At 43.3% G+C, this 230,686-nt stretch carries 209 protein-coding genes, 1 tRNA gene and 1 pseudogene (2 of these 211 running past the window's edge); 104 read left to right on the top strand and 107 right to left on the bottom strand.

What is annotated here, in order from left to right; all coding sequences use genetic code 11:
* The 4 genes from NAF19_RS01815 to NAF19_RS01800 all read right to left on the bottom strand — a co-directional run.
* A protein-coding gene (locus tag NAF19_RS01815) for an ATP-dependent Clp protease proteolytic subunit (protein ID WP_252788035.1) crosses the window boundary here: on the bottom strand, positions 1-595 show its 5' portion. Its footprint begins 92 nt before the window's first position; only the first 595 of its 687 coding nucleotides appear in the window; its start codon is at positions 593-595; the stop codon falls past the left edge of the window.
* A gap of 12 nt (positions 596-607) precedes the next feature.
* Positions 608-880 (bottom strand): hypothetical protein, encoded by a 273-nt coding sequence (locus NAF19_RS01810; protein WP_252788034.1) that lies wholly within the window; start codon positions 878-880, stop codon positions 608-610.
* Positions 861-1,406: an RNA polymerase sigma factor gene (locus tag NAF19_RS01805; RefSeq protein ID WP_252788033.1), complete on the bottom strand. Its 546-nt coding sequence runs from the start codon at positions 1,404-1,406 to the stop codon at positions 861-863. Before NAF19_RS01805 ends, NAF19_RS01810 begins: the two co-directional genes overlap by 20 nt.
* Positions 1,407-1,617: 211 nt before the next feature.
* Positions 1,618-2,013 (bottom strand): hypothetical protein, encoded by a 396-nt coding sequence (locus NAF19_RS01800; RefSeq protein ID WP_252788032.1) that lies wholly within the window; start codon positions 2,011-2,013, stop codon positions 1,618-1,620.
* 83 nt (positions 2,014-2,096) lie between these two features.
* Here NAF19_RS01800 and NAF19_RS01795 point away from each other — a divergent pair, with 83 nt between their 5' ends.
* Positions 2,097-3,635 carry an alpha-N-arabinofuranosidase gene (locus tag NAF19_RS01795; protein ID WP_252788031.1) on the top strand — a complete coding sequence of 513 codons (1,539 nt, stop codon included), beginning with the start codon at positions 2,097-2,099 and terminating at the stop codon, positions 3,633-3,635.
* A 75-nt stretch (positions 3,636-3,710) separates the two neighbouring features.
* Here NAF19_RS01795 and NAF19_RS01790 read toward each other — a convergent pair whose 3' ends face one another.
* Positions 3,711-4,157: a WapI family immunity protein gene (locus NAF19_RS01790; protein WP_252788030.1), complete on the bottom strand. Its 447-nt coding sequence runs from the start codon at positions 4,155-4,157 to the stop codon at positions 3,711-3,713.
* Between the two features lie 128 nt (positions 4,158-4,285).
* Between NAF19_RS01790 and NAF19_RS01785 the strand changes: the two genes are divergently transcribed.
* The gene (locus NAF19_RS01785) at positions 4,286-4,918 is read left to right on the top strand and encodes a chloramphenicol acetyltransferase (protein WP_252788029.1); all 633 of its coding nucleotides are present in this window, start codon (positions 4,286-4,288) and stop codon (positions 4,916-4,918) included.
* Between the two features lie 536 nt (positions 4,919-5,454).
* Positions 5,455-7,359: an SPFH domain-containing protein gene (locus NAF19_RS01780; protein ID WP_252788028.1), complete on the top strand. Its 1,905-nt coding sequence runs from the start codon at positions 5,455-5,457 to the stop codon at positions 7,357-7,359.
* A gap of 61 nt (positions 7,360-7,420) precedes the next feature.
* Here NAF19_RS01780 and NAF19_RS01775 read toward each other — a convergent pair.
* Together NAF19_RS01775 and NAF19_RS01770 are read right to left on the bottom strand one after the other, a co-directional pair.
* Positions 7,421-7,729 (bottom strand): annotated as a pseudogene (locus NAF19_RS01775) (PD-(D/E)XK nuclease family transposase); the annotation flags it as partial.
* A gap of 70 nt (positions 7,730-7,799) precedes the next feature.
* Complete coding sequence (locus NAF19_RS01770; protein ID WP_252788026.1) at positions 7,800-8,549, bottom strand: hypothetical protein; 750 nt, start codon at positions 8,547-8,549, stop codon at positions 7,800-7,802.
* Positions 8,550-8,631: 82 nt separating this feature from the next.
* Here NAF19_RS01770 and NAF19_RS01765 point away from each other — a divergent pair, with 82 nt between their 5' ends.
* Both NAF19_RS01765 and NAF19_RS01760 read left to right on the top strand, forming a co-directional pair.
* Entirely contained in the window at positions 8,632-9,390 is a 759-nt protein-coding gene (locus tag NAF19_RS01765; RefSeq protein WP_252788025.1) for a hypothetical protein, read from the top strand.
* Between the two features lie 144 nt (positions 9,391-9,534).
* Positions 9,535-10,266, top strand: coding sequence for a hypothetical protein (locus NAF19_RS01760; RefSeq protein WP_252788024.1), 732 nt, complete (start codon positions 9,535-9,537; stop codon positions 10,264-10,266).
* A gap of 75 nt (positions 10,267-10,341) precedes the next feature.
* Here NAF19_RS01760 and NAF19_RS01755 read toward each other — a convergent pair whose 3' ends face one another.
* From NAF19_RS01755 to NAF19_RS01735, 5 genes are all read right to left on the bottom strand, one after another.
* Positions 10,342-11,328, bottom strand: coding sequence for an MlaD family protein (locus NAF19_RS01755; RefSeq protein ID WP_252788023.1), 987 nt, complete (start codon positions 11,326-11,328; stop codon positions 10,342-10,344).
* 18 nt (positions 11,329-11,346) lie between these two features.
* Positions 11,347-12,120, bottom strand: a complete 774-nt coding sequence (locus NAF19_RS01750) for an ABC transporter ATP-binding protein (protein WP_252788022.1) — start codon at positions 12,118-12,120, stop codon at positions 11,347-11,349.
* Positions 12,121-12,125: 5 nt separating this feature from the next.
* Positions 12,126-12,935: an MlaE family ABC transporter permease gene (locus NAF19_RS01745; RefSeq protein WP_252788021.1), complete on the bottom strand. Its 810-nt coding sequence runs from the start codon at positions 12,933-12,935 to the stop codon at positions 12,126-12,128.
* Between the two features lie 698 nt (positions 12,936-13,633).
* Positions 13,634-14,614: a type I phosphomannose isomerase catalytic subunit gene (locus NAF19_RS01740; protein ID WP_252788020.1), complete on the bottom strand. Its 981-nt coding sequence runs from the start codon at positions 14,612-14,614 to the stop codon at positions 13,634-13,636.
* 214 nt (positions 14,615-14,828) lie between these two features.
* Positions 14,829-16,058, bottom strand: coding sequence for an NADP-dependent isocitrate dehydrogenase (locus NAF19_RS01735; protein WP_252788019.1), 1,230 nt, complete (start codon positions 16,056-16,058; stop codon positions 14,829-14,831).
* A gap of 261 nt (positions 16,059-16,319) precedes the next feature.
* Here NAF19_RS01735 and NAF19_RS01730 point away from each other — a divergent pair, with 261 nt between their 5' ends.
* Positions 16,320-17,030 carry a hypothetical protein gene (locus NAF19_RS01730; protein WP_252788018.1) on the top strand — a complete coding sequence of 237 codons (711 nt, stop codon included), beginning with the start codon at positions 16,320-16,322 and terminating at the stop codon, positions 17,028-17,030.
* 113 nt (positions 17,031-17,143) lie between these two features.
* The gene (locus NAF19_RS01725) at positions 17,144-17,578 is read left to right on the top strand and encodes a hypothetical protein (protein ID WP_252788017.1); all 435 of its coding nucleotides are present in this window, start codon (positions 17,144-17,146) and stop codon (positions 17,576-17,578) included.
* 60 nt (positions 17,579-17,638) lie between these two features.
* On the opposite strand, the gene NAF19_RS01720 is transcribed toward NAF19_RS01725, so the two are convergent.
* Positions 17,639-18,481 carry a DUF2911 domain-containing protein gene (locus NAF19_RS01720; protein ID WP_252788016.1) on the bottom strand — a complete coding sequence of 281 codons (843 nt, stop codon included), beginning with the start codon at positions 18,479-18,481 and terminating at the stop codon, positions 17,639-17,641.
* A gap of 160 nt (positions 18,482-18,641) precedes the next feature.
* Between NAF19_RS01720 and pruA the strand changes: the two genes are divergently transcribed.
* Positions 18,642-20,279, top strand: a complete 1,638-nt coding sequence (pruA, locus tag NAF19_RS01715; protein WP_252788015.1) for an L-glutamate gamma-semialdehyde dehydrogenase — start codon at positions 18,642-18,644, stop codon at positions 20,277-20,279.
* A 129-nt stretch (positions 20,280-20,408) separates the two neighbouring features.
* Here pruA and NAF19_RS01710 read toward each other — a convergent pair whose 3' ends face one another.
* The 12 genes from NAF19_RS01710 to NAF19_RS01655 form a co-directional block, all read right to left on the bottom strand.
* Positions 20,409-21,071, bottom strand: a complete 663-nt coding sequence (locus NAF19_RS01710; protein WP_252788014.1) for a carbonic anhydrase — start codon at positions 21,069-21,071, stop codon at positions 20,409-20,411.
* 122 nt (positions 21,072-21,193) lie between these two features.
* Positions 21,194-21,928 carry a YoaK family protein gene (locus NAF19_RS01705; RefSeq protein WP_252788013.1) on the bottom strand — a complete coding sequence of 245 codons (735 nt, stop codon included), beginning with the start codon at positions 21,926-21,928 and terminating at the stop codon, positions 21,194-21,196.
* A gap of 54 nt (positions 21,929-21,982) precedes the next feature.
* Positions 21,983-23,200, bottom strand: a complete 1,218-nt coding sequence (locus NAF19_RS01700) for a glycoside hydrolase family 27 protein (protein WP_252788012.1) — start codon at positions 23,198-23,200, stop codon at positions 21,983-21,985.
* Between the two features lie 55 nt (positions 23,201-23,255).
* A complete protein-coding gene (locus NAF19_RS01695) occupies positions 23,256-25,007 on the bottom strand; it encodes an alpha-L-arabinofuranosidase (protein ID WP_252788011.1) in 1,752 nt (583 codons plus the stop codon).
* Positions 25,008-25,060: 53 nt separating this feature from the next.
* On the bottom strand, positions 25,061-26,257 hold the full coding sequence (locus NAF19_RS01690; RefSeq protein WP_252788010.1) for an AGE family epimerase/isomerase: 1,197 nt from the start codon (positions 26,255-26,257) through the stop codon (positions 25,061-25,063).
* Between the two features lie 185 nt (positions 26,258-26,442).
* The gene (locus NAF19_RS01685; protein ID WP_252788009.1) at positions 26,443-27,633 is read right to left on the bottom strand and encodes a glycoside hydrolase family 130 protein; all 1,191 of its coding nucleotides are present in this window, start codon (positions 27,631-27,633) and stop codon (positions 26,443-26,445) included.
* Positions 27,634-27,851: 218 nt separating this feature from the next.
* Complete coding sequence (locus NAF19_RS01680) at positions 27,852-29,684, bottom strand: sodium:solute symporter family protein (RefSeq protein WP_252788008.1); 1,833 nt, start codon at positions 29,682-29,684, stop codon at positions 27,852-27,854.
* Between the two features lie 209 nt (positions 29,685-29,893).
* The gene (locus tag NAF19_RS01675; protein WP_252788007.1) at positions 29,894-30,772 is read right to left on the bottom strand and encodes an AraC family transcriptional regulator; all 879 of its coding nucleotides are present in this window, start codon (positions 30,770-30,772) and stop codon (positions 29,894-29,896) included.
* Positions 30,773-30,940: 168 nt separating this feature from the next.
* Complete coding sequence (locus tag NAF19_RS01670) at positions 30,941-32,422, bottom strand: PAS domain-containing sensor histidine kinase (protein WP_252788006.1); 1,482 nt, start codon at positions 32,420-32,422, stop codon at positions 30,941-30,943.
* A gap of 185 nt (positions 32,423-32,607) precedes the next feature.
* Positions 32,608-33,279 carry a DNA alkylation repair protein gene (locus tag NAF19_RS01665; RefSeq protein ID WP_252788005.1) on the bottom strand — a complete coding sequence of 224 codons (672 nt, stop codon included), beginning with the start codon at positions 33,277-33,279 and terminating at the stop codon, positions 32,608-32,610.
* 136 nt (positions 33,280-33,415) lie between these two features.
* Positions 33,416-34,540, bottom strand: a complete 1,125-nt coding sequence (hppD, locus tag NAF19_RS01660) for a 4-hydroxyphenylpyruvate dioxygenase (protein ID WP_252788004.1) — start codon at positions 34,538-34,540, stop codon at positions 33,416-33,418.
* A gap of 85 nt (positions 34,541-34,625) precedes the next feature.
* Positions 34,626-35,783, bottom strand: a complete 1,158-nt coding sequence (locus NAF19_RS01655) for a homogentisate 1,2-dioxygenase (protein ID WP_252788003.1) — start codon at positions 35,781-35,783, stop codon at positions 34,626-34,628.
* A 644-nt stretch (positions 35,784-36,427) separates the two neighbouring features.
* Between NAF19_RS01655 and NAF19_RS01650 the strand changes: the two genes are divergently transcribed.
* Both NAF19_RS01650 and NAF19_RS01645 read left to right on the top strand, forming a co-directional pair.
* Positions 36,428-37,426 (top strand): fumarylacetoacetate hydrolase family protein, encoded by a 999-nt coding sequence (locus NAF19_RS01650; protein ID WP_252788002.1) that lies wholly within the window; start codon positions 36,428-36,430, stop codon positions 37,424-37,426.
* Positions 37,427-37,465: 39 nt separating this feature from the next.
* Positions 37,466-38,359, top strand: coding sequence for a flavin reductase family protein (locus NAF19_RS01645; protein WP_252788001.1), 894 nt, complete (start codon positions 37,466-37,468; stop codon positions 38,357-38,359).
* 128 nt (positions 38,360-38,487) lie between these two features.
* On the opposite strand, the gene NAF19_RS01640 is transcribed toward NAF19_RS01645, so the two are convergent.
* From NAF19_RS01640 to NAF19_RS01605, 8 genes are all read right to left on the bottom strand, one after another.
* Positions 38,488-39,093, bottom strand: a complete 606-nt coding sequence (locus NAF19_RS01640; RefSeq protein WP_252788000.1) for an HAD family hydrolase — start codon at positions 39,091-39,093, stop codon at positions 38,488-38,490.
* A gap of 18 nt (positions 39,094-39,111) precedes the next feature.
* Positions 39,112-39,591 (bottom strand): GNAT family N-acetyltransferase, encoded by a 480-nt coding sequence (locus NAF19_RS01635; RefSeq protein WP_252787999.1) that lies wholly within the window; start codon positions 39,589-39,591, stop codon positions 39,112-39,114.
* 6 nt (positions 39,592-39,597) lie between these two features.
* A complete protein-coding gene (thrC, locus tag NAF19_RS01630) occupies positions 39,598-40,908 on the bottom strand; it encodes a threonine synthase (protein WP_252787998.1) in 1,311 nt (436 codons plus the stop codon).
* 202 nt (positions 40,909-41,110) lie between these two features.
* Positions 41,111-42,106, bottom strand: a complete 996-nt coding sequence (locus tag NAF19_RS01625; protein WP_252787997.1) for a homoserine kinase — start codon at positions 42,104-42,106, stop codon at positions 41,111-41,113.
* A gap of 49 nt (positions 42,107-42,155) precedes the next feature.
* Entirely contained in the window at positions 42,156-44,603 is a 2,448-nt protein-coding gene (thrA, locus tag NAF19_RS01620; RefSeq protein WP_252787996.1) for a bifunctional aspartate kinase/homoserine dehydrogenase I, read from the bottom strand.
* Between the two features lie 386 nt (positions 44,604-44,989).
* On the bottom strand, positions 44,990-45,292 hold the full coding sequence (locus tag NAF19_RS01615) for a type II toxin-antitoxin system RelE/ParE family toxin (RefSeq protein ID WP_252787995.1): 303 nt from the start codon (positions 45,290-45,292) through the stop codon (positions 44,990-44,992).
* 3 nt (positions 45,293-45,295) lie between these two features.
* A complete protein-coding gene (locus tag NAF19_RS01610; RefSeq protein WP_252787994.1) occupies positions 45,296-45,529 on the bottom strand; it encodes a hypothetical protein in 234 nt (77 codons plus the stop codon).
* Between the two features lie 70 nt (positions 45,530-45,599).
* A complete protein-coding gene (locus NAF19_RS01605; RefSeq protein WP_252787993.1) occupies positions 45,600-46,388 on the bottom strand; it encodes a carbon-nitrogen hydrolase family protein in 789 nt (262 codons plus the stop codon).
* A 46-nt stretch (positions 46,389-46,434) separates the two neighbouring features.
* Between NAF19_RS01605 and rsgA the strand changes: the two genes are divergently transcribed.
* Positions 46,435-47,355 carry a ribosome small subunit-dependent GTPase A gene (rsgA, locus tag NAF19_RS01600; protein ID WP_252787992.1) on the top strand — a complete coding sequence of 307 codons (921 nt, stop codon included), beginning with the start codon at positions 46,435-46,437 and terminating at the stop codon, positions 47,353-47,355.
* A gap of 110 nt (positions 47,356-47,465) precedes the next feature.
* Here the strand turns inward: rsgA and NAF19_RS01595 are convergent, their stop codons facing one another.
* From NAF19_RS01595 to NAF19_RS01585, 3 genes are read right to left on the bottom strand one after another with little or no spacing between them, the layout of a single operon-like run.
* Positions 47,466-50,069 carry a hypothetical protein gene (locus NAF19_RS01595; protein WP_252787991.1) on the bottom strand — a complete coding sequence of 868 codons (2,604 nt, stop codon included), beginning with the start codon at positions 50,067-50,069 and terminating at the stop codon, positions 47,466-47,468.
* Positions 50,005-51,045, bottom strand: a complete 1,041-nt coding sequence (locus tag NAF19_RS01590; RefSeq protein ID WP_252787990.1) for a hypothetical protein — start codon at positions 51,043-51,045, stop codon at positions 50,005-50,007. Before NAF19_RS01590 ends, NAF19_RS01595 begins: the two co-directional genes overlap by 65 nt.
* 31 nt (positions 51,046-51,076) lie before the next feature.
* A complete protein-coding gene (locus NAF19_RS01585; protein ID WP_252787989.1) occupies positions 51,077-52,312 on the bottom strand; it encodes a cystathionine gamma-synthase family protein in 1,236 nt (411 codons plus the stop codon).
* A 171-nt stretch (positions 52,313-52,483) separates the two neighbouring features.
* On the opposite strand from NAF19_RS01585, the gene dtd reads away from it, so the two are divergent.
* The 3 genes from dtd (at position 52,484) to NAF19_RS01570 (ending at position 54,340) form a co-directional block, all read left to right on the top strand.
* Positions 52,484-52,942 carry a D-aminoacyl-tRNA deacylase gene (gene dtd / locus NAF19_RS01580; protein ID WP_252787988.1) on the top strand — a complete coding sequence of 153 codons (459 nt, stop codon included), beginning with the start codon at positions 52,484-52,486 and terminating at the stop codon, positions 52,940-52,942.
* Between the two features lie 76 nt (positions 52,943-53,018).
* Positions 53,019-53,345: a nucleotide pyrophosphohydrolase gene (locus NAF19_RS01575; RefSeq protein WP_252787987.1), complete on the top strand. Its 327-nt coding sequence runs from the start codon at positions 53,019-53,021 to the stop codon at positions 53,343-53,345.
* A gap of 92 nt (positions 53,346-53,437) precedes the next feature.
* Complete coding sequence (locus NAF19_RS01570; RefSeq protein ID WP_252787986.1) at positions 53,438-54,340, top strand: DUF4349 domain-containing protein; 903 nt, start codon at positions 53,438-53,440, stop codon at positions 54,338-54,340.
* 93 nt (positions 54,341-54,433) lie between these two features.
* On the opposite strand, the gene NAF19_RS01565 is transcribed toward NAF19_RS01570, so the two are convergent.
* From NAF19_RS01565 to NAF19_RS01520, 10 genes are all read right to left on the bottom strand, one after another.
* Positions 54,434-55,189: a 2-phosphosulfolactate phosphatase gene (locus NAF19_RS01565; protein ID WP_252787985.1), complete on the bottom strand. Its 756-nt coding sequence runs from the start codon at positions 55,187-55,189 to the stop codon at positions 54,434-54,436.
* Between the two features lie 31 nt (positions 55,190-55,220).
* Positions 55,221-56,300, bottom strand: a complete 1,080-nt coding sequence (gene gcvT / locus NAF19_RS01560; protein WP_252787984.1) for a glycine cleavage system aminomethyltransferase GcvT — start codon at positions 56,298-56,300, stop codon at positions 55,221-55,223.
* A 95-nt stretch (positions 56,301-56,395) separates the two neighbouring features.
* On the bottom strand, positions 56,396-57,643 hold the full coding sequence (locus NAF19_RS01555) for a glycosyltransferase family 4 protein (protein WP_252787983.1): 1,248 nt from the start codon (positions 57,641-57,643) through the stop codon (positions 56,396-56,398).
* A gap of 198 nt (positions 57,644-57,841) precedes the next feature.
* Positions 57,842-58,438 carry a ribonuclease HII gene (gene rnhB / locus NAF19_RS01550; RefSeq protein WP_252787982.1) on the bottom strand — a complete coding sequence of 199 codons (597 nt, stop codon included), beginning with the start codon at positions 58,436-58,438 and terminating at the stop codon, positions 57,842-57,844.
* Complete coding sequence (locus NAF19_RS01545) at positions 58,405-58,902, bottom strand: four helix bundle protein (RefSeq protein ID WP_252787981.1); 498 nt, start codon at positions 58,900-58,902, stop codon at positions 58,405-58,407. The genes rnhB and NAF19_RS01545 overlap by 34 nt, the downstream gene beginning before the upstream one ends.
* Positions 58,903-58,995: 93 nt before the next feature.
* Positions 58,996-60,231 (bottom strand): PP2C family protein-serine/threonine phosphatase, encoded by a 1,236-nt coding sequence (locus tag NAF19_RS01540; protein ID WP_252787980.1) that lies wholly within the window; start codon positions 60,229-60,231, stop codon positions 58,996-58,998.
* Positions 60,232-60,271: 40 nt separating this feature from the next.
* Positions 60,272-61,423 (bottom strand): ABC transporter permease, encoded by a 1,152-nt coding sequence (locus NAF19_RS01535; RefSeq protein ID WP_252787979.1) that lies wholly within the window; start codon positions 61,421-61,423, stop codon positions 60,272-60,274.
* A gap of 213 nt (positions 61,424-61,636) precedes the next feature.
* Positions 61,637-62,767, bottom strand: a complete 1,131-nt coding sequence (locus NAF19_RS01530; RefSeq protein ID WP_252787978.1) for a glycosyltransferase family 2 protein — start codon at positions 62,765-62,767, stop codon at positions 61,637-61,639.
* Entirely contained in the window at positions 62,751-63,725 is a 975-nt protein-coding gene (locus NAF19_RS01525) for a hypothetical protein (protein WP_252787977.1), read from the bottom strand. The genes NAF19_RS01530 and NAF19_RS01525 overlap by 17 nt, the downstream gene beginning before the upstream one ends.
* Before the next feature lie 174 nt (positions 63,726-63,899).
* Entirely contained in the window at positions 63,900-64,751 is an 852-nt protein-coding gene (locus tag NAF19_RS01520) for a dienelactone hydrolase family protein (RefSeq protein ID WP_252787976.1), read from the bottom strand.
* Positions 64,752-64,897: 146 nt separating this feature from the next.
* On the opposite strand from NAF19_RS01520, the gene NAF19_RS01515 reads away from it, so the two are divergent.
* From NAF19_RS01515 to NAF19_RS01505, 3 genes are all read left to right on the top strand, one after another.
* A complete protein-coding gene (locus NAF19_RS01515) occupies positions 64,898-65,767 on the top strand; it encodes a hypothetical protein (RefSeq protein ID WP_252787975.1) in 870 nt (289 codons plus the stop codon).
* A 140-nt stretch (positions 65,768-65,907) separates the two neighbouring features.
* Complete coding sequence (locus tag NAF19_RS01510; RefSeq protein WP_252787974.1) at positions 65,908-66,438, top strand: DUF6036 family nucleotidyltransferase; 531 nt, start codon at positions 65,908-65,910, stop codon at positions 66,436-66,438.
* Positions 66,435-66,608, top strand: coding sequence for a hypothetical protein (locus NAF19_RS01505; protein ID WP_252787973.1), 174 nt, complete (start codon positions 66,435-66,437; stop codon positions 66,606-66,608). The genes NAF19_RS01510 and NAF19_RS01505 overlap by 4 nt, the downstream gene beginning before the upstream one ends.
* Before the next feature lie 38 nt (positions 66,609-66,646).
* Here the strand turns inward: NAF19_RS01505 and NAF19_RS01500 are convergent, their stop codons facing one another.
* On the bottom strand, positions 66,647-69,547 hold the full coding sequence (locus NAF19_RS01500) for a DEAD/DEAH box helicase (protein WP_252787972.1): 2,901 nt from the start codon (positions 69,545-69,547) through the stop codon (positions 66,647-66,649).
* 230 nt (positions 69,548-69,777) lie between these two features.
* On the opposite strand from NAF19_RS01500, the gene NAF19_RS01495 reads away from it, so the two are divergent.
* Both NAF19_RS01495 and NAF19_RS01490 read left to right on the top strand, forming a co-directional pair.
* Entirely contained in the window at positions 69,778-70,119 is a 342-nt protein-coding gene (locus NAF19_RS01495; RefSeq protein WP_252787971.1) for a DUF1016 N-terminal domain-containing protein, read from the top strand.
* Positions 70,095-70,907: a PDDEXK nuclease domain-containing protein gene (locus NAF19_RS01490; protein ID WP_440347861.1), complete on the top strand. Its 813-nt coding sequence runs from the start codon at positions 70,095-70,097 to the stop codon at positions 70,905-70,907. Before NAF19_RS01495 ends, NAF19_RS01490 begins: the two co-directional genes overlap by 25 nt.
* 4 nt (positions 70,908-70,911) lie before the next feature.
* On the opposite strand, the gene dapF is transcribed toward NAF19_RS01490, so the two are convergent.
* Positions 70,912-71,700: a diaminopimelate epimerase gene (gene dapF / locus NAF19_RS01485; protein WP_252787969.1), complete on the bottom strand. Its 789-nt coding sequence runs from the start codon at positions 71,698-71,700 to the stop codon at positions 70,912-70,914.
* Between the two features lie 310 nt (positions 71,701-72,010).
* Here dapF and NAF19_RS01480 point away from each other — a divergent pair, with 310 nt between their 5' ends.
* The gene (locus NAF19_RS01480) at positions 72,011-73,555 is read left to right on the top strand and encodes a Do family serine endopeptidase (protein ID WP_252787968.1); all 1,545 of its coding nucleotides are present in this window, start codon (positions 72,011-72,013) and stop codon (positions 73,553-73,555) included.
* A gap of 107 nt (positions 73,556-73,662) precedes the next feature.
* Here NAF19_RS01480 and NAF19_RS01475 read toward each other — a convergent pair whose 3' ends face one another.
* Positions 73,663-75,306: a PAS domain-containing protein gene (locus NAF19_RS01475; protein ID WP_252787967.1), complete on the bottom strand. Its 1,644-nt coding sequence runs from the start codon at positions 75,304-75,306 to the stop codon at positions 73,663-73,665.
* A 20-nt stretch (positions 75,307-75,326) separates the two neighbouring features.
* Entirely contained in the window at positions 75,327-75,455 is a 129-nt protein-coding gene (locus NAF19_RS30505; RefSeq protein WP_256484191.1) for a hypothetical protein, read from the bottom strand.
* A 31-nt stretch (positions 75,456-75,486) separates the two neighbouring features.
* Between NAF19_RS30505 and NAF19_RS01470 the strand changes: the two genes are divergently transcribed.
* The gene (locus NAF19_RS01470) at positions 75,487-76,305 is read left to right on the top strand and encodes an SDR family NAD(P)-dependent oxidoreductase (protein ID WP_252787966.1); all 819 of its coding nucleotides are present in this window, start codon (positions 75,487-75,489) and stop codon (positions 76,303-76,305) included.
* Between the two features lie 473 nt (positions 76,306-76,778).
* Positions 76,779-77,669: a helix-turn-helix domain-containing protein gene (locus NAF19_RS01465; RefSeq protein WP_252787965.1), complete on the top strand. Its 891-nt coding sequence runs from the start codon at positions 76,779-76,781 to the stop codon at positions 77,667-77,669.
* Here the strand turns inward: NAF19_RS01465 and NAF19_RS01460 are convergent, their stop codons facing one another.
* The gene (locus tag NAF19_RS01460) at positions 77,670-78,836 is read right to left on the bottom strand and encodes a DUF418 domain-containing protein (RefSeq protein ID WP_252787964.1); all 1,167 of its coding nucleotides are present in this window, start codon (positions 78,834-78,836) and stop codon (positions 77,670-77,672) included.
* 90 nt (positions 78,837-78,926) lie between these two features.
* Here NAF19_RS01460 and pdeM point away from each other — a divergent pair, with 90 nt between their 5' ends.
* The gene (pdeM, locus tag NAF19_RS01455; protein WP_252787963.1) at positions 78,927-79,592 is read left to right on the top strand and encodes a ligase-associated DNA damage response endonuclease PdeM; all 666 of its coding nucleotides are present in this window, start codon (positions 78,927-78,929) and stop codon (positions 79,590-79,592) included.
* Between the two features lie 31 nt (positions 79,593-79,623).
* On the opposite strand, the gene NAF19_RS01450 is transcribed toward pdeM, so the two are convergent.
* Together NAF19_RS01450 and NAF19_RS01445 are read right to left on the bottom strand one after the other, a co-directional pair.
* Positions 79,624-80,421, bottom strand: a complete 798-nt coding sequence (locus NAF19_RS01450) for a phosphatase PAP2 family protein (protein WP_252787962.1) — start codon at positions 80,419-80,421, stop codon at positions 79,624-79,626.
* A 268-nt stretch (positions 80,422-80,689) separates the two neighbouring features.
* On the bottom strand, positions 80,690-82,642 hold the full coding sequence (locus NAF19_RS01445) for a KUP/HAK/KT family potassium transporter (protein WP_252787961.1): 1,953 nt from the start codon (positions 82,640-82,642) through the stop codon (positions 80,690-80,692).
* Positions 82,643-82,896: 254 nt separating this feature from the next.
* Between NAF19_RS01445 and NAF19_RS01440 the strand changes: the two genes are divergently transcribed.
* Positions 82,897-83,343, top strand: a complete 447-nt coding sequence (locus NAF19_RS01440; RefSeq protein WP_252787960.1) for a T9SS type A sorting domain-containing protein — start codon at positions 82,897-82,899, stop codon at positions 83,341-83,343.
* A gap of 49 nt (positions 83,344-83,392) precedes the next feature.
* On the opposite strand, the gene NAF19_RS01435 is transcribed toward NAF19_RS01440, so the two are convergent.
* Positions 83,393-83,791, bottom strand: a complete 399-nt coding sequence (locus tag NAF19_RS01435; protein ID WP_252787959.1) for a GxxExxY protein — start codon at positions 83,789-83,791, stop codon at positions 83,393-83,395.
* Positions 83,792-83,925: 134 nt separating this feature from the next.
* On the opposite strand from NAF19_RS01435, the gene NAF19_RS01430 reads away from it, so the two are divergent.
* The 7 genes from NAF19_RS01430 to NAF19_RS01400 all read left to right on the top strand — a co-directional run bounded on the left by NAF19_RS01430 (position 83,926) and on the right by NAF19_RS01400 (position 90,047).
* Positions 83,926-84,537 (top strand): fumarylacetoacetate hydrolase family protein, encoded by a 612-nt coding sequence (locus NAF19_RS01430; protein ID WP_252787958.1) that lies wholly within the window; start codon positions 83,926-83,928, stop codon positions 84,535-84,537.
* 56 nt (positions 84,538-84,593) lie between these two features.
* Entirely contained in the window at positions 84,594-86,312 is a 1,719-nt protein-coding gene (locus tag NAF19_RS01425; protein ID WP_252787957.1) for a M23 family metallopeptidase, read from the top strand.
* Positions 86,313-86,314: 2 nt separating this feature from the next.
* Positions 86,315-86,776 carry a thioredoxin-dependent thiol peroxidase gene (gene bcp / locus NAF19_RS01420; RefSeq protein WP_252787956.1) on the top strand — a complete coding sequence of 154 codons (462 nt, stop codon included), beginning with the start codon at positions 86,315-86,317 and terminating at the stop codon, positions 86,774-86,776.
* 82 nt (positions 86,777-86,858) lie between these two features.
* The gene (locus NAF19_RS01415) at positions 86,859-87,413 is read left to right on the top strand and encodes an RNA polymerase sigma factor (RefSeq protein ID WP_252787955.1); all 555 of its coding nucleotides are present in this window, start codon (positions 86,859-86,861) and stop codon (positions 87,411-87,413) included.
* A gap of 51 nt (positions 87,414-87,464) precedes the next feature.
* On the top strand, positions 87,465-88,202 hold the full coding sequence (locus tag NAF19_RS01410; RefSeq protein ID WP_252787954.1) for a polysaccharide deacetylase family protein: 738 nt from the start codon (positions 87,465-87,467) through the stop codon (positions 88,200-88,202).
* 9 nt (positions 88,203-88,211) lie between these two features.
* Complete coding sequence (locus NAF19_RS01405) at positions 88,212-88,733, top strand: hypothetical protein (RefSeq protein WP_252787953.1); 522 nt, start codon at positions 88,212-88,214, stop codon at positions 88,731-88,733.
* A gap of 126 nt (positions 88,734-88,859) precedes the next feature.
* Positions 88,860-90,047, top strand: coding sequence for an aspartate aminotransferase family protein (locus NAF19_RS01400; RefSeq protein ID WP_252787952.1), 1,188 nt, complete (start codon positions 88,860-88,862; stop codon positions 90,045-90,047).
* A gap of 5 nt (positions 90,048-90,052) precedes the next feature.
* On the opposite strand, the gene NAF19_RS01395 is transcribed toward NAF19_RS01400, so the two are convergent.
* The gene (locus NAF19_RS01395; protein ID WP_252787951.1) at positions 90,053-90,412 is read right to left on the bottom strand and encodes a type II toxin-antitoxin system RelE/ParE family toxin; all 360 of its coding nucleotides are present in this window, start codon (positions 90,410-90,412) and stop codon (positions 90,053-90,055) included.
* A complete protein-coding gene (locus NAF19_RS01390; protein ID WP_252787950.1) occupies positions 90,405-90,620 on the bottom strand; it encodes a hypothetical protein in 216 nt (71 codons plus the stop codon). Before NAF19_RS01390 ends, NAF19_RS01395 begins: the two co-directional genes overlap by 8 nt.
* Before the next feature lie 286 nt (positions 90,621-90,906).
* Here NAF19_RS01390 and NAF19_RS01385 point away from each other — a divergent pair, with 286 nt between their 5' ends.
* Both NAF19_RS01385 and NAF19_RS01380 read left to right on the top strand, forming a co-directional pair.
* The gene (locus NAF19_RS01385; protein ID WP_252787949.1) at positions 90,907-93,186 is read left to right on the top strand and encodes a glycosyltransferase family 4 protein; all 2,280 of its coding nucleotides are present in this window, start codon (positions 90,907-90,909) and stop codon (positions 93,184-93,186) included.
* The gene (locus NAF19_RS01380) at positions 93,187-94,191 is read left to right on the top strand and encodes a glycosyltransferase family 4 protein (RefSeq protein ID WP_252787948.1); all 1,005 of its coding nucleotides are present in this window, start codon (positions 93,187-93,189) and stop codon (positions 94,189-94,191) included.
* A 64-nt stretch (positions 94,192-94,255) separates the two neighbouring features.
* Here NAF19_RS01380 and NAF19_RS01375 read toward each other — a convergent pair whose 3' ends face one another.
* Together NAF19_RS01375 and NAF19_RS01370 are read right to left on the bottom strand one after the other, a co-directional pair.
* A complete protein-coding gene (locus NAF19_RS01375) occupies positions 94,256-94,687 on the bottom strand; it encodes a hypothetical protein (protein ID WP_252787947.1) in 432 nt (143 codons plus the stop codon).
* Positions 94,688-94,912: 225 nt separating this feature from the next.
* Positions 94,913-96,400 (bottom strand): glycoside hydrolase family 130 protein, encoded by a 1,488-nt coding sequence (locus tag NAF19_RS01370; RefSeq protein ID WP_252787946.1) that lies wholly within the window; start codon positions 96,398-96,400, stop codon positions 94,913-94,915.
* A gap of 172 nt (positions 96,401-96,572) precedes the next feature.
* On the opposite strand from NAF19_RS01370, the gene NAF19_RS01365 reads away from it, so the two are divergent.
* Positions 96,573-97,250: a response regulator transcription factor gene (locus NAF19_RS01365; protein ID WP_252787945.1), complete on the top strand. Its 678-nt coding sequence runs from the start codon at positions 96,573-96,575 to the stop codon at positions 97,248-97,250.
* Between the two features lie 103 nt (positions 97,251-97,353).
* Positions 97,354-98,679, top strand: a complete 1,326-nt coding sequence (locus NAF19_RS01360) for a sensor histidine kinase (protein WP_252787944.1) — start codon at positions 97,354-97,356, stop codon at positions 98,677-98,679.
* Positions 98,680-98,774: 95 nt separating this feature from the next.
* On the opposite strand, the gene NAF19_RS01355 is transcribed toward NAF19_RS01360, so the two are convergent.
* Complete coding sequence (locus tag NAF19_RS01355) at positions 98,775-99,689, bottom strand: DUF58 domain-containing protein (protein WP_252787943.1); 915 nt, start codon at positions 99,687-99,689, stop codon at positions 98,775-98,777.
* 139 nt (positions 99,690-99,828) lie between these two features.
* Positions 99,829-100,149: a thioredoxin gene (gene trxA / locus NAF19_RS01350; RefSeq protein ID WP_252787942.1), complete on the bottom strand. Its 321-nt coding sequence runs from the start codon at positions 100,147-100,149 to the stop codon at positions 99,829-99,831.
* Positions 100,150-100,428: 279 nt separating this feature from the next.
* Here trxA and NAF19_RS01345 point away from each other — a divergent pair, with 279 nt between their 5' ends.
* Positions 100,429-101,136, top strand: coding sequence for an ATP-binding cassette domain-containing protein (locus tag NAF19_RS01345; protein WP_252787941.1), 708 nt, complete (start codon positions 100,429-100,431; stop codon positions 101,134-101,136).
* A gap of 10 nt (positions 101,137-101,146) precedes the next feature.
* Here the strand turns inward: NAF19_RS01345 and NAF19_RS01340 are convergent, their stop codons facing one another.
* Both NAF19_RS01340 and rpsT read right to left on the bottom strand, forming a co-directional pair.
* Positions 101,147-103,348 carry a tetratricopeptide repeat protein gene (locus tag NAF19_RS01340; protein WP_252787940.1) on the bottom strand — a complete coding sequence of 734 codons (2,202 nt, stop codon included), beginning with the start codon at positions 103,346-103,348 and terminating at the stop codon, positions 101,147-101,149.
* 190 nt (positions 103,349-103,538) lie between these two features.
* On the bottom strand, positions 103,539-103,793 hold the full coding sequence (gene rpsT / locus NAF19_RS01335; protein WP_252787939.1) for a 30S ribosomal protein S20: 255 nt from the start codon (positions 103,791-103,793) through the stop codon (positions 103,539-103,541).
* Positions 103,794-103,997: 204 nt separating this feature from the next.
* Between rpsT and NAF19_RS01330 the strand changes: the two genes are divergently transcribed.
* Together NAF19_RS01330 and NAF19_RS01325 are read left to right on the top strand one after the other, a co-directional pair.
* The gene (locus tag NAF19_RS01330) at positions 103,998-104,957 is read left to right on the top strand and encodes a zinc dependent phospholipase C family protein (protein ID WP_252787938.1); all 960 of its coding nucleotides are present in this window, start codon (positions 103,998-104,000) and stop codon (positions 104,955-104,957) included.
* Positions 104,958-104,963: 6 nt separating this feature from the next.
* Positions 104,964-105,584 (top strand): TMEM175 family protein, encoded by a 621-nt coding sequence (locus NAF19_RS01325; protein WP_252787937.1) that lies wholly within the window; start codon positions 104,964-104,966, stop codon positions 105,582-105,584.
* A 95-nt stretch (positions 105,585-105,679) separates the two neighbouring features.
* Here NAF19_RS01325 and NAF19_RS01320 read toward each other — a convergent pair whose 3' ends face one another.
* The 6 genes from NAF19_RS01320 to NAF19_RS01290 all read right to left on the bottom strand — a co-directional run bounded on the left by NAF19_RS01320 (position 105,680) and on the right by NAF19_RS01290 (position 112,224).
* Positions 105,680-106,333: a VTT domain-containing protein gene (locus tag NAF19_RS01320; RefSeq protein WP_252787936.1), complete on the bottom strand. Its 654-nt coding sequence runs from the start codon at positions 106,331-106,333 to the stop codon at positions 105,680-105,682.
* A gap of 167 nt (positions 106,334-106,500) precedes the next feature.
* Positions 106,501-107,220: a DUF4397 domain-containing protein gene (locus NAF19_RS01315; protein ID WP_252787935.1), complete on the bottom strand. Its 720-nt coding sequence runs from the start codon at positions 107,218-107,220 to the stop codon at positions 106,501-106,503.
* 6 nt (positions 107,221-107,226) lie between these two features.
* Positions 107,227-107,889, bottom strand: a complete 663-nt coding sequence (locus NAF19_RS01310; protein WP_252787934.1) for a DUF4397 domain-containing protein — start codon at positions 107,887-107,889, stop codon at positions 107,227-107,229.
* Between the two features lie 168 nt (positions 107,890-108,057).
* The gene (gene dnaN / locus NAF19_RS01305) at positions 108,058-109,182 is read right to left on the bottom strand and encodes a DNA polymerase III subunit beta (RefSeq protein ID WP_252787933.1); all 1,125 of its coding nucleotides are present in this window, start codon (positions 109,180-109,182) and stop codon (positions 108,058-108,060) included.
* A gap of 33 nt (positions 109,183-109,215) precedes the next feature.
* Positions 109,216-111,630 (bottom strand): gliding motility-associated ABC transporter substrate-binding protein GldG, encoded by a 2,415-nt coding sequence (gldG, locus tag NAF19_RS01300; protein ID WP_370362838.1) that lies wholly within the window; start codon positions 111,628-111,630, stop codon positions 109,216-109,218.
* Between the two features lie 102 nt (positions 111,631-111,732).
* Positions 111,733-112,224 (bottom strand): hypothetical protein, encoded by a 492-nt coding sequence (locus tag NAF19_RS01290; RefSeq protein ID WP_252787932.1) that lies wholly within the window; start codon positions 112,222-112,224, stop codon positions 111,733-111,735.
* A 228-nt stretch (positions 112,225-112,452) separates the two neighbouring features.
* Here NAF19_RS01290 and NAF19_RS01285 point away from each other — a divergent pair, with 228 nt between their 5' ends.
* Positions 112,453-113,094, top strand: a complete 642-nt coding sequence (locus NAF19_RS01285) for an START domain-containing protein (RefSeq protein WP_252787931.1) — start codon at positions 112,453-112,455, stop codon at positions 113,092-113,094.
* Positions 113,095-113,171: 77 nt separating this feature from the next.
* On the opposite strand, the gene NAF19_RS01280 is transcribed toward NAF19_RS01285, so the two are convergent.
* The 4 genes from NAF19_RS01280 to yihA all read right to left on the bottom strand — a co-directional run bounded on the left by NAF19_RS01280 (position 113,172) and on the right by yihA (position 115,762).
* A complete protein-coding gene (locus NAF19_RS01280) occupies positions 113,172-113,681 on the bottom strand; it encodes a hypothetical protein (protein ID WP_252787930.1) in 510 nt (169 codons plus the stop codon).
* A 279-nt stretch (positions 113,682-113,960) separates the two neighbouring features.
* Positions 113,961-114,473, bottom strand: coding sequence for a hypothetical protein (locus NAF19_RS01275; protein WP_252787929.1), 513 nt, complete (start codon positions 114,471-114,473; stop codon positions 113,961-113,963).
* Between the two features lie 235 nt (positions 114,474-114,708).
* Positions 114,709-115,128, bottom strand: coding sequence for an OsmC family protein (locus tag NAF19_RS01270; RefSeq protein ID WP_252787928.1), 420 nt, complete (start codon positions 115,126-115,128; stop codon positions 114,709-114,711).
* A 16-nt stretch (positions 115,129-115,144) separates the two neighbouring features.
* Positions 115,145-115,762 (bottom strand): ribosome biogenesis GTP-binding protein YihA/YsxC, encoded by a 618-nt coding sequence (yihA, locus tag NAF19_RS01265; protein WP_252787927.1) that lies wholly within the window; start codon positions 115,760-115,762, stop codon positions 115,145-115,147.
* A 146-nt stretch (positions 115,763-115,908) separates the two neighbouring features.
* Here yihA and NAF19_RS01260 point away from each other — a divergent pair, with 146 nt between their 5' ends.
* Complete coding sequence (locus tag NAF19_RS01260; RefSeq protein WP_252787926.1) at positions 115,909-116,394, top strand: VOC family protein; 486 nt, start codon at positions 115,909-115,911, stop codon at positions 116,392-116,394.
* 309 nt (positions 116,395-116,703) lie between these two features.
* On the opposite strand, the gene NAF19_RS01255 is transcribed toward NAF19_RS01260, so the two are convergent.
* Together NAF19_RS01255 and NAF19_RS01250 are read right to left on the bottom strand one after the other, a co-directional pair.
* Positions 116,704-117,411 carry a 3-keto-disaccharide hydrolase gene (locus NAF19_RS01255; protein ID WP_252787925.1) on the bottom strand — a complete coding sequence of 236 codons (708 nt, stop codon included), beginning with the start codon at positions 117,409-117,411 and terminating at the stop codon, positions 116,704-116,706.
* A gap of 114 nt (positions 117,412-117,525) precedes the next feature.
* Positions 117,526-118,893, bottom strand: coding sequence for a Gfo/Idh/MocA family protein (locus tag NAF19_RS01250; protein ID WP_252787924.1), 1,368 nt, complete (start codon positions 118,891-118,893; stop codon positions 117,526-117,528).
* A 171-nt stretch (positions 118,894-119,064) separates the two neighbouring features.
* Between NAF19_RS01250 and ubiE the strand changes: the two genes are divergently transcribed.
* The 25 genes from ubiE to NAF19_RS01125 all read left to right on the top strand — a co-directional run bounded on the left by ubiE (position 119,065) and on the right by NAF19_RS01125 (position 146,459).
* A complete protein-coding gene (ubiE, locus tag NAF19_RS01245; RefSeq protein WP_252787923.1) occupies positions 119,065-119,796 on the top strand; it encodes a bifunctional demethylmenaquinone methyltransferase/2-methoxy-6-polyprenyl-1,4-benzoquinol methylase UbiE in 732 nt (243 codons plus the stop codon).
* Positions 119,793-120,527 carry a type IX secretion/gliding motility protein PorT/SprT gene (porT, locus tag NAF19_RS01240; RefSeq protein WP_252787922.1) on the top strand — a complete coding sequence of 245 codons (735 nt, stop codon included), beginning with the start codon at positions 119,793-119,795 and terminating at the stop codon, positions 120,525-120,527. Before ubiE ends, porT begins: the two co-directional genes overlap by 4 nt.
* Positions 120,528-120,694: 167 nt before the next feature.
* Positions 120,695-121,453 carry an SDR family oxidoreductase gene (locus tag NAF19_RS01235; RefSeq protein WP_252787921.1) on the top strand — a complete coding sequence of 253 codons (759 nt, stop codon included), beginning with the start codon at positions 120,695-120,697 and terminating at the stop codon, positions 121,451-121,453.
* A 104-nt stretch (positions 121,454-121,557) separates the two neighbouring features.
* Positions 121,558-122,007: a GatB/YqeY domain-containing protein gene (locus NAF19_RS01230; RefSeq protein WP_252787920.1), complete on the top strand. Its 450-nt coding sequence runs from the start codon at positions 121,558-121,560 to the stop codon at positions 122,005-122,007.
* A 213-nt stretch (positions 122,008-122,220) separates the two neighbouring features.
* Positions 122,221-122,985, top strand: coding sequence for an alpha/beta fold hydrolase (locus NAF19_RS01225; protein ID WP_252787919.1), 765 nt, complete (start codon positions 122,221-122,223; stop codon positions 122,983-122,985).
* Between the two features lie 7 nt (positions 122,986-122,992).
* The gene (locus tag NAF19_RS01220; RefSeq protein ID WP_252787918.1) at positions 122,993-123,655 is read left to right on the top strand and encodes a CBS domain-containing protein; all 663 of its coding nucleotides are present in this window, start codon (positions 122,993-122,995) and stop codon (positions 123,653-123,655) included.
* Between the two features lie 147 nt (positions 123,656-123,802).
* Positions 123,803-124,684 (top strand): NAD kinase, encoded by an 882-nt coding sequence (locus NAF19_RS01215; protein ID WP_252787917.1) that lies wholly within the window; start codon positions 123,803-123,805, stop codon positions 124,682-124,684.
* A 9-nt stretch (positions 124,685-124,693) separates the two neighbouring features.
* Entirely contained in the window at positions 124,694-125,479 is a 786-nt protein-coding gene (porG, locus tag NAF19_RS01210) for a type IX secretion system protein PorG (protein ID WP_252787916.1), read from the top strand.
* A 481-nt stretch (positions 125,480-125,960) separates the two neighbouring features.
* Positions 125,961-126,476 carry an ExbD/TolR family protein gene (locus NAF19_RS01205; protein ID WP_252787915.1) on the top strand — a complete coding sequence of 172 codons (516 nt, stop codon included), beginning with the start codon at positions 125,961-125,963 and terminating at the stop codon, positions 126,474-126,476.
* A 375-nt stretch (positions 126,477-126,851) separates the two neighbouring features.
* Positions 126,852-127,592 (top strand): undecaprenyl pyrophosphate synthase, encoded by a 741-nt coding sequence (uppS, locus tag NAF19_RS01200; protein WP_252787914.1) that lies wholly within the window; start codon positions 126,852-126,854, stop codon positions 127,590-127,592.
* A 63-nt stretch (positions 127,593-127,655) separates the two neighbouring features.
* Positions 127,656-130,214: an outer membrane protein assembly factor BamA gene (bamA, locus tag NAF19_RS01195; protein WP_252787913.1), complete on the top strand. Its 2,559-nt coding sequence runs from the start codon at positions 127,656-127,658 to the stop codon at positions 130,212-130,214.
* A gap of 5 nt (positions 130,215-130,219) precedes the next feature.
* Complete coding sequence (locus tag NAF19_RS01190) at positions 130,220-130,750, top strand: OmpH/Skp family outer membrane protein (RefSeq protein WP_252787912.1); 531 nt, start codon at positions 130,220-130,222, stop codon at positions 130,748-130,750.
* 45 nt (positions 130,751-130,795) lie between these two features.
* The gene (locus tag NAF19_RS01185) at positions 130,796-131,308 is read left to right on the top strand and encodes an OmpH/Skp family outer membrane protein (protein WP_252787911.1); all 513 of its coding nucleotides are present in this window, start codon (positions 130,796-130,798) and stop codon (positions 131,306-131,308) included.
* A gap of 66 nt (positions 131,309-131,374) precedes the next feature.
* The gene (gene murI, locus NAF19_RS01180) at positions 131,375-132,208 is read left to right on the top strand and encodes a glutamate racemase (protein ID WP_252787910.1); all 834 of its coding nucleotides are present in this window, start codon (positions 131,375-131,377) and stop codon (positions 132,206-132,208) included.
* A 222-nt stretch (positions 132,209-132,430) separates the two neighbouring features.
* A complete protein-coding gene (gene nuoH / locus NAF19_RS01175) occupies positions 132,431-133,501 on the top strand; it encodes an NADH-quinone oxidoreductase subunit NuoH (RefSeq protein ID WP_252787909.1) in 1,071 nt (356 codons plus the stop codon).
* 101 nt (positions 133,502-133,602) lie between these two features.
* Positions 133,603-134,190 carry a NuoI/complex I 23 kDa subunit family protein gene (locus tag NAF19_RS01170; RefSeq protein ID WP_252787908.1) on the top strand — a complete coding sequence of 196 codons (588 nt, stop codon included), beginning with the start codon at positions 133,603-133,605 and terminating at the stop codon, positions 134,188-134,190.
* Complete coding sequence (locus NAF19_RS01165; protein ID WP_252787907.1) at positions 134,187-134,735, top strand: NADH-quinone oxidoreductase subunit J family protein; 549 nt, start codon at positions 134,187-134,189, stop codon at positions 134,733-134,735. Before NAF19_RS01170 ends, NAF19_RS01165 begins: the two co-directional genes overlap by 4 nt.
* Positions 134,732-135,037: an NADH-quinone oxidoreductase subunit NuoK gene (gene nuoK / locus NAF19_RS01160; protein WP_252787906.1), complete on the top strand. Its 306-nt coding sequence runs from the start codon at positions 134,732-134,734 to the stop codon at positions 135,035-135,037. The genes NAF19_RS01165 and nuoK overlap by 4 nt, the downstream gene beginning before the upstream one ends.
* A 119-nt stretch (positions 135,038-135,156) precedes the next feature.
* Positions 135,157-137,256 (top strand): NADH-quinone oxidoreductase subunit L, encoded by a 2,100-nt coding sequence (nuoL, locus tag NAF19_RS01155; protein ID WP_252787905.1) that lies wholly within the window; start codon positions 135,157-135,159, stop codon positions 137,254-137,256.
* Positions 137,257-137,389: 133 nt separating this feature from the next.
* Positions 137,390-138,994 (top strand): complex I subunit 4 family protein, encoded by a 1,605-nt coding sequence (locus tag NAF19_RS01150; protein ID WP_252787904.1) that lies wholly within the window; start codon positions 137,390-137,392, stop codon positions 138,992-138,994.
* A 110-nt stretch (positions 138,995-139,104) separates the two neighbouring features.
* Positions 139,105-140,967, top strand: coding sequence for a DUF4139 domain-containing protein (locus NAF19_RS01145; protein WP_252787903.1), 1,863 nt, complete (start codon positions 139,105-139,107; stop codon positions 140,965-140,967).
* Positions 140,968-140,973: 6 nt separating this feature from the next.
* Positions 140,974-142,485 (top strand): NADH-quinone oxidoreductase subunit N, encoded by a 1,512-nt coding sequence (locus NAF19_RS01140; RefSeq protein WP_252787902.1) that lies wholly within the window; start codon positions 140,974-140,976, stop codon positions 142,483-142,485.
* 478 nt (positions 142,486-142,963) lie between these two features.
* On the top strand, positions 142,964-144,271 hold the full coding sequence (locus NAF19_RS01135) for an ammonium transporter (protein ID WP_252787901.1): 1,308 nt from the start codon (positions 142,964-142,966) through the stop codon (positions 144,269-144,271).
* 203 nt (positions 144,272-144,474) lie between these two features.
* On the top strand, positions 144,475-145,806 hold the full coding sequence (lat, locus tag NAF19_RS01130) for an L-lysine 6-transaminase (RefSeq protein ID WP_252787900.1): 1,332 nt from the start codon (positions 144,475-144,477) through the stop codon (positions 145,804-145,806).
* A 212-nt stretch (positions 145,807-146,018) separates the two neighbouring features.
* On the top strand, positions 146,019-146,459 hold the full coding sequence (locus NAF19_RS01125) for a hypothetical protein (RefSeq protein ID WP_252787899.1): 441 nt from the start codon (positions 146,019-146,021) through the stop codon (positions 146,457-146,459).
* A 74-nt stretch (positions 146,460-146,533) separates the two neighbouring features.
* Here the strand turns inward: NAF19_RS01125 and bshB1 are convergent, their stop codons facing one another.
* From bshB1 to NAF19_RS01110, 3 genes are all read right to left on the bottom strand, one after another.
* On the bottom strand, positions 146,534-147,259 hold the full coding sequence (bshB1, locus tag NAF19_RS01120) for a bacillithiol biosynthesis deacetylase BshB1 (protein WP_252787898.1): 726 nt from the start codon (positions 147,257-147,259) through the stop codon (positions 146,534-146,536).
* Between the two features lie 155 nt (positions 147,260-147,414).
* The gene (locus NAF19_RS01115) at positions 147,415-147,915 is read right to left on the bottom strand and encodes a glutathione peroxidase (protein ID WP_252787897.1); all 501 of its coding nucleotides are present in this window, start codon (positions 147,913-147,915) and stop codon (positions 147,415-147,417) included.
* A gap of 2 nt (positions 147,916-147,917) precedes the next feature.
* Positions 147,918-148,532 (bottom strand): DUF4294 domain-containing protein, encoded by a 615-nt coding sequence (locus NAF19_RS01110; protein ID WP_252787896.1) that lies wholly within the window; start codon positions 148,530-148,532, stop codon positions 147,918-147,920.
* Between the two features lie 114 nt (positions 148,533-148,646).
* Between NAF19_RS01110 and NAF19_RS01105 the strand changes: the two genes are divergently transcribed.
* The 4 genes from NAF19_RS01105 (at position 148,647) to NAF19_RS01090 (ending at position 154,276) form a co-directional block, all read left to right on the top strand.
* On the top strand, positions 148,647-150,869 hold the full coding sequence (locus tag NAF19_RS01105) for a RelA/SpoT family protein (protein WP_252787895.1): 2,223 nt from the start codon (positions 148,647-148,649) through the stop codon (positions 150,867-150,869).
* Between the two features lie 182 nt (positions 150,870-151,051).
* Entirely contained in the window at positions 151,052-151,522 is a 471-nt protein-coding gene (locus NAF19_RS01100) for a Fur family transcriptional regulator (RefSeq protein WP_094569780.1), read from the top strand.
* A 112-nt stretch (positions 151,523-151,634) separates the two neighbouring features.
* Positions 151,635-152,915 (top strand): adenylosuccinate synthase, encoded by a 1,281-nt coding sequence (locus NAF19_RS01095; RefSeq protein WP_252787894.1) that lies wholly within the window; start codon positions 151,635-151,637, stop codon positions 152,913-152,915.
* Positions 152,916-152,986: 71 nt separating this feature from the next.
* Entirely contained in the window at positions 152,987-154,276 is a 1,290-nt protein-coding gene (locus tag NAF19_RS01090; protein WP_252787893.1) for an anthranilate synthase component I family protein, read from the top strand.
* Here the strand turns inward: NAF19_RS01090 and NAF19_RS01085 are convergent.
* The 5 genes from NAF19_RS01085 to NAF19_RS01065 form a co-directional block, all read right to left on the bottom strand.
* Positions 154,212-154,967, bottom strand: a complete 756-nt coding sequence (locus NAF19_RS01085) for a YqjF family protein (RefSeq protein ID WP_252787892.1) — start codon at positions 154,965-154,967, stop codon at positions 154,212-154,214. The genes NAF19_RS01090 and NAF19_RS01085 overlap by 65 nt on opposite strands.
* A gap of 34 nt (positions 154,968-155,001) precedes the next feature.
* Complete coding sequence (locus NAF19_RS01080; protein WP_252787891.1) at positions 155,002-155,796, bottom strand: M48 family metallopeptidase; 795 nt, start codon at positions 155,794-155,796, stop codon at positions 155,002-155,004.
* Positions 155,793-156,443, bottom strand: coding sequence for a glycerol-3-phosphate 1-O-acyltransferase PlsY (plsY, locus tag NAF19_RS01075; protein ID WP_252787890.1), 651 nt, complete (start codon positions 156,441-156,443; stop codon positions 155,793-155,795). The genes NAF19_RS01080 and plsY overlap by 4 nt, the downstream gene beginning before the upstream one ends.
* A gap of 156 nt (positions 156,444-156,599) precedes the next feature.
* A complete protein-coding gene (gene nadC, locus NAF19_RS01070) occupies positions 156,600-157,445 on the bottom strand; it encodes a carboxylating nicotinate-nucleotide diphosphorylase (protein WP_252787889.1) in 846 nt (281 codons plus the stop codon).
* A gap of 243 nt (positions 157,446-157,688) precedes the next feature.
* Positions 157,689-158,078 (bottom strand): DUF4783 domain-containing protein, encoded by a 390-nt coding sequence (locus NAF19_RS01065; RefSeq protein WP_252787888.1) that lies wholly within the window; start codon positions 158,076-158,078, stop codon positions 157,689-157,691.
* A gap of 126 nt (positions 158,079-158,204) precedes the next feature.
* Between NAF19_RS01065 and gpmI the strand changes: the two genes are divergently transcribed.
* Both gpmI and NAF19_RS01055 read left to right on the top strand, forming a co-directional pair.
* Positions 158,205-159,728 (top strand): 2,3-bisphosphoglycerate-independent phosphoglycerate mutase, encoded by a 1,524-nt coding sequence (gene gpmI / locus NAF19_RS01060; protein WP_252787887.1) that lies wholly within the window; start codon positions 158,205-158,207, stop codon positions 159,726-159,728.
* On the top strand, positions 159,715-160,263 hold the full coding sequence (locus NAF19_RS01055) for a hypothetical protein (RefSeq protein WP_252787886.1): 549 nt from the start codon (positions 159,715-159,717) through the stop codon (positions 160,261-160,263). The genes gpmI and NAF19_RS01055 overlap by 14 nt, the downstream gene beginning before the upstream one ends.
* 288 nt (positions 160,264-160,551) lie before the next feature.
* Here NAF19_RS01055 and NAF19_RS01050 read toward each other — a convergent pair whose 3' ends face one another.
* Complete coding sequence (locus NAF19_RS01050; RefSeq protein ID WP_252787885.1) at positions 160,552-161,181, bottom strand: tetratricopeptide repeat protein; 630 nt, start codon at positions 161,179-161,181, stop codon at positions 160,552-160,554.
* A 369-nt stretch (positions 161,182-161,550) separates the two neighbouring features.
* Here NAF19_RS01050 and lon point away from each other — a divergent pair, with 369 nt between their 5' ends.
* The 3 genes from lon to NAF19_RS01035 all read left to right on the top strand — a co-directional run bounded on the left by lon (position 161,551) and on the right by NAF19_RS01035 (position 165,817).
* The gene (lon, locus tag NAF19_RS01045) at positions 161,551-164,025 is read left to right on the top strand and encodes an endopeptidase La (protein ID WP_252787884.1); all 2,475 of its coding nucleotides are present in this window, start codon (positions 161,551-161,553) and stop codon (positions 164,023-164,025) included.
* Between the two features lie 187 nt (positions 164,026-164,212).
* Positions 164,213-164,764 (top strand): hypothetical protein, encoded by a 552-nt coding sequence (locus NAF19_RS01040; RefSeq protein ID WP_252787883.1) that lies wholly within the window; start codon positions 164,213-164,215, stop codon positions 164,762-164,764.
* 81 nt (positions 164,765-164,845) lie between these two features.
* A complete protein-coding gene (locus NAF19_RS01035; protein WP_252787882.1) occupies positions 164,846-165,817 on the top strand; it encodes a lipid A deacylase LpxR family protein in 972 nt (323 codons plus the stop codon).
* A gap of 89 nt (positions 165,818-165,906) precedes the next feature.
* Here NAF19_RS01035 and NAF19_RS01030 read toward each other — a convergent pair whose 3' ends face one another.
* Both NAF19_RS01030 and NAF19_RS01025 read right to left on the bottom strand, forming a co-directional pair.
* Positions 165,907-166,116, bottom strand: a complete 210-nt coding sequence (locus tag NAF19_RS01030; RefSeq protein WP_252787881.1) for a hypothetical protein — start codon at positions 166,114-166,116, stop codon at positions 165,907-165,909.
* Between the two features lie 15 nt (positions 166,117-166,131).
* Positions 166,132-166,317 (bottom strand): hypothetical protein, encoded by a 186-nt coding sequence (locus tag NAF19_RS01025; protein WP_252787880.1) that lies wholly within the window; start codon positions 166,315-166,317, stop codon positions 166,132-166,134.
* Between the two features lie 201 nt (positions 166,318-166,518).
* Here NAF19_RS01025 and cmk point away from each other — a divergent pair, with 201 nt between their 5' ends.
* Positions 166,519-167,199, top strand: a complete 681-nt coding sequence (cmk, locus tag NAF19_RS01020) for a (d)CMP kinase (RefSeq protein WP_252787879.1) — start codon at positions 166,519-166,521, stop codon at positions 167,197-167,199.
* Between the two features lie 102 nt (positions 167,200-167,301).
* On the opposite strand, the gene NAF19_RS01015 is transcribed toward cmk, so the two are convergent.
* Together NAF19_RS01015 and NAF19_RS01010 are read right to left on the bottom strand one after the other, a co-directional pair.
* Positions 167,302-167,769 (bottom strand): deoxycytidylate deaminase, encoded by a 468-nt coding sequence (locus NAF19_RS01015; protein WP_252787878.1) that lies wholly within the window; start codon positions 167,767-167,769, stop codon positions 167,302-167,304.
* A gap of 113 nt (positions 167,770-167,882) precedes the next feature.
* On the bottom strand, positions 167,883-169,364 hold the full coding sequence (locus NAF19_RS01010; RefSeq protein WP_252787877.1) for an MFS transporter: 1,482 nt from the start codon (positions 169,362-169,364) through the stop codon (positions 167,883-167,885).
* A 176-nt stretch (positions 169,365-169,540) separates the two neighbouring features.
* Between NAF19_RS01010 and NAF19_RS01005 the strand changes: the two genes are divergently transcribed.
* The 13 genes from NAF19_RS01005 (at position 169,541) to NAF19_RS00950 (ending at position 191,203) form a co-directional block, all read left to right on the top strand.
* On the top strand, positions 169,541-170,209 hold the full coding sequence (locus NAF19_RS01005) for a LysE family translocator (RefSeq protein WP_252787876.1): 669 nt from the start codon (positions 169,541-169,543) through the stop codon (positions 170,207-170,209).
* 249 nt (positions 170,210-170,458) lie between these two features.
* Positions 170,459-170,590 (top strand): hypothetical protein, encoded by a 132-nt coding sequence (locus NAF19_RS30500; protein ID WP_256484188.1) that lies wholly within the window; start codon positions 170,459-170,461, stop codon positions 170,588-170,590.
* Between the two features lie 2 nt (positions 170,591-170,592).
* Positions 170,593-170,916: a hypothetical protein gene (locus tag NAF19_RS01000; RefSeq protein WP_252787875.1), complete on the top strand. Its 324-nt coding sequence runs from the start codon at positions 170,593-170,595 to the stop codon at positions 170,914-170,916.
* 225 nt (positions 170,917-171,141) lie between these two features.
* A complete protein-coding gene (locus NAF19_RS00995; protein WP_252787874.1) occupies positions 171,142-172,029 on the top strand; it encodes an AraC family transcriptional regulator in 888 nt (295 codons plus the stop codon).
* 410 nt (positions 172,030-172,439) lie between these two features.
* Positions 172,440-176,600: a hybrid sensor histidine kinase/response regulator transcription factor gene (locus tag NAF19_RS00990; protein WP_252787873.1), complete on the top strand. Its 4,161-nt coding sequence runs from the start codon at positions 172,440-172,442 to the stop codon at positions 176,598-176,600.
* Between the two features lie 25 nt (positions 176,601-176,625).
* On the top strand, positions 176,626-177,987 hold the full coding sequence (locus NAF19_RS00985; RefSeq protein ID WP_252787872.1) for a glycoside hydrolase family 27 protein: 1,362 nt from the start codon (positions 176,626-176,628) through the stop codon (positions 177,985-177,987).
* Positions 177,988-178,239: 252 nt separating this feature from the next.
* Positions 178,240-180,702 carry a glycoside hydrolase family 95 protein gene (locus NAF19_RS00980; protein WP_252787871.1) on the top strand — a complete coding sequence of 821 codons (2,463 nt, stop codon included), beginning with the start codon at positions 178,240-178,242 and terminating at the stop codon, positions 180,700-180,702.
* Entirely contained in the window at positions 180,702-181,475 is a 774-nt protein-coding gene (locus NAF19_RS00975; RefSeq protein WP_252787870.1) for an SGNH/GDSL hydrolase family protein, read from the top strand. The genes NAF19_RS00980 and NAF19_RS00975 overlap by 1 nt, the downstream gene beginning before the upstream one ends.
* Positions 181,476-181,650: 175 nt before the next feature.
* Positions 181,651-184,062: a glycoside hydrolase family 31 protein gene (locus tag NAF19_RS00970; RefSeq protein WP_252787869.1), complete on the top strand. Its 2,412-nt coding sequence runs from the start codon at positions 181,651-181,653 to the stop codon at positions 184,060-184,062.
* Between the two features lie 93 nt (positions 184,063-184,155).
* On the top strand, positions 184,156-184,587 hold the full coding sequence (locus NAF19_RS00965) for a putative quinol monooxygenase (protein WP_252787868.1): 432 nt from the start codon (positions 184,156-184,158) through the stop codon (positions 184,585-184,587).
* A gap of 27 nt (positions 184,588-184,614) precedes the next feature.
* A complete protein-coding gene (locus NAF19_RS00960; protein ID WP_252787867.1) occupies positions 184,615-185,604 on the top strand; it encodes a family 43 glycosylhydrolase in 990 nt (329 codons plus the stop codon).
* A 586-nt stretch (positions 185,605-186,190) separates the two neighbouring features.
* Positions 186,191-189,409, top strand: a complete 3,219-nt coding sequence (locus tag NAF19_RS00955) for a SusC/RagA family TonB-linked outer membrane protein (protein WP_252787866.1) — start codon at positions 186,191-186,193, stop codon at positions 189,407-189,409.
* 30 nt (positions 189,410-189,439) lie between these two features.
* Positions 189,440-191,203 (top strand): RagB/SusD family nutrient uptake outer membrane protein, encoded by a 1,764-nt coding sequence (locus NAF19_RS00950; protein WP_252787865.1) that lies wholly within the window; start codon positions 189,440-189,442, stop codon positions 191,201-191,203.
* Positions 191,204-191,483: 280 nt separating this feature from the next.
* On the opposite strand, the gene NAF19_RS00945 is transcribed toward NAF19_RS00950, so the two are convergent.
* On the bottom strand, positions 191,484-192,704 hold the full coding sequence (locus NAF19_RS00945; RefSeq protein WP_252787864.1) for a multiheme c-type cytochrome: 1,221 nt from the start codon (positions 192,702-192,704) through the stop codon (positions 191,484-191,486).
* A gap of 6 nt (positions 192,705-192,710) precedes the next feature.
* Entirely contained in the window at positions 192,711-193,436 is a 726-nt protein-coding gene (locus tag NAF19_RS00940; RefSeq protein WP_252787863.1) for a hypothetical protein, read from the bottom strand.
* 535 nt (positions 193,437-193,971) lie between these two features.
* Here NAF19_RS00940 and NAF19_RS00935 point away from each other — a divergent pair.
* From NAF19_RS00935 to NAF19_RS00925, 3 genes are all read left to right on the top strand, one after another.
* Positions 193,972-197,541: a VCBS repeat-containing protein gene (locus NAF19_RS00935; protein WP_252787862.1), complete on the top strand. Its 3,570-nt coding sequence runs from the start codon at positions 193,972-193,974 to the stop codon at positions 197,539-197,541.
* A 165-nt stretch (positions 197,542-197,706) separates the two neighbouring features.
* Positions 197,707-198,477 carry a 3-keto-disaccharide hydrolase gene (locus tag NAF19_RS00930; RefSeq protein ID WP_252787861.1) on the top strand — a complete coding sequence of 257 codons (771 nt, stop codon included), beginning with the start codon at positions 197,707-197,709 and terminating at the stop codon, positions 198,475-198,477.
* 11 nt (positions 198,478-198,488) lie between these two features.
* Positions 198,489-200,096: a DUF5597 domain-containing protein gene (locus tag NAF19_RS00925; protein WP_252787860.1), complete on the top strand. Its 1,608-nt coding sequence runs from the start codon at positions 198,489-198,491 to the stop codon at positions 200,094-200,096.
* Positions 200,097-200,098: 2 nt separating this feature from the next.
* Here the strand turns inward: NAF19_RS00925 and NAF19_RS00920 are convergent, their stop codons facing one another.
* From NAF19_RS00920 to NAF19_RS00875, 10 genes are all read right to left on the bottom strand, one after another.
* A complete protein-coding gene (locus tag NAF19_RS00920) occupies positions 200,099-203,353 on the bottom strand; it encodes a glycosyl hydrolase (RefSeq protein WP_252787859.1) in 3,255 nt (1,084 codons plus the stop codon).
* A 175-nt stretch (positions 203,354-203,528) separates the two neighbouring features.
* Positions 203,529-204,872, bottom strand: coding sequence for an alpha/beta hydrolase family protein (locus NAF19_RS00915; RefSeq protein ID WP_252787858.1), 1,344 nt, complete (start codon positions 204,870-204,872; stop codon positions 203,529-203,531).
* Between the two features lie 111 nt (positions 204,873-204,983).
* A complete protein-coding gene (locus tag NAF19_RS00910) occupies positions 204,984-205,946 on the bottom strand; it encodes a ketopantoate reductase family protein (RefSeq protein WP_252787857.1) in 963 nt (320 codons plus the stop codon).
* On the bottom strand, positions 205,927-206,454 hold the full coding sequence (locus NAF19_RS00905) for a DinB family protein (protein WP_252787856.1): 528 nt from the start codon (positions 206,452-206,454) through the stop codon (positions 205,927-205,929). Before NAF19_RS00905 ends, NAF19_RS00910 begins: the two co-directional genes overlap by 20 nt.
* 17 nt (positions 206,455-206,471) lie before the next feature.
* Positions 206,472-207,002: a GNAT family N-acetyltransferase gene (locus NAF19_RS00900; protein ID WP_252787855.1), complete on the bottom strand. Its 531-nt coding sequence runs from the start codon at positions 207,000-207,002 to the stop codon at positions 206,472-206,474.
* Between the two features lie 43 nt (positions 207,003-207,045).
* Positions 207,046-207,315 (bottom strand): antibiotic biosynthesis monooxygenase, encoded by a 270-nt coding sequence (locus NAF19_RS00895; RefSeq protein WP_252787854.1) that lies wholly within the window; start codon positions 207,313-207,315, stop codon positions 207,046-207,048.
* A 144-nt stretch (positions 207,316-207,459) separates the two neighbouring features.
* Entirely contained in the window at positions 207,460-208,617 is a 1,158-nt protein-coding gene (locus NAF19_RS00890; protein WP_252787853.1) for an acetyltransferase domain-containing protein, read from the bottom strand.
* A 27-nt stretch (positions 208,618-208,644) separates the two neighbouring features.
* Positions 208,645-209,187, bottom strand: coding sequence for a YbhB/YbcL family Raf kinase inhibitor-like protein (locus NAF19_RS00885; RefSeq protein ID WP_252787852.1), 543 nt, complete (start codon positions 209,185-209,187; stop codon positions 208,645-208,647).
* Positions 209,188-209,261: 74 nt separating this feature from the next.
* Positions 209,262-210,098 (bottom strand): helix-turn-helix domain-containing protein, encoded by an 837-nt coding sequence (locus NAF19_RS00880; protein WP_252787851.1) that lies wholly within the window; start codon positions 210,096-210,098, stop codon positions 209,262-209,264.
* Between the two features lie 75 nt (positions 210,099-210,173).
* Positions 210,174-210,246 (bottom strand) — tRNA-Phe (locus NAF19_RS00875).
* 253 nt (positions 210,247-210,499) lie between these two features.
* On the opposite strand from NAF19_RS00875, the gene NAF19_RS00870 reads away from it, so the two are divergent.
* From NAF19_RS00870 to NAF19_RS00855, 4 genes are read left to right on the top strand one after another with little or no spacing between them, the layout of a single operon-like run.
* Positions 210,500-211,810: a 4Fe-4S dicluster domain-containing protein gene (locus tag NAF19_RS00870; RefSeq protein WP_252787850.1), complete on the top strand. Its 1,311-nt coding sequence runs from the start codon at positions 210,500-210,502 to the stop codon at positions 211,808-211,810.
* Between the two features lie 11 nt (positions 211,811-211,821).
* Entirely contained in the window at positions 211,822-212,262 is a 441-nt protein-coding gene (locus tag NAF19_RS00865) for a DUF2750 domain-containing protein (RefSeq protein ID WP_252787849.1), read from the top strand.
* Between the two features lie 22 nt (positions 212,263-212,284).
* Positions 212,285-213,073: a (Fe-S)-binding protein gene (locus tag NAF19_RS00860; RefSeq protein WP_252787848.1), complete on the top strand. Its 789-nt coding sequence runs from the start codon at positions 212,285-212,287 to the stop codon at positions 213,071-213,073.
* A gap of 21 nt (positions 213,074-213,094) precedes the next feature.
* Positions 213,095-213,511 (top strand): hypothetical protein, encoded by a 417-nt coding sequence (locus NAF19_RS00855; protein WP_252787847.1) that lies wholly within the window; start codon positions 213,095-213,097, stop codon positions 213,509-213,511.
* A 60-nt stretch (positions 213,512-213,571) separates the two neighbouring features.
* On the opposite strand, the gene NAF19_RS00850 is transcribed toward NAF19_RS00855, so the two are convergent.
* Positions 213,572-214,708 carry a TlpA family protein disulfide reductase gene (locus NAF19_RS00850; protein WP_252787846.1) on the bottom strand — a complete coding sequence of 379 codons (1,137 nt, stop codon included), beginning with the start codon at positions 214,706-214,708 and terminating at the stop codon, positions 213,572-213,574.
* A 196-nt stretch (positions 214,709-214,904) separates the two neighbouring features.
* Between NAF19_RS00850 and NAF19_RS00845 the strand changes: the two genes are divergently transcribed.
* From NAF19_RS00845 to NAF19_RS00835, 3 genes are all read left to right on the top strand, one after another.
* A complete protein-coding gene (locus NAF19_RS00845) occupies positions 214,905-215,690 on the top strand; it encodes a succinate dehydrogenase cytochrome b subunit (RefSeq protein ID WP_252787845.1) in 786 nt (261 codons plus the stop codon).
* 142 nt (positions 215,691-215,832) lie between these two features.
* Positions 215,833-217,767 carry a fumarate reductase/succinate dehydrogenase flavoprotein subunit gene (locus NAF19_RS00840; RefSeq protein ID WP_252787844.1) on the top strand — a complete coding sequence of 645 codons (1,935 nt, stop codon included), beginning with the start codon at positions 215,833-215,835 and terminating at the stop codon, positions 217,765-217,767.
* A 69-nt stretch (positions 217,768-217,836) separates the two neighbouring features.
* On the top strand, positions 217,837-218,628 hold the full coding sequence (locus NAF19_RS00835; protein WP_252787843.1) for a succinate dehydrogenase/fumarate reductase iron-sulfur subunit: 792 nt from the start codon (positions 217,837-217,839) through the stop codon (positions 218,626-218,628).
* Positions 218,629-218,789: 161 nt separating this feature from the next.
* Here NAF19_RS00835 and NAF19_RS00830 read toward each other — a convergent pair whose 3' ends face one another.
* Positions 218,790-220,130 (bottom strand): FAD-binding protein, encoded by a 1,341-nt coding sequence (locus NAF19_RS00830; RefSeq protein WP_252787842.1) that lies wholly within the window; start codon positions 220,128-220,130, stop codon positions 218,790-218,792.
* A 140-nt stretch (positions 220,131-220,270) separates the two neighbouring features.
* On the opposite strand from NAF19_RS00830, the gene NAF19_RS00825 reads away from it, so the two are divergent.
* On the top strand, positions 220,271-220,744 hold the full coding sequence (locus NAF19_RS00825; protein WP_252787841.1) for a hypothetical protein: 474 nt from the start codon (positions 220,271-220,273) through the stop codon (positions 220,742-220,744).
* A 420-nt stretch (positions 220,745-221,164) separates the two neighbouring features.
* Complete coding sequence (locus NAF19_RS30670) at positions 221,165-222,595, top strand: sensor histidine kinase (RefSeq protein ID WP_252787840.1); 1,431 nt, start codon at positions 221,165-221,167, stop codon at positions 222,593-222,595.
* A gap of 459 nt (positions 222,596-223,054) precedes the next feature.
* Here NAF19_RS30670 and NAF19_RS00815 read toward each other — a convergent pair whose 3' ends face one another.
* On the bottom strand, positions 223,055-223,435 hold the full coding sequence (locus NAF19_RS00815; protein WP_252787839.1) for an iron chaperone: 381 nt from the start codon (positions 223,433-223,435) through the stop codon (positions 223,055-223,057).
* An 8-nt stretch (positions 223,436-223,443) separates the two neighbouring features.
* Positions 223,444-224,319, bottom strand: a complete 876-nt coding sequence (locus tag NAF19_RS00810; protein ID WP_252787838.1) for a PfkB family carbohydrate kinase — start codon at positions 224,317-224,319, stop codon at positions 223,444-223,446.
* A gap of 277 nt (positions 224,320-224,596) precedes the next feature.
* On the opposite strand from NAF19_RS00810, the gene NAF19_RS00805 reads away from it, so the two are divergent.
* The 3 genes from NAF19_RS00805 to NAF19_RS00795 all read left to right on the top strand — a co-directional run bounded on the left by NAF19_RS00805 (position 224,597) and on the right by NAF19_RS00795 (position 226,551).
* Complete coding sequence (locus NAF19_RS00805; RefSeq protein WP_252787837.1) at positions 224,597-225,499, top strand: metallophosphoesterase family protein; 903 nt, start codon at positions 224,597-224,599, stop codon at positions 225,497-225,499.
* Between the two features lie 83 nt (positions 225,500-225,582).
* Positions 225,583-225,984: a TIGR03067 domain-containing protein gene (locus NAF19_RS00800; protein WP_252787836.1), complete on the top strand. Its 402-nt coding sequence runs from the start codon at positions 225,583-225,585 to the stop codon at positions 225,982-225,984.
* 132 nt (positions 225,985-226,116) lie between these two features.
* Positions 226,117-226,551 carry a nuclear transport factor 2 family protein gene (locus NAF19_RS00795; RefSeq protein WP_252787835.1) on the top strand — a complete coding sequence of 145 codons (435 nt, stop codon included), beginning with the start codon at positions 226,117-226,119 and terminating at the stop codon, positions 226,549-226,551.
* Between the two features lie 24 nt (positions 226,552-226,575).
* Here the strand turns inward: NAF19_RS00795 and NAF19_RS00790 are convergent, their stop codons facing one another.
* Positions 226,576-226,977 (bottom strand): type ISP restriction/modification enzyme, encoded by a 402-nt coding sequence (locus tag NAF19_RS00790; RefSeq protein WP_252787834.1) that lies wholly within the window; start codon positions 226,975-226,977, stop codon positions 226,576-226,578.
* A 380-nt stretch (positions 226,978-227,357) separates the two neighbouring features.
* On the opposite strand from NAF19_RS00790, the gene NAF19_RS00785 reads away from it, so the two are divergent.
* The gene (locus NAF19_RS00785; protein ID WP_252787833.1) at positions 227,358-228,065 is read left to right on the top strand and encodes a hypothetical protein; all 708 of its coding nucleotides are present in this window, start codon (positions 227,358-227,360) and stop codon (positions 228,063-228,065) included.
* 158 nt (positions 228,066-228,223) lie between these two features.
* Here the strand turns inward: NAF19_RS00785 and NAF19_RS00780 are convergent, their stop codons facing one another.
* The 3 genes from NAF19_RS00780 to NAF19_RS00770 all read right to left on the bottom strand — a co-directional run.
* Entirely contained in the window at positions 228,224-228,454 is a 231-nt protein-coding gene (locus tag NAF19_RS00780; protein WP_252787832.1) for a hypothetical protein, read from the bottom strand.
* A gap of 174 nt (positions 228,455-228,628) precedes the next feature.
* Positions 228,629-230,341: a tetratricopeptide repeat protein gene (locus tag NAF19_RS00775; RefSeq protein WP_252787831.1), complete on the bottom strand. Its 1,713-nt coding sequence runs from the start codon at positions 230,339-230,341 to the stop codon at positions 228,629-228,631.
* A 215-nt stretch (positions 230,342-230,556) separates the two neighbouring features.
* Positions 230,557-230,686, bottom strand: the 3' end of a protein-coding gene (locus NAF19_RS00770) for a cadherin-like beta sandwich domain-containing protein (RefSeq protein ID WP_252787830.1). The gene runs 2,891 nt beyond the window's last position; only the last 130 of its 3,021 coding nucleotides appear in the window; the start codon falls outside the window, past its right edge; its stop codon occupies positions 230,557-230,559.

The following is a 230,686-nucleotide window of genomic DNA, read 5'->3' as shown; positions in this document are numbered from 1 at the left end:
CGTAGCTCTGGCCACTGTGTTTACTCAGGATGGTGTAAAGTTCTTTCTTAACTTTCAACACTTCGCGGGCAGTAATTTCGATATCTGATGCCTGGCCCTGTACGCCGCCCAAAGGCTGATGCAGCATTACGCGCGAATGTGTTAGTGCAGCCCGCTTTCCCGTTTTACCGGCAGATAACAGCACCGATGCCATCGAAGCTGCCATGCCGGTGCAAATGGTTGCCACATCGGGCGTAATGAGTTGCATGGTATCATAAATGCCATAACCGGCGTACACCGAACCGCCCGGCGAATTGATGTACATCTGGATATCCCGCTTCGGGTCGGCTGATTGCAGGAACAGCAGCTGCGCTTGTATAATATTAGCAATGTTGTCATCCACAGCAGCACCCAGGAAAATTATCCTGTCCATCATCAGGCGCGAAAACACGTCCATCTGGGACACACGCAGTTCACGTTCCTCGGTGATGTAAGGCGTCATTGCCTGCGGTAACCGGCTCGTTTCTATCGCGTTGATGTAATTATCCAGCGGTTGTTTTTTGACATAGCAATGCCCCTCCGCAAATTTGCGGAACTCGTTTTTATCGATATTCATAAAATTATTGGTTTATCGTTTACTAAAGATTTGCCTTATTTTTTCGCTAAGGCTTTTATGCCGCGCCTGGCTGAACAGGCTTTGGTGCACGGCTTCAATCTCCTGTTTCAGCTGGTTACGGCCGTACAGTTTTATTTTATTATAGGCAGATTTTTGCCATTGTAGCTTTTCGTTCAATTCATCATCAAGCAGCAGCTTTGCTTCAAACACCAGTGTGTCGCCTGGCGCCGAAAGCTGCAGCAGGTGCGCTTCTATTTGTTCGGTTTCAATTAAGGAAGTCCTCATACGTTAGCGATTTTTGTTTAATGGTTTCCCTAACTTTCTCCAAACATTTATATTTCTGCACGGTAGCCGAGCGCACGCCCGAAAAGCCAAACAGTGTTGCGGCATCGGCAAGTGGCACGTTGTCGTAATAAAAGGAGCGGAGCAAATCCATGCATTTTTTGCCGGCCGTTGCCAGGTAATGCATCAGTTTGTTTTCCGAATAATCTTCTTCAGCGTTACCTTCCTCCAAATCAATACCGTCGATAGGGGAGTGCAGCACGTTATCTTTAAACCTGCGTAGCCATAAGTGTTTACTTGTCCCCAGTAAATAAGCCTTCTCATTGGTTTTTATCGAAACCGTACCCGCGGCCGCTTTTTCATAGTAAATAACTAAAGCATCCTGGAAAACATCCTTAGCCTCGTCAAACGAGCCACCCATTTTACTGATATACCTTGCCACCGACGGGAACGCGCTTTTATATAAGGCTATAAAAAGCCGCTCCCTGTCTGCTGCTGTAGCCCGAATTAAGTTGTTTATCTCCGGCATAGTTTTGTTGTTTTTAATAGTAAGTGCAAGTAGTCGTTAAACTATCACCATAAATTTAAAAATACGTCCAATCTCATCGTCATGCCGAATTTATTTCGGCACCCCACAGGACAGGTTGACAGCATGCAGGCCACTTAGCAAGTGAGGTGCTGAAACAAGTTCAGCATGACGGGAGGGATGGAAAACTGCAACTAATACTCTATACTGCTACTTACTCCTTCACCGCCGTCACCCTCGAATTCTCACTCCCCTTCGTTTCAAATGTAATCTCCGTAGCGCTTGCCTTTGTAACATAAAAAGCAAAACTACGTGTGCTTCCATCCGGCAAATTCTCATTTAGCTGTATTTTATCGCCATCAGCTGTGAATTTTCCTTTTGATAACGCACTGCCGCTCCACATAATTACAAAAGTACTGTCTTTTGAAAATTCAATAGACGCGCCTTGCTGTTTTAATTCGGTCGCAGCTATATCCGGCCGGTCGTGGGTGGGGTGTTCAATTTTTATATAATCCCATTTGCCGTAAAGCCCGGCCGAATTAACGGATGGTTTGCAGCTTAAAATGAAGCATAGGCAAACAAAAAACAAAGACAATTTTAGCTCCTTCATTATCAGCATCTAATTTAAACTTATAAATAAAATTTCGTTTATTTGTTTTAAGTGTTATTTTTACAATTATAAACCAATTCATCGTGAAGAAAATTCTTACCCTCTGTTTTGTATGTTTGGCGTGCTTCGCCTACAGCCAGGAAACGGCAACGTTAGCCCTCAGCAATGATTCAAAGCTAACCATCAGCAAGTATATTTACGGCCAGTTTGCCGAACATTTGGGCCATGGCATTTATGGCGGTTTTTGGGTTGATAAAGACCTGCCCGTTGAAAAGCAGGACCGCATACGTCTCGACATTGTAAACGCACTGAAGAAAATAAAAATCCCCAGCCTGCGGTGGCCCGGCGGCTGTTTTGCCGACGAATATCACTGGCGCGATGGTATTGGTCCGCGCGACCAGCGCCCGCGCATGGTGAACACCAACTGGGGTGGCACAACAGAAGATAACAGCTTCGGCACGCATGAGTTCCTGGAGCTTTGCAGCCTGCTGGGCACCGAGCCTTATTTTGCTGCAAATGTAGGCAGCGGTACCGTTGAAGAAATGAGCAAGTGGATTGAGTACACCAACAGCAACAGCGGCAGTACCATTGCCCAGCTGCGTAAGCAAAACGGCCACCCCGAACCATATAAAGTTACTTTTTGGGGTATCGGCAACGAAAGCTGGGGTTGCGGCGGTAATATGACACCCGAGTTTTATGCCAATGAGTACAAAAGATATGCTGCTTTCGCTAAAAATTACCCTGGTGCACCGTTAAAGAAAATTGCCAGCGGCCCCAACTCCGACGACTATAACTGGACAGAAGTTATCATGAAAGACATACCGACTTGGGATATGTGGGGTATTTCGCTGCACTATTATACCGTGCCAACCGGCGATTGGGGGCACAAGGGTTCGGCAACTAAATTTGACGAAAAGGAGTACTTTGAAACTATGGAGCGCTGCCTGAAAATGGAAGAGCTAGTTACCAAACACGCTGCCATTATGGATAAATACGACCCTAAAAAGAATGTCGCTTTGGTAGTTGATGAATGGGGCGTTTGGACTGATGTTGAGCAAGGCACCAACCCCGGGTTTTTATACCAGCAAAACAGCCTGCGTGATGCGCTTATAGCTGCTACCAACCTAAACATATTTAACAACCATTGCGACCGGGTTAAGGGAGCTGCACTTGCCCAAACCATCAATGTTTTGCAATCGCTTATTTTAACCGATAAGGAGAAAATGCTGCTGACGCCTACATATCACATATTTGACATGTACAAAGTGCACCAGGACGCAAAATACCTTCCTATGCAGCTAACCTCCCCAGACTATGTTTCAGGTGATAAGAAGCTGCCGGCTGTAAATGTTTCTGCTTCGCAGGATGCAGCTGGGAAGGTGCATATTTCATTCGCAAATCTCGATTTGCACAACGACATCAAAATAAGCACCAGCTTAAAAGATATTAAATGGAAATCGGTAACCGGCCAGATATTGACATCTGCAAACATTACTGATGTAAATACTTTTGATAAGCCAAACACAATTAGCCTGAAGGATTTTAAAGGTGCGAAAAAGGATGGCGATAACCTGGTGGTTACGTTGCCCGCAAAATCGGTGGTGACGCTGGAGTTATTTTAATTCGGATTTCGGAATTTGTTGTCTAAGACGTGGTACTTCGCGTCTTAGACTTTTTCATTTCTGAAACCACTTTTGTTATGCAAAGCGTTCCAAAATCTTTTCCAAATCCCTGATTATTGCTGGAAGATAGCTTTGGTCTATTCTTTCCTCAAATTCTAAATTAGTATTGTGCGACCAGGAATTGTATCTAATTACAAGCAGAATTTGGCCGAAATTATTCTTTAAACTTAAACTAAATTCACTGTCAACTGGTTCAAATTCAATTGCTTGTTGTATTTCGATGTTGTTATAAACGTTTACCAGGTCGTTCAATAATTTTCTGATAGAAAATAAAGGTGCCTGTGAAGTTGGCGAAAAGATAACCATATTTTCACTGTCCAATAATGTAGGGGCTTTTAAATATGCCATATCACCCTGTCCAATTTGGTTATCAGCTGTATATCCTTCTACCCATAAATAAAGCGAACCGATTTTTAAATCCGGGTCGATATCTTGAATCTGATTTTGTATTTTATTAAGCATATCTGATGCTAATGTATAAAATAAGTATTAACCGATTGAAGTACTATCGCGTTAATTGGGGTACCGAATCTTTTCAAATCTTGTCACATGGCAAGCCGGCGTCGAAAAACTTGTTTTACTTTTGTCCTATGCGACAAAAATTCGACACCTCAACCTGGGCACGAAAAGCACATTTTGAATTCTTCCGAAAATTTGAAGACCCTGTTTATGGCGTTTGTGTAACTATTGATTGCACCGAAGCCTACAAATTTGTGAAGGAAAAAAGTGTTTCATTTTACTTATATACCTTATACAATGCCTTAGCCGCAGCCAATAGCTTTGAGCCATTTAAGCTAAGGATAGAGGGCGGTGACGCTTTTATTTACGACAGGATAGACGCTGCATCAACCATCGGTCGCGCCGACGGTACTTTTGGTTTTAGTTATATCGATTATAACCCATCGTTTGAAAAATATATCGAAGCTGCAAAAATTGAAGTCGAGCGGGTACAGGCAAGGAATGATCTGGAGCTAGCCGACAGGGATAACATTATTCGCTTTTCATCATTACCATGGATAGATTTTACATCGCTCTCACACGCGCGGATGTTTTCGGTTGGTAAAGAAGACAGCTGCCCAAGTATTTCGTTTGGTAAGATGACAGAGAAAGATGGTAAAAGAACAATGCCAATGTCGGTACATGTGCACCATGCTTTAGTTGATGGGATCCATATTGGCCAATATGTTGATTGTTTCCAGGAGTTGATGAATAAGGGTTTTTAATATCCTGGCGGAGACGAAGGCATTCAGTCTCTACGATGACTTTTTTCGCTGCCTTTCGCATTTTTTCCTCCGCCTGTTTTACTTCGTCTTTTTCACTTAACGGGCCTTCAGTTTTAATTTCTTCAGCTTTTTGGGGCGCAACGCCTTTTGAGCCTTCTTTTAATTTTTCGGGAGTTTCTGTTTTTTTCATAGCGTCAAGCTTTTTTTATCAGGATTGATATGCGTGGAGTAATTAGCTAACCATTGCAGTAAAGCAATTGTTTACAATTGTTGAATATTATTTTAGTTGGCCTGATATTACGGTTCGCTCTTTTTTTTATCTTGGCTCTTGATTCTTGACTCTTGGTTCTTTTATCTTGAATCTTTTTCAAAAAATTTATCACAATTTTTGTAACATCCGCCTACACATTGATATCTAAATATCACTTAACAGCTAAGGAACGTAAAGTTAATGCTGAAAGTTCTCGTAAAAGCCCGCACCTCAAGGGCCATGTTTTATTAAAAAATCTTAAAATTCAATCTAAAAAATGAACCCAATGATTATTTCATTATGGTGGGTATTGCCTGTCATAATTGTTCTTGTGATGTACAAATTTGTTTTGCGCGTTTTCTTTGGTATGGTTATCGTACCGGACGACCGCATTGGTTTGGTGGTAAAAAAGTACGCCCTCTCGGGTAGCAAACGTTTGCCCGACGGCCGTATCATTGCCATTAACGGCGAGGCCGGTATGCAGGCCAAAGCGCTGGCTCCTGGTTTATACTGGGCCATGTGGCCGTGGCAGTTTACCATTACCATGGAGGCCTTTACCATTATTGAGCAGGGTAAGCTGGGCCTGGTTAAGGCAAAGGACGGCGCGCCTATGGACACAGGTCGTGTGCTGGGCAGGCCGGTAGACTGCGACAAATACCAGGATGCTGTAGCATTTTTGGATAATAAGGGCCAAAGAGGTCCGCAGGCAGCGTTTTTAACGCCGGGTAGTTATCGTATCAACACCTTTTTGTTCGAAATTGTGATGGTGCCTATTACCCAGATACACGAAAACAAGGTGGGCATTGTTACCACGCTGGACGGTGAGCCGCTCGACAAGGGCGAAATTGCCGGTGTTTCAGTAGTGGGCCATAAAAACTACCAGGACCCCATGGCCTTTATTAACGCCGGCGGTATGAAAGGTTTGCAGGAGGACGTGATACTTGCAGGTACCTATTATTTAAACCCCTGGTTTGTAGTGGTTGAACAGGTAGATATGATATACATCCCGATTGGTTATGTGGGTGTAGTGAACTCGTTTGTTGGGCCTGAAGGTACCGACACCAGCGGCGAAGGCTTTAAACACGGTAACATTGTTAAACGCAACGAAAAAGGTGTGTGGGACCAACCGCTCGATCCTGGTAAACACCCGGTAAACATCTATACCCATGCGGTTGAAGTGGTACCAACCACCAACATAGTGCTTAACTGGGCCGATAGCCGCACCGAAGCGCATGAACTGGATAAAAACTTGTGTACCATTACTGTTCGTTCATCCGACGGTTTTACATTCAACCTCGACGTGTCGCAGATTATACACATACCGCGTAATGAAGCGCCAAAGGTTATCGCAAGGTTTGGTAACATGAAAAACCTGGTATCGCAGGTCCTGGAGCCAACCATTGCCAACTATTTCCGTAACTCGGCACAAAAAAGCGACGTGATTGAGTTTTTGGCCAACCGTATCCAACGTCAGGACGATGCCAAACTACACATCAGCAAAGTTTTAAACGACTATAACGTGGTTGGTGTTGATACGCTGATTGGTGATATTGTGCCGCCACCAGCCCTGATGAAAACCTTAACCGACCGTAAACTGGCCGAGCAGGAAAAAGTTACTTATGAAATACAGCGCCATGCGCAAATTGAACGTAAGGAGTTTGAAAGCGCCAAAGCAGGTGCCGATATGCAGCCCGAGGTTGTAAAATCAACCCGCCAGGTGGAAATAAACACCCAGATGGCTGCTTCGAAAGTTGCTGCATCACGTGGCGAGGCCGAAGCCAAAACCATTAATGCCAAGGCTGATGCCGAAGTCAGGATCACTATTGCCAAGGCTGATGCCGAAGCCAAAACTGTTAACGCCAAGGCTGACGCAAACGCAACCGAAGTAAATGGTTCGGCCGAAGCTGCCAAAATCAGGGCGATAGGTTTATCAGAAGCCGAAGTAACCAAACAAAAAACCCAGGCCATGGGTACCGAACAATACGCCATAGTGCGTGTAGCCGAGGCCCTGGCAAGCCATGGTATCAAACTAGTGCCTGATATCCTGGTAAACGGTAAAGACGGCGGTGGTAGCGGTATGATTGATGCCCTCATCGGCACCGAAATGCTGAAAAAGCTGCAAAAGGCTAACGAAGAGACGGTTGAGAAAGTGGGCAAGGAAAAGCCTGCTAAACCGGAAGAGGGTAAATAAACTCTTTATTGACAAATATCAGACTTACGGAGTTTTTAAAACTTCGTAAGTCTTTTTCGTTTTACAATTTTTCTACTTCTTCAATTGAAAGTTTAGTGGTCTTAGCTATAAATTCTATAGCCAGGCCTTCTTTTTTTAATTCACGGGCGATTTCTTTAGCTTCTTCTAATTTAGCTTCATTTACGGCCGTATCCAGCACATTTTTATTATCCCATTTATATTTTAAGCTGCTATCGTACATGTTTCTTTCCTCCTTTGTCAAATTAGTATACTCGGCAATGTTAAACAGTTTTTCAAATATTGGCTTTCGCAAGTAAACTGGGAACTTGTCCATTCTGCTCATGTTTTTTAAAACAAAAAGCCATTTGTCCTGCTAGTCCCCCGCCGGCCTTAACAAATTTGCGTTAATCTATAATAATCGAAATCAGATAAAGTTGATTTTATACTAATCTGAAAATCTGCGCTACTAAAACCGTAACAGCAACTGCCATTGTAAATAACATAATTTTAATATCTATTTTGAATATATCTCTAATGTCTTTCCTGCACATGATAATAGCAACAACTGCAAAAAGTAGAAGCACCAGGCTTTCAACTATCAGTTCATTATAAGATATCATGTCGCCAAAATCGCGGTCCGCTTTAATTAACAGATTTTTCTTCTCAAAGTATAATAGTTGTGCAGCTATATAAGTTGAAGCTGCGCTTAGCATTATCCAGCCGGATTTTTTTCTGAGCCCGAAAAGTAACGTACCCAATGGAAGCAATACATAAGGTAAAGCGATAAGGATAAAATTTATATTATATGATGCTGCACTAAACATCATTTTATAAATACTGGTGTCACCAAACATTATAGCCATTATGAAGAAAAAGCCAACAGCGCCGGTGATGATATTTATATACCTTGTGGCCTTAGATAGCGGCTGATTATCAATATTTAGTTTTTTGAATATTGATTTTTTAAAACGTATCAAATTTTGTTGTTGCGATGGTTGTAATTGGCTATTTGTGCTGGCGCGAGTTCTTATTTCATCGACTTGCGCCGGTGTTAATTGCCTGCTTTGTAGTTCGATGGTCGCAGCATCAACGGCAGTCGGCTGGTAGTCGTCGGGACTGTCAACAATTGCAATTAAATCGGCATCGTTCAATAGCTTATACCGCGCCGAAAATAAATTTATATCGTTCATATTTGATAAAGGTAATGAATAACCCAAATGTTAAATAATGTTATCACTCTAAAAGTAAAATGGCTTTAATTTATATTTACGTATGCTAAAAAAATTACTTTTAGTTTGTTTTTGCTTTTTTGGAATTTTAACCGCCAACGGCCAGTCGGTTTTTAGCGGGCGGGTGATGGAGTATAAAACACATATTCCTTTGCTCTCAGTCCGTATCCAGAATTTAACCAACGGAATAAAGACAATCAGCCTGAAAGACGGGGAGTTTGCTGTTGCCGCCAAGCCCGGCGACCTGGTTGTTTTTACCACATTTGCCTACCAGCCCGATACGGTTTTGATAACCGACATGCATGCCCGCGAGATTTTCATGACGCCCAAAACAAATATGCTGAACCAGGTAAATATTACCGATACCAGCGGACACGCTGTCGCAAGTCCGAATGCAGTACCGCACTACGACCCGATGTTCCACGGCCAGGCAGTTGTATACCAGCGCGATCCAAAATACCTTAAACCGGTGGGCGGCATTATCATACGCCTGCATTATTGGAAAAAAGATGAACACCAGAAACAAAAAGCTGCGCAATCGGTTAAAGAACGTGAAATAAGCGAACACATCAGCGCTATTTTCACAGCGCTAAATATTAGCAACTATGTGCCATTAAAGGGCGCAGATATGGACGATTTCCTAATGCTGTATACACCTGATGTTAAGGAATATACCGACAAAAAATTTGCGCTGGTTCCCTATCTTAATGCCTGCTACCAAAACTGGCAAACGTTGACGCCGGAACAACGCAAAGCGGGGGATATTTTTGGCGGCGAGCATAAAACTACGCCCAATCCTTAGAAATGCCCCGCCTGCCTCGTCGTCGAAGGTTCGTTTTTGCAGTGCACTAAATCGACAATGTATTTGCGGCCACCGATGCCTCATTCAAATGTTAAAAAATGTTATCTCCTGTCAAATAAAAACCGGATAAAGCTATATTTACGAATGCTAAGAAATTTACTGATAGTTTGCTTTTGCTTTTTGGGGACATTAACGGCCAGCGGCCAGTCGGTTTTTAGCGGACGTGTGCTGGAATATAAAACACGGATCGCGCTACCATCGGTGCGTATCCAAAACCTAACTAACGGGTTAAAGACAATCAGCCTTAAAGACGGACAGTTTGGTATAGCCGCCAAACCTGGTGACCTGGTGATTTTTACAATATTTGCCTACCAGGCTGATACGGTATTGATAACCGATATGCATGCCCGCGAAATATTCATGACGCCCAAAAACAACATGCTGAACCAGGTAACCATTACTGATACAAGCGGCCGGGCGGTGGCAAACCCAAATGCTATACAGTATTACGACCCGATGTTTCATGGCCAGCCGGTTGTTTACCAGCGTGACGCAAATTTTAACGCTGTTGGGGGAATAGCCGTACGCCTGCATTACTGGACAAAAGATGAGCGCCGGAAGCGCAAGGCTGCGCAATCAGTTAAGGACCGCGAAATAAGCGAACACATCAGCGCCATTTTTACACCGTTAAACGTAAGTAATTATGTTCCCCTAAAAGGTACAGATATGGACGATTTCCTGTCGTTATATACACCCGATGTTAAAGAATATACTGATAAGAAGTTTGCCCTGGTTCCCTATCTGAACGCCTGCTACCAAAACTGGCAAACGCTAACACCGGAGCAACGCAAAGCAGGGGAGATATTCGCGAAGTAGAGATTAGTGATTAGTTGATAGGAGGTTAGTTGTAATGCGGACAGATTCTCCTAATCCCTAACCTCCATTCTCTAATCACTTTTTCCTCAAACTATCCGCTTTCGCCTTCGCCCTGTCTTTGAAAAATCCTTTCAGAAAAAAGTTATGCTGGGCGGCTTCAAGGTCATCGTTAAGTTTTATGGAACTTTGCTGCAGGTTGTTTAATGTGCTACGGATTTGTGCTGCTGCTTTAGGATCGTTAAGTAAAACGCCGACAGCGTTGTCCTTTTCATTAAGCTTATTGCTCACCTTATTTAAATTATCCGTAAGGGTTGACGCGTTTGTTGCAGCTTGCTGCAATTGCGCAATAGAAGCTTTTATACGGCTGAAGACAACAGTATCGGTAAGCACTTTATCAGCAAAGCCGCCTTTGGTATTCATTTTTTTGCTGAAGACGTCCAACTGCCCGGCAAGACGGGCTGCGCTTGCAGTAGCAGTCTGTAAATTAGCCATCGATCTGCGTAGTTGTTCACCCATAAGGCTATCGGCCAACAAAGTGCCCACAGTCCCTTTGCCCTGTAATATTTTATGGCTCAGTAATTTAAAATCGCTGGTAATAGCAAGCAGGTTTTGATTGTTACGTTGCAACGTTTTCATAATATCATCGGTCGAAGTAAGTTTTTCAGCCTGTAAAACTGCACCATCATCTACCTGTGGTGCCTGCGGGCTGCCACCATCAATAACGATAAGCTTGTTGCCTATAAATCCATCTGAACTGATACGTACACCGGCGTTGCGGTGAATAAATTGCTGAACGCTTTGGTCAATCTTCATATTTACATCTACCTGCGATGTGCCCACAAATTTAATGCTGGTAATGGTGCCAACTTTTACGCCCGAAAACCAAACATCGTTGCCCTTTTTTAAACCGGCGACATCGTCAAAAACGGCGCTGATTTTTATGTTTTTGGCAAAGCTTTTCTGTTCGCCGCCAAGGGTGAAAACGCCAATTATAAATATAATGAGGCCGAGCGATAAAAATATCCCAACTGTTATTGCTCTCCTATTGTCTGATGCAGCCATAATATGTGCTATAAATATCTATTGTATAAAGTTGTAGTCAAAAAATGGTTTTACCCGTTCGTCGTTTGTGTCGAATACTTCGTTAAAAGTGCCCACCCGCTGAAATTGACCATCAAGCAGCATAGCTATCCGGTCGCCGGTTTCTTTGGCGCAGGTAAGGTCGTGTGTAATAATAATGGATGAGGTGTGGTATTGTTGCTGTACCTGGTTTATGAGCTCGTTAATTTCGGTACAGGTAATAGGGTCAAGTCCGGCAGTGGGCTCATCGTACAGCATAATTTCGGGGTTGAGTATAAGCGTGCGGGCAATACCAATACGTTTGCGTTGCCCTCCCGAAAGTTCGGCCGGCATTTGGTTAATGGTTTGCGAAAGGCCCACTGAATCAAGTACCTCCTCAACAGCCTTATCTATTTCTTTACGCGTGATACTTTTACGGTTGCGCACCAACGGAAATTCGAGGTTTTTACGCACGGTCATACTATCATACAACGCACTGTTCTGGAAAGAGAAGCCTATCCGGATGCGCAGTTCCTGCAGTTCCTTTTCGCTGATTTCGGTTACTTCCTGTCCAAGTACTTTTATGGTGCCCCTGTCGGGCTTTAATAAACCCGACACCAGCTTTATCAATACCGATTTCCCCGTACCTGAGCGCCCCAGCACCACAAGGTTTTCGCCCTGGAAAAGGTCCAGGTCAATTCCCCGCAGCACTGCAAAGTCTTCAAATGCCTTGGCCACGCCCCGGATGCTGATAACCGGGTTGTTATAATCGATATGTGCTTTTGGTTTCTCCATAAATTTTACCGGAAGTTACCGGTTATCTGCACAATTATCACCTCTTCAATAAATACTAAAAACATTGCCGTTACAACAGCCCCGTTTGCTGCCTTACCTACTCCTTCGGTGCCTTTATTTGAATAATAGCCCTGGTAACAACCCACAATACCTATGGTAAAGCCAAACAAAATGGCTTTTATCAGCGATGCATTAAAATCGACAAAAGTAAGGGGCTTAAACACTTCCTCCATAAAGGCGCTGTAACTGGTGCCCTCGTTTTGTGCAACATTTAAATAGCCACCTATCAGCGCTATAAAGCCTGTATAAGTGGCCAAAATGGGGATGGTTATAGTGGTTGCAAGCACGCGTGTGCAAACCAAAAATTTAAATGGTTTGGTGCCCGATACTTCCATGGCGTCAATCTGTTCGGTTACCCGCATCGAGCTTAATTCGGCGCCGATGCTTGAGCCTACCTTACCCGACGCAATAAGCGCGGTTACCAATGGGGCAAGGGCGCGCATTATAGCAATGGATACCAATTTCGGAATCCAGGATTGTGCACCAAACTCCACCAGCGACGGGCGCGATTGTTTGGTAAATATAAAGCCCACTATAAAACCCGTTACGGTAATAAGGGTGAACGAGCGTACACCAACTTCATAACACTGCCTTACAATCTCTTTAAATTCAAACGGCGGCACGAACGCCTCGCGAAAAAAGCGAACGATAAACAGGTGGATATTATAAATGCTTGAAAAAAAATCAACTATCGTTTGGACAATTTTCGGACGTTTTTTTCGCGCAGGGCTTGATGTGCTGTTTAATTGCTCCATTAACTGTGATAAAAATACTTGCAATTTTTCATTATAAAACTACAAACAAGTACGCCGTATGTTTGAGTGCTTTGTTTCTGGTCAAAATAAAAAAGCCTCAAACTCTTTAAACTACGGTGTAAACCTTAAAAACCAACTTTTAAATAGTGATAAAAGTACAACACAGCATTAAGGCAATTTGCCTTAATTTGATACTTCAGTAATACATCCGGGTTAATTTAAAATTAAGAAATGTAATAATAATCGTACCTATAAACCGTGGAAATTACTGTTTTAAATGTTTTAGCGCACCAAAAGCTTTTGCAGTTGCAAACCTAAGTTTTATTGCAGCAAAAAAATTATATGAGCCGAAAAAATACATCCACAAATTGTAAAATTTTGCTGTTTGGTCTGGGTTGCTGTTTATTACGACAACCGTTGGGGGCCAAACGAGTGAGATGATCGGTGATTAACGGAAAGAACATAAGTATAATTCAAAGCGTCGCTAAAATACTCAAGCTAATTATTTTCAAAAACATAGCGGCTTTTTGGCTAAAGCCGCTGTCGGGACATTTCTATATCCGTTGGCTAAAGCCGACGGCAATGAACTGACAATATTTTTTTCATTACCGTCTCCTTTTAAGGGACGGGATATCAATAATGGGATATCGGCTTTAGCCAATATCAGGCATGACAATTTGATTAATCGCCCTTAATATCTATTCAATATAGCTTTCCAATATTTTAAAACCGCTGGTAGTTACCAGGTCAACCTTCTCCATTATTTTCGGCAGCAAAATGCAATCTCCCATTTTAACAGGGTATCCAGCATCGGCAGTTTTAACGGTAAAGCTGCCTTCTACACAAACGTATATTACAAACGAATCAAGGTTGCTGTAGTCTTTTGAAGTATCGGTAGTAAAATCAAGCAGGTTGGTGGTAAAATAAGGACACGTTACCAGGTCAACTGTTTTATTTTTTTCGGGCTGATATTGGGTTTTGTAGTTGGGATAGTGGTGATAATCTATGGCCGCCAGTGCTTCTTCGGTGTGCAGCTCGCGTTTGTTACCCTTATCATCGACACGGTCAAAATCGTAAATACGATAGGTAATGTCCGATGTTTGCTGAATTTCGGCAATCAACAGCCCTGCGCCAATAGTATGAACGCGGCCTGCAGGTAAAAAGAAAACATCGCCGGCATTGGCATTTTCCTTATTCAGGATGTCCATCAAGTGACCACTGTTAAATTTGTCGAGATACTCCTGCTCGTTTAGTTCCTTATTAAAACCGGCAATCAATGTGGAACCCGGGTCCGACTCAATCACATACCACATCTCGGTTTTACCGAAGGAGTTGTGACGTTTTTTTGCCAGCTCATCATTGGGGTGCACCTGTACCGATAAATCTTCCTTCGCATCAATAAATTTTACCAGCAGCGGGAATATATTGCCAAAATGGGCATAAACCTTTTCACCTACCAGTTCGCCTTTAAATTGCTCCAACAAATCAGCCAGTGACTCGCCATCCAGCGCGCCCCCGTTTACAACTGACACATCCGATTTTACGCCCGATATTTCCCAGGTTTCGCCGCAGTTTGGCAACGAACCAAAATCTTTGTGCAGGTAAGTCTTTATTTTCTGACCGCCCCAAATTTTGTCTTTAAAAATGGTTTTGAATTTTAAGGGATATAATGTTGACATAGTTGCAGATGTTTTGAGCCGCTAAGTTAGCGGTTTGAGGGGGCATAAAACAAGGTTTTTACGAAAAATTACAACCGGCTATTTAATCTGCATAAACTTTTGCCACAATAATTAAATGAACAAAGGGTAGGCTATCATAGCTTTAATAATAAAAAAAAAGCCAATCGGAGTTTTTCCAATTGGCTTTTCTTATTATCAGTAAACCGGTAAATTATTATTTCCCCAGTTTCTTTTTCAAATTTTCGTCAATAGCAGCCAAAAATTCTTCGGTATACAAATAATCGGTACCGTGCTCCACTTTTGGTTTTATGGTGATGGCAAGGTCCTTTGTCATTTTGCCGCTTTCAACAGTTTCGATACAAACCTCTTCAAGCGCTTTACAAAAGTCAATCAGCTCCTGGTTTTTATCCAGCATACCACGGAACTCTAAGCCGCGAGTCCATGCAAAAATAGATGCGATTGGATTGGTTGAAGTTGGCTTTCCGGCCTGGTGCTCACGATAGTGGCGGGTAACCGTGCCGTGTGCAGCTTCCGCTTCCATAACTGTACCATCTGGAGTAACCAGGGTCGAGGTCATCAAGCCTAATGAACCAAAGCCCTGTGCAACGGTGTCTGATTGTACGTCGCCATCATAGTTTTTACAGGCCCATACAAAGTTGCCATGCCATTTTAATGCTGACGCAACCATGTCGTCAATCAGGCGGTGTTCGTAGGTAAGCTGGTTGGCTTCAAATTCAAGTTTAAATTCCTGCTCGTATATCTCCTGGAAAATATCTTTAAACCGGCCGTCGTATTTTTTAAGGATGGTATTTTTGGTTGATAAATATAAAGGCCATTTTTTTAGCAATGCCTGGTTAAAGCAAGCACGTGCAAAGCCTTTTATCGACTCATCGGTGTTATACATAGCCAGCGCCACGCCATCACCTTTAAAGTTGAAAACCTCGAACGATTGTTCCGGACTGCCGTCTTCGGGTGTAAACTTAATAGTCAGCTTACCTTTGCCTTTGGTTAAAAAATCGGTAGCGCGGTACTGGTCGCCAAAAGCATGACGGCCAATGCATATGGGGGCTGTCCAGTTTGGTACCAAACGCGGCACGTTAGCCATAACAATAGGCTCGCGGAAAACAGTACCATCCAGTATATTACGGATAGTGCCGTTTGGCGATTTCCACATTTGTTTTAAATTAAATTCCTTTACACGCTCTTCGTCGGGTGTAATGGTGGCGCATTTTATGCCTACGCCATATTGTTTTATAGCATTTGCAGCATCAATAGTAACCTGGTCGTTAGTTTCGTCGCGGTACTCAATACCAAGGTCGTAATACTTAATATCAAGGTCCAGGTACGGAATTATCAGCTTATCTTTGATAAACTTCCATATAATACGGGTCATTTCATCGCCGTCAAGCTCAACTACAGGATTTTCAACTTTAATTTTCGACATCTTCGGTATGGTTATTTTTTAAATGGCTCCAAATATATAAAAATGGTTTGGTGAATAATGAGAAGTTTATAGTGAGTATTTGACGTTTTTTTGTCAAAATTTACCAGTTGCTGTCGTTTTTAACCACTTGCTATTCACCACTCGCTACTCATCATTTAACTTTTCTTTACCCAACATGCTATTTTTATAAACTTAGATACTATTTTTATAAAATATAATTAAACCGCTGGTTAATCCTTTACAAAGGTGCTGCTATAAATTATGATGAAACATATCCTCAAAACAATTTTCATAACCCTGTTTGTTGGTACTACATTTATAGCGAAAGGTCAGGCAGGCTACAATTATGCGCTTTATGATGTAGGTACTGCTGTAAGCTTTAATACGGTTTATGGCGATGCCGAAACAACTACAATGATGCCGGCCATTCATTTTAATTTTACCTATAACGCAACGCCTTATACCAATTTTGTGTTCGAGGTGCAATTGGGTAAACTGCGCGGCGGCGACTCTGTTGCCACAAATTCGGGCAGGTATTTTAATAATGATTTTGCAGCTTTCGTTTTTAGAGGACAACTGCAAATGGGTGAGATCATGGATTATTCGCGCAGCCCGTTTATGAATGGTCTTAAAAACCTGTATGTTTCGCTTGGCCTGGGCTTTGTGCGCAATAACATAACCCAAATAAGCCGCACTTCCGAAAAAGTGCCGGGTTTTTATACTGGTGGCGACGATAAAACAAAGGAACCGTTTTTACCTATCCGTATAGGTTATGAAATTAAGCTGTTTAACAGGTACTCACAGCCTAGCGCTAAAATTGATCTTGGCTATAACTACAACTATGTTTTTGGCGACAACCTTGACGGTTTTACGGCCGGTGCTAAAAAAGACGTATACACCCAATTTACCATTGGTGTAAAATTTGCCATTGGTGCAGCACTTACATCTTACCGAAAACAAATTACTTATTGATAGGTTGATTATTTAGATTGGGTTGATTAGGTGGGTGGTTAAACTGCACTTCAAAAGGTGTAACTTTACAACATTCCAACTTTTCAACATTACAACAACTAACACGAAAACCTATGAACAAAGAACCATTTGACCCTGTTTTTGATAGTGAAGGCGAAGACCGGGACCGCACCCTGAAAGATGAACTTGGCGAAACCATTGATAAGGAAGATCTGAAATATAACGCCGAAGATGATAGCTTTGAATACGATGTGAAAAGCGACGACCCCGAGTACCAGCACGCCGATCCGTACAATACCTCGGTAAAAAACGGTGAGGATATGAACTCGACCTATGATGAAGCAAACCCTTACGATGCAGGTGAAGAATACATTCCCAATGAATCGTTAGAAACTGATGTCGACAAATTGGGTATGCATATTGATGACGGCCACATTGTTCAGCTTGATGCTGCCGATAAAAAACTAAGTCATACCCCCGAAGACGACCGCACCGATTTGGACGAAGAAGGTTATCCCAAAAACGACAGGTTAAATAAGAAGCTATAATAAAAGAAAAAGGCTGTTAAATTGTTAACAGCCTTTTTCTTTGAAGTAGCTATCGCAAATTTATTTCTTCGCCTGCGCTATCAACTCTGTATTTAAGCGGGTATACTCATCGTTATTGGCTTTTTTAGCAGCTTCAACGCCTGCGGTGGCTGTGGTTATCGCGCCGGTTTTATCACCTGTTTTTAGCTGCACACGAGCTTTCCACAAATCGGCAACAAACGGAGGCATGCCGGGCATTTTACCCATTTCTTCGGCCCATGGCAATGCCGTCTTCATATCCTTGTTATTGTTGTAGTAGTAAATAACGGCCTCATAGTAAGGTTTTTTATCGGTCTTCATAGCCGAATCTATCCTTGCCATTACTTTGGCATCAATATCGGTAGTGAGGTGCAGGTTGAGTGCGGTGTGCTCCCACATCAGGTGCAGCTCGGCGCTGGTTGGGAAAACGTTTACAAACTGCATGGTAAATGTTTCCTGGGTTTCATTAAGTTTAACAGGCTTAACTGGAAAGCGCAGGTAGTCATCGGCTTCTTTGTAGGTGTAGGCGCCCCATTGTTTCGGGTTTTTACTCAGGATAATGGTCCATTCGCTTTCGCCAGGTATGCTGAACAAGCCGTATTCGCCTGCAGCAACTTTGTGCCCTTCGATTGACACGTCATCGCTAAATTTGATTACTGTTGCAGAGTTGGCGCCGGTACGCCAAACTTTGCCGTAAGGCTCAACATTGCCGAATATTTTGCGGCCTTTAACGTTCGGTCTCGAGTAGGTGAGGTTAATCTTCCCAAGTCCAAAGTCTTGTGCAATTGTTTGGGTCGAACTGGGTGCGGGAGTTAGCTGCGCATAGGTGCTTGCTGTAAAAACGGTTAAAGCCGCCAGCAAAATGAGTTTTAAGTTATATTTCATGGTGATAAAATTTTGGTGCAAGTTATCAAAAATATACACGTCGTATACTTGATTTTTATCTGTTATTGTCCTTCGATTTTGAAACTGTATTTTGACACTTCATTCAAAATTATGCTTGTCAAAATTTATATCTTTGCCACGTAGTAACTAACAACATTTTATGCTTAAAGGATTTTTCAACGTCCCTACGCCGCAAAATGAGCCGGTATTAAATTACGGCCCGCGCAGCGTGGAAAGGGCAACGCTTAAGGCTGCTTTAGACGAAGCACGCGCCAAAAAAATTGATATCCCCATGTATATTGGCGGCAAAGAAGTTCGCACCAATAACAAAAAGGAAATTCGCCCGCCCCATGATCATCAGCATGTATTAGCTACATTTTCTGAAGGTGATGCCAGCCACGTAACAGCAGCCATTGATGCAGCTCTTGCTGCCAAAGCCGATTGGGAGAACCTTCCATGGGAACAGCGTGCCGCCGTGTTTTTAAAAGCTGCCGAATTGCTTGCCGGCCCGTACCGCGCCAAAGTAAATGCAGCGACCATGCTGGGCCAAAGCAAAAATGCCTACCAGGCCGAAATTGATTCGGCTTGCGAACTCATAGACTTTCTGCGTTTTAACGTAGAGTATATGACCGAAATTTACAAACAACAACCCCCGGTATCGGGCAAAGGTGTTTGGAACCGCGTAGAGCAGCGCCCACTCGAAGGCTTTGTATTTGCCTTAACACCGTTTAACTTTACTGCTATAGCAGGTAACTTGCCAACCTCGGCTGCCATGATGGGTAACGTAGTGGTATGGAAACCCGCTTACACTCAAATTTACGCTGCAAACGTTTTGATGCAGGTATTTATAGAAGCAGGGATGCCTGCGGGTGTAATTAACCTGGTATATGTTAATGGTCCAACTGCCGGCGACGTTATATTCAGCCACCCTGATTTTGCAGGGATACACTTTACAGGCTCAACCGGCGTATTCCAGAATATATGGCAAACTATTGGCAACAACATCCATAAATATAAAACCTACCCGCGCATAGTTGGCGAAACAGGTGGCAAAGACTTTGTTTTGGCACACGCAAGCGCCGATGCCGAAGTGGTTAGCACTGCACTTGTTCGCGGTGCATTTGAATACCAGGGGCAAAAATGCTCGGCTGCTTCAAGGGCTTATATCCCCAAATCGTTATGGCCTGCTGTAAAGGCAAATATGCAGCGCGATATCACCTCGTTTAAAATGGGGCCAGTTGAGGATTTTGAAAACTTTATTAATGCAGTTATCACTGAAGCGTCTTTCGACAAGCTTGCAGGATACATCGATGCTGCCAAAAAAGACGCCGCTACAGAAATTGTTGCCGGCGGCAGCTATGATAAAACCAAAGGCTGGTTTATTGAGCCAACCGTAATACGAGTTGATGATCCTTACTACGTAACCATGTGTGAGGAACTTTTCGGCCCTGTACTTACTATTTATGTATACGAGGATGATAAGTTTGACGAGATACTTGATGTGGTTGATAAAACTTCCATCTATGCCCTTACTGGCGCCATTATCTCGCAGGACAGGTACGCTATTGCCAAAGCAACCCACCACTTACGCAATGCAGCCGGAAACTTTTATATTAACGATAAGCCTACCGGTGCAGTAGTAGGCCAGCAACCTTTCGGCGGGGCACGCGGCTCGGGTACTGACGATAAAGCCGGCTCGATGATAAACCTGCTGCGCTGGGTATCGCCACGGACCATTAAGGAAACCTTTGATCCGCCTAAGGATTATAGGTACCCATTCTTAGCGAAGGAACTCTAAAAGCGAGCCAAGAATCAAGATAAAAAAGCCGGTATGTTTGAGGACAACCGGCTTTTCTATTTATCGACGATGATTTATTCGCCGTTTCTATTTTTTATTTTCTCTTGGCTCTTGACTTTTGGTTCTTTCTCACTTGAACTTAAACACGTTATCCATATTGGCATTGTCGAAGGCGCTTACCTTCATGTCAGTAATAATACCGGTTTTGAGGCTATAGACCCAGCCATGTACACCCAGGCCCTGACCGCTTTTCCAGGCATTTTGCACTATCGAGGTTTTACAAAGATTGTAAACGTTTTCAATTACGTTAAATTCAACAAGCCTGTCGCCTTTTTCGGTTACGTCCTCAATAGCATCAAGCTCATCTTTGTGCAGGCGGTAAACATCTTTAATGTGCCGCAGCCAGTTATCTATTAAACCCACTTGCTGGTTGCCGAGTGCTGCCAGGACGCCGCCGCAACCATAATGACCGGTAACTATCACGTGTTTTACCTTCAACACATTAACGGCGTAATCCAATACCGATAACATGTTCATATCAGAATGCACCACCATGTTGGCAATATTGCGGTGTACAAATATCTCCCCCGGCGCGGTGTTGGTAATTTGGTTAGCGGGTACGCGGCTATCAGCGCAGCCTATCCACAAAACCGGTGGTGCCTGACCGGCAGCCAGTTTATTGAAATATTCCGGGTCCTGGCTTAAGGAGTGGGCTACAAACTCTTTATTACCATCAAGCAGGCTGTTGTATAATTCGTCTATCGGCTGATTATTTTTTTCGTTGAGGCTCATGTTTTTTAGGGATGTTTTTATCGTGGCAAAAATATAAAGATAAAATATAAATTGACTTAATGCTGTGGCGGGAATGTTAACCTATGGTAATTATTGCAAAAAAATTAACGAGTGGTAACACTTTAATCTTTTCTTGAAAATGCCTTCGTTACCTTATGTACTGCCAGGTGCGACAAATCGTAATATAAAATCACCAATAAAATAGCCGGCACAAAGTAAAACGTGGCGAAATCGAAATAGTCGAACAAAAAACCACCTAAAAGGGCGCCCCCCAGGTAAAAACCAAGTATTGTGATCCTGATATAAATTTTGTTTTTCACAGCAGTCGTTTTCTCAGCTTTAGGGTGTAACCATTCGGCTATGTCGCCGCCCAAATCAGTAAATAAGCCGGTAAGATGTGAGGTTTTTATTAAGCCCCCGGATACTGTTGACACCAGGCTGTTCTGTAGTCCCATGGAAAATATTATCGCGCCGATAACTATTTCACGCTCAAGCAGCGTTTCGGCGTAAAAGTGGTGACCATAAATGGCGACAAATACTAATACTACAATTTCAATTATTATAGGGATGGAGTGAGCCCGGTAATCGCTAATGTGCCTGTAGGACCGTACAATAAAACTCGACAAAAAAGCCCCGGCAAAAAACAACAGCAGCCATATTATAAATACCAATATCTCCCTGAAATTTTGCTGAACAATGTGCTTTGCCAGGTTGGCCACATGACCTGTTATATTTGCTGTAAATGCCAAAAAGGCAATCATCCCGGCCGCATTGGTTATTCCGGCTGCCAGCGCGGTGGACGACGCCAGTAACAGGTTTTGTTTAAATGTGCGTTCTTCTTTTGATTGACGTAACATGCGGACAAGATAAAAATTTTTATCCCGCCCGCTAAACTTTCGAAGGTTTAAGCCTTATTTGGTTAACCTCAATACCACCACATCATCACTCCCTATGGTTTGTTTAAACAGCTTATCTGTACTACCAATATCCTTTTTAGCCCAAATATCATGCAGCTTATAGGTTGCTTGGTTAAAGTCGATATTTGTTTTGGTAATTGCATCCGATATTATGTGAGCTTTCCAATCAAAGCTTACAATTTGCGGGCGGTTCGACCGGTTTAAAAAGCAAACAGCCAGTTCGTTATTGGCAAGTGGCTTTACAAAGATCTCGATCCCGTCAAACGAATAGTATTTAAAACATTCCACGCCAAGCGCATCCTGATCAATGGAGATCAGTTCTTTGTTAGTTAAAATCGAGGTGGTCTGTTCACTCATTTTGCGAAGATCATTGCCTGCCATCAACGGGGCGGCAAGCATGCACCAGAGCGAGAAGTGGGCCTTGTCTTCGTTATACTTCATTCCGTTGCCAACCTCCAGCATATCGGGGTCGTTCCAATGACCGGGACCGGCGTACTGTCTGATGCTGTCCTGGCGGTCCAGTATATTTAATACGCTCAAAGGTTTCCACCCGTCTTTGGCAACGGTTTCTTCAAATGCATTGCCAATATCGCCGGTACTGCGCCATAACTGCCCGTCTTTTGCCGCCCATTTCCAGGGCTGGTGCTGTCCCCATTCGCACAGGCTGAAAATCATTGGCCTGCCTGCCGCACGGATAGCTTTAGCCATAGTTGCGTAGGCTTCTTTGGCATTTATCCCTTCGCTGTTGCACCAGTCGAACTTTAAATAGTCAACGCCCCATGAGGCATATAAACGTGCATCCTGGTATTCGTAGCCACGCGTACCGGGGTAACCGGCGCAGGTTTTCGTGCCGGCGCAGTTGTATATGCCAAATTTTAACCCTTTGGAGTGCACATAGTCGGCAAAGGCCTTCATACCGTTCGGGAATTTCTGAGGGTCGGCAACCAGGTTGCCGTCTTTGTCGCGTTCCATCGTCATCCACCCATCGTCCAATACAAAATAAGTATAGCCCGCATCTTTCATACCCGATGATAGGTAAGTATCGACCATTCCTTTCAGCAATGGCTCGTCTATCTTGGTTTGGAATGTGTTCCAACTGTTCCAGCCCATGGGTGGGGTTTGGGCCAGTTCTTCAAATTTCTGGGCGAATGCAGATACCGAAGCCATGGTACAAAATAGCACGGCTAACAGGGCTTTACTTTTAAATTTCATATTCATAATTGGGTTTTAAGCTGATAAATCAAATCTAACTATACTGGCAGATATATCACTTTTTATCTGCCACTAAAAATACTGCACCGTACTTAGGCACGGTAACGGTTATGCCACCAGAAATACTCGCCGTATTTGCTGGAATGGACGCATAACTATCCGAGCCACCAGATTTGCCGTTTGCCGGCCCAATCCCGTTTATCAAAACCTGGTGAGAAAACGGTGCGTTATCGCCGCCGCCTTTTAGTGTGTAGTAGTAATATTTGTCGCCCGCCGCAAAGTTCTTGATTTTCACGGTTACCACATGGTCGCCATCCGACTGGTTTACCAAAACCACCCCGGCCTGTCCTGATGAAAATGTCGACGCATAGCTGCTAATGTCGCTGCTATTAATAACTATCGAGTTTACCATCCTGTCGCCAAAGTATTTTTGAAAATAATACATGTAATAAAACGCTGGCCTGGGGTTCCATTTGGCTACGCCGGTTTCATCGCCGATGTTAAACATACCCATGTCGTCGCCGCCAGCCCAGCCATTGGCTAAATCCCAGCGACTGGCCATACTGAATTGGTTTTTTAACATCTCGCCCAAACTCATTACTGCGTGCAAACCTGCAATATTCGATACGTTTTGCGCCGATCCGGTTGCTTGTATGTTCCATTCATCCAGCGCCACCGGTTTTTGTGTTACGCCAGCCTTGCTAACGGAACTTTTTACCCAGGCCATCAGCTGGCTGGTTGAAGTTGCCGCGGTGTTTAAAATAACCGACGCGCTTGAGTTGTCGTTGTATGGCGTATAATAGTTATGCACCACAAAATAATCCGGCGAATTACCTGCAGTTGCCAACACATCGGCATTCCAGTTTTTAACGCCTGCGTTGTTGTTAACGTCATCTGTAGAGGTTAGCACAGCGCCTATTTTTATATTGGCATTGCCCACCTCTGCGGCGGCCTTCCGCATCGAATCCGCAAATACTTTAAAATGGGCGCCGTAAACCTTCCCGGTTATAAACTCAGGCTGGCCATCCTTGTTTTGTGATACATCTATACGGTAACCTGCCTCCCAACTGCCGTAGTTTTCGTTGCCTACGTCCCAAAATTGGGTCTTCCCCTTGTCGTACCGAACCCAATTGGCAGCAAGGTGAGCGGCTGCCTGGTCGGGGTGGGGGCCGGTACCGTAGCGGGCGTAGCCATAGTTAACTATGATAAGGCCCGTGCTGCTGGTTTGCTGCAATACCTTATAATAGTTGTCGATAGTAAATGTCCAGCTTTGGGTATTGTTGCCATACCAGTAACCCGCATCGGAGGCATTGCCCGAGCCATCCAGCAATTTAGCAGGGGCGTCTGCCGGGGCGTTAATAACAGCGCCATCACCATTCCAAAAATAGATGTCGGATATACTGCCACCCGGTGCACGCAAAATATTTGGCGCCAATGCGGTTATATTGGCCATCAGCGTCGGGTCGGTAACATACTGGCCCATGTATGGGTTGGTATTATTACCAAATATCAGCTTCGACACTTTAGTGGTAATCTGGCTCAAGTCTACCGTAACGTTTACCACTCCGCTTGTCGATGGTTTTGCCGCATCTTGCGTTCCGGGCACTGCAAATGTCCTGGCTGCCCACCCATCCAGGAAAAAACCTTGCGTGGCGGCAACTGCAGCGTCGGTACCCGCAACTATTGGCCCGGTGCCGGTGTCTGTTCCCGTGTCACCGCCGGTAACTGTGTTAGTTGTTCCCTGTTTTTTGCAGGATTGCAGTATTGCGAATAACCCTATTATTATAACTCCTTTAAAATTCTTCATTTTAGAAATTCTTTAATCATTGAATTTAATTAACCCAGTCTAACCTAATCAACTTAATCAACCATTCTCCCAATCAACTCCAAACACGCCCTGCTGTTATGATAGGGGCACTTCCAAATCCCGGCTTTATCCTCGCCCGGCATTACGCCGCCGTTTTCATTTGTGCCCCAAAACCATTCGCCATTTTGCTTATCTAATATTTTCGTTTTTATAAATCCCCAGTTTTTAAGGCTGATATTTAAATACTTATCATCGCTGCTTATTTGCCAGGCGTTAAAGAAACCAACCATTGCCTCGGCTTGTACCCACCAGTGTTTTTCTTTTACCAAATGGTTTTCTTTTGGTTCATATTCATACCAAAGCCCGCCATCAATATCAAGTCCGGTGATGGTTGCATCGGCCATCGGAATCGTTATTTCCTTTATTTTTTTGATGCTTGCTTTATCTCCAATTACTTCAGCTGCTTCCAGTAACAGCCAGGTGGCTTCTATATCGTGGCCGTAGGATATCAAATCGCCTTTCGCTTGCCAATCCTCATCAAAAAACAGTGTAAGGTGATGAGTCTCCTTGTCAATAAAATGCTCGAAAAAGTTATCCAGCAAGGTTTTGATCTGTCCGCCCAGTGCTTTATCCGGCCAAATGCGGTACAGGTTGGTATAACCCTCCAACACGTGCAGGTGGGTGTTCATTGTCTTTTTTTCGTTGGCATCTTTGGCGCTCAGGCGCAGGTCGGCGATGGGGTGCCAATCTTTGGTAAAAGCTTCGAAGTAGCCGGTTTTTATTGGGTCGTAGGTTTTTTCAATCAGCAGGTAAAATAGGTCGATTGCCAATTGTTTGGCATTTTCTATTTTGCCGGCGCGATAATATTCACTCAGGGCATAAATGGTAAACGCAATCGCATAAACCTGTTTTTTGGTATCCAGCGGCTCGCCTTTATAATTAACCGACCAATAAACCCCGCCTTCTTCACTGTCGATAAAATGACTGATGATGTATTGATAGGCCCTATCTGCCATCTCCAGGTATACATGTTCAGGCTGATGATTATAAGCCGCTGCAAACGACCATAAGATCCGCGCGTTTAGTACCGAACCTTTTGGCGAATCGGCTGTCACTAGATTGTCGTCATCAATTTTACCATAAAAGCCACCGTTTGCATTGTCGGGAGCATGAGCGGCCCACCAGGTGAGGATGTTTTTTAATTCATCCGTGAGCTCCTTTTTGAAGATATTTAGTTGTTGTGTTTTCATGGTAATGTATTACCTGGTTCACCTATCGCCGCCAAATGCTAAAGCGTTCCATTTTTACACGCGGAACACCTGGAACGCTGTGAAACATGTTGATTATCAAGTGTTTTGATTTTTTAAAAATGCTCCATAGTTGTTGGTGTGTGTTACAAGGATGCTGGTTTTTGAATTAAAAATCAAATAATCCTTTAATCAGGCGAATCATGGTTCAGACAAACATTTCCATCAATCAACCTGCTCAACGTATTCACCGATGAGGCCGACCGCAAACCATCCGCTGGAGTATTCATTACATAATCAACCAACTTGTCGATGGTGCTGGTGGCTACATGCATGCGGGTATCTGATGATGCATAATAAATGTAAACCGTCCCGTCATCATCGGCTATCCATCCGTTGCAGAATACCACGTTTGACACATCGCCCGTGCGTTCTTCACCTTCGGGAGCTAAAAAATAGCCGCCCGGCTTGTGCAGTACTTTGGTTAAATCGTGCAGGTCGGTCATGAACATATACAGCACATAGCGCAAGCCCGCGGCAGTATTACGTACCCCATGCGCCAGGTGCAGCCAGCCTTTTGCTGTTTTTATGGGTGTTGGTCCCTGGCCGTTTTTGGCTTCATAAACGGTGTGGTAATTTTTATTGTCGATGATGGTTTCCTCGTCAACACGGGCGTTTTCCATAGCGTCGGTTAAGCCAAAACCTATGCCGCCACCTTTGCCTGCGCTGATAAAGCCATCCTGCGGGCGGGTATATAACGCATACTTATTATCCACAAACTCCGGGTGCAAAACCACATTGCGCTGCTGGGGCGAATTGGTTATCAAATCGGGCAGGCGCTGCCAGGTAAGTAAATCTTTGGTGCGTGCAATCCCGCAGGCCGCAACGGCCATGCTCTGGTCGTAAGCGGGTGCATCAGGGTCGCGGCGCTCGGTGCAAAACAGGCCATAAATCCAGCCGTCTTGGTGCGCGGTTAGGCGCATGTCGTACACGTTGGTGTCCGGCTCATCGGTTTCCGGTAAATCAACCGGGTACTCCCAAAAGGTAAAGTTGCTGATGCCGTCCAGGCTTTCGGCCACTGCAAAGAATGATTTCCGGTCGGCGCCCTCAACCCGCACCACCATTAAATATTTACCGTTAAGCTTTATCGCCCCGGCGTTGAACGTTGCGTTTATACCAAAACGTTCCATTAAATACGGGTTTGTCTCTGGGTTTAAATCATAACGCCAAAACAGTGGCGTATGTGCAGCAGTTAACACCGGGTTTTTATAACGGTCGAAAACGCCGTTGCCCAGTCCTGCAATTTCGTTGGGCTTTTTAAGCAACTGCCGGTGCTCAATATCCAGCAGGTTAAGGCGTTTTTCAAAGTCTGTTGTCATATTGTATTTTGTGCTTTGTAATCATTTTTGTGTTTTGCTGAAAACGTATATTGAAGCTTCTCACATTGGCTTGTCTTCGCCTCACCCTGCCCTCTCCAAAGGAGAGGGTTCTAAAAAACGAGCAAAGCTAAAGTCCTCTCCTTTGGAGAGGACTTTAGGTGAGGCGACCAAGTCATGTGAATTCGGTTTACATATTATCCCCTTAATCCCATCTCCAATCAATATTCCCCCAATCTATTCCACCATGTCTTCTTCAATATCAATATTATCACCGCCAGTATCCCTATAGTTACCAGCAGCGGCATATGCTGCCCCAGCACCAGGTACATGGGTAAAATGGTGAGGCAGCATTGCGCCATGGTACCAATCACCACGTTGAACATATTGACCTTAAAGTTTTTGTTGGATTGAAATTTGGGGTCGTCAGCCAGTACAGCCTGCTTAACCGGTTCCCAAAATCCCCATGGCCTGACATTTGAGTAGAATGACTTTAACACCGTCATATCTGTTGGGGGAGTAGCATAAGCACCGATGATTGAACCCGCCAGCGAAAGTGCAAACAATACCGGGAACCAGTACAACAATTCCCCATCGGGAATAACTACTGACGATACCATTGCCGCGGCTATACCGGTGAGCATCCCCCAAAAAAATCCGCTGGCATTAAAGCGCCACCAATGCCATTTTAATACGTTTGATGCAATGTAGCCACCATAAAGCGCCGATACTATCCATTGCAGCATGCTGTTGATGTCTTTCACAAAAAAGCCCAGCATTACGCCAACTGCCACTACAATAACGCCGACGATGTAGTTCATGGTTATTATCTTTTTTGGCGACGCGTCAGGGCGGACGTATTTCAGGTAAATATCATTTACAATATAAGCCTGGGCTGCATTCATGGTGCCGCTAAAGGTGCTCATAAAAGCCCCGAGTAATCCGGCCAGCAACAGTCCAACCAGCCCCACAGGTAAAAAGTTATTGATAACAGCAGGGAGTATACGCTCAAAATCAATTTTCCCGGCGCCATCATTTAAATTCATTTGGTGATAAAATATCAGTCCCAATATGGTAAGGCTGATGATAAGCGTGTACCTGATAGGCAGCAGGATAATATTTACAAAGCCGCTCATTTTGCTGGCTTCTTCAGGCGAGCGGGTGGAAAGGATTTTCTGCATGTCGTAGTTCGGCGCCGGGCCGGCCACAGCAGCAAAAAAACCTTTAAAAGTCATCATCATAAAAAACAGGCCGAATAATGAGTAGCCGTCGCTTTTTATTTTGGCATTAACTTCGGTAATTATGCCCGACCAGTTTAACCCAAGGTGCGAACCAAAAAACGGACTGAACCAACCATTTGGCACATTTAATGGGTGACTGCTTAACTGCCCGGCTGCTATAAAACCTATCCAAACGCAGGCCACAGTCATTACCCCGTATTTCACCATATCGCCAACTACGATGCTATGCATACCGCCCAGTATGGAGTAAAACATGGCAAACAACGTAAATATGATGCCGTACACATGCGGTACATATTGCGGGGCAACGTTAAAAGGGATGTAACCCTTTATCATATCCCAGGGCACAAAAATTTCGATAAACTTACCCAAGCCTATAAAGCCGTAGGCCATAAAAGCGAGGCAGCTCAATAGGGCAAAGGCGATAACCACGATCTGCGAAGCTGTTACGCCCGGTCCTGTTTTGCCAAAGCGTGAGGTAAGCCACTCGGCCCCGGTTGCAGCATTTGAGCGGCGAAGCCAGCGCGAGAGGTACATCATTAAAAAAACCTGGTTAAACACCGGCCAAAGCCAGGGTATCCAGATGCTTTTCATGCCATAAACAAAGCACAGGCTCACCATCCACATGGTGCCGCTGATGTCGAACATATCCGATGCGTCGCTCAGGCCAAGCTTATACCAGGGCAGCGATTTGCCGCCAAGCATATAACTTTCCTTATTTTCCCGAGCTTTTTTGCGGTACCACAACCCGATAAATATGGTGCTTAGCAGGTAGGCTGCTATTATGGCAATATCAATGGGGTTGAGCTTCATTCGGTTGATTTGAAAATTTGATGATATGCTGATTTGAAGATTAGCTGCATCAAAATGGTTAAATAATTGGTAAGCCTAAAGTAGATTTATTAACAGCGGTTATCTAATACTTTTTTAACCATAAATTTCAATTATTTCACCACCTTCAAATTTTCAATCGCGAATGTTAGTCTTTTTCGCCATTTTCAAATCTTCAAATTAGCACATCTTCAGATGAAGACACGGTTCCCGGTATACGTTTCCCTAAACTCTTTGGGGATGCATAGCTTTTTGCGTTTAAATATCCTGTTGAAGTTGGAAATGTTATTAAAACCGCATTTGTAGGCTATTTCGGCAACTGTGGTTGTTGAATCTATGAGCATCCTTGAGGCATGGCCAAGGCGTATTTCGTTCAGGCTATCGATAAAAGTTTTGCCGGTGCGCTTTTTTATAAAGCGACTGAACGAGGCTTCGGGCATATTGGCAATGCGGGCAACTTCGGCCAGGGTAACCTGCTTGTTGTAGTTGTTGTTCATATGCTCAAACACTTTTTCGATGCGGCGGCTGTTGTAAAAAAACTTTTCGTTGGTAAAACCGGAGTCGGATAACACCTTCATATTGCGCGAGATAGAAAGGTCGTGCAGGATGGATAACAACTCCAGCACCGAGTCGAAGCCGGTCTTTTTATCGAGGGCTAATATGCGGCCTTTAAGCGCGGTTATGGTTTCTGGTGTAAATACGATCCCTCGTTGCGAGCGCTCCAGCATACTTTTTAAGAAACTCAGCTGGTTGCGTTTCAGGAATTTTTCGTCAAATAAATCTTTATGAAACTGTATAGTAATTTCAGTTATTGCCTCGCTCTGGCATTGGTTGGTAAACCAGGCATGGTACAGGTTTGGGCCTATCAGCGCCAGCTCCAGGTCATCAATTACTTCAATATTTCCCCCAACCACGCGTTTGGCGCCTTTTGCATTCAAAATCAGGTTCAATTCATACTCCTCGTGATAGTGAAGCGGGAAATCAAACTTTTTTTTAACCCTCGAAAAAATGGTAAAGCAATCGCTTGGTGTTAGCGGGGTAATTTCGCGCATTACGTTGCTCGTAGTCATAATCTAATTTTAGTGTGTAAATCGGTCAAATTGGTGATACGAATTTAACACTTTAGTTGAATAATCAGATGAAGTTGGACTAAGTTTTTTAGGGGGCATGCGGCTGGTAGCTCAGTATTACAGCCCGGCAGTGCCGATGTTAAGTTCCGGGAAGACTTTTTGAAATGGTTATACCAAACGGATGGTGAACTTGGTGCCCACATTAACGGTACTATCCAGCTTAATAGTGCCACCCATTGATTCGATTTGGTTGCGGGTGATGAACAGGCCGATACCTTTCGCGTCGGTGTTTTGATGGAAGGTTTTGTACATGCCAAATACTTTGTCGCCATAACGGTCCAGGTCAATGCCGATGCCGTTATCTTCAAATAACATGTAGATATGGTTATTATCCTTTATGGTGCGGCAGGTAATAACCGGTTGCCTGTCCATATGGCGGTATTTAAGTGCGTTGGTAAGCAGGTTTTGGAAAATGCTTTCCAAATATGCCGGTATGTATTCAATAACCGGGCATTTGGTAAAGTCGTATTCAATTTTTGCATCGGTTGCGTCAATATTGCTTTGAAGGGCCGACATCACGTTTTTAAATACTTCTTCAAATTCCAACGTTTTGCGCTCCTTGTCGATATCGGTATGTATCATCACAATCTCGTTAAGGTGCTCAACGGTAGTAGCCAAACTGGCGCTTATCGATTTGATATGCGCAAACACTTCGGCCCTGTCTTCGGCCGACTCACTTTCCTGGTGCAGGTTAACCATAAACTGCAAATTGCCCGAGTGCGAACGCAGGTTGTGTGATACAATGTAAGCGAAATTTTGCAGGCGTTTGTTTTGATCATTCAGCGAGGCGATGGATGCCTGCAGGGCGATGCCTTTCTTTTTGATGCTGTCAATATCCTGCAGTATACCCCTTATTTTAACACATTTACCATAATCATCAATAATAGGCAGCCCTTTGGCGCGTACCCAAATCAAATTATTTTTTGCCGAGCGGAACATCAGCTCCAGATCGTACGGCTTGCAAAATTTTATGGCGTTGTCAATGGCATCGTTTATCAGCGGGCGATACTGGGGCTCAAAAAAACTAACCGCTTCTTCAATGCTCAGTTTTAGCTGGTCGTTTAGTTCGTAAATATCAAAGGCTTCTTTCGATAGCCAAAGGCTCATTGTAGGCACATCAATTTCGAAGCCACTTATTTTGGCGATGGTGCCTGTTTCGTTAAAAAGGAAATCGTTTTGTGCCGAGCGCAGGCCCAGTATTTTTGATTTGTTGATGTTTACCAGCGAGCCGGTATATTTTGGTGCGCCGTTATCATCCCACTTATTGGTAATGCTTTCAAACCATTGGTAGCCCGATGTTTTGGTTAACAGCCTTATTTGTACAGTATTGCTTGACTCGGCGCTGCGTGTGTGAAGAGCCTTTAAAAAAACAGGCTTGTCATAGTGATAAAGCAGCTCGTCTAAAAAAAAGTTGTAGGAACACTCTATCTCCCCGGGTACGTACCCAAGAATTTTATAGAAACCGGCAGACCATTTAACCTCTTTTGTATTGACGTTAAACTCCCAGATCCCCGCGTTTAATTGATCAATTATTTGAGCAAGATGGGCGGCATCGTCTGAATAAAAGTCGTTCCCCACGGTAATGCTCATATTGTTATCCAACTCATTTTGTTATAATCAACAGCTACAGGGTTAGTAATAGAAAATTCTATGCCAAAGCCGGCCGGGAGCGAAACCGGCGAGCCTGCTTAATACGAAAACCACCCCGAAATGGTTAGCAATAATATGTAAAATGTTATGAGGTTAAACAATTTGGAGGGCAAAATCGACAAAACTTAACCATTAATTATCAATGGTTTGCCTGATAGTTCATTTAGTGCATCAGAGGCTATCCACCTGGCACTCTTAGTGTTCTGTAATAAAATCCGTTGGGCGGTTTCAACGGCATGGGTCCGCAGCGTATTGTTTCTTTTACCGATTTGCCGCAAGGCCCAGTTAATCGCTTTCTTTACAAAATTGCGATTGTCCCATGCTTCGCGTTCCATTATAGGGAAAAAGGCCAAAAATGAATCGTCAGGGGCTTTTTTATGGTGAATGGCGAACTCGGCCATTAGCACAAAACCTGCACGTTTTACAAATACTTCGGTACTGTTGGTGTACTCAATTGCCTTGTTTAGCGCAAAGCTCGTTCTGTATAATAGGTTGCCGCAAACCTGGTCACAGATGTCCCACGAGTAAAAGTCGTGTACCCATTCATCGGCTTGCTGTTCGGTAAATTGTTTCGGGTCGGCTATCATCGAAGCGAGCAGCTTTGCTTCGTGAATATTTATTTTCCACAAGGCAAGTGCAAGGTCATGATTGGTCTTTATTTCCTTTGCTATCTTCCTCAATTCGGGGAGGGGGATACCCAATGCGGATTGGTTGTCAATCCCAAAACGCTTCATGCCGGCATGGTGTTTAGCGTTTGATTTTTGTTTGAGAATGGAGATTATTTCGTCGACGGTCATGACAGAGAAAAAGCCGGACTTATGCCCGGCTTAAAAATAGCGAATGATGACGGAAGTCAGAAATTGGAGGTCCGATATTTGAACACAATCGATACCGTGGTTATCTCTGACATCTGACCTCTGTCATCCGAACCTCTTACAAATTCCCTCTTAATTCCTGCTCTCTTTCGATCGCTTCAAACAGCGCTTTAAAATTACCCGCACCGAATGACTTTGCACCTTTACGCTGGATGATTTCGAAGAACAGTGTTGGCCTGTCTTCAACTGGCTTGGTGAATATTTGCAGCAGGTAGCCTTCGTCGTCCCGGTCGACCAAAATGCCGAGCTTTTTCAATGGCTCCAGGTCCTCATCAATATGACCAACGCGGTCAATGAGTTCATCGTAATACGTTGTCGGTACAGTTAAAAACTCGATGCCACGGCTCTGCAGCGTGGTAACTGTGTTAACAATATCATTGGTTGCCAGGGCCAGGTGCTGTACGCCTTCGCCTTCGTAAAATTCAAGGTATTCTTCAATTTGCGACTTCTTTTTACCTTCTGCCGGTTCATTTATCGGGAACTTTACAAAGCCATTTCCGTTGCTCATCACCTTGCTCATCAGGGCTGAATACTCGGTCGAAATCATTTTATCATCAAAAGTTAAAATGTTACGGAAACCCATAGTCTCCTCGTAAAAATTAACCCACTCATTCATCTTGTGCCAGCCTACGTTGCCTACACAATGGTCGATGTGCACCAGGCCTGTTGGTGTTGGATGGTAGCCCGAATCCATCTTTTCGTAATGTGGTAAAAACGCGCCGGTATAATTTTTACGCTCCACAAAAAGGTGAACGGTTTCGCCATAAAGCTTTATCCCGCTGGTGCGCACTTCGCCAAATTCATCGGTCATGGTTTGCGGCTCCTGGTATGGTTCTGCGCCGCGACTGGTAGTTTGGTAAAAAGCATCGTAAGCATCATCAACAGATAATGCGAGGATTTTTACCCCGTCGCCATGTTTTTTAATGTGCTCGGCAATCGGGTGGTCCGAGTGCAGCGGCGTTGTCAGCACCAGGCGTATTTTTCCTTGCTGTAACACGTACGAAGCGCGGTCGCGCATACCAGTTTCAGGCCCGGCATAAGCCAAATCTTGGAAGCCGAAAGCGGTTTTGTAATAGAAGGCTGCCTGCTTGGCGTTGCCTACGTAAAATTCAACGTGGTCGGTACCGTTAAGCGGTAAAAAATCAGTTGTTTTTTGTTGTTTATCTATGGTAAGTGTTTCCATTTTTTAATTGGTGAATTGGTGATTGGGTGAATTAGTGAATTAAAAGATTTAGAGGCTTTCGCCTTTCAGCTTTTTACCTTTCACCTCAACTCACCCAGCTTTTATAATAATTTTCGTCTTCTATTTTTATTGCGTCTTCGGTTAGCATTAATGGCCTAAAGGGGTCTATCATTACGGCCAGTTCGTCAGTTGCTTCTTTGCCTATCGATTTCTCTACAGATCCAGGGTGAGGGCCGTGCGGTATGCCGCCAGGGTGAAGGGTTATTTGCCCTTTAACCACACTTTTACGGCTCATAAAGTCGCCATCCACGTAGTACAATAGTTCATCGCTGTCTACGTTGCTGTGGTTGTATGGCGCTGGTATAGACAACGGGTGATAGTCAAACTTCCTTGGTACAAATGAGCAGATCACAAAGTTATGCCCTTCGAATGTTTGGTGCACCGGCGGCGGCTGGTGCAGGCGCCCGGTTATCGGCTCAAAATCATGTATCGAAAATGCCCACGGGTAATGAAAGCCGTCCCATCCTATAAAATCAAAAGGGTGGGTGCCGTAGATGTATGGATAAATCAGCCCCTGTTTTTTTATCAGGATTTTGAAATCGCCTTTTTCGTCGTGGGTTTCCAGATCGGTGGGCCGTTTAATATCGCGCTCGCAATAAGGCGCTTGTTCCGTTAGCTGCCCGTAGGCATTGGTATAGCGTTTGGGTATGCGGATAGGGCTAAAACTTTCAGTTATAAACAGCCGGTTATCGGGCGTGTCAAATTCCATTTGGTAAATGGTGCCGCGGGGGATGATCAGGTAATCGCCGTATACAAATTTGATATTGCCATAGCCGGTTTTTAACGTTCCGGAGCCTTCGTGTATAAATACCACCTCGTCGGCCTGGCTGTTTTTGTAAAAATAGTCGGTCATTGACTTGCGCGGGGCCGCCAGTGAAATATGCAAATCGCTGTTCACCAGTACTGGTTTGCGGCTTTTTAAATAATCGTCTTCAGGCTCAATTTTAAAACCTAACAGGCTCGTGTGCTTCAAATGCTTTTCACGGGCAATTTTGGGCTCAACAGAATATGGCTCGCCCAGTTCTTTTACAAGGGTAGGCGGGTAGCAATGGTAAACCAGTGAATACAGGCTGCTAAAGCCCTCGGTCGATACCAGTTCTTCGGCATAAAGCGTACCGTCCGGCTTGCGGAATTGCGTGTGCCGCTTTGGCGGAATAGCTCCTAATGTATGGTAAACAGGCATGTTTTTATGTTGAAATGTTAAAACGTTTTAAAGTTGAAAAGTTGTAAGGTTGAAATGTTATCAACTAACTTATTATCAGCAATATAAATTAAACAGTTTTATAATAGAAATAGTTTTAGCTGAACGTGCCAGGTAGAAAACCTTACAACTTTTCAACCTTAAAACCTTGCAACAAACTAATACTGCGCCAGAACAATTTTAGCGAGCACGGCATCCCTGAAAGAAGAAGCATCACTCATAGAAGTGAGGCCCAGGGAAAAAAGAAAATGCCTTTGTATGCTCATAATTTGGTTATACAAAGTTAGGGTAATTTTTTCTATAAAAGCAAGGGAGTCCGAAAGTCGGAAAAGACAGGAAATCCCAAAAACAGATATTGGTTTAGAAGTTTTAAAGAGCCATCGGCTCGGCCCATGTTGTAGCGCCGGGTTTCAACCCGGCGTAATTGATAAGAGGTTTTAAAGAGCCATAGGCTCGGCCAATATTGTAGTGTCGGTTTTTACCCGGCGACGAGAAAGCTGCAGCCATAACACACCATGGGAACATTCCAACTTTACAACTTTTCAACCTTACAACAATTCCAACCACTACAACAATTACAACCTAATTCCTTAGCTTTGACGGCAACCACCAATTATTATAATCGTATGAAGCTAGTTTCCTACAAAACAGAAGACCGCGAACACCTGGGCGTTTTTATAAAAGGGCATATTTATAACCTTAACTCGTGCGATAAGCTGATCCCCGATAACATGAATGAATTTTTATGGGGCGGCGATGAGCTAATGGAACGCGCGCAAAAAGTAAATGCTGCAATTGCTTCCGGCAAAATGGAAGCTAAGGAAGAACTGTTTTTCGAGATGCTGGCGCCAGTGCCGCACCCGACGAGTTGCAGAGATGGCTACGCTTTCAGGCAGCATGTGGAGTCGGCCCGCAGGAACAGGGGCGTGGGGATGATAGCAGAGTTTGACCAATACCCGATATTTTACTTCACCAATCATAATGCCATACAAGGCATCGGAGAAATTGAATGTATGCCCGACCACTTTGAAAAACTTGACTTTGAGCTGGAAGTGGCCGTTGTGCTTAACAAAAAAGCCCGCAACATTAAAGCTGCCGATGCGGATAGCCTGATTGCAGGTTATATGATTATGAATGATATGAGCGCCCGGACTTTGCAGATGGAAGAAATGCTGCTTAATCTTGGCCCGGCTAAAGGAAAAGACTTCTGTACCGTTATAGGCCCATGGCTGGTAACTCCCGATGAGTTGGAAAAATACAAAGTAGCGCCAAAAGCCGGCCATACCGGTAATGCTTATAACCTTGAGATGAAATGCGTGGTTAACGGCAAGCAGGTATCACAAGGCAATATGGCCGATATGGACTGGACATTTGCTGAAATAATAGAACGTTGCGCTTATGGCTGCGACGTGTTGCCGGGCGATGTTATCGGCTCGGGCACTGTTGGTACCGGCTGCTTTCTGGAGCTTAACGGCACAGGCTTGCTAAATGACCCGAACTACCAAACCCAATGGTTGCAACCCGGCGATTTGGTGGAAATGGATGTAACCGGCCTGGGCATGCTGGGTAATGTAATTGAGAAGGCGGATACTGACTTTTCAATATTGAAGCTAAAGAAGAAATAATCTTCAAGCGTTTCAACCTTACAACTTTTCAACAAAAGAATGCTTACGCTCAAGACATCCAATTTATCGCCTGTTCAAATACAGGGGTTGCTGAATTGCGCCGTGGCACCGCGGCCAATTTGCTTTGCGTCAACCATCGACGCGGAAGGCAACATAAACCTTAGCCCATTCAGTTATTTTAATATTTTTAGCGTGAACCCGCCGATTTGTGTTTTTTCGCCTTCGCGCAGGGTGAGAGATAATACCATCAAACACACGCTGGAGAACATTAAGGAAGTGCCTGAATGCGTAATCAACATCGTTAATTACGATATGGTGCAACAGGCATCATTGGCAAGTGTGGAGTATCCAAAAGGCATTAATGAATTTATAAAAGCAGGCTTCACTATGCTACCGTCTGACCTGGTTAGGCCGCCAAGAGTTGCGGAGTCGCCGGTGCAACTGGAATGTGTGGTAAAAGATATTATTTCGTTGGGTGAAAACGCCGGTTCAGGTAACCTGGTGATTGCCGAAGTGAAGCTAATTCACATCAGCGAAGCTGTTTTGGGCGATAACGGCAAAATTGACCAGCGAAAGATGGACCACGTGGCCCGCCTGGGCGGCGACTGGTACTGCCGGGTTACAAACGATAATCTTTTCGAGGTGGCAAAGCCCGTCAGGACCGTGGGTATCGGTGTGGATGCTATTCCTTTTGCCATACGAAATTCAAAAGTGCTTACCGGCAATAATTTGGGGCAGTTGGGAAATGTGGAGCACTTGCCTGCTGATGAAGAAATTGCGGGATATGCACAATTACCTGAGATAAAGGCGCTGTTGAATGCTACTATGGGCGATAGCCAAAACCGTGAACTGCAATTACATTTGAAAGCTAAGGAATCGCTGGATATGGGTAATGTTGACGAAGCGTGGAAGATATTGTTGATGAAACCTTAAAAAGCCCGTTAAATCCATTTTGTCATTGCGAGCGAGGAACGAGCGCGGCAACCGCGAACTTTACAGGGCGGCCTCGCAAAGTTCGCGATTGCTTCGTCCCTCGCATTGACAAAGTTTTGTAACGCTAATTATAAGATATTTAACTCACTCAATTTCTCCCTCAAAACATCCGCGCCAGTAAAATGTATCGATTGTATTCCCAACTTTTCAGCTGCTAAAATATTGCGGTAGTTATCGTCAATAAACAAAGCTTCTTCTGCTTTAACATTATGCCTATCCAGTAATAACTGGTAAAACTCCGGCGCAGGTTTACGCATTTTTTCGGCGCCTGATACTACAATACCATCAAACCAATGCAAAAACTCAAATCGCTCCAACGCTACCGGGAACGTCTCGGCCGACCAATTGGTTAGCGCATATGTTTTGTATTTGCCACTTTCTTTCAGCTCTTTAAAGAGCTCAACCGTATCATGTAATGCGTTGCCCAGCATCTCTTCCCAGCGGCCATAAAATGCACGGATGTTTTCCTCATGCTCCGGAAATTGTTTAACCAGTATTTCGGTGCCCTCAGCGAGCGGGCGGCCGGCATCTTGTTCTTCGTTCCAGTCGGAAGTGGTTATAGTGGCGAGGAAGTTTTTCATTTCTTCTTCGTCGCTGAAAATGGTGCGGTACATGTAATGCGGGTTCCAGTCAATTAAAACTGCGCCAAGGTCGAAGATGATGGTGGTTATCATGGGGTAAAAATAAAAATCTTACTCGGAAGTGCTATTCGCTTCCCACAAAATATTCACCGCCGATAATTGTTCATTTTCCAGCCGCAATTCATTATTAACGGTAAAACCGTTTTTAAGATAAAAATTTATAGGCGATGGGTAAGGCCGTCCATCGGGTTTTACGTCATTGCTATGGTCTATCGCCCAGGCAAAGAGCCGCGGGCCTTCTTTTTTTAATTCGTTCAATAAAATCGTACCATAACCTTTCCCATGGTATGCACTGTTTAGCATAATAAAAAAGCTTCGTACCGGCTCGGCCGAAAATGTTGCAGCCCAGCCCGCAATCACGCCACTTTCGTCAATCATCAGGTAATATTTGACATCGAAAAGCGGATTTAAAAACGTATCAAGCTCAGCCACGCCGGGCATTTGCAGGTTAACAGGATATTCCGCATTCCAGATTTCTAACGCGGCTTGCTTTTGTTCTGGGGTTAGATATGTTGGGGTTATTATTTTCACTACTATTTATTCATTCTCCAACAAATATCTTTTAAATCCAACAAAATCCTTACCTAAAGCAGCATGCTGTTTTTCTTTTTTATGCAGGTTTTCCACTTGCTCCGGCACATCAATTTTAGCCGAAATACTTTCAGGGAAAACATCAGGGAACTTGCAGGGGTGCGCGGTTGATAAAAACACACCCGCGGTATCTGCCTTGTAATTATCCTGCTGGTAATCGCGCAGGGCCTGCCATGCAATAGCAGTGTGCGGGCAGGCCACGTAATTATAATTGTCGTTGATAAACTTAATGGCTTCAAGCGTTTCTTCATCGTTGTAGCAGAAGCCGGAAACCAGTGCTTTAAGTACATTGACGTCTTCTTTAAACATATCAGCAATGCGCACCCAGTTGCTCGGATCGCCAACGTCCATGGCATTACTTAGCGTGGCAACTGATGGTTTCGGCTGGTAAACGCCCGATTTTAAATATTCCGGAACAGTATCGTTAGCGTTGGTGGCTGCAATAAAATGTTCGACAGGCAACCCCATTTTCCAGGCCAATAGACCAGCGCCTATATTGCCAAAATTACCGCTGGGCACCGAGAAGATCGCTTTGCTGATGCCCTGCTTTAACAACTGAGCATAAGCATTAAAATAATAAAACGTTTGCGGAATAAGCCGTGCAATATTGATGGAATTGGCCGACGTTAACCTGAATTTTTCATTTAGTTCTTTATCAGTAAAAGCGTGCTTAACCAGCGCCTGGCAATCGTCAAAAGTACCGTTGACTTCCACGGCGCGGATGTTTTGCCCGTTGGTAGTTAGCTGCAATTCCTGTATATCGCTCACCTTGCCTTTAGGGTAAAGTATGGTAACGCGGGTATTGGGAACACCCAAAAAGCCAAGCGCCACCGCGCCGCCGGTATCGCCGGAAGTGGCTACCAATACATCCAGTTGCTTTTCGCCCTCTTCCAAAAAATAGCTCATCACCCGGCTCATAAAACGCGCGCCAAAATCTTTAAACGCCAGGGAAGGGCCGTGCCATAACTCGAGCACATAAATGTTCTCTTCCAGCTTTACCACTGGGGCCAAAAAATTGATAGCATCGTGAATGATAGCCTTCAAATCATCAGCGGGGATATCATCGCCGATTAAATTTTGCGCTACATGGAAGGCAATTTCAGGCAGGGTATATTGGTCGAGGTTGTTTAAAAACTTGTCGTCAAGCCGCGGGATGGTAACGGGCATATAAAGGCCCTTGTCCTGCGGCATACTGTTAAAAACTGCGTCTTTAAAGGATACGCGGGTGGATGAGTTTTTGGTACTGTATAGTTGCATTTTGTTGTTTCTTAATATTTTTTCTCAAAAAGCTCCGTCATTGCGAGGAACGAAGCAACCTCTCCTAAGGACAATCAGGAACCTTGATGTTTGTGGATAGATAAAAGCCGCTTTTTGATTCTCACAATGCTTTTGCTCCATGATTAGCATGCGTAGAGGTTGCTTCGTTCCTCGCAATGACGCGTGGTGAGTGATCCGCACATCATCCAATCACTCTCGGCCCTTTATCATTAATTGTCGATACGTAAGCATTGCTTCCAATACTAATCTCGGTTAAGTGTTTTTGCAATTTTTCGGTGATGCGATTAGCAGTGTCTTCATCCCTTGCAAATGCAAAAACAGATGGCCCTGAACCACTGATGCCAAAGCTTACCGCACCCAACTCCATCGCCATTTCGCGCATCTTATAAAAATCGGGTATCAGCATGGAGCGTACCGGTTCAACTAAAATATCCTTCATGCTGCGGCCTATAAGGTCAATGTCGTTCATAAACAAACCGCTTACCAACCCTGCAATATTGCCCCATTGGGTCACCGCATCTTTCATCTGGATATTTTTTCGGATAATCTGCCTGGCCTCGCGGGTGGGCACGTCAACATCCGGAAATACAATTGCACAATATAAACCTTCCGGGTGTGGCAGCCTAACTACATCCAATGGCTCATAGCTGCGTATCAGCACAAAACCACCGAATAGGGCAGGGGCAACGTTATCGGCATGCCCATGACCGCAGGCCATTTCCTCACCCTTCATGGCAAAAGGCAGCAGGTTTATGGGGTCGGTATCATCGCCTAAAAGCGTTTTTATTGCATACAAGCCAGCTACGGTACTTGCCGAACTGGAGCCTAAACCGCTACCGATAGGCATTCTTTTATGAAGTTCAATATCCAGTCCGAGATCAGTACGACCAATACTGTTTAAATAATGCTGTACGCTTACGCTTACTGTATTTTTTGCTGGATCCATCGGCAGACGGCCATCGTCGCCGGTAATTTTGCTGATGGTAATGCCGGGTTTGTTGGTGACGCGCATTATCACTTCGTCGCCGGGCTCATTAACGGCAAAACCCAAAACATCAAAGCCGCAAACTACGTTGGCAACGGTTGCCGGGGCGAAAACCTGTATTCCCCCCCCGCCCCCTAAAGGGGAGGCTTTAATTGCAGGGTGGCTTTTTGCTTCTTGTATTTTATCTTCCATATTAATTATCAGTTATAGTTCCCCCTTTAGGGGGTTAGGGGGCTCTGCTTTAGATTCCCACATTTATTAAATCCGCAAATACGCCTGCAGCTGTCACTTCTGCACCTGCGCCCGGGCCTTTTACAACCAAGGGGCGCTCGCGGTACCTGTCGGTAGTGAATGAGATAATATTATCACTGCCCGACAAGGTAAAGAAAGGATGGCTTTCATCAACCATTTGCATAGTAATTGCTGCCTTGCCATCTTCCAGTTTACCAATGTATCGCACCACTTTATTTTCGGCTGCTGCCTTCGCTTTCAGTTTTGCAAAAAACGCGTCCTCAGCTTTTAACGCAGCATAAAAATCATCAACGCTTTGGGCATCAAGACAGGCCTGCGGCAACATATTCTCGATATGCACGTCGGCTTCTTCCATTGGGTAACCAGCATCGCGGGCGAGGATCAATATCTTGCGCATAAAGTCTTTGCCGCTCAAATCGTCGCGTGGGTCGGGTTCGGTATAACCTTTTTCCTGTGCTTCTTTTACCACATCGTGAAAGTTGGCATCGCCTTTAAAATTATTAAAGATAAACGAAATAGTTCCCGATAATATAGCCTCGATTTTTGCTATCCTGTCGCCGCTGTTCATCAAATCTTTTAGCGTGCGGATGATGGGTAAACCTGCCCCCACGTTTGTCTCGTAAAAAAAGTCGACACCATGTTGATGCGCCGCATCATGAAAGGTTTTGTATTGTTTATATGATGCCGAGTTTCCGATTTTATTACAGGTGATAACGGAGATGTTCGATTTAAAAACCTCTTCGTAAAACTCCACAGGTTTGGGGCTGGCGGTATTATCAATAAACACGCAGTTGGGCAGGTTCATGCTCTTCATGCGGGCCACAAACTCTTTTAAATCGGCCGCTTCGTCCGATGATTGTAATTCATCCTGCCAGCTATCCAACGATATACCGTCCGCATTAAAAATCATTTTACGGGTATTGCTGATGCCTGCAATTTTAACCTGTATGCCGTTGTGCTCCTGTAAATAAGCGCTGTGTGCATTCAATTGTTTAAACAAAGTTTGGCCGATATTACCGGTTCCTAAACAAAATGCATGCAGTGTTTTGGTAAGCTGGGTAAAAAAGCCATCGTGTACCGCATTAAGCGCTTTGGCCAAATCATGTGCGCTAATGATTACGGAGATATTATACTCTGACGAACCCTGTGCAATGGCCCTTACGTTAACGCCATTACGGCCAAGCGCATGGAACAGCTTGCCCGATACGCCGGGCGTTTGCTTCATGTTTTCGCCTACGATGGCTAAAATTGCGAGGTTCTGCTCTATAACCACATCGTCCAGTTTTTTGGCAAGCAGCTCCAGCTCAAACTCCTGTTCAATCAGTTGGCGGGCCCTTTCAGTATCGCCTGGCTGAACAGCGAAGGTAATGCTATGCTCAGATGACGACTGGGTAATCAATATGATGTTGATTTGCTCCCTGGCCAGTAATGAAAACAGCCTGCCGCTAAAGCCAGATTTACCCACCATACCGCTGCCTTCCAAATTAATAATGCTGATATTATTGATGGATGAAATGCCCTTTATTGGCAGATTTGATGGTTTGCAATCGTGACGTATAACCGTTCCTTCAAACTCCGGCTCAAAAGTGTTTTTGATAACGATCGGGATCTTCTTCAAAAATGCCGGTATCATGGTTGGCGGATAAATAACCTTCGCGCCAAAGTAAGATAGCTCCATCGCTTCGGTATAGGTAAGTTCGGGCAAACTGAACGCTTTTTTTACCATGCGGGGGTCCGCAGTCATCATGCCGTTAACGTCGGTCCAGATTTGTATTTCCTGCGCATTTAAGGCAGAGCCAAATATAGCGGCGGTATAATCACTGCCGCCACGGCCGAGGGTGGTTACCTGACCTTGATCATTCGCGGCGATAAAGCCGGTTACAAAAAGCATTTTTTCGCTGTGTTCCTGCTGATAGCCGCGGATCAATTGCTCTGTCAATTCGATATTTACTTTTGCCTGGCCAAACGAGCTATCGGTCCTGATTAAATCCGCAGCATCCACACAATGCGACTGCGGAAAATGTTGAGCCGCAATTTTGCAAATCATCAGCGTTGAGCAACGCTCGCCAAAGCTAAGCACATGGTCGCGGGTTTTGGGGGTAAGTTCCTGTAAGGTAAGTATGCCCTGCAGCAAATCTTCCAGCTGGTTAAAAAATATCTTAAGGCGGGTTAAGGCGGGGTTTTGGTTTTGAATGTTTAATAAAGCCTTAACTACATCAAAATGGCGTCTTTCCAATTCAGCTAACGATGGCGTAAAATCAACCCCGTTTGCGGCGCCTTCAGCCATTGATACCAGCAGGTTGGTTACACCGCTCATTGCAGAGAGGACGACAACAGGCTTTTCGCCTTTATCAACTTCAGCCTTTAAAATGTTTAATAAGGTTTGGATGCTTTGAACAGAGCCTACGGAAGTACCGCCAAATTTTAGAATCTTCATAATGGTTATTAAAACAAAACGCCTTCCTCTTTTCGGAGGAAGGCGTTCATGTGGTTTTTATGTTTTTACACCATACGACTACTTTCCTCCGGAGTTTATGCCGGTGGTAGTTGTTGTTGTCGATGTGGTGATTGTAAGTATCATATAATGTCTGTAAAGGAAGTAGATATTTTTTTAATAAGCAAGAGGTATTTTATTTTTTATGAAAATTTGAATAAAATAGTCGGATTGGGGGGATGAATTGTGATTATGTTAATGGAAACAAACGTTGTAGCTTCCTTATGCCTATATTATTTGTTAAAACTATTCAGATAATAAAGCCTCATTGATTGATTTGATCAATAATTCAGGATTATAGAGCGAAGGAGTTAGGCACGAAATGTGCCTTATGCTTTTCTATATTTACCTTTAGGATGCCTCTTCTCGTGAAATATCGCGACTATAACTACCAGTTGCAATTGTTCCTCAACAACATAAACAATATCGAATGGATATTTTCGCAGACCATATTCCCGGTAATTTTTATATTTATTACGATAGCGATACGGATCTCCACAAATTTCAACCAATGCCGCGTCGATTTCCTTGACAAAGTTTTCGGCAGCATCAAAGCTTCTTTCGAGGTACCATGACAAGGATGATTCGTATTCTTTTTGAGCTACAGGATGTAGCTTATATTGATAGGGCATTCGTTACTTTTTAGCAGCAAGTAATTCTTGAATTTTTTGCTTGCTCTCTTGCTGGCTTATCAGGTCGATGCCATTTTTATATTCATCATAGCGTTCGTCGAGCGTGTTTTTTACATCATCGGTATATAACAAGCCCTCGTTATCGTCCACTTCGTACTTTAGACCCAGCCGGTTAATATATTCCGTCAGGTTAGAGAGGTCTTCTTTTTTATCGATTTCAACAGTGATTGTTGTCATATTACAAATTTAACAATATAAATAGTAATTGACAAATGACTTTGCGGCCTTAAAATCTCATATCTTGGCATTAATAATAATTCTCCGGCTTAAGCCTTTTAGCCAGCAATCCCGTCGCCTTTTCCAAATCAATTTCAGCAACAAAAACGTCAGGCCGCCCATACGCACTGTGGGCAACACATTTACCATCGGGGGCGATCAGCGCGCTGGCCGAATCAGGAAACAGGGATGCGTAGTTCGAACTGGCGAAATAGATAGTATTTTCCAGCGCACGCATCATCATTGCTTTCTCGTAATAAGGATTGTTTTTGTGACCAAATTCTGTTAGCTGCGGCCCTTCAATATTGCTGCCGGTGCAATGCGGGTGAAAAACTATCTGTGCGCCATTGCGGGCTGCCCAGCGTACAGATTCCGGGTACCTGAAACCTTCGTGGCAAATGGTGACACCAAATTTTACACCGTCAACTTCAAAAATATGGCGTGCACTTCCGGCCGACCATATACTGTCTTCCGTTGGGTCGAGCTGGTTCTTAGCCTGGTAGCCGAGCACTTCGCCCGTACGCGAAATTATGTGGGCGATGTTGTAAACTTTACCATCAGCGTACCAATCCATCGGTAAAATAATGGCGATGTTATTTTCGGCAGCAATAGAGCTTGCTTTTTGCACGGCAGCCTGCATTTTTTCGGGCGAACCGGGCTCAACTTCATTTTCTTCCAAGGGGTACCCTGGAATAAATGACTCCGGGAAACAAATGATGGCCGCGTTTTTTCCGGCGGCTTCCCTGGTCAATTTTTCAAGCCAGTAAAGGCAATCGTTTATCGATTTCGGGAACGGTGGGGATGCAACTGCTACTTTCATAAGGATGCTAAACGGATGCTAACAAATTTAATACCTTTGCTTCAAAATGCAGGGATTAATTATAAAATCAACCGGAAGCTGGTACCAGGTGCAACTACCCGATGGCAAGCGTATTGACTGCCGCATAAAAGGGAAGTTTCGCACAATGGGCATTGTTACCACTAACCCCCTGGCTGTTGGCGACATCGTAGATTTTGAAATGGAGCCCGACCAGGAAACCGGCGTAATTGCCAATTTACAACAACGTAAAAACTACATTATCCGCAAATCCATCAACCTGTCGAAACAGGGGCAAATACTTGCTGCCAATCTCGACCAGGCTTTGCTGGTAGTTACGCTCGCTTCACCCCGCACGTCATTAGGTTTTATCGACAGGTTTTTGGTAACGGCCGAGGCATACGATATCCCTGCCAAACTGATTTTTAACAAGCTGGATTTGTTTAGTGATGAAGGTCTTGAAGTTTTGGCCGATTACAAAGCCGTCTACGAAAAAATAGGCTATCCCTGTTTTGAAGTATCGGCCCTGGAGGGAACCAATATTGACCAGGTGCAGGAATTACTTAAAGATAAAGTCACCCTATTTTCCGGACACTCGGGCGTGGGCAAATCGAGCCTGATAAACGCTTTATTGCCCGACCTCGACCTGCGCACCCACCAGGTATCCGACTGGAGCGACAAAGGCATGCACACTACCACCTTTGCCGAAATGTTTGAACTGCCGCAGGGCGGTTTCATTATAGATACCCCCGGTATACGCGAACTCGGTATTATCGACATAGAAAAACAGGAACTAAGCCACTTCTTCCCCGAAATGCGCGACCGGATGAACCAATGCCGCTTTAACAACTGCCGCCACATTAACGAACCCGGTTGCGCCGTGCTTGACGCCGTGCACGAAGGCGAAATTGAACTATCGCGATATGAGAGTTATTTGAGTATTTATAATGGGAATGATACACGTGCCTAATATCTAAAGCGTTCCATTTTTATTTGTGGAACACCCGGAACGCTATGAAACATGCTGATTATCTGATTTTTGACATTTTAACAAATTGACTTTTTTAGTCTTACGGACATTTATGGTTTCGACACCGTCAGAAAATCCCTGAAATAGCTGCAATCACTTACTGCGGTGCGATAGAATTTGGTTTTCGAATAATTCTTTTTTAAATCGCTGAAGTAGTAATTGTTTCTTAGAGCTTTGCTGTAACCGTGGTCGTTGCCTTCAAACTTAATACCATATTTTGCATCGGCGAGTCTTTGTTCCCAGCTTCCCGGCACCGGTATTTGAGTTTGCCTGCATTTTGCCGCCATAAATGTGCACCTTGCTTTAAATTCCGCATTATTACTTAGCTCGCGGGCCTTTATAAACCACGTCTCTGCTTTTAGGTTTCTTAAATAGTCGTCGTCATAATAAAATACCTTAGTGCGGTATTTGTCATCGCTGGCGCTGCTGTAGGCAGCATAAATCCAGGCATTGCCATAGTACGAGGTATTATACAAGCCGCAGGCCATTTTATAGTAGCTTTTAGCAGCGCTCTTTGGATTGACTTTTGTTTGTCGCTCCAACCACGCCATGGTTTCGGCATAAGTAAGCTTGTTATATCCCTGCGTTTTCTTTAATGAGTAAACATGGGGATAATCACGTACTTTATCAGCAAACGGGTCGGCGTATTGGTTATAATGTTTGGAAAGCGAATCATTGTAAGCATCATTTGTGGAACGGTCAAGTTTGGCAATGTCGATATGCTTAAAGGCGCGAACAGCGGCAGCATATTTATGTTCTCTTAAATAAGCAGTGCCAAGCAAGTCGTAAGTCGCAGACAATGTTTTTTGGCCGGGTTTTTCACCTATCTTTTCTACTTTGTATGATTTCGTCCAGCGGACAACTTTTTTGATTACCGGATACTTAAATTCCGCCATTAGTAATTTTAAATAGGGGCTTTTACCTGGGGATAGCTGCCAGTCGATGACCTTTTTTAATTGACTCGAACGCAGGTTGTTTTGCCAAAAAGCAGGCATGTCAAACCCAAGCCCGCGGTCAGCGTTCTCATCCCAAACCCTTTCGTCCGGAATGGTCATTTCGCTTTTTAGTATGCACAAAGCTGCTTTTACCGTGTCTTTCTGTTTAAAATATATCGGTGCCAGCAACTTTTCATAAAAATCGCGTGCCGAGGCGGAGTAATATTTTAAGTCATACTTACCATAAAAATAGCTCTCATCAACCTTCTGTGTCCTTTCCTGCTTCACTTTTTCATCAAGCCAGGTTAATGATGGCAGCAACTTGTTTTCGGAGCGCTTGTCCAGTTTTTTTATACTTTGCGATAGCAACAACAGGTTTATCAATTGTTTTTCGTCGGATAACTTGCCACGCAGGGTTTTGCTTCTAATAGCCGATAAAGCTTTAAACCCGGCTTTGGTATCCTTTTGAATCCATGATAAATAAGCCGAAGCCAGGTTGCCTAATTCGGGTTCGGTGTATTTACGTTCAGTGGCAATGCGATTACAAAACGCTTTAAGTTTGGGAACGTATTTAATAAAGCTGTGTTTTACACTATCATATTTCGAATGTTCGTAATATCCGATATCTTCATAATATTTACCGCCGTTTATTTTGGTCGTCAAATAGCCTTCTTCTATTTTGTTAATTTCCCTAATCAGCAACAAGCTCACAAATTCGGATTTTGGATAGGCTTCATAAACCTGCTGCAAAGCCGCTAATCCGACATGTGCGTTGTGTATACCCTTGATGGCGTAAATAGTCGCCTTTTCGTTATCGTTTTTTGCCAGTTTGATAGTGCTTTCAATAGGTACTTTAGTGGTAAGAAAATCATAGTAAGCCCGCACGCGCCGCTCCGGATAACCTGCAAATAATTTCGAATACAAATAAGCCGCCTGGACCTTATTCCCCGATTGTTCTTCTTCGCCGGCTTTTAAACACATTGCCCAGCCCATAACATGGCTTTTGGAATGCATCGTTTTGATATGTTTATCATAAAAATCCGATGCTTCTTTAGTGTATCCCCCATAGTGCAACAATCGTTGCACTTGGTAAAAACAACGCAGCTTTAAAAAGCTATTTTTGAAACCAGGCTCCATCCGGATATACTCTAAGGCAAATTTGTGTAACACATTTTTGTCTGGTCGCCTTGCATTCCACTGCTCGTCGTTCAGGGGGTTAACTAACGGCTCGCCCTTTTTGGCTAAAACGAGGTAAGCCATCTTCTTTTTGTCGGCCAACAGGTATTTGATAAACGAATTATTTTTAAGGCTGTCGGGCATTTTAGTTTTGCCTTTTTGATAACCCCTGAAATATAGCGAGTCCGTTTTTTCGTCCAACTCATACAAAACATTGGAGATGTCTTTATAGGTAACCCGACCTCCGCAGTAGGTCAGCCATTCTTTTACATTGATGTCGCCTTCAGCAATTTTGTTGTCACGCTCTGCTTCGTAAATGTTGCCGTTTAAAAATGTGTACCCATTAAAGTAAAATCGTTGGTAACTGCTATCTTTTTGAAGGTTATTATGAAAAAAGCTTACGTAATAATCATACGGGTCGGGTTCAGGCCCGCAGGCAAGATCGAGAGCAATCCCTATAAAAAATACACCGATGAAACTAACGCAGTAAATTATTAACCTTTTGCAGGTCGGGGAAGCTATATGGCCGAAGAACCGTTTCATCGAGATGGAAATAAATTACGTTAATAGTATCCGCTTTTATCAGCGGCGAAATATAACCGGCAGCTGCCTGCAAATCAGGCACAGAGATAGCCTCCCAACGCACTTCATCGGCTTTCTGTAATCCATATTCGGGAAGGTCTTCTGCTGCTTTGTAAATGTTATTTCCTATAAATATAAACTGATTTTTATTATTTAAATCAACAAATTTTATTCTTTTTGAAATGCCCGCATATTCCTTATTTCGAAAGGCCACGGCCCAGCTAAAAAGAGGTAAACCAACGTCGACCGGGATGGGATAACCGGCGATATTATCGCCTAAATATTTCTTCATTTCGCTTAAATCCAGTATGCTGTTCTGGTTGCCATACTTGCGTAAATTACCCATGTTATAGCACATCAGCATAACCCGGCTTACCGGTGGTACGCCCATCTTCTGCTGACTTTTTAGCTGGTGCAGCCGCAGCGTAGCCGATACTATTTTGTGATTAAGTGCAGGGTTTAGTTTAACTTTATTCAGCAGGTAGAAATAGGCGTTGCGGGTGGTCACTGTCCAATCGCAATCTATCTGTAATTCATTAAACGAGGCTTTGCCCGATTGCTCCACTTTGGCGGTTACAAACTTTACCAGCTTGGCAGCTAAATCATCCAGCCGGGTTTTGTTCATCGACTTTAGAACATCGTTAACAATAAATACCACAGGCACAATTTGCACACTATCAGGAAGCTTATCCTTAAATGTTATGGGCGATACAGGAACGGGTGAAATACCATCATCATCCATATTTACATCCATTATACGCACGTATAATTTACTTGAATGGAACCGACGCAGGTAACTCGTTTCGGTTGGGTTGTTTTTATAAACGGTTTTCCAGTAGTAAAAGGAAGTGTTTACTGCTTTGGGGTGATGACAGGAAAAAAGAGTCAGGAACCAAGAGCCAAGAATCAAGATTTTTAAAGTTCGCGAAGCTGCCATTTTTTTATTTCTTGATTCTTGGTTCTTGACTCTATGCTAAAGCATTCTTAAAATCCTCCAGCAAATCATCCAAATCCTCAATACCTACCGATAGGCGAATCATTGAATCAGATATCCCCATCTCGGCCCGTTTGGCAGCGCCCAACTCGTTAAATATGGTATGTGCAACAGGTATAGCCAAAGTACGCGTATCGCCCAGGTTGCTTGATTTGATAACTAGTTTCAACTTGTTTAAGAATGCAAAGCAATCAACACTATCATCCAGCTCAATGCTCATTAGTCCGCCAAATTTGTAGAACAGTTCACCGGCCAGCTTGTGCTGCGGATGCGACTCTAAACCGGGGTAGTAAACTTTTTTAATTAAAGGATGTCCCTCAAAAAAAGTAGCAAGCGCCATGGCATTGCTGCAGGCGCGTTCAAGCCGCAAGGCCAGCGTTTCTGACCCAACAGAAATTGAGTGAGCAGCTTCGGGCGCCAAAGTTCCACCGGCATCACGCAGGCCTTTTTTACGGATTTGCGTCATCCCCAAAACCTCCGGCTTAACCTGGGTTTTAAAGGTCGGGAAAATATTAGGGAAGTTACTCCAGTCGAATAAACCTGTATCTGTAACGCTGCCGCCCAATGCATTGCCATGGCCGCCAATGTATTTGGTCAATGAGTTTATAACCAGGCTGGCTTTCACATCAACCGGTTTAAAAATATAGGGCGATGTCATGGTGTTATCAACCATGTAAATGATGCCTTTTTGCTCGCACAGGTCGCCGATTTGTTTAAGGTCAGCAATTTGGGTGGCAGGGTTGGCAATGGTTTCAACAAAAACTAAACGGGTATTGTCTTTTAATTCCGCTTTAATATTATCAACAGATGTGGCATCGGTAAAAGTAATATCCAATCCCATATCAACAAACGACTGAAACACACTACGGGTATTACCAAACAAAAATGAGCTTGCCAGTACGTGGTCGCCATGTTTAATTAGTGCCAGTATAGTAGCGGATATAGCTGCCATGCCGGTTGAAAAAGCGATGGTAGCCATGCCATTTTCCATATTAGTAATCTTGGTTTCCAGCGCAGTTACAGTAGGGTTTCCCTGGCGAGAGTAAGCATACCCTTTCTTTTTATTCTGGAAAATATCAACCAGGTCTTGCACATCGTCGTAACCATAAGTTACAGCAGTATGTATGGGTTTGTGTAATGCACCGTGTTCGGGTTTGCCTAAGCGGTCGGAGTGAAGTATAGTAGTAGTGAAGCCTCTTTTAGTAGTCATGATGGGCGCGAATTTCACGAATTTATTCGAATTTCACTAATTGAATAACCAAAGGATATGAAAATTGGACGGAACTTTTACATTATTTGCCCCGTTACGGTTTAATTTGAACTGATTGCGGCTAATTCGTGAAATTCGAATAAATTCGTGCCAATTAGTGTTTAATAATTTATGAGAGCTGTAATACAACGGGTGACCCAGGCGAACTGTAAAGTAAACGACGAAACAACGGGCGAGATAGGCTTAGGTTTTTTGGTATTACTTGGCATTGAAGATGCCGATACAGACGATGACCTGCAATGGCTGGCCCAGAAAATAGCTAACCTGCGCGTATTCAGTGATGAAAACGGGTTAATGAATAAAGCCCTCGCAGATGTTGATGGCGGTGTTTTATTGATATCGCAGTTTACGTTATTCGCCCAAACTAAAAAGGGAAACCGGCCTTCGTTTATAAGAGCAGCAAAACCGGACAAGGCGATACCTATGTACGAGCAAATGATAAAAACCATGACTGAACTTACTGGTAAAAAAGTGGAAGCCGGAATTTTTGGAGCTGATATGAAAATAAATTTGCTTAACGATGGGCCGGTAACCATTATAATGGATACAAAAGATAAGGACAATCATTAGTGGCAGTGGCAGTCGGAAGTAGCAGTATATTATTGCTGTTACTGCAACTACCACTAACTACTGCAACCATTTTAAAATGACTATTGAAGAAGCACAGCAACTGGTTGATAACTGGATAAAAACAACCGGTATCCGCTATTTTAACGAACTTACCAATACCGCCATCCTGATGGAAGAGGTTGGCGAAGTTGCCCGCATTATGGCAAGGCAGTACGGCGAGCAATCGTTCAAAAAATCGGATACGGAAGTTAACCTGGCTGATGAAATGGCCGATGTGCTTTTTGTGCTGATATGCCTGGCCAACCAAACCGGGATTGATCTCACCGATGCGCTGGAAAGGAACCTCCAAAAGAAAACCATTCGCGACACCGAACGCCACCGGAATAATGAAAAGTTGAGATAAATTTTTAGCGCAATTTTTATTTGCAATATTGTTGCATTAATTACAATTTTCTTTAGCTATCTCCGTTTCGTAATAAACTTAAATCCTTTATTATGAAAAAAACAATTTATCCGGCACTGCTGGTGCTCGTACTTGCCGCATGTGGGAACAGCAGTGTAAAAGACAAAGTTACGGTGACCAATCTCGCATTAAAGGCGCCGCTACGCATCGATAAAGAAGCTATTATGGATGCTAAGATGGCCGAGCAGCCCGCCAGCTCTAAAGAGTCTATGCCACCGGCAACAAACAACACCACTGAGGTATCGAAGAAGATAATTAAAGAAGGCGATATAAATTTCGAAACCAACGATACCAAACAAACCCGGAACTCGATTTTTAACGCACTCTCCAAACTCGGCGGATACATCAGCGACGAAAATGAAACTAACTCGAGCGACTATAACCGTAAGGAATTCAATCTAAAAATACGCGTGCCCGCAAAAAACTTCGACCAGTTTTTAAATGGGGTTACCGCGATAGCAGTGAAAATCGATTCGAAGAATATCCGGATAAAAGATGTAACTGCCGAATATATCGACATAAACAGCCAACTTACCAACAAGAAAAAGCTGGAAGAGCGTTACCTGGAATTGCTTAAAAAAGCGAACAAGATGGCTGACCTGCTGGAAATTGAAAACAAACTGACGGAAATACGCACCGATATAGAATCAACGCAAGGCCGCTTAAATTACCTGGTAAAACAGGTTGACTACAGTTCGCTCGATATAACGTTTTACACCAAACAAATAGCTGTTCAGGACAATGGCAATACTTTTGGTTATAGGCTAAAATCTGCGCTGGCAGATGGCTGGATTGTTTTAGGCGGACTATTTTTTGGCTTTATACAAGTATGGCCTATTTGGATACTATTTGGCATTGTTATTTACCTAATTAGAGCATGGCGCAGAAGGCGTCGGAACAGACAACCGATATTGGTTAATAATGGCGAAAAGTAGCAGTTTTTAGTGGCAGTCTTTTAAATAAGTGGCAGTGGCAGTTTGAAGTAGTAGTTAGTTTAAACAAACAGCTACTGCTACTTCCCGCTGCTACTATATAACTAATTTCACCAACCTTTCTCCATCCAACACAGGTATAGCACTCGTCAAATCAATCTGTAAACAAAACTCTATGTCCTTTTCAATGCCCAGGGCTTTAAGCCGTTCGCTGTGCGACGTTTTTTTGAGGTATTGGCTGATGTCGGCTTTGCCGGTTTGATAAAGGTCGTTCGCGGCGATTGCGGCGTCATCAAGTTTGAAGTCGCCCTGCTTTAGCTGTTCAACTACGGCACCGGCAAATAATGTGTCTTCCAGGTTGAAGTTATTTTTCCAGCCGGCGCACACTAAAAGGATATTATCGTTTTGGGTTTTAAGCCAGTTACAAAGTGCGGTGAGGTTTAAAAACGAGCCAATAACAACCCGTTTTGCAGCACGTGACAAGTGCAACGCTTGTGTGCCATTAGTAGTAGTTAATACAATGGTTTTGCCTGCAACTTTTTCGGCAGTGTAGGAGAATGGCGAATTGCCAAAATCAAAACCCGTAACTACCTCGCCGTTACGCTCGGCGGCCAACAGGTGGCCATGCGGGCGATAGCCCTCACATTCTTCAATTTCAGATACGGGAATTATGGCCTCGGCCCCGTTTTCAATGCCGTAGCATATTGATGAGGTGGCCCTGAAAATATCGATGATAACCACCACATGTTTTTCCACATCGTAAAGCGGGATAAGAACAGGGGTGAGGCAGACGTTGAGCTCAGCCCCTCGGCCCCCTAATGGGGGAGCTTTTTGAATAGCATTGGTAGACATAATATTGGATTTTGGTTCCCCCTTTAGGGTGTCAGGGGGCAAACGGTGGTTTTACAACCTTTGCTTTAATTTTATTATCGCGAATGCTGATGAATATTTCAGTGCCTTCCTTGGCAAATGCCACATCAACATAGCCCATGCCTATGGCTTTTTGCAGTGATGGAGACTGTGTGCCCGATGTTACGCGGCCAATGTTGTTGCCATCGGCATCAACAATAAGATAATCGTGGCGGGGAATACCGCGGTCGATCATTTCAAAGCCAACCAACCTGCGTTTCAGGCCGTCGGCTTTTTGCTGTTGCAGGGCAGCCGAATTGTTAAATTCTTTGCTGAATTTGGTTACCCAGCCCAGGCCGGCTTCCAACGGCGAAGTTGTGTCGTCAATATCGTTACCATAGAGGCAAAAGCCCATTTCCAGGCGTAAGGTATCACGTGCGCCCAGGCCAATTGGTTTTATGCCGAATGATTTACCGGCTTCAAAAATTGCGTTCCAGATGTGCTCGGCATTGGCATTTTCAAAATATATCTCAAAACCGCCAGCGCCAGTGTAGCCGGTCGCTGATATTACAACATTGTCGATGCCTGCAAATGTTCCTTTTTTAAAGGTATAATACTCCATCGACGCCAGGTCGATATCGGTTAGGCTTTGCAGCGCCGCCGCAGCTTTTGGGCCTTGTATAGCTAAAAGTGAGGTGCGGTCGGATATGTTTTTCATATCGGCGCCCATGGTGTTGAATTTTGATATCCAATCCCAATCTTTATCATTGTTCGACGCATTAACTACCAGCATATAGGTTTTTTCGTCAATACGGTAAACCAATAAATCGTCGACTATACCACCGTCCAAATTGGGCAGGCAGCTGTATTGAACTTTACCGTCATATAACTTGCTGGCATCATTACTGGTAACCTGCTGTATAAGCGCTAAGGCGTGGTCACCTTTGATAATAAATTCGCCCATGTGGCTTACGTCGAACACGCCAACGCCGTTGCGTACGGTTTCGTGTTCTGCATTTATGCCAACATATTGTACGGGCATGTTGTAACCAGCAAACGGCACCATTTTGGCGCCTTCTTTTATATGGACTTCGGTTAAAGCGGTGTTCTTCATGTATAAATTAATATGGGGGCAAAAATAACACGATTTACGGATTTAAAGGATTTATAAGATTTTTTATTGTGAGGGCAACATCGGATGCGAAATACCTACGCCGGTTTTGTTGCGTATGCTGCAGAACCTGCATGATCTCTAATCATGCCGATCGATTCATAAAAGTGCACCAGTTTTTTGGTCACCTCGTTTGCGTCGTGCTGCTCTTCCATCAGTTTGCGTGCATTTAAGCCTATGTTTTTGCAATAATCTTCCTCGGCAATGCAGATTTTTATAGCATCGTAAAACTCATCGTAATCATTAGCTATCAGTATGTTTACGCCGTTTTCGTAGTTAATTCCTTCTGCACCCAGCGATGTAGATATGATGCATTTTTGCATCGCCATTCCTTCTACAATTTTTACGCGCATACCCCCGCTCGACAGCAGCGGCACAATCATAATCGATTTGCTGTTTACAAATTCCAGTGCATCATCTACCTCGCCCTGTATAAATATTTTACCCATTACCTCGTAATCATCAAAACGCTCGGGTATATCGTTGCCGGCCACGTAAAAACGCACGCGCAGGTCGCCATCGGTCAAGTCTTTGGCAAAATTGTCCAGGAACCACTCAATACCTTCGCGGTTTGGCAACCAGTCCAGCGAGCCGAGGAAGAAAAGGCTGGGAAATTCAGTTTTGTTAAAATCGGGCCTGTAGTTATCCAGGTTAATACCAACGGGCAATACTTCAATTGGTACCTTCGTACCATATTCAAGCAGGGTGCTTTTGTCCTGCTCGGTAAATACAGCTATTCCGTTAAAGTTGTTAAGTTGCTGCAACTCGTAGTTTTTTATACGCTTAGCATGCATCTTAAGGTACGACTTTTTAAAAGGGTCGCTTTTTTGTTCCGAAAGGCGGTGCCATATCTGGTTTTCGATGTTATGCGAACGGTAAATAAGCTTTGCCTTTGAATGCTTGCGTACAGATGCCAGGTAAAGCGAAACCAGCAAACCCTCAAACTGGATAATGTCATAATCCCGGTTCCGCAACTCGCGGATGAGCAACTTTTCAAACTCAGGGTCGTAGTATTTGTCAATATTGAACGATGTTTTACTGAACAGGTTGGTGGCCACGTCAAACACCGATACGTTGATATCGATATCGTAAGCACGGTAATTTATTTTGGAGAGAAGGGCATTATCATCCTCTGTATTTTCGTGGTGATTTTTCCGGGCATTGAGGGCCACGAGCGAAACTTCGTGGCCAAGGCTCACCAAACCGCGCACAGTATTGCAGACTACTATGGGGTAACCGCCATTTTGCGGAAACGGAACACGATGGGTTAAAATAAGTATCCTCAATGCCTGAACGCTGTTTTTAACAAAAATATAAAAAATGAGCAACCGGAATCGGTTAAATTAACCCTTAAGTGTTTTTTTAGTAGAAATATTACAAAAAATGTAAAACGGACCGGGATTAAGCGGATTGTCGGGATTTAATAGGATACGTTCATTTATGAAATTTAATCCAACAAATCTTTTAATCCTTCAATCTAAGTTTCAAAAAAGTTCCAACTGCGGGTCTGTTACCCTAAAGGTTCGCCTGTGATAGGGGGTGTACCCAATTTTCATAACCGTTTCCCGGTGCTTTATGGTTGGGTAGCCTTTGTTTTTGTGCCAGTCGTACTCGGGGTGCTCTGCAGCAATTTGCTTCATATAGTCGTCGCGGTAGGTTTTGGCTAATATTGATGCTGCTGCGATGCTGAAGTATTTAGCATCGCCCTCAACTATACATTGGTGCGGTATGCTTTTGTATTTGTTAAACCGGTTACCATCAATAATTAAAAATTGCGGGCTTAGATGCAGTTTCTCAATGGCCCTGTGCATGGCCAAAAACGAAGCGTTCAAAATGTTAATGGCATCAATCTCAATATTGTCAACAATGCCAACAGCGTGGGCGATTGCTTTTTGTTCAATTTCAATACGTAGTTCATACCTTACTTCTTCGGTGAGTTGCTTGGAATCATTTAGTAAATCGTGCTCAAAATCATCCGGCAAAATTACAGCGGCAGCGAATACCGGCCCAGCCAGGCATCCGCGTCCGGCCTCATCACAGCCAGCTTCTAAAAATTCGAGTTGATATCGGGATAAAAGCATTTTTTTGTTGAAATGTTGTAAAGTTGTAACGTTGTAATGTTACTTTTCTTTTGTTGAGTGTTGGGAAGATACAGTATTATTCTTCCTCTTTTTTCGGCCTCAAATTTTCTAAGATAGTCTATTAGACTTTTGGTTTTGCTTGAAAATTCAATGCTTTTGGAGTACAGTTCTTTGCAAATTTCATCGTCTATTTTATTTGCTAAGTTTAAGATAGAAAGCTTGTTGCGAAATTCGCCAGAAGAGCCTTTAGCATAGTTAAGGAAGGGAATGAAGTCCGGATTGTTATTGTACTCGAAACCTTCAGCAATGTTATCGGACATTGAACAGGCCGCTCTCCTAATTTGATCCTTCATGCCCCAATCCGTTTTTAACGGTTCATTATCGCATAATAAATAAACATCAACAGCGATGGAAACCGCCAATTTCCATATTTCTAAATCTTCGAATCGTTCAATTTTCGCCATGTATGTCAGTTGCGATTGATGGTTTAAGTTATTCGGTATACGGCGACATCTTATTAACCTTGCAACATTTCAACTTTAAAACCTTGCAACAAGTTAAAATATCCGCAAAGTTAACAACGTCACATCATCAATCGGTTTACCTTTTATAACCAGGTTAATGTGGTTCATCAGCAACTGGTTAAAATCGTTTGGCGGCAGGTGGCCGTTTGATTTTATAAATGCCATCAAACTTTCTTCCGTCCAGTGTTTATTAGGGTGCTCATGGTCCATCAGCCCGTCGGTATAGTTTACAATCATGGTTCCGGGCTCAATGTCAACTTCGCCCTGGTTTATGAAGGGGAGTTCGTCAAAAACGCCTATCATGGTTGTGCCCAATTTTAACAGAATATTTTCACCGTCCAGGTGCATAACGGTGGCATTATGGCCCGCATTTATATAGTTAAGTTTGCGCGTTTTTTCGTTGTATTTGGCAATGAACAGGGTGATAAAACGCTCGCCTTTGGTGTTGTTGATTACAATTTTGTTTAGCTTGTCAACAATATTCGTCAGGTCTTCTTCCACGGCGGCCCAAGCATGCAAGCTTGCCTGGAAGTTGGCCATCAGTAAAGCTGCAGATATTCCCTTGCCCGATACGTCGGCGATACACCATAAAAACTCATGGTCGTTCAGGCGGATAAAATCAAAATAATCGCCGCCGATATTTTGGTGAGGAATATAACGTGCACTCACCTCAACACTATCATCTTTGTAAGCTTTTAGCGGGATAAGCATGTTTTGCACCTCAACAGCAAGTTCCATTTCGCGTTGAAAACGCTCGGATTGCAGTCTTTCGCGAAAAAGTTTTTTATTCTCCAGCGCAACAACAATAACATTTATAACGGTTTGGATAAAATTAAGATCGTTATTCAACAACTCGCTCGACGGGTTGAAATCGCCTATTAGTGCAAAAGCCAGCGCCTTTTTTTTATGGTAGATAGGGATAAAATAATCGTATTTGCAAAGTAATTGGTCTTCGTGATTAGCCAGGGGAGTTGGCCATTTAAACTTCTTTAGTTTGAGGCACGAACTATGCAATTCGCCAACGGGCTCTATATCACCACCGTATTTGGACATCAGGATATAACTGCCGTCCTTTTCAATCAAAAACCTAAGCTTGCCAACCTGCAGGTAACTCTTTAATATCACCTGCAACATTTGCAGCAGTGTTGAGGTAGCCGTATCTTTATTAATAGCCTGTGTTACTTCAAGTAAGGCATTTAATTCGGTTTGCCTTTTAAGCAATAATCGTATTAATTCGTCCTCGGCCGAGATATCGTCAATATTCTGCATTAGTTAATTAGAAAGGCAGCCTAAAATAAAGATATTTTTTTTAAAACCGGGTACTTTGTGATTTTATATCGAAAGCATCTCTCAAACCAACCGTTACCAGGTTAAATGCATAAACCAGCAGCATAATTGCCAGGCCGGGTATAATGGCCAGGTAGGCCGAGTCCATCACGATATAACCGTAATGTTCTTTTATCATACTGCCCCATGTTGGCATGGGCGGCTGTGCACCAAACCCGAGGAAGCTTAGCCCGGCTTCCAGCAATATCGCCGATGCAAAGTTTGATGATGCCAGCACTAATATGGGGCCTATTATATTTGGTAAAATATGTTTGCTGATAATCCGTGCGTTATTAAAACCTAAAGAACGCGCCGCCTCAATATACTCCACCTGTTTAAGGCTTAAAACCTGCCCGCGGACAAGCCGCGCAACCTCTACCCACATTGACAGGCCAACGGCAATAAATATCTGCCACAAACCTTTGCCTAACGCAAATGATATAGCAATAACCAGCAGCAAGGCGGGCAGCGCCCATAAAATATTCATTAGCCAGCTTAACGCGCCATCAATCCATCCGCCAAAGTAGCCGGCAACGGCGCCAATGGTTACGCCCAATAGCATGCTGATGATAACGGACATTAACCCGACGGATAACGACACCCGGGTCCCTAAAATTAACCTGCTTAATAAATCGCGGCCATAAATATCTGTACCAAGCCAATAGGTGCGATGGATGACGGCCCCCCAAGCCCCCCGACCCCCTAAATGGGGAGTTTGTAAATTTTCTGGCTCCCCCTTTAGGGGGCTGGGGGGCTGGAGCTTGTAGACCTTTTTTTCAGGCTTATCTTCGGTGCCTATGTATTCGCTAACATAAATTGAATCGCCCTTAACATGATAACCGGTTATTGGAATTTCTTTATAAAATGAAGGCTGACCAAACAGCATTTTGCTGAAAATATTTACCGTATCAACGGGCTCAGTTTTACGCAGACGGAGTATGGTGAATTGCGAGCCTGGCTTTTTTATGCTGAGCTGAATGGTCATATTGTTGGCCAGTGGCGTTTGGTCAGGCATTATGAGGTAGCCTAGTATGGCAACAATCAGCATAAAAACGATCAATACCAGCCCGCCAACGGCAATTTTATTGCGTTTAAACACTTTCCAGGTGCGCTGTGAGGGGCTAAGATCAGTCAATTTGTATACGGATGTTGTTATTGCTAAAGATAGGAAGTTAGTTGATTAAGTTGACTGAGTGAGCCGTTGATTAGGTTGATTATGATATTTGGCTGATTTAACCGTTGATTATATGATTACGTTGATCTCGCTGATTAAAAAAAAATGATCGCACAATCTGAGTAATCCTGTGCTTGGTATCAACGAAATCATTTAATCAAATTAATCAGCTGTTTATTTTACCAACCGTCCCTTCCACACATACTTACCCTTGTTACCCAGCAGGCCGATGTAAACAAAATAGATAATATACAACGGTATGGAAATTGGAAGGACCACCATTAAACGGCGGCGCCTGAAAAATTTGGTTACCGGCCAAAGCAAGGCAATTTCGGCTAAAAACACAGCGAGAAACTGCAAACCGGAGACCTTTAAATAATAGATATCATATAGCCCCAAAGCCAGGTTTGCCAATACTGACACATTGAATAACCAAAGTCCAACTACCAATGCTACCACTTTCTTGTCCTTATACTTTACCGACTTTGATGCCCAGCGGCGCCTTTGTTCCATAAAGCTTTTAAGGTTGTGTTTGGCGTGGGTAAATACTATCGCATCATAATGTTTTAAAAAGCCGATTTTGCCGGGGTAGCGCGCGGCCACTTTTTGCAGTAGCAGTTCGTCATCGCCTGATGCCAGGTCGTCAATGCCTTTAAAGCCACCAACTTCGTAAAACACATCTTTACGATAGGCCAGGTTGGCGCCGTTACAAGTTGAGGCATGGCCGTTGCCAATAAATGCCCCGCCGGTTGCTATAAGCGAGTAAAACTCCAATGCCTGCATCCGCTCGAACAATGATTTTTCCTCGAAATAGCTAACGGGCGACGATATCATGAGTGGCTGTTCCTCTTCGTAATACCCAACTATCGTCGACAGCCATTTACTACCCATCCGGCAATCAGCGTCTGTAGCCACCATCAATTCGCCGCCTGACAGTTTGATAGCTTCGGCAATCGCCTTTTTTTTGTAGGAATTTAGGGGTTTGTCTTCATTTAGCTGTAAAAGCCGCACACCATCGGCAGCATAGCTGCTTATAATTGCTGATGTACGATCGGTTGAGTGGTCATCAACTATTATAATTTCTGTAAGATGTTTGGGATAGTCCTGCGCTAAAATATCCTGGATGGTAAGGTGAATACTTTCCTCCTCGTTACGCGCAGCTATCATCACAGTTACCCTGGTGGTACACCCTGCAGGTTTAATACGGGGGCGTTTAATTAAGTTCCACCCGATTACCAGGAAGATCACAACGCACAGGAACAAACCGGTGAGCAGGAAGGATATGGTACTAAGAATTACGATCAAAAAACTTTAATTTAAAAACAAATATAGACCCTAAAACAGCAGGAATAATCATGTTGGTAATATAGATGAGGGAAAATGCAACTACCACGGCTATGTGCTGGTCGGTTACGTAACTAAAAAGCCGGTCGGCAGTAATACTGCGCACCCCTATATCAATCAAATCCAGTGAGGGTATTGCCGATTGGATAAAGAAAAAAACAAACATCAGCAGTGACAATTGGTAAAGCGGGATCTGCGGAATAAGCAGGTGGATGATAAGGTAATACTGAAAGGTAAAAGTAATAAACCGGGCCAGGCAAAACCACATAATGTTTAGCAACTGCGTAGTTTTGTAAGTGCCCATTATATCAAAAAAACGATGGTATTTATGAAGGAATTTTACCCGGTTAAGCAACGATACCATCCATTGGATATTGAAATAAAACGTAAGCATTGTGGCCATAACCACCGCAGCAACCACTGCTGCCCCTACCATGATCCAGTCTTTTGGATGAATAAAAGTGTAGAGGAACCAAACCGATGCTGCCGCACCCAAAACGTTAGTGATTACATTTTGACCGAATGAACCAACTGCCATTGCGAATACGCCGTGAATGCGTTTACGGTTTGGCAAAAACATTACACGACCGCCATATTCGCCAATGCGGTTCGGGGTAAATACCGCCCAGGTTAATCCGCAGAATACTGCCTCGATAGCCTTCCACACCGACATAGGCGACAGTCTCCGCGTTAGATGCCACCACTTTAACGACTCCAGCACCCAGTTAACTACCATCAGCAATACTACGGCAATCAAGGTAAAAAGCACCTTATTGTAAGTTACATGTGCAACCAGCCGCTCAAAATTGACTATGTTGTCGTGATTTTTTAAAATGCGCTGATATATGTACCACGCGGCAAATACAAGTATGCCAAACTTCAGAAGGTAGGACAGTAATTTTTTAGCGCGGGCAGTCAAAGGCAGAAATTTTGTGCAATGTTAGGGAATGATTTCGGATTTCGGATGTTCGATGTCGGAATTGTTTTTATTTAGGAATTCGGAAATGAGATTTCAGAATAGATGTTCTATTTAAATTCTAACGACTAAATCTCAAAAATTTTCTATATCCGAAATCGAACATCCGAAATTTCACTACTTCATCCTTGCTTTTAAAAATGCAATACTTTTTCCGTAAGCTGCGGTTGTTGCCGGGCTGTTATATGCGGGGCTGCTGGGGTTGGCAAAACCGTGATCGGCATCGTATTGGTTCAAATAGAGTTTTTTGTCTGCAGTTTTCATATCTGCCTCAAATTTGGCAACTACTTTTGTGTTTATCCATTGGTCCTTATTCGCAAAGTTGCCCAGTACGTCGCAGTTTAATGCTTTAAGAGCGGCAAGATTTTGCTCGGGCATGCCATAATACATTACGCAACCGGCTGCTTGTTTGCCGGCAAGCAGCGTGGTTTGCAAACTCCACCCCCCGCCGAAGCACCAGCCGATGGTATAAATACGTGCCTTCGATCCAACATAGGCAATGGCGCCATTAATAATGGCTTTGGCGCGGTCTTCAGTTACGCTTTGCATGTATTTGCCGGCATCCTGAGGGGTAGTGGCAACTTTACCATCGTAAAGATCCATATCTATCACGGTTACGTTGCCTAAATCGGTATAAATTTTTTCTGATTCCTTCTTCACCCAGTCGTTAAGGCCCCACCATTCATGTACCACCAGCAGGTAGTTATTGGTTGGATTTTTTGCCTTAAACTCAAATGCATTGGCGGTTTTGCCATCGGCGGTTTTGTAGGTGATCGCTTTGCCAATCTTGCTTTGGAAATGCAACGGCAGCGGTTTTTTATGTGCCATTACAAATTTGTTACTGGCAGCCAGCATGGCAAATTGCTGCGTCGCTGGTAGTGGCCCGTGGCAAACTACCGCTTTTTTGGATTGGGCGAACGTTAATGCCCCACAAAAAAGGAGGGTGGTTAAAAGTAAAAGCTTTTTCATCGTTTTATTTATAGTGATTTTATTGTTTATCGAAATGAATGTTAAAGCAACCAATATCAGGTTAAATTTGTTTTGAAATATACATGCTACGGTAATTTTTTTCTGCCTAAATTGTGGAATCATGCGGTTGCCTGCATCTTATCAATATGAAGAAAAAACTTACCTTAATTATACTGCATTTAATATGTGCAGCAAAACTATTTGCACAGCACGATGCGGTGCGTGAGGCCATCGACAGGGCAACCGACAGTATACAAACAGAGGGCAAAGCTTTGTACCGTTCTGAATGGGCATCGTGGTATGGGACGGATGTTTTTTTGGAGAAATGCCCGGCTAAAAAGGCGCTATCCGGAGGGTACTTTTCTTATGAAACAGATGACCGGCTTATCAATATTTTCTTTTCGAAGGGCGATAAGCCTGTTGTGCTGGCCTCAATTTCGTTTGCAAAGGATTTTAACCCCAGCAATTACAAACTTGATACCATTCCAAGGCAACTTACAAAACTTGAGCAAAGCTATCATGGTTTAAGAATTGCTGCAGCGAAAAGAATGAGCACTGATACCATTTTTAAGCATTACAAAAACAGCAGTTTAAATATAATTCCGATGGTACAAAAGGAGGCGAAAAAAGTATACGTTTTAACCGGGCCTGATATAAATGGGATCGTGATTTTTGGAAACGACTATTTGATGAGGTTTGATGACAACAATCAAATCACATCTGTAAAAAAGTTGCATAAAAATATCATTTCCATCCAGGCTAAAGCAGATACGGGCGCGGCCATCAACACAACGATGCACACCCACCTTCCTGAATCGGGAGATTTTATGAGTGCTACCGATATTTGTACCCTGCTTCTTTACGAAAATTCAACTACGTGGACGCAGCATTACGTAATATCTAAAAACGACGTTTCAATATGGGATTGTAAAAAAAACATACTTTTTATTTTAACAATGGAAGCCTGGAATAAAATTAATGCAGACCAAAAAGCACGGCACCCTGATAAGCAATAGCATAATAAAATTCATGGAGCCTGAATTTATAACCTACAAAAAATTTAATGATGTTGCCTTAGCAAATGGTTTAGCCTTGTAACTAATTTCGGGCCCGGGCCGCCTAAATAAGTGTGTAAGTAAATTTATATATTTAAGCGATGTTTGATTTTTTTAAGAAAATAATAGAATACTTTGATTCCCGTCACGTTCCTTACATGCTGTCGGGCAGTATTGCGATGGGAATATACGTTGTTCCGAGAGCTACAAAGGATATCGACTTTGTTGTACAGCTACTGCCAAAGGATATTGAAAGCTTTGCAGCCCATTTTGAGGGGGCTTATTATTGCAGTAAAGATGCCGTTGCAGATGCTGTGAACCGTCAAAGCATATTTAATGTGATAGATTATGCATCAGGTTTTAAAGCTGATTTTGTGGTTCTAGAAAACAGTGAATACAGGCTTGCAGAGTTCGAACGTAAACAGCCAGCTGATTTTTATGGAATTAAAATATATGTTGTTTCGCCTGAGGACTTGTTGATTTCGAAACTGATATGGATACAGGAATGGCAATCAGCAGTACAGATAGAAGATATAAAAAGCCTCGCGTCAATCCCTGATTTGCAATTTGAATACGTAACTAACTGGATAAAAAAGCTAAATTTGAATACTTTCAACCTCATTGAGCTATGAATGACACCACGGAACCCGTAAAGCAAAAACAATTAGAGATATGGCTCGCAAAACCTATTGAAGAGAGGCTTCGGCTAACACTAACAATGAATGATGAGTTATATGGTTTTTGGAACGCAGCGAAAAAAAGCAATACCAAAATCAGTCTTGACAAACTTTCGGACAAGTAGCCAGGCCAATATTCTTTCTACCTTTACCGACTTTCCGACTACTTCAATATCTCCTTAATATCCTCCACCGAAAGCGACTTAATAAAGCTATCCTCCGTAGTTATCAATGCACGGCTAAGGCTTAGCTTGCGCTGTTGCAGGGCCAGTATTTTTTCCTCAACGGTATCTTTGGTGATAAATTTATAGATGAATACGTTTTTGGTTTGACCAATGCGGTGCGTACGGTCGATGGCCTGTTGCTCGACTGCCGGGTTCCACCATGGGTCGAGTATGAAAACATAGTCGGCTTCGGTTAGGTTGAGGCCCACGCCGCCGGCTTTTATCGATATTAAAAATACCCGCGTTTTTTCATCTTCCTGGAACTGCTTTACTACATCGCCGCGGTTTTGGGTACTGCCGTCAAGATAGGCGTAGGGTATTTTCTCCGTATCAAAATATTCGCGGTAAATATTCAACTGTTTTACAAACTGCGAGAAGATGAGTACTTTATGATTACCCTCAAGCACCGTTGCCAGGGTATGCACCACGTTTTCAAACTTGCCCGAGTCGCCTTCATATTCCTGATCAATCATTATGGGGTGATTGGCAATCTGGCGCAGCTTTATCAGGCCCTGCAACACCTGTATCTGGGTTTTGGCAAAGGTGCCGTCTTCCAGGCTTTTCAGCAACTCGTTGCGATATTCCGATTTTACCTTTTCATAAACTTCAGCCTGTTCCTCGCTCATCTGGCAGTAGAAAAGGTTTTCAATTTTTGGCGGAAGTTCGGTGGCTACCTGTTCCTTGGTTCGGCGTAAGACAAATGGCTTTATCAGTGCCTGCAGTTTACGGGCTTTGTCTTCGTCCTTCTTCTTTTCAATGGGCGTTACAAACTCGTTTTGGAAAAACTGCTGTGCGCCAAGCAAACCGGGGTTTATGAACGACATTTGCGTCCACAAATCATTTACCGAATTTTCAACCGGGGTACCACTCAATATCAGCTTAAACCGCGACTTCAGTTGCTTTACCGCCTGGAAAGATTTTGACGAGGGGTTTTTGATGTTCTGGCTTTCATCAAGTATCACATAGTCGAAAAAGTAGGCCTTCATCAGCTCGATATCGATACGGCTGATACCGTAAGTAGTGATCACCACATCGTAATTGGCAAACACCTCCGGCGATTTATAGCGGAACGTGCCGGTATGTACCATCAGCCTTAATTGTGGCGTAAACTTTTTAGCCTCGGCCAGCCAATTGTATATCAGCGAAGTCGGCATTATTACCAGCGATGTTGCTTTGCCGCCTGCCGCTTCCGTATCTTCTTTATGCTTTTGCAGCAGGGCCAGCGTTTGTATGGTTTTACCCAAACCCATGTCATCTGCCAGGCAACCGCCAAAGTGGTAGCTCTTTAAAAAATGGAACCAGTTGTAACCGGCTTTTTGGTATGGGCGCAGGTTGCCCTCGAAATTTTGTGGAAGGCAGATGTCTTCCAGCTCTTCAAAATCTAGCAGTTTTTGCAACTTGCGCGTCATGGTAACGCTGGCCATTTCGCCTTCGGCCAGTTCGTTAACCAGGCCGATGTGGTGGCGGCGCAACTTAATGTCGGTGCTGCCATCGCTAAAATGCAACAGGTTGCCATACTGCGAAAACCATTTTTCAGGGATGATAGCAATCTCTCCGGATGGAAGCAGGAACTCCTTCTTGCGGTTAAGGATATGATTTTTTAGCTGGATAAACGGAATGGCATACGAACCAAAATAGACCATGGCCTCGATATCAAACCAGTCGTTATTTTCTTTTACCGTAAGGTCGATTTTGCTGGTACCGAAAACATAACGCTTTTGGCTGCCCGAGTCGGGTTGCTCAATTTCAAACCCTTCTTTAATCAACTCGTCGTAGTGCTGGTTTATCCATTCGAACACCGAGAAGGAATGGTCGGCATCTTCATCATTATTATCAACTTCCAGGTTTTTGAACAGCGACGAGGCTGTTTTTAGGCCTAAAGATTCCAAATGGTTGAATTTATTTTTCTCCCACGTAACCGACCGCTTAATACGATGAAAGGTGTAATCATCTCCATTGCGCTCCATGCGCACCGAGATAAGCCGCTCATCCCCGTAAGGGAAAACATACCCGGCATACTTAAAATAAAGCTGCAGCTGTGATGTGCCGCCCTCAACGTAAATAGGCTTTAAAACCGGGCGGGCATCATATTTTTCGGTGTTGATGGTAAAGCCTTCGGCATACACATGATGTTTCTCGATCAGCGGCGCCACAAACTTTTCGAAGTATGACTGCTCCGACGATTTTGGGATAGCGATGTATCTTTTGTTTAAAAAAGGCACCAGCTTTTTGCCTTCAATTTCTTTTTCGAAATGGTAAAGGGTATCGTCCAACAGCATCCATGCAGGGTGGTTACAAATAACCTCGGCGTTTTTAAACATAAACTCAATACGCAAACCCTGGTATTTAATGGTAGGGAAATACCGTATTTCGTCGTCGCCGCGCCTGAAATGGAACAACACGGTAGCCACCTCGGTAGCTATCTGTACTTTGCGCTCGGCGGGGTAGCCCTCCTTGCTCATTTGGTACAACGGTTTGTCCTTTAATAAAGCCAAAGCCTCGGCCATTCGCTTTTCTATTTTGGGGCGAAGGGTATCAAAAAGCTGTTCATTAAATACCTTGGTAAAAAACTCAAAGGGGCGGATCGGCTTTTTATAGAACTTTTTTATCAGGTTACCCTGCTCCATCTCCTCCAGTATCTTAATCAGCTTTATATCTACGTCGTCGATACAATGCGCAAATTCTTTGGCAGTATTACTAAATAAACGCTGGTGGGTAAGGGAAAATTCGCCGTTTGGATTTAGTTGAACTATGTGTGGTTCAATAACATACGATAAATACTCATGCTTTGCTATGGCATAAATTATCTGGCAAGGCTTGGTACTATCAACACGTAACATAGTTCTATTTAATAAAAAATTAATAGAAGCTACATCAACAAAAAATTCAAACGTAAACAGAATTTGTTTGAAGTGGAAATGTTTTTAGGGAAATAGTTGTTAACAGTGGGGTTCATGGTTCATTGTTGATAGTTCATGGTAGCTGCGGATGGAGGTGAAATGAAATTCGAAGGTTATATTGCCTGGCCTTTCGTTTTTGTTAATTTTACTATTATTTATCATTGAAATACATGTCCCTGGAAAATTCATACGCCGCAGCAATAGCCCAAATTAAAACCGAAATTGAAACAATCAGGTTAAGGGCCGCTATTTCTGTTAACCAACACCTGTTAATGTTGTATTGGAAAATCGGCAATATAATTTTGGAGCAGCAAAATACTGAAGGTTGGGGGACTACAGTTATCGAGCGATTATCAAATGATTTACGACGGGAGTTTCCTGATATGAAGGGTACCTCGGCGCGGAACCTTAAATATATGAGGGCTTTTGCCGACGCTTATCCTGAATTTATGCAACCAATGGTTGCACAATTGAATTTTCCGCAATTGTGCAAGGGCCGCTTGCACAATTAGAAAGTTCCGCAATTGTGCAAGGGCCGCTTGCACAATTAGAAAGCACCTCAATTTTGCAAGTGCCGCTTGCAAAATTGACATGGTACCATCACATAACTCTTATGGACAAAGTAAAAGATGCCGAAGAACGTGATTTTTACATAAGAAAAAGTGCAGAAAACGGTTGGAGCAGAAATATTTTGGTTCATCAAATAGAAAGTAAATTATACCACCGGCAAGGTAAAGCGGTAAGTAACTTCAACCAGACGCTACCGTCATTCCACAGTGATTTGGCTAAGGAAATGCTTAAAGACCCTTATAAATTTGATTTTTTAAACCTATCTGAAGAGTATTTTGAAAAAGACCTTGAAGATGCGCTGGTAAATCATATCACCAAGTTTCTCTTGGAATTAGGCGCCGGGTTTAGTTATGTCGGGAGGCAATATCATTTGGAAATTGGTGGTGACGATTTTTATATCGACTTGCTGTTTTATCACCTGAAGTTAAGAAGCTATGTAGTTATTGAACTTAAAACCGGAAAATTCATACCTGAATATGCCAGCAAGCTTAATTTTTACCTGAGTGCGGTCGACGATTTAATGAAGCATAAAACCGACAACCCAACGCTTGGAATTTTGATATGCAAGGAGCGAAATAAAGTTGTTGCAGAATATTCGTTGCGGGATATTAATAAACCTATAGGAATTGCAGAATATGAACTAACCCAATCAATACCCGAGAACTTTAAAGGATGCCTGCCTACAATCGAAGAAATAGAAAATGAGTTGGAAAATAATAAAGATGATTAGTTAATTATCCAATCTCCACTTCCCCTTCAAACACCTTCACCGCGGGCCCTTCCAAAAATATGCTTTCAAATTTTTTACCGTCATAATCAAAGTGGATATTCAGATCACCGCCTAAAGCCTTTATGGGGGTGTTGATGTGGCCGGTTTTGTTATTGTGTTTGGCCATGGCAAGTGCAACGGCTGTTACGCCCGTTCCGCAGGCAAAGGTTTCGTCTTCAACGCCCCGCTCGTAGGTACGTACAAAATAGCCTTCGCCGGATGGTTCAACAAAGTTTATGTTGATGCCTTCTTTACGGTAAGTATCATTGTTGCGGATGGCACGGCCCTCCTGGAAAACGTTTTTGTCTTTCAAGTTATCTGCAAGCGTAATATAATGGGGCGAGCCGGTGTTAAGCACATAGGCCCCGTTATCGCGCTTTATGGTGTCCACATCAATCATTTGCAGGCTCACCCAATCGCCACTTGCTGAAATTTTGGCATAATGGGGGCCGTCAACTGCCAAAAAGTTTGTTTCCGTGTCAATTATGCCCAAGTGTTTGGCAAAGGCCACAATACAGCGGCCGCCATTGCCACACATGCTGCTTGGCTGGCCATCGGCATTGTAGTAAACCATCTCGAAATCATAGCCTTCCAGGTTTTGCAAAAACATCATACCGTCGCCACCGATGCCGAAACGGCGGTCGCATAAACGGGCAATAAGTCCCGGATTTTGATGGTTTACAGCATCGTCGCGATTATCAACCAAAATAAAATCGTTGCCCGCCCCCTGGTATTTATAAAAATTTATTAACACGGTATTTAATTGCTACAATGAATAATTAATATGCAAATGTGCGGATGTTTTGTAACTTAATTAATCATCTGCACGTCAATACATTTACGTATATGAATGTATCGGCTTATTGTTTTGCTATTTTTAACAAAATTTAACAAAAATACATATAACTTAACATTGGTTATAACGTCTATATGGTATTAAATTTGTTTCACAGAAAAATAACATTAAAAGAAAAGTGATAATATGAAACCATCATGAGTTGCCGATAAAAACAAATCAAAACAACTCATGATAGCTTCATCACCATTAAAAAACAATTAGAAAGATGAAAAAGTTTGGTTTAACATTATTGACTGCCTTTGTTGGCGGGGCCATGGCTTTAGGTGCGTACAAGGTTATTGAAAACAAGTATGCCAGCAACATGAGCTTTGAGGATAAACAAAAGGTTTATTACGCAACAAGTAATCATTTAACTCCATCAACTTCGGCAACTAACCTGTCATCGGCAGGCCAGGTTGACTTTACCGAAGCTGCAGCAGCTGTTACCCCTGCGGTTGTTTATATCCGCACTACCTACGCGAGTCAAAGCGACCAGCAGGAAAGCCAGATGCAAAAAATGTTTGGCGAAATGTTCGGTCAGCGCGTGCGGCCATCCGGCCCGCAAATGGCTTCTGGCTCGGGTGTAATTATTTCTCCGGACGGATACATCGTGACCAATAACCACGTTGTTGATAAGGCCGAGAAAATTGACATCGTTACCAACGACCATCAAACCTACCAGGCCAAAATAATTGGTACCGACCCGAACACCGATCTGGCGTTGATTAAAATTGATGCCCACAACATGCCAATTGTAAAATTAGGCAACTCAGACAATGTTAAAGTTGGCGAATGGGTGCTGGCAGTTGGTAATCCTTTTAAATTGACATCGACCGTTACAGCCGGTATTGTTAGTGCAAAAGGCCGTGGTTTAAATTTGATAGGTAACGAAGACGAGCAGGAAAACCCTTTCGGTCGTACCCAATATCAAAGCCGCCAACCACGCACCAATAAAGCTATTGAGTCGTTTATTCAAACCGATGCTGCCATTAACCCCGGCAACAGCGGTGGTGCGTTGGTAAATACCAACGGCGAACTGATTGGTATTAACTCCGCGATTGCATCGCACACAGGTTCGTACGAAGGCTATGGTTTTGCCATCCCTATTAACCTTGCCAAGAAAGTACTGGATGATATTGAAAAATTTGGGGCGGTTAAACGCGGTTACCTGGGACTTACGTTTAAAGAACTCGATCAGGATTATGCCAAAGAATTAGGTATCAGCAGGACTTACGGACTTTACGTAAAAGATGTAATGCCAGCCAGCGGCGCCGAAGCTGCCGGTGTTAAAGGAGGTGATATTATCACCAAAATTGAAGGCAATACTATTTATGAATCGTCGGATTTGCAGGAACGCGTTGGCCGTTTAGCCCCTGGTGATAAAGTACACATTACTGTATTACGCGATGGTGCAGAGAAAAACCTGGCTGTAACGCTTAAGGCCGATGCCGGTACGCCAAAAATGGCGGCTAGCAAATCGGGCGAAGAGTTATTTAATAAAATAGGCGCAAGCTTTACGCCGCTGAATGCTGCGCAAAAAGCTAAGTTTCATGTAAGCAATGGCGTGCTGGTTACCCAGGTTAGGGAAGGCGGCTTGTTTGATAACACGGAGATACCTGAAGGCTCGGTAATTACCCAGATCAATAGGCAACCTATTAGTACTATTGATGACCTTGACCGTGCCTTGAGCAACCCGCGCAATGGCATATTGGTTATATCCGGCTTATCGCCTGACGGTACCAAATTAAGAGTTGCCTTACAGGTGGAGTAATTTTATTATTATATTGATTAAACTGAAAGACCCGGCCAAGCGCCGGGTTTTTTGTTTGCCGGTTTGCTTACTTATTCGGAATTTAGGTTTGGGTAATTATTGTGTGTCTAATATCCGGCCGTCGATAATCTTTCTGCTTCAGCATTGGCGTCAACCGCGGTTTTTTTTGTTATATCTTTTATAATATCATCAAGCTCGGCAGATGAGGCCTGCAACATTTTTAGCATTTCGTCTTTCTCCTTTTCATTTGTCTCAGCGGCAAGCAATGTCGCCAATCCCATAACCCGGGCCAAAGGCGCCCTTACCAGGTGCGATTGTATCCACGATATTTCTTTAAACTTTTTGTTTTGGCTCTCAATAGTCTGCACGTATTTTTTATATTCGGTAATGTCGCGGCCGGTTATGCATGTTCCGGCAATCACGCCACTCTCGTAAACAGGGGTTAAAGTAAAGTGTATCCAACACATCACACCATTAATGTTTAACCGTTGGTCATATTCTACTACCTGCTTATTATGTACCTTTTGCAAAATATCGTTAAAAGGAATCTTTCTCGCTTCATCAACAAAATCAAAAATGCTTCTGCCGGCTTCAAATTTGGCATAAGCAGCATTGAAAATTATAAATTCGGTCGCCTTTGAATTAAAAGCGATAATTCGGTTGTCAATGTCCAGCAATACAAAGCCTTCATTGGTATTATCAAAAATAGCACGCAGGTTTGATTCGGATTGCTTAATCTTCATGTTTGAGCTTTTAATTTTCTGCTCACTTTTTACCTGGGCCGTTATGTCTGTTGCAAGTACAAGTTTAGCTTGCCTGCCGTTAAAATCTAACAGGGTGCTTTCAATTTTTACATTGATTTGTTCCCCGTTCTTTTTCAGGTGAACGGTGTTTTGATGATGAAATTTAGCGTTGTCTTTATTTAGTTTTACAACATATTCAATCCCTGCTACATACTCCGGGGGGCGTATGTCTCTAATCGTTTTAGCTAAAAATTCTTGTTTACTGTAGCCATAATGCTTTGTTGCTGCATCGTTTACATCCAGGAACTGAAGCGACTCCGTATCAAAAAGCCACATAGGCAGCGGGCTGCTCTCAAAAATAGTTTTATATTTTTCCTTAATTCCGTTGGTAATATTAATGGTTGTTTGTAACCCGTTGAAAATTTTGTCAATAAGCACCACGAGCAGGATGCTTAAAAAAATAAGATTTGAGCCAAATGCGAGCCATTGCCCAATAGAATACTGTTTACTAAGTACGTTATTGCCTGGGCCTAAATAAATAAACAAGGCAAAACCAAATAAAATTAAGGCATTTAACGCAATGGTACCCCAAGCCAACCTTACCGGGAAAATCAGCGAGCTCAAAATTGTTATTGCGAATAAATAAAATACGCCTGGTCCCAAATAGCCCAGCACAGCAGTTAAGAAAATCGCCAGCGTATAGAACGCGCTAATTACAAGTATTTTACGCTGCTTTATTTTTAGTTTTTTAGACAGCGTAACGGCCGTAATAGTTAAAAAACAAAAAATATCAATAACCCCGGTAATTGTATAGTTGTACTTAAACGAGATGTATACACAAGGAAGAAAGGCTATCAGGCTTACCGGTAAACAGTACGTCAGAAATTTAATGAAAAGGCGATCCTGCCACTGATCTACATCACTGCGTGAGTTGTTAAGATTGTGGCTTATACGTTGTTTTATTATACACTGGTATTTTGCAAACAAGCTTCTGTACACTGCTGGCATTATTTAGTTTGATAGATTAACTAATACGTAAATATTTTAATATTGTTTCGTTTTTCGATGTCTTTGCTATTTTTGACCAGGTTATTTGTGCCGCCTAAATGTATCAGCATTGCCGACTTTTGTATAAAACCGTTTGCCCTGGCCGCCATAGTTTTGCTTTATAAATTAACAAGTAAAACAATGGCAAAAACAATTTTTATAACAGGCGCTTCGCGCGGATTTGGTAAAATCTGGGCTGAGGCATTTTTAAAACGCGGCGATAAGGTGATTGCAACAGCGCGCAATACTGAATCACTTAATGATTTGGTTGCAGCTTATGGCGATGCAATACTTCCTATCCAATTAGACGTTAATAATCGTGACCAGGTTTTCGCAGCGATTGAGCAAGCGAAACAACATTTCGGTACTATTGATGTGCTGATAAACAATGCTGGTTATGGTCTTTTTGGTACTATTGAGGAAACCAGCGAGCAAGAGGCCCGCGACCAGATTGAAACTAATGTATTTGGTTTGTTGTGGGTAACACAGGCTGTGTTGCCGGTGATGCGTGCGCAGGGACATGGCCATATTATCCAGGTATCGAGTGTATTGGGTATCGTTACCCTGCCGGTACTGGGGCTGTACAATGCCAGCAAATTTGCAGTTGAAGGTTTGACAGAAACGCTAGCCACCGAAGTGAAGGGCTTTGGGATAAATGTTAGCCTTATTGAGCCAAATGGATTTGCTACCGACTGGGCAGGTGCCTCTGCAGCGAGCACAACACCAATGGATGTTTATGAGCCGGTTAAAGCTGCTTTCCAGGCAGGGTTAACCGACGATATTTTTGGTGTTCCGGAAGCAACGGCTGATGCTGTACTTAAATTGGTCGATGCGGATAATCCGCCGCTTCGTTTGTTTTTAGGTAAAGTTGCGTTGCCATGGGTAAAACAGGTATATGCTGGCCGCATAGCTGAATGGGAAGCGTGGGACGAGGTTGCATCGGCCGCGCACGGGAAGTGAATGAAAGAATTGAATATGGAGTAATTAATGTGCAAGCAATGTCGTTTACTCAAGGAGGTAAATGGCATTGATTTGCGACACCGTTAATATAACATAAACGATGATAAAAATGCTGACACTGTTTTGTCAGTATTTTTATCATTTTTCGCGGAGCTTTTAAATAAAAAACCGTCATAATGACCCTCAAATGCGCTTTTTATTAAAATTTGTAGATTTTTGCTGTTCCACCCTGTTCTATATGTTCCACTGTGAACAGCAACGTTTTTTGACAACTATAAAAGTGATTGTGTAACGTTCTCCCCTTACTCCGTAGAGATGAACCAGGTGGGGGCTTAAGTAAACGGCATTGAATTTCCAACGCCGAAGTTTGTTACTTCATAATTCAACCTTTCATTATTCTGTGTCCGATATTTTTGTTTAACTATTACAAACCAATTACCCATCGCAAATTTCAACAACGTAATTTTGATATCATGAAGCATTTTAAAAGCCTTGCCGAACTGCACCGCGCAAACGGTTTCCCGCCACCGGAAAACCCATTGCTTAGTTTATTGCAGTGTAATACAACCTGTTCGATAGGGGAAACGGAGTTTACCGGCGATTTTTACATGATTGGTTTTAAAAAGCTAAAATCGGGCGTGTTTTTATACGGGCGTACTAAGTACGACCATGATTCGGGCTCCATGTCGTTTGTTAAACCACGGCAGGTTATCCAGTTAAAGAACCTGCAGTTTGAGGAAGATGGATTTCTGATTTACATTCACGAGGATTTTTTGAATGGGCATGTGTTGCATAATGATATTAAAAAGTACGGCTATTTTGAATACGAAGCCAACGAGGCGTTGCACCTATCGCCAAAAGAGGAGCAAATTATTTGGGAGCTTTACCGCAAAATCGAAACGGAATACAACAATAACCAGGATGAGTACAGTCGTGATATTATCCTCGCACACATCGACTCGATTTTAAAATATTCACAGCGGTTTTATAAAAGGCAGTTTATTAACCGTACCGATATGTCGGGTAAGGTGATTTCGAAGTTTAATGATGCGTTGAACCTTTATTTCGGCAACGGGCTGCTCGCACAAAAAGGGCTGCCAACCGTAAAAATGATGGCCGATCAGCTTAACCTTTCCACCCGCTATTTGAGTGATATGTTAAAACAGGAAACCGGCAAAACCGCAATTGAGCTTATTCATATTTTTCTGGTATCCGAAGCCAAAAACCTCTTGAAAGGCTCGGATAATAACATTGCAGAAACAGCGTACGCTTTGGGCTTTGACAATCTACCGTATTTTTCGCGGTTGTTTAAAAAAGAGGTTGGGGTGAGCCCTAATCAATACAAAAAGGGGGTGGTTAATTAATTATTTTATCCTGCCGGGCAACCGCTTCCCATAGCTAAGTTGCCTCCAAACCCACTCAACCGGACCGTAATAAAACTTACGCAGCCACCATTTGCTTATAAATATTTGTAAAATAAAAACCAGCAGGCCAAGCAGGTAATAATATGGTGCAGGGAGCCTATGCGTAAGGCCGAAACCAAAACCGAAACCGGAAAATAAAATAATGCTGACGAAGTTTTGTACCATATAATTAGTTAGCGTCATTTTACCCATTGCCTGCAAGCCGCTGAATATCATTTTAACCTTACCTGACATGTACAACAGGCAAATTGATGTAGCGGTGAATGTCATGGCAACCATTACCCACCAATAGCCAAGGTTTAAATAGTCCTGCATGTCAGCAACTTTTTTAACGGTAAGCACAAGCGTAGAATCAGTAAGTATCAATATTAGGCTAACCAGCCACGTTTTTTTGATGAAGGATTTATTAATTTCAATTTTATTGAAGAATCCTGATTTTTGGGTGGCCTGGCCAATTAAAAAACAGCAAAACATTACGGTGTGGATAGTAACGCCAAGATTTAAATCGGTAACCTGGCCTTTCCAGGTGCCAATTAAGCCAAACCACAATACATTTAACAGCGAATGACTTTTATATAGCGGCAAATAAGGGGATAATATCCCTATATCTAAATTTCCGGCCAGGCTGACAACAATACCATTTATCACAGGTGTGACTAAAAATAATGCAGCGCTGATATAGAGTGATTTTTTGGCACTGCACCGGCTGAAAAGTAATAGTATCAATCCCAAAAATGCGTAATCTTTAAGTATATCGCCAAAAAAGAAAGCGCTGTCAATAAAGGCAAGTAGGAACAGCCAAAGCATGCGCTTAATAAAAAATGAATTACTGTTTACATTTTTCAGCCTGGTATTTTGCATGATAACCGAGAACCCATAGCCAAATAAAAAGCTAAGTAATGTCCATGATTTTGATGAAAACATGGCGTTTGCAATAGTTATCAGTAAGTCGGTGGCTTTGCTACTTTGATGGTGCGGGCTTAGCCCGATGAAATAAAACTCGCCGTAATTCATTACAACTACCCCCAAAAGGGCCCAACCGCGCAATATGTCTATAAGGGGCAGGCGCTTGTTTGCTTCAATCGGCTTAAAATCAGGCTGGGGCATAAATTAATTTCCGGGGAGTAAAAAACTAAATTAATATTAAATATCCGGAATGGCTCAAAAAAATATGGTCGCATTTTCTACTTTTGCCTGATGATAACGGGTGGGGGAGTCTCTTTCAATTTATTAAACCAGGATTTATTATTATTACCGCAAAAGGCTATTTACTGGCAACAGGAAAAGGCTTTGATTGTCGCGGACGTGCATTTGGGCAAGGTGGGGCATTTTCGCAAAGCCGGGATTGCCGTGCCGCGTGATATGGAACAGAATGATCTGGGTGTACTGTCGGATTTAATCTTTGAGCATAAGCCAGAAAAATTGATATTTCTGGGCGATTTTTTTCATAGCGATATTAATGCCGATTGGGACTGGTTTATTCTCTGGCGCAGCCAATTCCCTAAGTTGGAAATTATCCTGGTGCGCGGCAATCACGACATTATTGATGACAGGCATTACCTTGAGTTAAACATCCGGCTTTACGAAGAATTACTTGTGGGGCCATTTCTGATGCTGCACCATCCACTCACCAGTGCAGCGTTAACGCAAGCTGAAGGCCACGTATTTTGCGGCCATATTCACCCCGGTGTGCAATTGGTGGGCAAGGCACGGCAGGCTATAACGTTACCATGTTTCGCTTTTGGGGCGCGGCAGGTTGTATTGCCTTCGTTTGGTAAATTTACCGGCAGGGTAGCAATCCGCAGCAATAAAACCGATAGGATATTTGCGATAGCAAAGGATAAAGTGCTAGCGATAGATTAAAGAAACACGACAAGCCTGTATCGAAATTTATCTATAGTTGCATTGCAAATGAAAGCCCCTTCACGCCATCCTGGTACATAGGCATAATCATGGTAGTATGCTTGCCATTTTTATCAGTATGGGTTAAAGCATTACGTACATAAGGGTATACAAGATATGCTGCTTTTGTTGAAAGTATACCAAAACCTGCGCCCGCAACAACATCGCTAAACCAATGGTCGCGGTGGTACATGCGCATTATCCCTGTTGTTATAGCAAATGAGTAGCCAACAATACTATAAACCGGTGATTTGTCCGAATATTCTTGTGCTAAAAACTCAGCGCCCATAAAGGCATTCGCAGTGTGTCCGGAAGGGAATGACAGATAATTGGCTTTGTTTGGCCGTAAACGATGCGTGATGTTTTTTAATCCGTATACCGATGCACCGGCAAATGCCGCCGAAAGGCCCAGTAATGCTGTACGGTCGATAAACCTGTTTTTGCCCGAAACGCCAACAAGATTTAAACCATACACCATTGCCACCGGCGCAAACTGCATATAGTTTTCAATGCTGCCGGGGTATTTAGGGTAATATTTATTGAAATTATTGTTTACATAGTAATCAAACCGGCGTACCGGGTGAACTATCATTGATACAAAACCATATCCGGCAAGGGCAGCGGGGAATACTAGTGCAGCAGTTTTGCTGTGCAGGTGTTTTACTGTATCTGGTGCCGTTAACAGATCCTTTTTGATAGTGTCGGCAAGGTTCTTTTTTGTGGTATCTTTAACCTGAGCACTTGCTTCAAACGAAATAACACACAATAAAGTAAATAATATATTTCTCAATGGGCTAATATTTTCAAAACATAACAACGTTCAGCCTATTAAGTTTATCATAAATTAATAAAAAATTAATATGGCCTACATTTAAACTCCAAACAAGGTAAAAATATTATTCAAATCTGTAGTAATCCTGAATAATGCCGGGTTTGCACTTAACGCATTGTAAAAGTCGGCGAAGTAATTGCATTTCCAGAAATTTTGTTGATAATGTGACAATCCCGTTAAAAAACAAAATTAGCACGAGCAAAATTCTCTTACTACCTATTCACCATTAAAGCACCCTATGTATTACAACAGTCTCCGGAGCAGCAAGCATTAACGGAACTTTTTCAACCGTCACAAAACTTAAATCGAGCCCAAAGCCACGTTCTTCTGATAAGCTGATTTTTTTCAGCTCTTTATAAAACGCCATAATAAAGCTTTCGTAAAACGATAAGTTGTGCGAGCGCGATAAAACCTTCTCGATAACAACGAACCTGAAATCGCCTACAATTTTATGCTTGTTTAATGATTTGTAGGTGCTGGTAATATCCACTTCACCTTTTTTAACAAGGTCCTCAACCACTTTCCTAAACAGCAGGTTTATCTGCTGCTCAACTCTGAAACCCAGTTTAAAGTCAATCCTTATTACCTTGTTTGGCACCAGGAAATCAACCTCATATTCTTTTTTGTAAGGCTCGTCAACCACATCAACGTGCACCAGCCAGTAAACATCGGCGCGTTTGGGTTGCTTCTGCAGGATGGAGTAAACTATTTTCGATTCGATTTCTGAATTAAAATTAGCGCTGGTTAAATAAACCAGTTGCGATGCGTACTTAGGTACGGTTTCGTCATCGCTTAACTCTTTAAGTATGCTGAAGTAGTCTTCAATCTCAATAAACTTAACATAACGGTTACGAATTTTACGGGCGGTGTGCCATGTCCACATAATGGTGAAAAGGAAGAAACCAACCGATAAGGTAAACCAGCCGCCATTTACAAATTTAACCAGGTTACCGGTAAGGAACGTACCCTCGATAAGCAGGTAAACCACCACGAATATACCCACGATATAGGTTGGCAGTTTTTTCCGTCGTAAAAAGTTAGCTACCAGTATGGTAGTCATCAGCATTGCAACTGTGATACTTAAACCGTAGGCAGCTTCCATCTTCGCCGATTCTTCAAAAAGCAATACTACTCCGACGCAACCGGCGCAAAGCAGCCAGTTAACGCTTGGCACATATAGTTGCCCTTTCTGCTCCGACGGATAGTTAATACGCACTTTGGGCCATAAGTTTAAGCGTACTGCCTCAGCAATTAACGTAAACGAACCCGATATCAACGCCTGGCTGGCTATAACGGCAGCAACGGTAGCGATACCGATACCATAATACAAAAACCACGGCGGCATAATTTCATAAAATGGATTATGCAGGTTCAAATCCATCACATTACCGTTATGCTGCAATAGCCAAACAGCCTGGCCAAGATAATTTAAAACCAGGCAGGCTTTCACATAAATCCAGCTTATCTGGATGTTTTTACGACCGCAATGGCCAAGGTCAGAATATAAGGCTTCGGCCCCGGTGGTACATAAAAATACTGCACCAATAATTATTAGCGGGTGTGATCTGGGTGCGTGACTTATAAGCAGTTGAAAAGCATAGTAAGGGTTTAACGCTTTAAATATTGTTGGGGACTGGATGATAAAAGCAACCCCCAAAACGCCCATCATGGTAAACCAAATAAACATCATAGGTCCGAAAGCTTTACCAACCAGGGACGTGCCAAATTGCTGTATAATAAACAGGAAGATGATAATGGCTATAACAATCGGCATGGTATGCAAATGCGGAAACGACGTTTGCAAACCTTCAATTGCCGATGAAATGGTAATTGGCGGAGTGATAATGCCATCGGCCAGCAATGCGCAACCACCAATAACTGCAGGTACTATAAGCCACTTTGCGCGGCGCCTAACTAACGAGAAAAGCGAAAAAATGCCACCCTCGCCTTTGTTATCGGCACGTAGTGTAATTACTACGTATTTTAAAGTCGTTTGAAGCGTCAGCGTCCAGAATATGAGCGAAACGCCGCCTAATATTAAAGTTTCAGAAATTGTTCTATCGCCAACTATGGCTTTGAATACGTACAGTGGGGAGGTACCGATGTCACCGTAAATTATTCCTAAACTTATCAACAGCCCCGCGGCGGTTAGTTTTTGCAGATCTTTATGATTCGACACGTTATACTTTCAAAGCCCCAAAAGTATTAAAAATTACAATTAAGTGATTAAATAATAAATATTAGCGAAAGAAAGGTTAAATTTAGAGCAGGAATTAAACCTTCTACTGTTAAATTTTGTTAAAATGTATTAGAAAATGATAAGTATTTAAATTGATGACAGCTTTATTTATACTTTTGTAATTAATATACTGTATGAGGCAAAATTCTACCTATAAAAATTCACGGTTCATAATAATTGCGATAGCAATCTTTATGAGTTTTGCCTTTTCGAACGCGATGAGCTTTCAAAAAACAGATACAAGTATTATCCACCTGTTAAGACCACACGCTTCAAAAACTCCAACATTCAGAAACAGTTTGCATTTGGTAATGCCCCCGATAAAACCGGCCGTTATATCAACCACAAAAGTTTCTGTTACAAAAAACGACGATAAGCTTTTAACTAACGTACAGGTTTACCCCAACCCGGTTACCGACCAGATAAATTTAAAGTATGAAATTTCGCGTTCTTCAACCGTTACCATCAAGGTAATGGATGTACTAGGCAACGAAATTGTAACTTTATACAACCAGCGCACCGAACCCGGTGAAAGAAATTTCAACTACCAGCTAAATAGCAAATTGAGCCGCGGTTTCTACTTCTTGAAAATTGTTGCCGGTACTGAGTCGGTGATTAAGAGGATATTGGTTCTTAACTAAACTAAGATTCATAGGATTAAAAGATTTTAGGATTTCAATTTGTAGAACTTTAACTTTTGTTGAACCCTTTATTATCCGGGTGTTTGACGTTAAAGACTCTTTTATACTCCAGGCTTTTACTTCCAAAGTTAATTAACAGGCCAATTGGTAAATTGTATGCTTCTAAATAATTGATTGCCTGAGCCAAATGCAAATCGTTAAGGTTTGGAACAGCCTTTAATTCAACCATGATTTTCTGCTCTACGAAAAAATCTACTCTCCTTTTCCCTATTTCAATCCCTTCGTAAAATATAGTCATTTCCATTTCCGACCTAAATAATAAATCCTGATTGCGCATTTCAATAGCCAAAGCCTTTTGGTAAATCGCTTCCAAGAATCCGGTTCCCAATATTCTGTGCACTTTCATAGCGCAGCCAATAATTTTATGAGTAATGTCTTCGTATTGCATTCAGTGAACAGGTTTCAATGCAAATTAAATAAATTGTCGAATACCAAATGAATTGTTTCAACAATTCATAATCTCCCGAATAAAAAAATCCTAAAATCTTTCAATCCTATGAATCTTAGTTTAATTTAGGCGTTATGAAAATAATTGCCATAGGCCGCAACTATGCCGAGCATGCAAAAGAGCTGAATAACCCCGTTCCGGGTGTGCCGGTAATATTTATGAAGCCGGAAACTGCTTTGCTGAAGGAGAACAAACCTTTTTATCATCCTGATTTCTCGGAAGACATTCATCACGAAATTGAGATAGTGATAAAAATCAGCAAAGAAGGTAAGCACATCAGCGAGCAATTTGCGCAGAACTACTTTGAAGAAGTTGGCCTTGGGGTTGATTTTACCGCCCGCGATATACAATCAAAACACAAGGAAAAGGGGCTGCCATGGGAACTGGCCAAAGCATTTGATGGCTCGGCGCCGGTTAGCAGCTTTGTTCCAAAATCACAATTTGTCGATTTGAAAAACATAAACTTTAGGCTTGATGTTAATGGAGAAACCAGGCAACAAGGCAATACTTCGCATATGCTCTTTTCGTTTGAGTATATCATCGCCTTTGTGTCAAAATACATCACCCTAAAAAAAGGTGACCTGATTTATACCGGCACACCACAGGGCGTTGGTAAAGTAAATGTTGGCGACAGGCTGGAAGGCTACCTCGAAGATGAAAAGATGCTTGACTTTTTAGTGAAGTAGATTTAGAAGTCAGTAAAGTCCGAAAAGTCAGTAAAGTCCGAAAGAAAAAATCGTTAATGAGAAAAAAGTATATCGTTACTCTCCTGGTTGTTACCTGTTATTGTTTTAATGTGCTGGCGCAAGGCCCTATACAACTCCACCAATACCCGCAGCGTTTTTTCCGTTACCCGCTTGATTTGCCGCCATCAACCGCAGGTTCGTTTGGGGAATTACGGGGCGCCCATTTTCATTCGGGGCTCGATTTTAAAACTAATCAAACTACCGGCTACCCGGTGCATGCGGCTTACGATGGCTATGTATCGCGTCTGCGGATACAGTTTGGCGGCTTCGGACATGCCATCTACATCACTCATCCAAATGGTTATACCACGGTTTACGGGCATGTAAAGACGTTTACCCCGGCTATGGAAAAGCTGATACGCGACGAACAATACAAACAGCAAAGCTTCGAGGTTGATATTAAGCTTGATCCATTGCAAATGATGGTTTGCCAGGGCGATGTTATCGCCATGTCAGGCAACGAGGGGGCATCTGCCGGTCCCCACCTGCACTTCGAGATAAGGGACACACAAACGGAAGAAACAATCAACCCTCAATTGTTCGGTTTAACCATTCCTGACAAAATACCGCCGGCAATTACATCTGTTGGTATTTATCATTTGGACGGCAGTCCGTTCAGTGAAAAAACACCGCGCCAGTTTTTGGCAGTTACCGGCAGCAACGGAACCTACCGTTTGGCAAAACCACAAATATTAAACCTAACCGGACAAATAGGATTTGGCTTAAGCACTACCGATATGACCAGCGTATCGCCAAATCACAACGGCATTTACTCGTGCGAGTTGAAAATAGACGGCAAAACGGTGTACACTTTTGCCGTTGAGCGCTTCGCGTTCGACCAAACACATGCCATAAACGCATATATTGATTACCCTGAACTGATGAAAACCCGCCGCTGGGTGCAAAAATGTTTTATTTCGCCCGGCAGTAAAATTTCACTTTACCCGCAATCAGTAAACCGGGGGGTAATTACTTTCAACGATGGCGAAGTTCATGATGTAGATTATGTTGTTAAGGACGTCGCCGGAAACACATCGACCTTAACATTAAAGGTAAAATCGGGCCGTGTCGAGGCCAATGCGCAAGTATTGAAAGCGGCGGGCAACCTATTCCATTACGATAAAGTAAACGAATTTAACAGCGATAAAGTGAAGGTGCAGGTTAAGCCAGGTAGCCTTTACGATGATTTGGATTTCACTTATGCGGTACTACCCAGGCGCCCCGGTGCTTTTTCGGCAACTTATGCCATCCATAACAGGTTTACTCCTATACATGACAACTACGACCTTTGGATAAAACCCGACAGCAGCATTGGTAAATTTGCCGACAAGGCTGTAATTGTCAGTACCGAGGGTGCTATGGCTGTAGGTACATTGCAGGATGGCTACATTAAGGCCCAGCCTCATACATTCGGCGATTTTTTTATTAAGATAGATACCATTGCGCCAACTATTGTACCGTTAAACATCAAAGATGGTTCTAATTTGGCTTCGGCTAAAGGGATATATTTCAGGATAGGTGATAACCTTTCGGGCATAAAAACATACATGGGTAAAATTGACGGCAAGTGGGTGCTGACAGAATGGGATTTTAAAACAAAAGTTCTGCGTTATAGCTTTAATACCGATATTGCACCCGGTAAACATATATTTGAATTAACTGTTACCGATTATAAAAACAACAGCAAATATTTTACAGCAACATTTACCCGCTAAATATGGCAACACTTCAAGAAGGCGATAAGGCACCGGACTTTACCGCGAACGACCAAAACGGCAAAACCGTGTCACTGTCGGATTTTAAAGGCAAAAATGTAATCCTTTATTTTTATCCTAAAGACGATACCCCGGGCTGCACTGCCGAGGCCTGCAGTTTCAGGGACAATTACCAGTCAATGCTGGGGAAAGGGTTCCAGGTGATAGGCGTTAGTACCGATACCGAAAAATCGCATAAAAAATTTGAAACCAAGTATAGCCTGCCTTTCCCGCTGATTGCCGATGTAGATAAAAACATTAATGAGGCTTACGGTGTTTGGGTTGAGAAAAATATGTACGGAAAAAAGTATATGGGTACTGCACGTAAAACTTTTATTATTGGTGCCGATGGCAACATCAGCAAAATAATTGAAAAGGTTGATACTAAAAACTCATCACAGCAGGTACTTGATTTACTGCAATAGCACGAATTATTTAAGAAAAGTATTATTATTGTTTTGATAAATAATAAGCAGCTAATAAAAATTAACGATTAATTATTGTTACATGCCAATAGAGGTTGACGACGCAGAGATTTTAAGCAAGTTCCAGGACGAGAAAACCCGGAACGAGGCATTTAACATGCTGCTAAAAAAATATCAGCAAAAAATATACTGGCACGTACGGCGCATGGTAATTGACCATGATGATGCCGACGACCTTGTGCAGGACATATTTATAAAAGTTTGGAAAAACCTGGCGGGCTTTCGCAGCGATGCGCAGTTGTACACCTGGATGTATCGAATTGCAACCAACGAATGCATTACCTTCCTGAACAAGAAGAAGCAAAAAAATAACATATCGCTTGATGATATGCCTTATGACCTGGCAGACACACTTGCCGACTCGACCTACTTTAATGGCGATGCGGCACAACGTAAGCTGCAGGAGGCTTTGTTAACCCTGCCCGAAAAGCAGAAGCTGGTATTTAACATGAAGTATTATGAGGACATGAAATACGAGGAAATATCGCAGGTGCTAGGCACGAGTGTGGGGGCGTTGAAGGCATCGTTTCACCTTGCGGTAAAAAAAATTGAGGCACATTTACTGGGTAGAGATTAAATTTAAATAAATTTTAAACCTTTTGAAATTTGTTCCATCTATAGGTAAGATATGAAGAGTGAAATGGAAAATAAAGATTGGCTAAACGAATACGTGTCACTTAAACAGATTAATCCTGCTAATCCGTTTACAGTGCCGGCCGGTTATTTTGACGACCTCGGAGATCGAATTGTAGCATTCAGGAATTTAGATGAATTAAAAAGCAAGGGATTTTCAGACGGTTTTACGGTTCCCGACAAATATTTTGAGGAACTTACCGGCAATATACAAAGCAGGATAGCAATAGAAAGTGCGCTGAACAGCGATGGGGAAGGTTTTGCCGTGCCTGAAGGTTATTTTGATAACCTCCAGCAGCAGATACAAAGCCGCATTTTTGTTGAGGAAGCTTTGGGTGAACCAGCAGAACATTTTGCCGTGCCCGAGGGCTATTTTGATAAGCTTACCGAAAGCATTTTAAATAAAACTGTCAACGAGGGTACTGCTAAACCCAGTGGCGGAATTGTTAGAAGGTTATATGCATCGAACTTCTTTAAATATGCAACAGCAGCTTGTGTTACCCTTGCCCTTGGCGGCGGTATATTATTAAGCGAGCTTACCGGTTCGGTTGTTGAGCATAACGGTACTTTTTTGCACAAACAGCTTTCAGGCGTGTCTGTTGATGATTTAAAAAGTTATTTGGAGTTAAACAGTGATCCGTCAGACACACAACAAGCAGTTGTGACAGATGCTGCGGCAGATGACCAAAGCCTGGAAGATGCTCTGCAACAGGACGTACATAAAATAAAGTAATATTTAAGGATGAGTAAGCTGTTAAGGTGGATTTTAGTATTGGTTGTTATGTTGCTTAGCCGCGAAGGCTTTGGGCAACGCCGTGTACTTTTGCCTGTGCAGCCATATAACCAGGTGCAAAGTCCGGTTCAGCGGTTTAACCAGCGATCTGCACGCACGCAGGTGAAACCGGCAGTCGGCGGGAAAAGGATACAGGTGGTTAAAGAGAATTTTTTAGCCCAGCGCCTTGATTTAACCCAGCCCGAAGCTAAAGCCTTTTGGCCATTATACCGTCAATATAGCCAGGAACTTACTGCGGTAAAAATCCTTAAAAGAATAAATAATTCGAGCGCATCAACCGATGGCGCAAAGCAGGTTGACCTTGACCTTGAATATGAAACCAAGCTGGTGGATATTAAAAAACGCTACCGCGACCAGTTCTATAAAATACTGCCCCCCGAAAAAGTAAGCGTGCTCTACAAAAGTGAAAAGGAATTTAACGACGAAGCACTGAGGATTCTCACTGAGCGCAGTGTTAGGGCAGGGGATTAGTCGGAAGTCCATAGTCCTAAGTATATAGTACTAAGTCTATAGTCCTGAGTCATAAGCCTTATATCGGAACTGAAAATTATAAGGCTTTTGACTTAGAACTTAAGACTAAAGACTTATTTTTGCGCCATGCCCACCCTTCGCCAACTCTTTCTTGCCAATAATGCCCAGACTACTGATTTTCCGCTGCTGCTGGAATTTGAGCGTGCCGAAGGTATTTATATGTACGACAATGCGGGAAAAGCCTTTATCGACCTGATATCGGGCATTGGGGTAAGCAATCTGGGTCACAGTAATCCTTACGTTATTAACGCCATAAAAAACCAACTGGATAAATACATGCACCTGATGGTTTATGGCGAATACGTGCAAACACCGCAGGTTAAGTTTGCCGAAAAACTGGTATCGCTGTTGCCGGCGCACTTGCAGTCGGTTTATTTTACAAACTCAGGCAGTGAGGCAGTTGAGGGTGCGTTGAAGCTTGCTAAGCGGTACACGGGCAGGCATCAAATTATTGCCTGTAAAAACTCATATCACGGCAGCACACACGGAGCATTAAGTGTGATGGGGAACGAGGAATTTAAGCAGGCTTACCGCCCGCTGCTGCCCGGTGTAAGTTTTATACAGTTTAACAGCATTGCCAACCTCGATGCTATCACTAATAAAACGGCCTGCGTAATTATTGAAACCCTACAGGGCGAGGCAGGCATCCGCGTGCCGGACGCAGCTTATATGCAGGCCTTGCGCAACCGTTGCAACGAAACGGGCGCGTTGTTAATTTTGGATGAAATACAGGCCGCTTTTGGTCGCACGGGTAAACGATTTGCTTTTCAGCACTTCGACATTGAGCCTGATATTTTATTACTGGCCAAGGCGCTGGGAGGGGGGATGCCGGTTGGCGCGTTCATTTCATCGAATGAAATAATGGGTGCGCTGAAAGAAAATCCTATTCTTGGGCACATAACAACCTTTGGCGGTCACCCGGTATGTTGCGCTGCGGGGCTTGCAGCGCTTGAGGTGTTGCTTGATGAAAATTTGGTTGATGGCATTGCCGAAAAAGAGGCCTTATTTAAAAAGTTGCTGGTACACCCGGCCATCAAACAAGTACGTGGCAAAGGGCTGATGCTGGCTGCCGAATTTGAAAGCTTCGAACTCAATAAAAGAATAATTGATCGCTGTATTGAAAACGGAGTAATAGCCGACTGGTTTTTACATTGCAGCAACTCCATGCGCATAGCACCGCCGTTAATAATTACGGAGGATGAGATTGAAAAAGCTTGTGGGGTTATTTTGGATGCTGTCAGGTATTGCAGTTGAAATTTTTAGCTTAACCGATTTAGATGTTCATTTAGCATTTCTTTAAGCTTCTTTATTGCTTCCGATTTCTTTATCGTTGATTTTTCAGATTTATAGTAGATAGACAGCATAAAAACATCAATGCCATTTTTGGTTTTGGTTACATGGTAATACATCACCCTAAACCCACCTCTTTTCCCTTTACCCTTACTTTTATCTGCAATCCTGACTTTGTATATCCCCTCTCCATATGCATTTCCTAAAAGTGGATTTCCGGATAAGTCTTCTATTAGCGTATCAATAAATGCTTGAAGTGTGGCGTATTTTTTCACCAATCTTTTAGCCTCCCTTTTGAAGGCATCAGAGACGAAAACATTGTTAATCATTCCAAAGCTCAGAGGCAGGGGTTGCTTTTTTGAGACCGTCTTTTACCATTAGGGCTTCTTTATATGACTCCTGTAATAGCTCAAATTCTTTTTGTGATAAATCGTCGTTCTCAATATCTATATGCCCGCCAATGTCTTTAATAAGATTGGAGATGGTGTTTATTACATCGATTTGGCTATCCGGTATTTGAATAGTTAACGTGGTCATAATTTCTACGAATTGATGTCAATACAAATATACTATAAAACCCAAAACAATCACCCGTTTACATTCGGTATAGCAACAATTCATATCGCCACGGCAATGTTACAATCATAAAATTATAGTTTGGGTTAAACTGGTATAGTTTGTGCCTACTATATAAAATACGTGCCTGATTGCCATTTTCTGGTCAAAAAGCCGGATTATTTAGAAAAAGCGCATATTTTTTGGGTCACTGCCCTGAACAATTAATTAAAGTCAGGGTTATTCTTTAATACATCTCACACTATAAATGAAAATAGCATATATATCAACCTATCCTCCACGCGAATGCGGCATAGCAACATTCAACCAAAATTTGATGCGCGCAATAAACGCCAATTTCCCCGAGCGGAAATCTCCGCTTAACGGTGGCTTTGTTGTTGCCCTGAACGATTCGGAAAGTATGCAGGAATACGAATACCCGGACGAGGTTAAATATGTTATCCGTCAAAATCATCAGAAGGACTATATCCGCGCAGCAAACTATATAAACACCAGTAATGCTGATGTATGTATTATGGAGCACGAGTTCGGTATTTATGGCGGCGAAAGCGGGATTTATATCTTGCCGCTGTTAAACAGGCTCGAAAAGCCTTTGATATCAATATTGCATACCATTTTAAAGGATCCCAGCTATGTGCAGCGCATTATTATTCGCGAAATAGCCGAACAATCATCAAAAATAATTGTGATGAGCAAAAGGGCGGTTGAATTTTTAACCACCATTTATGATGTACCTGCCGATAAAATTCAAATAATAGAGCATGGCGTGCCTGATGTTGAAGCGTCAAACCCCAATCCTGTTAAAAGTTTAAGCCAGTTTAAAAATCATAAAGTACTGTTAACTTTCGGGTTGATAAGCCGCAACAAAGGCCTTGAATCTGTTGTAAGGGCGCTGCCAAAAATTGTAGAAACCCACCCCGAGGTGATGTACGTTGTGCTTGGAAACACCCACCCTGGCGTTATAAAAAATTCGGGCGAGGAATATCGGGACCACTTAAAAACGTTGGCTGCACAGCTAAATGTATCGAAGCATTTGAGTTTCATTAATAAGTTTGTATCTGAAGAAGAACTTGTTGATTACCTGGCGGCGGCCGATGTTTACGTTACTCCATATTTAAACGAGGCGCAAATAACCAGCGGTACGCTTTCCTACGCTGTAGGGGCTGGTGCAGCTGTTGTGTCAACACCATACTGGCATGCCACAGAGCTGCTCGCAAATGGCCGTGGCAGGTTGTTTGATTTTAAAAATGCCGATGAACTTGCGGATATTGTAGTTGAGTTGCTCGACCAGGAAAGGGTGCTTAGTGAATTAAAGGAAAATGCCTACGAATACGGCCTGCATTTACGCTGGCCGGTAATCGGGGCCGAATATATCAGGGTAGCGCAGGAATCGTGCGCGTCACATGATTTTAGCGACAAAATATTAAAGAATAGTATTGTTGACCCCGAGATAATGCCCAAATTCAGCCTGACGCACGTGTTGAGGCTCACAGATGACACCGGGATTGTGCAGCACGCCAAGTATGGTATCCCCAATTTAAAAGAGGGCTATTGCCTTGATGATAATGCGCGCGCTTTGATAATGGCCTTAATGGCTTACCAGCGCAGTAAAAGTAAAGAAGCGTTTGAGTTGTTGCCCATTTACTTAAGCTATATCCACTACATGCAAACGGAGGATGGCAACTTCCGCAATTTTCTGAGTTTCGATCGGCGATACCTGGATGAAGTGGGCTCGGAGGATTCGTTTGGCCGCACCATTTGGTCGTTAGGCTATTTAATTGGATGCTCCGGAAGTAATTCGTACCGCGAGTTTGCCACCGAAATATTTCATAAATCGTTTCCACACTTTAAAGCATTAAAACATTTGAGGGGGATGGCTAATACCATCATAGGCATTAGTCTTTACCTTAAGGTCTTCCCGGGCGACGAGGGTATGGTTGACGAGATGGTTAACCTGACAACGCCGCTAATGGACGCGTTTGAAAAACACCAGGCTGAAGACTGGCAATGGTTTGAGGAGAAAATGACTTATGATAATGCCATTTTACCATTGGCTTTGCTGCACTCGTGCGAAATAACGGGCAACGAAAAGGTGAAAGAGGTTGCTTTGAAAACCATGGCGTTTTTGGATAAACTTACACTATCAAAAGGTTATTTAAGCCCGGTTGGTAACGACGGCTGGTATTATAAAGGCGGCAAATTCCCTACGTTCGACCAGCAGGCCATTGAGACTATGGCTATGGTGCTGATGCATTTCCAGGCTTATACTAATTTCCGCAAGCCGCAGTATATCGAAAAAATGTTTTTATGCTACAAATGGTTCCTGGGCGAAAATACGCTGCGGGCACCACTTTATGACCACGAAACAAAGGGCTGCTGCGATGGCTTGCTGCCAACGGGCATCAACCGTAACCAGGGCGCCGAAAGTACGCTAGCATATTTGATTTCGCACCTTACCGTGTTAGAGGCATTTGAACTTGAATATGAATACAACCGGGTTGGACAGCATGCAACCCTATCGCTTTAAATGAAAGTAGCTGTTTTATCGCCGGTTGCCTGGCGCACACCACCAAGACACTACGGCCCCTGGGAACAAGTGGCATCGAACATTACCGAGGGTTTAGTTAAACTTGGCGTGGATGTTTCTCTGTTTGCAACTGGCGACTCAATTACCGGGGGCGAGTTATATTCGGTTTGTGTAAAAGGGTACGAAGAAGACCGTACCCAGGACGCAAAGGTGCTGGAATGCCTGCATATAAGCAATTTGATGGAACGTGCCGGCGAATTTGACATCATCCACAATAACTTCGATTTTTTGCCGCTAACTTATTCCGGGTTAATAAACACGCCTGTGATCACTACCATTCATGGTTTTTCATCACCTAAAATAGTCCCGGTTTATAAAAAATACAATAAACGCGGGCACTATGTTTCTATCAGTAATTCGGACCGTAGCCCGGAGTTGGACTACATCGGCACCGTTTATAACGGGTTAAATATCGCACAGTTTGAATTTAATGATACACCTCAAGACTACCTGATATATTTCGGCCGTATACACCCAGATAAAGGCACAGCCGAAGCTATCGAAATCGCCAGGAAAAGCAACCGGAAACTATTGATAGCCGGGTTGGTGCAGGATGCAAATTATTTTAAGGAGAAGGTAGAGCCACATTTAAATGACAACGTAATTTACCTTGAAAACGCCGAACCGGCGCAGCGGAATGATTTATTGCGGAATGCTTATGCCCTGCTGCATCCGATAAATTTCAATGAGCCATTTGGCATGAGTGTAGCTGAAGCGATGCTTTGCGGAACACCTGTAATAGCATTTAACAGGGGCTCGATGCCGGAGTTGATAAGGGATAAGAAGACGGGTTTCCTGGTAAATAATATCAACGAAGCTGTGGCGGCTATTGATGAAGTTAAAAGTATAAACCGGAAGGCTTGTCGCCAATGGTCCGAATCGCAATTTTCATGCGATAAAATGGTAGCCGATTACCTCGCACTTTACAAGAAAATATTGGGTTGATGATTTAGATTTGACAACTTTTCAAAGGTTGTCAAATCTCCCCTAAGCAATTTGTACGACCTGATTACGCACTTTTTGCGTTGGCATCGGCTGTTTTATCTGCCAGTATCCCTTCAATTTTTTCGGTAGCAGCTTTTGTTAAATCCTGTTGGTGGTCGTAATTTATCAAAGGCCTTAATATAGTTTCAGAGGAGCTTGGGTAATTATTTTTTGCCGTTTCGTCCTGGCTATAACCCGGCACTTCAATTTCGCGGGCATACTTGTATCCCAACCTTTTGTTTTCTTCTTCAATAAAAGTAAACAAATCGCCGAGACAGGAGTACACCGCCTGAAGGTATTTGTAATTGGTTGATGTAAGGCTCTTCCCGATATCTTCCGGCCCTTTGCCCGGTTCGCAAAAGTTAAGCTTCGTTATAACACCATTGATGAGTTCAACCTCAAATTTGCCCTCATTGTGCCAGTTAAGGGTGTTTTTTATCTCTCTGTAATGATCCATTGCTTTAGTAATTGTTTTTCATGGTAATGTTTGTGAATGGTGTTGTATTAACTTAATACAGAACCGCTTGTTGTATATCAAGTGGTATGCCAAATCACTCATTTTTTATAAAACACATTATTAATACAACAAAAGCCATAAACCGGCAATAGAAAACGGAGACGTAGTGAAATGTGTATACTAAATCGGAATTTTGTGTGCTAAAGCTGATAAAAATTCAAGTAATTACTTTGCGGCTTTATCGCTTTCCTTTTTATCTTCAATTAGCTTATTAACCAGTTCATTAAGATCAACTTCGGCGAAGGCGGTGGATGAATCGGATACACCGTAGGGTATTATTAATTTCCCGTTATGTACCAGCGCGCCGCATGAATACAATACATTCGGTACATATCCTTCCCGTTCGTCGCTGTTGGGTATCAGCAGGGGTTCTTTAAGGCGGCCAATTTCCACTTCCGGGTCGTCGAGCTTAAGCAGGCTGGCACCAAGTACATACCGGCGCATTGGGCCTACGCCGTGGGTAATTACTATCCAACCCTTTTTTGTTTCAATTGGCGAGCCGCAATTACCTATTTGTATAAATTCCCAGCTAAATTTGGGTTCCTGTAGTTTTATCGGCTTTTCCCAAATATTTATCTTGTCTGAATACATGATGTAGTTGTTGCAACCATCAATCCTGGATATCATTACAAATTTGCCGTTAATCTTGCGGGGGAACAGCGCAAGATTTTTGTTTTGGGCGCCAGCTCCGTACAACGGCATTATCTTAAAGTTATAAAAATCGTTAGTTTGCAGCAGCTTGGGCATAATTAGTGACCCATCGTAGGCCGTATAAGTGGCGTAATAAACCATGCTGTCGTCATCATTTTTAAAATGGACAAACCTTGCGTCTTCTATTCCTTTACGCTCATATTCTGATATGGGGAAGATCACCCTGTCGGATATATCGGTATCAAGCGAAAAAACAATTTCGTAGTAGGAGTCGGCCAGCCACAGTACTTTGTCGTATTCCAGCCTTTTCAGATCAGTTTCCTGCAGTTTTTGCGAATCGCTGATTATGCGGCGCAGGTTTGCGTATTCAAAATGATGATCAAGTTTTGATTCAAGCTCATTTAAAACATTGATATCGATTTGAGTTACTGCGGCTTTTTCAAAAAACAATTTTTTATTATAAACCGCGTTCCGCACAATTTCGGCCTCGTCAATATAGCTGCCGGCTGGCGTTACGGTTATATTGTTCGCCTGGTCGATTAGTGCGCGCCTGAAAGTTATAGACGATATATGCCCTTCGCCAACTGCACGAAAACTGATGATTACGCGCCGCTGACCTTCCTGCAGCTCCGTTTGGTCGGGGTCTTCCACTATCGAAGGGTTAAAAAATGCTGCCGATTCGATAGAATATTCATGCGTAAAGTATGAACCTATAAGCAGCTTACGATAAACCGTTAATGTATCGTAATCTATTTCAAGTTCGGTAAAAAGTGGCTTTAATTTGCTGCAATGCCGATTTAGGGCCCGTGTTATATTTCGATGCCTTTTGGAATATTCCTGCAATAAGGGCGAAACTATACCAAATGCGGTATCCTCGTCGAGCGCCATAACCCGTTGGATTACTTCTTTGGCCCTGTCGTTTCCATTGAAAAAAAACCTGGCAATTACACGTTTCGGATCTGGATTTATTCTTATGGGCTTGCGTTCAATGGAAAGTCTCATATTTAAAAAAAGCGTTTATACAGTAACAGTAATATACCTAAATTGATTGCGGTAATTTTATTAAATTGGGTTGTAGCAGTTGTAAACGCTGCCGTGGTTGTAAAAGTGTTAAACATTTGCAACTCCTACAACCCTTATAACCTTTAAAACCAAATTAGTATCTTGCCTGCCCATGAATGTACTAATAGTTGAGGACGAAAAAGGCCTGGCGCTTGAAATAGATGAATTTTTGAGTCATGAAGGTTTTACCATTGAACACGCGCGCTCAAAGGGCATTGCCGGCGAGAAGATTTTTGTCAATAACTACGATTTTATCCTGCTCGACCTTAACCTCCCTGACGGGGATGGTTTTGATTTGCTGCAAATGCTTAAAGGGTTAAAAGACCGTGACGATGCCGTAATTATTTTAACAGCCCGCGGCGCGGTCGACGATAGAGTACTTGGACTTGAACAAGGTGCAGACGATTACCTGGCCAAGCCATTTTCGTTAAATGAACTTTTGGCCCGTATGCATGCTATTACCCGGCGCAAACACAAGCTGGAGAGTAATGACATTGCCGTAAAGGAGTTTAGGATTAATATACAAAACCGCACGGTTCATTATAATACCGAACGGATTAACCTCACTAAAAAAGAGTACGAAATATTCAACTATCTTGTATTGAACAAAAACCGGGTAATATCGCGCACCAATTTAACGGAGCATGTTTGGGGCGATGTGCTGGAGATTAACTCCGACTCGAACTTTGTTGATGTGCACGTAAAAAACCTGCGTAAAAAGCTTTCGCAATTTGAGGCGATCGACTGGTTTGAAACAGTGAGGAGCATTGGGTATAGGGTAAACATTTAGAAGAACATTGTTGTAAAGTTGGAATGTTGTAAGGTTGAAATGTTGCGGGCTGCTTATAAATAACTTTCCAACTTTTAAACTTTACAACCTTTTAACAACCAAAATGAAACTGCAAATAAAACTGGCTTTATATAACACGCTCACAAAGCTGGCTATTATTGTTTTTACAGGGTTGCTCATTCTTTTTTCGCTCGAGAAAATTACCTATGCGCATATATCGCTGCGATTAAGGAACAAAAAGGATTTGTTTATCAAAAACCTTTCATCAAAAGAGATTAACCAGATACTTAACCAGCAGCAGAGCTTTACCAACTATAATATTTTAAAAGAAGAGTATATTTTTTTAAAGCCGATACCTTATCAAGCTAACAGGACTTCAAAGGAAAGTTTTAGCACACAGCCGCGCACTATTGAAAAAAGCACGGACAATTACCTGATACTTACTTACAAATTTAATTTTGATGGCCATAGTTACCTGCTGGAGATAGGGGATACCATGGATGCGGTAATACAGCTGAAGCAAACCATCAGGGAATTTACCTTGCTGATGCTGGTTGTTGCTTTGTTGCTTACCCTGGTTATCGACCTTATTTTTACCAAATACCTGCTTGCCCCGTTTTACCAGATTATCGACAGGAAGCTGATTAAGGTAAACGACCCGATGAACTTTGACTATGCCAAGATTGAAACCAGCACCCAGGATTTTAAACTGCTCGACGACAGCATCAGCACCCTGATGAAAAAAATAACAGATCTGTTTATCCTCGAAAAACAGTTTATTGCCAATGTATCGCACGAATTGCTTACACCAATATCAATCATCAGTTCGAGGTTGGAGAATGTTTTATTGAATGAAGAATTACAGGAGGACAGCGAGAATAAAATTTTTGCTTCGCTTAAAACGCTAAACCGCCTGAAATCGATTATAAATAGCTTGTTGCTGATTTCAAAAGTGGAGAACAACCAGTTTAACAAAAATGATGAGATACAAATTGCCAATATAATAAACGAAGTTTATCTTGAACTTGAAGACAGGCTGGAGGACAGGAAGGTAACTTTTAAAAACAACATAAAATATGCCCGCAGTATTAGGGGCAACCATAGCCTGATGCATACGGTGCTTTTTAATATCATTAACAATTCAATTAAATACAATAAGGAGCAAGGCAGTATTACCGTAACCGATTATTTAACCCCCGACGAATATATACTTGAAATTGCCGATACAGGTACTGGCATGAGCGAACAACAGATTGAAAAAGCTTTTAACCGTTTCGAGAAACTGGATACAGACGAAAAGGAAAGCTACGGATTGGGACTTGCCATAGTGAAAAGCATAACCACATTTCACGATATCAAAATCCAGGTAAGTTCAGCAAGTGATACGGGCACGGCTATTAAACTTATATTTAATCAGCAACTTCACTAAATCTTCATAATAGCTGCGTTAATTTGAGGCGTATAGAGTTTTAGTTCCTTGTTACCCCTATAAAGCTGTCTTTTGAAGAAAAGGACAGCTTTTTTTTATATCATCTTATTGCGTTTGATGAGGTACGATTTTAGCACATTGTTGTAACCGTCTTCAATATATGCATCAATAATATCTATGTGGTATTGCGCGCATTTCAGCTCCAATTGGTGGCGATAATAGGTTAATGACGATACATATGCATCACGAATTTTGCCCGGGTGTACGCGCACCTGCTCGCCGCTTTCAATATCTACAAACTGGTGGGGGCGGTTATCGAAATTAAAGTCAACCTCTTTGTGTTTGTCGCTTACATTGAAAATAATTACCTCGTGCTTGTTATATTTTAAATGCTGTATGGCGGCAAACAGCGCCAGCATTTTTTCAGGGTTAAGGCTGTTTTCCAGCATATCGCTAAACAATATAATCATTGAGCGCTGGTGAATTTGACCGGCCACCTGGTGCAGCACTTGGGTAATATTGGTAGCTGTATTAATTTTAGGATAATTGTATGCTTTTTCCAACTCGGCATACAGGTAAAAAAGGTGTGATGTGGTTGATTTTACCTGGGTTATTAAATCCGCCTTATCGCTGAAAAGGCACAGCCCAAATGCATCGCGCTGCTTTTTAAACAGGTGCATGAGGGATGCAATAGCATAAATAGAGAATTGAAGTTTGTTTATCCCCTTATCAGGAAAATTCATAGACGAGGACGTATCCAACAGCAGATAGCAACGCAGATTGGTTTCTTCCTCAAATTGCTTTACAAACAACTTATCGGTACGGGCAAGCAGCTTCCAGTCGATATTTTTAACTGACTCGCCGTTATTGTATAGCCGGTGTTCCGCAAACTCTACCGAGAACCCGTGGAAAGGGCTTTGGTGCAAACCAGTAATAAAACCCTCAACCACCTGGCGGGCTAAAAGCTCGAGGTTGGCTAAGTGTCGTATATGCTGGTCGTCATTTAACATTATTGAGGGATTACACCGATTTTAGAACTGATTTCACCGATTACTATTGCTGCAAATGATAACGTCAATTATAAAAAAAATTACACCGACCAGCAAAACCAATCGGTGTAATCTTTTTATAAAATCGGTGAAATTAAAGTTACACCAATTGCTTAGCCAATTTATCAGTCAGAACAGATTTTGGAACAGCGCCTATTTGTTTGTCAACAATTTCGCCATTTTTGAAGAATAACAACGCTGGTATATTTCTGATACCAAATTTTACAGAGATACCTGGATTGTGGTCTACATTAACTTTACCTACAACCGCCTTGCCTTCATATTCTTTTGCAATTTCTTCAACTACAGGGCCAACCATTCTACAAGGTCCGCACCATTCAGCCCAAAAATCAATTAATACTGGTTTGTCAGATTTAAGGACGAGTTCGTCAAAGTTTGCATCAGTTATTTCTAAAGCCATGATTTTTAAATTTTAATTTTTTGTGTTACAAATATATGGTATTCAAATAGCTTGCCGCAATTGTATAAGTGACAATATGACAATTAAATTATCGCAAATATGCCTAAATGTATGGTTTTATTTTGTGGTGACAAACAGAGGAGATTTTGATTACAATGCCATGAGAATCACCTGCTTTTTTGGCGGGTTTGCTTATATGGGATGGGAATCTAAACTTTATTTATTTAAAATCCGAAATCGAAAATCCGAATTCCGAAATAAATGAAATACTTTTGAGCTATGAGTATTGTCGTTGACGCATTATCAAAAGTTTATGGGGCGCAAAAGGCGCTTGATAGTATCAGCTTTAGCGCCGGCCCCGGAGTATTGGGTTTTTTAGGCCCGAATGGCGCGGGTAAATCAACTACCATGAAAATACTTACGGGCTTTATCCCGCAAACCTCGGGTAGGGCAACAGTATGCGGGTTTGATGTTGAAACCCAGGCAATAGATGTTAAACGCAATGTGGGCTACCTGCCCGAAAGCAACCCTTTGTACCTTGATATTTATGTTAAGGAGTCGATGGCGTTTATTGCGGGTATTCACCAGATGAAATCACCGCAGAAGCGGATAGCAGAAGTTATTGAGCAAACCGGCCTGGGGCCCGAACAACACAAAAAAGTAGGGCAACTTTCAAAGGGCTACCGCCAGCGTGTAGGGCTCGCACAAGCCATTCTGCATAATCCCGACGTATTGATATTGGACGAGCCAACATCGGGCCTTGACCCTAATCAATTGATTGGCATACGCCAGCTGATACTTGATTTGGGAAAAACAAAAACTGTAGTCTTATCCACCCATATTATGCAGGAAGTTGAAGCCGTATGCAGCCAGGTAATAATTATAAACAAAGGCAAAATAGTTGCTGACGATACGCTGGAAGGTTTGCGCAGCAAAAATAAAGGGAAAACGCTGGAGAATATTTTTATCGGGCTTACGAATTTATAGCAGGTATCGATTAGGCCACTTCCAGTCGCTTTTCAGTCAACGTTCCCATCGGCACTGTGAACGAAAACTTAGTGCCCTGGTCTTTTTTGCTGGTTACCCAAATCTTTCCACTGCATTTTTCAACCAGATCTTTGCAAAACAACATTCCCATGCCAGTACCCGACTCATTGTCGGTGCCGGCATTACTGTTAACCTTGCTCTTAAATAATTTGCCAAGCTGATCATCGCTCATGCCTACACCAGTATCTTTTACCGAGATAACATAGTTGTGGTCATCCTGCTGAATGGCCTGGATTTCGATAGTGTCGTTCTGTTTTGAAAACTTTATTGCGTTGGTGATTAAATTGCGGATAACAATACGTATCGAATTCGGGTCGGCCGAAGCCACCGCGTCATGGGGTACATTATCAATAAGGGTGATGCCTTTTAATTTGGCTTGCTCATGATAGCTTTCAGCTTCATATGCAACAATATCTTTTAAATAAAAGCTCTTTGCCGAACTTTCAAAGTTGTCCATCTGGCTGTTTATCCAAAACAACAACGTGTCCAAAAAGTCCGATGTGTACTCAAGCTTTTTAAGCACGCTCGGTATCATATCCAATAATTGTTCGTGCGAGATGGTTTCGTCCTGCAGTAGGCTGAATAGGCCCCGTAAGGTGCTTAATGGCGCCCGCAGGTCATGCGCCAGTACCGATATCAATCGGTCTTTTAAAGTATTCAGGTTATTTAGTTTTTGTGCCTGGTCATCAAGGTCGGCTTTCTGTTGCAGCACCTCGCTGTTTTTCTCCTCGAGCATGGCATTTATTTTTTGCTGCTTGCGTTTTTGCCTGTAATACACAAACGAAACGGCGATCATGGCCGCTATGATAGTTAAGAAAATGGTATTTATCAGGCGCTGCTGCTTTATCCTTTGCTTGTACGATTCGTCTTTTTCGCGATGTTGTTCGGCAATTTGATGCTCCTTTGACGCAAAATCAAGGGCAAGGTTGTATGATGTTAATTTTTGCAGGCTCTCGTTATTATTAAGGCTGTCTTTAAGTTCGTTATACCTGCGCAGCATTTGGTAGGCGTCATCGTATCTGCCTAATCCTGCCAGCGTTTTGTTTAATTGTAACGCTGCATTTGAGCGTACCGTTAAGTTACGCAATGTAGCCGCCACGTTTTGCCCTTCAGTGGCATAAATAAACGCATTCTTATAATCCTTTTGCAGGTTATACATGGTTGCCAAACCTATTAGGGCGTAAGCTTGGTTATAAACTATTTTATATTTGGTGGCAACCTGCAACGAGCTGTCAAGATAACTTTTTGCAAGGGCAAACTGATTTTTATGTGCGTAACACAAACCAAAGTCGGTATAAACGGAGCTTATGCCATCCTTGTCGTCCTGCTTTTTGGCAATGTTAAGGGCCTTTGTAAGGTGAATAATTGCCCGGTCGTATTCTTTATGTGCAATTAAAACTTCGCCGATATTCTCGTTAATGGTACCAACACCAGTAAGGTTATTTATGCCTTTAAAGAGGTTTAGCGCCTTTTTATAGTATTCAAGCGCCTTTGGATACACTTCCATACCTTGCAGTACTACGCCAATGTCGTTGTAAATAGCTGCAGAGGCATTGTTGTCATTCTTTTTCAGTGTAATTTCAAGGGCTTTGTAGTAATAATCAAGTGCGGTTGAGTTTTGGCCTTCGCTAAAATATACTATACCTATGTTTTTATAGCAGTCGGCAATTTCATCGTCGTTTTTGAGCTTTTTGTTAATATCAAGCGCAAGGTTCAGGTAACGCAAGGCTACTTCGTATTTGGCCAGCAAATTGTCCATGCGGCCGTATAATTTGTAGCCATTGCCAAGCCCCTGTAAATCATTTAAGCTTTTGTAAATAGTAATTGCTTCATCAAAATCTTGTTGCCCCTGGGCAAACCGTCCTTTGAAAAAATTGGCGTGGCCGGTTTGTACCAGTCCGTTTGCGAGGCCGGCCCTATAGTTAATTTTACGCGATAGGTCGACGCTCTTGTGCCCGTAATAAAGGGTACTGTCCGGGTTGGAATCAAAGTAGCTTGCAGCAAGGTTATTTAGCCTGTTAATACTTGTAGTATCGGCCCCTGCTAGCTTTGATGCTATCAATGTTTTCAGGCTGTCTACCCGACCCCTGTCGATACCGGCAAACCCTGAAATTGAAACAAATAATAGTGATAAGGTAATATAAATCCTCAAAGTCAATTGTTTTTAGTTTTAATAGCGTTTAGCACAATGTCTGTTTTACAGCCTTTTATACGTGGTGCGGGGGCGACTTTGTTCGGTATTTTTTTTATTTTTTTCTGAACACTTTAAAACGGGAGGCGATAAAACAGAAAAACCCGCTTCGTTTTACTGAAGCGGGTTTTTGTTGGAAAAAATCTTTATATTATTTTAAGCCGTTAACAAACTTTGTAAGTTTCGACTTATTGTTCGACGCTTTGTTTTTATGAATAACATTCTTTTTAGCCAAACGGTCAAGCATTGATATAACTTTAACTAAAAGCGCACTTGCATCAGCTTTGGTGGTTGTGCCTCTTAATTTTTTTATGGCGTTCCTGGTGGTTTTAGCCTGGTACCTGTTACGTAAGCGTTTAGCAGCGTTCGAACGGATCCTTTTTAATGATGATTTATGATTTGCCATTGTATAGCTTTGTTATTCTTTCTTATATTTTTAAGGACTGCAAATATAGGGTGATTATTTTTAATATCAAACACCTTTTTTATTTTTTTAGTGATGTTGAAAAGTTGTAATGTTTTAAGGTTGAAATGTTTGCTCAAACTATCCAAAATCCAGGTAATTGTCATTTGCACCGGGTTGAATTAAACATTCGCATTATATTTGGTTATGAAATTTTTCCTGAAGCTTAGCGCGGCTATTTTAATTGTAACGACGTGCTGCTCCTGGGGATTTTATGCCCACTACCGTATTGGCCGCTTCGCTGTTTACACCTTGCCTAAGCCAATGGCTGGTTTTTACCGCGCTAATATCGACTATCTGACCCAGCATGCCATCAGCGCCGACAAACGGCGTTACGTGGATTCAACTGAGGCCAGGCGGCATTTTCTGAACGCCGACCATTATGGGAATGCCCCCTTTAAACGCATCCCGCATAACTGGTACGATGCCGCTGCGAAATATACAGCAGACACACTCGATAAGTACGGAACAGTACCCTGGACTATTCAATACAATTATTACAGGTTGGTGCGGGCGTTTAAAGAGCACGACACAACTGCCATATTAAATACATCAGCCAACCTTGGGCATTATATTGCGGATGCCCATGTGCCTTTGCATTTAACACAAAACTATAACGGGCAGCTAACCAACCAAACCGGCATACATGCTTTATGGGAAAGCCGGCTCCCCGAGCTGTTTGGCGACCATTATCATTATTATGCGGGCAAAGCACGTTATATTCAAAATCCCTTAACCGAGGCTTTTAAAATATGCCGCAGTTCGTTTGCAAGCGTTGATACAGTGCTCCGTTTTGAACGCCTGCTCAATAAAAGCTTCCCGGCTGATAAAAAGTATGCAATGGTACGGCGTGGGCAAAAGGAGGTTAAGGATTATTCTGCAGGATACGCTGAAGCCTATCAAAAAATGTTCAAAGGTATGGTTCAGCGCCGCATGCGGGAGTCAATATTATCTGTGGGTAGTTACTGGTATTCGGCTTGGGTTGATGCCGGCCAGCCCGATTTGAATAAATTAATTGCAAAGCCGATGGGCGATGCCGAAAAAACGAAAATACAAAACGAGGAAGCTTTGTACAGAGCCGGAAAAGTGGTAGTTTTATCTGAATAACTACGCATGAGAAAAAAAATAGCCTCTATAACCAAAAAGAAAGAATCGGTATTTGTATGGCGCAGCCACGAACCGTCGAGACTTGAAACTTTTAGCGATGCTGTTTTTGCTTTTGCAATTACGCTGATTATGGTATCGCTGGAGGTGCCGCGAACATTTGATGAACTTTTCGAGGTGTTTAAGGGCTTTTTTGCATTTGCCTGTTGTTTTGGTATCCTGTTTATGATATGGAACAACCAAAATATTTATTTCCGCAGGTATGGCCTTAATAACGCGCGTGTTACTTCGTTAAATGCGATGCTGCTTTTTGTGGTGCTGATGTACGTGTACCCGCTGAAGTTCCTTTTTATTGTTTTCGGGCGGCCAATACAACGATCACGGCCATGTTGGAATTATGATCACCGAACAGCAGCAGCCAACTTTGATGTATGTTTACCACTCGGGTTACGCTGCAATTTATACCCTATTTTACCTGATGTATGCCCACGCCAAAAAGAAGGCGGTCGAAATAAACCTCTCGCCAGGCGAAATGTTCGAAACGGATACCTTTATATTGGTCAACCTGTTAAATGCCTGCCTGGGTATAGCAGGTATATTATTTGTTTTGATAGCCCCTATTCAATATAAAGGCTCATCGGGTTTTATATACATGGCAATACCTTTTCTTTACAGCTTTTTATTTGCAGTACGAGGAAAAAAAGCCCGTAAGAAATTTGGTGGTATTAGCGAGCAGGTTTCTTAGACCCCCGGCTTTTTATTGCCGCATAAATTGGCGGGATAATTGAAATCAGGATAATTGCAACCCCGATCAGTGCAAAATGGGCTTTAAAAAAAGGTATAGTACCCAATTCAAAACCGGCGAACAAGAAAAGAATTATCCAGGCAGCACCGCCAATAATATTATATAAACTATAACGGCCTATCGGCATTTTGCCCACACCTGCTACAAAGGGTGCAATGGTGCGTATTATTGGCATAAAGCGGCTAAAAATAACAGCCTTGCCGCCGTGTTTGTCAAAAAAAGCCTTGGTTTGCAGGTAATAATCAAGCTTTAGTATCTTGTTTTTTTCTTTAAACACCTTAGGCCCCAGGTAGTTGCCCAGCAGGTAATTAACGGTGTTGCCGGCAAATGCGGCGACTATTAATATAATGCCTAATAGAAATATATTTAAGCCGGTAGCCCCGCCGGCGATAAGCGCACCTGCAGCAAACAGCAGTGAGTCGCCGGGTAAAAATGGTGTAACCACAAAGCCGGTTTCGGCAAAAATTATGGCAAACAATATTAGATAAGTAAGGCCGTGATATTGGCTGATAATATCAGACAAATGCTTGTCGATGTGTAAAATAAAATCAATAATGCCTTTAATTACTTCCACTGTTTTAAGATTTGGGCAAAAGTATGTTTTTTTGTTGATAGGTTTTTATTTGTTGGAAAGTTGGAACGTTGAAAAGTTGCAATGTTAATACCGGTTACCTAAAAAATTTCTAAGTTCACTGATAACTTTTCAACTTTCAAACCTTTCAACTTTACAACGGTTCCCCTCTACTTATTAGTAATTATCGCAGCATTAAACGCAGCTGAATCCGGCCTGGTGGTGTAGCCGTAAGCGTATAGGGTGTACAACTTACCATCATCAATTTGAAAGTTTGTTAAGGTTGTTAGTACAGAGGATGAACCGGTCGCATAAACCTGGAAATCGTAGTTGCCAATTGGTAATTCAACAAAGTCCGAAAAAGTGGGATACTTTATCTTGCTGAACGCTTTCGTGCCGTTGGCATAAACATCAAGTCCGTTAATACCCGATGGGGAGGCGTCAACAAAACGTACTTTTCCACGGCCAACTTTGGGCAGGATGGCGGTGTCGACGGTAAAAATTGTCTTGAGCGAATTATCGGCAACGGTGCCTGTTATAAAAAGACTGTATTGCGCGTTCCTGGTCAAAATATCCGACCGGGAGAGTATAGCAGGTCCGCCGTTTATCCTGTTAGATCGTATGAGGTACGGGGTGTCGGTATATGGCACCACAAAATATCCCTGGTTTACCGAATATCTAAACGGCGTGTTATTTGTTTTGAGGAACCTTATATAAAGGTCGATAGGTAAAACATCCGGGCTTAAGTTTAATACTTCGTATTTAATGTTGAGACTTGCAGTACTTACGTTAGCGCCTTTACCACACGAAGATAATATCGACACAAACCAAAATACTGCTAAAAAAGTAAGCACGCAGGCCGATATTTTCCATTTTATTTTTGAACTCATATCCTATTAAAAATTAAGCGCCACGCCCAGGCTGAATTTTGAACTGCCTGTTCCGGTTAGCGTACCTTTCGTAAATATCGTGTATCCTTTGTTTGGCGACATTGACACGATGGTGTCTATTTTAGGTGTTGACGAACCTGTTTCGAAAACCTTTATTTCTTTTAACCCGCTCCCAACAGATAAAAACGATGACGATGTTTTGAATGCAGAATGAAATTTAAGAGTATCGCCAATTTTAACATCGAAAATACCGGCGCCGGGTGTTGTATGCACAAATCGTAATTGAACCTTGTTTGTGTCTACTATCAAAGTATCGATAGTTACTAATGTTTTATCAACGCTTTCGCCTGCTATGTAAAGCGAATGGTATAAACTGTCTTTTAAATTTAGCGGTATGCTTATTAAATAATCGGGGCTGCCATCTTTTTTAATTTGAAAGTTTTGTAAGCCCGCCGGCACTGTAAGGTAAAAAGTTTGGCCGCCCGGCGTCAACGCCGACGTGTTATTTTGGCGGGTTCCGTTTACGTAAAAATTTATGTTATCGGCCGATGCATTTACAACATTGATGGCCGTTGAAACCTTTTTTGTAAATACATTATCATTGCTTTTACATGATGCCAAAACGGTAATAGCAATAATAAAGAATAAAGCGGCTAACCTGGTTTTCATACAGTAAATGCTATTATAACTGCTTATAATAAGTTTTGTTATCGTGTTGAACAAAAAAGTCCGGTTTTTACGCCGGACTCTTTTTATTAGTTTGCAGTAGCGAGTTGGCAGTTGGCGGATTTAATCAGTACTAAAACCACTCACCACTCTCCATTCACTACTCACCGTTTATGCGTAGCTATTTAACATTACCGGCATAACCAGCATCAGTACATCTTCGTTTTCGTCACCACCCTGTGGCAACAGGATACCTGCACGGTTAGGAGTCGACATTTCAAGCGATACTTCTTCGCAGCTTAAGTTTTTAAGCATCTCGATAAGGAAGCGGGCATTAAAACCAATCTCCATATCCTCACCTTCGTACTGGCAGCTTAAACGTTCGTGCGCCTCGTTGGCAAAATCAATGTCTTCTGATGATATATTTAGTTCGCTGCCGTTTATTTTAAGCCTTACCTGGTGGGTAGTTTTATTGGCATAAATAGCAACGCGGCTAAGTGAGCCTAAAAATGCCTGGCGGTCGATACTTAGTTTATTTGGATTGTTTAACGGGATAACCGCTTCGTAATCAGGGTAACGTTCGTCTATCAAACGGCAAACCAGGTTAATGTTGCCAAATTTAAAAAATGCGCTGGTGCTGTTGTATTCAACTGCAACGTTTACATCGTCGCTTGGCAGCGATGATTTTAAAAGTGTAAGCGCTTTTTTAGGCAATATAAACGATGTTGTGCTTGCAGCTTTGGCATCTTTACGGCGATAGCGTACCAGTTTGTGGGCATCGGTAGCTACAAACGTAAGCGACGATGTAGACAGCTGGCAGTAAACCCCCGTCATTGCCGGGCGCAACTCATCGTTACTAACCGCAAAAATGGTTTTGTTTATCGCTTCGCCTAAAACGGAAGCGGGAAGATTAACGGACGAAGCGTTTTCAACAACCGGTATTTTAGGGAAATCCTCGCCGTTTTCGCCGTTTAGCTTGTATTTACCGTCGCCTGCATTTATTTCAATGGCAAACGTAGTATCATCAACCGAAAAATTTACCGGCTGCTCTGGCAACGACTTTAAAGTCTCTAACAAAATACGCGATGGTATAGCTATACGGCCATTTTCCTTAGCCTCAACAGGCAAAGAAGTGGTCATGCTGGTTTGCAGATCGGTGGCCGATATTGTTAAGTTTCCATCTTTTATCTCGAACAAAAAGTTTTCAAGTATGGGCAACACCGTACTATTGCTCAAGGCCCCGCTAACAGCCTGTAGTTGCTTTAGTAATGTTGATGTAGAAACAATAAATCTCATATAATTGGAATTAATCTATCAAAAGTAAATAATTTAATGGGCATACTTTCTTTTGCGCATATAATGTTGAAAAATAGCAAATATTACCAACAAACCCAAGGGCAGGGCATTATTAAAAACCTGCCAGTATAGTTTTTCAACCCGAACGCGCGGCCTGTCAAGCAGCCGTATTTTTATTTCCTTCGTACGCAGGTCTATCAGGCCGGAGTCGTCGGTCATGTAGTCGGCAATATTCAGTAAAAAGTTTTTGTTGCCAAAATTTTGCTGGGTGTAATGGTCGTATCCAAGGGGGTATGGTGAGCCATCGGCACCTATTTGGTTCTTTAGTATGTCGCCATCGCTCACAACAATCATTTTGGTGTGTTTGCTTAGCGGCAGTACAGGTACATTTTCGTTCAGGCCTTCGGGTGACGGGCGGTTTTGAAAGTCGGATTTAAACTGACCTTCCAGCAATACGGCTACTGTTTGGGGCTCGCCCTGGAATTCCTTAGGGTTTGGCTCTTGCTGAACAGCCTGCAACGAAATAATATGCGGCGCGCTTATTTTTTTATTATAGGGAGATGAGGTAAGTAGTACCGTTTTCTTTACGTTTTTTATGGCGAGGGTGTCAATAGTGCTGGCAAACTCGCTGCGGATGCCATCAAGGTTTTTTACCACCGGGTTTTTTGATGCAGGGATAAAAATTGGATAATATAACCAGGGCAACAGCTGTATTTGGGCCTGGCCACCCGCCGAGCCGGTAGTTAATGGAATTTGAGCGCAGCGCATATCTGCAATCAAATCGTAATTAATGCGCACGCCGTAGGTGAAAAGCTGGTCATCCAGGTCAAGTTGTTTCGGGAACGACATTTGTTCACCCCCATGGCCCTTCAGGCTATCTAATTCGGCATTTACCTGGTCAATGGCCCATAACACACGGCCACCACGCATAATGTATTGGTCTATCTTAAACTTCTCAACCTCACTGAATTTGGTATCGGGTTTGGGGATTACCAGCATACTTAGTCGTAGCAATACTTTTAGCGGAATGGTGGCCAAATTAACGCGCCCAACCTGGTATCCGTCGGCCAATGAGTTCATGGCCCAATACAATTGTAAATCGGTTAGTTCCCTGTGCCCCTCTGTGAAGCCAATAAGTGGTTTGCCGCCGCTGGTTACTTTTTTTATGGCCGATGAAAAAGCATATTCCAGGTTTTGGATGGAGTTATTGGTGATTTCTTCTTCGGATGAACCAATGCGCGTTTGTAGTAGCTTAACCGCAATTGTTCGACCCTCAAATTGTACCAATGCCTCAGGGAAAATCAGCATTTCCGAGACGCCGTTGTCGGTTTTTACGGTATGCTGTTCGCCAACTATACCTTTGCTTTCCAAAGTATCATAAACGGACTTTTGCTGAGCCTCGGGTAATTTTTTAATATACGCCAGCGGATCGACCAATTCAAACTGAATTTTATCATGACTATAGGCTTGTAAATCAAGCAGCATGTCCCGTGTGGCCCGTTGCAGGCGCTTCAGTTCAGCCGAAAAGTTATCGCCCTTTAAATAAACAACGATCCGTACCGGGTCTTTAATGTTGCTCATTATGCCGCGTGTAATGGGGGATACGGTAAACCGTTTTTCTTTGGTAAAATCGAAGCGGGTAAAAGTGACATTTGACAGTACGCCAACGATTATTAAAACCGCCAACGTGCTACCGCAAAATATTGCGTCAGCTCCACGCAGGCTTTTTTGTCTTTGCCTTATCAGTACAAATAAGGTAAAGCAAATAAACAATCCCGTCAGGATAACAAAATAGGCCAAATCGCGCGTGTCCAGAACGCCGCGGCTTACTGATTGGTAATGCTGGGTAATGCCCAAATCCTGCAGGCTAAGGCTTTGAAGCGACAGTAACTGGCTTAAAGAATCGAACCCGCTGTAAAAAAAGAAACACAGAAATACTGCAATAGTAAATGCGATGATCTGGTTTTTACTTATTGAGGACGCGAATAAACCAATTGCGGCAAATGCTGCGCCGAGTAAAAATAAACCGATATACGAGCCAATTACGCCGCCGGTATCAATATTGCCCTTAGGCGCTCCTAATTGATAGACCGAATAGTAATAAACCAGGGTAGGCAGCAACGCAAACAGCACCAGCAGCAACGATGCAAAATACTTGCCCAACACAATTTGCCAGTCGGCAAGGGGACGGGTAAGCAGTATTTCGAAAGTGCCTTCTTTGCGTTCTTCGGCCAGCGATCGCATGGTGATGCCCGGTATCAGGAACATAAAAAGATAGGGGGTGGTGTTAAAAAGGCTGTCTAAACCGGCGTAGCCATAGTCAAGTATGCTCGACTCGGGGAATACCCATAAAAACAAGCCCAGTACTAATAAAAACACCCCAATGGTAACGTAGGCCACCAGTGAGCTGAGATATGACGTGATTTCTTTTTTAAGGATGCTAAGCACTTTTGTATTGAGTGATAAACGCCGAAATTACACAATAATGCGCTAAAGCGAAACGATTGTTAGGCACATTTATTTGAAAAAAATAAAAGGGAAGCGAATGATTTATTTAGCCTCTTTCGGTTTTTCGGGCTTCGGAAACGTTGGCCCGAAACGGTAGGCCACCCGTACAGCTACCTGGTGGTTATCACCCCGGCTTTCGAACCGCAAACCTAAATCAATGGTTGATTTGTGGTTGTTGCTGGGGGCAGAAATACCTATAATGGGCGAATAAATAAATGCTGTTTTTGATCCTGTAAAATTGCTTTGTACATTTTGCGATATACCGGCATCACCCTCAAAATAAGCTATTTTAGTGAAATAGTATTTGGCGCCAATTTCAACCGGGATAAATTGTTCGGCGTTTAAAACAAGGGGACCATGATAATCGAGGCGTACCATGTAAGCGGTATAACCAATTGTGCCGGTTAAATTAAAGTCGGGAGAGCCAACGGGAACTTCTATTTTTAATGATGTGCCTATAACCGAACCGTAGAAATCGGAAAGACTTCCGGTTGATAACCCGTATTCGACACCCAGGCTTAAGTGCGTTTTCATGGTAACTTGGGCAATGGCACCCGCTGAGCACATCAAAACAACAATTAGCAACAGTAAAGTCCTCTTCATACCTAAGCCATAAACATAAAGAAAATTCAAAGATTAGTTGCAAACAGGCCGAAAAAAATAGCAACGATGCCCGATTGCCTTTATAATGTCAAAAAGCACACAAGTTGCAACAGGAAACGCAAGGAAGTTTAAATTTGATATTTATATAACAATTTTTTAATGCATAGGGTTATTATTACAATATTTCTTGTTTTAAAGCTGGCCAATGTTTCTGCGCAAACAGACTGGAAACTTAAGAGTGAAAGTGATGGCATAAAGGTGTATACCAGCAATGTTACCGGGTCGAAATTTAAGGCGATAAAGGTTGAATGTGAACTTAATGCCACCTTATCGCAGCTGGTGAAGGTTTTGCTTGACGTGAAAAACTGTCCCGAATGGCTTTATCATACCAAACTGTGCACGCTTGTTAAACAGGTTTCGCCAGGCGAACTATATTATTATTCTGAGATCAGTATTCCATGGCCGGTGCAGAACCGCGATTTTGTTGCGCACCTCACAGTAAGCCAAAACCCCGAAACCAAAGTTATTACAATTGATGGCCCTGCGGTAAACGGAATGGTACCGCTAAAAGACGGTATTGTACGGGTTCGCTCGTCAAAAGGACTGTGGGTGATAACGCCGCTGAAAAAAAATTTCCTAAAAGTTGTGTATACCTTACAGTTGGACCCCGGCGGCAACCTCCCAGCCTGGCTGGTAAATCTTTTTGCTGCGGAAGGACCAATGAAAAGTTTCCAGGGCCTAAAATCGCAAATAAAAAAGCCTTTATACCACGATGCGGAGCTAAGCTTTATTAAAGACTAGCCAGAAAAAGCATTGATTAGTAACAAAAACAGCCGGGGAGTTTTCCCCGGCTGTTTTTAATAGTACTGATATTTAAATTAGAAGCTATATGCCACGCGTAATGCAACCTGGCTAACAGTTCCGTTGTTTGACCAAGCTTCGTAACGCACGCCCAAATCAACGCCGCCGTCCAGGGTATAACCTACGCCCGGCGCGTATGCAAACGCTTTGCCACCGCCGCTTTCGGTTGAAAATGCAACGCCTAACTGGCCTTCGCCATAAAAGCCTTGTCCTTCAAAATAATATTTTAAGCCAACTTTTACCGGAACGAAGCCTGATGAGGATGGGAAGCCAGCATTTTTAAGTGCGCTTTTCACCATAAATGATTGGTAGCCGGCTGTTAAGTTTACAAAAGCACCGCTGCCAATAGGCATATCGTACTTTAGTGAACCGCCAATAGCAAAGCTGTAAACGTTGCTGGCATCGCCAATTGGCAGGCCTGCGTCAACACCAATGCTGAATTTACCGGCGTCTGAATCTTTTGTTTGCGCGAAACTGGTGCACGCGGTTACTCCCAGCACGAATAATGCTAATAGAATTTTTTTCATGTGTGAAATTGATTTGTGTTTAAGTTTTGATAAAACAACACCGTGTTATTTTACCTTTATTTCACCTATAGACGCCGGGAACAGGCGCGTTGTTACAGGCTTTTTGGGAGAAACAGGCCTCTTTCGAATGGTTAAACTAATTTTTTAGGTGTAAGCGCCTGTGTTTAAATGACTTGGAAATTACCGGGTTAGCAAAAAATATTTGCTTAAAAAACAGCCTGTAAATAAAAAGAGCAGGACATTACCCTGCTCTTTTGCCTATTTATGTTAACTATTCACTTAAAAACCATAAGCTAAGCGTAACGCTATCTGGCTAACGGTACCATTATTTGACCATGCCTCATAACGAACGCCAATGTCAAAGCCGCCGTCGAGGGTATAACCTATGCCCGGAGCATATGCAAAGGCTTTGCCGCCACCGCTTTCGGTGGAGAATGCAACACCCAGTTGGCCTTCGCCATAAAAGCCTTGTCCATCAAAATAGTATTTTAAACCTACTTTAATTGGCACAAAACCTGAAGATGATGGAAAACCAGCATTTTTAAGGGCACTTTTTACCATAAATGATTGATAACCTGCTGACAAATTTACAAAAGCACCGCTTCCGATTGGCATATCGTATTTAAGCGAACCGCCGATAGCAAAGCTGTAAACATCGCTGGTTGTGCCAATTGGCAGGCCCGCGTCTACACCGATGCTAAATTTGGCCACATCTGATGATTTGGTAGTTTGTGCAAAACTGCTGCATGCTGTTACTCCCAGCACGAAAAGCGCTAATAGAATTTTTTTCATGTAATTTAGGTTTTAATTGGTTTATAATATATCAAATATATGATTTTAATAAAAAACAATACTATTTGTTAATATATTTTTAATGTGATTTTAATGTGATTTTCAGGTAGATACGAATAAAAATAGCGGAGACAAGGCCCCGCTATTTATTAATTAATAGTTGTTATATTTTTTATGCTGGTTATTGTAAATTGCTGTTAATAACAGGTCCTTAACTTAATTAACCAAAAAATAATTAAGCATAAGTAACAGTCAATGTGATAGGCACGCTCAGCGCTTTTGATATAATGCAACCTGCTTTCGCGCCTTCAGCAATTTCTTTGAATTTTTCTTCAGAAACACCGTCAATCAACGAGCCTTTAAGTTCAAGATGAATGCCGGTTATCTCCAGCTTTTGCATATCCAGGTCCAAAATTGCGTCGGTGGTTAAATCGTTGGGCGTAAAACCTGCCTGGCTAAGCTGCGCGCCTACAGCCATGGTAAAGCAGCCTGCGTGTGCTGCGGCAATTAATTCTTCCGGGTTAGTACCAATTCCGTCCTGGAAACGGGTTTTAAATGAGTACTGGGTGTTGTTCAGGATGGTGCTTTGCGTGGTGATTTCGCCTTTACCTTCGGTTAAAGTACCGTTCCAATGGGCATGTGCTGTACGTTTCATAGTTTTTAATGTTTGTTTAGTAATTTATTTCAGGTATTGTAAATTGCTGGTTTATCTTGCTGATGAAAGCCAGGATTTCGTCGTGCCCGGCATGTGTTTCGGCCGATGTTACAAAGTGCTGCGGAACTTCCTCGAAAGTAGCTAACAGCGCCTTACGAAACCTAGCGATATTCTGATCGGTTTTTACGGTTGATTGTTTATCTGCTTTGGTAAACACCAAAACAAATGAAAGACCTTTTTCGCCAAGCCAGTTGCAAAACTCAACGTCTATTTTTTGCGGCTCAAGGCGGCTGTCAATCAGCACCATTACACACTGCAGGCTTTCGCGCTTATCGAGGTAACTGTGGATGAACTTATCCCAGTCGGCCTTTTTGCTTTTTGACGCCCGGGCGTAGCCATAACCTGGTAAATCAACAATGTACCAGTTATCATTTATTAGAAAATGATTTATCAGTTGTGTTTTACCGGGAGTTTGCGATGTTTTTGCCAGCCCCTTTTTAGCTGTAAGCATATTTATCAGCGACGATTTACCTACGTTTGAGCGCCCGATAAATGCGTACTCAGCCTTTACAGGCGGCGGTAGCTTTGAGATCTGGGTATTGCTGCAAATAAACTCTGCTGTTTTAATAATCATGGTGCAAAGGTAGGGTTTTTAGTTTTGAGATGGTAGATATGAGATATGAGACAGCATAAATTATTGGTATAATTAGCTATTTTACAATCATTAAACAAAAGAGTATCATAATGTTTCGTAAATTTGATGTTTAAACATGTAATTATATGGAAGCGTATAAAATACCGGCAAAAACCCGCATTGGCCATGTGCATTTAAAAGTAGCCGACCTGCAAAAATCGCTCGATTTTTACTGCGGTTTGTTGGGTTTCGACAAAATGATGATGTACGGCGGGCAGGCTGCATTTATATCGGCAGGCGGGTATCATCACCACATAGGCTTAAATACCTGGCACAGTGCAGGAGCACCACCTGCACCCGAATATGCTCCCGGCTTATATCACACCGCTATATTATATGCTGAGCGTAAAGATCTGGCTGAAATACTGCAACGCCTGATTGACAAAAAATACCCGATAACCGGAGCATCAGACCACGGCGTATCCGAGGCTATTTATTTAGATGATCCGGATGGCAATGGTGTGGAATTATATTGGGACAGGCCGAAAGAGCAATGGCCGCTTGATGAAAATGGCGAACTGACTATGTTTACAAGGAGATTGGATATGGAAGGGTTGCTGGCAGCCGTCTGAACCATGATCCTCCTTAGTGAAGGGATTAGAGGATAGCAGGCCTAACGCTTGCCGCCGTTGTTTTTACGAAAAGTGCTGACACTAATTTGTCAGTACTTTTCGCGTTTTTTTGGGTAGCAAATAAGGCAAAAAGCGCATTATTAATACAGAAATAGGCTTTTTCATGCCCTGGGCCGAGCCGTTACTGTTCCACCCTGTTCCTTATGTTTCACTGTGAACAGCAACATAAAAATATACCGTAATACTGATATAGGTTTACATAGGGTCTTGTCCGCTTTTTGCATACCAAAGCGTCATTCGCTAGTTACATTACAGTTCTTTAATCCAGATGTTCTTATAAAACGTTTTCTTACCATGCTCCTGTAAAGCAATTACGCCTGTTTTGGCCATGCCATAATCGGTATGATCTTTCCATTTGCCTTCGGCTTTCTTCTTGTTCCAGTCTGCATCCCATGCGGTGAAGGATAAAATCTTTTTACCATTAAGCCAGTGTTCTACATGCCCCCTGTTGAAAATGATTTTGCTGGTGTTCCATTCGCCTACGGGCATTAGGTTTTTATTGCTGTTTGGCAGGTGCATGGCGTAATCGCAACCGGTTTTTTGCCAATCTTCCAGCTTTTCGGGCCAGCCAATGTCGTCGATAATCTGGTATTCGGGGCCGGTTTCAGAGGTATACGGGAATTTGGCATCTTCAACCACATGGTACAAAACGCCGCTGTTGGCGCCTTTTTCAACCTTCCAGTCCCACGATAATTCAAAGTTGGCATATTGCTTATCTGTTACAATATCGCCACCCTCAATGCCGCCCGGGCAAACCAGCGAACCGTCTTCAACTACCCAGTTTTTCACTTCTCCTTTTCTATTATAGTTGTGCCAGCCTGCGAGGGTTTTGCCATCAAACAAGCTTTTCCATGTTTTTATTTTGGCTGATGGGTTTGATGGTTTATTGGGGTGAATTTTAAACGCCTGTAAACCCAATAGTATTAGGGCAATTGAGAGTATGCTTAGTTTTTTCATTTTGTGTTTTTCGTATTAAATTGTGGCTGACATTTTGTAAACGGCATGACGAGGGCGAATGCAATTCGCCCCTACGGTATAATTTCCAACCTTTTTACTTTTCGACTTTCCGGGCTAACCTTTCTTCACCATCTTCTCCGGGTCCCAGAACATGGGTTTGTTGTTAAAATAGCTATCGTTACATAATAATGCCGGTGCAGCTGCGCGGTATCCAAAGGTAGCATCCTCGGTAACTTTGCCGTTGGTGCGTATGGCAGTGATGAAATTATTCATGTGGTCGTAAGGCCCGCCGAGGTAACCTTTGTCGGCTTTGTAGACAATTTCTTCGGGGGGCAGCATTTTTTTTCTTTCAGGATTTCTGTCTCCTGCCTGTCTTAGTTTTTCGAGGTAGAAAGGGTCGTCGGATGCGAATACTTTATTTCTTTTTAACACCACCTCATCCCAGGTAATGTCCATGGCGCCTTCGCTGCCTACAAGGCGCAGGTAAGTGGTGCCGCTGGTACCGTCGACGAAGTTGCAGCGCAGGGACAAGTTAAATGCCGGGTGCATATCATTTTTTGCATAATCGAAAGTGCCCAATAAAACGTCAGGGACTTCGCGGCCATCGTTCCAAAACCTTAAGCCGCCCGATGCATAAATTTTTTCGGGGCCATGAGAGCCGGTAACAAGATGCAGGCTGCTGAACAGGTGCACAAATAAATCGCCGGCCATGCCTGTGCCGTAATTGGTATAGTTTCTCCAGCGGAAAAAACGTTTCTCATCAAATGGGCGTTTGTGCACGTTGCTCACATAGGTGTCCCAATCCACAGTTTGCGGTGAAGCATCGGCCGGGATGGGGTATTGCCAAACCTCAACAGCTCCGCGCCTTGCCCAAAAGCCTTCGGCATAGTTAAGCTGGCCTATGGCGCCTGCTGCCAAAAGTTCTTTTGCCTTCTCGTTGCCTAATGACGATACCCCCTGGCTGCCCACCTGGAAAATTTTGCCGGTCTCTTTTTGAGCCTGTATCACTGCCGGGCCCTCGGTTATGGCATGCACCATCGGTTTTTCGCAATAAACATGTTTGCCGGCATGCATGGCGTCAACAGATATTTGCTGGTGCCAGTGGTCGGGTGTGCCTATAATTACGGCATCGATATCTTTGCGATTGAGTATCTCTTTGTAAATTTTGGTAGTGAAAATATCTGCTCCCCAACGCTTTTTAGCATCGGCAAGGCGGCCATCATACAAATCGCAAACGGCAATCAATTTTACGCCTGGGATTTGTAACGCCACGTTTGTGTCTTCGCTACCCTGGCCCCCGGCGCCTATCAAAGCAATATTTACCTGGTCGTTAGCACTGAAGCCGCCCGTCCTTTTTAAGTAGGAAAAAACATCGTTTTTTTTATCGGCCGCAAATACGTTTGAGCCAACAGCAACTGCGGCGGTGGCTGTACCAAGTTTTCTGAGAAAATTTCTTCGGGATGGTTCGTCGTTTTCTTTCATGATAGAGAATTTCGGATTTCGGATGTTCGATTTCGGATTTATTTAATGGGTTGATAAATATAGTATCAAAATATATGATTTGTCAATTTTTATCCATTTTTTCGACGTCAGGCAAATCCGAAATCGAACATCCGAAATCCGAAATCAAATAATCATTATCTTTGCCGCTCCATGAGCAAAACAATAATTCCGTATACCGACCAGCAGGGCACCAAGAAAGAACAGGTAGCTGACATGTTTAACAACATATCAAAAACTTATGATTTTTTAAATCACTTCTTGTCGCTTGGTATTGATATCATTTGGCGAAAAAAGGCGATTAATGAATTGAAATCAAATCAGCCTAAGTTGATATTGGATGTAGCCACAGGTACCGGCGATTTTGCTTTTGAGGCTTTAACTATACTTAAACCCGAAAAAATAATCGGGGTTGATATATCTCAAGGGATGCTCGACATCGCGCAGCAAAAAATCACCAAACGCAATTTAGGCGATAAATTTGAAGTAAAGCTTGGCGATTCGGAAAAGCTGCCTTTTGATGCCGATGGCTTTGATGCGGTTACCGTGGCCTATGGCGTGCGCAATTTTGAAAACCTTGAAACAGGACTTGCCGACATATTCCGCGTGTTAAAACCGGGTGGAAAAGCGGTAGTGCTGGAGTTTTCAAAACCGAAGGTATTCCCTGTAAAACAGCTGTATAACGTGTATTTTAACTATATTACACCCGGAATTGGTAAATTATTTTCGAAAGATGCAAGGGCCTACACTTATTTGCCTGAGTCGGTAGCTGCTTTCCCTGATGGGGCAACGTTTACTGCACTTATGGATAAAGTAGGCTTTAAACATACCAAACACAGGCCTTTGGCGTTTGGTATTTGTTCAATTTATACGGGTATTAAATGATTAAAAACGGTTACCTAACCATTATTATACTATTATTTTGCGGTAATGCCCTATTTGCCCAGGCCCCTGCATGGGGTGGCGGCGCTGACCAAACCGATCTCAGCTTTGGTTTTAGCTTCAGTTATGTTAGCAATTACTTTAAAATTGATAAAAAGCCCAATTGGCGCGATCCATTTTTCGACCCGGGGGTAAACCGGTTTATCACCGACTCCTTGCGGAGTATCAGCTCAAAAAATGCTACAGGTTTTGGTGTGGGTTTTATAACCCGTTACCGGCTTACCGACCATATTGAAGTGCGGGGAAATCCTTCGCTTGTTTTTGCCGATAGGTCGATTACTTATACTTACCCAAAAAGTACCGACGATGTTACCAAGCAGATACAATCCACCACAGTAGATTTCCCCCTGGAGGTAAAAATAAAATCGGATAGAATACAGGATTTCAGGGCGTACATTTTAGGCGGCGTAAAGTACTCGCTTGCCATAGGCTCAAAAAAGAATGCCGACACCGGCCTCGACCCATTGAACAAACTGGTAAAAAACGCAAGTGGTTTCGGCTCGTACGAGGCGGGGATTGGCTGCGATATTTATTTCGAATTTTTTAAGCTGTCGCCCGAGATTAAGATGTCAAACTCGTTTGGCAATGTTTTGGTGCCCGAAAACCACCCTTATTCCAGTCCCATCAGCAGCCTTGGCTTGCACACATTTACATTTAGTTTGATTTTTGAGTAGGGTGGAAGAGTCCTGAGTGGAAAGTCCTGAGTCAAAAATCTTAAGTTCAAGTCTAAATTCTGACTTAAGACTCCTGGCTTTAGACACAGAACTTGACAAATCTTTGCTAATAAATGACAACTTTATCCAATCAAAAAACATAATTTCGCTGCGATAGTTACCTATGTATGGCTAAAATTGCATTAATAACAGGCGCCACATCAGGAATTGGTGAGGCCTGCGCTCATTTATTTGCGCGCGAAAAGTATAATTTGATATTAACCGGCCGCCGGATTGACAGGCTGGAGAAGCTTGCAAAAAAGCTAAATACCAAATACAACGTTGAAATTGCTGTATCGCAGTTCGACGTAAGGAACAGGGAAGAGGTAGCTGAAAATCTTGAAAACTTACCTGCCAAATGGAAAAAGGTAAATGTGCTGATTAACAACGCCGGCCTGAGCCAGGGACTTGACCCGATTGACAAAGGCAGCCTTGATGATTGGGACACTATGATTGACACTAATGTAAAGGGCTTACTTTATGTAAGTAAAATAGTAGCCAATTGGATGATAAAAAACGGCAGCGGGCATATTGTAAATATAGGTTCGATTGCCGGTAAAGAAGTTTATGCCAATGGCAATGTATACTGTGCCAGTAAACATGCGGTTGATGCCCTAAATAAAGGCATGCGGATTGACCTGTTGCCACATGGCATAAAAGTTACGGCCATACATCCGGGAGCAGTGGAAACTGAGTTTTCGGAAGTTAGGTTCAAAGGCGATAAAGAAAGGGCAAAAAAGGTTTATGACGGCTTCGATCCGTTGGTAGCCGATGATATAGCTGAAACCATTTGGTTTGCCGTATCGCGCCCGGCGCATGTAAACATTAACGATATGGTAGTAATGCCAACAGCGCAGGCAAATGCGACCACTATATTTAGAGATTAGAGAGCAGAGGTTAGAGATAGGAAAAATCTGCGTTCTTAAATCCGAAATCGAACATTTGAAATCCGAAATAAAAAATCCAACAATTCGCTAAATCACAAATTAAAATGTCACTCATAACTCAAATTGACCAGGATATAAAACAAGCTATGCTGGCAAAACAGGCCGACCGTTTGCGGGGGCTGCGGGCCATTAAATCGGCTTTGCTTTTGGCTCGTACCGAAAAGGGCGCTGCCGAAGAATTGACCAGCGAAGCTGAAATTAAAGTGCTGCAAAAACTGGTAAAACAACGCAAGGAATCGGCAGAGATCTATAAAACACAAAATCGCGAGGATTTGTACCAGATTGAAATGGACGAAATGAAGGTTATTGAGCCTTACCTGCCACAGCAAATGACCCGTTTTGAAATTGAAGGTTACCTGCAGGAAGTGATAAGCCGTATTGGGGCAACATCAGTTAGCGATATGGGCAAAGTAATGGGCATTGCCAACAAAGAACTGGCAGGCCAGGCTGATGGCCGGACGATATCGGAAGTGGTGAAGCAGTTGTTGGGGTAGTTGTTGAAATGTTACAACGTTGTAAGGTTGAAAAGTTGCAAAAATTTGATTTCTAATAGTTGATACAACATTACAGCTTTTTAACTTTCAAACATTCCAACAAAATAACTTGCATCTAACAAGCAATAAGCTATTTTTATAGCGAAAATATTTGAAGATGAAACCGGCAAAATTGACAGCCGGGTGTTTAAAATTTAAACTTTACAAATTTATATGGATTTCGTGCTTAAAGAGGAACACGGTTTTAGTTATATCGATGAGGGCGAAGGAGAAGTTCTGTTGTTATTACACGGCTTAATGGGTGCATTGAGCAACTGGGATAAGGTGATAGAGGAATTCAGGGGGCAGTACAGGGTAATTATACCAATACTGCCGATATATGATTTACCGTTATTAACTACAGGGGTTAAAACCCTTGCTAAGTATGTGCACAAGTTTGTAAAGTATAAAAAGCTTAACAACGTAACGCTGCTGGGCAACTCATTGGGTGGGCATGTGGCCTTAATATATGTGTTGTCGCATCCAACTTATGTGAAGGCAATGGTATTAACCGGCAGCTCGGGCCTGTATGAAAATGCTTTTGGCGGCTCCTTCCCACGGCGCGAGAGTTATGATTTTGTGAAAGAGAAGGTAGAATATACTTTTTATGACCCCAATACGGCAACCAAAGAACTAGTTGATGACGTATATCGTATAATAAATGACAGGCACAGCGTTATCAGGATACTGGCAATGGCAAAATCGGCTATACGGCACAATATGAATGCCGATTTGAATAAGATAAAAGTACCGGTAGCGCTAATATGGGGGCGCGATGATAAAATTACTCCGCCGGAGGTCGCGGTTGAATTTAACCAACTGCTGCCCGATTCAGAACTGCACTGGATAGAAAAATGCGGGCATGCACCTATGATGGAGCAGCCCGAAGAGTTTAACAAGTACTTAAAACCGTTTTTAGAGAAAATTAACCGAAAATAAATAGAAGATGCTTGCAATTGAATTAATAGCTGACGCGATACCGCCGGTACATACCTCTGACCCGATTCAGAAGGCTATTGACCGTATGGTGGAGTTTCGTATACGCCATTTGCCAATTGTAAACGAGGAACAGTTTTTGGGCTTATTGTCTGAAAACGATTTAATAGGGGAGAGCGATCTGCAGACGCCGGTAGGAGCGCTTACCCTTTCGCTGGTTAATCCATACGTGCTGGAAGGGCAACATATTTATGATGTTATCCGCCTGTTTCACGAGCGGCAGGTAACCGTTGTTCCGGTGCTTGATGCTGCCAAAAATTATTTGGGCCTTATTACCATTAATGCTTTAACGGAATATTTTGCCGGTCTTACTTCGGTAAGCCAGCCGGGCGGTATAATTGTGCTCGAGATAAGCAACAAAAATAACTCACTTGCCCACATGGCGCAGATAGTGGAGTCGGACAATGCGCAAATACTGAGCTCATACGTACGTACCTTCCCCGACTCAACCAGGATGGAAGTTACCCTGAAGGTAAATAAACAGGATATATCGGCCATAATTGCCACTTTTTTACGATACGAATACGACATAAAAGCAACCTTTAATCACAGCGACGAAAACGACAATTCGAGAGACAGGTATAATTCGTTGATGAACTATTTGAACCTTTAGTTTCATTATTTCACTGGTTCATTAGTTCATTTGTACCAGGTATTAAATTAGCAGAAAGATTTAGATAATTATTCCCTTTACGAAATCCCACAGGCAGGTATCAAACTACCCACCAATGAACTAATTAACAAATGAACCAATAAACTAATGAGAATAGCAGTTTACGGCAGGCAATTTAATGACGGAATAGTTGTTCCCTATATTCAGCAGGTGTTTGACAAGTTGGCGATGCATGGCGTCGAAATTTACGTTCACCCTCAGCTTTGTGAGTTTTTAAAGGAGAATGTTAAATCGGTACAATACAAAGTGCTGGATGATACGGTTAAACTAAAAGGGTTCATCGATTTGTTTTTAACCCTTGGCGGCGACGGCACCTTGCTTGATATGGTCGCGGTTATCCGCGACTCTGGCATCCCCGTAATAGGGATAAATTTTGGCCGCCTTGGCTTTTTGGCAAGCATCAATAAAAATGATATCGACGCTGCTATTTATGCAGTGGTAAATAAACAATTCACGCTGGATAGCCGTGAATTGCTGAGCATCGATTCGGAAATGGAAATATTTGGCAAGGACAATTTTGCCCTTAATGACATTACCATTCATAAGCGGGATGATGCAGCGATGATTACCACCCACGTTTTTTTAAATAAGGAATTTTTAAACTCTTATTGGGGCGATGGCATTATTATATCCAGTTCGACAGGCTCAACAGCTTATTCATTAAGTTGTGGCGGGCCTATTATCTTCCCCGAGTCGAACAGTATTGTATTGACGCCGGTTGCACCTCATAACTTAAACGTGAGGCCTATTGTGCTGCCCGACACCAGCATACTGGCTTTTGATGTGGAGTGCCGCAGCAATAATTACCTGGTATCGTGCGATTCGCGTACGGCAATTATTGATAAAACCATGCGTTTCCAGGTTAGCAAAGCCGAATTCAGGCTAAATCTTATCCGTTTGAATAATGAAAGTTACTTATCAACGTTAAGGAACAAATTGTTGTGGGGCCTTGATGTCCGCAATTACTAAATTCAGCTGATGGCTAAACTTGTACCAATCATATTTTTTTTGTTTTTATCCTTTAGCCTTAAGGCGCAAACCTGGGAGTTCGGCGTGGGTGCGGGCGGTGCGGGCTACATGGGCGATCTGAACCCTAAGAACCCGGTAAAGGTTAGTGGTTATTCTTTCGGCGCGTTTGCCAAACGGAATTTTAACGGGTATTTATCCGCCAGGCTAAATTACACCTATGGCAAAATTGCCGCTGCCGACAGCAACTCAAACAACCAGCAATTCCGCGACAGGAATTTAAGCTTCACCACAACACTAAGTGAGATAAGCCTGATAGGTGAGTTTAACTTTATGCATTATATACCTGATGCTGGAAAAAATAAATACTCGCCCTACCTTTTTTTAGGAATTGCGTCGGTTAATTATTCGCCCACCACAATATATAACGGGGCAAAGTACGACCTAAGAGCGGCCCAAACCGAAGGTGAGCCAAAACCTTACCCTACAAGCACGCTTGCTGCATTGTATGGCGCCGGCATCAAATATAATGTCGCCGGTAAATTTACCCTTGGCGCCGAGTTGGGTTACCGCAATGCGTTTACCGATTACTTGGACGATGTTAGCGGCGTCTATGTTAATAAAGGTGCAGGTCAAAGTGTTTCAAAGGCCCTTGCCGACCGCTCGGGTGAGAAAACCGGCATTTACCTGGGGATCCCCGGCACCCAACGGGGCGATTCGCGCCCCCGCGACACCTACTTTTTTGCACAGGTCACCTTCTCGTACACCTTTGTTACGCAGAAGTGTTATTTTCAGTAAGTCTGAGAGTCGGAAAGTCAGTAAAGTCCGAAAGACGAAATGTGTTAAAGCCTGAAGTTTGTCAATTTCATAGCGTGAATTCGTCATCAATCATCATTGGCATGGAGATTGTTTTAGAATGTTGTTGACTGTCTGTTTAGTGCAGGCCAGCGACCTGCCCTGATGAATTGCGCCCCTTTGGGGCTTTGACTGTTTCTCTTCGATTAAAGATGCCAGTTTTTTAAAAGTAAATAGGAACAAATCATATCATAAGCATACACACCCAGCCCCAACGGGGCGGCATTCGTAAGCACAGGTCGCAGGCCTGTGCTATAAACAATAATTCCATCGCCCCCAGAATCCTAAAATCCTTAAATCCAATAAATCTTTGTTTTTATTTGCATCATTGTTGCAATAAATAATTTTCACCTGCGTTATACTGTAAGATCAGTTGCATCTGTTTGCGCTGGTAAACAATTATTTAACCTTAAACTTTACTGTCATGGCTGAGCTAAATCAATCCTCGGGGAAAACAGGTGGAAGGCACACCAAAAGAATGCCTGTCCGCGTAGATCTGACTGCAATGGTCGATCTCGCATTTTTGCTGATTACTTTCTTTATGCTGACCACATCGCTTGTAAAACCGAGAGCAATGAAACTGGTGATGCCGGTTCCCGGCCCCGACGGTTTTGTTTCCGAAAAAACCACGATGACCATCTGTCTGGGCAAAAAGAACCAGGCAATGTATTATTTAGGGATGGCAGATAAACCTTTAACTACCCCTAAACTTACTGGCTATGGCATGCAAATACGTAAAGTGATTGTTGATATGACCAAACAGGTTTATGCATCGACAGGCAAAACTATGATGGTAATAATTAAACCCGCAGAACACTCGATTTACGAAAATCTTGTTAATACGCTTGACGAACTAAACATTACCAGGGTGCCGTCATATGCGATAGCTGCGATATCGCCAAAAGATATCGAGTTATTGAAGGATAAAGGGATTTATTGAAGTCCGAAAAGTCAGTGAAGTCCGGAAAGACGAAAGAAATTAGCCGGGTTTAGGTGAATTTGAGTTGATTAAGTTGCCCTGGGACCGTAGCGTCTTTGGAACTTTTCGGACAGCTTTTTCTTCGGACTTTACTGACTTTTCCGACTTTCCGGACTTTCAAGACTACGCAATAATTCTTTTCCTTCCTCATAATAAAAAAACTACAATTAAGTTTTTACCTTTGTCCCCTGAAAAAAACAGCGCAAGTTGTTGAAAATGGGACTAAAACCGGGGCGACTTGCAATAATAGCTGGCCCGGCTGGTTATTAATTATGCATTTTTCAACCAAAAAAATGCTTTTTGAAGCCGTTTTTTACGGCTGTTATAAATGTTATAATGGGATATAGGGAACAGATTGATTTGTTAAAATTGCCGCAGCACATAGCTATTATTATGGATGGCAATGGCCGTTGGGCAAAAGAAAAAGGCAAATTGAGAATATTCGGCCATCATAACGGGGTGCTTTCGGTTAGGGATGTGGTTGAAGGGGCTACGCTGTTAAATTTAAAGTACCTTACGCTTTATACTTTCTCATCTGAAAACTGGAACCGCCCGAAGCTTGAAGTAATGGCGATAATGGAGCTGATGGTAAGCACCATTCATAAAGAGATCAGAAACTTTATGGAAAAAAACGTGCGCCTTTCAACCATAGGCGACTTAAACATGCTGCCTGACAAGGCCCACCGCGAACTGGTAAACGCAATGGAACAAACCAGTGGCAACACGGGTTTGGTGCTAACGCTGGCTTTAAGCTACAGCTCGCGCCGCGAAATTGTGAGCGCTGCCAAAAACATTGCAGCCAAAGTGCAAAGCGGCGAATTAAATATTGATGATATTGATGAGGAGACTTTTGAAAACAACTTATATACCAAAGGCATGCCCAACCCCGAACTGCTGATTAGAACCAGCGGCGAACACCGGATAAGTAACTACCTGCTGTGGCAAATTGCCTATGCCGAATTGTACTTCACCACAAAGTTATGGCCTGATTTTCGCAAGGAAGATTTGTATGAAGCTATACTTGATTATCAGAAACGCGAGCGCCGTTTTGGTATGACAAGTGAGCAGGTCAACTAAATTTTTAACTTTAACACTTTTTAACAACTGTATAAATTATTTTTAGCCCACTAAAATATTCGAATGAATAAATTTCTTTTTGCTATACTTTTCACTGTAATAAGCACTGCTGCCATGGCCCAAATCCAGGGTAGTCAGCCCAAATATTCGTTGCCAAAGTCCACGTTACCGGCAGATAGCTTGAGCTACCTGGAACCAAAAGATTATATAATTGGGGGGGTTACCATATCCGGAACAAAATCGCTGGATAAAGATGTGTTGCTCACTATTTCGAAATTAAATAAAGGCGACCACATTACTTTGCCGGGCGAGGCTAACGCAAACGTGATAAAAAATATGTATTCGCAGGGCTTGTTTGAGGATGTACAGCTAAACGTTACAAAAATTAACCTGGATACCATTTACCTGGAGATTGCTGTTACCGAATTGCCGCGTTTATCGCGCCTGCACTTAACCGGCATCCGCAAAGGTGAAATTGATGACGTTCAGAAGAAACTATCGGATAAGGCTTACAAAATTGTTAATGCCAACCTCATAAGCACAACTACAGCTATTATTAAAAAGCATTTTAACGAAAAAGGCTTTTTAAATACCACTGTATCAATCAAACAGCGTAAGGATCCGGGTGATGCCAACAGCATCATACTCGACGTAAAGATTGATAAGCATAAAAAGGTAATGATATCTGAAGTTGACTTTGAAGGCAACAAGGATTTTAAAGATAAAAAGCTAAAGAAGTTTTTAAGTAAAACCCGTACCCGTAAATTCTATAATATTTTTGGTTCGCGTAAATTTAAGCAGGATAAGTACGACGAGGATAAGCAGAACCTTGTCACCAAAATGCAGGCACGTGGTTACAGAGATGCCGAAATAATAAAAGATTCGGTATTTAAAACCGGGCCAAATACAGTTGGTATCAAAATAAAAGTTTTTGAAGGGCACAAATATTATTTTGGTAACATCAAATGGTCGGGTAATGCAAAATACCCTGCCGAGGTGTTAAACAAAATCCTGAAAATTAAAAAAGGTGATGTATTTAGCGAAGAAGAGCTTAACAAAAGGCTAATAGGCCCAACGCCTGATAACGATGATATTTCATCTTTCTACCTGAACGATGGTTACCTTACTTACAACGCCGACCCCGTACAAACAAAGATTTATAACGATACCGTGGACATGGACCTTAGGGTTTATGAAGGCCCCCAATATACCATAAACAGGGTTATACTAAAAGGTAACGATGTAACCAACGATAAAGTGGTTATGCGTGAGATAAGGACCAAACCCGGCCAGAAGTTTAACAAAGAGTTATTGATACGCAGTACCCGCGAAATTGGGCAGTTGGGTAACTTTGATGAGCAAAAAACTGAGCCGAAGCCAACAAATATTAACCCGCAGGATGGAACTGTTGATATTGTATACAACGTAGTTGAAAAACCTTCGGACCAGATTGAACTTTCGGGTGGCTTTGGTGGCGGCCAGTTAGTAGGAACATTAGGGCTTACGTTTAATAACTTTTCGTTACGCAACCTGTTCAACTTAAAAGCATACAAACCATTGCCAAAAGGCGACGGACAGAAATTGAGCTTGCGCGGTCAGTCCAGCGGGCATACCTATCAAAACTTCTCGTTTACGTTTTCGGAGCCGTGGTTAGGTGGTAAAAAGCCAATTTATTTTGCACTATCGGCCTATACCCAGTTAAGCTCAACCGGCGACTACTATGCCAAAACTAACCCGCTGTACAATAAACTGCGCATTAACGGTATTGGTGTTACTTTAGGTAAGCGCTTAAACTGGCCTGATAACTATTTCCAGTTGAATTACTCGTTAAACTTTGACCACTATAATTTGGATAACTATACCGGTTACCTGTTTTCAAACGGAACATCGTATAATATAAAACTAACGCAGGAACTTAGCCGTAACTCTATAGATGTGCCTATATATCCAACATCGGGTTCGAACATTAAATTTACCGTGCAGGCCACGCCGCCATACTCGTTATTTAACAACATTAACTATAAAATAGCAACGCCGGAACAGCGCTACCATTTTGTTGAATACTACAAGTTTAAATACGATGCGCAGTGGTTTACTAAAATAACAGGTAAACTGGTATTGATGTCGCAAGTGAGGTTTGGCTTTTTGGGGCAATACAAATCAGAAGTTGGCCCTTCGCCTTTCGAAAGGTTTAAACTGGGGGGCGATGGTATGCAGAGCTACCAGTTTTTACAGGGTAGTGAAATTATCGGCTTAAGGGGGTATCAAAACTTCTCGATAATTCCGGAAGGCACACATTATTCAGCTGATAATAACCCGGGAAGTGCCATTTACAATAAATATACCATGGAGTTGCGCCACCCTGTAATACAGGGGCAATCGGCAACAATATTTTTATTAGCGTTTGCCGAAGGTGGAAATGTTTGGAATTCTTTTAATAAATTTGATCCGTTCAACGTAAAACGTTCAGTAGGTGTTGGAGCAAGAATATTTTTACCTATATTCGGCTTGCTTGGATTGGATTATGGCTATGGATTTGATAAAATACCGGGTATTCCGGATGCAAACAGGGGCCAGTTCCACTTCTCGATATCACAGAGCTTAAACGGCGGATTTAATTAATTGTAATGAAGAAGACAATTTTCATCCTGTTTTTTACGTTAGTAACAGTCACCGGCGCGTTTGCGCAACGGTTTGCTTATGTTGACTCGGAGTACATTTTAAAACAAATGCCCGAATATTCATCGGCACAAAAACAGATAGAAGCGCTGTCGGTATCGTGGCAAAAAGAGGTAGATCAGCGTTTCCAGGAAATTGACCGCTTATATAAGGCCTACCAGGCCGACCAGGTGTTGATGACTGCAGACATGAAGAAGAGACGTGAGGCCGAGATTGCAGATAAAGAAAAAACAGCAAAAGATTTTCAGCGTCAAAAATTTGGTCCGGATGGAGAGCTTGCATCAAAAAGTAATGCAATAATAAAACCAATACAGGATAAAATGGCAAAAGCTATACAGGCAGTTGCCGAGAATGAAAACCTGGATATGGTATTTGACAAAAACAGCGAAGTGATAATGTTATATGCGAACCCCCGGTATGATAAAAGTGCGGACGTCTTAACAAAACTTGGTTTAAAATCAACGAAAACTACAAAATAAATTTTTATAATTATCCCATTAAATTTAAACACAGAACAAAAAAAAATGAAAAATTTTCTTAAAGTTGCTTTGGTTGCAGTGTGCTTTTTAACGATAGGCAACTTTGCCAAAGCCCAAAGTAAAATCGGCTACATTAATTTCGACGCACTAATTGGTGCTATGCCTGAAGCTAAAACAGTAAAAACTACACTTGATACTTACTCAAAACAATTTACTGACGAGCTTGCTGCAATGCAAACCGAACTGCAAACAAAAGGTACTGAGTTTCAGAAAACACAAGCCAGCATGACCGATGCTGCCCGTTCTGCCAAACAAGCTGAATTGCAGGATATCCAAAAACGTATGCAGGATTACAATACCAGTGCACAACAAAAATTCGACGAAAAGTCGCAGGAATTGATTAAACCATTGTCTGATAAGGCACGTACAGCTGTTGAAGCTGTTGCTAAAGAAAAAGGCTATTCTTATGTAATGAACTCAACTCAAACCCAGTTTGTAGTTGCGCCTCCGGGTGATGACCTGATGGAAGCTGCAAAAGCTAAATTGGGTATTAAATAATAAGCATTAAGTAAACATTTATAAAGCGCCTCCATATTACGGGGCGCTTTTTTTATTTTTGTGCAGATGGTAAACAATAAGCCTATAGGCATTTTTGATTCGGGGTATGGTGGCCTGACGGTGTTCCGCTCCATATTTAAGCAGTTGCCACAGTACGATTATATTTATTTGGGCGATACCGCCAGGGCGCCTTATGGTAACCGTTCGTTCCAGACTATTCACCAATACACCTGGGAGTGTGTACGATGGTTGCTTAAACAAGGGTGCCCGCTGGTTATACTGGCATGCAATACTGCATCGGCCAAGGCGCTGCGTAATATACAACAGCTTGATTTGAAAGGCCAGGATCCGGCCAAACGGGTGTTGGGTGTTATAAGGCCAACGGCCGAAGTAATTGGCAACTATACCAAAACAAAAGAAATAGGGGTGTTGGGTACGAAAGGCACAATACAGTCCGAATCGTACAAAATGGAAATTGGTAAGTTTTTCCCGGACGTAAAAGTACACCAGCAAGCCTGTCCGCTTTGGGTGCCGCTGATTGAAAACGGTGAATACGACAAGCCCGGCGCCAACTATTTTGTAAAAAAATATCTCGACCAGGTTTTGGCGCAATCTGCAAACATCGACACGCTTTTGCTGGCCTGTACCCATTACCCGCTGATACAGCAAAAGATAGCAGCATACCTGCCAGCTAATATAAAAGTGGTATCACAAGGGGATATTGTGGCCCATAGCCTGGTCGATTATCTACATCGCCACTCCGAGATGGAAAAGAGCATCAGCACCGGTAATACCCAGCGTTTTTTTACCACTACAGACGATACGGCGGACTTTGACCACTACGGGGAATTATTTTTCGGGGCGAAAGTACAATCTGGCTTTGCGGAAATAAAGTGTTGAGTAGAGTCCGGAAGTCCGAAAAGTCAGCAAAGTCCGGAAGACGGAGAAAAGTCTAACGCCGTAAAGGTAGTGCTTAAAAGATAGTACTTCTGAAATCGCAGCTTCTTTACTGACTTTCTCTATTTTCGGACTAACACACTATTCCTACCAATCTTATCAACTATTCAACACCGTTCAACTTAATCAACCAAAATCACTAAGTTTGCAGCTAAAGCAAAGGGATTGAATTTTTATATCACATATTTTATTATTGCGATAGGACTGTTTGGTTTTTCGGCTTTGTTTGCACTTTTTGGTGTTTACGCTGAACGAAAGGTTTCAGCATTTATACAGGACAGGCTTGGTCCAACTGAAACAGGCAAATATGGTTCGCTGCAAACCTTTGCCGACATTTTAAAAATGCTGCAAAAGGAACTGATAACCCCCGCCGCCGCCGATAAGCTGCTGTTTATTTTGGCGCCTGCCATTATTTTTATTGCGGTTTACCTTGGCTTTGCAGCCTTACCGTGGGGACCGGGGTTAGTGCCCGCAAAGCTTAACCTGGGCTTGTATTACGTTTTCGCCATCATATCGATAGAAACGCTGGGAATTTTAATGGCGGGCTGGGGATCGAACAATAAATTCGCCATATTGGGTGCTATGCGTTCAGCGGCGCAGATCATATCATACGAGATACCTGCCGGGTTTGCCATTATTTCGGTGGTGATGATAGCCCAAACCCTTAACCTGCAGGATATAGCCGCGCAGCAGGGCATACTTGCAAACGAAACAACCAAATTCGCGGGCTTTTGGGATGTATCATCCATCGGCGGCTTTTTTGCCTGGAATGTTTTTCGTGCCCCGCATTTACTGGTAGCTTTTGTGATTTATTTTATAGCCTCGCTTGCCGAAAGTAACCGGGCGCCCTTTGATATACCCGAAGCAGAATCGGAACTGGTAGCCGGTTTCCACACCGAATATACGGGCTTAAGATTTGCCCTTGTATTCTTAGCAGAATACTCAATGATGTTTTTGGTATCGATGGTGGGCGTGATATTGTTTTTAGGCGCCTGGAACACTCCGCTGCCCAATATTGGCCCGGTGCATTTAGCAACATGGACAACCGGCGCGGGCTGGGGTATAATATGGATAGCAATTAAAACACTTACCCTAGTAGGTATACAAATGTGGATACGGTGGACGCTCCCCCGCTTCCGGGTTGATCAATTGATGACCCTATGCTGGAAGGTATTGACGCCCCTGGCTTTTGCTTGTATGCTGATATCGGGGGTATGGAGGCTGTGGCTAATGTAATTTCGGGTTTCGGATGTTCGATTTCGGATTTGTAATCAAAGGAATCTTTTAATCCCGAAAATCCCGGTTCAGACAAAATGAACCAATGAACTAATGAACCAATGAACAACACAATAAAAGGTTTTACTTCGGCATTAAAGGGATTATCCATCACCCTAACGCACCTGTTTGCTTCGCATAAAAAGCGTGAGCTGCTGCCTGCAAGTGACGCTAATTACTTTAAGCAGATGGAAGGCACCAATACCATTCAATATCCGCATCAAAAACTGCCAATCCCCGAGGTGGGGCGTTACCAGTTGGATGTGGAGATGGATGACTGTATTGTGTGCGACCTTTGTGCCAAAGTTTGCCCGGTTAACTGTATCGATATCGAATCGATAAAGGCTACAGAAGCTATCGGACAAACATCCGACGGTACAACCAAGAGGCTGTATGCCGCAAAGTTTGACATCGATATGGCCAAGTGCATGTATTGCGGCCTGTGTACCATCGTTTGCCCTACGGAATGTATTGTAATGACCAACCAGTACGATAAAACAGTTTTCCAGCTAAGTGACCTTACTTACCAGTTTTCGGACATGTCGCCCGAGGTGGCTGCCGAAAAACGCGCCGAGTTTGACAAGCAACAGGCCGAGCGGCAGGCGGCCAAATTAGCGGCGATGCAAAAGAAAGAGGAGGGCGGCGCATGAACTTAGCGCAGGTGCTATTTTATTTGATGGCGTTTATTGCCACTGCGTCGGCGGTATTTGTGGCTGCCACAAAAAATTTGGTGCGCAGTATTTTTATGTTTTTTATAACGCTTTTTGCTTTGGCTGGATTATATGTGCTTGCACTGGCGGATTTTGTGGCGATAACTCAAATAGTAATTTATGTTGGCGGCATCCTGGTGCTGATATTGTTTGCCTTTATGCTATCGGGCAAAGAAACGCTGAATACTATAGGTGAGCTGCGCAGCAAATTTATCAGCATAAATAAACTACCCGCACTACTACTGGCCGGCTTGTTTTTAGTTGTATTGCTGAACATGATTTTTAAACTTGATGCCGACAATTTAGGATGGGTTAAAAAGGCCCAGGTTACGCATAATATGATATTGCCAAATTCATCGATGACGGAAAATATCGGCATTAATTTAATGACCAAATACCTGCTGCCTTTTGAGGCGATCTCGGTTTTACTGATGGTAGCATTGGTAGGCGCGGCGCATTTATCACGAAAGGGGAGAAGCGCATGATATCATTAACCGATTTTTTAGTAGTAAGCGCGGTGCTGTTTTGCGTGGGTTTGTATATGATAGTATCCAAACAAAACGCCATACAGGTTTTGATAGGCATTGAGCTGATGCTGAACGGCGCCATATTAAACATGGTAGCCTTCAGCAAATACGACCGGATAAATAACGGCGGTCAAATGTTTGCGCTGTTCGCCATAGTGCTGGCGGCCGCAACAACAGCAGTAGCGCTGGCCATTATTTTAAATGTGTACAAGCAATACAAAACCATTGACCCGGGAAGTATTAATAAATTGGGGGATTAGAACCTTCGTGTCATTGCGGGGAACGAAGCAATCGCACGCCAGCATTGCGGACTTGCAAAGTTCAGAGATTGCTTCGTTCCTCCTATGACAACAAGAAATAATAAGATATAAAGTAAAAATTGAACAACTTTTTACAAGCCATAGATACCCTTACCATAAAATTTACACTCGCGGCAGTGTTACTGCCTTTGCTTGCCTTTTTAATTAACCTGGTTATTCCCGGTAAACACAATAAGATTACCGGCTGGGTATCTACGTTGGCAATTTTGTTTAGCTGCGTTTTGTCTGCAACCATATTTTCAAAAGTTTGGAACACCGGGCATTTGGTACACCAACAGTTTGCATGGTTTACGGTTGGCGAAACACAGGCTTACGTCGGTGTTTTGCTGAATAATCTTTCGGTACTGATGTTATTGCTGGTTAACCTGATTGCGCTTCCTGTGCATATTTATTCCATGGCTTACATGAAGGACGATGCCGGTTATAACCGTTATTTTTCTTTCCTGAGCTTTTTTTGTTTCAGCATGTTGGCGCTGGTAGTGGTTGATAACCTGGTGCTATTCTATATCGCCTGGGAACTTGTGGGTTTTTCATCATACCTGCTGATTGGCTTTTGGTTCAGTCGCCATAAAGCAGTCCAGGCAAATAAAAAAGCATTTATCATGAACCGGATAGGGGATATCGGTCTGCTAACGGCCATCCTTATTATCTACGCCACTTTCCACACATTTGACATCAACATACTTTTTGGCGACCATTCTATCATTAAAGCAATAACAGTTTATAATAGAGGCGAGTGGTATTCGCCGTTGACGGGCTCATTTACCATTCCAGGTGTATCATACCACTTGGATGACATTTGGCAGTTTGTAGCCTTCATAGGGATATTTTTAGCAGTTGCGGCAAAGTCTGCGCAATTTCCATTGCATACATGGCTGCCTGACGCCATGGAAGGGCCAACATCGGTTTCGGCATTAATCCACGCGGCAACCATGGTGGCTGCAGGGGTGTTTTTATTGGGCCGGGTTTATCCCATGTTTAATGGTATCGAGCTAAATATATTGGCGATTGTCGGCTGTTTTACCGCTTTTATGGCGGCAACCGTTGCGCTCACCCAAAACGATTTAAAAAGGATATTGGCGTACTCCACCATATCGCAGTTGGGCTATATGGTAATGGCTATGGGCATAGGCGCTTATTCGTCGTCGTTGTTTCACCTGGTAACACATGCGTTTTTTAAATGCCTGTTATTTTTGGTGGCGGGTATAGTTATCCACCAGATGGCGCATATAAGGGATGATAACAAACTCGACATCGACCCACAAAATATTCAGAACATGGGCGGTCTGCGTAAAAAAATGCCGCTTACGTTTATCGCTGCCCTTATTGGCGGCTTAGCGCTTATCGGCCTGCCATTTACATCGGGCTACCTGTCAAAAGATGGAATTTTAATTCAGGCTTTCCAATGGTCGCAGGGCAAAGGCTGGTTATTTATGCTCATCCCGGCATTTGCAATACTAACCACCTGGTTAACGGCTTTTTATGTGATAAGGCTTATTACAAAAGTATTTTTCGGCGATTTAAAGCTGCGGGAGCGTTTCCCCAACATTAAACTGCATATCGGCGATGGCGGCTGGCGCTATGCCGTTCCGTTGTTATTTTTAGCAGCCGGCAGCCTGTTCCCTGTTTTCTCATTTAATCCATTCAGCTATGAGCATTCATGGCTCTATCACGGCATGTTTCAAACAGGCGCTACCGCCGGTGAAGGACTGTTTCATGTGATTGTACCTGTTGGTGTAAATATTTTCAGCGTGCTGGTTATTTATGCTGCGTACCGTATTTATGCAAAACAAAAGACAAACCCTTTTTCGCAAACCAGCATGCTTTACAGGCTATCGGCAAACGAATGGTATTTTGACGAAATATACAAAAAGTACATCGTAGTACCTGTGCTGGCCATGGGCCGGGCTACATTCAGGTTAGACAGGCGGGTTATCGACGGCTTTATTCATTCCGTGGCCTATGCGGGCATGGCGCTGGCAAAAGCAGCGATGTGGACGGATAGATACATCATTGATGGCTTTTTAAATTTGATAGTAGCTGTAGTACAATCCATCGGTAACTTTGCACGCCGTTTCCAGGGCGGTAAGGTGCAGTATTATATTTACAGTATGCTGGTGGTTATTTTGGTAATATTTATTTTAACAACACTGATATGAGGAGAGGTAAAGGGTTAAAGGTAAAAGGCGAAAGGATCGGGGTTTTCCTTGGTCCTGTTTTTCCTATCTTGATTCTTGACTCTTGGCTCTTAATTCTCAATTCCTGGTTCTTGACTTTTAATTTTTGCGCCCGATGAACATCCTGACCCTACTCATATTTACTCCCATCCTGGTCGCATTCGTTATCGCGGTGCTGCCGTCATCGTGGCGGGCGGGCTTTAAATACATAACGCTGGCAACAACCCTGGTGCAACTGGGCATGAGCATCTGGATTTATACCCAATTTAAAAATGGGGCAAGCTTTGCCGGTGTTAACCACGAAGGGCAGTTCCAATTTATGCAAAAGCTGCCATGGATAAACCTTGACCTGGGTGCCATGGGCAAAATGCAGATTGATTATTTTGTGGGGATAGATGGCCTTTCGATAGCGTTGCTGGTCATGACTTCGCTGGTATTGGTTATTGCCGCCCTGGCATCCTGGGAAATAAAAAGCAACCTGAAAGGCTTCTTCGTGCTGTTTTTGATATTGGATATGGCCGTGATAGGCGTATTTTGCTCGCTGGATTTCTTCCTGTTCTATATCTTTTATGAATTGATGTTGCTGCCATTATACTTCCTGATAGGTATGTGGGGCGGCGCACGACGTGAATATGCGGCTATAAAATTCTTCCTGTACACCTTATTCGGTTCGGTATTTATGCTGCTGGTGATGATCGGACTCTACCTGTCGGTTAAAGACCCTGTAACGGGTAACCACACCTTCAGCATGATACAAATGATGAACCCGGCCAATTATGAGTCAGGTTCGGTATTTTCCGTATTAAGCCATGCAACTATTTTAGGTATGCCGGCCCGTACGGTTGGGTTTGTGGTGCTCTTTATTGCCTTTGCCATTAAAGTGCCGGTGGTGCCGCTGCATACCTGGCTGCCTGATGCGCACGTGGAAGCGCCTACTCCGGTTTCAATTATTTTAGCTGGTATTCTGCTAAAAATTGGTGGCTATGGTATTATCCGTATTTGTGTTGGCATCTTCCCCGAAATAGCGCATGCCGATGCCTACTGGCTGGGGATGATTGGGGTAATATCCATCATCTATGGCGCATTGAACGCCCTTGCCCAGCAGGATTTAAAACGCATGATAGCCTACTCATCCGTATCGCACATGGGGTTTGTTTTACTGGGGATAGCCTCAATGACTACCGAGGGCTTGAGCGGTGCAGTTATGCAGATGGTTAGCCATGGTTTTTTATCAACCATGCTGTTCTTTTTGGCCGGTGTGATCTACAACCGGGTACACGACAGGGGCATCAACCACTTCCGCGGACTTGCGGCCATTATGCCGAAATATACATCATTTGTGGTGATTGCTTTTTTTGCATCGTTAGGTTTGCCTGGCTTCTCGGCATTTATTGGCGAGGCATTTTCACTTACCGGGGCTTTTAAATCGCCATCAGTAAATGGTTTGCTGCCGTACTGGATGCCGGTATGTGGGTCGGTAGGCATATTGCTGGGTGCAGCCTATTTTTTATGGACGCTGCAGCGAATGTTTTTTGGTACGTTAAACTTAAAAGGCGGCTCGGTGTGGAAAACTGCCCTTGCCGATTTGAATATTCGTGAAAAATTAACATTGCTACCTTTAGCTTTACTTACGCTTGTTTTGGGTTTGATGCCTTCGCTGGTGTTTGGCAAGATAAACGACTCGGTAGTTGCATTTATACAATTTTTAGGCTCGAAATAAATAATTGCGCGTGCCTTGTGGAAAAGCACGTGCGGCCGCATCCTGTAATTACAAAGCTCATTTATAAACGCTTTGAATTAACAGGAACTATTTATTTAACCCTAAAGATGATGTGTAAGAAATTAATAATGGCTGCATTTGTATTATTTATAGCGATAGCAGCAAAAGCCGATGAGGGCCAGAAAGTAGCATCGAAAGTTGAAAAAGTGATCGTATTTTTAAAAGGCGCGCAGGTAACGCGTTCGGCAATGGTAAATATACCCGCTGGTACCACCGACTTGGTTTTCGGTGAAATATCGCCGGGCATCGATGTACAAAGTATACAGGTGCATGCCAATGGAGAATTTACCATTCTTTCGGTCAAACATGAGATGAATTACCTTGGAGAAGAATTGAAGGCAAAACAGGTGGGAGACCTGCTGGCAAGGCAAAAGGAACTAAGGGATAAAATCGAATTGCAAAACAGCCTGATGGCCATATACCAGCAGGAAGAGATAATGCTCGGAAAGAATCAATTGGTAAAAGCTGATAATTTAACACTTGACGTGCTGAAGCTAAAAGAAGCTCTGGATTTTCAAACTGCGAGGCTTACGTCCTTAAAAGAAAAACAGCAGGCTGTAACTAATCAAATTGCTGTGCTTAACAGCGAACTGCAAAAATTCGACAAGCAGATAGCAGACCTTAACCGCGGACGTAGTACAGCGACAAGCAATATCCGGGTTACAGTATCATCAAAAAATGTGCTGCAATCATTATTTACATTAAGCTATGTGGTACAAAATGCGGGTTGGTACCCAACTTACGACATCAGGGCGAAAAACGTAAACAGCCCGGTGAGCATTGCCTATAAAGCTAATGTGAGCCAGCAAAGCGGCGAGGAATGGAAAAACGTAAAACTCACCCTTTCCACAGGTAACCCGGCAGTTAGCGGTAACAAACCCGACCTAGCACCCTATTACCTTAACGTGGGCATGTATTATAACGACCCAATGAGGGCAGTAACGCGCGTAACCGGTCGGGTTTATGGTACAGATGACCGTCAGCCAATACCCGGCGCTTCGGTACTGATTAAAGGAACGACCATTGGCACCGTTACCGATGCCGGCGGCAATTTCTCTTTACAAGTCCCGCCGGGGGCCCAAACCCTTGCGATTACTTATATCGGGTATAAAAGAGAAGAGCGCCCCATAAGCGCAGGCCTTTTGAATATCGGGCTTAATCCCAGTGCGAACCAATTAAACGAAGTTGTGGTGGTAGGTTATAGCACAGAATATAACGACAATCGCCAATATGCCAAAAAAGATGTCACAGGGGCGGTTTCTGAAGTGACCTCCATACCTATCGCCGTTAATAAAGTGGAGAACCAAACCAACGTAGAGTTTAATATCGATAATCCTTATTCGATCCCTACCGATGGCAAGCAGTATTTGGTGGAGATAAACCAGGTTGAGGTTAAATCAGGGTTCCAGTACTATGTTGCCCCTAAAATTAATACCGATGTGTTTTTAACCGCCCAGTTAACCGATTGGAATAAATATAGCTTTTTGTCGGGCGAAGCAAACCTGTATTTCGAAGGTACATTTATCGGTAAGTCATTAATTGATGTAAACAATGCCGCCGATACTTTAAACCTTTCGCTCGGCACCGATAAAAATATCGTGGTCACCCGCACCCTCGAAAAAAACCTCACCCAAAACCAAACTTTCGGTTCTAATAAAAAGGAAACCAAAAGCTGGATAATAGAAATTAAAAACCGGAAAAACCAAAAAATAAACCTGCTGGTTGACGACCAGGTGCCCGTTTCGCAAAATTCATCTATCGAGGTAGAAACACAGGAAGCATCGGGCGCAAAACCTGATGCACTAACAGGCAAGGTTTCATGGAATTTCCTGCTAAATTCGCAGGAAGATAAAAAGGTACAATTAACATACATGGTTAAATATCCAAAAAGCCAGCAGGTAATAGTTCAGTAACAGTAAATGCACGATTTAATACCATTTATACCGGGTTCAGTAAACGATGTTTTAGGCAGCTTACCCTTCTTTTTGCCCGAAATTTATTTAACCGCATTGTTTATACTGGTATTGATAACCAATTTACTGTTCGGTCGCAACTCCGAAAAATTATGCAGGATAATTGCCTGCGCCGGAATTTTGCTGGTAATTCAACGGGATTACCAGCAAATTCAGTTGCTGTTTATGAGCGGCAGACTTAACGGGCAGTTCTTGTTTAACGAAATGCTGCTGCTTAACCGCACGGCCATCAACTTTAAATTTATTATTGATGCATTGGCCTTTGTGCTGCTGCTTTATTTTGGATGGGATAACCGCCTGAAATCCCACCCTAAAGGGCTGTCGGATTTATATACCATCGTCATCGGTTCTGTGCTTGGCCTGCATTTAATGGCTATGGCGGTTAACCTGCTATCCATCTACCTGGCTATCGAGATGGTGTCCATCGCCTCCTACCTGATGGTGACCTACCGGTCTGAAAACGCTTTTGGTACCGAGGCTGGTTTAAAATACGTGCTGTTTGGAGCGGCATCTTCCGCTATGATGTTGTACGGGATATCGCTGTTATACGGCTTTACGGGCTCGCTTAATTTATTCAGCGGTAATTTGTTGCCGGGGCTTATACAGGCTAACCCGGTAGCCGTGTCGTTTTCGCTGGTGCTGGTATTGGTGGGTATCGGGTTTAAATTATCATTTGTTCCCATTCACTTTTGGGTGCCCGATGTTTATGAAGGGGCATCAACCCCGGTAACTGCGTGGCTTTCCACTCTGCCCAAAATTGCCGGCTTTGCCTTGCTGATAAATTTTTTACGCCCCTTCGTTTACTTCGAAAAGTGGGACGGCTTTGATTTTAAACTGGCGCTAAGCATCATCGGTATTATTACCATGATTGCCGGGAATTTTGCGGCTATCATGCAGCGCAATGTTAAACGTATGCTGGCTTATTCCAGCATTGGGCATACTGGGTTTGCTTTAATGGCGATAGTAACTTACAACTCAACAGGAATAGCTGCCTTAACATTTTACCTCGCGGTATACGGCCTGGCGAATATTGGCGCACTAGCGCTGGCCACCTATTTTGCCAATGCCCTTGATGCCGATGATATGAACAGCTATAAAGGCCTCGGCCTAAAGTACCCGGCTGCTTCAGTTTGCTTTGTAATTGTGCTGGTATCGTTAACCGGATTGCCAATTAGTGCGGGCTTTACGGGTAAGGTACTGGTGTTTTCATCGGTATACGGCATTTACCAGCAAAACCATAACTTATGGCTCCTGTTGCTGATGATAACAGGGGCGTTAACCACCGTAGTATCGCTGTTTTACTACATTAAAATCCCCCTCAATTTGTTCCTGAAACGGACTGAATTTGTTAAAAATACACTTATAAAGTCGCAAAATATTATCGTTTTAAGCATAATTATATCTGTTTTGATTGTTTTACTGGGTGTTTGGCCCGATTTTCTGTTCAAACTGTTCTGAAAACCCTGTTTTTGATACTTTTTTAACATAAATTGTATTTTTTATTTGGTTTGTATTAATTAAAATCATAATTTCAGCAACTTTTTCATCTGAGCCATTGCACAGGTATGAAAAGCTAAGGGTAGTTTAACTAACGAAACTAGACCATTTATAAACCTATATTATGACGAGCCCGGTTCCCAATAACCGGGCTTTCTTGTTCCTAATATTACGATATCTGGCGGTTGCGCGCCTCATTACCATAAAAGCACAGCCTTTGAAAAACTTGAAATACGTAAATTAAATGTTTTAAATTATCATTCTGTTATTTGCAAGGGTATTTTACAATAGAGAAGTATGATATTTGCAATTTTTTATTGATAAATATTAAACTGTGTTAAATTTCACATCAATTTATTAAATATTTAACTTTTTTATCATTTTTACTGCCATATAAACCACCTTTTGACTAATTATTTTATTGAATAGTAACAATTGCATGAAAAGATATTTTCCATTCGCGGTTATCCTGGTTATTTTGGTTTTAACCTTCGTTTTTCCTTCGGTAGATTTTAAAAATGGCGTCGATCCGCACTTCAATACCGGCGATATTGCCTGGATGTTGATGTCGACCGCCCTGGTTTTGATCATGACACCCGGTCTTGCCTTTTTTTATGGCGGTATGGTTAATAAAAAGAATGTGATATCAACCATGCTGCAGAGCATTGTGTGTATGGTTATCATTACCGTAATGTGGGGCATATTTGGCTTCAGCCTTGCTTTTGGCGACAGCATTGGTGGCTTTATCGGTAATCCCTCAACATTTTTTATGATGAAGGGCATGCTTGGTAATGCAACCTGGAAACTTGCACCGACTATACCGCTACTGCTTTTTGCCATGTACCAGCTAAAGTTTGCCATTATAACCCCGGCGCTTATTACCGGGGCCTTTGCTGAGCGTATCCGTTTTAACTCCTATATTATATTCCTGGTGCTGTTCACCATTTTTATTTTCTCGCCGTTGGCACACGTTACCTGGCACCCGGATGGGATACTGGCTAAATTGGGCGTGCTTGATTTTGCCGGTGGTACGGTAGTGCACATGTCTGCTGGATGGGCGGCCTTGGCATCAGCACTTTATTTAAAAAGACGAAACGAGGCAAACCACGCACCGGCTCGTATTACTTATGTAATGATAGGCACGGGTTTATTATGGTTTGGTTGGTTTGGTTTTAACGCAGGTTCGGCGTTTGGGGCCAATCATTTGGCGGTAACAGCTTTGGCAACCAGTACCACTGCATCGGCGGCTGCCGGTTTAACCTGGATATTTTTTGATATGCTGCGTGGCAAAAAACCCTCGGCAATGGGTACCTGTATTGGTGCGGTTGTAGGGCTTGTTGCTATTACACCTGCGGCGGGCTATGTTTCCGTACCACATTCGCTGGCTATCGGTATTATCTCGGCGGTGGTGAGTAACCTGGTGGTTGAGTGGCGCACCCGTACGAAAATTGATGATACACTTGACGTTTTCCCATGCCACGGCGTTGGCGGTATGGTGGGTATGCTGCTTACCGGCGTATTTGCCAATCAAAAAGTTAATGCCGGCAATACTACCGGTGACGGTTTGTTTTTTGGCCATACGCACCTGTTTTTTGTGCAACTGATTGCCTTGGTAGGGGTATCTATTTTTGCTTTTTTCGGTTCGCTGTTGTTGTTGAAGATTACTGATATGATATCGCCATTAAGGGTATCGGCCGAAGAAGAGGAGATAGGGCTGGATATTAGCCAGCATGGCGAACGATTGTAAGAACTCGTAACTTTCACGACGAAATAAGCATTTTATTGCGAATATTTTTTGCCGCCAGGCAATAAAATTCTATAAACCAAAATCCACTTCGGTACAAAAAGTAACTTTAGATTGTTTAAAGTTACTTTTTGGCTGATTGGTTCAAAAACCGCTTAAATTTGCATTCTGAGGGGTTTTTAGTAAATTTGTACAAACCCAATTATATGTACAACCTGCTAGTTTCACCACAAGATGTACAGGCTTCGTTACAGAAGCATGTATTAGCCGATGGCTTCGATTTAACGTTTGATATGGAAAAAAGCAAAGGCGTTTATATTTACGATGCTAAGTATAACCGTACACTGCTTGACTTTTTTACATGCTTTGCGTCGGTGCCTTTAGGTTACAATCACCCTAAAATGGTGAACGACGAAGCGTTTAAAAAAAACCTGATGCTGGCGGCGTTAACCAATCCCTCAAACTCAGATATATACACCACGCAATATGCGGAGTTTGTAGAGACTTTCGCGCGCATAGGTATCCCGGAATACCTGCCTCATGCCTTTTTTATTGCTGGGGGCTCGCTGGCTATCGAGAATGCGCTTAAAGTTGCAATGGACTGGAAGGTGCAGAAGAATTTCGCCAAAGGCTACACAAAAGAGCTTGGTTTTAAAGTGATCCATTTTGAGCATGCTTTTCACGGTCGCTCGGGTTATACACTAAGCCTTACCAATACTCAGCCCAACAAAACAAAATGGTACGCTAAGTTCGACTGGCCAAGGGTATCGCTGCCAAAAATTAAATTTCCCTACACAGATGCCAACCATGAGGATTTGTTAAGGCGCGAAGAACTATCAATTGCCCAGATAAAGAAAGCGTTTGAGGAGAATAAAGATGACGTTTGTGCCATCATTATCGAGCCTATACAATCGGAGGGCGGCGACAACCATGTTCGCAAGGAGTTTTTAGAAAAGCTACGTGAATTAGCCGATGAAAACGAAGCTATGCTGGTATACGATGAGGTGCAAACCGGCGTTGGCCTTACCGGCAAGTTCTGGTGCCACGAGCACTTTGGTGAAAATGCGCGCCCGGATATACTTGCGTTTGGCAAAAAAATGCAGGTGTGCGGCATATTAGCCGGACGAAAGGTAGACGAGATAGATAATAATGTGTTCCAGGTGCCGAGCCGCATAAACTCAACATGGGGCGGCAGTTTGGTTGATATGGTACGGTCATCAAAAATTATGGAAATTATTGACGAAGACAGTCTTTGCGATAACGCCGCGCAAATGGGTGACTATCTGCAAGGCAGGCTGGCCGAAATTTCTGAAAGATTACCGATCATAAGTAATGTACGCGGCAAGGGGTTGTTAACTGCGTTCGATTTTCCGGATACAACTATTAGGAATAAGTTCATTTCCAGGGGGATGGAGCAAAATGTAATGTTCCTGGGTTGCGGCGATCAAAGCATCCGCTTTAGGCCAGCGCTTATTATTGAACAAAAACATATCGATAACGGACTCGAAATACTTGAAAAAATATGTGCCTCTTTGTAACATTTATGTAAAACAATTGATACAGAAACCTGTTTTTAATGGAAATTGAGCATATTTCCACTGATTTCAGCAATAAAATAATTAACCGGCGTTAATAAGCTAATAACAGGTTAACATTTACTATTTTTTCGCTAAACTGGCATATTATCGGGGTATTGCGCAGTAGTGAAATTTTAGATTGCACAGTTAATATTTAACAGGGTAACAGTAACATGAGTAAGCAAATTGAAAAGTTAAAAAAACAGCTGGTAGAGATTTCCGAAGTTGTTAATTCGTTCCAGTCTGAAGCAGTTCAGGTAAGGGTAGTTGACAGGTTGTTGGATGTGATGATTGAGATGGAAAAAGGAGAGGGTGACCCAACCGAGATATTTACCAAAAGGAACTACAAGCCCCGAGAGAATGGCGAGCATTACACCCCGATGCGAGGTGCAAAAAAGCCGGGCGCAACTAAGGTTTTAAACCAGTTGATGTCTACTGATTTCTTTAACACGCGCCATTCCATTGCGTCGATTGCTGATTATTGTAAGGAGAATTTCGATTCAGACTTCAAGACTTCGGAGCTATCGGGCATACTTTTGAAGCTTGCTAACGAAAACAAGTTAAAAAGAGAAAGAAGCAACGAGAACAACAGGTTTGAGTACGTGAAAGTTTAAGTCAGCAACTAGAGATTAGAAGTTAGAGATTAGTTGAACTTTTTCCCTAACCTCTAATCTCTTTTCTCTGATTTCTATCTCAGGTCAAACAAACTGTCCACTCCCAAAATTTTTCTCGACGTGAAGCCTTCCGCGTATTTTACCTGGATGCTTTTGCCGAATTCGCGTGCGCGTGCCTCAACAACCTTTATAAATTCAGGCGACGAAATGTAGGTTTGAGGCTCATCAGCCCACTCGGGGTTATAAAACTGTGAGCCAAAAGCACGGATGCTCTCCAGCTTTTTATCCCAAAAATCGGTTACGTCAATTAAAATATCTGGTTGTATATAATTGTCTTGTATAAAATGCAGCACTTGTTTGGGCCGCCATGCAGCCTGTATATTGCCATCTGTGTCCAGTGTTTCAACTTTTCTCAGTCCGGCTAAAAATGCAGCATCCTCAACTAATTTATTTGCCCGGCCATGGTCGGGATGCCTGTCGTGGTAGGCGTTGGTAATTAATATTTCGGGTTGATACTTGCGTATGGCGGCGATAATCTTTAGTTGGTATTCCCTGGTGTTTTCAAAAAAACCATCGGGAATGCCCAAGTTTTCCCTTACTGCCAAGCCAAGGATACGGCCCGATTCTGCCGCTTCTTTATCCCTTATTTCCGCCGAGCCACGGGTGCCAAGTTCGCCTCGGGTAAGGTCAACAATGCCGGCTTTTTTGCCTAAGGCAATATGTTTAAGTATGGTGCCGGCGCAGCCAAGTTCGGCATCGTCCGGGTGAACGGATAAAACTAAAATATCTAATTTAAGCATCGCATAAAAATTATTGAACCAGGAAATCAAGAAAACAAGAGTCAAGACAAAAGTCAAAAATTTAATCAATACAAAGCTTAAAAAAAACTTTTATGACGCTTCTTCTACCGTCCAGTTTTTTCTCTCTTGATTCTTGTTTCTTGATTTCTTAATTCTCATTTCCCCTTTTCAAGCAACCGCCCTATCTGCTTCTTGATTTTTGAAGAGGTCGGTTTAGTGAAAGGGTAGAAGAAATCGGTAACCAGGCCCGATTTATCAATTAAAAATTTATGAAAATTCCAGCGCGGCACTGAGCTGATTTTGCCGTTTTGTTTTTTATCGGCAAAGAAGTTGTACAACGGATGTGCATACGGGCCCCGCACCCTTATCTTTTCAAATACCGGGTAATTTACTTCCTGTATTTCACAAAAATCGGCAATTGCTTTTCCGTCCAAAGGTTCCTGCCCACCGAAATCGTTTGACGGGAAAGCCAATATCTGGAAATCATCACCCGGGAAGTCTTTTCGTAACTGCGCCAGTTCTTTGAGTTGGGGAGTGAAACCGCATTGTGAGGCGGTATTTACTATTAACAGAACCTTATCCTTATATTCAGATAGGTTTAATTCCTCACCGTTTAACTGTTGTACGTTAAACTGGTAAATACTTTTATCAACCATTATTAATTGTTAGATGAAACGTATCCCGCTTGATTCAGGATAGCTTCAATATCTTTTTGTTCTTCAGGGTCGTAAGTTTCTTTCAGGTCGTGCCCAAAAATGCGCGCGGCTGATTGAAACAGGAAGGCCTTGAATCCACCCTTTAATTCTTTCACCATTGCGTAGCTTGTATTACCTGTTTCGCGGTTAATCAACTTGATAAGCACCTCGCCCTGACTAATTGTCAGATCTTTAATTTCTTTATTAAACAAGGTCTTTATTTCAGTTTCGCAAGTGCCGATTAATTCCTTCTGCTTGTGCCTGTCGCCGGTTAAGGCAAGGTCGCGCTGTAACTGGCGGTACCGTGCACCGGCAAAACGCACATACGGCAATACTTTAAGCACGTTATAGCGTAGGCGCCTGTAGTTGTCAAGATCGGCCTGGCTTTTAAAAATGCGGGTATCGCTAATTTTAATTTCGTTCAATACAATCCATGGCATCATTTTGCCGCTATCGACAGTTAGGTAAGTACGGATGGTATCATTTTTGCCTAAAATTAATGGCGCAGGCGCTTTGGTTTGGGCATTGGCTATACCCATTACGCAACAAAACAGCAACAAGAAGCCAATAAATTTCATAATTTTACGTAGTACAAAAATAACGCAATTTTTTTGGGTAATTATTATAACATGCAATTATAATTTTTATTGCAAGTTTATGATATTTAGAGCGATAAAGAACAAAGCACGATAATGAAAGACTTAGTGATAGACCTGGAAACCGAGAAGACCGAGATACTAAAGAGATACCGTGCTCTGCTGCGTGCCTCAAAATCGACCCTGCAGAAGGGTGATAAGCGGATGATACGCAAGGCTTTTGAAATGGCGCTGGAGAGCCATAAGGATATGCGCCGTAAGTCAGGCGAACCTTATATTTATCATCCGATTGCTGTTGCCCAGATAGCTGCCGAAGAAATTGGCCTGGGTACAACCTCGATAGTTTGTGCTTTGCTGCACGATGTTGTGGAAGATACTGACATGACCCTTGATGACATAGAGAGGGAATTTGGCAAAAAGGTAGCCATGATAATTGACGGCCTTACCAAAATATCGGGAGTATTCGATACCAATAGCTCGTTACAGGCCGAAAACTTCCGTAAGATGCTGCTAACCCTGGCCGATGATGTTAGGGTGATTTTGATAAAACTTGCCGACCGTCTGCACAACATGCGCACCATGGAGTTTATGCCGCGCGACAAGCAACTGAAGCTATCGTCAGAAACGGTTTATTTATATGCGCCGCTTGCGCACCGTTTAGGGCTTTATGCCATAAAATCGGAATTGGAAGACCTATCCATGAAATATATGGAGCGGGAAACCTACCAGTTTATTAAAAACAAGCTGAATGAGAAGAAAGCCGAACGGGAGAAATTTATAAGAGACTTTATCGAGCCGGTAAAAAAGGTACTGGAAGGGCAGGACTTACATGCCGATTTGTTTGGCAGGCCGAAATCAATCCATTCCATCTGGAATAAAATGAAAAAAAAGGCCATTCCTTTCGAGGAAGTGTATGACCTTTTTGCCATCAGGATAATTTTAGACAGCACACCTGAAAGTGAAAAAGCTGATTGCTGGAAAGCATACTCGATAGTTACCGATTTGTACAGGCCTAACCCTGACAGGCTGCGCGACTGGATATCATCGCCGAAGGCAAACGGTTATGAGTCGCTACATACTACTGTGATGGGGCCACGTGGGCAATGGGTTGAAGTGCAGATACGCACCAAACGGATGAACGAAATTGCCGAAAAAGGTTTTGCCGCGCATTGGAAATACAAAGAATCATCAACAGATAGCGGCCTTGATTTGTGGGTGCAAAAGGTTAGGGATATGCTGAAAAATCCTGACTCAAACGCACTCGACTTTCTGGATGATTTTAAAATGAACCTGTTTAGCGACGAGATTTTCATTTTTACACCCAAAGGTGCATTAATACAACTCCCGCTAAGTGCTACAGCACTCGATTTTGCATTTGAAATACACACTGATGTTGGCGCAAGCTGTATCGGCGCTAAGGTTAACCATAAACTGGTGCCCTTGAGCCATAAGCTGCAAAACGGCGACCAGGTGGAGATTATTACATCAAGCAAGCAAACTCCCAAAGAAGACTGGCTTAATATTGTTGTTACCGCCAAGGCAAAAGCCAAAATAAAATCGGCGTTAAAAGAGGAAAAACGCAAGATAGCCGAAGACGGGAAAGAAATTTTGGAGCGTAAGATGAAATCATTAAAAATCACTTACAACTCCGAAAATATACATAAGCTGAGCTACTTTTTTAAGCTGCCCTCAACGCAGGACCTGTTTTACAATATTGCCAAAGGTACTATTGATATGAAGGACCTGAAAGAGTACCAGGCATCGGAAAAAGTAATTGAAAATAAACCGCAGGATAAGATAGAAGCGGAACAGGTAGCAGGTTTGCTGCGGAGCATAAAGGCCAAAGACAGCGATATGCTGCTGATTGGCGAGGATATGCAGAAGATTGATTACAAGCTGGCCAATTGCTGTAACCCCATACCCGGCGATGATGTGTTTGGCTTTGTTACCGTTAGCGACGGTATAAAAATACACCGGACCAATTGCCCTAATGCTGCCAAACTAATGGCCAACTATGGCTATCGCATTGTAAAAGCCAAATGGACAAACCAGCAGGAGTTGGCATTTTTAACTGGGTTGAGAATTACCGGTATTGACGAAGTAGGGTTAATAAACCAGTTAACTACCGTGATATCTACCGATTTCAAGGTAAATATCCGCTCGATTACTGTGGATAGTGATAACGGAATTTTTGAGGGCCAGATTATGGTTTATGTAAATGATACCGATCACCTTGAAAACCTGATAAGGAAACTAAAAACAGTTAAGGGCATAACCGGAGTAAACCGCTTCGATTCGGTGATTGAGAAAGCATCGTGAGGGCAGAATCAAGAACCAAGAGTCAAGAACCAAGATTTATTCCAATATCAAACAATGTTACCGGTTAATCATAAATTTGTTTTCTCTTGACTCTTGATTTCATGCGTCTTAAATCTTTTCTCTTGATTCTTGACTCTTGTATCTTGGTTCTTTTTCATAACTTTGTCCTTTAATAGATAAAAATGTCTCAACAGGAAACCATAGCCATGGTTAAAAAGATTTTCGAGGCCTACCTTGAAAATAAAAACCTCAGGAAAACCCCCGAGCGTTTTGCAATACTTGAAGAAATATACTCACGCTCGGATCATTTTGATGTGGAATCGTTATACATCCACATGAAAAATAAAAAGTACCGCGTTAGCCGGGCAACGGTTTACAATACCCTTGAACTGCTGGTATCGTGCGATTTGGTGACCAAACACCAGTTTGGCAAAAATATGGCCCAGTTCGAAAAATCGTACGGATATAAACAGCACGACCATATTATTTGCATTGATTGCGGCAAGGTTGTTGAATTTTGCGACCCGCGCATACAACAAATACAAAGCATGATGGGTACCCTGCTTAAATTTGAGATAAAACACCACTCACTTAACCTATATGGTAACTGCGAAAAACTGCGTGCAGGTTTTTGCGACCGAAAAGCCCAGTAAAAAAAACTTTTTAGCTTTATCATTATAACGTGCTTATGATGATACCTTTGCAGGGTTTGTATATTTGGCTTAGCATTTTGACGATTATTATAGAAACGATAAAAAGAAATTAATGGCTGTTGACGTATTATTAGGCCTCCAGTGGGGCGATGAAGGAAAAGGAAAAATTGTTGATGTATTGAGCGCGGGTTACGACCTTATTGCGCGTTTTCAGGGTGGGCCGAATGCCGGCCACACGTTGGAGTTTGATGGCAAAAAATTTGTGTTGAACACGATACCTTCTGGCATATTTTTTGAAAATACCATGAACCTGATTGGTAATGGTGTTGTAATCGACCCGATAACCCTTAAAAGGGAAATTGACAAATTGAAAGATGCCGGGCACGATTTATTAGCCAAAGGCAACCTGATGATAGCCAAAAAGGCACACCTGATATTGCCAACGCACCAACTGCTCGACGCTGCTTCTGAAAAAAGAATGGGCGAAGGTAAAATCGGTTCGACATTAAAAGGTATTGGGCCGACGTATATGGACAAAACCGGCCGTAATGGTTTGCGTGTCGGAGATACTACGCTGCCTGATTTTAAAGAACGTTACCAAAAACTGGTTGACAAGCACGTATCAATGCTTACCTCGCTTTATGGCGAAGTAGCCGATTTTTCGGAACGCGAAGCCGCTTTCTTTGAGGCGGTTGAACTGATTAATAAATTTCAACTGGTTGATTCGGAGCATTTGGTTAACAGCTACCTGAAAGAAGGAAAAAAAGTTTTGGCGGAAGGCGCACAAGGCACTATGCTTGATATTGACTTCGGCTCGTACCCATTTGTAACTTCATCAAATACTACAACAGCCGGTGCCTGCACAGGCTTGGGTATTGCACCAAATAAAATAGGAGAGGTGATAGGCATTTTTAAAGCTTACTGCACACGCGTAGGCGGTGGCCCTTTCCCAACTGAACTGAATGATGAAACAGGTGAAGAATTACGCCGTATTGGTCATGAGTTTGGCGCCACTACCGGCAGGCCACGCCGTACCGGCTGGATTGACTTGCCGGCTTTAAAATATGCTATTATGCTTAACGGCGTTACCCAAATGGTAATGACGAAAGCTGACGTATTAAGCGGTTTCGATAAAATATACGCCTGTACGCATTACAATTATTTAGGTGAGAAGATAGATTATATGCCTTACGATATTTGCTGTGTTGAGGCTGTGCCCGTTTTAAAAGAAATTGATGGCTGGAATGAAGATTTGACTGGGATAACCGAATTATCTGAAATACCGGCCAAATTACAATCGTATATCGACTACCTGGAAAAGGAATTGGAAGTGCCGATTAAATATTTATCGGTAGGGCCAGACAGGAAGCAAACGCTGGTTTTGCATCCATAAACGATAATTTAAAAATTAAGATACAGGCCCCTAAATGGGGCCTTTTCATTTTTTGATTCTATTTTTGCGGTGTGATTCAATACCTTTCAAGTCCGGCGGAATATAAAAGAAAAGCGTTGCAATGGGCTTCGGGTTTTGATGTGTGCTGCTACCTGGATTCGAATGATTTTAACGATAGTTATGGTAAGTTTGATGCGTTGATTGCCATTGGCGTTAAAGACGAAATTACCGCAGAAACTGGTTCGGCGTTTGATCAATTGCAGAGTTTCAGGGATCGACACCCGGGGTGGATGACCGGCTTTTTGACTTACGACCTAAAAAACGAAATTGAAGATTTAACATCTGAAAACCCAGACGGCCTTGGATTTCCTGGCCTGTACTTTTTTGTACCGCAATACCTGTTAATCTTTCAAAAAAATAAAGTTGAAATAATCGCCGACGACCCGGCCGGCGTTTTCAAAAGTATCGCAGGGCAGGTGCTTTCGCGCCAGTCAGACGAAGCAATGGTGGATATCCGGTCGCGTTTAAGCAAAGCGGGTTATATTGAAGCCGTCGAAAAAATACAAGGGCACATAAACCGGGGTAATATTTATGTAACCAACTTTTGCCAGGAATTTTTTGCAGAAAATGCTGTTATTGACCCGCTGTCGGTTTTTGTTAAGCTGAACGAGGTATCGCCAAATCCATTTTCTGCTTTTTTTAAACTGAGGGATAAATACGTGCTATGCGCCACACCCGAACGATTCCTGGCCAAAAGGGGCGGCAAATTAATATCGCAACCTATTAAAGGCACTGCAAAACGTGGTGCCACAGCAGCAGCAGATGAAGCGTTGATTAATGAGCTCAGGAATCACACAAAAGAGCTGCAGGAAAACGTAATGATAGTTGACCTGGTACGAAATGACCTCACTCTGTCAGCTAAACCCGGGACTGTTAAAGCTGAAGAACTGTATGGTATTTATAGCTTTGCACATGTGCATCAAATGATATCGACAGTGGTGTGCGAGCTTGCAGAAGATGTTAGCGCCGTGCAAGCTATCAAAAACTCTTTCCCGATGGGCAGCATGACCGGCGCGCCCAAGATAAATGCCATGCGGCTGATGGAACAATATGAACAAAGCCGGCGCGGTGTTTACTCCGGTGCAATAGGCTACTTTAGTCCTGACGGGGATTTTGATTTTAACGTGGTTATACGGACGCTGTTGTATAACGAAACTAACAAGTACCTTTCTTTTCATGCAGGCAGCGCCATAACTTATTATGCTGATGCGGAAAAAGAGTATGAGGAGTGTTTACTTAAGGCGCAGGCGATACTGCAAGTGTTAGGTCACTCACAATCTTCTCCCCAATCCGCACATTAACCTCCGAACCATTTGCAAAAAACGCCGAAAATGGCTTTTCGCTTAAAAAAGACACAAACTCTTCGCCATATAATTCAGCAATATCAGCATCAAAAACAGGGTTGGTCACCTCGGCAATTTGCCATGATATATGCTCAACCTGGTATTGCATGGTTTTAGCATCTGTTAGTTTGTTGTAGCCCCAGTAGTGCTCAAAAATAAACTCTTCGGGACTGCCGGGCTGTATGTCCTCAAAATGGTTACTTACGGTTGCACCAAGCTTATTCCACTTGCCTTTTAACTTCCATTCATATAAAAATGTGGTGGCGATATCCCCGGCGGGTAGTTCGGAATGCCTCATAGGCAACGCGCGGTAGTGTTCTTTATATAAATTGTTGGCCATTAATACAATTATGCTTTTTGGAACAATTTCGCTGATAAAAACGGCTCCTCTTTTCCATTGCTTACCATCAAAGTGCTTCACATAAAAGCGCAGGTTAACCTCTTCAAAATTAACGTGGAATGGCCATTTAATGCCAAGAACGCGGGTATCGTAAAACAGAAAGCCAACCATGCTCACCAGCGCTTTGCCTTCCCACAGGTCGAGCACTGTGTATGGCGGCAAATAAGGTGTTAACACCTCGGGGGGAACCTCGTAGTTCAGCATTAAAAGGTTGTTCCAGCGGGCTTCTAAAAATTTACGTTTTCCCATAAATAAAAAATCCCGCATAAAAGCGGGATAAATTTTAGTGTTTGTAATACTTCATGGCTTCTGGTATCCTTTTCTGGATATCAGCAATCCTGGTTGCGTCGGCAGGGTGGGTGCTTAGCAATTCGGGTGGAGCGCCACCTTTGTTTTGTGCTGCCATATTTTGCCAAAAGCTAAGGGCGGCATGCGGGTCGTAGCCCGCAAGGGCCATAAACGTCAGGCCTAAGCGATCGGCTTCCGATTCCTGGTCACGCGAATATTTTAGTAGTGCCAGCTGTCCGCCAACGCCGTATAACGAATTGATGATATTTTGAGTGCCCTCGCTTTTTGTCGACGATGCAACACTAACTGCACCGCCAATACCCTGCACCGCCATTTGCTGCGAAACGCGCTCTGCAGAATGACGGGCTATGGCGTGCCCAATTTCGTGGCCCATAACGGTAGCAAGTTCTGCATCAGTTTTGGCAAGTGGCATCAGCCCACTATAAACCGCAACTTTTCCGCCTGGCATACACCATGCGTTTACTTCGCTGCTCTTTATCAGGTTAAATTCCCATTTAAAGCTGTATTGATCACCAAACCCGTTTGTTTTTAAATATCCTTCAATAGCTGTTGCAAGCTGTCCACCCACGCGTTTTACCCGTTGAACATCGGTGCCGCTGCTTACCACTACCGTTTTTGGATCAGACAGAAGTTGGCTATAGCTTTGGGCTGCCGACTGGTTTATTTGAGTATCATCAACCAGTGATAGTTGCTTACGCCCGGTTAGCGGGACTGTAGCACATGAATAAATAGCCAACAAAATGGCTCCAAGCATAAGTTTCTTTTTCATACGGCGGTTTTTTTCTTAAATAGATTTACTCTTGATTCTTTACCTTTTAACAGCCGCTCAATATTTTTTTGGTGGGTAACCAGTATCAACAGGCAAATTAGCATACCGAAAATTACTACCAGGTTACTTGTATATTTATTAAAAATAAACGTAACACCTACCAGGTAAGCAAAGCCCGCCGTTATTGAACTGAGCGATACATAACGGGTAGCTAATAAAACTACAATAAATACCGATACACAAAATAAAGCTGCATCGAGGTTTACAGCTAATACCATGCCGAATAAAGTTGCAATGCCTTTGCCACCCCTAAACCCAGCAAATACCGGGAATAAATGGCCCATTACTGCTGCAATACCCAAGGCTAGCTGGTAACTAATATAATTTGAATGCGGCCCGCCCGTGGTTGAAACGCCTATAAAATAGGCCAGGCTTGTTGCGGTCCATCCCTTTAAAATATCGATTAGCATTACCGGGATACCCGCTTTTTTGCCTAACACCCTGAATGTGTTGGTTGCCCCGGCATTGCCGCTGCCGTACTCGCGCACGTCAACTCCGTAAAAAGCCTGACCAATCCAAACAGCTGTGGGGATGGAGCCGCAAAAATAAGCCAGAATAAGTGCTGAAACAGAGTAGCCAGTTATCATTTTACGGCAATATTAATAAATTAAGTCCGAAAGTCGGGAAAGTCCGGAAGTCCGAAACAAAAATAAAGTAGCACGGTTCTTCATTCATTTTTTCGGTACGTCAGTTACTGTCCGGCAGGATTTTTCAACAAAATCGTTATCTCCAATTCCTAACCACTAATCAACTGCCTTCAGGCTCAAATCTAAGCTTTTTACTGAATGGGTTAAAGCACCTACCGAAATATAATCAACCCCGCAAGCGGCATATTCCCGTATGTTGTCGATTGTTATACCGCCCGATGCCTCCGTGATAAATCTCCCGTTGATAATCTTAACCGCTTCTCGCAGCGTATCAAAATTAAAGTTATCCAGCAGTATGCGGTTAACACCGCCAGTTTCTAAAACCTGCTGTAATTCTTCCATGTTTCTTACTTCAATCTCAATTGCCAGCTTTTTGTTTTGATTGATGAGGTATTGTTGCGTATTTTCGATAGCCTGCCTTATCCCGCCCGAATAATCAACATGATTATCCTTTATCAATATCATGTCGTACAACCCAAACCGGTGGTTTACACCGCCACCTATCCTGACAGCCCATTTTTCGAGATAACGCATGCCAGGGGTTGTCTTCCGGGTGTCTAATACTTTAGTATTGGTGCCCTCCAAAAGGTCCACAATTTCGCGGGTTTTGGTGGCTATGCCACTCATGCGCTGCATGCAATTGAGCACCAGGCGTTCGGCTGTTAAAATATTACGGGCGTCGCCTTCAACTTCAAAGGCTACATCTTTTGGTTTTATCTTTGCCCCGTCGTTAAAAAATACGGTTACTTTAAGGTTGGCATCAACAATGTGGAATATTTCGAGCGCAAGTTCAACACCCGCCAAAATGCCTTCATCTTTTACTAAAAGTTTTGCTTTGCCTTGCTTGCCCGCCGGTATAGTAGCTAACGAGGTGTGGTCCCCATCACCAACGTCTTCATTTAATGAGTCGGAAATAAATTTATCAATAAGTAGTTTGTCCAAACCTGTGTGCTTTGTTTATTGGGCAAAAGTAATAATAGTTCATGGTTCATGGTTCATAGTTCATAGAATAAAGTGTGGAGGGAGTTCATAGTTGATGGTTAATAGTTCATGGTAGCAGCGGCTGTAAATTAGCGAAAGTAGGTCCAATTTTCGATATTAATAAAATGCCAATAACTGCTGCTGCTACGAACCATTGCCACTAATACCTCGTCGGCTATGAACTATTAACCATCAACTATGAACTTATTTCACCTTCTCCGGCTCTATAAGCAGTTCAATCAACACAAGGGTGCCGTCTGTGTCTTTCAATGTATAGGTTATGCGGAAAGGTCCTTTTTGTGTGTTCAGAATAATAACGGCAAACTGGTATTTAGGGTTGGAATTTACTTTATGAAATATTTTTACCGATATAGGTTTATTTTGGCTGAAAAATTTATCGAGTATAAGCCCTGCCTGAACTTTTGAATAAACATTGTCGTCACTTTGCATACTTATCTCAACGTTAGCGGCGAACATTTTCGATAGTTCGCTCACGTTTCCCTGGCGTATCAATTCCGCGACCTTTTCAATTGGCCCGACTGCAGTTGGTATCACATAAAAAATAACAAGCAACGGCAGATAAAGTAGTTTCATGGCTTTGCAAGTTTATGAGTTGATGGGGTTTGGTTGGGTTGATTGCTAACATGGTCAACCATTCACTTAATCAACTTAATCAATAAATATTTATACAACTAACAACGTTGCCTTTATATTTGCATTGTGGAAAAACAAAAAAAAATCGCGCTAATAATTCTGGACGGCTGGGGTTACGGCCGTAATGACGCATCGAATGCTATCGTGGCGGCTAATACGCCTTTTTTCGATTCAATGCTAAAAAAATATCCAAACTCCAAACTGGAAGCATCAGGTGTAGCTGTTGGTTTGCCTGCCGGGCAAATGGGCAACTCCGAAGTTGGGCATATGAACCTCGGCGCGGGCCGTGTTGTTTACCAGGAACTTGGCCGCATACACAAGGCTGTCGACGATAACGAATTCCCCACGAATCCGGTTATAAAGGAAGCATTTGAATACGCAAAGCAAAACAATAAAGACGTACATTTCATCGGCCTGGTATCTGATGGTGGTGTACACTCGCATATAAAACATGTAAAGGGACTGTGCGATGCCGCTGGTGCCTATGATTTAGATAAAGTATTTATCCATGCCTTTTTAGATGGCAGGGACACTGACCCAAAATCGGGCCAAGGCTTTATTACAGAGCTTGAGGATTATATTGAAAATACTAATGTAAAGCTTGCCTCGGCAATAGGCAGGTATTACGCCATGGACCGCGACAACCGTTGGGAACGCGTAAAACTGGCGTACGACCTGATGGTAAACGGCGAAGGCCAGCATACCAATGATGTTATCCAGGCTATCAAAGAATCGTACCTGCAAGGTGTTACCGACGAATTTATTAAACCGATTGTAAAGACCGGCGCAGACGGAAAGCCGCTGGCGGTGATCAAAGAAGGCGATGTGGTGCTTTGCTTCAACTTCCGGACCGACAGGGGGCGCGAGATCACGCTTGCTTTAACCCAAAAGGCATTCCCTGAATATAATATGCATCCGCTGAACCTCGAGTATATCACAATGACGACGTATGATGAAACGTTTAAAAATGTAAAGGTGGTATTTACCAAGGATGACTTGTCAAAAACCCTGGGCGAAGTATTGGAAGACGCCGGAAAGAACCAGATACGAATTGCCGAGACTGAGAAATACCCGCATGTTACGTTCTTTTTTTCAGGCGGCCGCGAAAAGGAATTTGTCAACGAGAAGCGCCTGTTAGTGCCTTCGCCAAAAGTGGCGACGTATGACTTACAGCCAGAAATGAGTGCCGAAGGCATACGCGACGCCATTATCCCCGAACTAAAAAGCGGATGGGCCGATTTTATTGTTTTGAACTTTGCCAATACAGATATGGTGGGCCATACCGGGGTATTCAGCGCGGTTGTTAAGGCTGCTGAAACTGCCGATGCCTGCACCCGCGACGTTGTTGAAACCGGGATTGCCAACGGCTATTCGTTTATAATAATAGCCGACCACGGCAATGCCGATTATATGATAAACGACGACGGTACGCCAAACACGGCCCACACTACCAACCTTGTTCCCTGCATTGTTATTGACGACGATGTAAAACAGGTTAAAGATGGTAAACTGGGCGATATTGCGCCAACCATATTGAAAATTTTAGGGATAGCAATTCCTGAACAAATGGGCGGGAATGTATTGGTGTAGGTTAAAATTACTTACTGTTACTGCTTTGGCCGGTTGCCTGTTAACAGGCAGCCTGGCCTGCAAGCCTGCCGAAACCGGCGGCTCCGCGCAATACTTTGATATTAAAGGCTATTTTACTGCCGATACTGCCCGCCTTAAAAAGCTGAATCCCTATGTTTTAAAAACTGTAAGACATAACGGTGTAACCGAAACAAAAAAGGTAAAGATTGAAAATTGGGGCCAGGAACTGGACACCTTTATTGGTGCCGACATTAATCGCCCTGCCTGGAAAAGCAGCTACACTATAGCAACTGGTGACAGTCTGCTGCTATACAAAGCCAAAACGCCTGAGCTTAAGGTTCGCGAGATTATTATCAAAAAAGAAAACGACAAAGTAAAGTGGATGGTTATTTATATAAAAACCGAAAACATGCTTTACAAAGACGTTGAAAAGTTAAGCTACTACCCCGACTCGCTATATTTGATTGAAAAAGACCAGCATGTTAAATTGATGGGCAATAATCATTATAGAATACAAGGGGTGATTCAGAAATAAAGCTCTTAGTCTTAAGTCTAAAATCTTAAGTTAATGTGCGTTCGACTAAGAAAACATTCCAATGGATTGAGGGCGATACCCGGACGATTGGTCTTTACCTCACCATGCCCTCGCCAAAGGAGAGGGGGCGCATCGAGGGAAACGGGTTCAAAAAAAGCACATTTGCCACGTAAAATGTTCCATTTTTACACGCGGAACACCCGGAACGCTGTGAAACAAGCTGATTATCAGGTGTTTTGTATTTAACCGAAATTATATATTGAAGACTTCAGATTAACGACTACGGACTTATTTATGCGCTTGTGCTTCGGCGAGTTTTTGTTTCGAAAGGTCGATCAAAGCCGAAATATCCATCCGGCCGGAGTTATCGTTCAATACTTTTTCCAAATCGGCAATCGACGCTTTTAACGAATTAACTGCCCTGGCTTTATCGTAGGAGTGGCCGGTAGACTGCATTTTAAATACACCATATTCGCGGTAAGCAATGCCCCTAACCTGGTAATATTTGTTCCGGGTGTCATCCGGATCGATAGCAATGGCTTTGGTAAGGTCGAATATGGCTCCTAATAAATACTTTTCTTTGTCGGCAGGGCTGGTTTGGTTGTCCTTGCCTAAATAGCCCTTTGCCCTGGCCCTGTAGTAGTAGGCGGTTGCATCCGTTGGGTTTATCGCAATTTCTTTTGTATAAGCAGCAATCGACTTTTTATAATTCTCGCTATGGTAGTAAGAATAGCCCAGCATCAGCAAAGCGGTCGAATTGGTTGAATCAATTAAGCATGCCCGTTCAAGCTGTGCCACAGCAACTTTAAAATCCCCGTCCATTAAAGCCTGTTGGCCTAATTTGATATAGGAATTTTGAGCAACCAGGTTTTCAACAGAAGAAATAATTAAAAAAGAAATAATTACCGAAATCTTCATCCAGGGCTATTTGTGATTATCAAAACAGTATATATGTAAACTGTTATAGCAAGAAAATATTATGCCATTACAGCTTTTTTTGTGTTGGTAGTACTAATAATTTATCAAACAGGCCACGATGATATGACTTTTTTTCATCTTTATCAATAATTTTATTTTTTTAGGTTATAACCCACAGTGTTTGTAATACACATATTATCAGTGTTTTATAGCCTAAAAACAATTGTAGGTGATTATTGCTGTTTATTGGCACACCTCTTGAACCATAGTAATACCACAGGAATTATTGTTATTTAACCTGTGTAAAATTGCCCGTATCTTTGCGGGCTGACAATATGACGTTTTTATACAAAACATAAAAGGTAGTTGATGAATTTTGATCCATTTGATTTTAAAAGTGCTTTACCGGTAATAAATGAAGATTCAGAGTTTTTTCCCCTGATGTCGACCGAAGACGAAGAGGAAATGAACAATGAGGCTTTGCCGGACATATTATCCATACTACCGCTGCGCAATACCGTATTGTTCCCCGGTGTCGTTATCCCGATAACCGTTGGTCGCGATAAATCAATCAAACTTATCCGCGATGCAAATAAAGGCAGCCGGATGATTGGGGTAGTTGCTCAACAAGATGTGGCGATTGAGGACCCCTCTTTTTCCCAGTTAAACAAAACAGGCACCATTGCACTCATCGTAAAAATGCTGCAAATGCCTGACGGTAACACCACCGTTATACTGCAGGGCAAAAAACGCTTTGTTTTAAAGGACGAAGTACAGAGCGTTCCATATATCAAAGCTACGATCGAACCTTTTAAAGAGTCGAAACATAAAGAGGATAAAGAGTTTAAGGCGATGGTTTCGTCGATAAAGGATATGGCTATGAGCATTATCCAGCTGTCGCCAAATATTCCCAGCGAAGCCGGTATCGCCATCCGCAATATCGAAAGCACTTCATTTTTGATAAATTTCATATCATCAAACATGAATGCCGACATGCTGGCAAAACAACAATTGCTGGAAGAACCCAACCTGCGCAACAGGGCAAACCTGGTACTTGAGCACTTGACTTTAGACCTGCAGATGCTGGAACTTAAAAACCAAATTCAAAGCAAGGTTAGGGTTGATTTGGACAAGCAGCAGCGCGATTACTTTTTAAACCAGCAGCTAAAAACCATACAGGAAGAACTAGGCGGCTCATCGCCCGACCTGGAGATTGACAGCCTGAAACTGCGCGCTTCAAAAAAGAAGTGGGGCAAGGATGTTAAAGACCATTTTAATAAAGAGCTTGAAAAACTGGTACGTACTAACCCAGCTGCAGCTGATTATTCGGTGCAGATAAATTACCTTGAGCTTTTGCTTGATTTACCGTGGAACGAATTTACCAAGGATAACTTCGACCTGAAACGGGCCCAAAAAGTTCTGGACAAGGATCATTTTGGTCTGGATAAAGTAAAACAACGTATTATTGAATATCTGGCGGTGCTTAAGTTGAAGCACGATATGAAAGCGCCTATTCTTTGCCTGGTTGGCCCTCCGGGCGTCGGCAAAACATCACTTGGCAAATCTATAGCTAAAGCATTAGGGCGTAAATATGTGCGGATGGCTTTAGGTGGCATCCGTGATGAAGCCGAGATAAGGGGACACCGTAAAACATACATCGGCGCAATGCCTGGTCGCATCATCCAATCGGTAAAAAAAGCCGGCGCAGCCAATCCAGTTTTTATTTTGGATGAAATTGATAAGGTAGGTAATGATTTCAGGGGAGACCCGTCTTCTGCGTTGCTCGAAGTGCTCGACCCTGAACAGAACAGCACTTTTTACGATCACTATGTGGAGATGGATTTCGACCTCTCGAATGTGATGTTCATCGCGACAGCAAACTCTTTAAGCACCATACAGCCGGCACTGCTGGACCGTATGGAGATTATAGAAGTAAATGGCTATACTATTGAAGAAAAGATTGAAATAGCCAAACAACACCTTGTGCCGAAACAACGTGAGGCGCATGGGCTGAAAGCGAAGGACGTGGTGGTTAAGCCAGAGATTATCGAAAAATTGATAGTCGACTATACCCGTGAATCAGGAGTGCGTGCGCTTGAGAAAAAAATAGGCTCGCTGGTGCGTGGTGTGGCAAAAAATATTGCCATGGAAGAACCCTATAACCCCACCGTAAACAAAAAGGAAGTCGAAAAAATACTCGGCGCACCAATATTTGATAAAGACCTTTATGAAGGTAACGATGTCGCCGGCGTAGTAACCGGCCTTGCCTGGACATCGGTTGGCGGCGATATACTGTTCATTGAGGCCAGCTTAAGCCCCGGTAAAGGCAAATTAACCTTAACCGGCAGCCTTGGCGATGTAATGAAGGAATCGGTTACTATAGCACTTGCTTACCTGCGTGCCCACGCATCATATTTTGATATCGACCCGAGGCTTTTTGATTTGTGGGATATACATGTGCATGTTCCGGCAGGCGCTACGCCGAAGGACGGGCCGTCGGCAGGTATCACAATGCTTACTGCTTTAACATCGGCCTTTACCCAGCGTAAAATAAAACCACACCTGGCCATGACCGGTGAAATAACCCTGCGCGGCCGTGTGTTGCCGGTAGGGGGTATCAAAGAAAAAATACTTGCCGCCAAACGTGCCAACATAAAAGAGATAATTTTATGCGCATCAAACCGGAAAGATATATTAGAAATTAAGGAAGATTATATAAAAGACCTTAAATTTAATTACGTTACCGAAATGCGTGAGGTTATTGACCTGGCACTGTTAAATGAAAAGGTAATTGACCCGATTGACCTTGCTGTAAAAGAAGCTGTTAGCAATCCTGCAGCTTAATCCACGTTTGTTAATATCTTTGGCTAACGGCTTCCTGAAATTGCCTGTAACTTGGCAAATCAGGAAGCCGTTGTAATACGTAGCCGGTATAAGCTGAAACTTTTTTAGCAGCATCAGCGTATTACATGTTATCGTAATTATAAAGTAATTATGCTAACAGTTAATAAACCCCAAACAATTTAAAAAAGTGAAGAAAACTTTTACCCTAAAAGCCGTTTTTTTATTGCTCTTTATCACATCATCATTTTATTTGAGAGCCCAAAACCTTGAAGCAAACCCTATTAAAAGGGATACAACAGTTGAGGACGTTAAAAAGCCCCGTACAGTATTTTTGGAAGTTGGTGGCCCGGGACTTGCACTTACCATTAACTACGACACCCGTTTTGGTCAAAGAAGGGACAAATGGGGTTACAGGATTGGCGCAGGTTACTACAACACCGGTGCAAATTGGGTGGCGTCTGTCCCCCTGCAAATAAATTACCTGGCCGGGTTAACCCGCACAGCGCCCAATAGTTTTATTGAAATTGGCGCAGGCACGACTTTTGTACGCTCGCATGGCACCACTAATGGAACGTTTTTTCAATTTGATAACATAACCGGCTTTATAGGTACTGCTACATTAGGCTATCGCTTTCAGCAGGATAATGGCGGTATTAATTTCAGGATAGCGTTCGTACCCGTTTTATACGACGATGGCGTAATTGCCGAAGGCGGTTTCAGCATTGGCTATACGTTCTAATATTAAAAGGTAAAAATATTTACAAAGGCCCTGAATTATCGGGGCTTTTGCTATTTTAGGCAGTTAATCCAAAAAAACCGGATGAGAATAAAATTTTTACCCTTCCTTTTTAGCTTTTTTTGTGCTGCAAACGTTTTAGCCCAATCACACAGTACCGAAATAGGCTTACAAACCGACAATGATTCCTACTTGTTGCAAGGTTCAGACAGGTATTATACCGATGGTATTTACCTGCATTACCGACACGCGTTAACCGTGTACAAAGACAGTAAACTGGCTAACAAAGTGTTTGGTATTGAGTTTGGCCAAAAAATATATAACCCCCAAAGTGGCAGCGTGCTGTTTAAAGGTGCTGACCAGCCTTACCTGGTCGACAGACCCTTTGCTGGCTACCTTTACGCCGGTGCTACGCTCAACTTCCTGTATAAAAATGAAAGTAACTTAAAACTTGGCGCCCAGGTAGGTATTATTGGGCCGGGCGCTTACGGCAAAGAGGTGCAGGATTATGTGCATGATCACTTTGGTTTTTACCACCCCGATGGCTGGGAGTTCCAGATACACAACGAGGCGCAGCTTAATCTATCGGCCGCATTTAACGGGCTGATAACACGGGGTAGCTGGATTGATGTTTCATACGCAACTTATGTAAACCTGGGCAATGGCTTTAGCGGCGCAGGTGCGGGCGGGATGTTGCGCGTAGGCTCCTTTAACCAGCTATTTAACTCGGTAGCTACACAAAGCAGCGCTATTAAAACACAAACCATAGCGCCACTACATGCACACGAGATATTTTTTTACTACAAGCCGCTATTAAATTATGTGTTGTACGATGCAACTATTGAAGGCGGTTTATTTAACAATCACAACGCCCCCGGCAGCATCGAAATAAGGGGTACTAAAGAGCCGTTTATTTTTAGCAACCAGTTTGGCGTAGCATTTACAACCGGTCGATTTGTTATTGACGCCGCTGCTATTTTCCATACGCAGGAAACCAAAGAAATGGTGCGATCAGAACAATGGGGTAGTATAACTGCCCTGTATAGGTTTAGGTAGAGAGATTAGAGGTTGGTTAATTAGAAATTAGTTGTCTGGGATTAAGCCCACTCAAAAACGGCCTGCCGCAATTAACTAATCTCTCGTCTCTAATCTCCAATCACTCGTCTCCGGCTTTCTTTTTTTGCCGAATTTATTTTTTTTGAGTCCAGCCGGGCTGCCTTAACGGCTTTGCTTACTTTGGTGGGCTTGCGTGCTTTTGGTTTGTGTAACGCTTTGGTTAGTAAAACTATAAGCCTTTCAATTGCTTTTTCCTTATTTAAATATTGGCTGCGCTCCTCGTCGCAAATTATTTGCACCAGGCCATCTTTGTTTTAACGATTTTGTAATTTTTCGTTTAGAACAGCCTTTTCTTCCTCGGTAAACAAGGCGGAATTATCTACCGAGAACAGCAGTTCAACTTTACTGGATACCTTGTTAACGTTTTGTCCGCCCTTGCCGCCGCTGCGCGATGCCTTGTAGGTGGTTTCTTTTTGCAGTTCGGCTTTGTTAAAATTCATAGGGCGAATTTAGGAGAAAGTTTGCAGTTTACGGTTGGCAGTTTGCAGCGACGCCCGACATTATTGTTGATAAACTGCAAACTCGTCACGGCCAGCCACCTGCTTTTTTTACGGGAAAGGCAGCCGCCACTGTCGATTTTTTCAAAAAAACTGCCAACTGCTCACTGCCAACTGCCTACTTTTTCACTACCTTCGCCTCACATGGGTAACAATATAGTAGTTGCAATTGATGGCTATTCATCATGCGGAAAAAGCACTTTGGCAAAAGCTTTGGCCAAAAAACTCCATTTTATTTATGTTGATAGCGGGGCAATGTACCGGGCGGTTGCCTTATATTTTTTAAGGAACAATATCGATTTAACAAATCATCAACAAATCGCCGAAGCGCTTAAAAATATCCACCTTAATTTCCATTCGCGCGATTACCAGACCCATATTACACTGAACGACGAAGAGGTATCAGATGAGATAAGGCAAATGCCAGTTTCTGAATTGGTAAGTTCTGTATCAGCTATACGCGAAGTTAGGCACGAGATGGTGAAGCAGCAGCAACGCATGGGCAAATCAAAAAACATTGTGATGGATGGCCGCGACATAGGTACCGCCGTTTTCCCTGATGCCCCTGTTAAAATTTTCATGACTGCCGATCCCAAGATCCGGGCAGAGCGGCGGTACAAAGAACTGCACCCGAACAACCCCGATATAACCCTGGAAGACGTTTTTGAAAACCTGGCCCACCGTGACTACCAGGACACCACCCGCGCCGAAAGCCCTTTGGTGCGGGCCGAGGATGCAATTATATTGGATAATACCGATTTGACGCCTGATGAACAGTTACTGTTTGCTTTGAGTAAAGTAGAACCGTTGCTTGACACGATTTAAGGATTAGTAGGATTTAAATGATTTTTAGCTTCCTGTAAGTTAAGGTTATTGGTACTTACAGTATCTCCTAATCGTTGGCTGCAAACGAATCCTGTAAATCTTTTAAATCGCTGAATCATGTTCAAATCTGGTAGCCTTCACCCCAAACTTGTTCAAAAAATCAACCCCTTCATCACTGCCGATGCCTTTATAGGCAGCATAGGATTTATCAAAAAAAACCCTTTTTACACCTGCAGAAAAGATGAGCCTTGCACAGGGCAGGCAAGGGGATAGTGTGGTATACAATGTAGCACCTTCAAGATTGGCGCCGTTTTTAACTGCATAAAGTATGGCGTTTTGCTCTGCGTGTAATGCAAGTGAACAGCTACCTTTTGAGTCGCGGGCGCATCCGGTTTCAGGCCATTCTTCATCGCAATTGTGTGTACCAGCCGGAGGTCCGTTGTAACCGATTGAGATGATGCGTGTATCCTTCACTAAAACAGCACCTACCTGGGCTTTTACGCAATGCGAGCGACTAGCAAGATCGGTTGCCAGGTTCATATAAATCCGATCGAAGGATAATTTGGTCATTGGTCAGTATCTTTAGTCATTTGTATTTGAGCCGAAGGATTAGACTAAAAACGTCATTGGTCACCAGTTTTTACACCAATGACCAATGACTTAATGACTATCCTGCGAAGGGCTTAGTGTGCTCCCTGCAATTCTACTTTATCAAAATCGATACCTTGTGATTTTAATGCGCTTTTAGCTTTAATAGCATAAAATGCTAAATAGGCAAAACAGCCAACACCAACCAGGTACGACCATTGAATACCCAATAGATGATTGTCGGCTAAGTAGCCTTGCAATAAGCTTATTACACCACCACCCATAATCATCATGATTAAAAAGCTTGAACCTTGGTTCGTATGCCTGCCAAGGCCGGTAACGGCAAGTGTGTAAATACATGGCCATAGTGTTGAGCAAAATAAACCAACACTAATAAACGCAAACACGCTTACCATGCCCGATGACATCATGCCGATGAATAATGCGGCTATTGCGCAACCCGAGAAAATTAAAAGCTGGCGCGCAGGATTGCCACGGCTTAACAAATCGGCAATTATTAATACTACAATTACAAATGCATAAATATAAAACGGCGTAACATCGTGCTGGGCAATCCGGTTAACAGCCAGGAATACTGCGAAAGCGATATAAGGCATAATAAACCTTAGCGCTTTTTTTATACCGTCGCCGAAGCTAAATGCACCTACGGAGGCAGTCCATCGTCCAATCATCAAACTGGCCCAATATAAAGATATGAAAGGGGCAATGTTAGCGGTTGGGATGTTCAGCTTCTCTTTCATAAATGCAGGTAAATTACTTGCGGTTGATACCTCAACCCCTACATAAACAAATATGGCTATCATGCCTAACGACAATTGAAGATAACTGAATGCGTTTTTTCTGTCGGCAGTTTTTGGCGTTTTTGTGCCTTTTGCCGAGTCCGTTGGCGATGTAATTACCTCGTCGGTAACAGTTGGAATTTTGTCGGGAACGCTGGAGAATTTAAAAATGATAGCTACAACTATAAATAACGCACCTAATATAAGGTATGGAAATTTTACCGCGCTGATACTTGCTACGTGAGTAGTACCTCCAACCTGGCCGAAAATGGCTAAGCTTACCAACAGCGGCCCTATAGTGGTGCCAAAGTTGTTTACCCCGCCCGTTAAACTTAAACGCATGGCACCCGTTTTGGGGTCACCAAGCGCTACAACCAAAGCATTGGCGGCAATTTGCTGAAGCGAAAATCCAAGACCGACAATAAATAAACCAGATATCATTAGAAGGAACGAAGCAGCTTCGGCAGCCGGATAGAACAATAAAGTACCCAGGGCTGAAAGCACCAGGCCCGCGGCTATACCATTTTTATAGCCAAACTTGTTTAATATATCGCCTCCTATTGATTGCGAGATAAAGAAGTAAATTAACGAACCAATAGTATAGGCAAAATAAAAAGCGAACGATATCATTTGCGATTGCCACTGTTCTAAATTAAGCTTCTCCTTAAAAACAGGTATTAAAATATCATTACTGGCGGCTACGAAGCCCCAAAAGAAAAATACCGTAACAAGCGTAAGCAAGGCAGAGCCGTAATTTTTTGAGTTTTTTTGTTCCATTGTTTTAATTAGGTTTATACACGCGGTGTATTTGAAACACTAAACATAGGGATTTTTTATAATTCTGCTATATTTTTTAATTAATAAATCACAATTTTAAGTTTGGTTGTTTACTATATAAAGTTGCATATTCGTGCTGCCTTTTTTAAAATTAACTGGCACATAAGCCTTAATTAATGATAGAAGCTATTATTTCGGGTATTGGGTTTGGGTTAGTGCTTACGTTTTTAACCGGCCCTGTGTTTTTTGCATTAATAAAAACCAGCATCGAAAAGGGCTTCCATGCAGGTGTTGCATTAGCTTTGGGCGTGGTTTGCAGCGACATGGTTTTTGTTGGCGCCATACTGTTCGGCTCACAATATTTTGATATTACCGCACACGATAAAACCTACGCAGGCATATTTGGCAGCGCCATTCTGTTTGCCATCGGTATTTACTACATGTTCAAAAAGTCTGAAATAAACTATAAGAACACCATCCCCACCAAGCTGCACCGCGCAGGCTACTTTTTGAAAGGCTTTGTGATGTGCATTTTTAACCCAACCATTTTATTCCATTGGACGATAGTGATTGGCGCGGCAAGTACAGTTTACCACGAAGGTGTGCCCAATCGCTCATTGAAAATCGGGATAATGTTTTTAACTATCCTTATCGTGCAGTTTGGCCTGGATACCACAAAAGCCTTTTATGCCGATAAGCTGCGCGACCGTATATCGGTAAAATTTGTGCACCGGCTTAACGAGGTTGCCGGTATTGCGCTTATTATTGCCGCGTTTGTGCTGCTGGATAAGCTGGTTACCCACTTTATTTTTTCCCCTCCGGGTGGTGTTGCGCTTGGGTATTAGTTATCCCATTATTATGCTCCCTTAATCTCGCACAATTGAGGGAACTTGCGCCAGTTTGAGACTTATGATATTTATTATCGGCCAGCAGCCAAACTTTGCTTTAAAAAACCTACCTTTAAAATTTCCATACTACCGCAGTAGCTGCGTTTAAACGTTGTTTCGTCTATCTTCTTAAACAATACTTATCATTCGGCTAATAATACCCTGGTATCTGCGTTTAATTATTTATTCCATTAAACATTACCAATAATGAGCAAAGACAAAAAGACCATCAAAGAGGTAAAAAAAGCCCCGAGCGTTAACGCAAATAAAAAGGTATCGTCGTACCAGTCAGAAAAAGGTTCGAAATCTGAAATTGCCACAGGCAAAAAACCTAAATAAGCATGAGCGTACAAACTGTAGATGCTCAAACCCGTATGTACCTGTACGATTTAATGAATGCCGCCAGCGAGCACGGCTTTAAAGCCGACGATATTTGGGAATTGAGCATGGTTACAGCTAGTGGCCGCTCAAAACTTCATAAAGATTATTTTCCGGCTGTGTCCATAAAAGTTGGTCCCGAAATGTTATTGCAGGTCTTTCATGCGACTCAAAAGGGACTAAAGCAATCATCATACAACGAAAGCCAGTTACCAACTGCAAAAAATATACTTACCGACGAAATTAATTACCTGGTCGCCTTTAATTTGAAAAGGCCAAGGGGATAGTTTTTTAAAACTCTTATTTGAAGAGCAATATGCATTGGCGTTTTGCTCTTTTTTATTTTATCGCCGTTGTTCGGATCACTTAAAAGCCGTTTACTCCCAATAATCTCATCCTTATTTACTCGCCGGTTAACATTTGTTATATAAACATAAACTTTTGTGGGATTAATAAAAATTGTAATGCCATAGCTTTACAAAACCAAATAACAACCTCCAATTTTAAAAACAATGTACCAGGCAGTCACTCCGGGCGTAATGCACGAAATAACACCTTTAACTCCGGGCGATTGTTTCACCATATCGTCAAGAATAAAAAAGGATTTTGACTTCCCGCTGCACTATCACAGCGAATATGAACTCACCCTGATATTAAATGCCAAAGGCGCCAAACGTATTGTGGGCGGCAGCATTGGCGTGGTTGACGATATCGAGCTGGTGTTTATCGGCCCCAACCTGTACCATTCCTGGTTCAACCATCAGCGCAAACCCGGCGACATACAGGAAGTAACCATCCAGTTTCATAAGGATTTATTTGGAGAGGGCTTTTTAAAACGCAACCAGCTAAGCATGCTCAAAAGCATGTTTAACAATGCCCAGCGCGGTATACTTTTTTCGCAGGAAACAGCAGTGGGCGTGCTGGACAGCATCGTGAATTTAAAACAGAAAACCCAGTTCGAGGCCGTACTGGCCTTGTTGTCAATTCTGCACAGTTTATCGGTCGCGCCAAATATAAAGTTGTTGTCGGAGCCGGGCTTTGCCAGCGAGAAATTTGCCTATAAGAGCCGCAGGGTTGAAAAGGTGTTTGAGTTTTTATATGATAACTTCGAAAAACCAATTGCGCTTGCCGAGGCGGCAAAAATAGCAAATATGCCCACCGTTTCGTTCAGCAGGTTTTTTAAAAAACGTACCGGCAAATCGTTTATCGATACTATTAACGAAATAAGACTGGGCCACGCATCGCGCATGTTGGTTGATACAAATTATACCATTGCCCTCATCGCTTATAAATGTGGCTTCAACAACATCTCTAATTTCAACCGCGCTTTTAAACGCAAAAAACAATGCGTGCCCCGCGAATTCAGGGAAACCTATACCTCGGGGAAAGTTTTTATATAAAATTAGCGGTTAACATTTTTATCCTTCTGTAACATTTGTGGTATCAAATTTAACATTTGTCGTATCCATGTGCTGTATAAACCCCTAACTTTACCACCAATGCTTTAGCAGCAAGCCAATAAATAAACCTGTTACGCGCAGCAAACGCGGTTTAATTGTATTTAACGTTTTTTTGATGTGATAAATAGCTATGCTGCGTGCAGTTGAAAATTAATTACTGTTATATTAACAATTATTGCATAGATTAGATTAAGAATAGAACCAAGATAGTAGAACCAAGAAATCAAGAGGCAAGAATCAAGAGCAGGAACTAACGAGTAAGAAATTAAGAAAAATGCCAGTAAATTTTGCGGCTTTTTTTCTCTTATCTTGAATCTTGTCATCTTGATTCTTGTCTCCCAACAAAAAAGATGCACTTTAGAGTTTACAAAATTGTTATCCTGTTTATGGTGATGCAGCAATGGCTGTATGCACAAAACACGACGTATCAATTTTCGCACCTGGACATCACCAATGGTTTGTCGATAAACCAGGTGAGCAGCATTTTTAAAGATGCCGAGGGATTTATGTGGTTCGGTACTATAAGTGGATTAAACAGGTACGACGGCTATAAATTTAAAGTATTTAAACACCGCGCAAATGATCCAACATCATTGGGAGATAATGCCGTTGCAGGCATTTTTGAAGGCCCCGGCAAAAAACTCTGGATAAAAACCCACAGCGGGTTCAGCATATACGACGCGATCACCGAAAAATTTTCTAACGACATCGCCCGCGAACTCGTTAAATATAAAGTATTAACCGACCAGCTGACCAACATTAAAAAAGACAACCAGGGTAATTTTTGGTTTTTAACCAACAACGAGGGTTTATATTGCTACGACCCTAAAACCAATACAACCAGTTTTTTTAACAGCGCCGGTAATAATTCAATTTCCATTTTACACTCTGATGCTGTGACTGACGTTGTGGAAGATGGCCACAGGTTTATGTGGCTTGTTTATTCCGACGGTGAAATTGACAAACTCGATGTCCGTACCAGCACCATAGTTGCGCAAACCAGTAAATTATCCAAAGCCAACAATAACAAGCCCGAAAGGTATTCGGTAAGTGTTGATAACCAAAACAACCTGTGGCTGTTTGCCGCTGATAGTCCGCTTGGAGTTTACCGTTACAACCCTAACACCGATGTGCTCGACCATTTCAGCACCGAAACCGGCAGCACCAGGCTCAATTACAATGTTATTTATAGCATTTTACAGGCCGACGACAACAAAATATGGATTGGTACAGACCACGGGGGCATAAACATCATCAATCCGGCCAATAACAATATACAATATGTATTAAATAAGGAGGATGATGCTAAATCGCTGCAGGGTAACAGTACGGTGCTTTACAAAGACAACATCGGCATAATTTGGGCAGGTACCTTTAAGCAGGGGATAAGCTATTACCACAAAAGTATCATCCAGTTCCCGCTGGTAAGGCATTACCTTTCGGATGCCAGGAGTCTGCCTTATGAGGATGTGGACTGCTTCGCAGATGATGGAAAAGGCAACTTATGGATGGGTACCAACGGCGGCGGACTGGTCTATTACGATGCCGGCACAAAAACGTACACCCAATACAAACATAACCCCGCCGACGCCAGCAGCCTTGCTAACAATGTGGTGATAAGCCTTTGCATAGACCATGATCATAAGCTTTGGGTTGGCACGTATTTTGGCGGGCTGGATCGTTTTGAAGGCGGCAGGTTCGTTCATTATAAACATAACGACACCGATCCTTCCAGCATATCAGACGACAGGGTATATACCATTATAGAAGACTCGTCGCAAAAGCTGTGGATAGGCACGTTTGCGGGTGCAATCAATATTTACGACAGGGCTACCAATAGTTTTCAGCACCCCAATTACCAGATGCTGTCAAACTACACTGCAATTATATATGAAGACCGGCAAAAAAACATCTGGATAGGCCGCGATAAGGGTATCGATTTTATAGCCACGGGCAGCACAATAGCCCGGCATTACAAAAACCAGCCCAATAACCCCAATAGCCTTATTGGTAACGATGTAAATACCATTTTGCAGGACACCCGCGGCCTGATGTGGATGGGCGCCAAAGATGGCTTAAGCGTATTAAACCCCAAAACAAATAAATTTTACAACCTCAACGAAGCAAATGGTTTGCCTGCCAATGATGTATTGAAGATACTGGAAGATAACAACGGCAAAATTTGGCTCAGCACACCTAATGGCATGGCCGCCATTACAGCGCTGCAGGCTGGTAGAGGATACACCTTCCACATAAATAAATTTGATGAGTCAGACGGGTTGCAGGGGCGTGAATTTAATGCCTATGCCGCTATTAAAAGGCCCAATGGCGATATGATATTTGGCGGTGCACATGGGTTTAATGTTTTTAACCCGGCTGCCATCAGTATAACAAAAAGCAAGCCCCAATTGCTGTTTACCGATTTCCAACTGTTTAACAAAAGCGTAACCGCTGGCGATACCATTAATGGCAACGTGGTGCTCAAAAGCTCCATTACCAGCACAAAAAATTTGATACTGAACCACAATGAAAACGATTTTAGCATTGAGTTTGCGGCCACGGAATATTTTAACCCGGATAAAATTGTTTACCAATACAAGCTGGAAGACTTTGATAAACAATGGTTGTCGGTGCCCAACAATTCGCGCAAGGCAACATTTACCAACCTTGACGCCGGCGATTATGTATTTAAAGTGCGCGCAAGCAATATCAACGATATTGGTAACACCAGCATTATCATCCTCAATATAAAGGTGTTGCCACCATGGTGGAAGTCGCCGCTTGCTTATGTGTTTTACGTGCTGCTAATAGGCTGTATTTTGTTTTTTATCCGCCACCGCGGCATTATGAAGCTGCGGAACGAATTCAGGCTTAAGCATGATAAGCTGGAGGAAGAACGGCAAATCGCCAACGAGCGCGAAGAGGCCCGCCGCATGCATCAGCTTGACGTAATGAAGATTAAATTTTTCACCAACGTAAGCCACGAATTCCGGACACCATTGTCGCTGATATTGTCGCCTATTGATGATTTAATAAAAACTGCCGAGAAGCCTGACCAGCAGCAACAACTTACCATGATAAAACGCAACGGCAAACGGCTGCTCAACCTGGTAAACCAGTTGCTCGATTTTCGTAAAATGGAGTATAACGAGCTTAAGCTCAGTCTGAAAAAGGGCGATATCATCCATTTTATAAAAGAGGTTTCATCGTCGTTCACGGATGTGGCACATCAAAAACAGATACAGTTTCTATTTGAAAGCGAGGTTACTTCGTTCGTTACAAATTACGATCACGACAAGATTGAACGGGTGCTGTTTAACCTGTTATCAAATGCATTTAAGTTTACCCAGTCGGGCGGTTATATAAGTGTAATGATAAACTTGTTTTCGCCCGATGTTTTTGCGCACGACCAAAAGATACTGGAGATAAAAATCATGGATACAGGTATCGGTATACCCGCCGAAAACCAGGAAAAGATTTTTGAGCGCTTTTTCCAGGACAACATGCCTGAGAGCCTGCTTAACCAGGGCAGCGGTATCGGTTTGTCAATAACCAAAGAATTTGTTAAGATGCATGGCGGCGATATCAAAATTGAAAGCGAGCCCGATTATGGCACCTGCTTCACCATCGAGTTGCCTGTTGGCGACTTACACGAAGAGTCGTTAATAGATCTTCCTGATGCGATTGAAACGCTGTACCCTGCATTGCCGGCAGCCGAAAATGTAAATAACTCCTCAAAAAAGCCGGCTATTTTATTGATAGAGGATAATGATGATTTACGATTTTACTTAAAGGATAACCTGAAGCATAGCTTCCATATTATTGAAGCAGTAAACGGCAAGGATGGGTGGCAAAAAGCTCTTGCGTTGCACCCTAAGCTTATTGTAAGCGATGTAAGTATGCCCGAAATGAATGGCATCGAGCTTTGCAAGAAAATAAAAGCCGACAGCCGCACGGCGCAAATTCCAATTATTTTGCTCACGGCGCTAACCAGTCAGGAAGACCAGTTAACAGGCCTTAACAGCGGCGCTAATGATTATATTGTTAAGCCATTTAACTTTGAAATATTGCTGTCGAAAATTCATGGGTTGTTAAAGATTACTAAAACTTACCAGAAACAGGTTGATGTGCAGGCATCGGGTATCGAGGTGGTGTCGGAAGATGAAAAGTTTTTAAAGAACGCCTTTGCCTGTATTGAAAAGAACATAACGAACCCGAATTTCTCGGTTGAAGAAATGAGCCGGAACATGAACCTGAGCAGGGTGTCGCTTTACAAAAAGCTATTGGTGCTTACCGGTAAAACCCCGGTTGACTGTATCCGAACCATCCGCCTGAAGCGGGCAGTGCAGCTGCTTGAGAAAAGCAAGCTGAGCATTGCCAGTGTCGCCTACGAAGTTGGATTTAACAACGCTGCCTACTTTGCCAAGGTTTTTCGCGAGGAATTTGGTATGTTGCCCTCCGAATACATTGTTGAATTGCGCAGTAAAGAAAAAGAAGAAACCCTTAATTAATTAACGCAGAGAACTTACAACCGTCATGAAATACCTGTACGCCGTGCTCGTTTGCGCCTTAGTATCAATTTCCATTTCCTCACCGGCACAAAACGTTGCCTTAACCCCGCCCATGGGCTGGAACAGCTACAATTGTTTCGGTTCGGCCGTGCACGAGGATGAAGTAAAAGCCAATGCCGATTATGTGGCCAAAAACCTGAAACAAGTTGGCTGGCAATATATTGTAGTCGATTTTTTATGGTCGTACGATAACCCTCCGGGTAGCAACATCGGTAACCCGTTTCAACAGCGCTTGCCGGATGGTTCCTACATTCCATGGCTCACCATGGACAAATGGGGCCGGCTAAGCCCGCAGCCCAACAAATTTCCATCGGCATTTGGCGGCAAGGGCTTTGGTCCGCTGGCAGAGTATGTGCACGGCCTTGGGCTAAAATTTGGCATCCACGTTATGCGCGGCATCCCGCGACAGGCGGTTTGGGCAAAATCGCCGGTGAAAGGAACAAACGGCATCACTGCTGATATGATTGCCGACACCAATTCAAAATGCCCCTGGATGAACCACATGTACGGACTGAATATGAAAAAGCCCGGCGCCCAGGAATATTTAAACTCGATATTGGAGTTATATGCTGATTGGGGCGTTGATTTTATCAAAGTGGATGACCTTTCGCGGCCCTATAGCGAGCCCGAAGTGGAAGGCTACTATAAGGCTATTGAGCATTGCGCCCGGCCAATTGTATTAAGTCTTTCACCGGGTGCAACACCCGTTGGTGAAACCGACCACTTGCTCAGGAATGCCAATATGTGGCGCATGGCCGATGATTTTTGGGATAACTGGAAAGAAATAACCGGCATGATGAAGTATGCTAAACAATGGGAAGGTGTAGGTGTGCAGGGCCACTGGCCCGATTGCGACATGATACAAATAGGCAAGCTGTCAAAACGAGGCCCGGTGGGTGTGGAGCGCTACAGCCGCTTTACCGAGGACGAGGAATATACGCACATGACGTTTTGGAGCATATTCCGCTCGCCCTTAATGTTGGGCGGCAACCTGCCCGAAAACCGGCCTTTTGAACTAAGCCTGTTTAATAACGCCGAAGTTATTGCAGTAAACCAGCAAGGCGAAAACCCAAGGCAGTTGTTTGAAAAAGACGGAAAAACAATATGGTACTCGCACGCGCAGGGCAGCAAAGACATGTACGTAGCGCTGTTTAACCTGGGCGAGCAACCGCAGGATATTGATTTTACCTTTGCATCAATAGGCATGATCGGTAAAATTGCCGTAAGGGACCTTTGGAAGAAACAGGACGTGGGCATATTTAAGCAGAGCTATCATCAGCAGGTTAATAAGCATGGGGCGGTGCTGCTGAAGTTGGTGGCGCAGTAGGAATAGAGTCAAGAGACAAGAATCAAGAGCCAAGATAGAAATTAGGATGTGCGGAACATCTTTTGGTGTGTCGTTTCGCGATGGGCGTTGCCCATCGCTGGCGAATTTGACCCCTTCACGGTCAGAAACACATATGTGAACTCAAAAACAAAATGCCCTGAAAGGGCTAAATCCATCAGCACAGGGCACCGCCCTGTGCGGCAACGGCGGACAATTTGACCGTCAACTAACCACGATACCCAACTGAAAAGCATGAAAAAATTCCTTATCCTCTTTACCTGTTTAATCCCCTTCGCCGGCATTTGCCAGGATAACCTAAAACTTTGGTACAAACAGCCCGCAAAGGTTTGGACGGATGCCTTGCCATTGGGTAACGGTCGCCTGGGCGCCATGGTTTTTGGCCGGGTTAAGCAAGAGCTTATCCAGCTAAACGAAGCTACACTGTGGAGTGGCGGCCCGGTGCGCACCAACGTAAATCCGGATGCCTATGCCAATTTATTACTGGCGAGGGAAGCGCTTTTTAAGGATGAAGATTATGCAAAGGCGTACAATTATGCTAAAAATATGCAAGGCTATTATTCCGAATCGTATTTGCCACTGGGAGATTTAACCATAACCCAGGATTTAAAAGATACCGTACCCACCGCCTACTACCGCGACCTTAATATCAGGAACGCCATATCGACAACCCGTTATACCATTAATGGCGTAACTTATACCCGGCAGGTAATAATATCCGCACCAAGCCAGGTAATTGTTATCCACTTTACTGCGAGTAAAGCAGGACAGCTGAATTTTAAATTAGGGGCAGCCAGCTTATTAAAGCATAGCATGGTTATGTTACCGGGAAACCAGCTTGCCATGAAAGGCAAAGCCCCGGCGCACGCCGACCCTAATTACGTCGACTCGGCAAACCCGATTACTTATGATGTTACAGGTTGTAAGGGCATGCGTTTTCAGCTGCAAATAAAGGCTGTAAGCAAGGATGGGAAAATAAGTGCTGATACAACAGGTGTTAATGTTAAAAACGCAACAGAGGCCACTATTTTTCTTTCGGCGGCCACTAGTTTCAACGGCTTTGATAGATGCCCGGTATCTGAAGGAAAGGACGAAAGCAAAATAGCCGGCGATTATATGAAAAAGGCATCGGCGCAAAGCTGGCCTACATTATTGGCGGCACATTATGCCGATTATCGCCACTTCTTCAACCGGGTATCCTTCAAGTTGGCGACCCCTGCCGATAACAGCAACGCAAGCCTTCCAACCGATGAGCGCCTGGTTGCTTACACTTCCGGCGTGAAAGACCCTGACCTGGAAACACTCTACTTTCAATATGGCAGGTATCTGCTGATATCAAGCTCGCGAACCAAAGGCGTGCCGGCTAACTTGCAGGGAATATGGAATAAGGAGCTGCGACCACCCTGGAGCTCGAACTATACCACCAATATTAACACGCAAATGAATTACTGGCCCGCTGAGGTTGCCAACCTTTCTGAAATGCACGTGCCGCTTATCGATTTTATAAAAAATGTGGCTGTTACCGGCAGGCGTACTGCAAAAGAATTTTACCACGCCAAAGGCTGGGTGCTGCACCACAACAGTGATATCTGGGCGCTTACCAACCCCGTGGGCGACAAAGGCAAAGGCGACCCCACCTGGGCCAACTGGACAATGGGATCGCCCTGGATGTCGCAGCATTTGTGGTGGCATTACCAATATACAAAAGATAAAAAATACCTTCGCGAAGTAGCTTATCCGTTAATGAAAGGCGCTGCCCAGTTTTGTGAAGACTGGCTGGTGCCCGATAAAGACGGCTACCTGGTTACCGCCCCATCTGTGTCTCCCGAAAATGCTTTTTTTGATGATAAAGGGAAAAAGGCCAGTGTATCCATTGCTACTACCATGGATATGTCTATCATCCGCGATTTGTTTGCCAATGTAATTGCCGCCGCAAATGAGTTAGGCGATGATAAAGCTTTTCGCGATACCATCATTGCCAAACAGGCTAAATTGTACCCGTTCCATATTGGTAAAAAAGGAAATTTGCAAGAGTGGTATAAAGATTGGGAAGACCCCGAGCCACACCATCGCCATGTTTCACACTTGTTCGGCTTGTTTCCAGGTAACCAAATTTCGCCGGTAAATACACCGGAGTTGACCGCTGCTGCCAAAAAAACGCTTGAACTGCGTGGCGATGAAGGTACCGGCTGGAGCCTCGCCTGGAAAATAAACTTTTGGGCCCGCCTGCTTGATGGGAACCATAGCTACAAAATGATAAAAGATTTGTTAAGAGCTACGGCAGTTTCCGGTACTAAATACTCTGGCGGTGGCGGTTCTTACATTAATTTGTTTGATGCACATCCGCCTTTCCAGATCGATGGCAATTTTGGCGGAGTATCAGGCATGGCCGAAATGCTGCTGCAAAGCCAGAACAACGAAATAAATATGCTGCCCGCCCTTCCCGATGCGTGGGCCACCGGCGAAATATCCGGTTTAAAGGCCCGCGGAAATTTTGAGGTAAGTATGCGGTGGAAAGATATGAAACTTACAAGTGCATCGGTGTTGGCGGTAGTCGGCGGTAAATGCACTATTCGTACCGGCGCGCCAATAAAGGTTGCAGGTGTGACGGCCGGTTCAAAAAGAACAGCCAACGGTTATGTAACCACATTTAACACACAAAAAGGAGCGCGGTACAAAATAAGCAGCATAATTTAATGCACGAAAAAGAAGAATCATCAAGGCGGAATTTTATAAAACAAGCATCGGTGGCAGGTGCTGCTGCACTTGCCATTCCATCGGCGTTGGATGGCTTTTCGATAACGTCAGACGATGAAGGAAATGGTTTTACGTTCCTGTTCCAGGGCGATTCCATTACAGACGGTAACCGCAGCCGCAATACGGATTGGAATCATGTTTTGGGTCACGGTTATGCCTATTTAATTGCCGCCCGACTTTGGTATCAGCTGCCCAAAAAGGGCTTTCACTTTTTTAACCGGGGAATAAGCGGCAATACGGTTATGGACCTGGCCGCTCGCTGGGCCGACGACACCATCGCAATAAAACCCGATGTGCTAAGCATTTTAATAGGCGTTAACGATACCATGCACGCAGTTGGAGGCGATAAAAGATTTACGGTTGAAAGCTACGAAAACGATTACCGCGCGCTGTTAACCCAAACCAAACAACAGTTGCCGCAGGTTGAACTTGTTATTTGCGAGCCGTTTATATTGCCAGTTGGCCGGGTAAAAGATAAATGGGTTGACTATAAACGTGAAGTTACCGGTCGGCAGCAAGTTGCCAAAAAGCTTGCAGCAGAATTTAATGCCATTTTTGTTCCCTTGCAGGATAGTTTTAACCAGTCGGCGGCCAAATATCCGCCTGCCGAATATTGGATGTGGGACGGCATACACCCCATGCCAAACGGCCACGAACTGTTTGCAAGGGAATGGATAAAGTACGCTGGTAAAAAGCTGCACTTTATAAGGTGATGCCCAGCTACCTTTTTTGTAAAGCGTACAAAATACACCATCTTACACCAAATTATGGGTATTGTAAACATTTGTGTTACACTTATTACTATTTGTGGTATTTGTTTTTAAAAAACGAAAGTAGTTTTAGACCCTGATCTTCAACCACGGTCAAAACCTAAAATAACCCTGTTAAATGAAAAAAAGTTTTGCTAAAGAGTTTCTTTTGAAACCGGCTGCGTTTTTACTTACTGCCTTGCTATTGGTAAACACCACGAAGGCCTCAGTAATATCGTACAAAAAAAATGCCGATGGCGTTACGTTCAAGCTTGATAAAGGCCTAATGAACGTAAAGATTTGTAAAGCGGATATTGTTGAAGTTAAATACACCATTCTTGACGCCTTCCCTGCCAAAAACTCGCTGGTAGTAAATAATCCCTGGGCCGGAAAGACTTCATTTACGGTTACAGAACACAGCGGACAAATAGTTATTACCACTGCGAGGCTTAACATCAGCATAAATAAAGCAAACAACGCTATAACTTACACCAACAAAAAAGGTGAGGTGATAATTGCCGAGGGCACTGAAAATAAAAGCATGGTGCCAGCAATGGTAGCAGGCATCTCAACCTATAGCTGTACTACAAATTTCAATTCGCCGGCCGATGAAGCGCTTTTTGGTTTAGGCTGTCATCCCGAAGATTCATTATCTATCAACTATAAAGGCCGTAACCAGGAAATGCTGATTAAGTACATGACAGGCGCCATCCCGGTAATGCTATCGAATAAAGGCTACGGCATTTTATGGGACAATTACGCCGCATCAAACTTTTACGGCGCAGAAGCAGGTAATACCCAATACAAATACGTATCCGAAAGCGGCAAAATGGTGGACTATTACTTTTTTTACGGCCCTGATTTCGACAGGATTATCGATTTATACCGCACTGCTTCCGGGCGTGCGCCGATGTTCCCTAAGTGGTCATTGGGTTTATTCCAGTCGCAGGATAAATATACCCGGCAGGACGAAATCCTGGGTGTAAAAGATAATTACCGCAACAACCACATACCTGTTGACGCCATTGTGCAGGATTGGTACTGGTGGTCGCCGCTGCCTATGGGCTCTCATGTGATGGATAAAGGCAGGTACCCCAATCCAAAAGCAATGATCGACGAGCTGCATAAAGCAAACATGCATGCCATGTTATCTATTTGGCCGGTATTTGGCAGCGGGACGCGCGATTTTGACGATTTAAAAAGTAAAGGTTTTTTAACCAGCATTACCTGGGATAATTTTGTTACACACACTTATGATACCTACTACGATGCCCATAACCCCAAAGCCCGCCAGCGTTACTGGGAGCAGGCCCGCGATAGCGTAATAAAACGCTATGGCTGGGATGCCTGGTGGGTAGACCAATGCGAGCCTGATAACGGCAGCCTGTTGGACGAGCGCCGCAAAGCCGTTTTTTCGGTTGGCAAAGGCATCGATTACTTTAATACTTACTCATTAGAACACTCAAAAGGGCTTTACAAAGGATGGCGCGCAGATATACCGGGCAAACGCGCTTTCTTGCTTATCAGGCAGTCGTTTGCCGGCGAGCAGCGTAATGCAGCCACCTTATGGTCGTCTGATATTACCTGTACATTTGCATCCCTTCGTAACCAAATTCCGCAGGGTATTAATGCTTGTGTTTCGGGTATTCCATATTGGACGTCGGACATCGGCGGCTATCTTTCGCGTGTAGATAAAGATGGCATCCCAGATTGGTCACAGCCTAAGTACCGTGAGCTGTTTACCCGCTGGTTCCAGTTTGGCACATTCAGCCCGATCATGCGTATCCACGGCAAAGGCGAGCGGGCATTGTTTTCAAAGAACTGGGATGAAAAAACCAGGGCAATTTTGTTAAACTATGACAAGTTAAGGTACCGCCTGCTACCGTATACCTACTCGCTGGCGGCAAAGGTTACCAATGATAATTATACCATTATGCGTTCACTGGCATTTGACTTCAGGAACGATAAAAATGTGTACAACATACCCGACCAATACATGTTCGGCCCGGCATTTTTGGTAAACCCGGTAACCAAACCAATGTATACTCCAAGCAACGCCGATGCGATAGCAAAAACACGCCAGGTTTACCTGCCGAAAGGCAACAAATGGTACAACTTCTGGACGGGCGAAGCACTTGAGGGTGGCCAAACCATTGATGCAACAGCAACTATCGAGACTATGCCGCTTTATGTTAAGGCAGGTTCGGTAGTACCTATGGGCCCGAATATTGAATATGCCACTCAAAACCCGGGAGGCCCAATCGAACTGCGTGTTTATGCCGGCGCCGATGGTAGCTTTAAGTATTACGAAGACGAGAACGACAATTACAATTACGAGAAAGGTAATCATGCCAGTTTTAGTTTCAAGTGGAACGATAAACTAAACCAGTTAACTATTACCGATAGAAAAGGTAGTTACCCAGGTATGCCGAAGAAACGTATTTTTAATATAGTGCTGGTAAAAGAAGGGCATGGCGAAAACGTTGACATTAGCAGCAAAGCAGATAAAAGTGTGAGTTATGCAGGGCAGCAAATGGTGGTAAAGCTATAAAGCTTTATTAGCGGGTGTTGTGAAGATTATTATTGCCGGTAATAATATAATTTTTACAACATTTGCTTAGATAACGTTTTGTCACCAAGGGCTATGAATAAACTTACCGAGATTATTAAAGCACGGCTATCCCAGGGTAGCCGTGCTGTTTTTATTGTTACTATGTATATACTTGCGCTTAGTTTTAGTAAAAAAGCAATGGCGCAGCAAAGAACTCAAATGGTAAGGCTGGCAAAAATCCAGGTGGACCCACCGCAACTGGAGAAATATAATGCCGCTCTTAAAGAACAAATGACCACCGCTGTAGGCGCAGAGCCGGGCGTGTTAACATACTACGCCGTTGCCGATAAAAACAATCCATCACACATAACAATCCTCGAAATTTATGCCGATACAGGGGCATACAAGGCACATATTGAAACCGCTCACTTTAAAAAATACAAAGAGACTGTTAAGAATATGGTGACGTCGCTGGAGTTGGTTGACGTCAACTTAATTGGCTCTGCAAAAAAGCCGGGTATGTAACTGGTCATACAGCAATCATTATTAGTTATGAAAAAACTCACCCTGAAGTCTATCAGCCGCTTATCAAAATTGGTATTATTGCCGGTGTTGCTTACGCATCTTTGGCAATTTTCGTCGGCACAAAAAAAATCAACAACCAATCCAATTGTTAAGGGCTATTATGCCGACCCAACCATTATAAAAGATAAAGGTGTGTACTACATCTACGCCACCATCGATCCCTGGGGAGGCAGCGAATTAGGTGTGTTTACAACAAAGGACTTTATTAACTTCCAAACCAAACATATTAACTGGCCAAGCAAGGCTGCGTGCACAAGTCCAACTTCCAACAATTCCATGGTATGGGCGCCATCAGTAAGGAAAGCGGTAAACGGTAAGTTTTACATGTATGTTGCTGTTGGTAGTGAAGTTTGGGCTGGTGTAAGCGACAAACCGCTTGGCCCCTGGAAAAATGCAAAAAATGATAACACGCCATTAATAACTGCAAATCAATTCCCGGCAGTGCACAATATAGATGCCGATTGTTTTATTGATGACGATGGCCAGGCTTACCTGTATTGGGGTTCGGGATTTAACTGGGTAAACGGGCACTGCATGGCGGTGAAATTAAAAAAGGACATGGTTACTTTTGATGGTACACCTGTTGAGATAACCCCGCCCCACTATTTCGAGGCGCCACACATGGTTAAGCGCAATAATTTGTATTATTTGATGTACTCGTACGGAAAAGCTATTGATGCAAGTTATCAAATTTGGTATTCGACCGGTAAAACACCGTTTGGGCCATGGACAGAATGCAAAAACGGCCCCATACTTTCAACCAGCGCCGACAGCACCACCGTAGGACCCGGCCACCATACCGTTTTTCAACAAAGCGGGCAATATTTTATTTTGTATCACCGTATTCATCCCCAAAAAAAGGAATTTGTGCTGCGCGAGCTTTGCCTTGATAGTTTGAACTTTGACGCTGAAGGTAACATCCTGAAAATAAATCCAAAAGGGATAAAAAGCTTTTAACGTCGTCCGCACACACACTATATTCATTTTTCTTAACCTGCTATTCGGCAATAAAGCATTGCTTGGTTTTCGCCTTCAACAGTTTTGATTTTTTTGCCCCCCGGAGAAAAAAAATGCCGCACACCGCAAGCGCGAAAACCTCATTTTTTGGTATGATACTATTTTAACTGATAATTTTTAAAAGTTGAACACGGTGGCAACAATAGTACCCCTGGCGGTACCAATAATGTTAAATATGCTGCGATTATTGTAGCATTTATTGATGATTTTTTAACTAAATATTAGTTAATGTATTGATTATTAGTTGATTAAAAAATGATTAACATTTGTGCTATAATCATTATCAATAGTGTTATCCCTTTTATCACTTCCTGTATAATTTTATAACTGTAACCAATTATAAAATCGCGGTCTCCGCATTTAATTAAACCGGGCAGGAATTTGTGCGAGTAACCACAATCGTCATAACTAAGGTTTTTTACATGCAGACCTTTAAACCAACACATGAATAATCAACTCGGGCTTTAAGCCCGGCATTATAATAATCAAACCAACACTTATAATCAATCATCCTAAATGACTCAAAATGAACAAAGATTTACTGTTTAACAAATTCAATAGTAGCAAAAAAACGATTTTCGTTTTTTTGTTTACTTTATTTACCTGCTTTGCCGCGGTAGCTCAAACCCGGCAGGTATCAGGCACGGTAAGTGATCCCGATGGCACCGTAATACCTGGCGCCGGCGTAAAAATAAAAGGGACAACAAACGGCACCGTGACCGATGTTAACGGTACCTTCAAACTCGCCGTTCCCGACAATGCAACACTGGTAATTAGCTTTGTGGGCTATGTAACCAAAGAAGTTGCCATAGGCAGCGGTAGCGTGTACAACGTTAAGCTTGCATCTGCGGTTAGCAACCTGAATGAGGTTGTGGTAGTATCGGTAGGTTACGGCACCCAAAAGCGCACCGACCTTACCGGTGCGATCAGTTCGGTTAGCGCGGCTACTATTGCTAAGGTTCCGGTTACTTCGGTTGAGCAAGCCTTACAAGGCCGTGCAGCAGGTGTGCAGGTTACCAATAACGATGCCAGCCCAGGCGGCAATGTTAGTATATTAATACGCGGTACCGGTAGTTTGGCACAATATGGCAACAGTCCTTTATATGTTGTTGATGGTTACGCACTCGAAACAGGTGGTATTAATAACATCAACCCAAGTGATATTGCATCTATCGACATTTTAAAGGATGCTTCTGCAACATCTATTTATGGTATACGTGCAGCCAACGGTGTGGTTATCATCAATACCAAAAAAGGTAAAAAAGATGGTACCACAGTTGAGTTTAACGCCTACACAGCTTTCCAAAGCAGACCTAAAGAGTACAAATTATTAAACGCCCAGCAATTTGCTACACTGGCTGTGCAACAGGCAGCAGACGATCCTGCAAAGCAGTTTAGTGTGCTATCCAACTGGAACGACCCGACATCGCTTACCAGTGTTGATTGGCAAAATGCAATTTACCGTACTGGTTTAACACAAAATTATAGCCTTGCTATACGCGGTGGTAACGACAAGGTTCAGTCGTCGGCTTCAATTGGTTATTATGATCAGAAAGGTATAGTGCTTGGCTCATTCTTTAAAAGGCTTACACTGGGTCTTAACCTTGATTATCAGCCTACCAAATGGTTAAAATCATCAACCAGTGCCAAGTACAGCTATCAAAATGCTAACAACCCGTTTGGTACCGGTTCATTGGGTAACCTGGCGCAATTACCACCAACGCTTGACGGTGGTAACAAGCAGACCAGCCAGATAAGTGATAGTAACGGTAACTACGGTTTTTTTAATCCTATTTATACCTATGTTGCTAAATATAACAACCCGGTTTACGGCATCAGCCACAATCAATACCAAAACATAAGCCAGTTCTTTTTAACCAACTCATCGTTGGAAGCCACCATCATTGAGGGCCTTAAAATCAAAACCAACGCGGGTGTTACCGTAACAGGTATAAACGGCTCCTATTTTCAACCTGAAGATGACCGCCTGGTTAACCAGTATGGCTCACAGGCGGGTGCAACTCAAAATGCATTCTACAATCAAAACTTAAATACCTCGTTTGACTGGATATGGGAAAATACACTTTCTTATAATCGCACTTTTGGCAAACATACTATTGATTTCTTAGGTGGTGTGTCTGAACAGGAATTAACCAACAATGGTTTCAGCGGCAGCGGTGTCCCTCCAAATTCTCAAATCCGGGATATATCGCAGGTTAGCAATTTAAAGCTTGGCACCAGCGCGCAAAACATTCAGTCGCTTGCATCGCAGTTTGTAAGGTTGAGCTATAACTATGCCGGCAGGTACTTTATTACCGGTACTGTACGTCGCGACGGTTCCTCAAAATTTGATGTTGGGCATAAATATGGTACGTTCCCATCAGGAGCTGTGTCATGGAAAGTAAAAGAAGAAGACTTTTTGAAAGGTGTTGACTGGCTTACCAATTTTAAATTAAGGGGTAGCTATGGCGAGGTTGGTAACGAAGGCCCTATCGGCTTGTTCCAATACGAAGCACAATATTCAACAGGTTCAGCATCTACCAATAGCGGAAACCTTGGTTATCCGTTCAATAAAATATACCAGCCAGGTATAGCGGCAACATCTCCTGAGAATCCGAACCTTCGGTGGGAAACTGATTACCAAACCGATATCGGTGCTGATATGGCATTTTTACATGGCGATTTGACCCTAACTGTTGATTGGTTTAACAGGAAATCGAAAGACTTTTTGTTATATATTGCTGTACCGCCGCAAACAGGCTATACCAACGAATCACAAAACGTAGGTACAATGAGCAACAAAGGCTGGGAGTTTGCCCTGAATTACAGCCACGCCACTTCAAGCGATTTAAGGCTTGGAGCTGGTTTAACGGTTTCATTCATTACAAATAAACTTACCGCCTTAAACTCCGGTACAACTTTTATAACCAACCCGCTTAACAGTCCCAATGGTGCTGTTAACCTGAATGGCCAGGGCTGGGGAGTTTATAGCGAAACCCACATCGGCCAGCCGGTTGGTGAGTTTTTTGGATATAAATCAATAGGTGTTATCCAATCGCAAGACCAAATTAATGCATTAAACGCAAATGCATCAGCCAAAACAAATGGCGTTAATAAATTTTACTACCAGGCGCTTACCGGCCCGGGCGATAGGTTATTTGCTGATATTAACGGCGACGGCGTTGTAAACGCAAGCGACCAGGTTAGCTTAGGCAACCCGCAACCAAAGTTTTTTGGAGGCCTTAATCTTGATGCTACCTACAAGGCATGGGATATTAACCTTTACTTCTACGGCAGCTACGGCAACAAAATTTTAAACTACGAAGAAAGCAACCTGGAAACTTTCCAGAACCGCGGTTTCGTAGGGGTTGAAAACCTTAGCCAGGAATATTATAAAAATGCCTGGACCAAATCAAATCCGTCAAATGAATTCACCAGGATTTACTATAACGATAACTCGTACCTCAACTCGGTTCCTTCGAGCCAATGGATTGAAAACGGCAGCTATCTGAAACTGAAAACCTTAACAATTGGCTATACGCTGCCAAGCGCTTTGGTTAGGAAGCTTTCGATATCAAAACTAAGGCTTTACGCATCAACCCAAAACCTGTTTACCATAACCGGTTACAAAGGTTTAGATCCTGAAATTGGTACACAGGGTGGCTTTGGTACACAAAATGGTATTGATAACGGTACTTATCCTTCATCGAAATATTTCACCGTTGGTTTAAACGTAACTTTCTAATAAAGAAGATAAATAATTAAAGACATGAAAATGAAAAAGAAAAATATCACCCTTGTCGCCATCTGCCTGTTTGCGGTGCTGATGATACCACTGGGATGTAAAAAAGACTTTTTAACGCAAACAAATCAGCAAAACTCTACGGCCTCAGGTACATTTACAAAATCGCAGGATGTTGTTGCGCTGGTAAACAGTATTTACGATAGCTACCAGAACAGTGATCTGATGAAGAAGTCAATTTGGTACTATGCAAACTTCTTCTCGCACGACTGGTATAATGACGGTGCCGACGTTGCATGGAACTCATACACCATCAGCCCTACTTTTGGTGCGATTGACACTTTTTGGAGGAATGCCTACATCGCTATTGCAAGGGCTAACTCGGTATTCGGCATAGTAGAAACCGCCAAAGCCAAGGGTGTAGTTACTCCCGAACTGGCAAATCGGTTAACAGGCGAAGCTTACTTTATGAGGGGCATGACCTATTACTATCTTGCCGGTACTTTTGGCGGTGTTCCGCTGGAATTAAAACCGGGCGGCACAGGCTTAACGCCGCGCAGCACACAGGACCAGGTATTTGCCCAGGTAGTATCTGATATGAAACAAGCTGAAGGTTTATTGTTGTCAAAATCAGCTTTACCTGCAGCCGAACTTGGCCGTGCCACAAAAGGCGCTGCTTACGGTTACGAAGGCGCTGCCCAAATGTGGTTAAAGAAATATGATTTGGCTTTAGCTGCATTTAACAACAGCGAGCTTACTTCGAACTATCATTTAATGCCCAACTTTGTTGACGTTCACGAATTTAACCACCAGAACAATGACGAGTCGTTATTTGAAATTCAGTTTGATTTGCCAACAGGTGAATCACAAAGCTGGGACGGCGGCTGGCAAAATGGCGGCGAAATTGCCTGGATTGATGATTTTAGCTGGCCACACGAAATAAGCGGTTTTGGTTATGACTATGGAAACCCTGGCCTTTGGTACTCATACCAGGCTGGTGACTTGCGTAAAACATTAACTATTATAGGCCCTGGCGACGAAATTCAGAGTCCTGGCATTATAGCCAAATGGGGCGGAATAAAAGGTTACGCGGTTGTGAAAGCCGGCTTTGCCAACAACGTAAAGGACAACGCTTCGCAAACCTACTCATCATACAAAGGTGACGACGACCAAATTATAAACACCTGCGGTGCGTTAAGGCAACCATGGTATGGCGATGACCTTACCCGCTCAGGTTACTACTGCGCAAAAAAATGGCGCGATCCAAACCTGACCGGCGCAAATGGTACATCGGCCATCTTCGGTTCACAAGACCAGATCCTACTGCGCTATGCTGAAGTTATACTTGACAGGGCTGAGTGTAAAGTACACACCGGAGATATCCCGGGAGCAATGGCCGACTTGAAATTAGTTAGAGACCGTGCCTTTGGTGGTACTGCACCTCCAGTTATGCAGGATGGCCTTACCTATGATGGCAAAGCTACCACCCCGATAACCGATCCGATGCAAATGGTTTTAAGCGAATATCGCCATGAGTTAAGCGGTGATTACTCGCTGTTTTACAACCTGCGTCGTGCCGGTGGTACAACCCCAGGCCAGGTAGCCCGTGATTTTATCCACGCTGCTTATGGCACTACTGACAACCTGAACCCACAACCTTATCCATACGGCCCAACAGCTGATGGTAAGTTGCATGGCGTTTGGCGTACATCGTTGCCTGTTGGTCACGATATTTGCCCAATCCCGCAACCCGAAATCGGTTTGAACCCAAATCTTACGCAAAACTCTGGTTACTAGTTAGTTGATTTAATATATTCTGTAAATGCCGCTTCGGAAGGAGCGGCATTTTTTTTGCAATGTCGCCTGGTTTTGCGCAGGCCTGCGACCTGCGCTGACGAAGGGCGCCCCTTTGGGGCTGGTGGTATAAAGAAAATAGTATGATTTTGGGCCAAAATCAAAAAACGTTATTTGGTCCGTGTTTCTCAAATGAACCGATATTTCATAGCTCCAACGGGGTGGCATCCATCAGCACAGGTCGATGGCCTGTGCGTTATAGGCAATGTCATCTCATCGTAATTTATTTCCCAGCCGCCATCGCCAAAACCTTTTTCACTTGCTGCGGATAAATGGCTATATGATGCGTATGCACCAAAATATCGGCCGATGCACTTTTGGTTTGGGTTGGCGCGATAATCACTCTTGAGGGTAGTGCCGGCATATGGCATTGTACGCAATTGGTTTTAATTAACTGTGCATCAATGGTATTGGCCATTTTGCAATAATTGTGCTTGGTGGTACTATGGCAACCCAGGCACTTTTGGGAATAAAGCAAAAGGTTGCCCCGTTGGTTTTGGTGAGTATCGTGGCAGGTTTGGCAATCAAGTTTGCTGCCCATAAAACATTTGCTGCTTTGCAAAAGTTGAATTTGATTGCCGTGCACGTCGAGGTGGCCGGTATCAATGGCGCCGACCATTTCCGGCAACTTGTAATTGGCCAGCGTGTCGCCAGGGGCAAAGCCAAAAGTTGAGCGCAACATTGGGCTTTTATTGCCCGAATGACATACCCCGCAAACATCCAGTTTGCGTTCGCGCGGTAAAGACTTGAAGCTTGCAATATATTTCGCAGTTTTTACTTCAGGGTAGTTGGTTTGAAACTCAACATGCCGTGCGCCCGGGCCGTGGCACTTCTCACAGTCTATCCCGTATACCAAGCTGCCTTTATCAAATTGCTCACCTCCAGTTAGTTGTGGTGATTTATCGGGTATTCCGCCAATGTTACTGGCGTGGCATTCCATACACCTGGTAGCAATTGGCCGGTTAAAATATACCTGGCCCGGCATATAGCCCGGGCTCATCAGCCATTGGTTTTGCATTGAATAGTACGAAACCGGCAGCTGGTTTAAGGCATTGCCGTGCCAATACAAGTAACTTTCGCCTTTTACGCCGCCCAAAACAATATCAAAACGGTGGCTTTCCACTTCTTTCCCGTTCAAATAATAGGTTTGAAATAACCCGCTATCGCGCTTTTCCATAACAATTTTTTGCGATGGGCTGAAATCAAAAACATTCGCATTTTTAGCGAAACTGCCGTGGATAGTACTAAGATTGGCCGGAACTGTTGCCAAATAATGTGCCGTATGCAGGGATGAGTTGGAAATAGCGCTGTGGCATTTTGCACATGTTGCTGCGCCGGCATAGGCTTCCCCACGCGGATCGGCGGGTTTTGCGGTTTTACATTGCATGTAAACAAAACAGGCCATTATTGCGCAAATTGCTGCAACAACATTTATCTTCTTCATATACAGTTAAAAGGTAAAATCAAATCCCGGCTTATATTCCCAGGTACCTTGTTTGTTTACCTGGTAAAATTTGATGGTATTGCCACTCAAAACCCCCATCGACCCGGTATTTAAATAAAAAACCTGGTCTACCGCACCGGTACTTGTAAACGTAAGATTACCACGATTGGCCCAGTTGCCTTGCGGATCTACGTAATAAAACCTAACGGTTTTGCCCGCCCGCACAGCTAAAAAATTATTTCCGGGGGTGAATGCGCCATCAATGTCGTCATCGTTCACGAAGTTTTTGAGCGGACTGGCCGCCCACTGGCCTTGTTTATTGGTTTCATAAAACTTAATAGTTTTACCGCGCCACGCCCCGATTGTGCTATAATTGATAGAAAAAACGCCGTCGGTTTTATCGGTGAGTGTAAGGTCTTTACCTTGACTATAGTTCCAGGCGCCAGACCTATCAGTATGATAAAATTTTATGTTTTTGCCATCCCTTGCCCCAATGTAGCTGCCAAAGAAATAAAATACCTGCTCCGCGCCGCCGGGGTTTTTAAAATCTTTGTTTGGGCCGTATATCCATTTCTTTTGGTCCTTTGTTTCGTAAAACTTCACCATCCCATCGTGTTTTAGCCCTATAAAATTATCGTTCAAATAAAATACTTGTGTAGCAGGTGTGTTTTTGCATTTTAATAACAGTATCGATAATGAAATTATTGAAAAAATAAATACGGTTCTCTTCAAATTGTTTAGCCCTGGCATTTGGTTTAATTCTATCGGTTTTATTAAAAGTTCTATAAGTATAACTTGTCAAAAAAAGCAGTTTTTTATTGAATGTTTTATCGCTTTTGATAATGTGCTTTTTTGACCGGTCTTAACGCTAAATATAAATAAAATACGCCTGTATTTGCCCGATTTTCATTATATTTATTTTGTATGTAAAATCCTTTAATTTAATATAAAATGTTTATTTACAGTGTATTATAAGATAGACAAAATGAGAAATGCAAACTGCTTTTTTTAATGATTTGCTGTTTTGAATATAGAATGTACTTTTTGTATTACAACAGGTAAATCATTGAAATTAAATTTGATTTCCGGCTAAAGAAACTGGATTTAAATAGGATGCAATTTTCAGAATTACAGGCTTAAGATAATAACGATATAAACCAAAAAAATGAACACAAATAATCATATTATTGAATGTTTGATAAGATTAATTTAATAATAATATTCAATAAAATAGTTATTTAATATAATAAAAATATTCTGATTGATAATGGACAAACCGATACTTTTAGCGCTCGTTTCGTGTGTAATATGTTTTTTTTCGTGCAAAAAACCAACGTTGTTCCAGCAGATTTCGTCGTCTCACTCGGGCATTACTTTTAACAATACCATTGCCGAAAACGACTCTATAAACCCGCTTGACATCGTAAATATTTACAACGGCGGCGGTGTAGGGATTGGTGATTTTAACAACGATGGGCTGCAGGATATCTACTTTACCGGAAACCGCGTAGCAAACAAACTCTATATAAATAAAGGCGATTTTAAGTTTGAAGATGTTACCGATAAGGCCGGCGTTGGTGGCATGGGCAGGTGGGGTCGGGGTGTATCCGTCATCGATATCAACAACGACGGGCTTGCCGATATTTATGTGTGTAATACCATTTATAAGGAACCGCTGCAGCGCCGCAACCTGCTGTATATTAACCAGGGCGCAGATAAAGACGGGGTGCCGCATTTCAAAGAAATGGCAAAGGAATACGGATTGGATATCAATGTACAATCGACAATGGCTGCATTTTTTGATTATGATAACGATGGCAATTTAGATATGTACCTTACTGTAAACGAAGCTAATGAGCATTATTACCCCAATGTGTTTGGCTCGAAGGACAAAGGCCTGATTCCGAGCATGGGGCGGCTATACCATAACGAATGGGATGCAAAACTAAACCACCCGGTGTTTAAGGATGTATCGGCAAAAGCGGGTATAAAGTACCAGGGTTTCGGACATGCTGCTACTATAGTCGACATTAACCGCGATGGCTGGAAAGACATTTATGTAAGCAACGATTTCCTGTCGTCAAACCTGCTTTATATCAATAACCACGATGGTACTTTCACCGATCGGTCCAAAGAATATTTTAAGCACACATCGTTTAACGCCATGGGGCAGGACGTCATCGACATAAATAATGACGGGCTTGCCGATGTGTTTGAGCTGGATATGAACCCCGAGGATAATTACCGTAAGAAAATGATGTTGGGCCCCAACAGCTACCAGTCGATACAAAGCTTTGATCTATTCGGCTATCAATATCAGTATGTACGAAATACGTTGCAGATAAACCAGGGCTCAAGGGTTTTACAAAATGATAGCGTTGGCAGCCCGGCGTTCAGCGAAATTGGTTTTATGAGCGGCACGGCCCAAACTGACTGGAGCTGGACACCTGTGATAACTGATTTTAACAATGACGGCTTTCGGGATATTATCATTACCAATGGTTTCCCTAAAGATTTAACTGACCACGATTTTATGACTTATCGCCAAAATGCATTTGCCATAGGCTCAAAAAAACAGGTGCTTGACCAGATACCCTCAGTAAAAATTCATAACTATGCCTACCAAAATAATGGCGACCTGACTTTTAAGGACGAAACTACAGACTGGGGCCTCAATACTCCCACCTTTTCTAACGGCGCCGTATATGCCGATTTGAATAACGATGGGGCTATGGATATGATTATTAATAATATTAATGACGAGGCCCTTATATATAAAAATACTTCGCGCGATAAGGACACGGTTAATACCAATTATATCCATCTGAAATTTAAAGGAGATGCCCATAACCTGAACGGCTTTGGCGCCTGGGCCGATATTTATTACGACAATGGCAAACACCAGGTAGCGGAGAATAATCCATATCGGGGCTACCTGTCGACAAATCAAAATGTAGCCCACTTTGGGTTAGGTAAAATCCGCGTGCTGGATTCTATTGTGGTACGCTGGCCAAATGGTAAAAAACAAGTATTGCAGCAGGTTAAGGCTGATAGGTTACTCACCGTTAATGCGGCTGATGCCAAACAAGCCTACGCATGGGATAGCCCAAAAACGGCAGACAAGACCCTGTTTACCGAAGTAACTAAAGCAAAAGGCATCAATTTCGTGCATAACGAAAAGGATTTTGTTGACTTTAACATCCAGAAACTACTGCCACATAAATTATCAGACTACAGCCCGGCACTGGCAGTTGGCGATATTGATGGCAATGGCCTGGATGATATTATAGTTGGAGGCAACTCAATTTACCCGGCGCAGGTATTTTTACAGCAGCAAAACGGTGCTTTTGTCCAGCATGCATTTGCAGCAGAGCAAAACACCTTCTCGAATATAAAAGATGAAGGCATGCTTTTATTTGATGCCAACGGCGATGGTAAATTAGACCTGTACATAGCTCATGGCGGCTACCAAAATGCACCTAACGACAGCACTTACCAGGATAAGCTTTACCTGAACGATGGCAAAGGCAATTTTAAACCGGCCAATGATGCGCTCCCAATAAATCATACCAGCAAACTGTGTGTAAGGGCATTTGATTATAATAAAGACGGCAAGCCCGACCTTTTTGTATCCGGCAGGGTCGACCCATGGAATTATCCGAAGCCGGTATCTAGCTGCATTCTAAGAAACGACAGTAAAAATGGGGTGGTAAAATTTACAGACGTGACCGCCGAGGTGGCTCCTGCGCTGAAAAACATTGGCCTGGTATGCGATGCCCTGTTCACCGATTACGATAACGACGGCTGGCCCGACCTGGTGCTGGCCGGAGAATGGATGCCGGTAACCTTTCTGAAAAATGACCACGGAATATTTAAGAACGCAACCCAGTCCACAGGTATTGCCGGTAAAACCGGTTGGTGGAACAGCATAGTTGCCGGCGATTTCGGGCATACCGGCCGCATGGATTATATTGTAGGGAATGTTGGGCAAAACACCCTTTACAAGGCCAGCGAGCAATACCCGGTTTATGTTACCGCTAAGGATTTTGATAAAAACGGCGAATACAGCGCCTTTACCTCCATCTTTTTGCCGGATGTAACCGGGGTTAAAAAGGAATTCCCTGCTGTGGGGCGCGAGGATATTTTGAAGGAGATGATCAGCATTAAAAAGCGGTATACCAATTACAAATCGTACGCTTTGGCAACCATGGATGAAGTGATAACACCCGAAATGCGAAAAGGCGCGTTGCGGCTAAAATTAAACACTTCGCAATCGTGCTATATCCGCAACGATGGCAACGGCAAATTTACGATGATACCACTACCCAACCAGGCACAAATATCGGCCATAAACGGCATGGTGGTCGACGACTTTGATGGCGACGGCAACCTTGACGTGGTGATAAACGGCAACGATTATGGTACTGAAGTTGGAGTAGGCCGGTACGATGCGTTGAACGGCCTGATGCTGAAAGGCAACGGTAAAGGCGGATTTACCCCGCAAAGCATATTGCAAAGCGGCATCTACATCCCCGGAGATGGAAAGGCGCTGGTAAAGCTACAAAACAGCAAAGGCGGCTACATGCTGGCCGCCAGCCAAAACCGGGGGGCGTTGAAATTATTTCAGCTTAAGGCAAATGGGCATAACATAAAACTGCTGCCCGATGATGAAAGCGCCATTATAATTTGCACCAATGGCAAAAAAGAAAAGCAGGAGTTTTACTATGGCTCGTCGTTCCTGTCGCAATCTGGCCGGTTTTTTACGGTGGGGAAGGATGTGAAGAGCGTTGTGGTGACGAATGATAAAGGGCAGAGCAGGAGTATTGGCATAAACTAATTTTGTCATTCTGAACGCAGTGAAGAATCTTCTGCGAGCGATATGAACGCGGATAGGTATGGTGCTGACTTGTCAAATTGATAAGATTCTTCACTGCGTTCAGAATGACAAATGGCTTATTTAAAAGCTTTTAACGCAAATTAACCAATTTCAATAAATACCAAAATGAAACATACCCTCATTCTCACAACAATACTTACCGGCAGCTTTTTTATAGCAGCCGCCCAGCAATCCGCTAAACCAGAGGATACTGAAATTTATGAGCCGGTGCCAAAAATTGTTACGCCCGGCAAAATGCCTGGCGCTGCACCTTCAGATGCTATTATCCTGTTTGGTGGTGACAACCTCGACCATTGGGTATCAAACAAAGATACCACCGCTGCAGCCGGCTGGATAGTTGCCGACCATATCATAACCGTCAACAAAGCCGCAGGCGATATCCAAACCCGCAGGCGTTTTATGGATTTTCAGCTGCATGCCGAATACCGCATACCCACCAACATCACCGGCAGCGGACAGGCACGTGGTAACAGTGGGATATTTTTAGCTGCCCTGCCATGGGGCGCGGGTGGTTACGAATTACAGGTGCTGGATAATTTTAATAATAAAACCTATGTAAACGGGCAGGTGGGTAGTATTTACAAACAATCGGTACCGCTGGCAAACGCCGCACTGCCGCCGGGCGACTGGCAAACCTATGATGTGGTTTGGACAGCCCCCCGTTTTAACGACGACGGCACGGTAAAATCACCTGCGCGCGTAACGGTTTTTCATAATGGTGTACTCGTACAAAACAACTTTGAATTGAGAGGCGATACTCCTTACATCGGGCAACCCGCATATCGCAAACACGGCCCATCGCCTATAAAATTACAGGCCCATGGTGATAAAAGCGAACCTATCAGCTACCGCAATATTTGGGTTAGGGAATTATAAATATGATGACGATGCTTAGAAAAATAACGATTTGCATAGGGATAGCCTTATTGGCAATTATAAAAACTTTCGGACAGGCCAACCCGCTCCCCCGACTTATTGAAAAAAATGGCCGGTACGCCTTATTGGTTGATGGCAAGCCATTTTTTATGCTGGGCGCGCAGGTGCACAACTCCAGCGGCTGGCCTGGCATGATGCCCGCAGTTTGGCGGGCAGCGGAGCAAATGCACCTCAATACCATCGAAATTCCCATATATTGGGAACAAATTGAATCCCAACAGGATAAATTTGATTTTTCGGTAGTTGATAAGCTGCTTGCCGAATCGCGGCAGCATAAAATGCGCCTGGTGCTGCTTTGGTTTGGCACCTGGAAAAATGGTAGCAACCATTACATGCCCGAATGGATGAAGCATGATGCTGGCAAATATCCCAACATCTCCGGCAAAAACGATAAGCACATCGATTCGCCTTCGCCGCATAGCCAGGCTACTTTGGATGCCGATGTAAAGGCATTTACACAGGTGATGAAGCACTTAAAAGCCGCTGATGCACAACACACGGTTATAATGGTGCAGGTTGAAAATGAATCGGGGGCGTGGGACAGTATGCGCGATTATTCACCTGTGGCCCATAAACTATTTGAAGGCAATGTGCCGTCGGAATTGTTAAAACCAGCGATGCTGAAGGCCCTAAACGTTCCTGAAGGCGCGCAAGGTACCTGGCAAAAAGTATTTGGCGAAAGGGCCGACGAGTATTTTCATGCGTGGTCTGTCGCCCGGTTTATAGGGAAGGTTGCTGCCGCAGGCAAAGCGCAGTATGCTTTACCATTATATACCAACGCAGCCCTGCGCGATCCGTTGACCAATCCTATGGCAAATACCTACGAAAGCGGTGGCCCTACAGATAATGTTATCCCGATTTGGAAAGCAGCGGCCCCGGCGCTGGATTTACTCGCCCCCGATATTTACCTGCAAGGCAGCGAAAGGGTTTTAAAAGTGCTGGAACTCTACAATCGGCCGGATAACGCGCTTTTTGTACCTGAAGCGGCTTTCACCCCTGAAAATGCAAAATACCTGTACGAAGTACTGGCCGGTGGTGGCATAGGTTTTTCGCCGTTTGGATTGGACGATAATGGAAGGGGAGACTCGCCGGAAAAAGTTGCCGAACATGTAGCGCCCTACGGTCACGACTATGCAGTGGCAGGCAATATGATGCGGGAACTGGCGCAATGGGCATTTGAAGGTAAGATAAAAGCTGTTGTTGAGCGCGAAGACCATGCTGACCAAACGATAGACCTTGGCGCATGGCAGGCAGTGATATCATTTGGCAACAGCAGGCCCAATGTCACTGAAATCAACAAACAGCCCATCGGCAAACTGATGATTGTAAAACTTGGCGAAAATAATTTCATCGCCATTGGCACACAAAGTCATATCACTTTTAAGCCCACAGGATCCAACACCGGTAAGGCCTGGCAATACATAAAAGTAGAAGAAGGCAGTTATCAAAGTGGTGCTTTTAAACCATTAAGGATATTGAACGGCGACGAAACCGACTGGGGCGGCCCAAGGTTTGGCGAAAAGCCAACGGTGTTGCGGATAGAATTGGTGGTGAGGTAATCTTAATACCTCACCATCTCAACCTTTACAGGCCCTAACAATCCCGATGATTCCAGCCCGTTTTTTGGATTTGGCAAAATAAACGCCGATGTCTTTCTTTCGGCAACCGGCAGCATGCTATCGCCTACTAAACGGTTTACCCACGTGTTTACCACTTTTATTTTCAACTTGTTGTGGCCGGGTTTTATGGCTTTGGTAATATCAACTTTGTAAGGTGGCGTCCAGGCACCACCAACGTCAATACCGTTAACCGTAACTTTTGCTATAGCCCTGGCGTCGCCCAGATCAAGCAGGTAAGTCTCGCTTTTTACTTTTTTAGCTAACCTGAATGCATTGTTGTAAATCGCGGCGCCTGAGTAATATTTTATGCTATCATTACTGTTATCAATCCAATTGCTCAGCCCATCAAATACCACCGGTTTGGCAGGGCCGCGCATCTTGCTGTCGAAATTGACTATCCATGGGCCTGTCACATCAATAGTTCGCTTCGCTGCCGGGAAGTTCGGCCGGTTGCTGCCTTTTATGGCTGGTTTGCTGAAAATTACAAATGCGCTTTCAAACGGCGCCAGGGTTAAAGGTACCGAAGTTGTTGAGGTTGTTTGTTGAAAGGCCGGGAGATTACGCACACTGCCAGAAATAGCGTTCCACAATTCGGGCTGTTTCCCGGTTAACCGGAAATCTGCATTAATATTTACGGTGGTGTTTTTTTGGTTAGAGATAAAATAAGCATCGCCACCGGTTAATTTACGGTGAATGAAAAGGATGGAGTCGCTGCCGGTAATTTTGGCATCTGGGACAACTTTTATAAAATCAAAAGCCTGCTGCATGTCCATGCCGTTAATTACCAGTCCTTTGCCGTAGTGGTTAACTTTTGTCGATGTTCCGTCGATATCACCCCATAGTTCATTTGCAACAGTTGAAACTTGCTTATCAGCCTCAGGATAGTTTTGAAGGCTTGGTGATAACTGCGGTTTTGGGCCAAGTATAACCGCACCTTGCTGCACAAGCTCTTTGATTTTCAACAGCAATTCGGGGCGCATGGTGTTGAGTTTCGGTAAAACCAGCACGCTATAGGTAATGCCATTTGGAAGAACGAGTTTGCCGTCTTTTACCGTCAGCCGGTTTTTTATTACCTCGCCGTTGATATAATCGAATGAGTAGCCTTGCGGGACTGCCGGGTCGGATACCCCGGTCATTTTTGGGGCATCTTCGCCTATAAAGTATGCGGCATCGGCCACGTACCGGCCCTGTTGCAGCATCATGTTACAGCGTTTTATGTATTTCAAAAATATATCCATATCAAAAAACCAGGTATTCAGCCGGTTAAATTCCACGCCAAACCAGGCATCGAGCCCAGGTAATTTGTCGTCGGCAGGCTGCTCGATATAAACATGCAGCAAAGTGTTATTTATGCCTTCGGTAAAAAAACGGTCGCCGCGTTTTTTAAACATGGCCGGGTAGCGGAAAAATGGGTTGCCCGCGGCGGTAAATGATTCGGCTGATACTTTGGTTTTGCCGTAAATATGTGCCGATGATGACGCCGCGCGGTTTTCAATATCGCCCAGGTCGCCCTCGTTCCAAAACTCGCCCCCAATCTCATCCGACTGGCTCCCATATTGCATGAACTCTCCGGGATAACCCCAATGACCATAATTTTCCAGCCAGGTAGTCAGCCCGTTTTTATGACTGATTTCGCGCAGGCCGCCTACATATTTATAGGACACATCGTCTGCTATCAACCGCCTTAAATCCCACAAAAAACGATCGCTTATATCCTGACTGCCTACTACTTTTCCCTGGAGCACCGGCATATAAGGTGTTGGATCGTAATTGTATGCCTGCTTAAATTCGGCTATTAAATTATCTGTCCAGTTTTGGCTGCCGGTTTCGTAGCTGTCCTCAACCACCACCTTCCATGTTTTGCGGTCTTCGGGCGGTATACGCTTTAAAATCTCGCCCATATAGGCATTAAAATGTTGTTCGATATGCTGGCGGCTCATTTTATCAACCTCCAACCCGGTACCCTGCGGCGGGGCAGGCGAGTTATGCACGTTGGTGGGCGCCATGCCGGTGCGCTCAATAACCCAATTGCCGGCTGGTATGTTCCAGTTCAGCGTGCCATCGGCAGCCATGTTTGCAGATATGTCAATAACTTTTGCAGGGTCGATGATGTAGGCAGAGGGCTCGGCAGTTTGGGGTAACCACTGATAAGCCGTCCAGAATGGGTGAGGAGTGGGCCAGGTTTTAGCCAGCGTTTTTTCGATATAATTCTCCACCATCGGAGTAGCCGAGAGTTTAATTTCGGCGATGTCGCAATTGGACGATATGGATGTAAAAACCACCCTGAAATTGGTGGACGAAGTTGCTGGTATAGAAAAAGCCGCCGGTCCGTAAGGCGTAAAACCAACATTCAGGTTATCGTTCGAACGGTCGATGGTAACATGTTTAATGGTGGTATATCCGCCGTTTATTTTTGCCTGTAAATCAGCTTCCAGGCTAACGGTTTTGTGTACCGGGATTATAACTATACTGCGAACGGTATATGGCGTTGTGGTTGTAAAATCGACAGTAAACGGCTGGTGTTGGGTTAAATGTATAGCTGTCGCGTTATTATTGTCAGTAAGGTTATTGATCGAGTCGATAACCGGTACTGATGTCATCGCTGGCTTTAAACTGCTGATATCTGTATTAAAATCATCGGCTACCGGGTAGGCTAAAACTTTTACGTCCTGGAAATCTTTTTGGGGTTTATCCAGTTTTTTGTTGAATGCCAGCGGCCCCTTCACCATCAACTGTGATGAAGTGAGGTAACGCATGGATTGCTCCGGCTTGATCCATGGCCCGCCCGATTGGCTCCAGCCTGGTCCGTTAAAAATACCGATCTGGATATTTAACCGCGTGGCTGTTTTGAGCGCCGTATGCAAAACATCCCACCACTCATCCGAAAACATTTTTACTTTCCCATAAGGCACATCATCCAAACCGATGTTGCCGATAAACGCCCGGTTAATGCCCACCTTTTTCATGGCCTCCAAATCTTTCACCACGCCTTCTTTCGAGATATTGTCTGATATCCAGTACCAGTAAACGCTGGTTTGTACGGAATCAGGGATGTTGATGAAGCCGGTTTCTAGAGTTTTAAGGGCTGTATTGCTGTTTAACGACGTTTTTTTATTGTGCTTTGCCTGGCCGTTGGAACGGATAGCAAAAGCAGTTAGCAGCAACAAGCAGAAACATGTTGATTTAAGTGAAGGCATATTAAATTGGTAAATTTTAAACAAAAGGCGTTACCGGTGCAAATGGCACGGGTATTAAATATTGCCTAATATTCGCAGTTTTGAAAGGGAATAGCATCCTGCACTGTCTGTTTGCTATTTGTAGTTAGTACCGATTTTGAGATGGGTGAATAATTTGCCAGGTCAAAATGCCGCCCTACTTCAACACCCCCATATCAGTCTTCAACCCTGTCATTTGTTCCAATGCTGCGGCGAAATCCTGCTGCATGGCAGGTGTCATGCTTTTTATACGCGCAATGTAGTGGTTAGCACCGGGAACAATAAAAGTTTTGGCATTTACTGTCGGCCCATACTCCGCTTTGCATGCCGTCCATGTGTCGCGGCCGCCGTATATGTATAAAATTTTGTTGCCGCTTTTATACAGCCATGCATTTATCTTTTTCTCAAATTCGGGGTCGTATGGCCTGCGGGGTAATGATGCCGGTAAAAATGCAGCTGAAGGATTTGGTCCTTTCAGGTAATGCAGATATGCTTTAAAGGGTTTGAGGTTGTATTTGTAATAACCCGTTTGAAAGGTCATATATGAATGCGGCAGATAAGGGTCCACCGACTTTTGGTCAGAAAACCCGGAGACATCCTCGCCAAAAACTTTCATTAGGTGTTTGTAATAATCTTCAACATTGTCGCCCGTGGGTATATCCTTTGGGTCGATGTTGCTTATCTGCCAGAAGGAGAACGGGTACTCCATTATTTCATATTCAAACGCTGCGCCTATCCCGCCGAGGGTATTGTAGTGTTGTTTTTGAGCATACGCCGACTGTTTGTCCAATAGTTCCTTTTCATGCTGTAGCATAAAAATCTGCGCATTCTTAATTTTTGCTGCTACTTCGGCACCGCCGGCGGTGTCAAGGAAATTGTATATCCTTTTGTCCTCAATGTCATTGGGCATCGGCGCCACATACGGAACCGTAGCATCTACGTCATCGGGATAAAAATAGCGGTAGGTGAGTGCGGTCTCGCCGCCACGGCTGATGCCCGTACTTATCCATTTCGATTGGTAAAGACTGCGGAATAACTGGTTGATGTGGTGCAGGTCGGCAGTTGCCTGTTCAAATGTTGCGTATTGCCAGTCAAGCGGTTCGGGTTTTGATTTATTAAAGTACCGGAATTCGACATCAATATCATTGCAGCGCAGAATTTTTTCGAGCTCGTTGCCGCCTGGCCGGCCGTCGTAGCCCTCGGTTTCTATCACCATAGGCTTTAAAAAATCGCGATGTATAAGGCGCAGCTGCTGGTAAAAAAAGCCCTTTGTGGTATCGTTGTGATCAACGGGCTGCTTTATGGCAAGCTGATATTCAGCTTTAAACGGAGATTCGCTTACTTTTTTGTGGATGATTTTTATTCCGGGCAGTTTTGCCAGGGCGTCGTCAATGGATGATGCATCGTTTTGTGCAAAACTAGGAGCGGCAATAAATAGTATTATTGCCGAAAACACAAGGCGCATGATCAATTTATAGTTGAAGATGGTTGATTTTCTCATTTTGAAGGTGCGGGTATTATTTAGGTTGATACCGACAATAAATATAGAAAATATTCGGAATTGGCATGTTGGTTTAGCATTTAAAGAACTTTATACAGGCCGGAATAAAGGTTATGCTGTTATTGAATCGTATTGGTCAATTAGCCGGGCTAGTGAGTCATCAAAATACGGCGTGGATACTTTAAACAATTTAGCCTCATCAATAACATATTTTACCAGCGAATCAATTTCGGCAGGTTTGTTGTTTTCCAAATCAAGTTGAAAGGATGATTTTACCTCGCCCTTGAAATTCGACAGCAGGTTGATGTTGATTGCTATCGTGTTTTCATCAACAGCAATCTTTTTCGCTTTGGCTAATTGCATTAGCTCAGACATTAGCCCGGTAAAAAGCTGCTTTGCTTCACTATTTTCGGTTATCCCCAAAAATGTGGTTTGAAATATAGCAGTTACAATTGCCGCCGGCGAAACAAACATGAATTTCTTCCACAACACGGGTTTGATATCGGTTGTGTAAGTAGCGTCTATACCCGCATCAGTGAAGATTTTGGCAATTTTATTGCCTTTGCTATCGGCCTGTCCGTCGCTGCCAAAAAATAATTTTGCCGGGCCGCCAATGTGATCCACCTTTCCGGGTGCAACTATGTTCGAAGCGATATAAATACTGCCTTCCATCAGCGTTGCGCCGTCCGGAAGATGTGGCGTTACAGTTTCTTTTCCGTTTACTGTGTTTTGAGTGGTAATTACTATTGTGTTTACTGTTAAGCAGCTTGCATGTTTTTCAAGAATAGCAGCTACCGAGAAGTTTTTTGTGCAGATAATAAACAAATCGACTTTCCCAATTTGCTGAATGTCATCAGAAGTTAAGGCAGGTGCACATTTATAGGTAACGCCCTTCGAAACCAGGTTTAAGCCATTTTGGTCAATGGCATCAGCCATTTCACCCCTGGCAATAAACACAATTTCTACATCTTCTTTATCCGAATAATAATGAGCGAGTTTACCACCAATATATCCGCCAATGCCGCCGATGCCTGCAATTGCGATCCTTGTATTTTTATTTGTTGTCATTTCCATTGCCAGCTAGTAATGTTGTAATTGTGGCTAAATGATGATCGTCATGTTCGGCCACAAATATAAAAAGATCCATTGTGCGCATTGGCGTTTTTAAACGGGGGTGAAGGGCAGACTTAAAAACGGTTTCATCACCTATGGCGCGTAGTGCAGTCAATGTTTGTTTTCTTATCTCCCTAAAGCCTGACAGGAGCTCCTGTAACGACCTTGCATTATGATTGGCCAAATGGGTTTTGTTATTCTGCAGATCAGTTGGCCGTAGCTCAATTTCGCCATTTATAATATCTTGCAATCTTCCCTGCCAAAGTGGTTCGAGGTCAACCAGGTGGCCGATATTTTCTTTTATCGTCCATTTGGTGTCAGGCGAAAAAGTCAAAATATCTTCAGAAACGCCCCTTAGCTTTTCCTCTAGCCGGGCCGGAGTGCCCCCAAGCCGCTCTAATATAGATGGGAAAATATTCTCTTCACTTTTGAAATTAAATTTCCGGTCGAACCATTTTTCCTGTTTCATTTTGAAAAATTCAATAATTACAATTTAAATTCTAACAATGCTACTGTAAGGTTGCGGTGTTGTTCGGGCAGGTCGGGCGTGTTTGGGGTTGTGTAATTTTCTAAAAAAACAAAGCCGTAGCTTTTGTAATATTCAATAATGTGCGGGTTTGCTGTCCATGTATCCATCCTGACATATCGCAATCCTTTTTTATTGGCAAATATGGTAATCCAGTTTAATATTTTTTCAAACATTTTTTGCCCCTTAAATGCCGGGTTAACTACAGCCCTGTGCAAATAAATAGCATCGCCTTTATCCTTTTCGCGCCAGATTAATTCATCAGTAAAGCAAATGCTGAAAATGCACATTATAGTATCGTCGCTTACTATTTTAAACTGCAGTTTGTTCTCAATATCCCGCTTTATGTAATCTTTATCATAACTATTCCAGCCAACATAGTTGTTCTTTTTTTGGTAACTAATAGCTTCTTCAAACAGCCAATAGATAACTTCAAGGTCGGCGGTACTTGCATTCTCAATCCGGTAGGTTTCTGGTGATATTGCGTTCATGTTTGATTTTTTTAGAAAGGATGCATTAATAAAATAACCTGGGCTATAATACTCCCGCTTCAAGTAAATCCAAATAGATAAATTCGGGAGATTTTACACCTGCATCAGCCCTTATTTTTACCAGTTGCGGAGAGTTGAAAAATTGTTCGGCGTTTTGTTTATCATCCCATATTGATAAATGGACGATTTTATTTGGTTCGTCATAGTAATTAAAAATCTGGTACGATATTTCTCCCGCCGCTTTTCTAATTCCTGAGGCATCGTCGAATATTTGTTTCCATGCGGCATAGTTCTCCACTTCGTGGATGATCAATAAGTGTATTATGTTTTTAATTTTAGGTGTGATTTTTTGACATAGATGTATCAAGCCAGCCCTGAACCGGGCAAAGCAGGGTCACCCCGCAATCTTCGATGGGTGCATTAAAATCAACGGAAAAGCAAGCGTGAATGCTACCGGCTACACATACGACAGCCACCATTGGCTATGCGTTCGTTTGTAGTTGCCATACCGGCGGCAGGGAAAATATAATATTGATACTACGCCTATCCAGAATAGGTACACTTCCCACAACGGGATTCCAAAACCCTGTACCTGCCACACTATCGGCGAACCGTCGGATTTTATCGGCAGGCCTGATATAAGCACAAGTATCATATTAAGAAGCCTGATAATGCTTAAATGTACTATAAAATAAAAATAAGGTACATTTCCATACACCCGGCAAAATTCAGCCAATCGGTTGCCGGCTTTTTCGGTAAAGGACAGCAGTACCATAACCGGCCCAAGCGTCATCAGGAAAAACAGGAGTGAAGGCGACTGCTTGGTAGCATTTATAAAAGATAATATGGTACGTGCCGTGTTCCGTTGTGTTGCCCATTGCGATGGGTCGCCGTAGTGATTAAACAGTCTTAACACAATAAACAATACAATTGCCGAAATGCCCGACAGGCGTAATATACGTTGGCGTTTTGTTGCATCGTACCCGTTTTTATAAAGCGAGCCGAAAGTATAACCCAGCAGTAAGGCGCCAGTCCATGGCAATACAGCATATAACACAATTATCGCCCGGCCGGTACTTAGTGGAATAAATGCACCCTTAGCCGATAAAAATAACTTAGTTAACCCGCCTGCTACGCCAGTTTGTGGCAGTTGCAGATAATCGAGTATGTTGTGGCCGAATATGATGATAACAGCAAAGCAGGCTATTACCTGTATAGGTGCACGGAGTAATAAAGCAAGGATTATCATACCAAACCCGGTTGCCCACAGTACTTCCAGTATCAGCATGTGGTATTGCAAATCGAACGAAAACAGCAGGCTGATGATCAACATGTCAGACAGGATAAGCCATGCGCCCCTTTTTAACAGGAAAATGCTCAATTCCTTTTTCGTCCGCCGTTGCCCTGCGAGGTATGCCGATACGCCGCCTAAGAAGACAAAAGTGGGCGCACAAAAATGAGTTATCCAGCGGGTAAAAAACAGGATAACCGTTGTTGTTTGCATATCAAGCGGCGATGGCCCGGCGAAATGCAGGAAATCGCGGGTATGGTCCAGGGTCATAATGATCATGATCAATCCACGGACGATGTCGATCGAATGTATACGTTCTTTCATCTCTTTATTTTCGATTTGACGCCAGGTTTAACGCTTACAATATACTACAAGAGAAGCTTTTGCCAAAGCCTGTTTGTTAAGCAAAAAGCCTGACAATGCGGCGGTTGAATTAACTGTAGTCCCCAGTTTTTCTGTTTTTAAAGCGTATACGGTTATAAGGTAGTGGTGGGGTGCCTCGCCCTCGCCGGGGCATGGCCCCTGGTATCCGGGCTGGCCGGTATCACTAATGCTTTGCAAGCTGCCCGCCGGCGCCAGGCCGCTTTTTACATCGCCGGCGCCTTGTTTTATTTCGAGCACACCGGCCGGGATATCAACCATCACCCAGTGCCAGAAACCACTGCCTGAAGGAGCGTCCATATCGTACATGGTTATGGCAAAGCTTTTAGTGCCGGATGGGGCGTTTTGCCAGTTCAACTCCGGCGATTTGTTCGAGCCGTTGAAGCCAAAATTTCCGGCCACAAACTCATTGGTGAACTGGCCACCTAAATCAGCGCTTTTTAGCGTAAAGGTTTGCCCGTAGGATATTGTAAAGGCAAATAACGCTATTGCGGTAAAAAATAATGTTTTCATGCAGCAAATATTGCTGATTACTTACCCGCCCTGTTATTGCAGAAAGTTCAAAAGAGTAGTGAGAAAAGCCCAGTTTAGGCGCTTTGCCTGAATGCAGCCGGGGTTATCCCATACTTTCGCTTAAAGGCAGTGTTGAAGTTGGATAAATTTTCGTAGCCATAAGCCAGGTACAAGTCGCTGGGGCTTGTGCCTTTTATGAGCTCGGCGCAGGCAACTTCCAGCTTGCGGTTGCGGATGTAGCGTTGAGGCGATATACCATAGGCTTTTTCAAAATCGCGTTTAAAGGAGGACAGGCTGCGGTTTGCAAGAAAAGCCAATTCTTCCAGGTTTAAGTTATTGAATAGATTGTTTTCAACTACCACCGCCAGAGGTACGCTTTCCGTAGCGCCAAATATGCCTGTAAGTAAGCCTGGTGCCATTTCATAAATTGCGGTCAGCAATTCATTTACTTTTAACGCAGCCATTTCTTCGGATAATGTTTGTTGCGAATCAATCAGGTTTTTGACGTTCCTGATGTATTCGTCAATATACGCGTTGGTTGTAAAATGGATGTATGGCGGCCTGTCGGGCTGGCTTGGTGTTTTGCGTTTATGAGCTGCAATAAACGCCTTGCCTACACGGGCCGGAAAAAAAACGAGCACACTGTTGTATCTTTCGGCATTGTCGCTGTGTTCTGTAATAATCGAGTTGCCCTCGGGTATCAGCATCCCGTACCCGGGTGAGAGTACCCGGCTTTCGCCAGCTCTGTAAATCCGCTTCTGCCCATTTTGAATAAAACTAAAAGCATAGCAGCTAAACATCACCCGGCTGCGGAAGGGACCGCCTGTATCCCTGTAATTGACAAAGGAAATTTCGCCGCCAATAATTTTTTGGTGGGCTGCCACAGCTTCCGGAACGTGAATAACATCCATAATATCCTGAATTTAGCAATGCTGGATTTTTGTCAGTAACTAAAAAGCCTCCCGGATTTCTCCAGGAGGCTTTAGTGGTATCAGCTGGGATCGAACCAGCGACACAAGGATTTTCAGTCCTTTGCTCTACCGACTGAGCTATGATACCGACCGTTTAAGGACTGCAAATGTAGCGTTTTTTTTATTTTAGGGTGATTTTTTTTTAAAAAAGATGTAAGTCGCTGAAAATGTATAGAATTAATTAAGCTGAACTGGAATGATTTGGTTGAAAATAAGGAATACTCGTCACTCAACCTGTTCCACTCAATCAACTAATCATAACTAATTCGCCCGAATCAATTAATTCCATTTTATCTTTACAACAATAAATATAACTTTGAAAAAATTACTATGCACGCATAATGATTGCACAAATATTGTTTATCATCATCCTGGCTGCGGCCATTTATCTTTTCAGCAAAAACGTTGGCAAAATAAGGCGCAATATTTTGCTTGGACGCCCTGCCGATCGCTCGGATAACCCAGCCCTGCGCTGGAAAACGATGGCGAAAATTGCACTTGGCCAAACCAAAATGGTTAAACGGCCGCTGGCTGCCGTAATGCACTTTTTTATTTATGTAGGCTTTATCATCATCAACCTGGAGGTAATGGAGATAATGATCGACGGTATTTTCGGCTCGCACCGCATATTTTCAAAGCCGCTGGGCGGGCTGTATGATCTGCTTATTGGCGGATTTGAGTTCCTGGCTATTTTGGTACTTACTGCCTGCGTGGTTTTTTTATGCCGGCGCAATATTGTTCGGCTTAAACGCTTTAGCGGCACAGAGATGACCGAGTGGCCAAAATCGGACGCTAATTATATTCTTATCATCGAAATACTATTAATGACCGCCTTTTTAACCATGAACGCCGCCGATCATAAGCTACAATTACTAAATTTCGGGCACTATATAAAAGCAGGCAGTTTCCCGGTGAGTTCGTTGCTTAATCCGCTACTGCCGGATAGCGCCGCTGGGCTTGAACTAATCGAGCGTGGCTGCTGGTGGTTTCATATCATAGGTATACTTGCATTTTTAAATTATCTGCCTTATTCAAAGCATTTTCATATCCTGCTGGCTTTTCCCAATACTTATTACTCCAACTTGCACCCGAAAGGGGAGTTTACGAATATGGCTTCGGTAACAGGTGAGGTAAAGGCAATGCTTGATCCTTCCTTTGTGCCCGAAACAACCGGCGAACCGCAGCGTTTTGGCGCAAAAGACGTAACCGACCTTACCTGGAAAAACCTGATGGAGGCGTACACCTGTACCGAATGCGGAAGATGCACCTCGGTTTGCCCTGCTAATATTACGGGTAAACTGCTATCGCCCCGTAAAATAATGATGGATACCCGCGACAGGATAACGGAGGTGGGTAACAACATCGACAAGCATGGTAAAGATTATACCGACGATAAGACCCTGCTTGATAACTACATTACCCGCGAAGAGCTTTGGGCCTGTACCACCTGCAATGCCTGTGTTGAGGCCTGCCCCGTGAACATTAACCCGCTTGAAATAATAACGGAACTACGCCGCTACGCGGTGATGGAAGAATCGCAGGCGCCGGCAAGCATTAACAATATGTTTGGTAACGTGGAGAATAATGGCGCACCATGGAAATATAGCGCAGCAGATAGATTTAACTGGGCAGATGCGGGCATCGATAAATAAGAAGAAGAAAAATGCTACAGGATACTGCAACAACAGAAAACAAGTACAAATTATTTATTGAAAGGGTTTCTGCATCAAAACTTGTGTGGGGATTGAAGGATAAACACGGCTGGGCAAACTTAACTTCAACTGAAAACGATGAAATTAGTGTAATTCCGTTTTGGTCAGACCGGGCCTATGCGAAAGCCTGCGCAACAAATGAATGGAAAGGATATGTTCCGACGCAAATCCCATTAGCTGAATTTTTAGAAAGTTGGTGTGTTGAAATGGCTAATGAAGAAGTTTTGGCAGGAGTTAACTGGGATGCTAATATGTTTGGAAACGAAAGTAATGCATTAAATTTAGCGATCGACATTCTTAACCAATTAACTACTATCAATTCAGCGATAGCATTTTTAAATTATAAAAGTATAAACGAGTTTATAACAGAGGCCAATGAATCAATTGGTTAGGTTGTAAACAAAAGCACAAATAATGAGCCCAAATATTCCAACTATGGCCGAAATGGCTGCCGAAGGTAAACAGCCCGAGATATTGTTTTGGGTGGGTTGTGCCGGCAGTTTTGACGAGCGCGCACAGCGGATAACAAGAGATATCTGTAAAATACTGAACCATGTAGGCATAAGCTTTGCCGTACTTGGCACCGAAGAAAGCTGCACGGGCGATCCGGCCAAACGTGCTGGTAATGAGTTTTTGTTCCAGATGCAGGCTATGGCCAATATCCAGGTGCTGGATGCTTACGAGGTGAAAAAGATAGTAACCGGCTGTCCGCATTGCTTTAACACCATAAAAAATGAATACCCTGGCCTGGGTGGCAACTACGAAGTAATCCATCACTCGCAGCTGATACAGCAGCTAATTGACGAAGGCAAACTAAAAGCCGAAGGTGGCGAAAGCTTTAAAGGCAAAAAGATAACCTACCACGACCCATGCTACCTTGGCCGCGGCAATAACGTTTACGAAGCGCCCCGAAAAGCGCTTGAAATTTTGGATGCTGACCTGGTTGAAATGAAACGCTGCAAAAGCAACGGCCTGTGCTGCGGCGCAGGGGGGGGGCAAATGTTTAAGGAACCCGAGAAAGGTAACAAAGACATCAACGTGGAGCGCATGGCCGATATACTGGAAAGTAAAGCCACGGTTGTTGCTGCCGCCTGCCCGTTTTGTATGACCATGCTGCGCGATGGCGTTAAGCATGAAAATAAGGAACAGGAAATACAGGTGCTTGATATTGCCGAGATTACCGTTAGGGCGAATGGGTTGTAGAAATATTGTATTGTAAAGCTGATGAGGACGGTTTACCTTTTCTTCCTGTTCATTTTTCCTGCGATGTTTTCATCGAATAACAATATTGTAAATACTCTTCCATATAATAGCAATGTTCAGGCGAAAAGTACCGAAGATGTTTTAATGGATAAGTTATTTAATTTGCCGGAGGTACAGCAATTAGGCAGGCAATTAAAAAAGAACATGCGCTCAAAAGTGCACGTATCGATTTTGACTGACACTTCTCCAACAAAGGAAAACCCATATTATGAACTTTCGGCGGGTTACGACGGTCCCGACAGATTTGAAACGCGTTACAATTTTAGAATTAAAGAAAGTGACGTCCGCAAAAGTGATTTCGAAGCACACCTTAAAGTTCTTGAAACAGTGAGCGGTAATTATATCCCCCTTCATAAATTTAGGTTGGTACGGCATTGACCTACAATTCCGTTCCCGCAGGGCTCTCAAAAAAAGGGCCCTGCGGCCGGTGAATTTTTACTAATGCTTCTTCAAATACTGCGATATCTCAAATTCTAAAGTTTTAAGCGGAATTTTCGGCACAATAATATTCCACTGTCCATCAAGTAAATAATAAGTTGGTATTTCGGTGATGTTGTAGTTGGCTGCGTTGGGCGAGTCGTTGCCTTTTAGGTCTGATACCTGGGTCCAGGTCAGCTTGTCGTCTTTCAGGGCAGTTGTCCACCAGTCTGATTTGGAATCCAGCGATACACTTATAAATTCAACATTTTTTCCTATTCCATCCTGTGCCAGCAGCGATTTTACCTGGTCGTGGTTTTTGCGGCTGAATTCATTACCCGCTTTCCAGAAATCAACCACGATCAATTTTTTATGAACGATTTTGGGGTCGAATGTTTTGCCATCAGGCGTTTTACCTTCAAGGGCTGGTGCCTGTTTGCCGGCCACCAGTTTTATCATGTGGCTCAGTTTGTCGCCAATTTCCTGGCCGTCTTCGCTGCTTTGGGCAGCAGGACTAAGGCTTTTATAAATTGCATAATAGGTAACCGGGTCGCCCTCATAATCTAACTTCGAAAGAATGTGCGCACTGATTTCGCTTTGCGGATATTGTTTTAAAAACTGTTTAAACGCAGTTGCGTCAACATCGCGCATTTTTGATTGATTCTCCTGTAGTTTGGTCAGCAGTGCAGTATATGCATCGGGCGACAGTTTATTTACGTTTTCGGTGAGGTTTTTGTTGATCTTTACAATTTGTAGTTGCGTTTCGGCACTCATGTTATCAGCCAGTGTGTAGAACATTGAAAGCTGCTCCTGTATTTTTGAGGTTGAAGTAATTTTAGGATATTTGTAAAGCTCATCGGCCTTTGCCTCAATGGTGTATTTCCCGTCTTCCAGGTAAACCTCGAAAGGGTTATGGCCGTCGTTTTTGGCATCATCGGTAACGTTCAATTTAAAATAGCCCGGATGCCCCAAGTGTTTTTGCGGGATGGCAAACTTTCCGTCTTTTATGTTTTCACCATAAACGGTGCTGTCTCCAAGTGTTTTAACGGTAAATACGCCGGCTTTCAGGCCCGGTATGTTGCCGGAAAATTCAACGTTTGCCTGTTTTTTGCAGCCGGCGGCTAATAGTGCTAATAAAATAATGCAGGGGAACTTCATTTTGATGATAGTTAACTGATTCAGGAATAAGATTCGAAAATAGCAATTATTTTTAACCCGCCTAGCGGCTAATCACTAATCTACAACCATCAACTTAGAACGTTTCTAAATAGTTATTTCATACTCAATAAGCTGCTTCCATTAATATCTTTTAGTATTTAATAAATACTTTTGCGGAAATAAATCTTGACATATAATGAGCGAATTCAAACAAACCTTTAACTCATCGTTGGGGAAGAAGCTGATAATGGCTTTAACGGGCTTGTTTTTGTGTACGTTTTTAATTGTACACCTTGGCGGCAACCTACTGCTGTTCAGAAACGATGATGGTTTTGGCTTTAACCTGTACGCCAACTTCTTAACACACTTCCCGCCGATAGAAGTTATTGCCTACCTGCTTTATCTTTCCATTTTGGTGCATGCGCTGTATGCATTGATCTTGACTATTAAAAACCGCAAATCCAGGCCGGTATCGTATGCAACGGTAAACAAATCGCCGGCAACCTGGTCGTCGAAAAACATGGGGCTGCTGGGCTCAATTTTGTTTTTGTTTATAGTGATACACATGAGCGACTTTTGGTTTGCTTACAAATACAGCCACAAGATAGTTTATAAAGAATACCGTACCGACCTTGCTACTGACAAAACAACCTCGGTTGCCTACAACCCGGTAACACCCGATTTCGAAAAAAGTGTATCGGTTGAAAACAATGTTGAAATTGTAAGGGTGAAAGATTTGCATGCACGTGTAGCAAACAGCTTCAGCAACTTATTATATGTGATATTTTATGTGATAGCCATGTTCGCGGTTTCATTCCACCTGCTGCATGGTTTCCAGAGCGCATTCCGCACGCTGGGCTGGGTTCACCGGAAATACACACCTATAGTTTATTCAATTGGCACCTGGCTATTCGCGGTAATTATCCCGATAGGGTTTGCAGCAATGCCGGTGGTGTATTACCTGCAGAGTACAGGTAAATAGAGTCAAGAACCAAGAGTCAGGACAAAAGACATTTGGAGTTAGTTAAAAAAATGCAAAAACAGGGCTAAGTAAACGGACGATTTTTTCAGGTTTATCTTGATTCTTGACTCTTGATCCTTGGTTCTCAAAACAGATATAAGAGATGACTTTAGATGCAAAAATCCCAAAAGGGCCATTGGCCGAAAAATGGAGCAAGCATAAATTTGACTTAAAGCTGGTTAACCCGGCGAACAAGCGTAAATACGATGTAATAGTTGTAGGTACCGGTTTGGCAGGCGGAGCAGCAGCGGCATCGTTGGCTGAGTTGGGCTACAATGTGAAAGCATTTTGTTTCCAGGACAGCCCGCGCCGTGCCCACTCTATTGCTGCGCAGGGCGGTATAAACGCAGCCAAAAATTACCAGAACGACGGCGACAGCGTTTACCGCCTGTTTTATGATACCATTAAAGGTGGTGATTACCGTGCCCGCGAAGGAAACGTTTACCGCCTCGCCGAAGTATCTGTAAATATTATTGACCAATGCGTAGCACAAGGTGTTCCATTTGCCCGCGAATACGGCGGCTTGCTGGATAACCGTTCATTCGGTGGCTCACAGGTATCGCGTACATTTTATGCAAGAGGCCAAACAGGGCAGCAGCTATTATTGGGTGCTTACTCAGCATTAAACCGCCAGATACACCTGGGTAAGGTTAAGATGTACACCCGCACCGAAATGCTGGATGTAGTTACCATTGAGGGGCATGCCAAAGGTATTGTAACCCGTAACCTGATCAATGGCGCAATTGAAACCCATAGCGGCCATGCTGTATTGCTGGCAACAGGAGGGTACGGTAACGTATTTTACCTTTCAACCAATGCAATGGGTTCAAATGTTACTGCCGCATGGCGCGCACACAAACGCGGTGCATTTTTTGCCAACCCATGTTATACGCAGATCCACCCTACCTGCATCCCGGTAACCGGCGATCATCAGTCTAAATTAACGTTGATGTCTGAGTCGTTACGTAACGATGGCAGGGTTTGGGCACCAAAAACAAAAGAAATAGCTGAGAAGCTTCGTAAAAAGGAAATAACCGCCGCCCAGGTAAAAGAGGACGACCGCGATTACTTCCTGGAAAGAAAATACCCATCATTCGGTAACCTGGTTCCGCGCGACGTGGCATCACGCAACGCTAAGGAAATGGTTGACGATGGTCGTGGTGTAGGCGGATCGGGCATTGCGGTATTCCTTGACTTTGCCGATGCAATAAACCGTTTGGGTAAAGATGCAGTGGCTGCCAAATATGGTAACCTGTTTGATATGTATTATCAAATTACTGATGAGGACCCTTACTCACAACCTATGCGTATTTACCCTGCTGTACACTACACTATGGGTGGCCTTTGGGTTGATTATAACTTAAGCACAAACGTACCAGGACTTTATGCTTTGGGCGAATGTAACTTTAGCGATCACGGCGCCAACCGCCTCGGCGCTTCGGCATTGATGCAGGGGCTGGCCGACGGTTACTTTGTAATTCCATACACCCTGGGCGACTACCTCGCTACCATAGGGCCCAAACCAGTTGATGTTAAGCACCCTGCCTTTGAAAAAACAAAACAGGATGTGCTTGCCTACATCAATAAGTTGTTGGCCTTAAAAGGCACTAAAACTGTAGATGAATACCACCGTGAGCTTGGCCTTATTATGTGGGAATATTGCGGTATGGCGCGCACCGAAGCCGGCTTGACCAAAGCAAAAGGACTGATCAGCGCTTTAAGGGCCGACTTTTGGAAGAATGCCATAGTTTTAGGCGATAATGAAGAAGTAAACTCATCGCTTGAAAAAGCTGGCCGTGTTGCTGACTTTTTGGAGCTTGGCGAACTGATGGTTGATGATGCCCTGGCACGCAGAGAATCCTGCGGCGGACACTTCCGTTTGGAATCACAAACACCAGAGGGCGAGGCATTGCGCGATGATGAGCACTTTGCTTACGTTGCTGCCTGGGAGTACAAAGGAGATAATCAACCGGAAGTGCTGAATAAGGAAGTGCTTGATTTTGAATTTGTGCACCTTACCCAACGTAGTTATAAATAGTGGTTGATTGAGTTTTGTGAACGAGACAAAATCGCATAAAAATAAAATACATCTCAAATCTAATATAGAATGAGTACTGGAAATATGAATCTGACGCTGAAAGTATGGCGTCAAAAAAATGCAAACATCAAGGGTGCATTCGTTACCTATAAAGCTGAAGGTATTTCGCCGGACATGTCGTTCCTTGAAATGCTGGATGTGGTTAACGAAAGCCTGATCCATAAAGGTGAGGAGCCTATCCATTTTGACCATGATTGCCGCGAAGGCATTTGCGGTATGTGCTCGTTGTACATCAACGGCCACCCGCACGGGCCAAAAAACGCCATTACTACCTGCCAGCTGCACATGCGTACCTTTCATGATGGCGAGATCATTGTGATTGAGCCATGGCGCGCGGCCGCTTTCCCGGTTGTTAAAGACCTCGCGGTTGACCGGTCAGCATTCGACAGGATACAGCAGGCCGGTGGATTTGTTTCGGTGAATACCGGCGTTACCGTTGATGCCAACGAGATCCCTATCCCAAAGGTAATAGCTGATGAGGCGTTTAACTCAGCAACCTGTATTGGTTGCGGTGCCTGCGTGGCTGCTTGTAAAAATGCCTCGGCTATGTTGTTTGTGTCTGCTAAAGTTACTCAGCTGGGTATGTTACCACAGGGCCAACCTGAGCGTTACAGCCGTGTACAGGCCATGGTTGCCCAAATGGATGCCGAAGGCTTCGGCAACTGCACCAATACCGGCGCCTGCGAAGCTGAATGCCCTAAGGAAATTAAGATGACCAACATCAGCCGTATGAATAACGACTATTTCAGCGCTAAGCTATTCCGCGAGGAAGCTACGCATGATCACGCCGGCGGCGAATAATAACATTACAATTGTTTAATATCAAGGGCTTTGAGAGTAATTTCAAGGCCTTTTTTATTGATTGACACGAACTCCACGAATTAAGACGAATTTCACGAATTGAATGGCCTACGAACCTATCTTGACTCTTGACTCTTGGCTCTTGATTCTTGACTCTTTCCTCACCCGTAAATATTGTGGTTTAAAAAGCCATTCCTGAATTTACCATTGGGGTCGTATTCAGCTACGAGCTTTTTAAAGCCGGCGAGTTTTTCGTAGCGTGATTCAAGTGTTTTTGGCTCTATAGTAAATATCTTTCCCCAATGCGGTCTTGCGTTAAAAGGTGCAAGCTCTTGCTCAATTATTGGCAGCAGCTTTAGTACTGCGGCTGTTTGTTGTTTCCAGGTAAAGTGAATGGTAACAGATGTTTGATTATGACATGGGCTCATCCATAAATTGTCGGCTGCTATGGTGCGTATTTCGGTTATAAACAGGTGCGGGCCAATTTGTTTACCCAGGCGGTGAATGGCATGGATTGCCTGGAGGGCATGATGTAACGGAATAAAATATTCTGATTGCAGCTCCTTGCCGCTGCTTGGTGTAAAACCCATTTTAAAATGGGGCAGCCTTTCGTGCCATGGCCCCGGTACCCCCATTTGTTCGGTACAGTTTTTTGCATCGAGCGCTATAATTGGGTGCACGTTTTTGGTTGCTGCCTTTGCCCCGTAAAACTCGGGCAATACTTTATCACTATCAACCCCAACGCGGCTTTTTATCCAAACTTCGTTAATGTTATTGCTTTGCCAGTCGGTAAACAAACTTACGCTATAACCCGCCGATAGTATTTTTTCAAAATGTATCCTCAGCTGTTCCATGGGCAGGCCAACAAAAATATTTTGCCTCACCATATAAGTAGGCTGAATTTGGAGCGTTACTTTGGTAATTACGCCTAAAGCGCCTAAGCCGACAACAGCGGCATTGAACTTTTCACGGTCAGTATCTTTTGAAAGCTGAACGATGCTTCCATCTGCAATTACAATTTCCAACCCGGTAACTGCACTAGCAAGGTTCCCGTTTTTAATGCCTGATCCATGCGTGGCGGTGGTGATTGACCCCGCTACAGAAATATGCGGCAACGAAGCCAGGTTATGCAGCGCATAGCCTTTTTGATGCAGGTAAGGGGCAAGCTCTCCATATTTTATACCACCTTCAACGGTTACTGTTTTTTGGTCGGCACTAATACTAATTACTTTATTTAGTTCCTTTGTCGAGAGTAAGTTGTCGGTGCTGTCGGCAATGTTATTAAAACAGTGGCGGGTACCAAGTACTTTTATCTTGCTGTGCTTTTTTACCAGTGCCTGTACTTCTTCAACTGTTTTTGGGTAAAAGACATTGCCGGTACTAAAGGTGAGGTTACCAGCCCAGTTTTTTAGCCGTGGTTGGGAAGCTAATGAATTAAATGGTGATACAAGTGGTGTTGCCATTAAGGTAGCGCTTAATTGGATAAAAGTTTTTCTCTTCATAATAATCAGGATGTTACAAGGTAAGGTTTATTGGGAAATATAAACAAACAAATTTTAAACGTATCTGCCGGCGGTTGTTGCGTTTATTCCCGGGCGACCGTATTGTTAATTAACCAACTGAAAATTTAAATTAGCGAAATATGAAACCATTGTTTTACTCTATTACCGGCATCATGCTGCTTTCAGCGCTTCTAATGGGCTGTACTTCAAATTCAACCAACAAATGTGGCCCGTGCCCTGCAATTGCCACGGTATTGCCAAATATTAACTTTAGGATAGTTGATAAAACTACCGGCGAAGATTTGTTTTTTGCTCCTTCGCCTAAGTACAAAATTGGCCAGCTGAAATTACGGCATATAATAAACGGCAAACCCGATTCTGTTTTTTTGAGGGTTGACAGTGCCGGAAAGAAGTTTAATATTTTTGTGCCCCCAAGCGGCCCGGTTGATACCGTAACTATGCAGTTAGCCGATAAACCCCAGGATTTACTTTTATTTAAAACCGGCAAAACCCCGGGTTGCTGTTCCTTCCTGGTGTTAAACTCTGTAACCTATAATGGAAACGTGGTTTATACCCGAGCTAGCGGGCCTGATGTGGTGGTTTTAACCAAATAAAGGCTATCGTTTTCAATAAATAAATATAGCGCCGGAGGTTACATGCCTTTGGGGTGCTAACTAATTGCTGCATACTTACCTGTTCGTTTTTACCAGAAATTCGGCAGAAGTTGGGCAGCAATTTTTTTATCAATATTTTACTGGCTTTTTAGATGTCAACACTGGCAAACAGCAAACTAATTTTTAGAAAATAGTTAGCCAAAGTGAAACTAATGTTTTAGCTTTTACGTAATAAAATATTAAAACCTTATTAAATTTTATAAAGCAAATTTTATAAATCGTTTGGTTTATTTAACCCTTTTTACAATTCAATATCCCGGTTTATAAAAGCATTTAAAGATTAACCGGGCTGATTTTTTTTGAGATGTATTTTAAATATATTTTAAAAACAACTATTGATAACAGTTAATATTTTTTATTGTGAGGGAGAATCCTAAATCGTTTGTAGCCGGTCTGAAACTGTTATTCAAAAAAACTTCTTTTGTTTTATTGTTGATAGTGGTTGTGGCGTCGGCTATAATGATAGTGATGAATTTTTATACTATCAAAACATTATCTGCAGCAAGGGCTTATATCAACGGCGAGTCGCAATATTCCAAGGGGCAAAAAGATGCGTCGGCCCACCTGATCAATTATATTTTTCTCGGGAATAAAGATGATTATACTGCTTTTGAGTGGGAGATCAGCGTACCTAAGGGCGACCATGATGCCCGGATGGCGCTGACATCAGGCGATAACTACCAGTTGGCAGAGGAAGGTTTTTTACGGGGAAAAAATCATCCCGAGGATGTTGACAACCTGATATGGCTTTTTAGAAATTTCAAGGATCTGCCTAGTTTTAAAAGTATAATTCAGATATGGCAGGAAGGCGATGTTTTGGTAAACAGGCTGCACCAGACTGGCTTGCAAGCGCATGCCGAAATGATGAAAGGCGAAATGCCGGCGGTGAGAAAGAAGTCTCTTATTCTTTCAATTACGGGTATTTCGGCAGAACTGACGGTTAAGGAGAAAGCGTTTTCTGATGCACTTGGTGCAATTTGCCGCAGCATAAATTTGTACATATTCCTGGCCAATATTTTTATTACGCTGGTTATTTTGGGAAGTTCGCTATCATACGCTGGCATCATGATCAGCAAGCTTGCTAACTCCCAGAAAAAGGTAATTGAGCAGAACGAAAGCCTGCAGGTAATTAATGCAGGGCTGGATAAGTTTGTTTTTAACGTAACACATGATTTGCGGGCGCCGCTGGTTGCGCTTATTGGTTTAATAGACCTGATTGATGAGGAATCGGATATTGAGCAAATTAAAGCGTACATATTGATGATGAAGGAAAGTCTTGAAAAGCAGGACCATTTTGTAAATGAAATGATGCTGTTCATCCAAAGCAAACATACTGGCTTTGTTAAAAAGGAATGTTACCTGGCGTCGATTATTAATGATGTGATAGCACAGAATCATTATCGAAATGGCAGTAAGCAGATCCAGATATATAAAGAAGTGGCGCTGAACAGAATTGATAGCGATGCGCTGAAACTGCAGGTAATATTAAGCAACCTGGTATCTAACGCAATGAAGTACTGCGATCCAAAAAAAGACGAGCAGTGGGTAAAAGTGAAAACCTATCAGCAGGAAACAACAGCAATAATTGAGGTTGAGGACAACGGGCTGGGAATACGGCAAAGAGACCAGGAACGCATTTTTGATAAATTTTACATGTCCGGTAATAATAAAAAGAGTACGGGGTTGGGACTCTACCTGGTTAAAGATGCAATTACGCAAATGGCCGGGAAAATTGAAGTACAGTCGGAGCCTGGGATTTATAGCAAATTTATTATCAGCATACCTTGCTGATAAGGGAGTGTTTTGCGCTGGCGAATCTAAATCAGGGCTAACCCTCAAAAAATATGTGATGAGTGACGAGTAGCTCCGAAGTTTTATTTCTTTTTAGAACTTAGCGATTACCCCGCTCAATTGCCGCGGAGGCTGTTACTTTTTGTCTTGATACAAAAAGTAACCCAAAAAATCAAGTCAGCAGAAATGCTTCTTTGCGCACAAGGCCTCTCACACACAAATCCAAAAACGCTGCGGGCTGGAATCTTTTTGCCGGACTACCCTGTCCAGCACAGACCCTGGATGCAAAAAGTTCCTATGCTCTGTCCGGCACACAGCCCGGCAGCGTTTTCGGATTTATTCCGAAGCTTCTCTGCTGACGCGAAACCACAAAATACGCGTGCTTTCATCAAGTATTATGGTGATATTCAGTTAATCAAATATTTTAATGTAAGCTTGGATGTAAATTGCTAAGCAGATTTATTTTTTCCCGCGACTTAATGCAAGCAGTTCATTTCCTTTTGCCCGGGCCAGCACTATTTTGGTAATAATGGCAAGGGGCAAGGGCTCGGCCGGTTTAAAGTGGATGGTAGCACCCGAAGCTTTATAGTCTTTAAGTTCATCTTTCATGCTTTTTACCAGGGGAGGGCTCATGGTATATAAACTGCAAAATTCTTTGGTAACGCCAATACCCACCAGCATATAAACGTGTTTAAAGCAATGTGCCTGGTAGCTAAAGCTTTCTTCGGCTGCGGGCATTATATTAAGTATGATACGGCGAAGCTCAGTTAAGCAAGGTCTAAACTGCTCATCTTGTTTAACAACATAGTCGTCGAATACTTTTTGACCGTTTGCTTCCATATGTCCTGTTAACTTATTCTCGATTCCAAAACTCCAACAACTTCGTCCTCAGTTCCCAAAAACGCGCCGGCTGATTCCATTTTCAGGCTGGCCATGGCGGCAGCGAACTCGCCTGCCTGCTGAATATCATCGCCCTTAAGGCGGCGGTAAAGGTAGCCCGCCAAATAAGTGTCTCCGCAGCCCGTAGCGTCGACCAGGTTTACCGGCGGATAAGCCGGGATAGTATAAAACTGGCCGTCACTATAAATTACCGACCCCTGGCTGCCGTTGGTTATCACCACTTCTTTCACTCCCCACCCGGCAAGCATTTTTGCGCCATCTTTCGCGCTTTCGCAATGGGTTAGGGCCTGCAGTTCGGCAACATCAGCTTTAACAATATCAGCATATTGCAAAGCTTCTTTTTTGGCGGGCCAATCGGTAGGGTGCACTTTTTGATTGATAACCTCGCGCAGGTAACCCTGTACGTCGATACTTACACGGCCTTTGGCAGCAAGGGTTTTTATCAGTTCAGTGCTGATATCATCCGCCAGCAATGGCCCAAAGTGATACATTTCGGCGTCGACATTGTCAAATTGTTCACCATCAAACGGGTCGGCGGTGGCGAGCACGTTTTGGGTGCGTTCGTCCTGGTTTTGGGCGTATATGTTTTCGAAGTATACGGTGTGGGCGCTGGGCTGCACCTGTACGCTGATGCCTTTGTTGCGCAAATCGGCTACGTAGTGCATTTCGGCAGGCGCGAGGGCGGTTACGAGCAGGTAGTCGACCGGCAGGCGGCTAAGCGCGCACGAAAAATACCAGGCAGTGCCACCTGCCATGTGCATGGTGTTGCGCGTGGTTACTACCTTATCGCTGGTGATGTGGCCTATACAGCAAAGTTGTGGCATATGTGGATATTTGTAATCGGGCAAGATAGTAAAGAAGTCGGAAAGTCGGAAGTCCGAAGTCCGAAAGTCGGGAAAGTCCGAAAGACGCTGCACCTGTCGCCGTGTGCATCGCTAAAAATATAAAATTTGATAAAACAATACCATCAACATCAACTTCACCTAATGACCTAATGACCTAATGACCTAATGACCTAATGACCTAATGACCTAATGACCTAATGACCTAATGACCTAATGACCAATAAACTATTCCGTCAATTTTTTCGTTATTTACCTCATGCGCAGGCTCTTCATTATTTTTGCACTCATTTTTTCTACAGGCCGGGCGTTTGCCCAGCAAACGCAGCCTGTAATTGCCTTTGCCAGCGACACGCAGGAACCGATGTGGGTTGAAAAACTGCTCCTTAAATCGAACCACAACCAAAAGGCTACCGAAATGATTTTTAAGGACGTAAACACGCTGCGCCCCGCCGGTATGTTTATTTTGGGCGATGTGGTTTCGCTTGGCTACAAAACAAAAAAGTGGGCCAGGATTGACAGCTACCTTAAACAATGTACAGACGACTGCATCCCTGTATACGCCACGCTGGGCAACCACGAGGTAATGTTAAACGCGGGCCGCGGCACTAAAAACTTCCAGACCCGGTTCCCCATGTATAACCCGGCCGGTTATACCGAAGTGATCGACTCTGTTGCCGTGGTATTGCTCAACTCCAACTTTGCTAAAATGACCACTGCGCAAATACTGGCGCAGGATAACTGGTACAGCACCACCATCAAAAAGCTGGATGCCGACGCCGCCATTAAATTTGTGATAGTGGGCTGTCATCACTCGCCCTATACCAATAGCAAAATAGTAAAACCATCGATGGAGGTGCGGCAAAACTTTTTGCCGGCTTTTATCAACTCAAAAAAATGCGTGCTGTTTCTGAGCGGCCACTCGCATAACTTCGAGCGGTTTAATATGCAGGGCAAAACTTTTATGGTGATTGGCGGCGGGGGAGGCCTGCACCAGCCTTTATATGCTAATGCCGTAACACCTGATCTGTCGGCAAATTACAAGCCGATGTTCCATTACCTGGAAGTAAGGCGCAATAACGATTCGCTGCAGTTGGTATCGCGGCAGCTAAACACCGATTTTAAGGGATTTACCGATGGTGCCGTATTTACGGTAAAGTAGGCTGTAAAAGTTATTTTACATTTTTGAACTTTGCTTTGTTTTTGTAATTTAGATTGGTGTAACCAGCTTTAAAACAGAAATATATGCGCCTTATAACAATTATTTCGCTGCTTATCCTCAACATCGGCAGCGCAAAACAAACTGGCAAATTAAACGGTACCTGGGTGCCCGTTAAAGAAACCATGGGCAAAATGACCTTGCCGCCGGCATCATTCGGCACACAAAAGCTGGTTATTGCCGACAGCACCTACACCTTTACCGCCGAAAGCGTTGACAAAGGCATTTGCCGCTATACCGAAGGCAGCAACAAAATGGATATTTACAGCAAGGAAGGCGTAAACACCGGTAAACATTTTACCGCCATTTACAAATACGAAAACGACCAGCTTACCATTTGCTACAACCTGAAAGGCGACAGCTATCCTGAAGCATTTGATACCAGCGGCAACCCAGCGCTATTTATGTCGGTGTTTAAGCGGATGTGAAGTCGGAAGTCCGAAATCAGAAAGGCGATGCGGTGGGGAGTATGTCTTTCCTCAATTTGCCCCGTTAGTGCTATTTTTTTAACTTGCCGCTATTATCTGTATTCCGGGTACGTAAACCGGCAAACTCCCTTTATGAAAACACTCATCATTGTATTTGCAACCTTCTTAATAAGTCTTACGGCATTTGCACAAAATTTAGTCACCCCAACATCGCCGCAGGCCACGGTTATGCGTTTTTTTGATGCGATTGCTGCATTGGACGATCCCGCGATGAGGGCCGAACTCACCACCGATTTTACCCTGGTTGAACACGCACAGGTGCTAAATGCAGATTCCCTTACGAAAGGCCTGGCGCCCCTGAAAGGCAAAAACTTTAAACGGGTAAATAAAATCGACTTAGTTAAGACCGATGAAATTGGTGATGCAGCCTGGGTTGTTTATTACAACACTGCCGAAGTAACAATTGGCGAATTACACCGCACCGTAAAATGGTTGGAAAGCGCCGCCCTGGTAAAACAAGGCGGAAAGTGGAAAATTAAATTGCTGCACTCCACAGATCTGAAATAGGGTAGGGTCTGTCCCTTGTGAGAGTTATCGTAACCGACTGCCGGTTTGAACCATCTTCCAAAAATCATCCACATTGGTTGGGTAAGGTATTTCGACAACACCTGTTTTTAAAAACCCGCCATTTTGTTTAGTCTGGGTTTGCAGTGCGGCATAAATATAATACAGTAAGTCTGTAGCAGTAAAACTTTGCCTGAACTCCAGACGCAGGCCCGGCTCATTGGCGTAACAAACTTCACCGGTTGCTTCATTTGGGTTGATAAAGGTTAAGCCCAAGCGTGTGGCTACCTGTTGTTTTATTTGTTTATACAGGTTGTGTATGGTTTGCAGCGTAATTGCCCGGGTATATGCCAGGGTACTATCATCCTCCGGAAAGTCAGGAATGTTTTGTGGATTACCAGCTATCGAAAAAAAGTTTTGACCCGGCATATGTTCCCTAAAAATATTAAATGTACGGAATTTTTATCTCCTGCAGCGGTGTCATGATAGGGGACCATTTTTTGTCTCCAAAGGGTCCGTCAGAGATTTAAGTTAACCCATAAAATCGATTGTCTAAAATGCGGTCAAAGCAGGTCGTAAAAAGCGTCTTCGATAGCACGAAACGTTCCTACGGAACGTAAAACTCATATTGAATTTGCATTTCTACCGACGAGGCGTTCCTCTGGAACGCAAATGCGGCCTTTTTTCGTCCCCTCGGGACGTTTGGCATTTTCAATAATAACAGGGTAACGCCGCCTGCGCTGTTGCAAATCCCATCCTAATCAAATAACTTTAACATAACCAATCATTTATCTAAAAACCTCACGAAAATGGAAAGCAACAACAAACACCTTACACCCCGCCGTGGTTTCATCGGCACACTCGCCGCCGGCGCTGCTGCGCTGGGCATGGCAGCAGTACTACCGCTCGGTTTAAATGCCGAAACAGCAGCACCACCCGCCAATAAAAGTACCGGCGACCTCACCCCCGACGAGTGGTTTAGCAAACTAAAAGGCTCGCACCGTATTGTTTATGATGCCACCCATCCCGAAGGCATGATGCCCTTTGCATGGCCGCGCGTGTTTTTAATAACCAATTCAAAAACTGGTACGCCCGCGTCTGACTGTGGTGTGGTGGTGGTATTACGGCATAACGCCATCCCGTTTGCTTTTGACAGCAGCATCTGGAAAAAATACAACCTGGGTACCGCCTTTAAAATAGACGACCCCACCACCAACGCTACCGCCCAGCGCAACCCCTACTGGCAGCCCGCCAAAGGCGACTTTAAAATACCAGGAATAGGTGAAGTTGAAATCGGCATAAACCAGTTGCAAGCTGATGGCGTAATGTTTTGCGTGTGCGATGTTGCCGTAACCGTAATGACCGCAGTAATGGCCCAAAAAATGAACCTTGACCCTGCCGAGGTAAAAAGTGAATGGCTAAGAGCCCTGTTGCCCGGCGTAATGGTGGCCCCATCAGGCGTATGGGCCGTTGGCCGTGCGCAGGAGCATAAGTGCAGCTACTGTTTTGTAGGATAGTACTTGCTGAAAAACAAAAAGGGGGAAGGAAAATTTGCTTTTCTTTCCCTTTTTGTTTGTAAAATAGAGGGTGACCGGGCGATGCGATAGTCAGGTGAGTTAAATCTACGGGCGATCTTTACAGCAACTTATTATGCATCGCGCCTGCCAACCCAATATCAATTTACCTTTTTTAATTTGTAGCTGTAGGTGTTAGTACAGGCCGTATGGGTCATAATGAGGCTATCGCCTTTTAGATTGTAGCGGTCTATCAACACTGACGTTTGCTTTAGCTTATGCGCTATCATTGCGATGCGCCGGTTATAATAAATTATCACACAAATTATTAACGCGGCCAATAGCAGCACTGCAAGTATGAGTTTAAAAGCAGGCCCACGTACGGGTTTCATTATCAAAGGTTTAATTTGGATTAACGAAAATAAAATGTTACCGCAATTTTTTCGATGCCGGAGGGGTGGACAATTGGATGGACAAATTTCAGTATTTAATTAGAGGGAGATTAAAGGCCGGGGAAGGCACGAAATTCAAATGGCATTGAGGCCGGTATTAAAGCAACCGCATTTTTATATCTCTGCCATAAGCGTTTCTATGCTACCTTCTTCTGACGAGCCTATTTTTTTTCTCAGGCGCTGTTTTGATTTTTTCACCCCTTCAATGGTAATGCCCAACATGCCCGCCATTTCGCGGTTGTTAAGCTTTAGTTTTACCAATGAGAGCAAGCGCATATCGGTTTCCGTCAGGTCGGGAAAACGAACGGTCAAAATTTTGAAAAAACTGGGGTGTACTTTTTCAAACAATGTTTTGAACTCGTGCCACGATTTATCCGTCATGATGTGGGCATTCATCATATCGGTTAGCTGATTTGCCCGGTACATGTACAACGGGTCGGTTTGCCGTTGCATCATATCCAGCTCAGCCTTAAAATTTTCAATGATGTCGTTTTTAACACGCAATTGGTCGGTAAAATCTAAAAGGGCCAGTTTTGCATTGTTGCGTTCCGCATCGGCGCGCGAGGTTTCCAGCTGGAGGGCTACTTCCTGTTTTTCAAGCACTGCTTTATCCCGTCTGATGACGAGTTTTTGGCGATTATAAATTAAAAAAGAAATAACTATCAGCAAAAATAATACCCCTGCAAGCGCGTTGCGTTTAATCCGCTCGGTTCGCGCACGGGCGTTTAATTGTTGTACCTTAAGTTGCTGCTTATCGTTTTCCCATTTAAGCTTTGTACGCTCAACCGAAAGTACATCGTTTATTCGGGCCAGGCTGTCACTTGCCGCATCATAAATTTTACGGTAGCGGAGAGCTTCGGCAGGTTTGTTCATTTTTTCAAAAATATCAGCTTTTAACCCATACATATCTATCCGATACTTTAGGGTACTTTTAGGGTGGATGTTAAATATTTTTTCGGCGGTATCAATCTGCTTTAACGCAGCAGCATAGCTTTTTCTGTCAGCAGTAATCGTAGCGATGCGCACAAGTGCAATTGCGCCATTACCCTTTTCACCAAATTTAACCGATTGCTCGTAATCTGTTTTAATGTAAGGCAAGGCGATATCATATTTTTTCTGCATAAAATAAACCGACCCAATATTGCCGATAGCTATGGCTACCCATACCGAATCTTTACTTTTTTTGGCAAGCTGAAGCGCTGTGTTAAAATAGTGCAGCGCATCATCATACTTCCCGGTGCTGCGGTATATCATACCTACAGTGTTAATCATATTTATTTTATCGCGCGACTGTACGTCCGGCGAGTCAAGCGCCTCCAGTAAAAAGCGCCTCGACGACTCAAGATCACCCAGCGCATAATAAAAATCAGCTATCCTATTCAGGTTGGTAGCGTAGCCGGGAATATTTTCGGGGCCGGCGCTTTTAAATATGTCATAGGCTTTCAAATACAGCTGGCAGGCAGGTACATACATTTCAAACGTGTTGTAATACTGCCCTTTTTTAAATATGTATATGCCGGTTTCAACCGTCAGCCCTTCGGCTATTGCCTGGTCAATGGCTTTCTGGTAATAATAAAGGCTATGCGGGTTAAAGCCATAATTCACCGAGTAATAGTCGGCTTTGCAATCAAACACCGCAAGAGCGAGTGCTTTGTCGTTTAGTTCCGCTGCAATCTTTGTGAGTTCGTCGATCTTTTTAAATGCAATTGCCGAATCAATATGGCGATAGTTGGCTTTGTAAATTGCAAGTGCCTGCGACGCGCGGTTTTTTGGTGGAATACTTTTTAGGGTGTCAAAAACCTGCGCATCGGCATATAATGCCTGCATTAAAAAAAAGCAGAAAAAAATAATTCTCCCGATGCGCATTATTTTTAGCGATAAAGATAATTTCTTTTGGCATTTTTTTGGGTTTTTGACGAAGAATTTGTGGTGGGTTTTGGCAAGGCAATGTTTCTAAAGCGAGCAACGATAGAATAAAGAACACAAAAAAAGCAAGAGCTACAACCCTTGCTTTTTCGTTTATGCTGAAGGACTTTTCGGATCTAGTACTTCAGTACAATAAAGCCGGTTTTGTGTTTAGTTTCATTTCCGTCTTTATATTCCAAAGAGTAGAAATAAGTACCGGGCTGCTGTAATTTACCGTTGGTGCTGGAGTGTCCGTCAAATACTTTA

This window comes from Mucilaginibacter flavidus (assembly GCF_024055575.1).
Lineage (GTDB): Bacteria > Bacteroidota > Bacteroidia > Sphingobacteriales > Sphingobacteriaceae > Mucilaginibacter > Mucilaginibacter flavidus.
This window is presented reverse-complemented; position numbering and strand designations above follow the sequence as displayed.

Excerpts from the sequence above, each read along its gene's own strand:
- NAF19_RS01315 (WP_252787935.1), bottom strand. The coding sequence starts at position 107,220 with ATGAGTTCAAAAATAAAATGGAAAATATCGGCCTGCGTGCTTACTTTT.
- pruA (WP_252788015.1), top strand. The coding sequence starts at position 18,642 with ATGCTTAAAGGATTTTTCAACGTCCCTACGCCGCAAAATGAGCCGGTA.
- NAF19_RS01725 (WP_252788017.1), top strand. The coding sequence starts at position 17,144 with ATGAACAAAGAACCATTTGACCCTGTTTTTGATAGTGAAGGCGAAGAC.
- NAF19_RS01765 (WP_252788025.1), top strand. The coding sequence starts at position 8,632 with ATGCTAAAAAAATTACTTTTAGTTTGTTTTTGCTTTTTTGGAATTTTA.
- NAF19_RS01670 (WP_252788006.1), bottom strand. The coding sequence starts at position 32,422 with ATGAGCATTACCGTGGGGAACGACTTTTATTCAGACGATGCCGCCCAT.
- NAF19_RS01325 (WP_252787937.1), top strand. The coding sequence starts at position 104,964 with ATGAGAAAAAAAATAGCCTCTATAACCAAAAAGAAAGAATCGGTATTT.
- NAF19_RS01650 (WP_252788002.1), top strand. The coding sequence starts at position 36,428 with ATGAAGCTAGTTTCCTACAAAACAGAAGACCGCGAACACCTGGGCGTT.
- NAF19_RS01095 (WP_252787894.1), top strand. The coding sequence starts at position 151,635 with ATGGCTGTTGACGTATTATTAGGCCTCCAGTGGGGCGATGAAGGAAAA.
- NAF19_RS01710 (WP_252788014.1), bottom strand. The coding sequence starts at position 21,071 with ATGAGCCTCAACGAAAAAAATAATCAGCCGATAGACGAATTATACAAC.
- NAF19_RS00900 (WP_252787855.1), bottom strand. The coding sequence starts at position 207,002 with ATGAACGCAATATCACCAGAAACCTACCGGATTGAGAATGCAAGTACC.
- NAF19_RS01330 (WP_252787938.1), top strand. The coding sequence starts at position 103,998 with ATGAAATTTTTCCTGAAGCTTAGCGCGGCTATTTTAATTGTAACGACG.
- NAF19_RS01270 (WP_252787928.1), bottom strand. The coding sequence starts at position 115,128 with ATGAAACGTACAGCACATGCCCATTGGAACGGTACTTTAACCGAAGGT.
- NAF19_RS01080 (WP_252787891.1), bottom strand. The coding sequence starts at position 155,796 with ATGAAAAAGAAACTTATGCTTGGAGCCATTTTGTTGGCTATTTATTCA.
- NAF19_RS01035 (WP_252787882.1), top strand. The coding sequence starts at position 164,846 with ATGAGAATAAAATTTTTACCCTTCCTTTTTAGCTTTTTTTGTGCTGCA.
- NAF19_RS00850 (WP_252787846.1), bottom strand. The coding sequence starts at position 214,708 with ATGAAGTTCCCCTGCATTATTTTATTAGCACTATTAGCCGCCGGCTGC.
- NAF19_RS01460 (WP_252787964.1), bottom strand. The coding sequence starts at position 78,836 with ATGCCCCAGCCTGATTTTAAGCCGATTGAAGCAAACAAGCGCCTGCCC.
- NAF19_RS01780 (WP_252788028.1), top strand. The coding sequence starts at position 5,455 with ATGATTATTTCATTATGGTGGGTATTGCCTGTCATAATTGTTCTTGTG.
- NAF19_RS01595 (WP_252787991.1), bottom strand. The coding sequence starts at position 50,069 with ATGAAACGGTTCTTCGGCCATATAGCTTCCCCGACCTGCAAAAGGTTA.
- trxA (WP_252787942.1), bottom strand. The coding sequence starts at position 100,149 with ATGGCTTTAGAAATAACTGATGCAAACTTTGACGAACTCGTCCTTAAA.
- NAF19_RS01755 (WP_252788023.1), bottom strand. The coding sequence starts at position 11,328 with ATGGCTGCATCAGACAATAGGAGAGCAATAACAGTTGGGATATTTTTA.
- NAF19_RS01505 (WP_252787973.1), top strand. The coding sequence starts at position 66,435 with ATGAATGACACCACGGAACCCGTAAAGCAAAAACAATTAGAGATATGG.
- NAF19_RS00825 (WP_252787841.1), top strand. The coding sequence starts at position 220,271 with ATGAAACCATTGTTTTACTCTATTACCGGCATCATGCTGCTTTCAGCG.
- hppD (WP_252788004.1), bottom strand. The coding sequence starts at position 34,540 with ATGGAAACACTTACCATAGATAAACAACAAAAAACAACTGATTTTTTA.
- NAF19_RS01685 (WP_252788009.1), bottom strand. The coding sequence starts at position 27,633 with ATGACAACAGACTTTGAAAAACGCCTTAACCTGCTGGATATTGAGCAC.
- NAF19_RS00885 (WP_252787852.1), bottom strand. The coding sequence starts at position 209,187 with ATGAAAACATTATTTTTTACCGCAATAGCGTTATTTGCCTTTACAATA.
- NAF19_RS00810 (WP_252787838.1), bottom strand. The coding sequence starts at position 224,319 with ATGCCACAACTTTGCTGTATAGGCCACATCACCAGCGATAAGGTAGTA.
- NAF19_RS01570 (WP_252787986.1), top strand. The coding sequence starts at position 53,438 with ATGAAAAAAACAATTTATCCGGCACTGCTGGTGCTCGTACTTGCCGCA.
- NAF19_RS01480 (WP_252787968.1), top strand. The coding sequence starts at position 72,011 with ATGAAAAAGTTTGGTTTAACATTATTGACTGCCTTTGTTGGCGGGGCC.
- NAF19_RS01415 (WP_252787955.1), top strand. The coding sequence starts at position 86,859 with ATGCCAATAGAGGTTGACGACGCAGAGATTTTAAGCAAGTTCCAGGAC.
- NAF19_RS01435 (WP_252787959.1), bottom strand. The coding sequence starts at position 83,791 with ATGCAATACGAAGACATTACTCATAAAATTATTGGCTGCGCTATGAAA.
- yihA (WP_252787927.1), bottom strand. The coding sequence starts at position 115,762 with ATGATTATTAAAACAGCAGAGTTTATTTGCAGCAATACCCAGATCTCA.
- NAF19_RS01640 (WP_252788000.1), bottom strand. The coding sequence starts at position 39,093 with ATGATAACCACCATCATCTTCGACCTTGGCGCAGTTTTAATTGACTGG.
- NAF19_RS00800 (WP_252787836.1), top strand. The coding sequence starts at position 225,583 with ATGCGCCTTATAACAATTATTTCGCTGCTTATCCTCAACATCGGCAGC.
- NAF19_RS01255 (WP_252787925.1), bottom strand. The coding sequence starts at position 117,411 with ATGAAAAAACTAAGCATACTCTCAATTGCCCTAATACTATTGGGTTTA.
- NAF19_RS00830 (WP_252787842.1), bottom strand. The coding sequence starts at position 220,130 with ATGAAGAGAAAAACTTTTATCCAATTAAGCGCTACCTTAATGGCAACA.
- NAF19_RS00790 (WP_252787834.1), bottom strand. The coding sequence starts at position 226,977 with ATGCCGGGTCAAAACTTTTTTTCGATAGCTGGTAATCCACAAAACATT.
- NAF19_RS01290 (WP_252787932.1), bottom strand. The coding sequence starts at position 112,224 with ATGAAAACGCACTTAAGCCTGGGTGTCGAATACGGGTTATCAACCGGA.
- NAF19_RS00880 (WP_252787851.1), bottom strand. The coding sequence starts at position 210,098 with ATGGATGTTATTCACGTTCCGGAAGCTGTGGCAGCCCACCAAAAAATT.
- NAF19_RS01735 (WP_252788019.1), bottom strand. The coding sequence starts at position 16,058 with ATGTCGAAAATTAAAGTTGAAAATCCTGTAGTTGAGCTTGACGGCGAT.
- NAF19_RS00915 (WP_252787858.1), bottom strand. The coding sequence starts at position 204,872 with ATGAGAAAATCAACCATCTTCAACTATAAATTGATCATGCGCCTTGTG.
- murI (WP_252787910.1), top strand. The coding sequence starts at position 131,375 with ATGGTAAACAATAAGCCTATAGGCATTTTTGATTCGGGGTATGGTGGC.
- NAF19_RS00945 (WP_252787864.1), bottom strand. The coding sequence starts at position 192,704 with ATGAAGAAGATAAATGTTGTTGCAGCAATTTGCGCAATAATGGCCTGT.
- porG (WP_252787916.1), top strand. The coding sequence starts at position 124,694 with ATGGCTAAACTTGTACCAATCATATTTTTTTTGTTTTTATCCTTTAGC.
- NAF19_RS01105 (WP_252787895.1), top strand. The coding sequence starts at position 148,647 with ATGAAAGACTTAGTGATAGACCTGGAAACCGAGAAGACCGAGATACTA.
- nuoK (WP_252787906.1), top strand. The coding sequence starts at position 134,732 with ATGATATCATTAACCGATTTTTTAGTAGTAAGCGCGGTGCTGTTTTGC.
- NAF19_RS01590 (WP_252787990.1), bottom strand. The coding sequence starts at position 51,045 with ATGGCAGCTTCGCGAACTTTAAAAATCTTGATTCTTGGCTCTTGGTTC.
- NAF19_RS00950 (WP_252787865.1), top strand. The coding sequence starts at position 189,440 with ATGAAAAAGAAAAATATCACCCTTGTCGCCATCTGCCTGTTTGCGGTG.
- NAF19_RS00955 (WP_252787866.1), top strand. The coding sequence starts at position 186,191 with ATGAACAAAGATTTACTGTTTAACAAATTCAATAGTAGCAAAAAAACG.
- NAF19_RS01730 (WP_252788018.1), top strand. The coding sequence starts at position 16,320 with ATGATGAAACATATCCTCAAAACAATTTTCATAACCCTGTTTGTTGGT.
- NAF19_RS01515 (WP_252787975.1), top strand. The coding sequence starts at position 64,898 with ATGAAGAAAAAACTTACCTTAATTATACTGCATTTAATATGTGCAGCA.
- NAF19_RS00775 (WP_252787831.1), bottom strand. The coding sequence starts at position 230,341 with ATGCAGGCATTATATGCCGATGCGCAGGTTTTTGACACCCTAAAAAGT.
- NAF19_RS01695 (WP_252788011.1), bottom strand. The coding sequence starts at position 25,007 with ATGAAGAATTTTAAAGGAGTTATAATAATAGGGTTATTCGCAATACTG.
- NAF19_RS01370 (WP_252787946.1), bottom strand. The coding sequence starts at position 96,400 with ATGAGACTTTCCATTGAACGCAAGCCCATAAGAATAAATCCAGATCCG.
- bamA (WP_252787913.1), top strand. The coding sequence starts at position 127,656 with ATGAATAAATTTCTTTTTGCTATACTTTTCACTGTAATAAGCACTGCT.
- NAF19_RS01025 (WP_252787880.1), bottom strand. The coding sequence starts at position 166,317 with ATGAATTTTAACAAAGCCGAACTGCAAAAAGAAACCACCTACAAGGCA.
- NAF19_RS30500 (WP_256484188.1), top strand. The coding sequence starts at position 170,459 with ATGAGCAAAGACAAAAAGACCATCAAAGAGGTAAAAAAAGCCCCGAGC.
- NAF19_RS01665 (WP_252788005.1), bottom strand. The coding sequence starts at position 33,279 with ATGACCGTCGACGAAATAATCTCCATTCTCAAACAAAAATCAAACGCT.
- NAF19_RS00815 (WP_252787839.1), bottom strand. The coding sequence starts at position 223,435 with ATGGAAGCAAACGGTCAAAAAGTATTCGACGACTATGTTGTTAAACAA.
- NAF19_RS01615 (WP_252787995.1), bottom strand. The coding sequence starts at position 45,292 with ATGCCCTATCAATATAAGCTACATCCTGTAGCTCAAAAAGAATACGAA.
- NAF19_RS00990 (WP_252787873.1), top strand. The coding sequence starts at position 172,440 with ATGCACTTTAGAGTTTACAAAATTGTTATCCTGTTTATGGTGATGCAG.
- NAF19_RS01565 (WP_252787985.1), bottom strand. The coding sequence starts at position 55,189 with ATGTCTACCAATGCTATTCAAAAAGCTCCCCCATTAGGGGGCCGAGGG.
- rnhB (WP_252787982.1), bottom strand. The coding sequence starts at position 58,438 with ATGCTTTTATCCCGATATCAACTCGAATTTTTAGAAGCTGGCTGTGAT.
- NAF19_RS00795 (WP_252787835.1), top strand. The coding sequence starts at position 226,117 with ATGAAAACACTCATCATTGTATTTGCAACCTTCTTAATAAGTCTTACG.
- pdeM (WP_252787963.1), top strand. The coding sequence starts at position 78,927 with ATGATAACGGGTGGGGGAGTCTCTTTCAATTTATTAAACCAGGATTTA.
- NAF19_RS01655 (WP_252788003.1), bottom strand. The coding sequence starts at position 35,783 with ATGCCTGTTTACCATACATTAGGAGCTATTCCGCCAAAGCGGCACACG.
- NAF19_RS00925 (WP_252787860.1), top strand. The coding sequence starts at position 198,489 with ATGCTTAGAAAAATAACGATTTGCATAGGGATAGCCTTATTGGCAATT.
- NAF19_RS01575 (WP_252787987.1), top strand. The coding sequence starts at position 53,019 with ATGACTATTGAAGAAGCACAGCAACTGGTTGATAACTGGATAAAAACA.
- NAF19_RS01010 (WP_252787877.1), bottom strand. The coding sequence starts at position 169,364 with ATGGAACAAAAAAACTCAAAAAATTACGGCTCTGCCTTGCTTACGCTT.
- NAF19_RS00965 (WP_252787868.1), top strand. The coding sequence starts at position 184,156 with ATGAATAAACTTACCGAGATTATTAAAGCACGGCTATCCCAGGGTAGC.
- NAF19_RS01115 (WP_252787897.1), bottom strand. The coding sequence starts at position 147,915 with ATGGTTGATAAAAGTATTTACCAGTTTAACGTACAACAGTTAAACGGT.
- NAF19_RS01165 (WP_252787907.1), top strand. The coding sequence starts at position 134,187 with ATGAACTTAGCGCAGGTGCTATTTTATTTGATGGCGTTTATTGCCACT.
- NAF19_RS00845 (WP_252787845.1), top strand. The coding sequence starts at position 214,905 with ATGAGCGAATTCAAACAAACCTTTAACTCATCGTTGGGGAAGAAGCTG.
- NAF19_RS01015 (WP_252787878.1), bottom strand. The coding sequence starts at position 167,769 with ATGACCAAATTATCCTTCGATCGGATTTATATGAACCTGGCAACCGAT.
- NAF19_RS00860 (WP_252787848.1), top strand. The coding sequence starts at position 212,285 with ATGAGCCCAAATATTCCAACTATGGCCGAAATGGCTGCCGAAGGTAAA.
- NAF19_RS01365 (WP_252787945.1), top strand. The coding sequence starts at position 96,573 with ATGAATGTACTAATAGTTGAGGACGAAAAAGGCCTGGCGCTTGAAATA.
- NAF19_RS01145 (WP_252787903.1), top strand. The coding sequence starts at position 139,105 with ATGTGTAAGAAATTAATAATGGCTGCATTTGTATTATTTATAGCGATA.
- NAF19_RS01005 (WP_252787876.1), top strand. The coding sequence starts at position 169,541 with ATGATAGAAGCTATTATTTCGGGTATTGGGTTTGGGTTAGTGCTTACG.
- NAF19_RS01050 (WP_252787885.1), bottom strand. The coding sequence starts at position 161,181 with ATGAAGATTTCGGTAATTATTTCTTTTTTAATTATTTCTTCTGTTGAA.
- NAF19_RS01700 (WP_252788012.1), bottom strand. The coding sequence starts at position 23,200 with ATGAAATTTAAAAGTAAAGCCCTGTTAGCCGTGCTATTTTGTACCATG.
- NAF19_RS01400 (WP_252787952.1), top strand. The coding sequence starts at position 88,860 with ATGCCCACCCTTCGCCAACTCTTTCTTGCCAATAATGCCCAGACTACT.
- bcp (WP_252787956.1), top strand. The coding sequence starts at position 86,315 with ATGGCAACACTTCAAGAAGGCGATAAGGCACCGGACTTTACCGCGAAC.
- NAF19_RS00865 (WP_252787849.1), top strand. The coding sequence starts at position 211,822 with ATGCTACAGGATACTGCAACAACAGAAAACAAGTACAAATTATTTATT.
- NAF19_RS01065 (WP_252787888.1), bottom strand. The coding sequence starts at position 158,078 with ATGAAACTACTTTATCTGCCGTTGCTTGTTATTTTTTATGTGATACCA.
- NAF19_RS01800 (WP_252788032.1), bottom strand. The coding sequence starts at position 2,013 with ATGAAGGAGCTAAAATTGTCTTTGTTTTTTGTTTGCCTATGCTTCATT.
- NAF19_RS01285 (WP_252787931.1), top strand. The coding sequence starts at position 112,453 with ATGCATAGGGTTATTATTACAATATTTCTTGTTTTAAAGCTGGCCAAT.
- NAF19_RS01215 (WP_252787917.1), top strand. The coding sequence starts at position 123,803 with ATGAGAATAGCAGTTTACGGCAGGCAATTTAATGACGGAATAGTTGTT.
- lon (WP_252787884.1), top strand. The coding sequence starts at position 161,551 with ATGAATTTTGATCCATTTGATTTTAAAAGTGCTTTACCGGTAATAAAT.
- ubiE (WP_252787923.1), top strand. The coding sequence starts at position 119,065 with ATGAGCAAAACAATAATTCCGTATACCGACCAGCAGGGCACCAAGAAA.
- NAF19_RS00890 (WP_252787853.1), bottom strand. The coding sequence starts at position 208,617 with ATGAAAGAACGTATACATTCGATCGACATCGTCCGTGGATTGATCATG.
- NAF19_RS01345 (WP_252787941.1), top strand. The coding sequence starts at position 100,429 with ATGAGTATTGTCGTTGACGCATTATCAAAAGTTTATGGGGCGCAAAAG.
- NAF19_RS01430 (WP_252787958.1), top strand. The coding sequence starts at position 83,926 with ATGAAAATAATTGCCATAGGCCGCAACTATGCCGAGCATGCAAAAGAG.
- NAF19_RS01250 (WP_252787924.1), bottom strand. The coding sequence starts at position 118,893 with ATGAAAGAAAACGACGAACCATCCCGAAGAAATTTTCTCAGAAAACTT.
- NAF19_RS00980 (WP_252787871.1), top strand. The coding sequence starts at position 178,240 with ATGAAAAAATTCCTTATCCTCTTTACCTGTTTAATCCCCTTCGCCGGC.
- NAF19_RS00785 (WP_252787833.1), top strand. The coding sequence starts at position 227,358 with ATGGAAAGCAACAACAAACACCTTACACCCCGCCGTGGTTTCATCGGC.
- NAF19_RS01770 (WP_252788026.1), bottom strand. The coding sequence starts at position 8,549 with ATGAACGATATAAATTTATTTTCGGCGCGGTATAAGCTATTGAACGAT.
- NAF19_RS01605 (WP_252787993.1), bottom strand. The coding sequence starts at position 46,388 with ATGAAAGTAGCAGTTGCATCCCCACCGTTCCCGAAATCGATAAACGAT.
- NAF19_RS01275 (WP_252787929.1), bottom strand. The coding sequence starts at position 114,473 with ATGAAAAAAATTCTATTAGCGCTTTTCGTGCTGGGAGTAACAGCATGC.
- NAF19_RS01475 (WP_252787967.1), bottom strand. The coding sequence starts at position 75,306 with ATGCCAGCAGTGTACAGAAGCTTGTTTGCAAAATACCAGTGTATAATA.
- NAF19_RS01395 (WP_252787951.1), bottom strand. The coding sequence starts at position 90,412 with ATGATTAACAATGTTTTCGTCTCTGATGCCTTCAAAAGGGAGGCTAAA.
- NAF19_RS00995 (WP_252787874.1), top strand. The coding sequence starts at position 171,142 with ATGTACCAGGCAGTCACTCCGGGCGTAATGCACGAAATAACACCTTTA.
- uppS (WP_252787914.1), top strand. The coding sequence starts at position 126,852 with ATGGGATATAGGGAACAGATTGATTTGTTAAAATTGCCGCAGCACATA.
- NAF19_RS00985 (WP_252787872.1), top strand. The coding sequence starts at position 176,626 with ATGAAATACCTGTACGCCGTGCTCGTTTGCGCCTTAGTATCAATTTCC.
- NAF19_RS01140 (WP_252787902.1), top strand. The coding sequence starts at position 140,974 with ATGCACGATTTAATACCATTTATACCGGGTTCAGTAAACGATGTTTTA.
- NAF19_RS01545 (WP_252787981.1), bottom strand. The coding sequence starts at position 58,902 with ATGGCGAAAATTGAACGATTCGAAGATTTAGAAATATGGAAATTGGCG.
- NAF19_RS01790 (WP_252788030.1), bottom strand. The coding sequence starts at position 4,157 with ATGCTTAATAAAATACAAAATCAGATTCAAGATATCGACCCGGATTTA.
- NAF19_RS00840 (WP_252787844.1), top strand. The coding sequence starts at position 215,833 with ATGACTTTAGATGCAAAAATCCCAAAAGGGCCATTGGCCGAAAAATGG.
- dtd (WP_252787988.1), top strand. The coding sequence starts at position 52,484 with ATGAGAGCTGTAATACAACGGGTGACCCAGGCGAACTGTAAAGTAAAC.
- rsgA (WP_252787992.1), top strand. The coding sequence starts at position 46,435 with ATGCAGGGATTAATTATAAAATCAACCGGAAGCTGGTACCAGGTGCAA.
- NAF19_RS01280 (WP_252787930.1), bottom strand. The coding sequence starts at position 113,681 with ATGAAAAAAATTCTATTAGCATTATTCGTGCTGGGAGTAACCGCGTGC.
- NAF19_RS01540 (WP_252787980.1), bottom strand. The coding sequence starts at position 60,231 with ATGCAGAATATTGACGATATCTCGGCCGAGGACGAATTAATACGATTA.
- NAF19_RS01055 (WP_252787886.1), top strand. The coding sequence starts at position 159,715 with ATGTATTGGTGTAGGTTAAAATTACTTACTGTTACTGCTTTGGCCGGT.
- NAF19_RS01520 (WP_252787976.1), bottom strand. The coding sequence starts at position 64,751 with ATGAAAAAGCTTTTACTTTTAACCACCCTCCTTTTTTGTGGGGCATTA.
- NAF19_RS01410 (WP_252787954.1), top strand. The coding sequence starts at position 87,465 with ATGAAGAGTGAAATGGAAAATAAAGATTGGCTAAACGAATACGTGTCA.
- NAF19_RS01675 (WP_252788007.1), bottom strand. The coding sequence starts at position 30,772 with ATGACTACGAGCAACGTAATGCGCGAAATTACCCCGCTAACACCAAGC.
- NAF19_RS00935 (WP_252787862.1), top strand. The coding sequence starts at position 193,972 with ATGGACAAACCGATACTTTTAGCGCTCGTTTCGTGTGTAATATGTTTT.
- NAF19_RS00780 (WP_252787832.1), bottom strand. The coding sequence starts at position 228,454 with ATGAAACCCGTACGTGGGCCTGCTTTTAAACTCATACTTGCAGTGCTG.
- gcvT (WP_252787984.1), bottom strand. The coding sequence starts at position 56,300 with ATGAAGAACACCGCTTTAACCGAAGTCCATATAAAAGAAGGCGCCAAA.
- NAF19_RS01170 (WP_252787908.1), top strand. The coding sequence starts at position 133,603 with ATGAACAACACAATAAAAGGTTTTACTTCGGCATTAAAGGGATTATCC.
- NAF19_RS00920 (WP_252787859.1), bottom strand. The coding sequence starts at position 203,353 with ATGCCTTCACTTAAATCAACATGTTTCTGCTTGTTGCTGCTAACTGCT.
- rpsT (WP_252787939.1), bottom strand. The coding sequence starts at position 103,793 with ATGGCAAATCATAAATCATCATTAAAAAGGATCCGTTCGAACGCTGCT.
- NAF19_RS01720 (WP_252788016.1), bottom strand. The coding sequence starts at position 18,481 with ATGAAATATAACTTAAAACTCATTTTGCTGGCGGCTTTAACCGTTTTT.
- NAF19_RS00905 (WP_252787856.1), bottom strand. The coding sequence starts at position 206,454 with ATGAAACAGGAAAAATGGTTCGACCGGAAATTTAATTTCAAAAGTGAA.
- NAF19_RS01390 (WP_252787950.1), bottom strand. The coding sequence starts at position 90,620 with ATGACCACGTTAACTATTCAAATACCGGATAGCCAAATCGATGTAATA.
- NAF19_RS01740 (WP_252788020.1), bottom strand. The coding sequence starts at position 14,614 with ATGTCAACATTATATCCCTTAAAATTCAAAACCATTTTTAAAGACAAA.
- NAF19_RS01085 (WP_252787892.1), bottom strand. The coding sequence starts at position 154,967 with ATGGGAAAACGTAAATTTTTAGAAGCCCGCTGGAACAACCTTTTAATG.
- bshB1 (WP_252787898.1), bottom strand. The coding sequence starts at position 147,259 with ATGCTTAAATTAGATATTTTAGTTTTATCCGTTCACCCGGACGATGCC.
- NAF19_RS01760 (WP_252788024.1), top strand. The coding sequence starts at position 9,535 with ATGCTAAGAAATTTACTGATAGTTTGCTTTTGCTTTTTGGGGACATTA.
- NAF19_RS01810 (WP_252788034.1), bottom strand. The coding sequence starts at position 880 with ATGAGGACTTCCTTAATTGAAACCGAACAAATAGAAGCGCACCTGCTG.
- NAF19_RS01385 (WP_252787949.1), top strand. The coding sequence starts at position 90,907 with ATGAAAATAGCATATATATCAACCTATCCTCCACGCGAATGCGGCATA.
- NAF19_RS01745 (WP_252788021.1), bottom strand. The coding sequence starts at position 12,935 with ATGGAGCAATTAAACAGCACATCAAGCCCTGCGCGAAAAAAACGTCCG.
- NAF19_RS01110 (WP_252787896.1), bottom strand. The coding sequence starts at position 148,532 with ATGAAATTTATTGGCTTCTTGTTGCTGTTTTGTTGCGTAATGGGTATA.
- NAF19_RS01405 (WP_252787953.1), top strand. The coding sequence starts at position 88,212 with ATGAGTAAGCTGTTAAGGTGGATTTTAGTATTGGTTGTTATGTTGCTT.
- NAF19_RS00805 (WP_252787837.1), top strand. The coding sequence starts at position 224,597 with ATGCGCAGGCTCTTCATTATTTTTGCACTCATTTTTTCTACAGGCCGG.
- NAF19_RS00970 (WP_252787869.1), top strand. The coding sequence starts at position 181,651 with ATGAAAAAAAGTTTTGCTAAAGAGTTTCTTTTGAAACCGGCTGCGTTT.
- dnaN (WP_252787933.1), bottom strand. The coding sequence starts at position 109,182 with ATGAGATTTATTGTTTCTACATCAACATTACTAAAGCAACTACAGGCT.
- thrA (WP_252787996.1), bottom strand. The coding sequence starts at position 44,603 with ATGAAGATTCTAAAATTTGGCGGTACTTCCGTAGGCTCTGTTCAAAGC.
- NAF19_RS00870 (WP_252787850.1), top strand. The coding sequence starts at position 210,500 with ATGATTGCACAAATATTGTTTATCATCATCCTGGCTGCGGCCATTTAT.
- NAF19_RS01375 (WP_252787947.1), bottom strand. The coding sequence starts at position 94,687 with ATGGATCATTACAGAGAGATAAAAAACACCCTTAACTGGCACAATGAG.
- porT (WP_252787922.1), top strand. The coding sequence starts at position 119,793 with ATGATTAAAAACGGTTACCTAACCATTATTATACTATTATTTTGCGGT.
- NAF19_RS00975 (WP_252787870.1), top strand. The coding sequence starts at position 180,702 with ATGCACGAAAAAGAAGAATCATCAAGGCGGAATTTTATAAAACAAGCA.
- NAF19_RS01440 (WP_252787960.1), top strand. The coding sequence starts at position 82,897 with ATGAGTTTTGCCTTTTCGAACGCGATGAGCTTTCAAAAAACAGATACA.
- cmk (WP_252787879.1), top strand. The coding sequence starts at position 166,519 with ATGGGTAACAATATAGTAGTTGCAATTGATGGCTATTCATCATGCGGA.
- NAF19_RS01500 (WP_252787972.1), bottom strand. The coding sequence starts at position 69,547 with ATGTTACGTGTTGATAGTACCAAGCCTTGCCAGATAATTTATGCCATA.
- NAF19_RS01355 (WP_252787943.1), bottom strand. The coding sequence starts at position 99,689 with ATGTTAAATGACGACCAGCATATACGACACTTAGCCAACCTCGAGCTT.
- NAF19_RS01225 (WP_252787919.1), top strand. The coding sequence starts at position 122,221 with ATGGATTTCGTGCTTAAAGAGGAACACGGTTTTAGTTATATCGATGAG.
- NAF19_RS01135 (WP_252787901.1), top strand. The coding sequence starts at position 142,964 with ATGAAAAGATATTTTCCATTCGCGGTTATCCTGGTTATTTTGGTTTTA.
- NAF19_RS01805 (WP_252788033.1), bottom strand. The coding sequence starts at position 1,406 with ATGCCGGAGATAAACAACTTAATTCGGGCTACAGCAGCAGACAGGGAG.
- NAF19_RS01645 (WP_252788001.1), top strand. The coding sequence starts at position 37,466 with ATGCTTACGCTCAAGACATCCAATTTATCGCCTGTTCAAATACAGGGG.
- plsY (WP_252787890.1), bottom strand. The coding sequence starts at position 156,443 with ATGATAACTGGCTACTCTGTTTCAGCACTTATTCTGGCTTATTTTTGC.
- NAF19_RS01680 (WP_252788008.1), bottom strand. The coding sequence starts at position 29,684 with ATGAAGCTCAACCCCATTGATATTGCCATAATAGCAGCCTACCTGCTA.
- NAF19_RS01470 (WP_252787966.1), top strand. The coding sequence starts at position 75,487 with ATGGCAAAAACAATTTTTATAACAGGCGCTTCGCGCGGATTTGGTAAA.
- NAF19_RS01750 (WP_252788022.1), bottom strand. The coding sequence starts at position 12,120 with ATGGAGAAACCAAAAGCACATATCGATTATAACAACCCGGTTATCAGC.
- thrC (WP_252787998.1), bottom strand. The coding sequence starts at position 40,908 with ATGCAACTATACAGTACCAAAAACTCATCCACCCGCGTATCCTTTAAA.
- NAF19_RS30505 (WP_256484191.1), bottom strand. The coding sequence starts at position 75,455 with ATGGCGGCCAGGGCAAACGGTTTTATACAAAAGTCGGCAATGCTGATA.
- NAF19_RS01125 (WP_252787899.1), top strand. The coding sequence starts at position 146,019 with ATGAGTAAGCAAATTGAAAAGTTAAAAAAACAGCTGGTAGAGATTTCC.
- NAF19_RS01610 (WP_252787994.1), bottom strand. The coding sequence starts at position 45,529 with ATGACAACAATCACTGTTGAAATCGATAAAAAAGAAGACCTCTCTAAC.
- NAF19_RS01425 (WP_252787957.1), top strand. The coding sequence starts at position 84,594 with ATGAGAAAAAAGTATATCGTTACTCTCCTGGTTGTTACCTGTTATTGT.
- lat (WP_252787900.1), top strand. The coding sequence starts at position 144,475 with ATGTACAACCTGCTAGTTTCACCACAAGATGTACAGGCTTCGTTACAG.
- NAF19_RS00960 (WP_252787867.1), top strand. The coding sequence starts at position 184,615 with ATGAAAAAACTCACCCTGAAGTCTATCAGCCGCTTATCAAAATTGGTA.
- NAF19_RS01585 (WP_252787989.1), bottom strand. The coding sequence starts at position 52,312 with ATGACTACTAAAAGAGGCTTCACTACTACTATACTTCACTCCGACCGC.
- NAF19_RS01380 (WP_252787948.1), top strand. The coding sequence starts at position 93,187 with ATGAAAGTAGCTGTTTTATCGCCGGTTGCCTGGCGCACACCACCAAGA.
- NAF19_RS01785 (WP_252788029.1), top strand. The coding sequence starts at position 4,286 with ATGCGACAAAAATTCGACACCTCAACCTGGGCACGAAAAGCACATTTT.
- NAF19_RS01705 (WP_252788013.1), bottom strand. The coding sequence starts at position 21,928 with ATGTTACGTCAATCAAAAGAAGAACGCACATTTAAACAAAACCTGTTA.
- NAF19_RS01465 (WP_252787965.1), top strand. The coding sequence starts at position 76,779 with ATGAAGCATTTTAAAAGCCTTGCCGAACTGCACCGCGCAAACGGTTTC.
- NAF19_RS01100 (WP_094569780.1), top strand. The coding sequence starts at position 151,052 with ATGTCTCAACAGGAAACCATAGCCATGGTTAAAAAGATTTTCGAGGCC.
- NAF19_RS00855 (WP_252787847.1), top strand. The coding sequence starts at position 213,095 with ATGAGGACGGTTTACCTTTTCTTCCTGTTCATTTTTCCTGCGATGTTT.
- NAF19_RS01150 (WP_252787904.1), top strand. The coding sequence starts at position 137,390 with ATGAACATCCTGACCCTACTCATATTTACTCCCATCCTGGTCGCATTC.
- NAF19_RS01205 (WP_252787915.1), top strand. The coding sequence starts at position 125,961 with ATGGCTGAGCTAAATCAATCCTCGGGGAAAACAGGTGGAAGGCACACC.
- NAF19_RS00930 (WP_252787861.1), top strand. The coding sequence starts at position 197,707 with ATGAAACATACCCTCATTCTCACAACAATACTTACCGGCAGCTTTTTT.
- NAF19_RS00910 (WP_252787857.1), bottom strand. The coding sequence starts at position 205,946 with ATGGAAATGACAACAAATAAAAATACAAGGATCGCAATTGCAGGCATC.
- NAF19_RS00835 (WP_252787843.1), top strand. The coding sequence starts at position 217,837 with ATGAGTACTGGAAATATGAATCTGACGCTGAAAGTATGGCGTCAAAAA.
- NAF19_RS01220 (WP_252787918.1), top strand. The coding sequence starts at position 122,993 with ATGCTTGCAATTGAATTAATAGCTGACGCGATACCGCCGGTACATACC.
- NAF19_RS01190 (WP_252787912.1), top strand. The coding sequence starts at position 130,220 with ATGAAGAAGACAATTTTCATCCTGTTTTTTACGTTAGTAACAGTCACC.
- NAF19_RS01260 (WP_252787926.1), top strand. The coding sequence starts at position 115,909 with ATGGAAGCGTATAAAATACCGGCAAAAACCCGCATTGGCCATGTGCAT.
- NAF19_RS01235 (WP_252787921.1), top strand. The coding sequence starts at position 120,695 with ATGGCTAAAATTGCATTAATAACAGGCGCCACATCAGGAATTGGTGAG.
- NAF19_RS01510 (WP_252787974.1), top strand. The coding sequence starts at position 65,908 with ATGTTTGATTTTTTTAAGAAAATAATAGAATACTTTGATTCCCGTCAC.
- NAF19_RS01495 (WP_252787971.1), top strand. The coding sequence starts at position 69,778 with ATGTCCCTGGAAAATTCATACGCCGCAGCAATAGCCCAAATTAAAACC.
- NAF19_RS01360 (WP_252787944.1), top strand. The coding sequence starts at position 97,354 with ATGAAACTGCAAATAAAACTGGCTTTATATAACACGCTCACAAAGCTG.
- NAF19_RS01185 (WP_252787911.1), top strand. The coding sequence starts at position 130,796 with ATGAAAAATTTTCTTAAAGTTGCTTTGGTTGCAGTGTGCTTTTTAACG.
- NAF19_RS01310 (WP_252787934.1), bottom strand. The coding sequence starts at position 107,889 with ATGAAAACCAGGTTAGCCGCTTTATTCTTTATTATTGCTATTACCGTT.
- NAF19_RS01625 (WP_252787997.1), bottom strand. The coding sequence starts at position 42,106 with ATGGAAGATAAAATACAAGAAGCAAAAAGCCACCCTGCAATTAAAGCC.
- NAF19_RS01000 (WP_252787875.1), top strand. The coding sequence starts at position 170,593 with ATGAGCGTACAAACTGTAGATGCTCAAACCCGTATGTACCTGTACGAT.
- NAF19_RS01690 (WP_252788010.1), bottom strand. The coding sequence starts at position 26,257 with ATGAAAACACAACAACTAAATATCTTCAAAAAGGAGCTCACGGATGAA.
- NAF19_RS01230 (WP_252787920.1), top strand. The coding sequence starts at position 121,558 with ATGTCACTCATAACTCAAATTGACCAGGATATAAAACAAGCTATGCTG.